This is a genomic window from Pseudovibrio sp. Ad37, assembly GCF_001623075.1.
Lineage (GTDB): Bacteria > Pseudomonadota > Alphaproteobacteria > Rhizobiales > Stappiaceae > Pseudovibrio.
The window spans coordinates 1-177,784 of the sequence record NZ_LMCF01000079.1 but is presented as its reverse complement, the minus strand read 5'-3'; the positions used below and the strand labels follow the sequence as shown (position 1 = coordinate 177,784).

Here is a 177,784-nt window from a genome sequence, read left to right as displayed (position 1 = left end):
GAGCGCTCGGCACAAAGCCAGCAGACGAACCTGCTAGATGAGAGCTGTTCGCCTGCTGGATTTGTGCCAACCAAGGTGGGTCAATTTTAAATGATGATGCCGGATCAATTTTGAACGCTCATTGACAGTTCTCGATAATAATAGAACCAATTGGAGCCTCGAATGTCTGACGATCAACTAACACCCCAACAACTTGAGTGGGTGAAATCAGTTTATAGAACACTCGGCTGGACCTTTAAGGAACAGCATGAGGCTGAGCGTGAGACAGCCGCTGCAATCAAAGAAAAAGAAGAGAAAGAGATTGCACAGGCAACAGCTAAGACAAAAGCTGAAGACGACAAGAAAGTCGGAGCGGCTGTTACGGAAGCAACTGCTGAGCGCATAAAAGCAGAGAGTGATGAAAAACTCAAAGATGTCACCGCGCAACTCTCTGAGTTGAAAGCCGACGTCAAAGATCATTTTGTTCATGAGAATGAAGACACCGATTCAGATGCTCTGGCAGCGCTTGCAAGCCAGAGTAAGCAGCTTCTGGAACGTCTCAATTCTATTTATGGGCATAAGAAAGATTTTGAGAATTATCCAAGCGAAGCAATTGCTTTTGACAAAAGCTATGAAAACGCGAAAGCGCTCATTCAAACCGCTGCTTTGGAGATTAAAACCAAAGACACTGACGGTGCGCATAACAGCCTTCTGGAAGCAGAATCCACCATTGATGACATGCAAACGCTTTGGCAAGGCGTTGTCGCTGCGGCCAAGAGCAAACCTGTAGAACTTCCTGTTCCGGCAGAGTTGAAGCCATATGTCATGGAAGTTGGTCAGGGTATCAAATCAATGACAGGCATTGGTTTCTCCGGACCTGCAACACGCCTTGGGAAGACACTGAAGGATGTCAGAGCAGCAAAGTTGCCTAAAGATGATCCAGCTTGGGAAATTCTGCTTTATGATAATGAAATGGCCATGGCTGCGGTTGGAGAGTTTGGTCAGCTCAAGACCCACATTCAAAAGCTAGCTACAAGTTTGCGCAACTCCGGTGTTGCGGACGCTGCTGGCGACATTGAAACCACACTTGATAATTACATGTCGGACGCCTCCAGAACGGTCCCGACCATTCGCAGTTTGCTTAGTTCACTCAAAGCCTCAGCAGCACACAAGAACAGCATGAGAAAAAAAGCGCGGTGGGATGCGGCGCAGCTTGGTGAGCGTACAGAGCGCTTCCGCGATGATTTGAAGAAACTAGTCCTTTACGACAAGCAGGGAAATCTGGTCACCAAACCCGATGAACGTCGTGCGATCAAACGCGCAGGTGATGTCCCAGGCTTAAATCAGGACGTGATGATCCAAATTCCACGTCGCCCCAAAGATGCGAAGGAAATTCCGCGCAAAACCATCGACAGTCTTCTTCAAACCTTTGACTTTCTAGATGAGTTGAAAGCATCCGGTGTGACGGGTGTGGAAGATATTGCTGTTGAGGAGTTCCTGAAAGCTGAAGCAATCCTTTCCGGTATTCAGAAGGATCCCGGTGCCTATAAAAAGCTGACTAAAAACCTTGATAAGCTACGCGAGAAAATCGACAAGATCTCGAAAGGCAAGGAAGGTGCTTATTACATCGAAGAACGGTTGCGCCTCACGGATGACATCGATGAACTGGAAGAAGAAGCCCTCTCCATGAACATCGAAAAAGCGCTGGCTTCATGCACTGAAATGGAGGCCAAGCAATTACACCCACTCGAAGAAGGTGTTCGTAAGGCCGTCAAAAACCGAGAGTTGTTCGACACCAAAGTTAAGATCATCGAGAACCAGTTTACAGAGATCCCAAAACTACTTGCACAAATGGGGAAAGCAGATCCCAGCCTTGCCAAGATGGTTGGCTCTCTATTCGCGCCAGATGAGATCAAACAATATCATGGTGATCTGGATGTCTTTTTCGATCAAGCGAAAGACCTTGCCTACAACGCAACCACAAACGACGAACTGGCCCATTCACTTGATCTGGCGAACCGCCTGATCTTTCGCGTCGACCGTTTTGTCCACGAACTGGAAGGCCAGTTGAGCCATCTTCACAAGCTTGCTGAGATGGAGAAGAGAGGCGAGAAAATCACAGATGCAGATCGCTTCAGTAAGGCAGAGCTGAAGTACTTCAAAAAACTGGAAGTCGATTACAAGAAGGGTGTTGCCCGACAGAAAGATCAGAAGGAAGCTAAGAACGCCTTCCTCACCAAATCCGGCCCGCTTAAGGATGAGCTGGATATGATGACGTCAAAAGATATCTCCATCAAGCGTATTCTTGCTTACTACAAGGGTGTTGATCGCGTTGACCCCAGCAAGTTTGATACATCTCGTTTGAAAGAACTTCGCATGGAAATCGCGGAGCTGGAAGATCAGTCCGACGCTTCTCATACGCACAAAGAAAACCTTGCTAAACTGAAAGAGCTGGAAGGAGCTCTGGATGCAATGCGTGGTGAAATTACGGGCTTCAGAGAGGACATTGCGAGAGACATCTCGACATTTTCTGATAAATGCATCGCACGCCTGATCAAAGCCAAGCAGTATATCGACAGCTCTTTTGTCAATGCTGTGAAAGACAAGCAGGATGCCGGTGAAGAAGCGGTGGATGTCGCTGCTTTGCGAAAGTTCTCATCGTGCATTTCTCAACCGTTGGCCCTTGCAGAGTTGCCAAAGCAAGTTGCGGCTATTGCTGACAAATCAAAAGACCTGAAGGAGCGCAAGAAAGCCCGCGAAAATGCCCTAAGGCAAGTGCGGCCACTGATTGCGCAACTGGACAACAGTCAGGCTATTCAGCTCTATATGCGACACCCCTTCAGCGATCTGCCGAATGATCTGAACATACTGCGTCCTGAGCTGATTCAGCTGGAAGTGAAGCTGCTCTCTCTTGGTGGCTAAGATAAAACAAGAAGGATCGAAAACGATCCCACACTGGAGTTTGTCATGACGTTAACTCCGTCTCAAATTGACTGGCTCTCACAGGCCCAAGGCGGCGTGGAGAACTTCGAATCTGATAGTGAAAACGAAGAGAAGAAATCTGCAGAACTGACCAATATTTTAGCTAAATTGGATGCAGATAAGTCGGTTATTCACCAAGCTCAGGATTTTCAAATTGAGCTCGCCCGAAGTCCAAATGTTTTTAAGCGCAAGCTGCAAAAAAGCAAAATGGACTTTATGACCGGTGATATGAAAACCGAGGTAGATTCCTATGCGGACGTGACTTCTGAAACGCCTCTCATTCAATCTGAAAATGTTGATGCGCTCAATGCTGCTTTCGGCAAAATCCTAGAGCGGCAGGCCGAGATGATTGCGGCGAAGAAGAAGGATGGGAAGACACGGCTTTTCAGTGATGCAGATATCACACGAGAACTTTGGACACCTCTGGTTCGCGAAGGGATCATTCCCTCCAACATTGTGCCGGATAAATACAGTCAATTTGTGCAGATGTTCCAGGGTGCCTCTGAGATCTATGAGGGGAAGCTGGAGCAACATAGTGAAACAGCTTCAAAGTATGAGAACACGCTTGAAGCCATTGGGTTTGCGCGTGATGTCGTCTCACTGGCCGGAAGTCTTGGTAGTAGCGCGCTGACCATTGCCAACTTTGAAGACCAATCTCGCTCACTGGCAGAAAAACGCGAAATTGCAGCCAAACGTCAGGTTCTGAAAGGGAAGCAGGATCAGATTGCCGGAGACCTTCGGACTGAGTTCAAAATGGGTGCAAACACTTCGGATGCAGAGATGCTGGAAGAGGCTGCCCGACGTGGCGAATATAGTTGCGAGATCAAAAGCTACCAGAATGTAGAAGCAGCCCAATCACAGCTCGTTGAGCAGCTAATGGGGCAAAACAAGCTTTTCGAAGAGGAAAAAGCTTTACTGACGATGTCCACATCGTTGCTGGATGGCGGTCTAGCCATGGCAGAAAAAGGTATCCAGTTTTCGGAGAGACAAAAGAACGCAAGAAACACACTCGCCTTTGCCCAAGACGCTGCTGATATCGTTGCAGGCCAACTTAAGCTTGCATTGGAAGCAACAGGCAAAACCTACGAGCAAGAAGAGCACCAAACCACCGACCAGATAGAATTTGAAGGCGCTGCAGATAAGGATACGCTCCAGAATATTTCTTATGCTGCAGGCGCTGTGAGTGTCGCTATTGAAGCCAACCAAGTTGCGCGGAAGATTGCCTTAGCAACGCAAGCAAAAACGAACAAAGAGCGAGAGAATGCGGTTTTGCAAATTGCCGGCTCTATCGCCGACTCCCTTGCTGAGGCTTTTTTTGCAGCAGGTGACGTTCAAGGCCATATCGATACGGGTAAACAAGATTCTGCACTGACTCTTAAGGATGAAAGCAAAGCATATGCCTACGGTGATCCTGGGCCTGGTCCTGGTCCTGGTCCTGGTCCTGGTCCTGGTCCTGGAAATGAGAATGACCAGACCGAACTGATTGGTGTTTCAATCAAGGCTTTTTTTGTCTTAGGTGTCAACACCGGCACTGCTGTTAAAGCGCTCAAAGATAAGGATTACAAAGCCTTTTCTGAATCCCTTGTTCTAGGTTTAATGCAGCTAGCTTCTTCTGCTACCACAGGCCCCCTCGCCGCAATGGCCAAGCCTGATCTTCCTCTCAACACTGATGAGGGAAAAGAAGAACTTAGTGAGCTCTCAGCCCGTGAACTTATGGATCGCAAGCTGGAACGATCTGGTTGTACGTTTAAACGAACGGAGCGCGAGGCGTTTCTTGATGGTTTTCATGATCCACAATACTTGCACAAAATCACGAATAATATGCGTGAAATGCAGGATGCCTTCCGTGAGGCAAATGACAAGAAGAAGATGGATGCTGAAACGGTAAAGCGAACGAATGCTGCCATTCAGAAGATGGAAGCGAAGAAATCCTGGGACGCGCTTGCCGACTTTAAGAAGAAGCAATCCAACAAGAAAGAACGCGAAGAGTTTATGGAAAAGCTCGAAGCGGATGTGGAAGCAGAAACAAAAGCGCTGAAAAACCTGATCGAGGAGGCTTCCCCTCCTCCTGATCCTGAAGACACGAAGGCTCTTCAGAAATCAATGGAAGCGGTCGAAAGGCTGATTGCTGACATCAAAGCCTCTGAAATGAAGTACAAGCTGATTGAAAAGATTGCCAAGGGTGGTGTTCAGGTTCTGGTGCGTGTTGTTCCGGCAACGGGCATGGTTGAGGCTTGCAGAAAACTTGCCTTTGACGCAGTTGCTCTTGGTAAGAAAGCCGCTGAAGTTGAAAAGTGGCGCAGAAACGTGAAAATGGCTCAAACCGCCAATTCGCCCTATTACCACGCTTGTAAGGAGCGCCATACACAGGCAGCGGTTCAAGTCAGTCAGAAGACAATCAATACCTTCCTGTCTATCATTGGCGTGGCTACAGAGGCCACGCGCCTGGCAGATTCAACGCAAGCCTCTACGGGACTTTCTCTTGCAAAGAACATGGGGCAGGCGCTCTCTGATTTTGGCTATAAAACTTACGGACGCGCTAAGGTCGTTTTTGGATGGCGGAAATATCTTGATGCCCGCAAAAATCCAGAGAACCGCAAGAAGGCCCGCGAGGCAATTGCTTGGAACTCGACACTTGCCAAGTGTGTGCTTGCCTACGGCATTGTTGAAGAACGAGATCCTATCGCACAGCAAGTTGGCCGCAACTGCGGTTTGACACCCGAAGTCCTGGTGTCAAACAGTGATGTTTGTGCTGCGGTGGTGCGATATTTTGAGACGCTTTACAGTGAAGATCCCGTCGTCTTGCGGCGTGTTCCGAAGGTTGCAAACTGGCACCCTGGAACACCGGATCTGACGCTCAAGAGTTGGTTCAGCTTTAAACGTGCAGCGACCAAGAAAGCCTATCCTTTGATGGCTAAGGAAAGCTGTAAGACGCCAGCTATCGAGCAAGCTTTGAAGGCACTGCACACCTTGTGTGGTGGAGACCCGTTCAACTACCCCTCTGTACGGGATGACATGATTTCCGAAGATAACTGGCAAGAAAAAATCCTGACCTACGCTCAGGATGTTCAAAAGCATCTTGAGACTCTTGAACTGGAGTTCAAGGGATATCGCCCTGTCACTGCTGAACCAAAAGACAAGAAGACACAGGCTTGGACGGGTGGCCGATTACATACCGAAATGATGGAAGTCGCGGATTCTTTGCGAGCACAAGCAACGTTGATCCTCCACGATGCCAGAGCAGATGTGAAGACTTATAGTTCTTAACCCGTTCTCCTGAACACGTTGGAGTTTGTCATGCCCCTTACCGGAAAACAGCTCGATTGGCTCAAAACAGCGCAACAAGGCGCCGGCAATTTTGAACAAAATGCCGAACGTGTTGCAGCCAAAGCTGGACGATTGACCGACATTATGGCCAAGCTGGATGGAGACAAAGAAACCATTCGCGAGGCACAGAACTTTGAAGTAACGCTGGCGCGGAATGAAAAATGGTTCAAGCTCCCCGGCTCTGGCACAAAGATGCCCTGGATGACCGGGGACATGCAGACCGAGATAGACACGCGTGCTGACATTCGCGCTGATAGCGGGGCTATCAATGCTGAGACCTTGAAGAAGCTCAATGCTTCCTTTGAACGTATTTTGGCACGACAAGCCGAGATGATTGCGGCCAAAGATAAAGATGGCAACGAGATGTTTTCTGAAGAGGACATCACACGTGAACTCTGGACTCCGCTGGTTCGTGAAGGGATCATTCCATCAAATCTGGTCCCTTCCCGTTACAGCCAGTTTGAGAAGATGTTCCAGGGCGGTGCAAAAATCTATGAGCAAAAGCTTGATGAACATAGCGAAACCGCTTCCAAACACGAAAACACGTTAGAAGCCATTGGTTTTGCGCGTGATGTCGTGACGCTTGCCTCATCTATCGGATCCAATGCAATCACTCTGGCCAATCTGAATACAGTTGCGGGTGATGCGCCTGACAAAGACCAGATTTCTGCCAAACAGGATGTCCTGAACAACCAGAAAGGCCAGGTAACAGGCGATTTGCGCAAGTCTCTTGGCATGGATGCGAATGCAAGCTCAGAGGATGTCATCAAAGCAGCAAAAGATGCCGGGAAGTATGGAGATCAGCTTCAGAAGGTAACCAATATTGATTCAGCTTTGAACTCGCTGGGAGAAAATCTCTCAAAGGACGCCAATTGGGTGGCTGAACAGCGTGCGTTGTTTACGGCAACCACTACATTGCTCGACACCGGTCTTGCAGCTGCGGAAAAAGGTATTGTCTTTTCTGAGCAGAAAGGCAAAACAGCCGCAGATAAGCTGAGCTTTGCGAACGAAGCTGGCGAGATGATTGGTGAAGAGATCAAAAAGGTTCTCTCTGCTGGCGCTGCTTTTGACAAATCCGCGTCTGACCGCAAAGGCGAGGATGACCACGGCAATATCTTTGAAGGTGTTTCTGGCCTGATTGATGTTGCTATGGCTGGTGGACGCGTTTCAGAGAAAATTTTGCAGGCTACACAAGCTCCTGACAAAGACGCCAAGCAAGAAGCGGTGATGTCCATCATCGGGACTCTTGCAGATTCCCTCTCCACGGCAATTTCGTCAGGTTCGCAGTTGAGCGGTACGGAATCCACCACTCCCGAGATTGTTGGTGAAGCGCTTAAAGCTGCAATGATTGCAACGACTGATGCCGGTACAGCGACAAAAGCGTTGATTGATGGCGACTATCAAGCCTTTGCAGAAGCCCTCACAGGAGGCCTGGCAAACCTCGCCAGTGCTACTGGTTCTGATGCCATTGGTGATGCCATCACGGGCAAGATTCAGCCAGATCAAGGTGAGTTGACTGAAGAAGGCGAAGCTGAGACTGAAGGTCTGACGCCGCAGCAAATTCTTGAGAAAAAACTGAAGCTTGCGGGTCCAAGTGCGGGTGTCCAGAGCGTTGAGAAGAGTATGGAGCTTCTTTCTGACGAAGACATCATGGCAAATGTCAACGCTTTGCTGACCGGTGGTCTCGATAAGTTCAAGAAGCCAGGCCGCGATGAAAAAGACGCTGAGATCGTCAAGAAGAATACAGCAGCTGCGCTGAAAAAGATCGAAGAAGAAAAAACAGGTAATGCGCTTGCAAGTCTGAAGGAAAAGCTTGCTGATCCGAAAGAGCGCAAAGCTTACATGGACGAAATCGAGAAGCGCGCAGATGAGGAGCACAAGGCTCTGCAAGATCTTATTGCAGAAGCTTCCTCACCTGATGACCCGAATGATGAAAAGGCCGTCGAGAAATCTTTGAAGGCCATTGACACTCTGCTTGCTGATATCAAAGCTTCTCAAATGAAGATCAAGATGATCGAGACCATTGCAAGTGGTGGTGTGAAGGCTGTCACAACGATCTTCCCAGCAACAGGCCTTGCAGAAGCGATCAGAAAATTGACCATGGATGCAATCGCATTGGCGAAGAAATCTGCTGAGGTCGAGAAATGGCGCAAGAACGTCAACATGGCTGAAGCAAGTAACTCTGTCTATTACCATGCCATCAAAGAGCGACATACACAGGCCGCTATTCAGGTGAGCCAGAAGACGCTAAACACCTTCTTCTCCGTTGTTGGTGTTGCCGCTGAAATTGCGCGCTTGGCTGATGCAACACAGGCTTCTGCCGGCATCTCAGCAGGTATGAACATGGGCCGTGCGCTATCTGATTTCGGTTATAAAACCTATGGCCGTGCGAAGATTATTTATGGCTGGAAGAAGTATCAGGAAGCACGGATGGATCCTGCAAACCGTAAAGCGGCACGTGCTGCGATCGCAGGCAATTCCACACTTGCTAAGTGTGTGCTTGCCTACGGGATTGTGGAGGGAAAAGACCCCATTGCCCGCCAGGTTGGCCGGAACAGTGGTTTGACGCCGGAGGTGCTGGTTTCCAGCACAGATGTATGTTCTGCAGTTGTGCGGTACTTTGAGACGCTTTACAGCGATGATCCTGTTGTGCTGCGCCGAGTGCCAAAGGTGGAAAACTGGCATCCTTGTACGCCTGATCTGACCCTGAAGTCCTGGTTCTTGTTCAAGAAGGCAGCTACCACGCGAGCCTATCCACGAATGGCCAGAGACAGTTGTCTGACACCAAACATTGATCGTTCCATCAAGGAGCTGCATAACCTTTGTAGTGGCGACCCATTCAAGTACCCAGAAGTGCGGGATGAGCAACTGAGCAAACCGGATGGTATGAAAGCGGTGTTTGATTATGCCACACAGGTTGATACAGAGCTGGATAACCTGAAGAAGGCTTTGGATGCCTACTCTCCGGTGACAGACAAGCCGGAAAACCCCAAGATCGAGAAGTGGTCTGCAGGGCAACGTCATTCAGAGATGGAAGCCGTTGTTGATGCGATGTCATCGCAAATTGAGCTCGTACACCGTGAAATCACGGCAGATCTGAAGCTCTATAAGACCTGATCCACCCCGTAACTTAAACAGCAAAGAACCGGCCTGAACTTTCAGGCCGGTTCTTTTTTTGCAGTGTTGTAAGCGGCTATCAGAAACGTTTCAGAAACCGCATCAGGACTGGCCAGTGATCGCTGGCGCCCTGATTATTGTCGGGATTAAAGCGCTTTGGGCGTACTCGATTTCTTGCATCCTGTGCGTACTGGCTCGGGTGCGTGACAACTGTGTGGAAGCTGCCCAGATCAGCAAACCATGTGCTGTTACTGTCCTGATCCGGACGCAATGCACCGGAAACGAGGATCATATCCAGGAAGGACCAGCTCTGATCCTTATAGTAAAATGCGCTGCCCGGGGCTGCACAGCCGACAATCTCAGGCGGATAACTCCAGTTCCCTTCTCTCGCCAGGGCCTGAAACTCACCATTTTGAATGTCTGTGCAATTGAAATTGAAGTCGCCAGCAGCAACCACATTTGCGTCATCAGGAAGCTTTGCACGCTCCTTGTTCAGCACTTCCATCGCATCTTTCCGGCATTGATAGGCCGAATGAACACCGAAGACATGCATTGTTTCGCCGTCTGGCATCTCAAACTGAGCTTTCACAATATCCCGCGTTGGCTGGCAATCGTGGGGATTGTCGCCATCTTCGCCAAACACTTTAATTGTCTCTGGCTCTCCCTTAAGCGGCAAACGCGAGATGATGCCAACATCGATACCGCGATTGTGCTCATTGTTGGAGGTGTCCAGCTGAATGACTGAGGTGTAGTCCAGACCGGCCAGTGCTTTGTTGACCAGATCATCAAGCACCTTTTTGTTTTCTGTTTCAGGTAAAACCAGAATGTCCGGCGTTTCCGGGAAGGAACGAATGACAGCACCCAGTGTCATCAATTTTTGCTTGTAGCTTTCCTCGCCCCAGTTCAGCTCAATGCATTGTTTGTAATAGTGGGAACCTTTATCATTATAGCTCTCACAAGCGTCTTCATGATCCTTACCACGGGCTTCTTTTGCTTCTTTGGAAAGGTAGGTGTCATCTCGTGGATTGTTCTCATCATCAATGGTGTCGAAGAGATTTTGCACGTTGTAACTGACGATCGTGACAGGCTTGTCTTGAGCGAGGGCTGTCGGCATGGCCAATCCGATGATCGTTGCACCCAGTAGCAAGGATTTCATGGGTTTCTCCCTTTTTTCTTTTGGGAGTACCAAACATGGGTTAGTGGCCCGTTCCGAGTGTTCTTGCAGTTTTAAGTGTTTCCGCAAAATGGCTGAGCAAAACAAAAAAAGCTGACCCAAAGGCCAGCTTTCCTATCTTAAACACATTGGTTGCTGCTTACTCTGCTGCGACCGGCACCACTTTAAGCGCAAGACCACCCTGTGAGGTTTCTCTGTATTTTGCCAGCATATCCTTGCCGGTTTCGTACATGGTCGCGATGACTTTATCGAGAGAAACACATGGATCTGAGTTTCGGCGCATAGCCATACGTGTTGCGTTGATCGCTTTGACAGAAGCTATTGCGTTGCGCTCGATGCAAGGCACCTGAACCTGTCCGAGAACAGGGTCACATGTGAGACCCAGATTGTGCTCCATACCGATTTCAGCTGCAATGCAGACCTGAGCCGGGCTCGCACCTAACAGCTCTGCAAGGCCTGCTGCTGCCATGGAGCACGCCACTCCAACTTCACCCTGACAGCCAACTTCTGCACCAGAGATGGATGCATTGGTCTTATACAACGCTCCAATGGCGCCTGAGGCGAGGAAGAACTTTGTGTAGTGCTCAGGCTCAAGACGTTCGATAAACTTGTCATAGTACGCGAGAACCGCAGGAATGATGCCTGCAGCACCGTTGGTTGGTGCTGTTACAACGCGACCACCTGCTGCATTTTCCTCTGATATGGCCAGCGCGAACATGTTGACCCAATCAACCGTTGCCATCGGGTCGTTGCTGCTGCGCTCTGTCGCCGTCAGCTGACGGCGTAGTGCTGCTGCACGGCGTGGGACTTTGAGCGGGCCTGCCAGCAGACCTTCCGTGTTGCTGCCACGCTCTATGCCATCGCGCATCACATTCCAGACACGACCAAAGCTCTCACGCAGTTCTGTTTCACTGCGGAATGCTTTTTCGTTTTCCAGAACAAGCGCGGAAATGCTCATACCGTTTTGGCGGCAATGCTCCAGCAATTCTGAAGCGTATTTGTATGGATAAGGCACTGAAACTTCGTTTTCTGAAGCCTTACCGAAATTCTCTTCATCCACGATGAAACCACCGCCGATGGAATAGTAGGTTTTGGAGAAGATCTTTTCTCCACCTGCGAAGGCATGGATGGACATGCCGTTTTCATGCAACTCAAGTGCTGGACGATTGAATGTGATTGCATCACTCGGGAAGTCAACCACGTGGCAATGCATGCCAACCGGGAGGCGACCAGTTTGTTCTACGCGCTGAATGAACTCTGGAATACTGTCAATATCAACGGTTTCCGGAGAGTTGCCACCAAGCCCCATAATAATTGCTGTGTCTGTGTGGTGGCCTTTGCCTGTCAGCGACAGAGAGCCGTATATGTCAACTGCAATACGCGTCACATCACGCAGTTTATCCTGAGCACGCAGGCTATCAATGAACTGCTTTGCCGCTTTCATAGGCCCGACTGTATGGGAGCTGGATGGACCTACACCGATTTTGAAGATGTCAAAAACGCTGAACATAACGTGAACCTCAGTGGGAGAGAAAAACCGGTGTCCGAAGACACCGGTTCATTTTTGTTAGTTGGCCTTCTTAGAAGAGGCCTTTTACGATCGCAGAGATTGCGACAATGCCCATGATGGTGATGAAGATGTTGGACAGCGCACCGTCGTACTTCTTCATGCTTGGGACTTTTTTGATTGCGTACATTGGCATCAGGAACAGGATTGCTGCGATGAACGGAGCACCCAGGCCTTCAATCATGCCAAGAACGGATGGGTTGATGATTGCAACACCCCAGACGGAGAAGAAGAAGAATGCAACGAGCAGTGTGTTGAATTTCTTTTCACCCAGGCCTTCGACAGCTTTTGGAGCAGCTTTCTTAGCAATGCCTGCAAGACCTTCTTTTGCGCCAAGGTAGTGACCAAAGAAGGAAGAGAAGATTGCAAGGAACGCAACCAATGGACCCATGAAGGAGATCAGTGGGCTGTCAAACACGTTTGCAAGGTAAGACAGGACTGGCAGGTTCTGCTGTTTTGCTTCCATCAGCTGTTCAGGTGTCAGTGCGAGAACGCAGCTGAATACGAAGAACATAACGAAACCGAGGAGCATCACAGATGCGCGCTTCAGGATGATGTCGGACTTTGCAACTGCGTTATCGCCATGTGCTTCGCGCTGAGCCAGAGCCATGGAGGAGACGGCTGGGCTGTGGTTGAAGGAGAAGATAAGCATTGGAATGGTGAGGTACACCACTGTCAGCAAAGTGCCAGTTTCTGGGATCATATCAAAGCTCATGGCTTCAAAAGACCAGGATGGGATCAGGTATACAGACATACCGAACAGGATGATCACCAGTGGGTACACCAGAAGCTCAGTTGCGACGAGCATCAGGCGGCGACCAAGGATCATTACACCCATCATCATTGCAACGAGAATACCAGAGAGGAGCCAGCGTGGAACTGCAGGCATTGCCAACTGGTTGACGATGAAGCTATCGATGGTGTTGGTAATCGCGTTACCGTAGATCAACACGATTGGGTAAATCGCGAAGAAATAGAAGAAGGTAATCAGCAAGCCTGCTGCTTTACCAAAGTGTTCTTCAACCACGTCGGTGATGTCTGCGTCTTTGTTCTTGGAGGAAAGAACAAAGCGAGCCAGTGCGCGGTGAGAGAAGTAGGTCATTGGACCTACGAGAGCTGCGATCAGGATCAGTGGCCAGAAGCCTTCAAGACCTGCACGGATTGGAAGAAACAGAACACCGGCACCGACGGCGGTACCGAACATGGACAAAGACCAGGTAAGATCTTCTTTTGTATATTTAACCGTTTCTTTCGGGGCGACTTCGACTTCGGTCGCATTGATGCTTGACATTTCTTTTATTTCCCCATGTGCCACTCATGTGCCCTAGGAGAATTTCCCAATCTCTCTAGGACGGGGACCTGATATACTTATGTTAAAATTTTAAGACCATACGTTTTAATACACATCCTGCGCGCCATAATAACGCAGCGATACTGAATACGACTTCAGTTTAATAGCGCGAGACCCCAGTGCGCGTGCAACAATCTGCCGCGGCGCTGTAAATAATTATATTAAATAGGATTTTTCACTGAATTCCTATTAATCAGCTTCGGCTCTTCGTCAGACCTGCAGTTCACGCAATATACGCGCATTCTAATATATGCAGTCAACACACTGTTTCCCAAGCGTATATCACTGACCTAGAGGTACTTTGGCGTCATTTGAGTAATTCGCATAAGTAAAATTGCATTCAGGTGTATGCCTGAATCCAATGCGTTCACCCGTCCTCAAATGATGACAATATGCCCCTTGCACGCGCATTTTGTGCGCCTGGAAAAACACCGTATTTTCGCTAAGGCACACAAATGCATACATTAATTATAATCGGAGGAAAAATTTCAAATGCGACATTCTTTCCCCCTGTTTTCAATCAGAGGGTTTGAATTGTCTTCAATGCACCTTCCAAGGCTTCGCCTTTTTCATCCAAAAGCGCGGCTTCTCTGAGACGCCTGAGCCAATCTGCGGCGTCTTTTCTGTCTTTCAGGAGTGTGAGAGAGGAAAGAACCCGGTCAAATTTGGAGTGCCCGCGTTTATGTGTGTCCGAATATCCTTTGATGAGCCGGCGACAAGTGAGGATCTCAACAGCAAGATCATAGTCCGAATGCACGGTCTTTATCGCAAGATCCCGCCAGTTTTGGAGATGTTCTGTCTCAATTTCATGGCGCAGAAAACTGCGACGCCAGGGTTTCAGGCTGCTGATGAGCCAGAGGCTGAGGAAGCCTCGAACGGAGTGCGTTCTTATGCGTCGCCCTTTGTTCACCCTTCTATCCAGCCAGTTGAACACTTTAGGACGGGCTTCGACCCATTTACCAAGCTGAACTGGCAGAGTTCCGCAGATTTCTTCCATACGTGGGTGGAGATATTCGGTCAGTTCCAGCTGATTTTCTGCGCCTAACCCGATTTCCCTTTCAACGCGTTGCAAGCGTGTTTTTTGCGTTTTTATGTCGGCAACACGGATCGTGTCGTCATAACACATAGCATTTGCGATATACTTGGCCGCAACTCTGGTGAATTCCCAGTTGCCATTTTCGGTATCACTTGCGAGTACAATCTCGAGGTGATTGAGATACTCCTCACCGTATTCCAGATCCTGAAACTCAACGGTCTTGCGCAGCCCTGCCAGCGCCATCTCGTGAACCTGTTTTGGAAGCGCTTCAATACGGGATAAAAGCAGTTGCCAGGCTGCGCGTTTCTTCTCAGGCCCGCGGACTGTGAGTGCCTTCTCAGACTTGGGTTGTTCTGGTCGTCTGGTACCAGCGCTTCCAGCAGCAGCTGATGACTGGGCGTGCTCGAAGCTCGCATTGAAAGAGGCCAGACTTGCTTTGACGCCTTTGCCGCCCTTGCGGATGGTGTCTTCATAGGTGCTTTTGAGAAATGGCAATGCGCCGGAACCGGCAAGTGCGCCGAACAGGCTGGAGGAGATGACGCTGCCATTGTCTGCGGCGACCTCTTCCATATTGAAGGCAACCAGTTTTTGGGAGGCATTTCCGAGACGAGAGAGGACGACATCACTGTCCTGCTCCCCTTTGCCCGGCACGATCTTTTCCGAGACCGCCAAAATGCGGTGAGATGAGGCGATCAGCGTTGTCTTATCAGCTGTCACGAAACCACGGATAACGGCGCGGCCTGCTTCCATGAGTTCGGCGCAAATGACGATGTCGACATCGCCTTGCGCTGGGCTGAGAGAGAAGACAGGGGCTTTGCCAGTATCAGGTGCCATTTCGACGTAATAGATTGTTGCGCCCGTGCGCTGGGCGACACCTGCGACAGAGGTGGACTGGGCTTTATAGCCGTTGGCTTCAGCTAAGTTGACGATCCAGTCTGTGAGGACACCGCCGCCCTGCCCGCCAACGGCGAAAATGGCAATTTTCGTGATGGTGCGGGTTTCATCCTCGCCTGATCCCAAAGCCTGCCATTGAGTGTCGATATCCATACTTATGCCTCCTCAATGATCAGAGATCGGCGCTCTCGCCAGTTTTGCAGCGTGGAAATGATGCGACCGCGTATCTTACTGAAGAAGCGTTCGGTTTTGCTTGGGTTGTGAATGGTGTCAGCCTGATAGAAGGATGGGCAGAGGATGGCGGCGTCTGCAACCTCCCCGCAATTGCCGCAGCCCACGCAGTTCTGGTCGATATGCGCGACGGGATCATCGCGCAGCGGGTCATCCAGATCCTTGACTGTCAGCGACGGGCAGCCGGATAAGCGCATACAGGCGTGGTCCCCTGTACAGACATCTTCATCAACACCAAAGCGGGTTTTGACGACGCGCTTTTGCTCTTTCACGGCCTGATTGATGATCGGCTTTTCGCGGCGCTGTTTGTTGAGCATGCATTCTGAAGACGCGATGATGACTTTTGGTCCTTTGACATCAGTGGTCAGCGCTTCCTTCAGGATTGATTGCATCTGGGTGACGTCATAGGTGCGGTCAAGCTGACGGACCCATTTGACGCCAACGCCTTTCACCGCTTCGGTGATCGGGTGTTTGGTGGACTTGCTTTTGTTGTTTGCCCTTGAGGACAGGATGTCCTGCCCGCCTGTGGCCGCTGAATAGTAATTGTCGACAATGACGATCACGCCGTCATTTTGATTGAAGACCGCGTTGCCGATAGAGGTGGTCAGGCCGTTGTGCCAGAAGCCGCCATCTCCCATAAATGAGATGGACCTTCGATCTGTTTCCGTTGTGTTGAATGCAGAAGCCGAGGCCGGGCCTAATCCATACCCCATGGTGGTGGAGCCAATGCCAAAGGGTGGCATGATGGAGAACAGGTGGCAGCCGATATCTGAAGCTATGTGATGCGGGCCAAGTTCATCTTCCACCAGTTTGGTGGCAGCGAAAATTGGGCGTTCCGGACACCCCACGCAGAACCCGGGCGGGCGCATGGGAACGACCTCTTGCAGCTCTTTGATGTCTGGCAGGGCTCCAGGTGTGTTTGGTGCGCGCCCTTTGCCGGGCAACGCATCGCAATGGGTTACAAGGAAGGTCTGGATGCTGTCCAGCATCACCTGTCCAGTATATTCACCAGCTTCCGGGAATGGTCCTTTCCCTTCCAGTTTGGTGCTGAGGCCTTCCTTTTGCAGCATGGAACCAACGGCTTGCTCCAGATAATCAGGATAGCCCTCTTCCACCACCAGCACGGCCTCTTTGGTGCGGCAGAACTCGGTGATTTCAGATGGAACAAGCGGATAGGTTACATTCATGACGTAAAGCGGGATTTGCGTTTCGCCGTTGATGTCGGCAAGGCCCAAGCGCTGCAGTGCGCGGATGACGCCGTTATACATACCGCCTTGCAGGATAATCCCGACATTGCGACCCTGAGGGCCGAACAGCTCGTTCAGTTTATGCGTTTGAATATAATCCAGCGCGGCAGGCAAGCGCGTTGTCACCTTCTCCTGCTCATGGAGGAAGGAGGCTGGTGGCAAGACAATGCGGTTCAGGTCACGCCTGGGGTTCTCCAGAGCATCAGCCACGCTCATGGATGGGCGCTGGTTGTCTTTGGTGGTGAACTCACCATGGACATGACAGCTGCGGATGCGCACTTGAAGCATAACCGGTGTGTTTGAGGCTTCTGACAGTTCAAAACCATCACCAACAGCTTTGACGATGGATGGCAGATTGGGACGCGGATCGAGCAGCCAGATCTGGCTTTTCATTGCAAAGGCGTGGCTGCGCTCCTGCATGATGGAAGAGCCTTCGCCGTAGTCTTCTCCGACAATCACAAGGGAACCACCGGTGACACCACCGGACGACAGGTTTGCCAATGCGTCAGAGGCAACATTGGTGCCGACTGTTGACTTGAAGGTGACTGCGCCGCGAATGGGATAGTGAACGGATGCGGCCAGCATGGCGGCGGCGGCAGCCTCGCTGGCGCTGGCTTCAAAATGCACGCCCAACTCACCAAGAATATCCTGCGCATCAGCCAGAACATCCATGAGGTGACTGATTGGCGAGCCCTGATAGCCGCCAACATAGCCAACACCATTTTCCAGCAGTGCTTTGGTGATGGCCAGAATGCCTTCACCGCGGAACACTTCGCCCTCACCTGCGCGAAGTTTTTCGACCTCTTTGACAAAAGATCTTTCTGCCATACTCTCTCCCCAGAAAGCATGACAGATCCAGTTGGTGCGAGCTCAATGAAGAGAAACGCGCCCTAGAAGTCGTGCTTTCGTATGTTTGCCAGCACCTTGCGCAGTGTCACCAAAAAGGCGTCATGCTCGGCTTGCGAGACGCCAGTGAACATTGTGCTGTATTCGTCGCGCATATGCGGCCACATTTCAGCAAAGGCAGACCGTCCAGCCTCTGTCAGAAAAATATGGCGCACGCGGTTGTCCTGCTCGCTCGCTTTACGGTGGATCAGGCCTTCCTTTTCCATCGCATCCAGCGTGCGGCTCAAAGTCGATTGCTCGATCACCGAATAAACCGAGAGTTCATTGATCATCAGCCCGTCCACGACTGACAACACAGCAAGTGCTCTCATTTTGGCGACCGACAACCCTGATCTGCTCAGTTTTTCGCGCAGACTCTCGTTGTATCTGCCCATGATCCGGTTCATCAGATAGGGCGCAAAATGGCCCAGCCCGACCTCTCCCAGAGTTCTCGGCGTGGATACCGGTTTTGAGTGTTGTCCGTCCTGTTCAGTTTCGGGAGCTTGATCACCGAGAATCTCGTTCATGTGGTGCACTCTTTCTTTTTTGAACAAGCCCCACCTCTCTCGTAGAGCTTGAAATGATTATATGCATTTACATATTTATATCAACTGCAATCCTGTAGATTATAGCGTAAATATGTGATCATTCATTGTTTTCGAGAGTCTCGATCATGTGAGAGAGAAAACCTTTCACCTGCGTGATATCATTCATGCCAAGCTGACGGATCAACCGCTCTTCATGAGCACTGGCCTGCGTGACGAGTTGACCGGCGAGTTCTCTGCCCTTCTCGCTTAAAAAGATGCGGACACGGCGGCGGTCTGCTTCATCAGAGCGGCGTGTCACCAGCCCTCTTTCTGTCATCTGATCGATGGTTTTGGTGAGGTGAGATTGCTCCATCAAAGCGAAGCGGGCCAACTGAGTGACCATCTGGCCGTCATTGTCTCTGAGGCACGCCAGTACGCGCCATTCCGGGACGCGTACGCCTGCGCCCCGGATTTCTTCGTGAAACTGCCCGCTTGCCAGATGGCTTGCCGATGCCAGCAGATACAAAAGGTACCCGTCTACAAAGCCGGATTCCTTTTCATGCGTGTCGATTTCATTCAGGTCTGCGTCCACCGGCCAGCCTCTTCTTTTGTTTTTGCCGCGCTACATTGAGTACGGAATGATAAGTGCGAGTCCCGGAACTGCAATTAGCAGGATCAAGCGCACAACATCCATAGCAACAAATGGAACTACACCGACAAATATCTTTTCGACCGGCACCTCAGGCGCAACTGAGCGCATAACAAACACGTTCATGCCGATTGGAGGCGTGATGAAGCTCATTTCTGTGACGATAATGACGAAGATGCCGAACCAGATCGGGTCAAACCCAAGCCCTGTGACGATTGGAAAGAGAATCGGCACTGTGAGCGTGACCATGGACAGGCTTTCCAGCAGGCACCCCAGCACCAGATAGATCAGCACGATCATGGTGATGATGGCATAAGGCCCGACGCCAAGGGCATTTACCCATGTGCGCAGGTCCGTCGTCAGACCGGAAATGTTCACATAGTTCAGGAAATAGAGAGCCCCGAACAGAATGAAGAACATCACAGCTGTGGTTTTGGCTGTCTCGAATAAGGTGTTGAGCGTCTCCCGATATGTCAGTTTGCCCCGCATTGCGGTCAGAACCAGCGCTCCGCCTGCTCCGATGCCAGCGGCTTCCGTGGCCGTGAAGACGCCGAGATAGATGCCTCCCAGCACGCAGACGAACAAAAGCAATGCCCATGACACACCGCGCAGAGCGATGATCCGCTCTATCAGTGGCAGTTTGCTCTGAACTTCCAGCTCTTCCTTAAACATGAAGAGCGACAAGCGCACGGCGAGCATGTAGCCGATGACACCGACAAGGCCCGGCAGGATGCCAGCCAGGAACAGTGCGCCGATGTTTTGCTGTGTGAGAATGCCGTAGATGACAAGAATGACGGAGGGCGGGATCAGAATACCCAGCGTTCCACCTGCTGCGATGGAAGATGTTGCCAAGCGGTCCGAATACCCAAACCGGCGCATGGCTGGCAGAGAGACGCGTGCCATGGTTGCGGTGGTCGCCAGAGATGATCCGCAAACCGAGGAAAAGCCGCCACAAGCAACGATGGTTGCCATGGCCAGACCGCCCTTACGGTGTCTCAACCAGGCGTTTGCCGCCGTATACATGTCACTGGCAATGCCAGACTGGACGATGAGATTTCCCATGAGCAGGAACAGGGGCACCACAGACAAGGTGTAGCTTCGACCGCTGTCAAAATAGACCTGCCCGACAAGGTGAAAAGCAGGAGGCAATCCAATGATGGACGCAACTCCAAAAAAACCAACGGCAGCCATTGCAAAAGCAATCGGCACGCCTACAAAAATCAATGCCATCAGGATGGCAAGACCCAGATACCATTCCATCAGGAACCGCCCCCAACACCTCTAGGAATTCTCAAAACGGCAAGCACGAATGTGATGAATGCGCAAAACGCACAAATGACACCGGCTGCTTTTGCAAATGGAGCAAGAGGGATGCGTAAATACACCGTAACTTCCTGATAACTCGCAAGCTGCGTTCCGTGTTGCCAGAGCTCCCAAGCCACAACGGACAGGACCACAGCTACAAACATGCGCGAAAAGAACATTTGCAGGGCGGCAACTCCGCCTTTGAACTTGGAGGTGAACAGGTCTACCGTGATGTGCCCGTCATCCAGACACACCGCTGGAAGGCCTGTAAAGATCACCGCCATGAGCAGCAGTTCTGTATATTCCGGCGCTCCGGGCAATGGGCTTGCAAACAGGTAACGGCCAATCACATCAATGACCGTTACTGCGACCAGCGCCAGAAGCAGTATTCCGCAGAGCACAGAGGCGCCCGAACGAAGCTTTCGTCGGGCGCGCGCTGCTAGATCAACCAGATTCCCACTCATTTTTCAGAGGCAACCGCTGCAACTTCTTTTTGGAGCATGTCCATGGCAACTTCAAAGTCGATGCCTTTTTCGCCGTAGGATTTGGCAACACCGTCAAACATTGGACGGGTGGCTTCTTCCAGTTGAGCACGCTCTTCTGCGGTGGCATCGTGAATGGTCACTTTGCCTTCCATCTGCTCCAGACCCCATGCATCCGCAGCATTCCATGCAGCGCCCGCAAGACGGGAGAAGGCTTCACCAGAGATGGCCTCAATGGCTTTCTGATCCGCTTCTGACAAGCTGGAGAACTTGGCGTTGTTGGCGATGAAGAAGAAGGAGACGTTGTAAAGTCCGCCTTCTACGCGCAAGCCGTTGCTAAGCAGGCCATCCAGCTTGAAGAACGGGATGGATTCAGTCGGGAACACGATGCCATCTGCAATGCCGCCGGACAGGATCTCATAGGACTGCGGTGCTGGCGCCTGAATGGCCACCATGTCCATAGCCTGAACCAGCTGGTTGGTGATGCTGCCAGCGACGCGGATCTTTGCGCCTTTCAGCTCGCTCAGAGGTGAGACGGCACGGTCGGTTGTGTAAAGCAGGCCGGGACCATGGGTGAAGACGCCCAGAACCTTTGAGCCGCGGTGCTCGTTGGCTTTTGCCAGCGTGCTTTCATAGAGACGCCAGTAGGCAACGGACAAGCTGGTGGCGTCCGTTGCAAGGAATGGCAGTTCTGCAATCTGTGTGAGTTTAAAGCGGCCCGGTGTGTAACCGTGCACGCCGTATGTGAGATCAGCGATGCCGTTTGCGGCGAGGTCAAAGTGGGCTGGTGGCGGGCCGAGCGGTGCGTCGAGGATTTGCACAGAGACGCGTCCCTCTGTGACTTCCTTCACTTTGGCCGCCCAAGGCACCATCATGCCTTTTACGATCGGGTGTGCCGGTGGTAGCCAGCTGGACATGCGCAATACGGTTTCCTGCGCCATGGCAGATGCGCTGACAGAGAGCGCGGTAATAGTTGCAGCTGCAAATATCTTGAGTTTCTTATTCATGTTCTCCCTCCCCAGAGAATACAGGATGAATAAGAAAAATGTGCACACATACCGTGGGTTAATCAAGCACAAATATGAAATGGAAACTATTTCCAGTTCATGCATTGACATTGTTTTATATGATATCGCATATTATATTTCTCATTTATGCGAGAGGAGACTCTCCTTGTTTTGGCTCTGAGGGAGGACGCCAAAAAGCATGAAAACACTTATTATTGAGGGGGTTCGGACGGCCGCCCCAAAAATCAAACAGTTTGTTCTCAAAGCCGAAGATAATGCGCAGCTTCCGCAATTTGAAGCTGGTGCACATATCGCAGCTCAACTTAAGGATGGTTCTTCTCGTCAATATTCTCTGATCGATTTTGGTGAAAACTTACCCTACGAGAATCAACGATACATGCTCGGTATACTTTTGGAGCAAGACGGAAGTGGCGGTTCGGCTTACATGCATTCTTTGCAGGTGGGTGACACTGTTCAGGTTGACGTGCCAAAGAACGATTTTCCGCTGATTGCAGACGACAGACCGGTTGTTCTGGTTGCAGGCGGCATTGGTGTGACGCCGATCATCAGCATGGCTGCTGCGTTGAAGCGCGCAGGCAAAGCCTATGCCCTGCACTACTCTGGCCGCACGCTGGAGGGGATGGCATTCAAGGATGAGCTTGCAGACCTCTGCGGTGATGCATTGAACATCCATAGTGATGACAATCCTGAGTGCTGTCTGGATCTTGGCGCTCTCATTCCTACGCTCGATACTCGCAGCCATATCTATGTATGTGGTCCGAAGGGAATGATTGAGGCCGTGCGCGAGACGGCGCTGACTGCTGGCTTTGGTAAGGAGCAAATCCACTTTGAACTGTTTGCTAGCGCTGCTTCTTCAGGCGATGATGACAGTGACGGGTTTGAGGTAGAGGTTAAATCCTCTGGCGAGGTGTTTTGGGTGCCGCAGGATAAATCCATCGTGGATGTGCTGGAAGACGGCGGCGTAGACCTTGTTTACGATTGCCAGCGCGGGGACTGCGGGATTTGTCAGGTGGATGTGCTTGAGGGTGAACCAGACCACCGGGATGTGGTGCTGAGTGATGATGAGAAAGCGGCTGGTGACGTGATGCATATTTGCGTGTCGCGCGCCAAGTCCAAACGACTGGTGCTGGATTTGTAAAAGATAATTTCGCGTATTTTCCGGAGGGACGCATTTTAGCTCCGGTCAGTATGCGCTCTAAGCTTTTTGGGAGGGGAGCTTATGACCATGAAATACAAAGATAACCCGCAGGCGGTGGCCGACCTTGTGCGCCCCGCTGAGGTTCATCGTGATCTGTATATCGACGATGAAGTGTTTGCCTTAGAAATGAAGCATCTGTTTGCCTCCACATGGGTTTATGTGGGGCATGAAAGTCAGGTGCCCAATGCTGGCGATTATTTCGCGACCGATGTTGCTGCTCAGCCTATTTTGCTGGCACGGCATACGGATGGCGAGGTGTATGTGCTGCACAATCGCTGCCCGCATAAAGGCACCAAGATCGTCATTGACCGTACAGGTAACACGGGCAAGTTTTTCCGCTGTCCTTACCATGCGTGGTCGTTCCGCACCAATGGCAAGCTGCTCGCGATTCCGCTGAAGAAGGGGTACAAAGACACCGGTTTTGAGCAGAGCGAGGCTGGGCAAAGCGGTCTGCCGCCTGTGGGTGCGGTGAAGAACTATCGCGGCTTTATCTTTGTGCGCATGAACCAAGAGGGCATCAGCTTTGAGGAGTTCTTCGGCGGCTCCCTCTCCTCTCTCGACAATATGGTGGACCGCTCTCCGGTTGGTAAGCTAGAGGTGGCTGGCCCGCCGCTGCGCTACATGCACAATTGTAACTGGAAGATGCTGGTTGATAACCAGACGGACACCTGTCACCCGATGGTTGCTCATGAAAGTTCCGCTGGCACCGCGGTTGAGATCTGGGAGAGCATAGAAAAGGACGAGAACACCAAAACGCCTATGGCGATGGAGGTGATTGCGCCATTCATGTCACCCTATGAGTTCTTTGAGGATATGGGCATTCGCACGTGGCCGAATGGTCATGGTCATACAGGTGTGCATCATTCCATTCACTCGGATTACTCTGCTATTCCCGGTTATCTGGAGATGATGGTGGAGGCCTATGGCGAAGAACGTGCCAAGGCTATTTTGGGTGAAAACCGGCATAACACGGTCTATTTTCCGAACATCATGATCAAAGGCCCTATCCAGCAGTTGCGTGTGTTCATTCCATTGGCCGCCAATAAGACACTGGTTGAAAGCTATATCTTCCGCCTTGTTGATGCACCGGACATGCTGCTTGAGCGCACGGCCATGTACAACCGCCTGATCAACGCACCAACCTCCATTGTTGGGCACGATGATCTGGAGATGTATGAGCGTGCGCAGGAAGGCCTGCATTCTCAGGAACTTGAGTGGGTGAATGTGCAGCGTCTTTATGATGCTGACGAAAACCTGGATGAAGAAGCCGTTGAGAACGGGACAACGGAACGCCAGATGCGCAATCAGTTCCATGCCTGGAAGAAGTTTGTTGTTGCAAGCATGGAGGCCGAAGCTCGTGACCTTACCGACGCGTGATGACCTGATCGACTTTGTCTACCATGAAGCCCGGGTGATTGATGAAGGCCGTTTTGATGAGTGGCTGGAGCTTTGGGGCTCTGACAGCTACTACTGGATGCCGCTGGATTATCAGCAGGACAACCCGAAAAACATGACCTCGCTTATGTATGAGGATGCATTTTTGCGGAAGCTTCGTGTTGAGCGCCTCAATGGCCTGCGCACCTTTTCGCAAAAACCCAAGAGCCGCTGCTCTCATGTTTTGAACCGCCCAAGCATCGAGGCTTTTGATCCGAAGGCGGGCCAGTTTATCACCCGCACTGCTGTTCATTATGTGGAGACGCGGCTCGATGACCAGTTCTTGCTGACGGCTACGGTTCATCATCATTTTGAGATGGCCGAGGATGAGCTGAAAATTAAGCTGAAGCGGGTTGATCTGCTCAACTGTGATGCTGCCTTTGGCAACATCCAGCTGTTCATTTGAGAAAACAGGTTGTTTGAATGATTGAGCATAAATCTGTTTTCGATGCATTTTGCGCCACTGCTGAAAAGTGGCCAGATCGTCCGTTTGTGAATGCGTTGCCTGAGACTGCCGAGCTTTTCAGCATTGAGGCTGGAGAGACCTTCTACGCAGAAGCATTGGTTCAGGCGCAGGGTGCGGTGGCGCGCTATCGGCAAGCTGGCCTTCAAGCTGGAGACCGTGTTCTGGTTCTGCTTGAAAATCGTCCCGCCTTCTTTCTGCACTGGTTGTCCCTGAATGCGCTTGGTGTGGTGATTGTTCCGATCAATCCTGACCTGCAAAGCTCTGAGCTTGAATACATCGGCAGACATGCAGAGCCTGTTCTAGCGGTCTCAACACGTGAGCGCAAAGCAGATATGGAACAGGCAGCGCGTGACAGCGGGCAAGGCTTTGCCTGTGCCACACTGGATGATGCCCTGCCCGTTGTGCGCACGCCTTCAGATGAGATCTATTCGCCTGCGCAAGAAGACCCTGCGGCGATGCTCTACACCTCTGGCACCACCGGGAGCCCGAAAGGCTGTGTGCTGGCTAACCGCTACTTTCTGGAAGCGGGGCGTTGGTACGCCAATGCAGGCGGCACGTGTGCGCTGAATGAGGATGGCGAGCGGATGATTACTCCCCTGCCCATCTTCCATATGAATGCGATGGCATATTCTGCCATGGCGATGATTGCTGTTGGCGGGTGCCTGACAGTTCTGGACCGGTTCCACCCGCGTTCCTGGTGGCAGAATGTGCGGGATAGTGGCGCGACTTGCCTACATTATCTGGGCGTTATGCCATCGATCCTGATGAGCCTACCAGAAGTGCCGGAAGACAAAGCCCATTCTGTTCGCTTTGGTTTTGGGGCGGGCATTGATTCCAAGCTGCATGTTCCGTTTGAGGAGCGCTTTGGAATTCCTCTGGTGGAAGCGTGGGCCATGACGGAAACCGGTGCAGGATCTGTGATTGCGGCCAATCAGGAGCCTCGTAAGCGCGGCATGAACTGCCTTGGTAAGCCCGGACCTGAGATGGATGCGTGCATCATGGGTGATGACGGTGTGCCTGTTACAGGAACCGACCCCGGTGAGTTGCTGGTGCGGCGCAAGGGCGATGATCCGCATGTCGGGTTCTTCTCCCATTACTTCAAGGACGAAGCAGCGACCAATGAGGCATGGAAAGCCAACTGGTTTCATACGGGCGATATTGCTCGGCGGGATGAGGATGGTGACTTCTTCTTCGTGGACCGCAAGAAGAACGTGATCCGGCGCAGCGGCGAGAACATTGCCGCGGTGGATGTGGAATCCGTTTTGATGCAACATCCGGACATTGAGGCGGTTGCTGTTTGTCCAGTGCCAGATGCCATTCGCGGGGATGAGGTGTTTGCCTCTATCGTCTGGCGCCGCGAACAAACGAAGGACGCCGCAGAAGCGATTGTGCGCTGGGGACTGGAGCGCATGGCTTATTACAAGGTGCCCGGCTACATCGCGTTTTGCAGCTCGCTAAAACTGACCGGCACGCAGAAGATCCAGCGGGCAGCCCAAAAGCAGATGGCACTTGAACTGCTTGAAACATCAGAGGCGTTCGACACCATCCATTTGAAGCGGAGGCAGCTGGTTTCATGATCAAGCCACGCAAACGCATGAGGTATGACGGGGTTGTTGTGGCAGCCCCTGCCAGCACACCCTATGAGCGTTACTCTACCGAGACTGCGCATTGGTGGATTGCCAAGGCGCTGCGGCAATCGATCAAATCTGCCGGTCTTGCACCGCGCGATATTGACGGGTTTTCTGTCGCCAGTTTCTCGCTGTTTCCTGATACGGCTGTTGGCCTGACTCAGCATCTGGGATTGGTTCCGCGTTGGCTGGATCATATTCCGCAGGGCGGCGCCAGTGGCCCAAGCGCGCTACGCCGGGCTGCGCGGGCGGTGCAATGCGGGGATGCCTCTGTGGTGGCTTGCGTTGCGGGGGATACCAACCACGTGGACAGTTTCCGGCGTATGCTCTCCAGCTTTTCACGGTTTGCGCAGGATGCCTCTTACCCTTATGGCGCTGGCGGGCCGAATGCCTGTTTTGCGCTGCTGACTGACTACTACATGCGTGAGTTTGGCGTGGGCCGCGAAGATTTTGGCCGGATCTGCGTTTCTCAGCGGGACAATGCGTTGCGTAATGAGAATGCGGTGATGAAGAAGCCACTGACCATGGAGGCTTATCTGGCAGGGCGTGAGATCAGTGATCCGATTACCCTGTTTGACTGCGTGATGCCTGTTGCTGGTGCTGAAGCTTTTTTGGTGATGCGCGAAGAAGATGCGGTCGCCTCTGGGATTCCGCATGCGCATATCAGCGCGACCATTGAGCGGCACAATGCTTTTGCAGAAGACCCAATCCAGATGCGTGGTGGCTGGGAGATGGATATTGATGAGCTTTACGGCATGGCAGGCCATGGGCCAGGCAGCGTGGATCTGCTTCAGACCTATGATGATTATCCAGTCATCGTGATGATGCAGCTGGAAGATCTGGGTTTTTGCGCGAAAGGTGAAGCGGCTCGGTTTATTGCGGACAAAGACCTGACCGTTTCCGGTGACTTTCCGCACAACACCTCCGGCGGGCAACTGTCTGCTGGTCAGGCTGGGGCTGCTGGTGGGTTTATTGGACTTGTTGAGGCCATCCGGCAGGTGACGGGCACGGCTGGGGCAACGCAGGTGGCGGATGCCAAGCGGGCTTTGGTTTCCGGCTTTGGGGTGATCAACTACGACCGCGGCGTGTGCACCAGTGCGGCGATTTTGGAAGGGGTGAGCTGATGGTGACACCGCTTCAAAAACCACCCAAAAAGAACCCGCAGGTGCGCACTCGTGTGCCCACATTGCCTTCTCATTATCGTAGCCGTTCTGCCCTGTTCATGGCCGCAACTGCCGCTGAGGGGCGGTTTATGCTGCAGGTCTGTGCAGAGCCGGATTGTGGGTTTGTTCAATACCCTGCGCGGGATGCTTGCAGTTCCTGTCTGTCTGATCGGCTCGTTTGGCAGGATGTGTCGTCGCGCGGAAAGCTGATTGCAACGTCTACTGTGCGTACGAGCACCAACACTTATTTCCGTGAGCGTACACCGTGGCGGCTTGGGACGGTGCATCTGGAGATTGGCCCCTCCGTTATGTGTCACCTTCACAGTGAGGTGGCGGTGGGGGATGAGGTGCAGTTGATTAATCGGCTCGATAAATCCGGGCAAAGTGTTTTGCTTGCCTTGCCCCTGGAGAAAGCCCCGTTGCAGGAGGATGATATGCAGCTTCGCGAGCTTACGTGCGATCCGAAGTTTCGGCGCATTCTGATTACGGATGCCCGCAATCCGAATGCCTATGCGCTGGCAAAGAACCTGCTGGAGGCTGGAGTTTCTGCGGTGTTTGTTGGAGAGGCTGAGAGCTGGCGACCTTACCCTGATCGCGCCAAACTTGAGTCTCTTCAAGGTGTTGAACTGGTTTCTTTAGATGTGACTGACACTTCCTCTGTTCAGGAGCTTGCAGGCGAGTTTGGTGGCAAGGTCGATATCCTGATCAACAACGCCCGCTTTGTGCGCCCCGGTGGCATTCAGGGCCGCGGTGATGTTAGCTTTGCTATGGATGAGATGCAGGTCAACTATTTTGGCATGATGCGGCTTGCACAGGCCTTTGCCCCAGCCATGGCGGGTCGCAGTGCGGATGGGGTGAACAGTGCTGTGGCGTGGGTGAATGTGCTCTCCGTCTATTCGTTGGTCAGCAACCCCGGCTTTGGCAGTTTCTCAGCCTCAAATGCAGCAGCGCATTCGCTCTCACAGTGTTTGCGGGCGGAAATGGTATCCTCTGGTGTGCGGGTTGTTAATGTTTATTGCGGGCCGACCGAGGATGAATGGCATCAACCGCTGCCTCCTCCCAAGGTGCCAGCTTCGACGCTGGCAAGGGAGCTGGTGAAGGCGCTGCAAGCGGGACTGGAGGATGTGTATGTGGGCGACATTGCCAAGGACATCCGGCGCAAGTTCATGGAGAGCCCGAAGGTGCTTGAAAAAGAAATGACAAGCCTGGAGGCGCTGTAACCATGGAAGCCTTGAAAGAGAAATTGGTGAACCCGGTTGAGCTGCTGAGCTCTGCTTTGCTTTCCGGTGATGTGGAAGTGGTGGACCTGACGCATACGCTCGACCCAGACTTTCCGGTGATCGTGCTGCCACCCGAGTTTGGGCAGTGCGCGCGCTTTCGCATGGAAGAGATCTCCGCCTATGACCATCGCGGTCCGGCGTGGAAGTGGAACACCTTCACTTGCTCTGAGCACACAGGTACACATTTTGATGCGCCGATCCATTGGATTTCCGGACGGGATCTGCCCAATAACACGGTGGACTCCATTCCCCCTGAGCACTTTGTTGGCTCGGTTGTGGTGATCGATTGCTCTGAAGGGTCTGCGCAGGATGATGATTTTGAGCTGTCGCCGGAGATTATTGTAGCTTGGGAAGCCGAACACGGGCGCATTCCGGCGGAAAGTTGGGTGTTTATGCGCACGGACTGGAGTAAGCGCCGTGGGGCCGCTTATCTGAATATGCGCGATGACGGGCCGCATTCTCCGGGGCCAACGCCAGAGGCGATCCGGTTTCTGATTGAGGAACGCAGTATTCGCGGGTTTGGCACAGAGACTGTGGGGACGGATGCGGGTCAAGGCGCGCATTATACGCCGCCCTATCCGGCGCATTTTTATCTGCACGGGGCTGGCAAGTATGGCTTGCAGTGTATGTGCAATCTGGATCAGTTGCCTGCCACAGGTGCTATGATCTTATGTGCGCCGTTGAAGATCAAAAATGGAACAGGTAGCCCTTTGCGCGTTCTGGCGCTGGTGCCGAAGGGAGGTCGTTGATGTCTGGTAAATTCACAGCGGTCATTACAGGCGGCAACAAGGGCATTGGGGCTGCGCTTGCCAAGGAAATGCTAGAGGCTGGTTACACGGTCATTTGCCTTTCTCGCCGGGAACCGGAGTTCACTCATCCCAAACTGCATTTCCATCAGGCGGACTTGCTGGATCAGGCGCAAGTGAGCGCTGCTGCTGAGGCGATTGCAGCTGAGCATGAGGTGACGCATCTCATTCACAATGCGGGGCTTATCTTCCCCAATTTGATTGAGGATGCCGAGGCTGACGATATTGCCGGACTTGCCCAGCTTCATCTGGGATCAGCGCTGACGCTGCTCAAAGCCTTCTTGCCGAGCATGAAGGCGAAGCAGTTCGGACGGGTGTTGTTTAACGGCTCCCGTGCTGCATTGGGAGCGAAGACACGGACGGCCTACAGTGCATCTAAGGCTGGAATGATCGGGATGGCGCGGACGTGGGCGCTGGAGTTGGCGCAGCATCAGATTACGGTGAATGTGGTGGCGCCTGGCCCGGTGAAGACAGATAATTTCTGGGGCATCATTCCCAAGGGCAGTGAGCAAGAGCAGAAACTGGCAGATGGCATTCCTGTTGGGCGCATTGGCACGGTAGAAGACATCACCAATGCCTTCCTTTTCTTTGCGGACCCGAAGTCCAGCTTCATCACCGGACAAACGCTGTTTGTCTGTGGTGGGATGAGTGTGGGAACTGCTCTGCTGTAATTGCGTGCAGTTAAAGTTCTGAATCAGATTCAGGTCATGACTGCAGGTGATTGATGCCGCTGAGTCAGTGTTCTTCTGCGGACATTTTTCGACGCCACCCAAGCAAGTGGGCGCCTGCTCCATCACTGCTGAGTTTGTCTTCTGGGTTCAACAGGTGGCAGTCTGTCAGGGAGAGGCAACCGCAGCCGATGCATTCGTTAAGGCCCGCTCTCAGGTCCTGAAGCTCTGCAATGCGGTTGTCCAGATCCCGTTGCCACCACGTGGAGAGTTTGGCCCAATCTGCTGCCGAGATCTTCTTCTCGTTGGGCAGTTGATCCATGGCTGTCTTGATTTCTTTCAGAGACACGCCCAGCTTTTGCGCGGCCTTGATTAGGGCAATTTTCCGCAGGACGGCGGCGGAGTATCTTCTGTGGTTTGCATTGTTGCGCCAGGAGCTGATGAGCCCCTTTTCTTCATAGAAGTGAACGGCAGAGACCGCGATGCCACTGCGCTCTGCGACCTGCCCGACGGTTAGTCCTTGCAAGGAGACCATTGCCATTCCTTTATTTTTCGCCTTAACCTCAACATTACTTGAGGAATTAGAAGAGATCATGGCAGTAATCAAGACCCAATAAGGAATGGTAGATGAACAAGATTTACGCGGACCTGTGGCAAGTCCCGATGGAAAAGCGGTTTGGAACACTGCTCTCGCATGCATATTTTCTGAAAACACCAGATCGAAACATCCTTATCTCAGCCTTTGAGAATTTGGATGAGGCGGCGCAGTTGCGCGAGTTAGGTGGGGTCAATGAGCATTACCTCACGCACAATCACGAGATCAGTGAGGGTTTAAGCGAGCTGAAGTTCGTTCTTGGTGCAACGCTGATCGGACATGAAAACATTCAAAAGTTCTTTAGTGGTGATGTCCAGCCAGACATGCTTTTAAAGGGTTCAGGGCCATTTGTGGGCTCTGACGGATTTCAGGCAATTTACACTCCGGGGCATACGGACAACAACCTGTGCTTCTTTTACCCCTCACCCACTGGCAAGAATTATCTGTTTACCGGTGACACGATCTATCTGGACAATGGTCGTTTCAAAACACTGATCATGTCCAGTGATGGCGGCAACAAGCAAGAGCTCGTCACTTCACTGCGCAACCTGCGGGACCTGCCGGTGGATGTGATCTTTTGCAGTGTCGCCATGGGGAACTATGAGATTGTTGAGGTCACCCAGCCTGAATGGCACGCTCTGATGGATGAGAAGATTGCAGAGCTGGAACGCTGATGCAAAAAAGCCGGAGTGTTTCCACCCCGGCTTTGGACTCGTGTTTTCCTGAGATTTATGCAATGCGCATTTCTGAGAAAGGATCAAATGGGATGGCTTTATCCATATTGATCGCGAATGGCACGTCCTGCCCGGCAACGACCAGAGCATCCGCACGCATGCGCGCGTTACAGTCTTTGCCGCCGAGAGATGACATCACGTAGGTATCAGAACCAGCTGGCTCCGTTACGATGACGCGGTTTGTAATCTGTTCGATGTGGTTTGCCTTGCGATCAGCTCCTTCAGGGTCGGTGATCGCTTCCGGACGGATGCCCAGCACGATTTCCTTCTGATCAAAGCCTTTCAGAGCTTCGGTCGGATTGGAGAACTTGAGGTTCACCTGATCACTGAGGCCCGTTGGAAGCTGTGCGAAGATGCCATCTCCATTGGCAACAACCTTGGCTGGAACAAGGTTCATGCTTGGAGAGCCCATGAAGCTGGCGACAAACAGGTTTGCCGGATTGTCATAGATCTCTTTTGGCGTACCCAGCTGCTGCACGTACCCACCGTTCATGACAGCAATACGCGTGGAAAGCGTCATTGCCTCAATCTGGTCGTGGGTCACATAAACGATGGTCGTTCCAAGCTTCTGGTGCAGCTTCTTAATCTCTGTGCGCATATCAACGCGCAGTTTCGCATCAAGGTTGGAGAGCGGCTCATCGAACAGGAACACGTCCGGATCACGCACAAGCGCCCGGCCCATGGCCACACGCTGACGCTGACCGCCGGAAAGCTGGCCCGGCTTGCGGTCCAGCAGCGGTTTGATCTGCAGCATCTCGGCAACGTCGCTCATTGCCTTTTCACGCTCAGGCTTAGCAACGCCATGCATTTCCAGACCAAACGTAATGTTCTGACCGACCGTCATGTTCGGGTACAGAGCATAGGACTGGAACACCATTGCGATGTTGCGCTTGGACGGGTGAACCCCGTTCATGGTCTGCCCTTTGATGGCGATGGTGCCGGAGGTGATATCCTCCAGACCAGCAATCATGTTGAGCAGAGTGGATTTTCCGCAACCAGACGGCCCGACGAGCACGAGAAATTCCCCTTCCTGCACGTCGATATCGATGTTGTGAAGCACCTTGGTTGAGCCGTAAGACTTGGTCGCATTGTTGATTTTCAGAAAGCTCATAGGTCTTATCCCTTCACCGATCCGGCCATCAGGCCTCTTACGAAGTAGCGGCCAGCCACGATGTACACGAGCAGTGTCGGTAATGCGGCGAGGATCGCTCCGGCAAAATGAACGTTATATTCTTTGACGCCCGTTGAAGAACTGACGAGGTTGTTCAGCGCAACCGTCATTGGCTGGCTATCCAGATCAGCAAACGAGGCACCAAACAGGAAGTCGTTCCAGATGTTGGTGAACTGCCAGATGACAGAGACAACAATGATTGGACCGGAACTTGGCAACATGATGCGCCAGAAGATGCGGAAGAACCCTGCCCCATCAATCTGAGCTGCGCGGATCAACTCTGTCGGGAACACTTGATAGTAGTTCCTGAAATACAGAGTGGTGAAGCCGAGGCCGTAAACCACATGTACGAGCACCAGACCCGGCGTTGACCCTGCGATACCGAGGAAGCCAAGCACACGTGCCATAGGGATCAAAACGATCTGGAATGGAATGAAGCAGGCAAACAGCATCAGACCAAACAGGATGGTATCACCTTTAAAGCGCCATTTGGTCAGCACGTAACCATTCAAAGCACCCAGAACGGTTGAGATCGTGACTGCCGGGAACACCATTTTGAGGGAGTTCCAGAAGTACGGTTTCAGACCTGTTGGTTCGACGCCAATCTGTGCGCTGTTCCAGGCTTTAAACCAAGGTTCCAGGGTGAAGACCTGAGGCAGTGACATCATGTTTCCGCCAGTGATCTCTGAAAGAGGCTTAACGGAGTTGAGTACCATAATGCCAAACGGCAGCAGGTAGAATGTCGCGAACAGGATCAGCATCAGGTAAATGAATGCTCGGGTGATGCGCCCTGTGCTTATGGCATTATCTGTCGAGGCTACGGACATTATTTTTTCTCCCGCAGTTCGGCATAAAGGTAAGGCACCATAATCGCAGCGATGGTCATGAGCATGATAACAGCGGAGCTGGCGCCAATGCCCATCTGGTTGCGGGTAAAGGTGTAGGAATACATGAAGGTCGCTGGTACTTCGGTCGCTCTGCCCGGTCCACCGCCCGTCAATGCCACGACAAGATCGTAGGACTTAATGGCAAGGTGAGACAGGATCACGAAAGCTGACAGGAAGGCTGGACGCAGTTGCGGGATAATGATCCGGCGATACATGTTCCAGTTGGATGCCCCGTCAATTTGTGCGGCCTTCAGGATTTCGTTGTCGATGCCACGCAATCCGGCCAGGAACATGGCCATAACGAAGCCACTTGTTTGCCAGACAGCTGCAATCACAACCGTGTAGATGGCGAAGTTACGGTCCTTGATCCAGTTAAACTCGAAGCTCTCCCAGCCCCACAAGTGCATTGTGTGCTCTAGGCCAATGCCCGGATCGAGAAACCACTTCCATGCTGTTCCCGTTACGATGAAGCTGAGTGCCATCGGATACAGGAAGATTGGACGCAAGAAGCCTTCTCCGCGGATCTTCTGGTCCAGAAAAATCGCAAGGCCCAAGCCGATGGCTGTACAGATTGCGATATACAAACCTGCAAAAATGCCAAGGTTTTTGATGGCAATGGACCAATGCCGTAGCCGGAACAGCTTTTCATAATTCTCCAGTCCGACCCAGTCATAGACTGGCAGAATACGGCTTCCTGTGAAGGAAAGGTATACGGAGAAAATGATAAATCCATAGACAAAGACCAAGATCAAAGCCAACGAGGGTGATAACACCAGTTTGGGAATGAGATTTTGGAGTCTTGTCCGCAGGTCCGGTTTTACTGCCGTTGGCGTCGCATAGTCAGCGGCCATGGCAACGGATGAGTTGGTCTGATCGACCATGATCCCTGCCCCCAGATTCTATGTTGTTTTGGGAAAAATGGGGCCAACACTTCGTCGGCCCCACTTAAAATTACTTAGCGATGGAGACAGCGTCTACCAGCTCATCAACAGCGGTAGCGGAATCGAACTCACCGTTAAAGTGTGCTGTTACAACGTCATAAATGGCGTTTTTAACAGATGCTGGTGCAGAGTGACCGTGTGCCATGGAACCGTAAAGGTTGCCGCTTGCAGCAGCTGCAGCCAGATCTTTCATGCCCTGTTTTGCACATGCATCAAACGCTTCGTCGGAAACGTCTGTGCGTGCAGGAACGGAACCCTTCACCACGTTGAATGCAGACTGGAAGGCAGGAGACAGGATTGCGCTTGCAAGAGCTGCCTGCTCTTTAGACACTTCACCGCCCTGATCGAACATAGCGAACTGGTCAGCGTTGAAGGTTACCTTGTCCTGAGTGCCAGGGAAACGGAAGCAGAGGAAGTCTTCGCCTGGCTTTTTGCCAGCACCGAGGAACTCACCTTTTGCCCAGTCACCCATCATCTGGAAGCCAGCTTCACCGTTGATGACCATTGCAGTTGCAAGGTTCCAGTCACGACCAGAGAAGTTGTCGTCTACGTTTGCACGCAGAACGGACATGCGATCAAACGCTTCCTTCATGGTGTCAGAACCAAGAGCAGCTTCGTCCAGATCAATGAAGGCAGCTTTGTAGAAGTCTGCGCCACCAGTGGCCATGACGATTGCATCAAACAGAGTTGCATCCTGCCAAGCCTGACCTCCGTGTGCGAGCGGCGTTACACCTGCTGCTTTCAGCTTCTCAAGCGCTGCTGTGAACTCTTCCCAAGTGGTTGGAGTTGCAATGCCGTTTGCGTCCAGAACTGCTTTGTTTGCCCATACCCAGTTGGTTGAGTGTACGTTTACCGGCGCAGCAATCCACTTGCCATCGTACTTTGCAAAGCGCTGAAGTGCTGCAGGTACAACTTCGTCCCAGCCTTCTTTCGCTGCAACAGCGTTAAGGTCTGCCAGAGCGCCTTCTTTTGCCCAGTCCTGAATGTCGAACCCAAGCATCTGAACGGCGGTTGGTGCGTTACCAGCGGTTACGCGTGCACGCAAAACAGTCATTGCGCTTTCGCCGCCGCCACCAGCTACCGGCATATCTGCCCAGCCAATGCCCTGAGTTTCCAGATCCTGCTTCAGAACGTTAAGTGCAGCTGCCTCGCCACCTGCTGTCCACCAATGCAGGACTTCCACGTCTGCTGCCAAAGATGGAGCAGCTGTTGCTGCCAACAGAGCCAGAGCCGATGTGGTTTTTACTAGTAGTTTGTGCATGTGTTGCCTCCCGATCACAACTTAAAATTTCTACACAAAAATACGACTAACATAGTACTTATAACGTTACAAATATCGGATCTGTCAATGCAAAAAGTGAACCCATTGACTTGAATGATCTTTTTTGTATCAAATGATACTCACCTATTTTGTTGTATCGTTATAACGAAGATCTAACTGATTTACGGGAGGTAACTGGCTTCACATGTCGACACAAAAACCGCCAAATTCCTCCACTCATACCACCTCGAAACCTACGCAGAAGACAATTGCGGAGATCACCGGCCTTGCGGTGACAACTGTCTCGCGGGCACTTCAGGGTGATGAAAAGATTGCACAGGCAACCCGGCTGCGCGTAAGTAAAGTTGCTGAAGAAATTGGCTATGTTCCGGACCGCGCGGCGCAAAGATTACGCACCGGAAAGACTAAAGTAATCTCACTGATTCTTGACCCCCATAACGAGATTCTGGGGTTTGGGAACTCGCTGATCACAGGTGTGGCTCATGCATTGGCTGGTACGGACTACCATCTTAATGTGACACCGCAGTTCCTTGGCGGTGATCCGATTGAGCCTGTTGAATACATTGTGCGCAACAAGCTGGCTGACGGAATCATCTTTTCGCGGACGCGACCTTTTGATGAGCGGGTGCGTTTTTTGAGGGAGCGCAGCTTTCCGTTCACCACACATGGGCGCACTGAATTCGGCTATCAACACTCATATGTGGATTATGACAACGAGAAGTTCGCTTACGAATCTGTCTTGCGGTTGATGCAAAAAGGGCGGCGCAGGATTTGCGTTATTCTACCGCCCAACCATTTTACGTTCCATCAGCATCTGAATTACGGGTATATGCGGGCTATTCGGCAAGAAGGTTTGCAGCGCTACATTCCTGAGGGCATCAACCTTGATTCAGATATGCCTGAGATTTTTGAATGGGCACAGACGATTGCCGGGACAAGCGATGCACCGGATGGATTTATCTGCCCCGGTGAGACCTCTTTCCTCGCGATTGCGAACGGGTACCGGCAGGCAGGCAAAGAGCGTGGGCGGGATTTTGATGCGGTTGTGAAATCAAGCTCACAAACGCTGCATCAAATTGATTCACAGATCGACAATATCAGCGAAGATATTCGGCAGGCCGGAGCTTTGCTGGGAGCAAATCTGCTGAAGACGATGTTGCACCCGGACGGCCCGTTTGAGCAGACCATCCAGGATCCGGACATCACATTCCCAGCTCTCAAATCCTATCAGGACTGAGTTCTCAGGACGCGACTTTCGGTGCTTCCTCTTCGATCCAGAGGTCATCGCCTTCCGGATAGGTAAAACCTGTTTCTGAGGCCAGTTGCTTCAGGAAGCCTATCATGTAGTCGGTGCGTTCGAGCGCGACTTCACGGCCTTCCTTGGTTTGCATGGTTTTGTGCAGTTTAAGCAGTTTTAGGGCGAAATGATCGACTCCGAATGTCTTGTCGTCGAGGTCGCGGTCGCTGGCGAACAGGTCGCCACCATGGAACAGATTGGAGTTCATGGTTTTGGCGATATAGAAAGTGCGGGCAATGCCGATTGCGCCGAGGGATTCCAGACGATCTGCGTCCTGCAGGATCTTGGCCTCAATCGTTTGCGGCTCGATTTCAGCTGAAAAGCTATGCGCTTCAATGGCGTGCTTGATCTTCTCGATTTTTGCTGCAGAAACACCCAGCACAATCAGAATCGGTTCAGCGGCATCAGCTGACAGCTTGGAAGCCTTTGCACGGTCCGGTGAGTTCTTTGGAACATTGACCAGATCATGCAAGTAGGCAGCTGCGATCAGCACCTCCTCATCGCCCTCACCGCGACGCTGAGCGATGTCCAGCGCGGCCAGTTTTACGCGGCGCGCATGGTAGAGGTCGTGGCTGGCATCGTCACTCTGATCATGCGCTTTCAGCGCTGCTTCCAAATTCTTTTCAAACTCAATCATCGGAACTCACAGTTATCAAATGAGCGCGAAACCTACGTCAGGTCAGTGTGCATTTCGAGGCAAAACTGATCTGAACCCCCGATAAAATTCCGCGGGCTCAGGCTGAGGTTAACGATCGCCGCTTACATGATGCAACCAAGTATCACGACAACACTTCTTTATCATGCTAGCGGTCTTTGGCGTTTGCAGCGTAGTTCATGACATTGAAGATGTAATTCTGCTCGATTGTGCCATCAAACAAGTGCGCCCAAGGACCTCTTGCATAAACCGCAACATCTTCTCCTGAATGGGTTTCTGAGGGAGTTGGAAGCAAGGATTGCTGTTTGAAATCTGGGTCTGTTGCTTCTTCCTGTGACAACACTGAACGGGTGCCGAACCAGTTGTTTTCTTCTGTCAGGATTGAGCCGGGACCATTGAGATAGCTGGCGACGGAGTATGGTTTTCCATCTAGCATCAGGTGCATTTCATTGGTGTGTTTGACACCGTTGTTGTCGATGCCCATGCACAGCCCGTTGATCGGCGTACCGCGTCCGCAATAGCCGTTGAAGGACAAAGTATGGGCATGATCTGCTGTGACGATAATCAGGGTGTCCTGATCGCTTGTCATCTCTTTGGCCACGGCGACAGCTTCCGCAAACGCAACACCGTCAGTTAGGGCGCGATAGAGGTTTCCGGCGTGATTGGCATGATCGACTCGACCGCCTTCAACCGTGAGATAATAGCCGTTTTCATTGTCTTGAAGTGCTTCAATGGTCCATTTCACCATATCAGCCAAGGAGGGTTGGTCTTTTCTATCATACTCATACTGCATATGACCCGCTGCAAAAACGCCAAGAACAAGTTTGTCAGCAGAGGGGTCAAGGTTATTGAAGGAGGCCTCATTCCAAGCGTAAGACACGCCAAGCGCCTTGGCTTCTTCGATCAGGTTGCGCCCATCTTTGCGATTGCCAGTGGTGCCCTCGATGGTTTTTCTGCTTTCAGGCAGCATATGACGTTGCCCGCCTCCATAGGCGACATCAATAGTGCCATTCTTGATCTGCTCAATCAGCTGTGCAGCAATATCTGGCACATCACATCCCTCAGGTAGATCGGAGTCGTCTTCGAACCTGCGATTGGCGACGTGAGCATAGGCTGAGGCTGGTGTTGCATCCATGAGACTGGCCGTTGAGATGATGCCGACCGCCTTGCCTTCTGCGGCCATCACTTCTGCAATGCTCGCGATACTAGCGCTTTCAACGGCTGAGCAGTCGCCAACATTCAGTGTTTCATCCACCCCGAGGACACCAGCTTTGGTCTTCACGCCTGAATGGAATGCTGTTCCGGTTCCTGCTGAGTCTGGTGTTTGCGCATTTACATTGTAGGTTTTGACCAAGGCGCTGTGAGGAAATGTTTCTTGTGGCAACACATTTTCTTCACCCAGCAATCCGTTCTGCTGGCCTTGGAATATCCGCGTTGCATAGTTTGTCGAAATTCCGTTGCCATCCGCGATCATCAAAATGATGTTTTTGGCCGGTTTGGTGATCGGCTGCAGAGCAAGTTTGCTCTCAATCTCCGCCTCTGCAGCCTCAAACCATCTGTTGTTTTTTTGAGGGAAATCAGTCTCTGCCGAAGCATAGGATGCGGAACAGGCCAGCAGGAGCGCAACAAGTGGCGTTTTCATTTCAAATCCTCAAAAGGTGATGTTTCGGGCGCAGTGTGTACTTTACAATTCTTAGGGTTCGATATGCTGAACAGGAAGAATTCGAGTTATTTTTCCTCTTGATTGCAATGGCCCAAGCTTCCGCTGCGACAATCCGGCGCAATACGTATCTTTATGTAGATCAACAGAGTTGTCTGCTTCACACTTGGCCTTTCTGGCTTGAAGACCAAGAGGGGCACGCATTGGGTAAGGTTGACGATATGTTGGAAGAGGCATGCGCTGTGCAGCAACTTCCGGAACATCCACTACGCCAAGCCATTCTTGCTGAAGTTCATGCGCGTCCCTTCGTCCCCATGCACGGTGAATGGCAAATTCTGCAATACGCCTTCATGGTCGACCAAGATAAGAAGCAAGCAGAACAGCAAGCTCTGCTTAGGTTTACATCAGAGGAAATAAACTCGGCTTCAAGGGCCTCAGAGCACTATCTCCATCAGACTTTCGAAGATTATTCTTTACGTTGGGAGCAACACAGCGAGTTTTCTACCTATGCCGTGGAACAGCCTCTGGCCTCAAGCTTTCGCGCACAAGATCTAACTCTCTTTGCCAAGGGCCTGCTTGATCCTCCTGGGGAGTTGATTGCAGCTGTTCAGCTAACGATAAAAGTCACAGCTCAGCCGGAGACTGGCGATCTGTCTGAAAAGTTTGACCTTGCGAGCTTGAGTGTTTCCCAAATCATTGAAGGACGCGCGACGTTGGTCACCGACTTCAAAGCCGGTGATGATGGCATTGTTTCATTTCTTCTGCTCGATCATGGGCTGTCTCCTCTGGAACTGGGAGCGACCGTGCGACGTGTTCTGGAGCTTGAGACTTACAGAACTCTTTCGTTATTGGGGCTTTATGAAGCACGGAAGCAGCAAACCGTTGTAAGCCGCATTGAACAGGAACTCATGGGCATTACCGCTCAACTGCGCAATTCAGGAGACGCAGCAGCGCATTCTTTATCGCACAATGAGGAACTGCTGGCAGACCTTTCTTCTCTCGCGGCTGATTTGGAAGCTTCTGCGATGGAAAGTCTTTTCCGGTTTGGAGCGACATGGGCCTATTCCGATATTGTCAGGCGACGCCTGGATACTCTTGGGGAGAGTAAGGTCTCTGGTTACGATATGATCGGACGTTTCCTCAACCGGCGGCTCGCCCCCGCCATGCAGACATGCCGTGCTATTGAAGAGAGCGGCAGGCCAATCTTTCGCGAAAGCTGACACGGGCTGTTGGACTTTTGCGCGCCCGGGTTGATGTGGAGCTTGAACGGCAGAATCGGGACTTGCTGAAGTCCATGGATCAGCGTGCGAAGTTTCAACTTCGACTGCAACAGACGGTGGAAAGGCTTTCGATTGCAGCGATCTCTTACTACGTCATCAGCCTGATCGGTTACACTTTGAAAGGCGCGAAGGCCATTGGCTCCCCACTTGATCCGGCTTTTGGTATGGCCGCGTCTGTTCCGCTGGTGGTTGGTGTGCTCTGGTACGCCCTGAGAAGGCTGAAAGCAACACATTAAAGCATGATGGCGACGGCTATCGCCGCCATCTTGAACACTTACAAATAAGCAGCAGAGACCAGACGCTGTGTGTATTCGGTCTGAGGTCGATGAAGAACATCCAGCGTATTGCCAGCTTCGACAACGTTTCCGTGCTGCATCACCATAACGTTGTGGCAGAGTGTTTTCACCACCTTCAGATCATGGCTGATGAAGAGATAGCTCAGCTTCAGCTTCTCTCGCAGGTCTTTCAGCAACTCGATAATCTGCGCCTGAATGGACTGGAGTGGTCGGAGAAAAATGGAGAGCCTTCTGATACGATAAATTCAGGAGGACTTCATGGGTCGAAAACATTACACGGAAGATTTTAAGCGGGAAACAGTGCGACTGGTAAAAGTGAGTGATCGGCCCATTCCTGAAATAGCGGCAGGTCGGGGTGTGGGACAAGCTACCTTGAACCGCTAAATCAAGGAGTTTCGGGATCAGGATTTACTGGCAGGGCCGCATGAGGATGCTGGTAAAGAATTAGCCCGTTTACGAAAAGAAAACGAGCTATTACGGCAAGAGAGCGATTTAATAAATTGAATCCGGATCAGAAAACAGTCCGGTGAACTGTTTTCCCGGCGAAACGCGGCAGCGTTCTTCGCCAAGCAAACAAGTCGATGAGATATCAGTTTATCGATGCACAGAATGCCTCTTATTCAACTGCCAGCCTCTGCGCCTTTATGAGTGTCAGTTGCAGCGGATTTTATGCCTGGAGAAAGTGGCCTGCTAGCGCCAGACAACGTGAGGACATGGTGCTCCTTGCTCACATCAAGGATAAGTTTGAAGCCTCAAACCGAGCTTATGGCTCACGGCGCATTGCAGCTGATCTTAGAGTTGACGGCCTGAGTGTAGGCAGACATCGCGTGGTTCGCCTACAGCGCATCTCCGAAAACCGGTTTCCACTTTCATTAGGCCAGTCCGATCCCCTCAGACATAGCTTTGGTTGACATAACCAGCGGCTCTGCTGGCAGTCGCTCGCCAACAGGTGGTAACTTGCCTGCTTTGACCAGTTTACTCAGGAACGGGGCTTCGCTATAGCCCTCCAGTTTCTGATAGGTCCACAAATCACTGCGAGACAGCAAATCATATTCCAATGTGGACATGGACTGCTCAACCGGCATTTTGTCGGCCAGTGCTGAACTTGTCGCGATTGCGCAGGCACTTACGCCTGCTGCTAAGCAAAGTTTAGACACAAGGTTTGTTGAAGACATCAATTCCTCCCCCATTTCATTACTCCCAACACCATCATGGCCACCCGCGCTGTCTCTTTTCCTCCGGCTTTCTATTCATAAATTCCGATTTTCTTCGTAGATGCTTTTAAACTGCGTATTTCTCTATACTATACACATGGGAGAATATTGAGAGCCGAACTCTCGTATTAATATCGATTCATTCGGCTTTTCAAATATTGACGCAAGAGGAGGATGTGTAATTGAGTATTAGTGATGATTTATATCGCCAATATCTGGATCAGAGTGTCATACCCTCGACAGATAAGTTCCTGATTATGCGCCATAAGCCTCACGTATTCTCCAAAAGGCCTTATCATCACCATGCCTCTATTGAAGTGAACTTCCTGATCAACTGTGAAATGGACTATTCCTTCTCAGGAAGTCATGTGACTGCTCACCCCGGTTACATGATTTGCTTCTGGGGCGCTGCACCGCACGGCGTTGTAGGGGTGCGCGGGGATGGCGATATGGTCAATCTCTACATCTCCTTTGCACAAATATTGCAATGGGGTTTGCCCACACGCATCACTGATGCACTCATTTCAGGAGATGTGATTTGCAACAAGGCGCCCTGCCCGATTGATGCTGTGCGCTTTGGCCATTGGGCAAGTGAGTTCAAACGAGATGACATCAACTGGCGCAAACTGGTGCTGAGTGAGATTTCATCCCGCTTCACGCGTTTGGGATTGGATGGCTGGAACACGCTACATCATGACTACCGTCAGTCCAGTACTGTGGTTGGTCGCGGAAAATCCATGTTGCATGTGGAAGAGATGTTGCGGTTCATTTCTGAGAACCACACCTCGGACATTTCCGTCACTGATGTTGCTGAATGTGTTGGCTTATCGCCAAGCCACGCGATGACTTTGTTCAAGCGTATTGTGGGTCTGCCGATCAAGGAGCATTTGACGCGTGTCCGGCTTTCTCATGCACGCATGTTGCTTGCTGAATCTGAGATGAAGATCTTGTCTATCGCAATGGATGCCGGGTTCCGGTCGCTTTCCAGCTTTTATGAGGCGTTTCAGAACCACTTCAGCACCTCTCCTGCAGCGTTTCGCAAGCAGGCCCGCAACATCGGCAAGATATAGCGGGCAGCTGCCTACTCGCTATTTTAGCTTTAGCCTGTTACGACTACGCCGCCATCAATAACGAGCGCCTGACTTGTCATCATACGGCTGGCTTTGGATGCCAAAAACAATGTTGCATCAATGATATCGTCTGGATCCAGATGTTCTTTCAGGCACTGGCGCCCTAAGTGAGCCTTCAGGTCTTCCGGTGTTGCCCAGAGGTCTTTCTGGCGCAGAGTGAGGACCCAACCCGGCATCAGGGCGTTGACGCGAATGTTGTCTGGTCCCAGCTCACGTGCCAGTGCTCTGGTTAAGCCAGTGATGGCTGCTTTGGACGTTTCATAGGCCGGATAGCCTGCATTGCCCATCATGTAGGAAATGGAGGAGAAGTTGATGATCGATCCTCCGCCAGCTGCTTTCATGCCTGCTGCGGCGGCCTGCGCGGTGAAGAAATGCGGGCGCAAGTTAACCTGCATGGACGCATCCCATTGATCTACCGTGAACTCCTCAAGGGTGTGACGGGTATCATTGGCTGCGTTGTTTACCAGAACTGTGACAGGTCCGTGCGCCTTTTCAGCTTGTTTGACTGCGCCTTGCAAAGCTTCAACATCGGTGACATCACATTTGATGAACAGAGGTGCTACACCGTGCTTTTCCTTCATCTGCTGAGCAAATTCCGAAGCATCAGAGCGCTGCACAAAAGCGACTTTGGCACCTTGCTGCATAAAGCCATCAGTGAGACTTGCGCCGATCCCTGCCCCGCCGCCAGTGATGAACACACTTGCGTCTTTCAAATCGTGAAAGGTGACGTTCCCAGACATTTATTCCCCCAAGGAGTGCTTAGCACCCATATTTGATATATCAGAACATACATAAGCGGCAGCCTCGTTTCAGGCAACTGCTTATGTCATCGCATTTTTCTAATTGGCAGCGCTCTTGTTACGCAGTTTCAAGCACTTGCTTCTGCGTCCAGGCTGGCAACCAGTCTTTATGCGCTTCCAAAAGCTCATCCACCATGGCCCAGATTTGCTCCAGATCCAGCTCTGCTGCAGTGTGAGGATCAAGCATTGCAGCGTGGTAGATATGCTCACGGTTTTCGGTCATAAGCGCTTCAACAGTAAGCTCCTGAGGACCAATATTTGTGCGCATAAGTGCCGCCAATTGCGCTGGCAGTTTACCGATGTGCGTTGGTTGGATGCCGTTGCGATCAACAAGACAAGGCACTTCAACTGCACAATCACTTGGCAGTGAGGTGATGTAGCCTTTGTTTTGAACGTTGCCATAAATAACAGCAGGCTCACCTGTCCAGACAGAGTTCATGATGGTGGACGCATATTCCTGACTGCGCTCTACTTCGATGCTCTCTGCATTTTTGTAGTCTTCGACTTGAGACTTCCAGCGTTCAATCTGCTCTACGCAGCGCACTGGATACTCATCAAGCGGAATGGAGAACTTTTCCAACAAGTCCGGGCGATCACGTTTGATAAACCACGGAACATACTCAGCAAAATGCTCTGAACTCTCAGTTACAAAATGGCCGAGACGGGTCAACATCTCGTAGCGCACGACGTTTTGACAGCGAGGGTTCCATGTGGACGGCTTTGGATAGCGGCCTTCGCGGTAGCCTTCTATCAGTCTTGGATAGAGATCTTCGAATGTACCGTCTTCCTTGACCTCTTCCAGGTACTGGTAGAATGCCATGTGATTGATGCCTGCACATTTAAAGCGAATATTTGCAGGATCGATATCAAGGTCGTGAGCGAGCTCTTTGACAGTGCCCTGAACAGAATGGCAGAGGCCTACCTGTTTGATTTGTGGATACTTTTGAGCAATGGCCCAGGTGTTGATCGCCATTGGGTTCACGTACTGAAGCATGACCGCATCCGGGCATACTTTAAGTATATCTTCGCAAATGCTCCAGAGGTGTGGAACGGTGCGCAGACCGCGCATGATGCCGCCGATACCGAGAGTGTCGGCGATGGTCTGGCGGAGGCCGTATTTCTTCGGAATTTCGAAGTCGGTGACGGTGCAAGGCTCAAAGCCGCCGATCTGGAATGCGACAACTACAAAGTCAGTGGAATCAAGCGCTTCCATCTGATTGGTGTGCGTTGAAACTGTTGCGCTCACTCCCAGCGTCGAAATCAGTTTACGCGCCACAATCTCAGATTCACCAAGGCGTTCTTCGTTGATATCCATCAGAGCGACATGGGCGCCAGAGAGCGCTGGACGTTGCAGAATATCGCCGATGATGTTCTTCATGAACGTGGTGGAACCGGCGCCAATGAAGGTGATTTTGGGGTTTCGGGCCATGCTTTTCTCCCATTTTCTGAAGAGCTCGCCAGCGCTTCAGATTGCATAGTTCTTGAGGGGATAACCGGAAAGCCTTGAGACGGGCGTCTCTGAGCTATCCTTTGATGAAAAACTATGGATCAGCGCCTCATTTTTCTTCCCGTTTTCTATTCTAAATTTCCGGAAACCACGGCAATTCAGGCTCTGATTTGCATTATTGGCCTCCAGATCACAGGCAATGACTACATCATAGCGCTTGGTGCTGGAGCGAGTTGGGAAGAGATAAATCCGTTGTCCTCCAGTACTTTAGCTTCTCTGAAGAGGTGCTCTTCGCCATAACGCGGGCCGATGAGCTGGATGCCAACAGGAATACCGTCGTGGGTATCATGAATGGGAATGCTCATAGCCGGGAGGTCAAGAAAGTTTATAGCACCGAGGTAGGTGTTTGTTTTTGCTATCGCTTTAAGGCTCTCGACCGATTTGATATCTGCGCCTGCCGCGAATGCGTTTTTTGTGCAAACTGGTGAAAGGATTACGGGATATTTGCGTTGAAATTGGTCAATCAGGCGATGATAGTGCGATCTGGAAGCCAAAGCCTGCGCGTAGCCATGGTAATCCATCGGCGGTACCAACTGCGTGTAGTACTCAAAAGTAGTCTGCAGTTGCTCAGATCCAAAACGCTCGATTACGCTCTCCTTCTGGAGTGCGACTTCGGTGATGAGAAGAGATGTGTAGCGTGTATAGACTTCTTCGATAAAATCGATGCTGGTGTTCTCCACCTTGTATCCCTGCTGCGCCAGCACCTCGCCTGCTTGCTTCAGAGCTTCATTGATTTTTGGATCGGCGTCTGGTGGAGTGATGAGCGCGACGCTGTTTGGGAAGATCTTGTCCTCATCCATGTCCGGCAGTGACCATGTATCCAGATCGGAATAGCCCTTCATTACATCATAAGCGAGTTTGAGGTCGTTAACGGAGCGTGCGAGTAGTCCTTGTGCCGAGGAGAGTTGGATGGTGATTGGGCGTTCTGCAACTGCGGTCGCATTGTAAAACGGTATGCGCCCGTGTGATGGACGCAATCCCAGCACGCCGCAGCAGAAGGCTGGCAATCTGATTGAGCCACTGAGATCTGAGCCATGGGCGATGTATCCGACACCAACTGCCAGTGAGCTGCCTGCTCCGCCGCTTGAGCCGCCCGGTGTGCGGGATACGTTCCATGGGTTGAGGGTCTGGCCGAACAAGATGTTATCCGTATGAAAGCGCCATGACATTTCTGGCGTGTTTGTGCGCCCAATTGGGATTGCCCCTGCCTGTTTCAACCTCTGAATAAGGGGAGCATCCTGCTTAGCAATCAGGCCAGCAAATGCCTTCACGCCGTTGTTTGTGGAGGCGCCAGCCTGATCGATGTTTTCTTTGATGGTGACGGGTACGCCGTGGAGCGGGCCTAACGGATCGCCGCGCTGCACCATCTGATCTGCCTGCTCCGCTGCCTGACGGGCCTGATCATCAAAGCGAGTGGTGATGGCATTCAGATGTGCGGTTTCATCAATGCGTGCCAGATGCTGTTCAATCACCTCACTGCATGTAATCTGCCTGTCGCGGATTGCTTGAGAAACTTCGACTGCCGTCATTTTGAATATATCTTCAATCATTTACGGGTTCCTCAGCTTACAAAAAAGAGTGAGAGATCAGGCAGAAAGGTGACGAGCAGCAGCACACAGAGCATAATCAGGACAAATGGAATGACTGACCTTGTGACAGTCCAAAAGCTTTCCTTGAAAGCCTGAGAGGCAACCACAAGATTGATGCCCACAGGTGGTGTCAGCAGGCCAATCTCCAGATTGATGATCATGATCACACCGAGGTGCACTGGATTGATGCCGTAGATTGTTGCCACTGGGAGCAAAATGGGCGCCATGATCAAAAGAGCCGAGATGATTTCCATGAAGAAGCCAACCATCAACAATAATATGTTGAGGCCAATCAGGAACATCCATTTTTCTTCCACGTGGGAGGATAACCATTCAGCCAGCTGGCTTGGCACCTGTTCTGTGGTCAGCACCATGTTCAAGGTCGCGGCGATCGCAAGAATTGGGAGCAAGCCGCCAAGCATCTGGGTTGTGTGAATGACAACCTCCCAGAGCTGGGTCAGAGTGAGCTCTTTATAAATGAATAGCTCGACAACAAGCGCATACGCCAAGGCGATGGCCGCGCTCTCCGTTGCGGTGAAGTACCCGGAATAGATACCACCAAGCAGAATGACCGGCATGAGCAAGGACCAGATGCCATTGGCGATTGCGCCGCCAACGGCGCTGACGTCAAAACCTGTGCGCGGCATCGTTTTATTGGCCCATGCAGAATAGATCGCCAAAGCGATGGTCAGAAAAAGACCCGGAATGACGCCTGCCAGAAACATATCGGTGATAGAGGTTTCGGTGACCAGACCGTAGATGATCATCGGAATGCTGGGCGGGATGACGACACCGAGCGTCCCCGCACTCGATAACGCTCCCAGAGAATAACTGGTAGAATATCCCTGCTCTCGCAGTGCCGGGTACAGCACAGATCCGACCGTGAGCAGCGTAACCATGGAGGAGCCCGAGATTGCAGCAAAGAAGGCGCAGGAGAGGATTGTTGCTACGCCGAGACCACCTGACAAAGACCCGGTCAATGCTTTGAGGACAGCAACGAGACGCTCAGCAATCGCACCGCGGCTCATGATGGAGCCACACAGCAAAAAAACGGGAATGGACAGGAGTGCTTCGCGATCCAGCGCAGCCCAGAAATCCTCAGCCATGAATATCAGCTCGCCATCGCTATAAAGCAACTGGACTGCCCCACCGAACACCATCAGGATCACGATGAGGTTCTGCCGCAAGATCAGCATCACCAAAACGGCGAGTGTGAGAAGGAGCGCATAGGTCATTCCGCGTCTGCCTCCTCTGGCCTCAACGAGGGCAACAGCATGAAGCCGAAATATCTGAGGGCGTTGGAGCAGAAGGCGTAGGGCATGATGGTCTGGAACCACCAGAGCGGCCAATCCACCACTGGCACGAGGAATCCGATCTCGTAGGACGAGCGTACCAACTCAAACGAAACATAGCCCGCGAGCAGGAAAAGTGCACCGCTCAGGCCATCCCCCAGTCGCTGCAGAAGGTTTTTCCAGACCTCTGGCAACAAATGATCTGTGACCTTGGGGCGGATGTGGGTGCCGGATGATGTTGCAAGGCCAAGGCCGAGCATGCCAGCAAAAATGGTGGAAAACAGAGCAATTTTGCTGCTGTGCATCAAGGAGAGATCGAAAAACTCTCGTGCAACGACATCTGCCAACATGGCCAACACCACGATGATGTAGGCCAGAGCAGCAAATGTCGCTTCAAATCGGTACAGCAGCTGGAAAAATCGCTTCATGCAAATTGAAAAGAGCCCTAAAAATGCAGTAAGCTCTTCCTTTCACGTGTCATGGAATCAAAGCATACAGGCTTTCTTTGCCTCTAGAATCTTAGGCCAGACTTCTTGCGCCTGCCCCCCGATTGAGCTCACCAACTGCTCACGCAATGGCAGGACAGCTGTTTTCCATTCTTCGCGTTGCTCCGCTGAAAGCTTATGGACGTGCCCGCCCTTTTCCTGAAAGCCGGCAAGCATGTCTTTAGCCATGGAGCGCACTTCATCTCGTAGGCCCTGGACAGGCACCAGAGCATTGGTGATGCTGTCCTGTTCGTTTTTACTCAGCTTCTTCCATGTGCGCATGCTCATGACCAATGCTCCAGACTGGTGAAGATGTGCGGAGAGCGTGAGGTGCGGTGCGAGTTTGCCCATGCCCATGGCCACATAGGTCATGGCTGGTAGTGTTCCGCCCTCAACCATTCCGGTTTGCAGCGCTGACGGTGTTTCAGCAAGGGGCAGAACAACTCCGTTTGCGCCCATGCCCTGCCAGAAGTTGACTGAGTATTTTGCAGGTGCTGCGCGCACTTTCACGCCCTTCACATCGCCTGGCGCAAGAAATGGCTTTTTGCCGAAGGTATGGATCCAGCCCAGCTCGTTCCATTGCAGGAACTTGAAGCCCTTTTTCTCAAAAAGAGGTTCAAAAACAGGCGTGAGATGTTTGTCCATTGCGCAATCAATTTGCGCGTAACTGTCCCATAGAAAAGGCACTCCCATCAGTGCCATTTCCGGCACGACAGTGGAGAACGCAGTCATGGAACTGCCAAGAATATCAATGCGACCACGGATGGTTTTTTGTACCATCACCGGTTCTGTCCCGAGTTGGCCTGCATGAAATAATTTCGCGCTTATTGCTCCATTGGAATTGACAGAAATCTTATGCGCAATGGCTTCTACATGGTTTACCCATGGGGTACCCAAAGGCGCACTGGTTGCAAGTTTCAGCTCTTTGGCAGCCTGTGCAACACTCATAGATAATGTGAAAGATAGTGCTGCCCCCAGTAATAATTCGCGTAATTCCATAGCCCCCCCAATATGTTCCCAAATCACACATGCATTCTGCTATTATCAGTGGCCCCAAGCCAAGAGATGTTATAGTTTGGCAACACAATTATCATTATCAAAAACAGAACTTATCGTCTAGTTTGAGTGTAAAATGAAATCTTATAAGCCAAAACAAAAACGAGGCTATGAGGCGGAGCAGAATTTCCTGCAAGCTGCAAAAACGATTTTTGCCAAAGAGGGTGTGGCGCGGGCGCGGGTTTCAGACATAGTTCAACTTGCGGGTTCGTCTACGGGTAATTTCTACTTTCGCTTCAAGAACAAGGAAATGTTGTTCGAGCGCCTTTTTGAGATTTACGAGGAGCATGCTCAACGCCTTATTCAGGATCTGCAGGATCCCCTCGGCTCGCTTGAGAGCACCATCTATTTTGTGACAGCTCTGAACCACAAGCTGTTGCAGGAGAATGTTGGCCTGTATCGCGCCGCTCATGAGATCTCAGCGAAGGAGCCTGAGACCTGGAAGCGCTTCCAGCAGCTAACTGTTATGACAGCAGAGCGTATTTTTGAACTCAGCACCCCTTATAAGGACCAGATTCCGTTTGAGGACTGGGAGATGCAGGTGCGTCAGACAGTTCAGCTGATTACCGGGTTCACTGCCAATCAAGCCATTCGCAATGCCGGCCCTGCCCGTTTTGGGTCACAGGCGATGGTTGATATGCTTTTCATGGCAGCTATGGGCTCACTTGGCCTTGCTCCCCCTAAGGATTTTGAAGAGGAAAAGGGAAAAATCCATAAGATATTGAATGATGAACGATATTCCTAAAGCGTAAGCTGAAAGAATAATCTAATATACGCGTATAAGTTTTAATTTTGGGAGGAATTATGACTGATACACTTAGTGCTCCAGCGTGGACACCTACTGTATTTACCAAGCCAATTGACGTGAACGGTTACAGGTCTGTGATCGAGATCTTTGAAGAGGCCAATGGCCGATTTGCAGACAATGTCGCCTTCACCAATTTTGGCCAGTCACTTACATTTAAAGACGTTGATGAGAAATCTCGCGCAGTTGCTGCCTATTTGCAGAATGAGCTGGGCCTGACGAAAGGCGACCGAGTCGCCATTATGCTGCCAAATATTCTGGCGTTTCCGGTTATCATGTTCGGCATATTGCGCGCCGGACTGGTTCAAGTGAATGTCAATCCTCTGTACACTCCGCGTGAGCTGAAGCATCAGCTGAATGATGCAGACACCGAAACAATCTTCGTTTTCTCAGGCTCCAGCCCCACCTTGGCAGAGGTGGTTGCTGATACGCCGGTGAAAAACGTAGTGATTGCTAATGTGGGCGATGCATCTGGCGTCGACATGCCCTCACCGCCTGCTCACAAGATGTTTGCAGACCGCCTGACTGTCTCAGATGTTCTTGAAAAAGGTGAGCAGCTGGACTTTACACCGCCGCAGATTAATCCAAGTGATCTGATTTACCTGCAATATACGGGCGGCACCACAGGTCTTTCCAAAGGCGCTGCGCTGAGCCATGGCAATCTGGTGGCCAATATTGCACAGTTTGATGCGGCAACAGACGGGTTTATGCGTGCTGGGCAGGAGATCGTCATAACGGCTTTGCCGCTCTATCACATCTTTGCGTTGATGGTGAACTGCGTGTCGTTTTACTGGCTGGGCTCCAGAAACGTGCTGATCACGAATCCACGCGATATGCCGGGGTTTGTGGAAGAGCTGAAGAAGTGGAAATTCAGCGTGATTACCGGGGTCAACACGCTGTTTAACGGCCTGCTGCATACACCGGGTTTTGATGGACTGGACTTCAGCAACTACAAATTTGCCATGGGTGGCGGCTCAGCTATTCAGCGTGCGATTTCGGATAAGTGGAAACAGGTGACCGGTCACCACATTATTGAAGGATATGGCCTGAGTGAGACCTCGCCGATCCTTTCGGTGAATCCGTTTGACAGCACCGAGTTTACCGAGACAGTTGGCCAGTCCATGCCAAAGACAGAGATCAAGCTGCTGGATGCGGAGGACAATGAAGTTCCGCTTGGCCAGCCGGGTGAGCTTTGTGCACGCGGACCGCAAATCATGCAAGGCTATTGGCGCAAGCCGGAGGCAACGACCGCGGTGATGACGCCGGACGGGTTCTTCCGTACCGGTGATATTGCGATCATGGACAAGCGCAACAACTTCAAGATTGTCGACCGCAAGAAAGACATGGTGCTTGTGTCTGGCTTCAACGTATACCCCGCAGAGGTTGAGGCTGTGATAGCTGAGATCAAGGGTGTGGTTGAAGTGGCTGTTGCAGGTACATCTGACGAGCGAACTGGCGAGGCGGTGAAAGCGTTTGTTGTGCGCAACAACGAGGACGTTACGCCAGAAGCCGTGCAGGATTACTGCCACAACGCGATAGCGGCTTATAAGGTGCCGAAATACGTGGAGTTTTTGGAAGAGCTTCCAAAATCGACCGTGGGCAAGATCTTGCGCCGGGAATTGCGAGAGAAATAAGTTTTTCACCAGAAGACATAAAAAGAGCCGCAGTTTGATCGCTGCGGCTTTTTTCGTTTCATCCGATGCAGATGCGCGTTAGGCGCCTTCCACGATGATGATGTTGGCAATGCCAGCGTTTTCGCGGTGTTTCTTGGCAGCCTGATACTCTTCGCTGTTGTAGCACGCCATCGCAGTTTCCATGTCGGCAAACTCGATCACCACGTTGCGGGGATGGTTTGTGCCTTCCAGATCCTCAAACTTGCCACCGCGGGCCAGAACGTTGGCACTGTACTTTTTGAAGGCGGCAGAAGCTCCGTCTGCGTAGAGCTTGTAGGGCTCAGGATCTGTGACTGTGACGTGAGCGACCCAATAGGCTTTTGGCATTTTCTCTTCCTTTGAAACAGGAAGAAGCGGCGCATGCTACGCCGCCCCTTCTTCTCGTTATTTAGTGTGTGTCTGCCTGTTACTTGTTCAGGATTTTCGCCAGAATAAGGTAGGCGATACCTGCCACGAACAGACCAACGAACCATGCATAGGTGTAGATGGTTGCGAACAGGGGTGAGGCTGGACCGGAAAGGCCTACGCCTGCCAGGAAGCCTGGAAGGTTTGGCAGGATACCGATAATCAGCGCGAGCACGCCCGCCCAGTTCCAGCCGTTTGAGCCGGAATAGATGCCGTTGTGCTTGAACAGATCTTCCACATTGAGCTTGGTTTTGCGCAGCAGGTAGTAGTCTGCCAGCATAATTCCCGCAATCGGCCCCAGCAGCGCTGAGTATGCAATCAACCAACCGATGATGTGGTTCACGAGGATCCATGGGAACATCACAAGGCCAATAGCCGCTGTGATGTAACCGCCGGTGCGCAGGTTGATGGATTTCGGTGCCAGGTTGGAGAACCCGTGCGCCGGAGCCACAACGTTTGCCGCCAGGTTGGTGGTGAGCGTTGCAACGATGAGTGCGAACAGAGCGATGATAATGCTCATGCCGCCCATTTTCTCAGCCAATACAATTGGATCCCAGATTGGTTCGCCGAAGATCACCACAGTTGCGGAGGTCACCGCAGAGGCGATGAACGCAAACAGCGCCATTGGGATTGGAAGGCCAACAGCCTGCCCCATGAACTGGTCTTTCTGACTCTTTGCATAGCGCGTAAAGTCCGGAATGTTCAGTGCAAGGGTTGCCCAGAAGCCGACCATACCTGTGAGGCTTGGCCAGAAGACGGACCAGAACTGGCCTTCTTTAGGCTGACCTTCAGCAAACTGGCTTGGAGTGGAAAGCATTGCGCCGAACCCACCTGCATTGACATAAGCCCATGCCAGCAGTGCCAGACCCATTGCAAGCAGGAATGGCGCTGCATAAGTTTCCAGCCAACGGATGGATTCTGTACCGTTTTTGATGAAGTACAGGTGCAGTGCCCAAAACGCCATGAAGCAGGCAAACTGGCCTGCATTGATGCCCAGAATTGGGAGCGGGTCACCTGCCAGTGCTCCACTCATGAGCGTGTTCAGGATCACGTAGATCGCAGAACCGCCAACCCATGTCTGAATACCGAACCAGCCACAAGCCACGATACCACGGGCGACTGCTGGAAATTTGGCACCAGCTGGACCAAAGGACGAGCGCAGCAGCACCGGGAATGGAATACCATACTTGGTGCCTGCATGGCCGATCAGGACCATTGGAATGAGAACGATTGCGTTGGCGAGCAGGATCGTCATGACCGCCTGATCCCAGCTCATTCCTGCGCCAATCAGATAGGACGCGAGCAGATAAGTTGGGATACAGACCACCATCCCGACCCAGAGCGCGGAGATGGAAACCCAGTTCCATGTACGAGCTACAGCAGCGGTTGGCAGCTGATCTTCGTTGTAAAGATCACCGTCGATTCCGACTAGTTCCTGATGGATAATACCAAACTCGTCCGGGACGACATTCCCGGTTGAGCCTAGAGTTGAGTCCGACATCGAGTAATTCCCCTCAGATTAAAGGCAGCAGATCCCCTCTATAAAAACTACTGCGTTTAATGACCAGCCCGCGTACCCCACGCGGACCTGATGGCATATCGCAATGCTTTTTAGCTCTGCGACATGCTCTAAATTGTTGTTTTCAGGCGCCTCTTGTTCCGAAAGCCAGTGTCCTCTTTTCGGAGATGCACCTTTTGCTCTGTGTGCAGACTTATACGCCTGCTGGCATCAATTCTGGCCGGCGCTCAACTTTGCGAGGCGCTGTGATTTCCTTCCACTTGGACAGAGCGGCGCCGACCGGAGCATTTGGCTCGCGACCAACGAATTCACCGTGACCTGGTTCGGTTTTAACCGTACTTTCCTCAATCGCGACTTTGCCACGGGTGAGTGTGAAGCGTGGCAGACCGACCACTTCCCTGCCTTCAAACACGTTGTATTCGACGCAGGACTGCTGATTTGCAGCAGTGATTGTTTTTGAGCGGTTAGGATCCCAGACAACAATGTCGGCATCCGCTCCTTCAAGAATTGCACCTTTTTTAGGATACATATTCAGGATCTTGGCGATATTGGTGGAAGTGACAGCTACGAACTCGTTCATGGTCAGGCGGCCTGTGCGCACACCGGTTGACCAGAGCATTGGCATGCGGTCTTCCAAACCGCCTGTACCGTTCGGGATCTTGGTAAAGTCGCCAACACCAAAGCGTTTCTGCTCCAATGTAAAGGCGCAGTGGTCAGTTGCGACCACCTGCAATGAGCCGGACTGCAAGCCTGCCCAAAGGCTATCCTGATGCTGTTTGTTGCGGAACGGAGGCGACATGACGCGCTGTGCGGCGTGGTCCCAATTCGGGTTGGCATACTCGCTGTCATCCAGTGTCAGGTGCTGGATGAGCGGTTCCCCATACACACGCATGCCTTTTTGACGGGCGCGGCGGATGGCTTCATGGGCCTGCTCACAGCTTGTGTGCACGATGTAGAGCGGTACACAAGCCATATCCGCGATCATGATTGCACGGTTGGCTGCCTCACCTTCCACTTCCGGCGGGCGAGAATAAGAATGCGCTTCCGGACCGTTGTTGCCTTCTGCCAGCAGTTTTTGCTGCATGGTGGCGACTACATCACCGTTCTCGGCATGGACGAGCGGCATTGCACCAAGCGCGGCACAACGTTGGAAAGATGCGAACATTTCGTCATCATCCACCATCAACGCACCTTTATAGGCCATGAAATGTTTGAAGGTGTTGATGCCGCGATCAACTACCTCCTGCATTTCGTTAAAGACCTGCTCGCCCCACCACGTGACAGCCATGTGGTAGGAGTAATCCGAGCATGCTGCGCCGGACTTCTGCTGCCAGATGGCAAGCGCTTCCATCATGGACTGGCCGGGAGATGGCAGACAAAAGTCCACCACCATGGTTGTGCCGCCAGCAAGGCCTGCCCTTGTGCCAATCTCGAAGTTGTCTGCAGAATGCGTTCCCATGAACGGCATTTCCAGATGCACGTGCGGGTCAATCCCGCCCGGCATGACATAACAGCCGGTGGCATCCAGCGTTTCATCACCGGAGAGGTTCTTACCTATTTCGATGATCTTGCCACCGTCAACCAGCACATCAGACTTGTAGGTTCTATCGGCAGTTACAATCGTGCCGCCTTTGATAACTTTAGACATATTGCAGTCCTCAACTCTTTCAAATCTTTGGGTTATTCGGCTGGCTCGGTGGTATCTTGCTCAATTTCCGCGTACTCAAGCACTGCATGGAACAGCACGTCAGCACCTGCAGTTGCCCACTCTCTTGAAATCTCTTCGTCTTCGTTGTGGCTCAAACCATCCACGCATGGGCACATGATCATGGCTGTTGGCGCTACACGGTTTATCCAGCAAGCATCGTGGCCTGCGCCGGAAATGATGTTGCGGTGAGAATAGCTCAGGCGCTCTGCTGCATTGCGCACGGCAGAGACGCAGCCTTCATCGAAGGTGACCGGATCAAAGTGACCGACGGCTTCGATCTCGATGCCCAGACCAAGTTCTTCTGCGATTTTCGGTGCTTCAGCTTCCAGTTTGGCTTTCATGCCATCCAGAACGTCCTGATGCGGGGAGCGGAAATCAATGGTGAAGACGGTTTTACCCGGAATCACATTGCGGCTGTTTGGATAGACGTCGCAATGTCCAATGGCGCCAACGGCTTCTGGCTGGTTCTCCATGGCAATCTGGTGCACCAACTCTGTGATGCGCGCCATGCCAAGACCTGCATTTTTGCGCATTGGCATTGGGGTTGAACCGGTGTGGCTGTCTTTTCCTGTGAGGGTGACCTGCAGCCACCAGAGCCCCTGACCGTGGGTGACAACACCGATGTCTTTTTCCTCGATTTCGAGGATTGGTCCCTGCTCAATGTGGAGTTCAAACATGGCATGGAGTTTGCGCGCGCCGACTGGCTCCTCGCCCACATAGCCGATGCGCTTCAGCTCATCGCCAAACTTTTTGCCTTCTGCATCTTCGCGATCATAGGCCCAGTCCTGCGTGTGCATACCAGCAAACACACCAGAGGCCAGCATAGCCGGTGCGAAACGGGTGCCCTCTTCGTTGGTCCAGTTGACCACCTCAATTGGGTGTTTGGTTTTTATGCCACGCTCACGAATGGAGCGGATCACTTCCAGACCTGCAAGTACACCAAGCACACCATCATACTTGCCACCAGTTGGCTGCGTATCCAAATGAGAGCCGATCATGATCGGATCAAGGCTCGGATCTTCCCCTTCCAGCCGGGCAAACATATTGCCCATGGTATCGATGTGCATTGACATGCCTTCAGCCTCACACCAGATGGTGAAAAGCTTGCGGCCCTCGGCATCTTCGTCTGTGAGCGTCTGCCTGTTGTTGCCGCCACGAACACCGGGTCCGATTTGGGCCATATCCATAAGGCTACGCCACAGTCTGTCACCATTAATACGATGATTTGAGCCAAGTTTACTCATAAGTCTCTCCGATAACGCTTTTACAACGTCGTTTTATTCAACTCACCCGCGCTTTATTCTTTGTAATCACAACGGGCTCGCCATAGTTATCTGGTCTCCCGAAGGAGTATAAAACTGATAAAACCGATGAGGACTTTCGCAGGATTCGAGCTGTATCTCTTTTTTTGACAGGACGGACGGATTGCAACCGCACATAAACAAGCTGCAGGCAAAATATGTCAAAAATTCAATCTACTAGATTTCCCGCAGGGTTATTTTTCCCATTTGGAACAGAGTAGGTATCGTATGCAGAGGTGGCCCCCTCATACAATAGCTTAGTTCAGCTTAAATCTTGGATATTCCCCTCCCAAAACTTTGGGTAAATTGGACCAAACAGTCAATTATCTGTCAACCCACCTTCAAAATTTGTTTCAGGCTCCTGATACTAGTAAGAAATATCTCTAACATTACAAGGGGTAAGCCGATAAATTAGCCGACCTCTCTCTCAGCATACCGCTATCTCACACAAGAAAGCTCCACAACTTAGTTTATTTTTCGCACCTAATTATAAAAGTGTAACAAATAGAACAGACAAAGCCTCAGCGGATAAATATGCGAGTAAAGTTCACTATCTATTCTGCCAAGATAAGCTTTAACAAGAAAAAACTAACTTAGAGACCTCTAATGCTGCACTGCAAACTTACCCAAAAAGCTCTGCATCACTCCAAGTTTATATTTTGGAGGACAGGTTATATTTGCATTGCAAAACAGATATTCTGCCTTAGAGATAATTCTTGCTTGACTAACTGGTAGTTGCCGATATTTTTTGACCGAGAGGTAAAAAATTATGTTGACTGCTGACCAAGCGCGATACCTGGGGGAAGTGCAAGGCTCAGATCTTCGGGATCTGATGCAACAGGCTGCTACAGTAAAGCTTCAGTATTGGGGCAACACTGTCACCTACTCCCGTAAAGTTTTTGCACCACTGACAAACATGTGCAGGGATACATGTACGTATTGCACATTTGTCAAACACCCCAGCTCGCCCGAAGCCAACATCATGACACCGGAGCAAGTGATGCGTACGGCGCGTCAGGGTGAAGAGACCGGATGTAAGGAACTGCTGTTCAGTCTGGGTGAGAAGCCCGAACTGCGCTACGAGCAGGCGAAAGCGGCTCTGGCAACGCTTGGCTACAGTTCCATGATAAGCTATCTGGCGGATGCCTGTGAGATGGTGCTGGGGGAAACAACTCTCCTGCCCCACGTGAATGCGGGTACGCTGAGCGATGAAGAGATTGATCAGCTTCGCCCCTTTGCCGCCTCTATGGGCATGATGCTGGAGACAACCAGTCGTCGATTGATGAAAGAAGGCCAACCGCATTACGGCTGTCCGGATAAGGCTCCTGTCCAGCGCCTGCGGACTTTGGAACGTGCTGGACAAAAGAAGATCCCGTTTACCACCGGACTGCTGATCGGCATTGGCGAGACGTGGGAAGAGCGCATTGAAGCACTCGAGGCTATCAATGAAAGCCATGCTCGGCACGGCCATATCCAGGAAGTGATTATCCAGAATTTCCAGCGCAAGCCAGGGATCGGAATGGAAAACCATCCGGAACCTTCGCTGGATGACATGCTGCGCACGCTGGCCGTGGCCCGGTTGATCCTTTCACCAAAAATCAGTCTTCAGGCACCGCCAAATCTGAGTGAGCGACATATGGAATACCTGAGTGCGGGTATCAACGACTGGGGCGGCATTTCGCCGGTTACCATTGATTTCATCAACCCACAGCACCGCTGGCCAGTGATTGATGAGCTTGCACAATCTACTCAGCTGGCAGGGCAGAAGCTGGAAGAGCGCCTGACCGTTTATCCGAGTTATCTGCGCGATAAAACCGAGTTTGTTGACCCTGCTGTGCTTTCAAAATCACAAGGGCTTTGGGAACAGATGGGTTCCTCTGCCTCGCTTCAGTCAGGAGGCACCCTATGACCCTTCACAATTTCCCGCAGCGCGCCGGTGATACGCCAGAGTTTCGCAGTGTTAGCGCTCCCGTTCGTGATATTTTGAGCAAGGCGCTGGCTGGTAATGAGGTTTCTCAAGCTGAAGGCGAATGCCTGTTCCGTGCCTCAGCAGAAGAATTTCCAGCTATTGCCTATGTGGCGGATACGCTTCGTCAGCGGTGCAATGGTGATCGGGTGGGCTTTGTAGTTAACCGGAACATCAACTTCACCAATGTCTGCTACATGGGCTGCAAGTTTTGTGGATTTGCCAAGCGAACCGAAGACCCTGGCGCCGAATGGCTGGTGCCTGAGCAAGTTGTGGCACGGGCGCAGGAAGCTTGGGACCGCGGAGCGACTGAGGTCTGCATTCAGGGTGGACTACACCCGAAAATGGAAGGCACTTATTATCGTGAGCTCGTGCTGGCAATCAAAAAAGCGCTGCCGGACATGCACATCCATGCGTTTTCGCCGTTTGAGGTTTGGTATGGTGCGGCCAAGACCAAGCAGTCTTACACGGACTTTCTTCAGGACCTGAAGGATTGCGGGCTGGGTTCCCTGCCCGGTACAGCGGCGGAAATTCTGGACACAGATATTCGCCAGCAGCTGACCCGTAACAAATTGAGCACCGAGAAGTGGGTGGAGATCATCAAAGCGGCCCACGAGGTTGGAATTTCGACCACCGCAACGATTATGTACGGCCATATTGATGGACCGGAGCATTGGGCGGCTCACATCGCCTTGCTGCGCGATATTCAAAAGGAAACCGGAGGCTTCACCGAACTGGTGCCCCTGAGCTTCGTTCACTCCGAGAGCCCACTTTATACGGCGGATCCGAAAAACGTGCGCCCTGGTCCGACTGATTTGGAAGTACGCAAGATGCATGCAGTTTCGCGGATTATGCTGCATGGCTGGATCGACAACATTCAGGTTTCCTGGACTAAGCTTGGTGCTGAGTTTGCCTCTGATCTTTTACAATGCGGCGTGAATGATCTGGGCGGCACTTTGATGAATGAGAGCATCTCCCGCTCTGCTGGGGCGGCTCATGGGCAGGAAATCACAGCCTATGAGATGTGCCAAGTCATTCAGGAAGCAGGCAGAGAGCCTGTTCAGCGCAACACCATTTATGGCGTGATCAATGATTTTGCCGATGGATTGCCAGAACAACAGGCGCCATTGGTTGCCCGCGCACATTCCGGGCTGCTGAACTTCCTGACTGAGGCTGATGGTGCGCCTGTACAAGCGGCTGGAGGTGCTGGATGAGCTCAAACACGCCTATCAAAGTCACTTTGATTGCCGGAGGGGTTGGCGGCGCCAAAATGGCGGAAGGCCTGTATCATCTGGAGAACGTAGAGCTTTCCATCATCGGCAACATTGCAGATGACGAAGCTTTCCACGGCCTTTGGATTTCGCCGGACATTGATACCCTCACCTACACGCTTGCCGATGTGATTGATCGCCAACAAGGTTGGGGTGTGGCGGATGAAGGCCACCGCGCGTTAGACACGCTCTCTAAACTGGGTGACGATACATGGATGTCACTTGGAGACCGTGATTTTGGTCTACACATCTACCGCACACACCGACGCCGTCAGGGAGATCGCCCAACGCATATTGCACGTGATATCGCCAAGAGCTTTGGCCTTGAGTGCGAGATAATTTTGCCAACGGACGATACGGTTCAAACGCGTGTGAGAACGGAGGCAGGTTGGCTGAGCTTTCAGGAATACTTCGTCAAAGAGCGCTGTGCGCCTGAGGTTCGGGAGCTGCATTACGATCATATCGAGGACGCACATGCCACTGAGGAAGCCTTGAGCGCACTTGCTGAGGCAGACTTGATTGTGGTTGCACCAAGCAACCCCCTCGTGAGCATTCTGCCAATCCTGAAAATTTCCGGTATTCTGGAAGCGGTGAAGGCCTCCAAGGCTCCAAAGGTTGGAGTTTCGCCGATCATCAATGGCGGTGTCGTGAAAGGCCCTGCGGACCGGATGCTGGCTTCTCTTGGCTATGAAGCATCAGCCTTTGGCGTGGCGCAGATTTATGCGGATTTTCTGGATTGCTTTGTGATTGACCACGCAGATGAGCAGCATGTGACTGCCATCAATGACCTTGGTCTGCGCACCTTCACGGACACGATCCTTATGAAGACCCGCGATGACAAAGTACGTCTGGCAGCGGCGTTACTCGCAGTTTCTGGTGTTGGGAGTGAAAAAGCTTCCGAGGCCCAGGAGCTGAGTGCATGACGGAAACCACTTTCAAAACGCTTATTGTTGTTCCGGTAAAAGATTTTGCGAGAGCCAAGTCGCGTCTTGGGCCGGATCTTGATGCCAGAGAACGGGCCACCGTGGCCGCAAACTTATTTGCGCAGACCGTTGCCTTCCTGCAGGACGCCCAGGCACGCAGCAGCACGCCCTTTGAGATTGCAGTGGTCACAAGTTCAGCGGATATCGCAAAAGCCGTGACTGATCATCGCCTTCACTTGATCTTAGAGGGACAGGAAGATGGACTGAACTGTGCACTGACCACTGCTGCTCTTTGGGCAAAAGCGCATGATTACGAGACACTATGCGTTTTACCTGCCGATATCGCAGCTCCTGACTTTGGTGAGTTTGAGCGGCTTCTGGGACTTGTTGGTTCGCCGAATTCACTGGTTTTGTGCCCGGCACATGACTACGGCACCAATGTGCTGATTGTAACGCCGCCGGATGCCATTTCGTTCACCTATGGCAGTTCATCCTTTCTGAAGCATCAGGCCCAAGCGGCAGAGCGTGGTTTGAACTGCGTGATCGTTCCGTCCTCCTCCTTTTCCAGAGATATCGACTATATGGAAGATTTGAGCGCACATCAGCCCCGGCTCCGTGCAAAACGTTCCGATCGGAGAGCTGTTTGATGCATACACTTTCCCTACATGCGATACCGAACATTCCAGAGATCAATCCCGGCGATGATCTCGCTGCTATTTTGGGCGATGCCATTGAGGCAGCTGGGCTTTCTTTGCAAGACGGAGACGTCCTGACATCTGCGCATAAGATCTTCTCCAAGGCGGAAGGCCGCATTGTGAGCCTGTCAGATGTCACGCCTTCTGAAGACGCGCAGACCTATGCGGAGGAGCTGAACAAAGACCCACGCAAGGTTGAGATTATCCTGCAGGAAAGCACTCGGGTGGTTCGCCATTTTAAGCGTCCGACGCAAAATGAAGGGACGATGATCTGTGAGCACCGTTTGGGCTTCATTTCCGCCAATGCGGCCGTCGATGAATCCAACAGCGGCACAGATGAAACGCTCATTTTGCTGCCTGAAGACCCGGATGCCAGCGCTACCCGCATGCAGGCGGCGCTTTCCAAACGCTTTAACGTCGAGATCGGCTTCGCCATTACGGACACTTTTGGACGGCCCTGGCGACTTGGCCAAGTGAACGTGGCTGTGGGCCTTGCCGGTGTTCCGGCAACAATCAAAGAACAAGGCAACTCGGATGCACATGGGCGTTTGCTCAGTGTGACTGAACCAGCCTTTGCAGATGAGTTGGCCGCGGCTTCCGGTCTGGTGATCAGCAAAGCAGGACAGACGCCTGTTGTGCTGTTTCGCGGACTGAACTGGACGCTGGAGGCGAGCTCGGCACAGGATTTAATAAGATCTAAGAAGGAGGACATGTTCCGATGACATTAGCAATTATCGGAGGAACCGGGCCACAGGGTCAGGGGCTTGCACTCAGGTTTGCACGTGCGGGCGGTCCCGTTGCGCTTGGCTCTCGTGATGCAGTTCGCGGCAAGGAAATTGCCGAGGAGTTGATGAGCAAGCTCCCAGAAGGTTCTGCGCAGATCAACGGTATGGGTAACGAGGATGCGGTGGCAGCGGCTGGCGAGTGCGTTATGCTTGCTGTGCCTTATGCAGCGCACGACGCAACGTTAAACGCCCTGAAACCGCACCTTGCTGGTAAAATCCTGATCGACATTGTTGTTCCGCTTGCCCCAGGTGACCCGAAGACCGTCGAAATGCCGCCAGAAGGCTCTGCTACTGAGGCTGCACAAGCATTGCTTGGGCCAGACATTCCTGTTGTGGGCGCATTGCACAATGTTTCGGCCACGACTTTGAACAATCTGGATTGGCCGATCAACTGCGACATCCTCGTGTGCGGTGACAGCCTTGCTGCCCGCAAGGTGGTGATGGAGCTGGTCAACAAGCTCGATGTGAAAACCTACAATAGCGGCAATGCAAAAGCAGCACGCTGTATTGAGGCGATTACCCCGATCCTCATTCGTCAGAACATTTCAAAAGCTGTGCCGTTTACACATGCGGGAATCCGCATCTGGGCACCGGATCACTAAGACTTTTTCGGGCGTATCCTTCTTCGAAAACCAACTGCCGTTTTTCGAGGGTACGTTTTGAACAACACCTTACTATTTGTGAAGGAGACACACATGGACTTTGGTATTTGCTTTAAAGGGTTTGTAGAACCAGAGCGCGCGAAGGCACTGGTTCGTCAGGCTGAAAATGCTGGTTTCAAGTATTGCTGGTTCTACGACAGTCACATTTTGTGGCGTGAGAGCTTCGTGGCTATGGCAATGTGCATGGAACACACCAAAAACATGCGTTTTGGACCATGCGTGACCAACCCAAACACCCGTGACTGGTCTCATGCAGCCAGCTTGTTTGGTTCGCTTGCCAAACAGTCCGGTGGTCGTTTTGATATTGGTCTGGGCCGCGGCGACAGTGCTGTGCGCGTGATGGGCAAAAAACCTGCTCCGCTGAAGCGTCTGGAAGAATTCACTCACACTGTTAAAGCTCTGATCCGTGGTGAAGAAGCGCAGTACGGTGAATGCCCTGAGCCAGTGAAGTTCCCATGGGCGGATGGTTATGAGCTCCCTGTCTGGGTTGCGGCTTATGGGCCAAAAGCGTTGAGCTCTGCTGGCCGCGTAGGCGATGGCCTTATTCTTCAGATTGCGGAGCCTGGCATTTGTAAATGGCTTGGCGATCAGGCAGTTGCAGCTGGTGAAGAAGCTGGCCGTGACATGAGCAACTTCGGCATTATGGCAGCTGCTCCTGCTCATACAGGCACACTGGAAGAAGGCATTGAAAAGACCAAATGGTTCCCTGCTATGGTTGGCAACCATGTGGCAGATATCGTTGAGAAGTATGGATCAAACACCGATCAGGTACCTGCATCTCTGACTTCTTACATCGAGAATCGTCGTGGTTATGACTATTCCAAGCACGGTCAGAGCGACAATCCGTTCCTCGACTTCATTACCGATGATATCGTTGAAAGCTTTGCAGTTCTCGGCCCACCTGAAAACCACATTGAAAAGCTGAACAAGCTGAAAGATGCAGGCATCACTCAGTTCAACATCTATCTGGACAGTGGTGACGAAGAGAAGATCATCGCAGATTACGGCGAAAAGATCATTCCGGCATTTAACGCGGACAACGCAAAAACACCGGAAGCTGTCAGCTAAGCAAACACGGGCCGGGTTCCATATGATCCCGGCCTTTTCTCTTATTAGAGCATGCTGTGTTCATGTGCATTCACGCATCAAGCTCTAACTCTTTATTATTACGCGTATTCTTATCCGAAAGCCGGAACCACTTTTCAGGGATACGTTTTATTGCAGAAAAACAACAATTATTGGGTGAGCTGCCTCATCACGACTTTTCTACTAGTGTTTAGCTTGATATGAGCACTATGTTTTCGTAGGTGCTAACCTACTCATATACCGAGCGGGTATTTTTAGGTTCGGTGCTTAAGCAATTTGGAAAAGAGTATGGCTAAGGCTTCTGAAGCAAAAGGCAAAACACGAATTCAGATGGAAAAGACTGAGAAAATCCTCGCAGCTGCGCTGGATGTGTTCTCAACCTATGGATTTCGTGGATCTACGATCGATCAGGTCGCTCAGCAAGCTGGCTTGTCCAAACCAAACCTCTTTTATTATTACGATAGCAAAGATGCCATTCATGCAGAGCTGATTGAACGGTTGCTGTACATCTGGCTTGACCCGCTGCATCAGCTCAATCCTGAAGGTGAACCCATTGAAGAGATTTGCGCGTATGTACGCCGCAAACTGGAGATGGCACGGGACTACCCACGGGAAAGCCGCTTGTTTGCCAATGAGATCTTACAGGGTGCTCCGCGCATCAAGTCTCTGATTGCCGGCCCCTTGAAGTCATTGGTGGATGAGAAGACCGTCGTCGTTCAAGGCTGGATGAATGAGGGCAAGATCGCCGAGACAGATCCGTACCACCTGCTGTTTTCAATCTGGTCCACGACCCAGCATTACGCTGACTTTGACAGTCAGGTGGAGACGTTGCTTCCGGCAGATAAGTCCAAGGACCGTTTCAAAGAAGCTGCGGCTTATCTTGATCGCATGTTCCGCAAGAGCCTTGCACCCGAATAATCAAGCGCCTTCTTAAATACGTGTTGTAGGGGTGATCACAGGCCCTTGCTCTGTTTGCAGAATATGGGCTTTGACGCGGTAGACATCCTGCACGCGCTCTTCGGTCAGCACCTCTTCCGGGGTACCATACGCGACCAGTTTGCCTTCTTTTAACATCGCGATCCGCGTGCACAGGCGGGCAGCGTATGTCCAGTCATGCAGGCTGACAAGCATTGATGTGCCTTGTTGTTGTAGCTTCTGAAAGATTTCCTGAAGCTCCAACTGATGTTCCGGATCAAGTCCTGCCGTTGGTTCATCTGCAATAATCAGCGGTGTTTTTTGCATCAAGGCTCTTCCGAGCAGTGCGCGTGCTTTTTCACCGCCAGACACCTGCAGGATAGAGGCTTTTCTGATCGCCTCCAGCCCCAAGCTCGCAATCGTATCTTCCAGTTCTGCCTTGTGTTTAGGCATACGTACGGAGCCACCGATTGCCTCACAGCCCAGTGCCAAAATGCGTTCTACAGACAAATCCCAAGCTACATCACGCTCCTGCGCCATGTAAGCAACATACTTGGAGAGTTGCTTGGCAGAGATGCTTTTGAGTGGCTGGTTGTCGTAGCTGATGTTTCCATGAGACGGGATTAATCCGACCATGGCTTTCATCAGTGTGGATTTGCCTGAGCCGTTGGGGCCGATCAAGCCAACGATCTCGCCTTCACCAATCTCCAGATTTATTGAGGACAGGATGTTCTTGGGGCCGTAGTTTACGGAAAGGTCTTTGAGTTGAAGTAGCATCAGATCAAAGCCCTGCGTTGTTTGATGATCAGCCAAAGAAAGAACGGCGCGCCGACAATCGCCGTTAGCACTCCGAGCTTGAGGTTCGATTGTGGGCCAAACAGCTTCACAGTGATATCAGCAAGCGTAAGCAAGCAAGCCCCAGCAATGGCACTTGGTAGCAAAAGACGCTGAGGTTCTCCGCCTACCATTTTGCGCAGCAGATGAGGCACGATGAGGCCGATGAACCCAATTGTGCCCGTCACGGCTGTCACTGCACCCACACTGGCTGCAGTTCCCGCAATGGCGCAAAATCGCAAACGTGGCAGTGATACGCCCATGGTATGAGCGGTTTCCTCACCCAAAGACAATGCATTGAGGCCTCTGCCCGTGATGAGCAGAAGGCTCCAACCGATGAGAATGAACGGTGCAATGATGTACAAATGTTGCATGGACCTGTCGTTCAGCGAGCCGAGCATCCAAAAGACGATCTCCATGGCTGCGAACGGGTTTGGAGACAGATTGAGCGCCAATGAGGTGAGTGCGGTCGCGATGCTTGAGATCGCTACGCCAGCAAGGATCAGTGTCAATGTCTGGCCTCTGCCACCTGCCAGCATGGGCAACAAAACTGCTGCAATCGCTGCGCCGAACAGCGCAAACGCTGGCAGCGCGAAAGGCATGGTGATTGTCAGCCCGGTGTAAATTGCGATGACTGCACCCAGACTTGCGGAGGAGCTGACGCCGATCAGGCCGGGCTCTGCCAAGGGATTGCGCAGGAGGCCCTGCAATACCGCACCGGATAGGCCAAGCGTTGCACCCGTGATTAAGCCCAGCAGGGCGCGTGGGACGCGGATCTCCCAGAAGACGATGGAAACTGGCGTTTTTTCTGCAGCAAATGCTGCTTTAATCAGCTGCATGAATGTCAAATCAGCAGCGCCGATCATAAGCGAGGTTACAAACAAGGCAGCGGCGATCAGGCATAGTGCCATAATCAACGGAGCATCCGGATGCTTTGTCATTCGGCTTGCGCTCCTAATTTGGTGGCTTGGTTGGCCAGTTTACCAATAGCTTGCGTCACAAACGGCAGACCACAAATGGTGTATTTGTCTTCAACCATGACGCGGCCACTGTTGCCGAGTGTTCGCTTCAATGCCGGGTGAGCGAGGAGTTCAAAAGCCAGTGCTGGTTTATCTGAGAACTGAGTGCCCTCAACAAGCAACTGTGGGTCTTCGAGGATCAGCAGCTCCAGAGGCAGTTTACTTGTGCCCTTCAAGCCCAGATTATTGGCAATATTCTGCAGGCCTGCCGTTGTGATCAACTCATTGACGAGGCTACCATCTCCCGCCGTGTACCCATTGGCGTAGTAGACCCCTGCCCGTGCCTGTTCATCTGGCTGGGCATCGATTAACTGTTGGATTTCAGAGGTGAACTGCTGTGCAAGCGCTTCTGCTTGTTGTTCACGTCCCAATACCTTACCGAGACGTCGCAGCTCTTTGGCGATGTCGGAGATGGTCCGAACGGGTGGCACCTGGACCACCGTTATCCCAAGACCACGCAGCATCTGGACTGTGGTTTGATTTGTGTATGTCCCTGCGATCACCAGATCCGGGTTCATCAGATAGATTTCTTCTGCGCCACCAAAGTTGACCGGATAGGCCTTTGCCTCTTCGCTCATGACGGAGAGCGTTGAGTCAGACGCTAATCTGGAGACTGATACCAGTTGCTCTTTGTTTGCGAGCAGCATAGAGAACTGATCGGTGCACAGGTTCATGGAGACAACTCGCCTAGGTGCCTCAGCCTCATTCTGGTCAGCGCATGCAACAGCAGGACTGATCACCAGACCCACCAGAAACGCCATTTGCATGATCTTTTTGATCTTATTTCGCATTTCGACCTTTTGAGAGGCGTACATAAAGTGGAAGGCAACCCGAGTAGAGCTTTCCCCCTGCAAGATGCCGCTCAGCATTCACCGAGCGGCATACTTAATCAGAAACTGGCAGTAAGACCAGCGTAAACGGAAAGACCTGGTGTCTGATAGTCTTTGATCCGCTCATAATCCTGATCCAACAGGTTTTCACCACGGACGTGGAACGTTAAATTCTCGGTGTACTGGTAGGCAGCCTTGGCATTGACCAGAACGAAATCGTCGAGCTTAATTGGCTCTTTGCTGTCGTTCAAATCTTTGAGACCATAAACATAATTAGCGTTTACACTGAGTGCGAGAGGCTCCCATGGTTTGTAAGTAAAACCAAGGTTTACGTCGTGCAGAGGTACACGGCGTAAACGTTTTTTGTCCGGCCCTACCGCCCAAGTGTATGTGTAAGCACCATTAAAGCTTAGATTATCCAGCGCAGCCCAGTTTGCAGAAAGTTCTACACCTTGGCTGCGTGACAGACCGTCGATTTGCTCATACTTGTAAGTCACAGGATCATTAATGATCAAATCCTCTGTGAGGATATGGAAGTAACTAGCAGATAGTCTGAGTTTGTCATTAAACAGGTTTTGATCCACTCCGATGTCATAACTCACACTGGTTTCTGGCTCAAAATTAGGATTGCCGGAAAAACTATCATAGAGTTCGTAGGATGAAGGAGCACGGAAGCCGTTTCCAAGACTGGAACGGAGTCGAGTACCGTCAAGAACCTGATAAGAAATCGTTCCTCGCCCGGTCAGGTAGTACCCATAGGCGTTGTGATGATCCAATCTGATAGCACCACTAACATTCAGTGGATCCGTTGGATTCCATTGGGCTTGTAGAAAGCCACCAATGACTTCGATGTCCTTGGTCTGACCTTTCACCTTTTCGCGGCTCCAATCTCCTCCAAAGTTGAGTCGGAAACTGTCGCTAACATCAAGATCATTCAACAGCTCGAACTTAACGCGGTTACCTTTTGCCGTATAGCCGCTGCTATATTCTCTTGTAAGATCAGAGAACTGGATAGACGCGTCAGTCGTCATACGTTCATCAAGCCAGATGTAATTCGCGCCAATTTTTCCAAAGTATTGCTCGGCTTTAACCTTGTTGTTTGCAGCTGGTGAGGTGCTCCCATCATACTCGGTTGTGCCGTGCAGGCCACGCGCAGCAAAATAGAGGTTTAGCTCTTCGGTAACATCAACAGAGCCTTTTGCAGAAAATGTCTTATTCTCATATCCATCTTCATCTGATGGGCGGCCCTTGGGGGAAACAGCACTAAATCCGTCAGTATGGAAACGCTGCGTATTAACAGCGATATCTGCCCGATCAGAGGCAGCTTTCAACCCATAAGAAGCGTTTACGGTGCCGTAGCTACCGCCTTCAATTGTTGCAGTATGGTTTACGGTACCAGCTTCAGCACGTTTCGTGATGATGTTAATTACACCAGCAACGGCTTGCCCCCCGTAGAGCGCGCTTTGAGATCCTTTGAGGATTTCAATACGCTCCACATCATTGAGCAACATATGCTCCAAACGTGCTTCAACCTGTGGCGAGCTGGGATCGGAAATATCAATTCCATCTACCAGAACTTTGGTGTAATAATTGCTCATTCCGCGCATACGCAGCGAGCTTTGCTTACCCGCCCCACCATTTTGCGAAAATGAAATTCCCGGGAGTTTTGTCAGGTATTCGGAGACAAACGTAGCGCCGTCGTTCTTTAGGTCTTCTTCGGTCACGACATGTGTTGTGGAGCCGACTTTGCCGGCTTCGGTTTCCGTTCTGTTGGCGATGACGATGATGTCATCGAGCTCTGTCTCGTTTGCGGATGAGATAAGAGTTGAGCTGAAGAGTGCTGAAAGGGCTACGCCGGACTTGAGGGTAGCTGCGATCCAAGATGTGTTACGCACGAGTTTGGTCCATCATTCACAGCATCCATGTTGGATGCCATGCTGTTGATTGCATTGTGCGCCTTTGAAGAAACTTGGTTCTAACCCGTTGAAATAAAGTCAGATTCATCACCACTCAGACGCACTGTGAATGTCACCTGAACGGAATACCGCCCCTTAGCACGCCCCGTACCGTGGGTGAGTGACTGCATCTGGCAGGTCTCCTGGCTTGCGCGTCCTTATTATTACTCCGCCTTCCCAACATCGCTTTAAACAGCTGCATCAGTGGCATGTGTGAGCAACAACTCTACGCTTACAGTTGCGGGGGCAGCCACGGCTTTTCCAAATGGACCGTGTTCCCTTTTCATTTTCATCTGATCGACAAAAATACCAAATGCCCGGCTATTGATCAGATTTCAGGGGCTTCCGTCAACTGGCTGAGCGAGGAACTTGATAAAATTCGACCAATTGCCAGCTAAACTCACAGAATTTGCTGGAGAGAGCACATCACCATATCTTGCGGTGCGACCACTTAAGGCCGCACCTGCTAGGGATGCTTAGGCCGCATCGCTGCCTTCTCGTTTGTTTAGCTCATGAAAATCAAAGCACAGCCGAGAATGACGAGGAGTGCGCCGATCCATGCTCCAATGGCAGGGAACTCTTTGGTTTGCCACCATAGAACAGGTAGCATCATGGCTGGTGTGGTTGCTGACAAGGTAGAAACAATGCCAACTTCGCCACCGCTGAGTGCATAGAGGATCAACGTCATGCCGATACCCATGCCGAGCATACCGGACAAAGAGGCCAGCGCTACAATCTCTTTGTTGATTGGGTTCGCTAGCCTAAACGGACGGCCTGGTAGGTAAAACAACACCAGCAACCCAAATGCCGCAATGGTGCAGCGCATAAGAGAAATCGCAACTGGATCTGCTCCACTTTCCATAACAGGGCGAATGATGATCGAGCCGACCGACTGGGAAAGCGCTGCCAAGGTGCCGAAGAGGACACCGATGGCGACAGGCCCTCTAATCACCTCCCATTTATGAAGTTGGTCTTTGCGCTTCCCAAACGCAATGGCGAGAATAACGCCGACCAGAACAAACGAGATACCGACAAGCGCCTGAAATGAAAGTTCTTCTGACAGAAACAGCCAACCTAGAAGCGCTGACATAGGCGCATTCATGGAAAACAGGATGGCTGTGCGACGTGGTCCCATACGGTTGAGCGTAAGGAACAGCAGTGTATCCCCCATGAATATGCCGACAAAGCCAGAAAGAAAGATGAGAGAAGCGTGGCTTGAGTCAACCGTACTCCAAGTACCTGTCGCAAAGACATAGATACCCAAAAACACCACAACAAACCACATGCGCACGCAGTTGAAGCCAATGGCTCCAAGATGAGCAGCAGGTTTTGCAGAAATGAGACCACCGATAGCCCAGGTGGCAGCGGCACCGAGCGCGGCAACTTCAAATAAAAACATGGGGTGACCTAACCGACGAATCTACGGCATTGGCGTAGATTGTGTACAAAACCCAACCAGCTCTAATGCTCTTGGATTTGCCGCGCAAGCTCAGTCTGGTGATATTTAGAACAGACCAACAGCTATTCAGGCAATAATATTTCTCATCTCAGCAAAAACACACATGAGCGCCGTTAACTAAGTTAGTTTCAAGTGCCCTACCTCAATCTTGAACTTTGCAGGTGCATTCGGTAGAGATTCTACGTAGAGATTACATTGCTGTTCCTGCCTGATTTGCGTTTTTGACGCTCTCTCCGGCTCATTTGATTACACGTTCTAATCTGGAGATTTTCCATGAAAGATATTGAAATTGCCCGCGCAGCAGACATGAAACCCATTGCGCGCATCGCTCAAAATCTGAAGATCCCGGAGGACGCTCTTGAACCTTATGGCCGATTTAAAGCCAAGGTTAATCTGGATGAGATGCCTGAGCTGAGCAGTAATCCATATGGCAAACTCATACTTGTGACAGCTGTCTCCCCAACCCCAGCGGGAGAAGGTAAGACCACAACAACTGTGGGCCTTGGTGATGCGCTCAATCGCATCGGGCTGAAAACAACCATCTGCTTGCGTGAACCCTCGTTAGGCCCGTGTTTTGGCATGAAGGGTGGAGCAGCAGGTGGCGGTTACGCGCAGGTGGTGCCCATGGAGGATATCAATCTCCATTTCACAGGTGATCTACATGCAATCACTACCGCACATAACTTGCTGTCTGCTATGATTGATAACCACATTTATTGGGGCAATGCGGAGAGTATTGATCAACGCCGCGTTGTCTGGCGCCGGGTTGTTGACATCAATGACCGTTCACTGCGCTCCGTTACCACTGGTCTTGGCGGCGTAAGCAATGGGTTCCCGAGTGAATCTGGCTTTGACATTACCGTGGCTTCTGAAGTGATGGCCGTGCTTTGCCTTGCTGAAAATCTACAGGACCTTCAGGATCGTTTGGGCCGCCTGTTGATTGGGTATCGCAAAGATAAGACACCGGTTTATTGCCGGGATCTGAAAGCCGATGGCGCTATGACTGCGCTGCTTAAAGACGCCTTCCGACCTAATCTGGTTCAGACACTTGAGAACAACCCTGCCTTTATCCATGGCGGTCCGTTTGCCAATATCGCTCATGGCTGTAACTCAGTGATTGCGACAAAGACCGCGCTGCGTCTTTCTGATTATGTGGTGACGGAAGCTGGTTTTGGTGCGGACCTTGGCGCTGAAAAGTTCTTCAACATCAAATGCCGTCAAGCTGGTTTGACACCAAATGCCGTTGTTGTTGTGGCAACGGTTCGCGCACTCAAGATGCATGGCGGTGTTGCCAAGAATGATCTGACAGTAGAGAACATCCCCGCCCTTGAAAAAGGCATGAGCAATTTGGAACGACACGTCAAAAACTGTAAGCGCTATGGCGTTCCTGTGATTGTGGCGATCAACCGGTACGGCCCTGATACAGATCAGGAAATTGACGTGATCCTGTCACGGATGGAGAAGCTTGGCGTAAAGGCCGTGCCCTGCACACATTGGGCCAATGGCTCAGCAGGCACTGAAGAGCTGGCGACTTCTGTCTCCGAAATTCTCCAGACGACACAGTCAGACTTCAAACATCTTTATGAAGATGATCTGGCCCTTTGGAAGAAAATTCGCAGGATTTGTAAAAAAGTCTACGGCGCCTCCAAAGTCACCTGCGAGCCGGCTGTCAAAGATCAACTCAAATCCTATGAGGAACAGGGGTACGGTCATCTCTCGGTTTGCATGGCCAAGACGCCTTATTCCTTCTCGACCGATCCGGCTTTGCTTGGGGCACCATCTGACTACAGCATCCATGTGCGTGCGGTTCGACTTTCCGCAGGGGCTGGATTTATTGTGGCGCTGACTGGCGATATTATGGTGATGCCGGGCTTGCCGCGCCATCCCGCAGCAGAGACTATTGGGCTTGATGAAAACAGCCAGATTGAAGGCTTGTTCTAATCTACATCAGACCGGTGTGGGCCGCGGCGAAAGCGGTCCAGATACACTGTTGACTGCAAGTCATCACGATCATAATCCCGGTAATGCCCGAACTTGAAGTATTGGGTTTTACCGGCAAACTCGTCGTTACCAATGTAGCCAGTAACGCGTGCGATAAACCTGTTGTTGGCCCAAATCTCGATGATCCCCTGCCCGACACGGCTTCCTTTGACACGGTAGCGCATATCCACCCATCCGGTTGTTGGATCCGGCAGTACCGGATCATCTGAGAGTTCAATCTGAATACCCGGATAATCTGAGTAGGTTTGCGGATCCGCCAGAAATGGGAACTTGGAGGTGTCCTGCGTTTCAATCGCTTTTTTCAGCTCAGGAATTGAAAGGCCACTGCCAAGAAACTCATCTGAGGTGCGGCTGGCATCATTTCTGTTGCGAAAGCCTTGCCGATCCAAACTCAGCATTTGTTGAAGCTCTCGCGAGAACCCCTTGAAGTCCTGCTGATAGCTGCCTTCTGCCTGCACAACCAGTTTGCGAATGTCATTGTGCTGGACGGTGATGTGAAAGACGCCGTTGTCAAATCGTTGCGCCAGAAATGGGCTACCGCCAGAATCTTCTTTCCATTGACCAATGACCCAGCGGGTCGATCCAGCAGGCCAGACGGTTCCAGCAATTTTAAAGCTGAATGAGTACCAAACTTCATCGCCAAAATTACATCGCGTTTGGCGTGCCTCCCAAAGTTCATTTTTCAGGTTGCCTTCTGAATCCAGCTCATCATCGCCGAACACAGTGATTGCCAGCGCATGCCCACCATCACGCACCACATCGCTTTCAATCTGGAAATTTTCTGGCCTGTTCATGCGGTGAATATCCCAGTTGCTTGCACTTGGGTATTCATCAAAGTCATCAATAATGACGGCACACTTTGACTGACGCATTTCATCAATGTGAACACCTCCGTCTTGTTGAGGCGTCACGATGATATCAGTTTTGTCAGAAGTTTCGTTTTTTGGAGTAAGGTCGTCGGCAACTGAGAGCTGAGGGCTAACCAACAGGCATAGACCCGCAAGCACAGGGATGAGCAGACCGTATCTTCTGAAAGTGTCGCTTAGATCTGAATCCGGCATCTTTTCTCCCAAAGGCACGGTGCTGGATTGATTGCAGATCAGACTAATCTAGAGAAGAATTATTGCTGCGCTCACAAAAGGCTTTCGGGATTTTTCAGAGGATTTGACGAAAAGCTTCAGGAAACAGGCCAGTAGATGATGTCTTCAGCCTCTTCCAAGGTCATATCAATGATCTTTTGAGCGAGCGAAAAGGGGAAGCCTGCGCGGATCAAACTGCCAAGCTCTTTATCCCGCCGCTCTTCTTTAGGCTTTGTCCGCCACGGCCCAAAGCGCCTTCGTTTGGCATAGGCAATCGCTGCGCGCTGGTCGTCATGGTTTTCATCGTCAAAAGCTGTCTGAATATCGTCTCCAGACACACCTTTGGCATTCAGCTCCAGCTTTATTCGGGAGCTTGATTTGCCTTTGAGTGTCGCCGATCTGATTTTGCTTTGTGCAAACTGAAGGTCATCGACAAATTTGTGATCACGGCAAAACGTGACCACAGGTTCAATCAACTCATAGAACTCATGGGGGTCTTCATCCGCTTCTCTGGCACGTTTGTCTATTTTGCGCTTGAGAACACGTCGCAGACTGTCTTCCGACGTATTGTATCTGTTTAGATAATGCAGCGCTGCCCGGCGCAGATATTCAGATGAAACTTTCTTGCCCACGTGACCTCATCTCCAATGCAATAGAGATGAGCTATCACATATTGCGCGGTGGTTTAGCCCACGAACGCACGTTCAACAACAAAATCACCTGGATGGTTGTTGGCACCCTCGCTGAAACCACGTTGTTCCAACAATGTCTTGGTATCTGCAATCATGTGCATGGAACCGCAGATCATGGCCCGGTCTTCTGCGACGTCTAAGACTGGAACAGACAGGTCGTTAAAGAGCTTGCCGCTTTCAATCAGATGAGTGATGCGCCCTTCCCGCTTGAAGCGTTCGCGGGTGACGGAGTTGTAAAGATGTAACTTGCCAGCTGCAACTTCGCCAATCAGCGGATCATTGCTGATATCGGCCACCAGCTCTTCTCCGTAGCGAAGCTCAGAGATTTCGCGTGTGGTGTGAGTCAGGATCACCTCATCAAATTTCTCATAGGTCTCAGGATCGCGGATCAGGCTGGCAAATGGAGCAATGCCGGTTCCAGATGAGAACATATAAAGACGTTTTGCCGGAGACAGAGCGTCAAGCACAAGTGTTCCGGTGGACTTCTTCTTCAGAAGGATGTGGTCGCCCTCCTTGATCTTCTGCAGGTGCTGGGTCAATGGGCCGTCCGGAACCTTGATGGAGAAGAACTCCAGTTCTTCATCCCAGGACGGACTGGCAATGGAATAGGCTCGGAGAAGCGGCTTTCCGTCGATCATCAAACCGATCATGACGAATTCACCAGAGCGGAATCTGAAGCTTGAAGGACGCGTGATTTTGAACCGGAAAAGGCGGTCCGTGAAATGGGTCACTTCCGTTACTGTTTCTACAAAGACATTTGCAGGAACTGCACTCTCCAATTCCGCACCCTTTATGATCTGGTTCATCGTTCGCCTTGCTCCGATTAATGAGGTTGGCAAAGGCTAACCCAAGCTGAAGGCTGTGCTGAGGCACATGCAGCTAATAAACCGCGTGCGAGTGAATATTTCTTTTCTAGTTGCTTCTTTCCGTAGAATACTGTCTTTCGCCTCCCTTTCCTGAGCTTTTGGGAGATAGCCAAGGCTGCTAGAAAGTGCGGTGAAGCAGTCTTTCAAACATGCACTACATATAATTATGGAATATATTAATATTATTCAACATACTACCATAAGTTATGCGCATAACGGCATGATTTATACCCGTCAGTGGGCATTGATCTGAGCCGTGTTGAAATAGAGTTAAGTTGGGTTAGTCGACGTCGTTTTGAGCAACAATCTGATCCAGTGCTTCATCAGAAGCTTGCTTCTTTTCTTCAAGCACCTTCACCGGATTGCGTCTATCTGTGAAGATGTCCTCCGCAAATTCAAGGTATTTGCGGGCTGGCAATGGTTTGGAGAAGATGTAGCCCTGTGCAGAAGACACCCCGAGTTCGCGCAGAAGTACAATTTGTTCATACTTCTCAACGCCCTCTGCGATGATGCCCATGTTCATGGTATCTGCGAGTTCGGCTATGGCATCGACAAGACGGAAGGCATTCTCTTCGCTACCTAATGGGTCGATGAACATCTTATCGATCTTGACGATGTCCATGCCCAGCTTTTGCAAGTAAGCCAGACCGCCATGACCTGTTCCCACATCATCAAGCGCGACACGAATGCCATGGGCCTGCAGCTCTGCGATGATCTTTCTCGCCAGATCAATGTCTTCGAGAGGCTGACGCTCTGTCACTTCCATAACAACCTGATTGAGCGCAATTGGAGAGTCTTCGTAGATGTCCAATAAATCATCTACGATAGACCGATCATTAAAATGGCCTGCGAAGAGGTTGACCGAGAGCTTCAGTTCCGGGTGCTGAGAGTATAACTCTCCCAGATCATCAATGGACTGGCGCATGATGCTGCGGGTCATCTCGAAGATATGGCCCGAGGTTTCTGCATAGGTCATGAACTGACCCGGAGAGACTATTTTACCGTTGGTAAGTTGCCATCTCATCAGCATCTCACAGCCCTGTAGCTCACCAGTTACGATGTCTACGACAGGCTGATAGTACGGTATGAATTCGTTGTTACGGATGGAGGCAACAAAGTCGTCTTCTGCATCTTTTTCAGGCTTCCAGGAAAGCCAGACGCCCAAGGCAATCAGGAAAATAGCAATGCCTGAACAGGCGATCACAGCCACGATCTTGAGTTCGCCTACCAGACTCATGACCGCATTACGATCGCTTCGGATCCGCACATTAATCGGGTAGATCGTTGATGCTGCAAACTCTTCAATGAAGTTGCTGCCCATGATGACAGGAAGGTTGCTGTTGTTTGCCGGATTGACCCAAACATGATCACGCCCTAACCGGACTTCGATCTCAGAAGCATGGCGCAGATAATCTGGCCCCGGTTCAATCGCGAGTACGGTTGGAGAAATATTAGCAACCAGACGCCAGCCATTTCTAAGTTTCCAGGAGACCAACGCTGTGCGTATACCCTGATACTCCATCCAGGACATACCAATTCCAACGCGCGGGGCATCTGGCTTGACTGCCGGCAGAATACTGTTGCCGCGGCGAACTTGAGCCGGCACATAACACATGGGGACACCGCGGTGATCCACGATCCCTATTGCGTTAATAATGACGTTTTCTGAGAGGGTCTTTTCAAACTCACCCTGATTTTGGCGTGTACAGGAGATCAGACCTTTCACCTGCATCTGGCGCAGTATTTCAACGGCACCGGAAATCGCGGCCTCGCTTCTTGAGATGTAACGATCTGCGATCGCGTTCATTTCGTTTCGCGCCTGGTGCATCGCGAAGTTCTCAAGGATCATATTGCCAATGAGCAATGGCAAGAGCGCCAATCCCAAAGCAACCAAAATTGCGCGGACAAATACGAAATAATGGCGAGACACAACCACGACCTTAAAAATGCAAAATACGGCTACCTATTTCTATGATTAAGGCTTACTTAAAACTGTAAAAATCATCCAAACACCCTAAACGATCCCCAGATGCTTTCCAAAATGGTTGTGAAATGCAGGGTTCCACTATGTTTTCTCTTAGAGTGGTTTGACTTTTTGCAGTGATATACACGCGCCCCTAACTCTCAATATGCCAGCTTAGCACCCAAATGCCTCTTAGCGGTCAATCTGGAGCCGAGCTATGCGCAGTTCTGAGTTACGTCGCCATCGTGCCTTCCTGGTATTCTTCTTTGCCCTCCTCTTCAGCAGCTGCTTTGCTCTTACAGCATCAGCACAGATCAATACTGATAATGCTGTCGCAAAAGCCTTTCTTCAGAACCTTCAGGACCGCGGGTTGACCTTGACGCATGTAGGACCGGTTACTGTCGACAATGACGTGCTTTCTATTGGCGGTATTGAAGGTTATCCGAAGGTAGATCAGACAAAGCGTTTCAAGATTGGTGATCTGGCACTGGCTCAGGCATCCGTGGAAAGTGATGGGCGCATCTTTGTCGGGGCATTTGCAGCTTCGAAGTTCGAGGTTGACGAACCAGACTTCAACTTCACGGCAGACAAGATCGCGATTACGGATCTTTATCTTCCCAATGCCAATGATCTAAGCAATCCAGCATCAAACCTCCCCATGTCACTCTATTCCACTGCAGAGATTATGGGACTGTTGTTTCAGGATCGTTCAACGGGCCAATCTATGCCTATTGAGCGGGTCAGTATCGACTTTGACGTCAACAATGGCGGCTTCCCTATCATTGCCAGTGTTCAGGTTGCTCATATCGTTTTGAGCCGATCCATGTTTGCACCACCACAACAGCAAATGCTTGATGAGTTGGGCCTGACTCAAGTGGATGCAGATATCGACTTTGAAGGTGAGTGGAATGGCGACACGGGCGAAGTCAATATTCCGAGTGCAGCTGTTGTGCTGAAAGATCTTTTCTCTGTACAGGTCTCCCTGAAACTGGAAGGCCTTACAGATACAGTTGTTGAGCAGATCACCGAGCTTGCCACTAAGGATAACGTCATTGCCCTGGATTTATTACAGAGCGCAGCCATCTCCAGTTTCAATCTCTCACTCGTCGATGAAGGTAGTCTGGATGACATGCTTGAACGTCAAGCTCACCGACACGGACAATCACGCTCTGCCTATACACAGCAATTGACGGAAAAAGCAGAAAAGCAGTTTGCGAAAATTCCTGATCGCGCAAAGCAGCTGGAGTTTACGGAAGCGATTTATAGTTTCTTGCAAAATCCGCAGAGTATCACGCTGAGTGCTACCCCTAAGGCACCGATAAGCGTAACACAAATTCTTGGGGTATCTGCGATTTCCCCCGCTTCCATCATTTCTTTGCTTGGCATCGCCCTTCAAGCAAATGTAAACTAGCACGGAACCCTCCTACTAGCCATAAAAGGTTTATTTAATGCCTTTCCAAAATTTCAAACGGCAGGGATTTTTTGCTGTTTCAATCACTGTATTAGGTTTATCCGCCCAGCCTGCTCTTTCCAGTCCTGCATCAGACCTCATTGATAAGTACAATGACTGGTTCCTTGCAAATGGCGCAGAAACTGCAACATATGCGAAGGCGATAGAAGTCGGATCAAAGACCGAAATTCTTGATCATAAAATCGAAGGAATGTTCACTCTTTCCCTCGATGAAGACAAGCCTAACCTTGGCGTCTACTACATCATCAAGACGCCAAAGGCGATTTATGATGGCTCTTCACGTGACGGTGACACCTTCAGCTTCCAAAACGTAACCACCGATGAGATGCAGCTTGAGCTCGGCTTTTTTGAGAAAGCAGAGAATTTCAAAAATGTTGCAGAGGCTCAAGCCTCCAACGATGTCATCAAAGTTATTGCTGACGCCAAAGATTATGTCATTTCCGGTTATTCTTTGAACTGGGCTGACCTGCCTGTTCTGTCAGATGGTGTTACCGCAGAAGAGTTTCAGCAGCTGCTCGTCGCCGCAACCAGTGTTTCTTATGACCGCAGCAGCTTTGCTGAAGTTGTCGCTGATATGGCAATGGCGGATGCACTTACAGGGACATACACCATTAAGAACGGCGTTTACTCCGGCGCGGAAAATGGTGTTGTGGCTTTGGCCTCAATTGAGGAAATTGAATATAAAACAACAACTTCAATGACGACAGGTGGCCGAGAGGTCTCAACGGTTTCTGAAACGGTATACAACGACTTTTCAGTCAAAGATCAAGACGTACGCCCGCTTCTGGCGCTTCTTGGTGCGGCCAAGGCACCTTCTGATAGGCTGCTTAGCGAGTACCGGGTTGGAAGCTTCTCAAGTACAATAAAAACTGAAGGTGCCAGCGCCTCTGAACCATTCGGTTTTCTAGAAGTGAGTGCTGGTGAATCTACCACCAAAGATGTGCGCATGTCAGGTGGTGATGCTGCCAAGCTTTGGGCTGCGTTTGAGAGCCTCAAAGACAAGCCAGAGGAAGAAGAGGCTGTTGATCAGATTTTCGGCGTGCTTGATGCGCTCGGCTCATACTACGTCGCATATTCAGACGTAAACGACATGGTCATCAAAGCGTGGGATCCAATCCGCGCACGTATGAAAGACAGCGAAGCACCAAGTTTTGAAGCAACACTGAAGCATTTCTCAACCACAGACTTTACAACCAACAGTCTTGGTCAGATGAAATTTGAAGGCCTGCACGGTGCAGTCGAAGGTGACGATGCAGTGTTTGACTTGGACAGCTTTGAACTAGCTGATCTTGCATGGCCTAGCCTGCGTACCATGGTTGAGAGCACTCTTGCGGCAGAAGCTGATCCTGCTGCTGCGATGAAGGCCATTCCAACTATCGGACGCATTTCTCTTGCTGGCCTGAACATGCAGGCAAAAGATCTGCCAACACCAGTCTCCCTTGGTGAGCTTACTATTGAGATGGGTAATCACATCGGGCCTATCCCGACAAGCCTGTCTGAAGTCATTGGTGGTCTGAGCTTTGATGCTGCACTCCTTCAAGAGCCGATGGTTCTGGGTGTGCTTGATCGTCTTGGCATTGAGCGTGTTAACCTCACACAGGACTTCAAGATTGCGTGGGATGAGAACACTCAGGATCTGTCTCTGGAAAAATTCGAGTTTGAGCTTGAAAACGGCATAAAACTTCGTGCTGACATTCAGCTTGGCGGAATTCCACGCTCTCTCTTTGAGAACCCACAGGAGGCAGAAGCTGTTGTGGCTCTGGCGACCTTCAAAGGTGCACAGATCGAAGTGATGGATTCTCCGCTTATCAGTGAGCTTCTTGCAACTCAGGCAGAGCAAGCAGGTCTTCCTGCTGAATTGCTGGCTTCAATGATGATTGATGGCACGCTCCAGCAGGCTGGACCTCTGGCTGAAACCGAATTTGCTCTGGAACTGGCAAAAGCAGCTAAGAGCTTTGCTGCCAAGCCAACCAACATCCGCGTGACACTTGCTCCGCAGACAGCAGTTCCAATCATGCAGCTTGGAGGGATTGCGGCTCTTGCACCTCAACAGCTCCCTGAGATGCTGGGCGCAACTGTGAGCTACACCGAGTAAGCTCAAACAGGATGAAATAAAAAAGGCCGCTGTGATAGGTGATATCACAGCGGCCTTTTTTGTAATCTGGAAGGGCCCTTCTAAAAGCTCGATGACGCTTCTAGTCGACCTTATCAGGCATCCGGAGACGCTTTTTGAGTTACTTGATTGCTGTTGGTGAACTGGAGTTCACACAGGTGTCTGTAATAACCATCCATCTCATACAACTGATCGTGCGTGCCGCTCTCTAAGAGTTTGCCATGCGACAACACATGGATCGTATCCGCATCACGAACGGTTGAAAGGCGGTGCGCAATCACGAGTGTGGTACGCCCCTTCATCAGCCGAGCAAGCGCGGTTTGTACTTTGTTTTCGGACTCAGCATCCAAAGCAGACGTCGCTTCATCCAGCAATAGAATGGGTGCGTCAGAAAGCATTGCCCGTGCGATCGCCAAGCGCTGACGCTGGCCGCCGGAAAGGCGTGTACCACCCTCGCCTGCATTGCTTTCGTAACCCTTTTCCATCTTCTCGATGAACTCGTGGGCATTTGCATTCTTTGCAGCCTCAATCACTTCCTCATCCGTGGCGCCAGGACGGCCGATAAGGATGTTCTCTCTGATCGTACGATCAAATAGGAACGTATCCTGTGTCACGATTGCGATATTGCTGCGCAGACTTTCCATGTTGAAGTCACGAATGTCTTGATCATCGATCAGAATTCCGCCCTCATCAATTTCATAGAAACGCTCAATCAATGAGAAGACTGTTGATTTACCCGCTCCAGATGCACCAACAAGGGCAGTCACTTCACCTGAGTTTGCGACCATACTCAGGCCATTCAGAGCTTTCGTCTCACCATAATCGAACTCGACTTGTTTGAACTCGATCCGTCCTTTGGTGACCTTCATGTCAGGCTTGTCTAAGGTTCTCTGATTTTCTTCTGGCATATCCAGAAGCTCGTACATCAGGCGCACACCAACAAGCTTTGTATTCAGATTAACCTGAAAGCGAGCGAGGCGTTTAATTGGCTCATATGCAAGCAAAAGTGCTGTGATGAAGGCAAAGAATGCTCCCGGATCCTGATCCAAGGCAATTACACTATAACCGCCGTAGAGGATAATAATCCCAATCGCGATACCGCCCAGAGTTTCCATCAATGGTGATGTTCTGGCAGTCAGCTTCGCAATCTTGTTGGACTGCTGTTCAACACTGGAGACCGCACTGTCCATCGCCGAATGCATGTTTGCTTCGTAGTTGAAGGACTTCACGACGCGAATGCCCAGAGCCATTTCCTTTACCAGAGAAAGGATGATTGTCTGAGAAACAAACTGGCTCTTTGCAATCTTCTTCACACGGCGAACGAGCTTAGAGACAGCATAGACGGCTGGCGGCATAATGCCCAATGAAATGAGCGAGAGCAGTGGGTTCTGCCAGACCATGACAGTGACCAGACCGATCACAGACATGACATCCCGTCCAGCGGACAGGATAATTAGGTCCATAACGCCTCTGGCAGCGCTTGTGTTGTGGCCAAATCGTGTGGCCAGATCACCAAATGTCGTGTGGTCGAAATATCTGACGCCCAATCGGGTCACTTTTTCAAACATGTTACGCTGGAGCTTGGCGACAATCGAGTTACCGATCCTGCTCAGCACAACAGTCTGACCATAGGTCGCTATACCTTTGGTCAGAAAGATGGTCATCACCGCGCCGGAGATGATGTAGACCATGGTGATGTCACGGTCGATAAAGACCTGATTGATTACGTTTTTCATGATGGCTGCACTGCCAGCGCCGGCACCGGCAGCTACAATCATGAAGCCAAACGCAATCATGTATTGGAACTTGTATTGCCCGAAATTTTCTCGGAGAAGGCGGCGAATAAGGCTGGGAGCGCCCTCTTCATCCGCAAACAGCTTTTTGCTTATGGCGTCGAACACCTAAAACCCTCAGCTTTTCCAGCGAAATTAAGTATGACGACTTAATTTGCTACCGGTAGAAGATGAAAAGGCGACCGTAGATCTACGACCGCCCTTCCATGAGATTTATAACATTATGACGTGAACCGCCATACCTGCTTTTCTGCCAGCGGCTCTTATGCTTCTGGCAAGTTCAGGCGGATATGAAGATCGCGCAGCTGTGCCGGGAACACATCGCCCGGAGCGCCCATCATCAAATCTTGTGCCTGCTGGTTCATTGGGAACAAGGTAACCTCACGCAGGTTCTTTGCACCAACGAGCAGCATAACGATACGATCAACGCCAGCAGCCATGCCGCCGTGTGGAGGCGCGCCGTACTGGAATGCGCGGAACATGCCACCGAATTTTTCTTCGAGCAGGCTTTCATCGTAACCAGCGATTTCGAAGGCTTTTTTCATGACTTCGACCTGGTGGTTACGGATCGCGCCTGAGCCGATTTCATAACCGTTACAGACAACGTCGTACTGGTAGGCGTTCAGTTCAAGAGGCTCAACATTGTTGAGGCCGTCCATTCCACCTTCTGGCATGGAGAATGGGTTGTGGCAGAAGTCAACTTTCTTGTTTTCTTCGTCCCATTCGTACATTGGGAAGTCAACAATCCAACACAGTGCGAACTGGTCTTCATCAATCAGGTTCAGCTCTTCAGCAGCGCGAGTACGCGCTTTGCCAGCGAAGTCTGCGAACTTTTTAGGATCGCCAGCCGCAAAGAACACCGCATCGCCTTCATCCAGACCAAGCTGGGTGCGGACTGCTTCAGTGCGCTCTGTACCGATGTTTTTCGCAATTGGGCCAGCACCGGCGATTGCGTCTTCTTCTTTACGGAAGAAGATATAACCAAGGCCTGGTTGGCCTTCGCTCTGTGCCCATGAGTTCATGCGATCACAGAATGCGCGGGAACCGCCCTTTGGAGCTGGGATTGCCCAGACCTGAACCTTTGGATCGCTCTCGATCATACGTGCAAACACTTTAAAGCCGGAGCCTGCGAAGTGTTCAGTCACGTCCTGCATTTCGATCGGGTTACGCAGATCCGGCTTATCGGAGCCGTATTTGCGGATCGCTTCTGCGTAAGGAATGCGTGGGAATTCTTTGGTAACTGGCTTACCTTCAGAGAATTCATCAAACACACCACGGATAACTGGTTCCATGGTGGTCAGCACGTCTTCCTGAGTGACAAAGCTCATTTCCACGTCGAGCTGGTAGAACTCGCCTGGCAGACGGTCAGCGCGTGGATCTTCATCACGGAAGCAAGGTGCGATCTGGAAGTATTTATCAAAGCCAGACATCATAAGCAGCTGTTTGAACTGCTGAGGAGCCTGTGGCAACGCGTAAAACTTACCAGGGTGAATACGAGAAGGCACCAAGAAATCGCGTGCGCCTTCAGGAGAAGAAGCCGTCAGAATTGGTGTCTGGAATTCGTTAAACTCAGCATCATTCATGCGGCGACGCATGGAGTTGATGATCTTAGTCCGTGTCATCAGGTTTGCGTGCAGAGTGTCGCGACGCAGGTCGAGGAAACGGTACTTCAGACGAATATCTTCTGGGTATTCCAACTCACCGAATACTGGCAGTGGCAGCTCTTGAGAGTCGCCCAAAACTTCCATATCACGAATGAAAATTTCGATCTCGCCGGTGCCAAGGCCCTTGTTGACGGTATCGTCAGAGCGCTTCTTAATGTCACCATCGATGCGGATGCACCATTCGGAACGTACGGTTTCAGCCAGTTTAAATGCTGGGGAGTCCGGATCAACAACACACTGCGTAAGGCCGTAATGGTCACGCAAGTCGATGAACAGCAGGCCGCCGTGATCGCGTACACGGTGCACCCAGCCAGAAAGGCGAGTGGTTTCACCTACATTATTCGCCCGCAGCTCTCCGCAGGTATGGCTTCGATAACGATGCATAGCGTCCTCAGTGGTAATCTAGTGAATCATAAAATTCAGAAACTGGTTGACCTCATCAAAAGGTCATCCGGCTGGAAAAGACATGTCAGCATCCTAAAGTCAAGTAAGTCTGTAACTTTGGCGCTGTTTCTTGCGGACATTTCCCGAGTTTCCTCTACCTACGTGGTTTTCGCGAGGCTCTGGCTGCGACCCTTTGGTTCATAGAGAGCAAAAATCGACATTTACAACCACTTGATGTGAAAACGAGAAACTTAGATAGGGACAAGCCCGCTCGCTTACGCTATAGACTTTGACACCATGAAGATGATCACAACTACAGAAGAGCTTGCGCAAGCGTGTGCCAAGCTTGCTAATTCAGATTTCGTAACAGTTGATACCGAGTTTTTGCGGGAAACGACCTTCTGGCCAAAACTCTGCGTCATTCAGATTGCCAATCCAGATAATGCTGTGTTGGTTGATGCTCTGGCTGAAGATCTGGATCTTGAACCTTTTTTTGCATTGATGCGCAATACGGACATCGTGAAGGTGTTCCATGCTGCTCGGCAAGATATTGAAATAATCTACCATCTGGGTGGCTTTGTGCCTTCACCTCTCTTCGATAGTCAGGTTGCAGCCATGGTTTGTGGCTTTGGGGATTCAGTTTCCTACGACCAGCTGGTTTCGAAAGTGACGGGTGAGCGGATCGACAAATCATCCCGGTTTACAGATTGGTCCCGGCGTCCATTGACGAACAAACAGCTTGCTTATGCACTGGCTGATGTGACCCACTTGCGCGACGTCTACCAGTTCCTGAAAGAGCAACTGGAACAGAAGGGCCGCAACCACTGGGTTGAAGATGAGATGGCAACGCTGTCTTCCATTGATACCTATCGCAGTGATCCTGCAAAGGCCTGGCAGCGCATGAAGTTGCGCGTCCGCAAACCACGCGATCTGGCTGTTTTAAAGGAACTGGCCTTCTGGCGCGAACAGGAAGCGCAAAAGCGTGACATTCCTCGTAGCCGCGTTATCAAAGATGATGCGATTTTTGAGGTTGCAACGCAGAAGCCTCAGACATCTGAAGCTTTGGGGCACTTGCGCACAATCCCACGTGGTTTTGAGCGCTCCAGACATGCTGAGGACATTCTCAACGCGGTAAAACGCGCTATGGAGATTTCTGAGGACGATCTGCCAGAAGTTCCAAAAGGACGGCCTTCTCCGGACGGAGCGTCTGCAGCTGTCGATTTGCTGAAGGTGCTTTTGAAGATGAAGAGCGAAAGCTTTGGTGTGGCACCGAAAGTTATCGCGACGGTCGATGATCTGGACAAGATTGCATCAAGTGGAGATGCGCAGGTTCAGGCTCTTTCCGGCTGGCGCCGAGAGCTTTTTGGTGAAGATGCGCTGCGCTTGAAAAAAGGCGAAATCGGCCTTGCTTTTAATGGCCGTCAGGTCGTCATTTGCGAACAAGGTGAACCGGTTGAGCGTGTTGAAAACAGCTCTCGCCGTCGTGGTGGCAACAAGAACAACAAGCCAAAGTCTGATTAAGATTTTGAATCCACTACTCATCATAACTTACTGATAAATAAGAAAAGCCCCGGCAAAACTTGTCGGGGCTTTCTTGTATCTGTCTCAGATTTATTAAAGCACTCTGACTTCGGCTTCCAGATCCATAACGCGCCCTAGTTGGTTCAAGCGCTTTGTCAAACGATCCCCTTGCATGTCCGCAAGTTCTGCCGGGAGAGCCAGTACGAGTTTGTCGTTCACCAGCGACAGCTTGCTCTTGAGCAACACGCCATTCATGGAAGCGCTGATCAATGCCGCAACACGCAACGTTGCGCCAAGCATACGTGCCAGCTTCATGAGACGTGGATTACTCAGGCTACGAATGGCCGGCGAAAGCGCATCATCCATCAGGCCTTCGTAGCGATAGAACACTGTCAGTGCCAGATATGCCCTACCCGCATGATCAATGCCTACAAACCCGCCATTAGAAATAATGTTCAGTGATTGTTGACCACGGTAGTCCGGATGCGCACGCCAGCCGATATCCGTTAGCTGACAGGCCGCAATGCGCAGGCGGCGTTCGCCTTCGCTTTCGTCCACACCAGCCACACGCATGGCCTGCTCGCTCCACTCAACCACTTCGGCTGAATATGAGGGATCACGGGCACGCAGCACACCCAACTCGTGGGCTGCTGTGAGCAAAGGGTCTTGCTTTTTGCCGTCTTCATCAAGCTGATCATACAAGTACCCTTCCCGCACGCCGAGTGCAGAAAAGACGACCTGATCTGCCTGACAATGCAACAAGGTCTGCCGCATCACCGTTGCACCGTATGGCAACAATCCACGACGCGCTTTTGAGATCACCTGAATGCTTGGCTCGTTGTTTAGGTCATCCCGCATGAGCTGCTCGCAGAAATCAATCATGACTTCAGCAGGCACTGTGTAATCATGCATCACGTGCAGCGGATAGCCTTGTTGATACAGATGCAAACGGCCAAGTGAACGCCACGTTCCGCCAATCGCATAAAAATTGCGGTCTTTTGCCTTGCCCAGCCAGTCTGCTTTTTCCAGCTCTTCACGGGCGATCTCATTGGCCAGTGCCAGATCTTTTTCTGAGGATTCCTGCAGCCGAATGCCGCCAAGCGGAAATGTGCGTCCGTCACCGATGCCGTGAGCACTGATGTCGACCAGCTCTAATGATCCGCCGCCCAAATCTCCAACAAGGCCATCTGCTCGCCAGAAACCGGAGAAAACCCCCATTGCTGAGTAGAATGCCTCATCACGGCCAGACAGGATCTGAACGTTGGCCCGGCAGATGTTTTCTACTTTTGCAATGAACTCGGCGCCGTTTTCAGCTTCGCGAGCTGCTGCTGTTGCCAGAATGTGCAGTTTGATGACACCCACATGATCGCAAACACGGCGAAACCGCACCAGTGCACGCAGTGCAGTGGCGACATTTTCTTCGCCCAGACGACCTGTTGCGCCTACGCCGCGCCCCAGTCCTGCCAGGATTTTTTCATTGAACAACGCTGTCGGGTTACGCGCCAGTCTTTCATAAATTACAAGACGGACAGAGTTGGAACCAATATCAATGATCGCTATTGGTCCCGGGTCTGTAAATCGTCCTCGAGGCTCATCACTCGTCGAGATATCTGTCACTATTTGGCCGTTCTACAAAAAGTTTCGGGCTATCGCCCTGTAGCGAGCTACCACGACCAGACAGAGATGGGTTCGTCATAAAGAACTTGTGTGCGTTGAACGGATCTTCGTCTGGTTCTGCAACAATGCGCTCATGACTACCGTCTGGAAGCAGACGCCAGCTTTGTTGATTATCTTCTAGATTTGCAACCATGATCTGATCAAGAATCTGCTTGTGTACTGTTGGCGTTTTAACAGGAACAAGGGTCTCGACCCGACGATCCAGATTGCGCGGCATCATATCCGCAGATGAGATATAGACATGGGCTTCATCAGAGGGCAACCCGTGACCATTGCCAAAGCAGAAGATACGACTGTGCTCAAGAAATCTTCCCACAATTGATTTCGCGCGGATGTTGTCAGAGAGCCCCGGCACGCCGGCACGCAAGCAGCAAATACCGCGCACGACCAGATCAATTTGTACCCCTGCCTGACTGGCACGGTACAATGCATCAATGACACCTGGATCTACCAGAGAGTTCATCTTCATCCAGATCTGACCCGGACGACCTGCCTTGGTGTGGGCAATCTCTTCTTCTGTGTGCTGAATGATGCGCTTGCGCAGGCTCATTGGAGAAACGGCCAGCCGCTCCAGTTCGCCCGGTTCTGCGTAACCTGTGATGTAATTGAACACCTTAGCAGCATCGCGTGCCATTACTGGCTCTGCGGTAAAGTAGGACAGATCGGTATAGATGCGTGCTGTGATTGGGTGGTAGTTGCCAGTGCCGAAGTGGCAGTAAGTTTTCAAACCACCCTGTTCGCGGCGGACAACCATGGAGACTTTCGCATGAGTTTTCAGCTCAAGGAAGCCGAAGACGACCTGTACTCCAGCGCGTTCCAGATCTCGCGCCCAACGGATGTTGGCTTCTTCGTCAAAACGAGCTTTGAGTTCGACAAGTGCGGTGACGGATTTGCCAGCTTCTGCAGCTTCAGCAAGGGCTTTGACGATCGGGGAGTTGTTGGATGTGCGGTACAGCGTTTGTTTGATTGCGACGACATCCGGGTCCTGAGCGGCTTGGCGGAGGAACTGAACGACAACGTCGAAGCTCTCGTAGGGATGGTGGATGAGGATGTCTTTTTGTTGGATAGCTGCAAAACAATCCCCGCCGTGTTCGCGGATGCGTTCCGGATAGCGCGGGGTGTATGGCGGGAACTTGAGATCGTCGCGTTTGACGTTCACAGCCTGAGACAGGTCATTCAGCGCCAAAAGGCCGTTGGCAAGGAAGGTTTCCTCTTTGGTGACTTCAAGCTCATTTGCAACGAAGGCACGCAGACTTTCTGGTGTGCTTTCGTCAATTTCCATGCGGATCACAGACCCGCGACGGCGGCGTTTCAGGGCGGTTTCAAAAACGCGCACCAGATCTTCCGCTTCTTCCTCTATTTCCAAATCGGAGTCGCGCAATACGCGGAACGCGCCTTTGCCGCAAACTTCATATCCCGGGAAGAGATTGCCGATGAACAACGAGATGATCGTCTCAATCGGAATGAAACGAGTTGCTTTTGGCCCGGCATCACGCGGTGTTGGCAGAACAACAAAGCGGCCAATCTGGCTTGGCATACGCAGCAGCGCAGTCATACCTGCGCCTCCATCCACCGGACGCAGATCCAGGATCAGCGAAAAGCCCAGATTTGGGATGAACGGGAAAGGATGAGCTGGATCAATAGCCAACGGGGTCAGAACCGGGAAAATATGCTGAAGGAAGTAGTCTTCCAGCCAATCCGTTTCAGACTGGCTCATGTTCTGCGCTTCAACGATGAAGATACCTTCATCAGCCAGCTCAGAGCGCAGTTGGCGGAAGCGGGCTTGCTGCTCACTTTGAAGCTTACTTACCTCAACAGAGATTTGCTCCAGCTGTTCCGTCGAGGTCAGACCATCATCGGAAATTGTGGTCACATCCGCTCGCTGCTGACCGCGCAGGCCAGCAACACGCACCATGAAGAACTCATCAAGGTTGTTGGCAGAGATGGACAGGAACCGAAGCCGCTCCAAAAGCGGATGGCTCGGGTTCATGGATTCTTCCAGAACACGGCGGTTGAACTGCAACCACGAGAGTTCACGGTTTACAAAACGCTCCGGTTTTTGCATCAGAGCCAGCCCTGCACTCACCTCAAAATCTGCGGTGTCAGTGGTCTCGTCTTCCAAAGCGTTCATTTCCGTAAACTCATTCATTCCATGTACCTCCGCAGCCCGTGGACCGGGTCGCCTGTATGGGCGCACCTCGCCCTTAAATTATCTGGCGATTGCGCTGGCCGTTGTATGATTCTGGTCATTTAGACCATACATTTTTGACGGGAAAATAAAGCTTAGAGCATGTTGCAGTGCAGCAGCAAGCACTAAGCAATATTTACAAGCGTATCTGGAGCCGAAAACCGGCAACTGCTTTTCGGAGATACGCCTTTTCTAGTGGCATATCTTGAGCCGAAAACCGACAACCACTTTTCGGAGATACGCCTTGGTGCCTACTCGCCCATGCTCTCCAGTATTTTGGAGGCCATGACGCGGGAGATCTTTCGGCCCTTCGCCAATGCGTGTCTGTCCAGCATGTCTACAACGTTGCGTGCTGCATCCAGTGACCGTTCAATTCTTATCACGAGGTAATCTATCACACTGGAGTCAACAGTTACCTGACGATCTGAAAAATGTTTGGTCATGACCATTGCGAGCAGCATGTCGTCCGGCTCTTCCACCTGCACCGGGGTTGCCGCCCGAAAACGGGACGCCAGATCCTTGGTTTTAAGGTCAAACGTGTTTGGCCACTCACGGGTGGTCATCAACATGTTGCCACCGGTCAGGCGTACTGCGTTGAACAGATGGAACAAAGATGCTTCATCAAAACCTGCATGCAGGTCTTCCACCGCGACTGGCCCGGCTTCTGCCAATGCCGTCAGGTCGAGAAATTCCAGTTCATCTCCGCCCACGATCTGAGCTCCGCTGAGCTCCTGCCATGCGTTGACCAGATGTGTTTTACCCGATCCGATCGGCCCTTGCAGGGTCACGATCGGAGATGGCCACTCCGGCCAATTGGTAATCAGATTGAATGCAGCCTGATTTGACGTTGAAACCAGATAATCATCAACCCCCAAAGCCTCCTCATGGGGCAAGACCAAAGGCAATTGTTGTGGCCCTGTCGATCCTGTCATTCCAGTCCTTCCGTCTTATTGGTATTTTTGTAGTGACCTGCATATAGCGAACTAGCAAGATATTGCCTGAGAGCAAATCTTGCTAGTACCCCAACCACTGCTGCAGCTGGAATTGCTATCAACATCCCCACAAATCCCATTAAAGAACCAAAAGCGAACAGTGCAAACATGAGCCAGACAGGGTGAAGACCGACACTTCCACCTAAAAGTTTGGGCTGAAGGACGTTTCCCTCCAGGAACTGACCAACAACAAACACGCCCAGCACCGCTCCGATCATGAAATAATCAGGCCAGAACTGGACCAAAGCAACACCAATTGACAGACCGAAGCCGACAATCGCGCCGACATAAGGAATGAAGCTGATCAAGCCCGCCGTAAGGCCGATCAACAGGCCAAATTTCAGGCCAACAAGTAACAGAGCGACAGCGTAGAAGGTGCCCAGTATCAGGCACATCATCACCTGCCCGCGAACAAACCCGGCGACAACTGAATCCATATCGCTTGCCAGTGCGCGGATGGTTTGCTGGTAGTCTCGTGGCAGCCAGCTGTCGATGCGTTCGATCATGTTGTCCCAGTCGAGCAAGAGATAGAACGCGACAACTGGTGTTACCACAGCAAGACCGATGATAGAAATAAGTGCTTGCCCGCCGCTCCAGATGGAAGACAGCAGTCCGCCAACGAAGTTTGCGGCCTGTCCGACGAAGGCACCCCAATCGATTTTGTTGGTTTGGCCTGACAGGTTTGCAAGTCTGTCCATTTGTGGCCCAAGACTTTCGCGCAGCAAATTTTCAAGATTTCCGGCCAGTTCAGGCAGGTACTCCAGAAATGCGACCAGCTGTTTGCCGAGAATTGGCAGGAGGATCAGCAGCGCTGCGGTGAAAACAATCAGGAATATCAGGAGGATCGTAACAGTTGCCCAGATGCGCCCGAACCCGTGGGTTTCCAGATAATCCGCAATTGGATCGAGAAGATAGGCCAAGGCCATACCAGCGACAAACGGTAGAAGGATGCTTTGAAACACCGACAAGAACAGGATGAAGGCTGTAAAAGCCAGCAACCAGAAGAATAACCGTTTGTTTGTACTCATAAACTATCTCCAGGTGGAGGCATGGAGCCCATCAGCTTGCCTGTTATGCGGCAGCGCGGTCACTCACAGAGGCATCTTTAAAATTTAAGATGGTTGTAGTTTCCATAGGTTGATTACGTCAAGTCGCAGCATCAGGTTTGCCAGAGTAGCTACTCCACCTTTTCGCCCGCTTAATTTCGGAGTATCTTTGAGAGGAGTGAAAAAGTTTCTCCTGAATGAAGAGTTTTTCAAAGCTCCATTAATTCGCAAAAGCTTAGCTGGTTCTGCACAGATCTGCGTTTTTCTGAGATACCAGCGTGGTTTCCTTCCCCTTTCGGCCTTGCAATTCCCTACAGTTTTGTTTTTATGCCGCCAAATTACATAGGCGGTCATGCCGCTATACTCTTGATGATGCGGAGCAGTATCCATGAGCCAGGACCAGAACGGTAATAACGGCCTTACCTATTCACAAGCGGGGGTCGATATCGACGCCGGGAACGCACTGGTCAAACGGATCAGCCCACTGGTTAAAGCAACGCGTCGCCCGGGTGCTGACAGTGACATTGGCGGCTTTGGCGGTCTTTTTGATTTGAAAGGCGCTGGATTTAAAGACCCTGTTCTTGTGGCAGCCAATGATGGCGTGGGCACCAAGCTTAAGATTGCCATCGACACCAACGTGCATAGCGGTGTGGGGATTGATCTGGTTGCCATGTGTGTGAACGATCTTGTGGTGCAAGGCGCTGAGCCACTGTTCTTCCTTGATTATTTTGCCACTGGCGCGCTGGACGTGGATATGGCGACCGATGTTGTGGCGGGGATTGCAGAGGGCTGTAAAATCTCCGGCGCTGCGCTGATCGGCGGTGAAACAGCTGAAATGCCGGGCATGTATGCGGCTGGTGATTATGATCTGGCTGGATTTTCCGTTGGCGCGGCTGAACGCGGAACACTGCTGCCGTCCAAAGATATTGGCGAAGGCGACGTTTTGCTTGGTCTGGCTTCCTCCGGTGTGCATTCCAACGGCTTCTCTCTGGTTCGCAAGATCGTTGAGGTTTCCGGTCTGACATGGGCTGACAAAGCTCCGTTTGATGCAGACAAAACGCTTGGCGAAGCGCTGATGGAACCGACCCGCATTTATGTGAAGCCGTTGCTGGCCGCGATCAAAGAAACCAATGGCATCAAAGCCTTGGCTCACATCACTGGTGGTGGCCTTCCTGAGAACCTGCCGCGTGTTCTGCCTGACGGGCTTGCTGCACGGATCGATCTTTCTGCTATTTCCTCCCCTGCTGTGTTTGGCTGGCTCTCAAAAGCTGGCGGCATTGAACAGTTTGAAATGCTGCGCACCTTCAACTGTGGTGTTGGCATGGTGGTCGCGGTTGCGGCAGACAAAGCGGATGCTGTTCGCGACGTGCTTGAGCGTGAAGGCGAAACTGTTGTGACGCTTGGCAAACTGGAAGCTGCTCAGGATGGAGCTGAGCAGGTTGTGTTTGATGGCTCACTGGGTTTTGCCAAATGAGCACGCAGCCTAAGAAACGCGTTGGTGTTTTGATTTCAGGGCGTGGCTCCAATATGCTGTCTCTTATTGAGGCAGCAAAAGCCCCTGATTATCCAGCGGAAATCGTTGTGGTTGGGTCTAATCGGCCAGACGCAAAAGGGTTGGAACGTGCCTCTGACGAAGGCTTTGCGACCTTTGCGCTGGACCACAAGCTTTATGGCAAGGACCGCGAAGCTTTTGAGCGTGACCTGCATGCCAAGCTGTTAGAGAACAATGTTGAACTTCTTGTTCTGGCTGGCTTTTTACGTTTGCTGACGCCGTGGTTTGTGAGCCAGTGGCAAGGCCGGATGATCAACATCCACCCTGCTCTGCTGCCGAGCTTCCCAGGTCTGCATACTCATGAGCGGGCGTTGAAGGAAGGCGTTCGCATTCATGGGGCGACTGTGCATTTTGTAACAGCGGAAATGGATGTGGGTCCGATCATCGCGCAGGGAGCTGTCCCCGTTCTGGACGGGGATAACCCGGATGATCTGGCAGCGCGTGTGCTGGCTGTTGAGCATGAGATCTATCCCAAGGCATTGGAGGCTGTGGCCAGTGGCAGAGCTTCCGTTGATGGCTTCCGCGTGAAGATTGAAGGTGCCAAGCAGGACGATAAAAGCCTTATTTGTTAATGAGATAAGGTTCTCTTAAAGAGACACAAAAAAGGCCGTAGGCGCTCCCGCCTCCGGCCTTTTTTTTGCTTACGTTGCTATGTGCGTTCGTTTGCGCGATTTGCGTTTTTTCTGCGTTGAAAGCGGAGTTAGTCCTACGTTACCGCCTGTGAGACTTGTCAGATCCGAAGTTCACCCTCTTGCAAAACCAAATCTTCGAGTTTTACCATTTGAGGCTGGCTCTTTGCGCTGCGCTCCGTCTGAACATCAGATTGCTCGATACCATCTTCATCAGGTCCTGTTTGCAAATCAGCATAGGTGACTGTTGGCCCCACTGGTGGTGGTACCTGCTGAGGCTCGTTAGTGACTGATACGTTGAACTGAGCAAAATATGTTTCGAAGGTTTTGAACTCTCCTGATGTCTGCAGTTGAGCCATATAGCCGTCGATGTAGGCTTCTTTGCCCTCCATGAAATCATTTAGCTCGTCCAGGGTTTGGAAGTTGGTTCCCAAATTACCATTTGAAATCTCCAGAGTGCGGCGTGCGGAGTAGCTCTGCGTTTGCTCACCCAGATTTCGTGCTTCTACATTCTGGAAGACCGTCCCAGTGTTCACCTGCGCGTATGTTGGTTCAACAGTCGCCTCCGGCTTGAGATGATCGTATGGGTTTTGTGGCCGCGGAGTATCGTAATGATGCGGGTGTGGACGCGGGGTATCGTATAAGGGTTGTGGTGGCTGGCGTGGAATGTCGTAAAGAGGCGGTTGCTGCACACGGGGAGCGTCGCTCACAGAGTTCGGAATAGGCGCATTCTCTTTTTGCACTCCAGAGCCCGAGAGCTCAGCGTTTCTGATACTGCTTGCATAACCCAATATTCGGCTCTGGGCGCCGGCAACCGCGACATCCAAAGCTTTCAAGCTGCGGATATCAACTTTGGTGGCATCAGCCAGTGTGCGATGAGAGCCGTCGTGCTCGTTAAACTCAGTGCTATCAAAAACGCTCGATTGAATTGCGGCCATCATGGCTTTCAAATCGACGACACGCTCGGTTCCGGGTGAAGCGTGCTTTATTGTGTCTGCAATCGTCTGCTCTGCGAGTTCCAGAAAGGGAGCCCAGTTGTTTTTCGCTTGTTCTGGAGCACTTTGGGTTCGTCCCAGGAGGTTCCCGATGTTTTTTGTCGCGTCGGAGAGAGATTGCTTCACATTGGCAAGGCGGCCATGCGACAACGCACTTGCTGCAGATTTAAGATTATCTCCCAAACCGCGTTTGTGCTGCGGCGTGTCAACCACAACAGAGTAAATCCGTTCCCCTGTCTGCGGGTTGCCTTGTTTACTGCCAATAGAAACGATCAAGTCGTCAGTATTTAGATTTAACGAGGTTGCATGCTCGACACGAGCCTGATTTACCAGATTTTCAACAGCACCGTGAAAATTACTAGAGTTACCAATAGTTAATCCGCTCATTGCACACCCTTTATTATTATGAATTTGACGCAGAGTTATCAAATTCAGTCAGAACTCGCTAAGTGGAACTACTTTACGATTCCTGTCGGAGTTAAGAGTGTCGCTTAGTACTTTGAGGGCTCTTTTTCGTTCACATATGCGTTCAATTTTTGTGAACTGAGGAAAATCATCACTTTTGTCGTCCATGCCTATTGAAAGAGCGGTATCGTCCCCTTCAATAGGCCAAGGATATCTGCCTTACGCTTTGCGCACCGCGATGTGGATGTCGTGGAAGGCAGCGCCGCCGAACGGTGCTGTCTGATCGGCGCTGGTGAGGGTGTTGATGCCGTTTCCACCTTCGTGCGCTGCGTTGGGCCAGATGCCTTCTGCGATGAGTGTGCCCTTTTGAGGACGATCGCCCACGGAAGCGTGCAGGATGACTTCGCCGCGGCGATTGGAGAGGATGATCTTGTCGCCCTCCTCCACGCCCAGCGCGGCTGCATCGTCGGTGTGCAGCATGGCTGTTGGACGGCCTTCCTTCTTCACGGTGCTTGGTGTCTCATTGAACGTAGAGTTCAGGAACGAGCGTGAGGGAGATGTGGCGAGGCGGAATGGATAGTCCTTGGTCGGCATCTCATTGATGTCCCAATGATCCGGCAAGACTGGCATTTGCTGCCATGGGCCCATTGGGCCGTTGTTTGGTGCAGGCACCTTCGCCCAGTCCGGCTTGAAGCGGAACTTGCCGTCTTCATAGCCAAAACCGTTTATGTAGTGGGCTTCGGCAAAGTCCGGCTGACAATCGAGCCAGCGGTTTTCTTCCAGCTCATTCAGACCACCGGGATACTTGGAGTTCTTGAGCATCCAGTCGATGTGCTCGCGGGAGGTCATCTTGTGAGCATCGTGGTCTTCACCGCCAAGGCGCTCAATGAGTTCGTTCAGCACATAAAGGTTTGGTTTGGCTTCGCCTGGGGCATCAACAAGTTTCGGACCGAACAACAGGTTCTGGTGTCCGCCGCCTTTGTAGATGTCGTCATGTTCCAGAAACTGGGTTGCTGGCAGGACGATATCGGCCATGAGCGCGGTTTCGGTCATGAACTGCTCGTGGACCACGGTGAACAGGTCTTCGCGGGCAAAGCCTTCTTTTACGAGAGTCTGCTCAGGAGCAACAGACACCGGATTGGTGTTTTGGATCAACATGGCGGTGACTGGTGGGCCGTCCATGAGCGCTTCGCTGTCGCCAGTAAGCACGCGGCCTACCTGAGACATGTCGAGTTTGCGGATGGAGCTGTCGTGGAGCGAGTGGGCTTCGACCATGGCCATGTTAAGGCCGTAGATGGCACCGTTGTTATGAAACGCGCCGCCGCCCTCATATTGGTAATGACCGCCAACTACCGCGATGCAGCTGGCAGCGTGCATGGAGACCACGCCGTTGCGCTGGCGGGTAAAGCCGTAACCAAGACGGAAATAGGTTTTCCTTGTTTCGCCAACCAGCTTTGCGAGTTCTTCGATTTGCTCAACGGAAAGACCTGTGATCTCGCTGGCCCATTGTGGGCTGCGGGTCTTCAGGTGTTCTTCCAGTTCCTGAGGCGCGTCGGCGTATTTTTCCATGTAGGCGCGGTCGGCATAGCCATCACGGAACAGGACGTGCATGACAGCACACGCGAGCGCGGCATCGGAGCCCGGCTTCAGGACAAGACCGATGTCTGCCTGTTTCATGGTCTCGGTCTTATAGACGTCGATGACAACGATCTTGGCTTTACGGGTCTTGCGAGCTTTAATGGCGTGGGTCATGACGTTGACCTGTGTCGCCACCGGGTTTGTTCCCCAGATCACCACAGCATCGGCAAGTGCCATTTCGCGCGGGTCCGGCCCAGCGAGCTTGCCGGTGCCTGCGATATATCCTGTCCACGCCATGTTGGTGCAGAAGGTCTGGTACATGCCGGAGTAGCTTTTGGCATTGCGCAGGCGGTTGATGCTGTCGCGCTGAACAAGACCCATGGTGCCGGCAAAGAAGTAAGGCCAGACGGTTTGCGGGCCGTGTTTCTTCTCAGCCTCCAAGAATTTCTCAGAGACTTCTTGTAGTGCCTCTTCCCAGCTGATCTCTTCGAACTGACCGGAGCCTTTGGGGCCTGTGCGGCGCAAAGGCTTGGTCAGGCGGTCCGGGTGATGGAGGCGCTCGGAATAGCGGGCGACTTTGGCGCAGATGACGCCAGCGGTGTAATCGTTGTCACGCGCACCATGAATACGGCCTACACGCCCATCTGCATGTACTTCGACCTCGATTGCACAGGTGGATGGGCAATCGTGAGGACATGCGGAGGCAAACCTTTGTGGTTTTTCGGGCTTAGACATGCGTGGCGTACTCAATAAAACTGGTGTTCTAGACTTGTTCTCGTTGCACAGACAGATCGCGGGTAACACTCAAATTGTCAAGAAAGCGCAGGCAAAAAATTCTTGAATTGACGATTTCTTGAGGTCCTGCGCGGTCTTTGCGGTGTTCCTGTGCTTCCTAATGCTTGCAAGAGGTGCCTGTTCTGGTCTTTCATAGGGAATGGTTTGAAGCTTGAGGCAGTCCATGTTGCAGGATATCGACGTAATTGCGTGGGATTTTGACGGAGTTCTCAATCGTAACATTATCAATGACCGCTTTATCTGGGTGCAGCAGTTTGAAGAGGATCTTGGCATCTCATGGCACACCTTTGCTCAGGAGATGTTTACGGATGACTTTAAAGAGGTTCTGGTTGGGCATGAAGATCTCAGAAGCCTTCTCTCCCGATGGGCGGATAAGACGGGCTATCCCGGCGACCTTGATCATTTCCTGCTGTACTGGTTTAAAAAGGACGCCCACCCAGACTTTGACCTGCTGGCCTTAATGCGCAAGCTTACCAAGACCCATGTCCGGCAAGTGATCGCGACCAACAACGGGGCGCGGCGCACGCGCTATATCGAAGAGCAGATGGGCTACAAGGATCGTGTGGAAACGGTGTCTGCCTCCGGGCGTATGGGTGTGGTCAAGCCCAGCGCCGAGTTTTTCATGCATGTTACCAAGGCCCTTAAGGTTCCCGCCAACCGAATGCTTTTGATTGATGACCGGGAAGAGAACATTATGTCCGCGTTAGACATGGGGTGGCGGGCGCTGCATTTTACTCCCAACACCCGCGAGCAGATCATCAAGGTGCTGGGGTCGTTTTAAGGCTTACTGGCAGGTCTCTTACTTCTTAACCGCTTCCCATGCCATCTTCACCAGAAAGGCTCTGTCTTTATCCGAGACAACCCGCTCTGTGCTTAAGAGCGTATAGGCTGGACCTACGATGAGCGCGGACGCAACAGACCACGGAATGGGTTTCACAGCTCCCAGCACTTGCCAGGTGGCATAGAGCGCCTCCCCCTGCAAATGAACGTTCTCCATCTGTTGTTTGATGGTTTCGAACTCATCTTCCGTCTGGGCTTTGACCTTCAGCTCCTCAAAGAGGCGAAACAGGTCAGGATTGGCACTGCCCCACCGCAGCAAGCCATTGACGGAGGCTTTGATGGTGTCTTCAGCGCTTGCGGTTTGAGGCGTGTTGCGTGTCTCTCTGGTCCAACCGGCGACGGCCTGATCCCATAGCGCGACGGCAATATCCGGCTTTCCCTTGAAGAAGTGATAGATGCTACCGGTCGTCGCTCCGCTTTTATTGCGGATTTGCGCAATCGAGGTGCTTGTGTAGCCTTGCGCCAGGAACAACTCCAGCGCCGCATCCAGTATGGATTGATATCTGTTGTTTTCATTGGCCACTAGAACACCATTCCAACCCTAACCAGAGTATCGCTCTATCCCAAGTTAGAACGCCATTCTAATATATGAGCGCAGTGTCGGGTCTGCAATGAAGAACCATGCCAATGCAAAGAGACCTTTAAAAGCAATGGAAGGATTTGAACCTGATGCGTCGTGATTTTGTGTCTTCAGTTCTTACATGTCTTCATCTGAAAAACAGTCATCGTTCTTCTTAGGAACGCCTCAGAAGTTGATGCCTTTTTTCAGGTGATTGGCGAGCACTTCCAGGCTCAGGTTTGCCATGCTGTATAGATCTTCATGGGACATGCCATGCTGTACCATGATGGAGAGGCCTTCAAACACCGTTGTATAGAATTTGGCCAGTGATGTGGCTTCGTCATCGGTTTGAAGCTCGCCTTTGCACTGGGTGAATTTGTAGATGAAGTGCTCCATGCCCTCGAGCTTCATCTTGCGCAGCTCCTCCGACAATTCCGGGTCCAGCTCTGCGATGTCCATGAGGGTATGGAACCGCATGGCCGTGCCAGCATCATATTGCTCTCGGGAGAGTTCAATAAACTCGTAAAGGACGGCTTCAACTGCCGGATACAGCTCTGAGTGGAGCGCGAGAACGGACCGGAGCTGGCGATAGAATTTGGAGAAGTACCAGCGTAAGGCCGCTGCACAAAACTGCTCCTTGGTGGCAAAATGCTTCTCGATAAAGTTCCTTGATGTGCCACTTGCAACAGCAAGGTCTTCTAATGTGGAATGCTGGAACCCTTGCAGCATAAAAACCTTCACGCAGGAATCTAAGGCGGTTTCGAGTTCAGGTGACAATTCACCATCGCGTATGGGATCTAATGAGGACATGGCGCCAGTATACGTTTTGGGTGGGGGGCAGCAATCTCGTTCTCCCGCTATGGGAAATGAGTACAGAAGAGGTCTCTCCCGTCTTGGTGGATTTCGTTCATCTTCTGTAAAGAGCTAAGGCAATGGGCAGTGAGAAGGCAGTGGCACTCACTTTGATTTCTTCTTGGAGCCCTTCTTTTTCTTGGCCTGGCCGGTCTTCATATGCAATTCTAAAACGCCGAGGCTCGCAACCGCAACCTTGTACATCAGATCACACGGGGTTCCGTATTTGATCAGCTCATAAAGACCTTCAATCACTGTCAGGAAGTAGTGTGCCAACACCTCGATGTCGGCGTCGTCCTTGAGCTCCAGCTTGCACTGCTTGAACTTGTCGAGAACCTGATGTTCCCAATCATCCTGCAGTTCCTCGAAGGAGTTTTTGACGAACTCATCAACGTTGGAAATGTCAATGAACGTGCGGACAAACAGGCCTTTATTGGCATGGACCTGATCGCAGCTGATTTCGATGAAGGCAAACAGCACCGCTTCCATGGCCGAGTAAATGTCCTGGTGCATGGCCATTTCTGCGCGCATGTGGCGGCTGTACTTGATGTAGTACCAGCGCATAGCTGCAGCTGCGAGTTCCTGCTTGGACGTGAAGTGTTCCTTCACGCAGTCTCCCGAGCATCCAGCTGCTTCACCGATATCATCCAGAGTGCAGGTTTCGTAGCCCTTAAGGAGAAAGACTTTGACGCACTGGTCGAAGAGCCTTTCCGCTTCAGGAGATACGTTTCCGCCTTCTATCTTATCGCACGGTCTCATGGTCGCGAGTATATGGTGTCGGAGGGTCTCCTCAACGCTGTTTTGGTCACATGGGAAACAACATTCCAAAGACATAGGGCTTACTGCGCCTATAACTTTCACCATCTGTAAAGGATTAGAAACGATCGCGATTGGGTTATCTTTTGAAGTGCCCTGAGACGCCTCAAAATTCATTATGCTCACCCTATGTTCCAAGCCTCATATCGACAGAGAACATAAAGATAACCTTTTAATTGATGCGGTAGGAATCCAGGACTTTCATGCTCATATCAACCACGCGATAGAGCTGTTCTTTTTTGGCGCCATCCTTACATTGACTGGCCAGTCCCTGCAGGGTTGCTGCATAAAAGCGGGCGAGCGTTTCGATATCAGTACCGGTCTTGAGGCTTTCTTTGCAATCAGTAAGCTTGCGCGTGATCGCAACCACCATGGTGTTGCGCAGATCAGTAATCTCTCTGGTCAGAATGCTATCCTGAGTGGAGATCTCCAGTAAGCCAGATGACAGAAGGCATCCGTCTGACTCTGTTTTATCGCAGAGCACATCGATACATTCGTAAAGGGCGACACGAATGGCATCACAGCAGTTGGAATGCATGGCAAAACCAGAAAGCAGCCTGCGGCCATAGTTTTGCAGGTACCACCTTGTGGCTGCTGCATAGAGTTCTTCCTTATTGGAAAATGCCCCTTCTACGAACTCATGAGGAACACCCATAGCGTCCACGACATCATCTAGGGAAGTGGCATCATAGCCGCGCTTCCAAAACATTTTGACCGAGGCTTCCAACATGGCCTCTATGTCCGGAGATATTGTTTCCACGTGCATTTCATCCTTTATAGGCATAAGTACATATTACGCGGCCATGGATAAAGAACAACTGATTATTAATGCTAGGAAAATTACGATTAAGGCCTGATAGACAAGATCCGGACAAATTGAGTATTTCGCCTTTTCGCAGCCCTGTTTAGCGCCGGTTTTGAGCGTTTATTTCACAAAAAAAGCGGACTGACACTGAGGGTCACCAGTCCGCCTTTAGTGGTCTTTTTGCTCACACGACTTAATGTATGACAGGCTGGTTCTCCAATCTTTCAAGGCTGGCATCAGCGAGATTATATAGGTTGGTGCGATCTACCCCATCACAGGCCTGCTTGATGAGAATAACCATGACTTCGGTATAGAATTCCGCAAGCTCATTGGGTCTAAAACCCGAGGCGAAGCGCTGTTTGCAGTTCTCCAGTTTTTGATAGATGCGTCCGTGGACCTGTTCTTTGAGGTGTGCCATTTCTTTGGCGATGACGCCGCCGGTATCAGAAATCTCCATAAGCTCAACCGAGAGCAAACTGCCATGAGGGCAGTCATCCTCGCAAAACAGTTCAATGCATTCGTAGAGGGCAATGCGGATGGCTTCGACTGGGTTGGAATGCATAGCGAAACCGGAGAGGATCTGGTGCTCGTATCTGGTCAAGTACCATTTGACCACATTGGAGAACAGATTAGCGGTGTCATGAAAGGTTTGGGATAAACGCTCGGTTGGGACGCCCGTCGCTGTACTGATTTGCTCAAGCGATGTTGCTTCCACCCCAAAATTTGAGAATTCGTGGATGGAGGCTGCAAAAGTTTTTGTCAAACTGATCGGTGTCGGCTGGTTCGTTTTAACGGTCTCGATTTGCATCGAAAATCTCCCGTATCTCTATTGAGCGAGCCTTCAATCTTAAGCTCTTTTACGTATGCAACAACTTACCCTCACGCGAACGGAACTCATCCTTAACAAAGAGGATCGGTTTGTCTCAGCTTTAGTGAAAAATGATGTAACCATCTGTGGCCATGTAAGAATATTAGGCTGAATTTTACGGAACTCTCATTCTGCGAAGGCTGCATGACCTTGCGTCTGCTGTCATCTATTGTGGCGAGACTTTGATATTTTGTCGTGTTGGTTAACGCAGCTTGTTACAAAAGCAATCAGGGCGATTACGTGACCAGATTAAAGCGGTGCGCTACGATGGGCCATTATTCCCTGCCCTTATCTCTCAACACAAAAAGCCTTCTAAAAAAATACAACTCAAGGGCGACAAAAGTTGACAGGCACCCTCACCTAAAAAAGAGCCTGACAGATGTTCATTTCTGTCAGGCTCTTCGGTCGGACTGTGCTGGACGTACTCATTTGCGGTAGACTTCCAGTAGCTCCAAGCTCAAATCTGCCACGCGGTAGAGCTCATCACTTGGGATGCCATCTGCTGCCTGACTGGCGAGACCTCTGAGCGTTGTGATGTAGAAGCGCGCCAGTACGGGAATGTCTGCTGTGTCCTTCAAGTGGGTCTTGTTGCTGTTCAGCTTCATCAAGATGGTGGCGTAGACCTTGCGGCGCAAAGACAGCAACTCCGAGATCAGGATCCGGTCACTTTGTTGACGGCAGCCAGAGCGTAGGACAACAGCTTGGCGTGCTCACACTGCTTGTTGCAGAACAGTCCGATGCATTCATAGAGCGCACCGCGCAGGGCTTCCGTGGGATTGGAGTGAAGCGCAAACTCTGACAGGAGCTGTCTTCCATACTGATCCAGGTACCACATCACTGCAGTGCGATAGAGATGTTCTTTACTCTCAAAGTTCTCATTGAGGAAATGATAGGAAACACCTGACTGGCGGCACACATCATCAATGGATGTGCGATGCACACCGAGGCGCCAGAATACTTTGAGGGATGCTTTGAGTGCTTCCTGCATTGACTGTGGGAACGTCTCGGTGAAGTTAATGGTATCACTATCCATCGTCAGCCTCCCTTGGTGTTGGGCAATCCATACCAAAAGCATAGGTGACAGGAGGCTTGGAACAACAAACTCAAGAGTGCATGGGAAATATCCTTAACAGTATCATTCACGATACTCTGATATATTATGTAAATGACATTCTTTAGTTTTCGTAATATTGCAAAATAAAAAGGCGTGATTGCGTAATTTTATTAACAAATTACGCCTAATAACGCAATTTTGCGCCATTTCCTTTATCAGAAACGACGAGATGCCTGCAGTACGCTCAAACTGTGTTCTGCGATTTTATGCAGTTCTGTCGGGCAGTTAACGTCTCTTGCCTGAACAGCCATGCCTTGAATTGTGGCGCCAAAGAAGCTGGCAAGGGCCGGAAGGTCAGTTCCTTCGACAAACTGGGTTTCACAGGCTTTAAACTTATCTGCGATGATCTTGATGGTTTGCTGGCGTAAATCAGCCAATTTACGTGCCAATGCGCCTTGAGCATTAGAGCTTTCGACCAATCCGGTGGCGATCATACAACCAGAAGGATGGTCTCCACCGACGAAAACCTCCACACATTCATAAAGAACGGTCCGGATTGCTTCATAAACACAGGAATGCAGAGCAAGGCCAGACAGCATTTGCCGGCCATAGCTTGCCGAATACCTGTCGATTGCAGCCAAGTACAGTTCCTCCTTGGAGGAAAATGCTGCATACAGACTTGGTGGTGCAATACCCATGGCAGTGACTAGCTCATTTATCGAAGTCGCTTCATAGCCCTGTTGCCAGAACAGGACACTTGCGATCTCCAGTATTTTATCTTTATCCAACCGACGGGGTCGACCGCGGGGGGCTTTTTCCATTTCCATAGTGGTCACTATATATATTGATTTAAATTTTAATCAATCATAGTTTTACCAAGGGTATTCCTTGGGTTTCTGGCATTATATCACCTCCTTCACCCACACATTACTGATGCATATCAAAATGTTATGCAAAAACCCGTAGCCAATTTCTCAGTGCTTTAGCGCCTTTCACTCCGGCTAAGGTATAATGACAGATTGTCGCAGCCCCTTGCGATCTGCCTGCATGTTCCCCAACAACACTGGGAACGTTAAGCCCAGCGAGATAGCTTCCAACTCCTGCTATGAGGCCGGATAATCTCCTGCTTACCCCACAAAAAAGAGCGGCACTCAGGCCGCTCTCTTAGTGATGCTTTGCTTTGTGGTGGCGGTTACGCCTTTACGGCAGCAGACAAGCCCAGCAGGCTTTTGGAGTCCAGTACGTTGTCCAGGTTTGCCTGAACTTTGAACATTCCGCCTTCGCCAACTTTATAGCCAGCGACCCCGGTACATGCTTTTTGTACCGTCTTACCGCCCATCACTTCGGAGGACAGGCTCATCAGAGCATTTTGCGCTTCTGTGCGCTGGCCATAGATCTGCGGCACAAGAGACTTCTCATTTTCTGCACGACCTGCATTCAGGCTTTCTACTTCCATGAGGCGTGCTTTGACCGCTGCATCCAGATAACCTGTACGATCCTTGCCGGACATGCAGTTGATCGCAGGGACAGCTCCGGTTTCATTCGCAATCAGGTTGACCAGAACGGCAACACCATAGGCATTGCCTGCGGAACGGCGCTGCTTGCCATCATTGACCGCCTCATGCAGCTGGGTACTGTAACTCTCAAGACGGGCAACTTTACCTGGATCGTTGGCCTCTACAGCATCGGTTTTGGCTTGCTCCACCATTTCGTCCAGTTGACCGATCAATGGCTCATTGTGGTTATCAGCCCATTTCCAGCCGGTAAGACGATCCCCCAAATGTTTGCCGATGGACCCAGAGAACAATCCCAGTTTCGCAAAACCGTTGACCCCCATGCTGAATGGCAGCACTTCGACCTTTACATTGACTTCCGTCACGCCCTCACCAGGCAAGTCAACCTTAATGGTCTGCTCGCCCTGTGCGCGGCCCCATGCTTCTTGCTGGCCAGTCTCATAGGTTTTTGCTTTGGCCGCAGCGGTCAACAGAGAGGTTGAGACGATTTTCAGCGGGAATGGTTCTCCCGGGTGTTCAGTACGCCATTTGACGATCTCAGAGGTCTTCGTGGACGCCGCTGCTGTCACCACTTCTCGGGTTCTGTTGTCCGCTCCAGTTTTGGCCAAGTCAGCATCATGCTTAACGCCAAATGGGAAATTCACTCCGTGACGGACGGCAGCATAAGACGTGGTCTCGCCTTTCAGCTCACTGACCCAGAGGTTGACGGCGTGATCTGTTTCAGAGGTCGCGGTGGAGCTGATGCCATTTACATTACTGGTCTGATACCCATCCTTCAACGCATTCAGCTTTGCTGCAGGTGTGGTGGTGGCTATGAAGCTGCTGTTTGCCACGCTGTCTATATCTGCAGCGCCCAGCTCTACCTGGGTTTCATGATTGAGTGTGACGGTCTCTGTCGTGATCTGCCAGTTGGCCTCAGTCTTGTTCAGGCTCTGAGTTATGTGAGCGGACATGTGCTTCTGGATATCGCTTTTCAGCGCTTTGACCTCACTCTTGGAGAGCGTCGTCCCTTCGGTAGAAGCAGCCAGCTTATAAGCTGAGATGACTTCCTTCTGGATATCCTTGTTCAAGGCCTTGGATGCTTTCGAAATCCCTTTGATATCATCGGGTTGTTCTGCAATCTTTGCATCCAACCGATTGAACGCCGCCTTGATGCCCACTTCTGCTTTGATCTCGAAGACATCACTGTTTCCGCGAACCCCAGCACTCAGCAATTCTGCAACAGCATACTTTGCGGCTGGTCTTACATGGGTTTCGGCCCGTTCCTTGATGTTTTCAACGGATGTAGCAAGGCTCTTGTTGTTTTCGGTAAACTGAGCTGTTTTTGCGTTCACCAACTGCTTGGTAGCACCCGTTGCAGCCGGAGCGGTTTCCGCTTGGGATGCACGAGAACTGCCCGTGAAGAACGCCTTGATCCGGGTGAGGACGCTCTCGGTCTCTCTGCCCTCTGCCGGGGTGTTTACACGTGCTGCCAAGCTGTGGTGGGGAGCGCCTGAGAGTTTTTCTCTGACATATGCAACAATTTTATACAGGCCACCATCATGGCTCCGCACTTCAGTCGATTTTACGGCTGTGTTTTCAGCAGCATTGGTATTTGCCTGATTTACAGATGTAGTTTCAATAGGTTGGACAGTTGTCGATGCCGCGACCGTCGAGATTCCCATGCCTAGTTCCCTTAGTTTTGTCTTTTAGCGGCGCGTTGAGCGCGTTCTTGAGACAAAGCATATGGAAAGCTGAGGGGCGTGATGTGCCCTTTGGCACGCCTATGGGTTGATTGTCTCTGTTAGACAGAGTTCAAATCAAACATCCCGTTTAAAGGAGCACCCGTGTCGAACTTTCAAACAGCCGCTAATGAATTCCTGGAAAGCATTGATTTAAGCCCGATGCTGGAGGATGACCTCGACGGCGAACTCGTGCTTGAAATTAATCAGAATTTTTCTCTGGTATTCGGCTTTGATCAGACTACCGAAACGTGCGTGCTCCGCATTCTCTTCAATGACTTGCCAACTGATACACGCGTTCTCACAGAACTGCTGCAAAACAGCAATACGTTGGATGTGGCGGGTTATAATCTGACCTTTGGCCTTGAGGTTGCCCATTCCTCAGCCTATGGCGAAATCCGCATTCCAGACAGCGACTTTGACGTGACGCATCTGCGGCAGGTTTTCCCGGTCTTCCTTCAGGTTTCTGAGTGGTACGCAGAAGTTAAAGTCGGTGCGGCCCCTGAATTGTCGAGCCAGAACCACCCGCAAATGTGGATGTAACTCCTGAGACTGGCCTCGTGCCTTTGAGACAGAGATAGCGCAAAAACAAAGCCAGCTCCGCACAAACGGAACTGGCTTTGTTAAACTCACTCGGTTTGCTGCGATCAGCGCATGGCTTCTACAGCTGCCTTTGCGCAGGTTGCATCATTTTCCATGGAGCTGCCTGCAACGCCGATTGCACCCACCAGAGCGCTTTCACCTACGATGATCGGCAGACCGCCGGCAATGCCTAAAATGCCCGGGAACTGTTTGAAGACCGGTGCCTTCTCCAGAACCTCGTTCACCTGCTCTGTTGGCATGCCCCAGGACAAAGATGTGTTTGCCTTGAGCGTTGCGCCTTTGTAGCTGGCAGGCAGAGCCTCATCCATGCGTGCAGACGCCACAACATCCTCTCCCCGATCCAGAATAACGATGGACATGTTCCAACCGTTATCCTTCGCCAGAGCCACACAGACGCTTACGCCTTTGCCTGCTGCATCAAGGCTCAAATAAGGACGAGTATGGTCCTGAGCGGTTGCCGCGCTTGCCGCCAGTGCCATAGATGCCCCTAAGAGAAGCGATTTTGCATTTATATTCATGAATTTATCTCGCGTTCCTTTTCCCCACGTGCGCGCGGACTCAATTTTAAAATTGTGTCCGAAGCAAGGGTGCCCAGCGCAAATCTGAGTTTATCCAGTAACTTTTATGAATTACCTGCCGATATGATGGAATTTTTGACAAGAAAAGACCCGCCTGACGCAATCAAGCATCAAGCGGGCTTTTTTTTTCAGCAGACAGCTGAAATCACTGAGCTAAATTAGCCTACGACTTCGGTGCCGGAGAACCAGTAAGCGATTTCTTCAGCAGCTGTTTCAGGAGCGTCAGAACCGTGTACGGAGTTTTCGCCGATGGACAGAGCGAATTCCTTACGGATGGTGCCTTCAGCAGCATCTGCAGGGTTGGTAGCGCCCATGACTTCACGGTTTTTCGCGATTGCGTTTTCGCCTTCCAGAACCTGAACGATGGTTGGAGCGGAAGACATGAATTCTGTCAGTTCACCAAAGAAAGGACGCTCTTTGTGTACTGCATAGAAACCTTCAGCTTCACGCAGGGACATCCAAACGCGCTTGGATGCAACAACGCTAAGGCCAGCTTCTTCGAGCTTAGCGGTGATAGCACCGGTCAGGTTGCGTTTGGTTGCGTCCGGCTTGATCATGGAAAACGTGCGTTCAATCGCCATCGTTATTACCTGCAGTTTGTCACGAGCTTCCGAAGGGCAGCTCTCATTAAAAATCTTTTTCCTGCAGCGCCTTAACAAAGCGCCACAAAGGTTCGCGCGAGATATACTTAAACTCTCCCTTAAAAAGCAAGAGGGTATATCCGTATTCCCACGTTGTCCTGCGTGAAAACTGCAGAAAACAGGCGATTATGACTCATTGATGACGGTTGCAATGCTGTTATCAGCCCTGCTCCGTGGCACCCCTCCCGCCTCTTCCGTATGGACCCCTTTGATTTTAAGGGGAGGTTTTCCCAAGGAGGCAATGACGCGAATGCAGGCTTTTGGCGAAAAGGGTTGAGGTTCCAACAGGTTCTGGCGCTGCATGGACAACTACGTCTTTCGGGTTGCGACTACACGTCTCCCCCTACGGCTGGTTTTGTTTGAGATGGGTCAATTTATAGAGGTTCAAAGGCGTGCATTGTTCTTGCAACAGACATAGCAAGAGGACACCCCTATGAAAGCAGCATTTGTAATGTATGCCTCCTATAACAAGTGGGCTAACGATCTATTGCTTCAGGAATGCGACCAGATCACTGCGGAAGAGTATCACCGTGATCTTGGCGTTTATTTCAATTCCATTCATGGCACCATGGATCACCAGTATGTGGCAGATAAGATCTGGCTCTATCGCTTTACTGGCCAAGGCGACCCGATTGACAGCCTTGACGAACAGTTGACCGGCGACCTTGCAACCTTGCAGGAAAAGCGCCGTCTGCTGGACGTTCGTATCTGCTCGGTGATTGATCAGATGCAGGAGAAAGACTTCCTGCGCACCATGATCTATCGCACTGTGCGCAAGCCACTGGTGATGCAGCAGCCCCTTGGCGCTGCGCTGTTCCACTTCTTCAACCATCAGACCCACCACCGCGGACAGGTGCATGCCATGCTGACCCAGCTGGGCCGGACACCTGCGGCGCTGGACATGATCTACTTCCAGCGTGAGACCGGGCAATGGATGGCAAAAGAAGAGGACATGATTACCGCCTGACGAAAGGCAACTGATTTCGCCCGATTATCGGGCGTGTGCTCTTGTTTCTCCCTGAAGAGGTCAATTATGATCTGGTATTGATCATGATCTTTTCAGGGATGCATTTATGGAGCGTGTTACAAAGCCCGGCAAACAGTCCGCTCAGGCGCCCTTGCCTGATGACGTTGCGGCGGTGTTTGCCGCTTACCCTGAGGACAAACGCGTCCGCCTGCTGGACCTGCGCTCGCTTATCCTGGACTGCGCCCAGCGCTTATATGGCCCCTCCTCTTTGACAGAGACGCTGAAGTGGGGTGAACCTTCCTATCGCCCTTTGCCAAAGCATGGCGGCACCACGGTGCGCCTTCACTGGAAACCAAAGTTCGGCGATCAGCTCGGCCTGTTCGTGCACTGCCAAACCACCCTCATTGCTGACATGCGCGCCCTTTATGGCGATGTGCTGAATTTTGAAGGCAACCGCTGCCTCTGGGTGCCTGTAAGTGGCACTTACCCACGTGATCCCGTCGAGCACTTTGTGGCGGAGGCGTTCAGGTATGGGAAGAGGTAGGAGTTACTCACTCCGGACCTAAAAGAAAACACTTCTTTCATTGATTGAAGTAAAGAAAATACATTAAATTGGAAGGCATGAATCTGATTTAATTCAAATGGGTTAGGTATATTGAAGATCAATTTTTCAGCTTTTGACTGGTGGCAAATTTTTTTGCTGTTTTTTTTCGCGGTATTTGCGCTCATCTTCATTACGTTTTCGGCTTACGGAGCTCTGTCGGTATTCGGAGTGCTAAGAGGTGCTGATGTAGTCATTTCTTTGACTAATAACTTTTGGATAGGTTCATTTGGCATTTTAGCAACGCTTATCGTTGCAGTAATCACTGCGTTTTCTGTGTCAGCAATAAAACAACAAACTGCTAAAGCCCAAGAGCAAGCCGAGTACGAACGTCACAGACGAGCGGAAATGTATCGTGCTCGCCTGCCTTTTGATCTAGTCAACATTGGCAAGTTTATTGATCTTCTCGCATATAACTATAACAAACTATTCATCGAAATAAAACGCAGAGAAGAAACAAGTGAACCTGATATTTCAATCGAAGAAACAAATGATCTTGGCTTTAAAAATGTTAAAGATCCACATTTTTATCTGGATACACTTTGCGGTTATTTGGAGTATGGTGATGAGCACATTGCAAATGCTATCATCTCTATAATGCATGGCTTGCAAGAAGCACATTCCAGCGCGTCCTTTAATGAAAAGCACGACTTGGTATTCTGTGCGAATAGCTATCGAGACGAGTTGATCGTATTAGCCAAACTCAAATCTAAGATTTTGGGTCTTCTCCGGCAAATGAGACAAAGAGACACGGAAGAAAGACCAGATATTTTTCAACTGTCCTTCGAGCGAACCGTTCGTTCATGGGAATTCAATGCAATCGTAAGTCCCGAGCAAGTTCAATACTGTTTAGATAATCATCAAAAAATTGCGTGTAATCAGTAGTAGCCCACATTCTTAAGCCACACCATCATCAGAAAAACATTAGAATCGGATTGCTTGCCCCTTGCACAACAAGAGGTTTGCGGGCAAACAGCGTGGCATGCTTCAGGTTTCTAATCTTACATATCGCATTGCCGGGCGTCTTTTGATCGACAATGCCTCCGTTACTATTCCAAGTGGTGCGAAAACCGGTCTTGTCGGGCGCAACGGCGTTGGCAAGTCTACGCTGTTCAAACTGCTGTGCGGTGAGCTGTCCGTTGAGAGCGGCAGTGTGCACATGCCGCAAAAGGCGCGCGTGGGTCAGGTGGCTCAGGAAGCGCCGGGCACGCAGGAAACGCTTTTGGAAGTGGTTCTGGCGGCTGATACGGAACGCACCGCTCTTTTGGCTGAGGCCGAAACAGCTGAAGATGCGCACCGTATTGCTGAGATCCATACGCGACTTGTCGATATTGAGAGCCACAGCGCTGAAGCGCGGGCCTCTGCGATCCTGAGCGGACTGGGCTTTTCTTACGACGAGCAGCAGCAGCCGTGTGCCAACTTCTCCGGTGGTTGGCGTATGCGTGTTGCGCTTGCGGCCCTGTTGTTTTCCAAGCCAGACCTGATGCTGCTTGACGAGCCGACCAACTACCTCGACCTTGAAGGTACGATGTGGCTGGAGAACTTCATTGCGCGTTATCCGTATCAGGTTGTTCTGATCAGCCATGATCGCGACCTTTTGAACAATGCGGTCGACAGCATCGTGCATATGGATGGTGGTAAGCTCACCTTCTATCGCGGTGGTTATGACAGTTTTGACCGTCAGCGCCGTGAAACCATTTTGCTGCAGAAGAAGGCGGCTGATAAGCAGGAAAAGGCACGCAAGCACATTCAAAGCTTCGTTGACCGTTTCCGCGCGAAGGCTACCAAAGCGAAACAGGCGCAGTCTCGTATCAAGATGCTTGAGAAGATGCAGCCGATTTCTGTGTTGGATGAAGGATCAGGACTGGAGCTGCATATTCCGCAGCCTGAGGCCAAGCTTTCTCCGCCGATCATCAAGCTGGAACAGGCTTCCGTTGGCTATGATGACACGGTGATCCTGAAGAACCTGACGCTGAACATTGACCATGATGACCGCATTGCTCTTTTGGGAGCCAATGGTAACGGTAAATCGACCTTCGCCAAGCTGATTGCCGGGCGCCTTGGGTTGATGTCTGGTGATATGACTAAGGCCACCAAGCTGAGCACTGCGTTTTTTGCGCAGCATCAGCTGGATGACCTGATGCCCGAAAGCAACCCGATTGAGCATGTGCGTCCGCTGATGCCGGGCGCGTTGGAATCCAAAATCCGCGCGCGTGTGGACCGGTTTGGTTTGCCGACAGACCGGATGCTGACCCCTGCCAAGGATCTTTCCGGTGGTGAGAAAGCCCGGTTGCTGCTGGGCCTTGCCACGTTCTACGGACCGAACCTTGTTATCCTCGATGAGCCGACCAACCACCTTGATATCGACAGCCGCGAAGCCCTTGTGCACGCGATCAACGATTATGACGGTGCGGTCATTCTCATCAGCCATGACAGGCATCTGGTAGAGGCCTGTGCAGACCGGCTGTGGCTGGTTGCCGATGGCGGAGTGAGAAACTTTGACGGCGACATGTCGGAGTACCGCAAGCTGATCTTAAAGGGCGACAGTGGTTCCAAGTCCAAGGTGGTGGCTGATGAAGACAGCGAGAAAGCCAATGCACAGGCGCGCCGGAAGGAAGCTGCTGAGCGCCGTGCCAAAACCGCACCGCTGAAGAAGAACATTGAAGCTGCGGAAAAAGAGATCTCCAAATACCAGAAGTACATCAAAAAGCTTGATGCCCTGCTGGCTGATCCTCGCATCTACACCGAGGCACCGGACAAGGCAAAACAACACGCCATCCGCCGTGCTGCCTATGTGAAGGTGCTGGAAGAGACCGAAGAGAACTGGCTGAAGATGTCCGCTGAGCTGGAAGAGCTGACAGGCGGCTAGGCTTATCGCTTTAGAGAGATTGTTATGAACCCGGGACTGGAAGCAGTGCCGGGTTTTTTATTGCTACGTGCAGAGCGCCTTATGCATCCCTGTCAGACATACCTATGTCATTAGCTCCCCCCAACGGGAAGGACCGGCGTAGCCCAAATTTCATGGCAAAGGCCAGAATCAAAGCAGTAAAGGCTAACATGAGTGTTGCGAAGAGAGCGTCATTTGGCTGGTTGGTGCAGACACTTCCCTTGCAATGCATTGCGACCAGAGATGGCTCGCGCCTGTCGCCCTGCAACTTAAGCAGTTTTAAATATGTGCGCTCGCTGAAGATATGACTTTTGTCGCGCTCGTTCATCACCACGATCGCTTTGCCCGCAACCTCGAGACTGAGCTTTGCAAATTCAACAGTGCGCTCTTGAGCATCTTGTTTGTAGGAACTTGAATATCTGAGCACAGGCCACCAGGCCTGCATAGGGACGAAAGTGTGCAAGAGAATTGGCAAACACACCAACAGCCCGAGCTTCACCAGCGGCTGCTTCATTAAACCTCCTCAAAACAAATAAAGTAATTAAAACAATAATTTAATTGAAATATCTAATACACAGATTCACCGGCTTCACAAACTGATTCAAGTGAACAGTTCACGTCATGTTATGCCTCAGAAACCAGTTTTGACAGGGCTTTCATTCGGTCATTCTTAGAACCTGTCAGCTCCACAATTTCGGGCAGGACGTCCAACACTCCGAGCGTGTCATCGCGGAGGATCTGCTTCAGACGGGTGTCGATTTGCTTCCGGAGTTTGAGGTATTCGATGGTGGTGGTGGTGATCTCATGTTAAAAAATTAGGTCACATCAGACAGGCGAAAAAACCAAGTTCACCGGTTTAACCGGAATACTATTGCTATATTAGCTCCTGGTGGTGAACTGGAAATCGTTTTAATTGTGTGCCTTTACCAGCTTGATCGTTAGAACTCTGTCACTAAGCAATGCTTTTGCACCAAGCGGTGTCAAGCCGATGCTGTTACACATCTGTGCCAATCATTTCACAGATAAGTATCCAGCCTTTTTGAATAGCTTAGAAACCGCCTCGTCGAATTAGCTTTGGTTTCATTGCCACCTACAACGTCCGTAGATGCAATCCAGAGAGGCTCGCAGGCATTATATACTCTCAAGAATGATCATCTTCGTAGACTTGTTTATAGATTTTGTCGCCCGCTAAAATCTAAAGTATGAAAATGAGAGAGTTCATTAGCTGTAGTTAGTTGACGGTTATTGTTCGCATCTTTGACATGATCGTTATTACTCAGAACTACAAGCGCTTGTACGATCTCAAGTTAATTTACCAAGTAAAAACAGAAATTCAATTCTCAAATCTCCTCCCTCCTCACTGACAGTTCTCTACTTATAGAAAGTCGCTTCCTGGCTAAATACCTTTAACTGCATCTCAACTATGCAACCGCGGTAGTTTCTGTATTTCAAGAAAAACACTCTCTTTAAAGCCCTGCAATATTTGACGGATCAGCTTGACAGGGCGGTCACAGGCTTATAGTTGAATGTATGACTCATATTTAATACGCACCTCCTGATTGTATTGAGAATAGTGGTCTCCATTGTTTAAACCTTCGATAACTATGCCTGCCATTGCGGCGAGTACATTCCATCAAGCGTGTCTGGTGGTCATGGTGCCGTTACTGCAAGATGTCTTTGACCTGACACTCAGTATGATTGGGGTTGTTGTAGGAACAGGTTTGATGACAACCGCAATCAGTTTGCCTGCTTGGGGACGAATAGAAGCATATATCGGAGCTCTCGGTGCCTTGAAGATCATACTGAGTTTCGCGGTCTTAAGCGTGTCTGCAATTGCGGTCAGCTTTATGCTAGTCAGCTATGCTATAATCTCACCTCTTCTCGGATTAACTGTCCTCATTACGGCACGAATTGCTTATAGCATTTCAGTTCCAGCTCTCCTTCCGCTTACTCAAGCGATACTCGCAAGAAATTCGCAAAATTCTTCCAAGCTTCTAGCTCCGATAGGTCGTTTGAGTTCTATGACAGGTCTTGGACGACTTGCGGGAAATGCAGCTGTAGCTCCGCTCTTGCTTTTTGGAGGAGCCCTTCCACTTATTGCTCCAATTCCAGTCTATGCGGCTTGCTTATTTTTCGCATTTAAGCAGTCATCACCGGCATCCATAAAATGCAAAAAAAGCACCGAGCAAAAAGACCAGATCACACTTCCCAAAACTGCACTCTTGATTGGATTTTCTCTACAATTGTGCCTTGGTGCTACATATGTGCTGCTGGGCCCGCTCATAAAAGATAGCATGCAGCTGGACTCAACTGAGGCGACCACTTTTGCAAGTTATTGTCTTACCGCTGCTGTTCTAAGCGGATTGGTTGCTCAATTGGGGCTCTTACCAATCTTTCGCAAACATACAAGCATTGTGCAAATCACCAGCGCAATTAGCTTTACGGCAGGCCTCAGTCTGCTTTGCATAGCCCATACGCTGCCTTTTATCGCGATGAGTGCAGCTATCATTGGCGCCTCAGCAGCGCTGCTCTCGGCGACTAATTCAGTATATTTGCTGAAACAATTGCCAGCTTCACTCAAAGCAAAAGGTTCGACCACTCTTTCCTGTTCTCAGTTTGCTGGATTAGCCACAGGCTCCCTTCTTGGAGGCTTTGGTGGAGAGGCGAGTCTGACCTTAACTTTTTCATTTGCCACCTTAATCGCACTTGTTTTTTGCGTAGGTGGCTCCGGGTTCGTGATCAGCCACAAGCCAGTTGCGCGACCTTTGCGTCCCTCTGATATTTAACAGAACACAAAGGAGCCTTGAGATGTCCCAGATCGTCAAGATGCCGAAGAATACGCAATCAGTTTATGACCTGATCGGACTAGGCATAGGGCCGTTCAATTTGAGCGTTGCTGCACTGGCACAGAGCTCATCACGCATTCGCGCTGCATTTTTTGACAGCAAGTCAGAATTCAGCTGGCATCAGGGATTGATGTTTTCGCGATCTGTTTTGCAAACGTCGTTCTTGAAAGACCTTGTCACAGCAGTACAACCGACCAGTGCATACTCGTTTATGGCATTTCTGGTTGAGAAGAAGAGGTTCTATGACTTTTTAGCTGGCCGTTTCACCGGAGTAACCCGTGTGGAGTTTAATGAATATTTTGCATGGGCTGCTGGCAAGATGAACCATCTTCATTGGAACCACACTGCCCAGGAAGTCTCGGTAAAAGACAACCGTCTATCTGTGGCGTTTGAAGACGGACGAGTTTAGCACACTCCCAATCTTGTTATCGGCACAGGCATGAAGCCTTTTATACCGCAGTGGGCGACCCCTTACTTAGGTGAAAATTGTTTCCACGCAAGTAGTTACCTCAACAAAGCACGGCAGATAAAAAACAACCGTATTGCAGTCATTGGCGGAGGACAAACCGGTGCCAAAATTGTTCTGGACCTTTTAACAAGCAAACAAGCAGCTCCATTGGAGGTCCAGTGGATCAGCAATTTACCCCGGTTCTCCCCCCTAGAAGAAGGTGGGTTTGTTGATCAGGTTTTCACACCTGCTTATGTTCAGAGCTACCAGACTCTTCCCAAGCAAAGCCAGCAACAAGAAGTGGTAAACCAGAAGCTCGCAAGTGATGGCCTAACCCCAAGCACAGTCGACGAGCTGTACGCAGAAATCTATCGTCGTAAGCATCTTTGCGCGGATCCCTGTACCATCACCTTACTGCCGGGACGGGACGTAAAAGCTATGGAACAGCAGGGAACCGGCTATCGGTTGACCTCAAGCTCTACGATCAGCGGTCAGACGGAAACGCAGCAAGCGGATCTGGTCATACTAGCGACAGGGGCAAGGCCAGCGCTTCCGGAGTTTATGACGCCGCTCTTACCGCGCCTTTCGTTAGATGAAAATGGCCTGCCGGAATTGGATGCGTCCTACCGCCTGCAATGGGATGGACCAAGAAACCTTCAGATTTTTGGGTTAAATCTCGGCCTTTCCTCTCACGGCATTGTGGATCCGCAAATGAGCCTCATGACGTGGAGGAGTGCGACCATATTAAATGCTGTTGTCGGAGAGCCTCTCTTCGATCTGGAAGAAGACAGTGAATTAATCGATTGGCCAAGTGTGCCACGAGCGGAAATCTTAAATCAGGTCATACCAGCCTGAACCGCTGATTAAATCATTAATTGCTCTATTCTTCAGGTTCGCCATGAACAAAACCTTAGTTTACACTCAGGCAAACAATCGTCCTTTGTCTGCGCCTCCGACACCTTTACAAAGGGCTGAGCATGCCACTGCAAGTGCGTTCTTAAATTCGCTCTTGCGCGAATGGTCAGGCTGGTCATTTCTATCACATGAGCAAAAAGAGCTTTTATGTTTTGGTGAGGACACAGTTTGTCTTCCTCTGCAAAACAATGATCGCTTGTTGCTGCAAGTCCCTCACCATACAGCCGCTCGATATGAAATACAGCTGCCTTTTTACCTCTGGAACAGCGAAGGGCATTGCAAGCCTGTCAGCCTCATGAGTACGCTGACTACACTTATTACAGATAGTACAATCAGCGGTGAGCACAGCGAAAAACAGTTTACGCTTTTATCGAGGGTGTTAGATAGCCATCAGGCTCAGATGCGAGCTTATGAGCTGGACGCTAACAATACTTCTCATCCTGCAGAGAACTGGAGGTTTCAGGAAGCTGAGCAGGCGCTTATTTCCGGCCACCCGACCCATCCAAACCCGCGTAGCAGAGACGAGCTGACCAAAGACGATGCCTTGTTGTTATCGCCTGAATTAAAGGGGCAATTTCCTTTATTCTGGGTTTTGGCAGATCGTTCGATCCTAGTTTCAGGTTCTGGTGTGCAAAGAACTGCTTTTGACATGTGCTTGGAGCTTGCCAAGAGCGATAAAACTTTGCCGGAAACACTGCGGACTAAAGTTGACAAGGGTTACGTGCCCATTGCCTGGCACCCATGGCAGGCAGAACGTTTATTGGCTCGTCCTGAAGTTATCCGATGGATACAAGAGGGGTTTCTTAAACCTTATGGGTCAGTTGGCAAGCCTTTTGCGGCAACCGCATCAATGCGCGGAGTACACGCCTTTGAAGCGCCATACATGCTTAAGTTTTCACTTTCCATGCGGCTGACAAATTCAAAAAGAGTACTGGCTCGCAAGGAAGTTGAACGCGGTGTGCAGATGGCAGAACTGCTCTCAGGTGCCTTGGGGGACAAGCTGGCAAATGATTTCCCAAATCTGACCATCCTTACTGAGCCCGGATATGTTGCTCTTCAAGATGAAGACGGCTGCGCACTGGAGGATAGTTTTGTAGTCTTGCGGGACAATCCGTTCCATGAACCGACACAAACCGGCCCCGCCATGCTCGCCAGTTTATGTGAACCCCAACTTGGTGCTCCATCCCCACTTGGTGACTTAATTTATAGGCAGGCGGCACAAAAAGGGCTCTTCCCTCAGGGATTGGCAGAACGCTGGCTGGATGCATTCATGCAAGTGGCTATCCTGCCTCTGCTTGATATTCGCGCCAGACATGGTCTGCTGTTCGGCTCTCATCAGCAAAATATGATGATTGCACTGAAAGATGGCATGCCCGCTCATCTTTATGTCAGGGATTGTCAGGGGACAGGTCACTTAACGACCCATCATGATGTCCTATCTGCATACGTACCTGACATTGGCAAAAATGCCGAAAATGTGGTCCCCCCGGAAATTGGTGATGAGCTTCTTTGCTATTACGTGATTGTCAATAACCTACTCCATACCGTGAGCACTCTGGTGATTGATGGCTTGATGGACGAGGCGCGCGCCTATGACACGCTCCGCAGAAGATTTAAAGCTACAGCTCAAAGTACGACCGGCGATCCAGCCTTTTATGACTATCTGCTGACCTCTCCAACATTGGTCAGTAAGGGTAACTATCGCACTAGCCTTAGCAACGTAAACGAAGCATCAGGCGACGGAGCTGGCCAGCTCGCAACATTCTTCAAAATAGCCAACCCATTTAGTAACAAGAGAAATAACGATGACATTGCATAGGATGCCTATTGGCTCATCACTTTCGATTGCCCATGAAACGCATGATGGCTCCTCTGATTGCAGATTTGCTCGCGTTGTTACATCCGGAGATTGGAGTAATGGACAGCTAACCGTGTTGCGAGACACCAAAGCTTTTGCTTGTGCTCATCTGGAGAATGCGACAGAGGCAAACCTTAGTTTTTCATTCTATTTGGAAGGTTCTGAAGAAGAAAAACTTGAGGCAGTATTGCTGAGTCTGGAGGCATGCTTTTCGGCGCATCCAGAGATAGAAACTTTGAAAGTCAGCCTTCCTGCAGATACTATTGATCCGCGAGACCTGCCATTTCTTGCGGTAGCAAATGGGCAGTATCAAGTGTATCGCTCCGGCTTCTATCAAAACCCACAGCTCTGGCTCCTTCACAGATCCACAGGTCGTCTTCGCACCGGTTTGGTCGAAGGGCCAGATGGTCGGGATCATCCATTAAGACCACCACATCCAACCGGGCTGTGCTACGAGCGTTATGACCCCGTTGCTGACGTTGTCGTATCGTTTCGTGCCGTTGACATCGACCGTGATCTGGACAGGTTTCATCGCTGGATGAACGATGGCCGTGTCGCATATTTCTGGGAGCTGGCAAAATCTAAAGATGAGCTGAAGGCATACCTGGAAACATTCCAGGCCAAACCCCACACCTATCCACTAATTGGTTGTTTTAATGGTGAGGAAGCAGGCTACTTCGAAACTTACTGGGTGCGAGAGGACCGTCTTGGCCCTTATTACGCCTCGCAAAGTTACGACAGAGGCTGGCATGGCCTGATTGGCGAACGCAGGCACCTAGGCAAAGTGAAAACCGGCGCTTGGTTGCGCGGGCTGACACACTATCTTTTCTTGGACAGCCCGTTGACTGATAACATAATGGGTGAGCCTCGGGTGGATAACGCCAAACTGCTCTCCTACGCAGATTCTCTTGCCTATGAAAAACTCACGGAATTCGATTTCCCGCATAAACGCTCGGCACTCATGTGCTGTCGGCGGGAGCGTTTTTTTGAGGAGGTTCGTTTATGATCCTCGACAAACAGCATTGCAGCACAATGGTGACGGACACTACGACACCCTCGCCCTTGTGGCCAAAAGCCTGCCAGACAGCGCTCGCAAAGTTGCTTAGTGAACTAACTTATGAAGAAGTTTTAGACCCCACTTGTATTGGCGGCGAAACTTTTGAGCTACGCCTTGCCTCAGGTGTGCTCTACACGTTTCAGGCGCAAACCATGATCTGGGGGAATCTCTGGATGGATGCAGGCAGTATCACCCGGGCTCCCGCATTGGCACTGCCATTGTCTCCTCTTCAATTCTCAGTGGATGCACAGGCCGAACTTGGAATGAGACCGGAAACACTGGCCACCTTTCTGCGTGAAATGTCCAACACTCTGCGTCAGGATTTATTTCTGACGCAATCCTGCGAAGGTTATGATGCTGAAGCGCTCCTCCAGATGCAACCATATGAGTTACACGCGCTGCTGGAAGGCCACCCAAAAGCCGTAGCGAATAAAGGGCGCCTTGGCTGGGGAGCAGAGGATGTCGCCCGCTTTGCGCCGGAGAGCCAACAACCGATCGAGTTATTATGGCTTGCTGCTCGCCGTGAGCATTGCGAGATCAGTGATAGCGATATCCATACAGAAAAAAGCTTTCTAAAAGACGCCTTAGGCGCAACTGAAATGACGCATCTAATGGACACTCTGAAAAACAAAGGAGGTACCTTAGAAAGCTACTGTCTCGTTCCTGTACACCCCTGGCAATGGGATCACGTGCTCCAACAAACGTACATCAATGATCTACAAACAGCAGATCTGATCATGCTCGGTAGTTTTGGCGGACGTTATGTCTCTGGCCCATCTTTGCGGACACTCACCAGTCTGGGTCGTCCTGAAAGCCCGGATGTAAAGGTTGCTCTGACGATCCTGAACACTTCCGCTTGGCGAGGAATTCCTGGAAAATACATCGCTCATGGATCTGACTTGTCTGAGTGGTTAGATGGCATCGTTCAAGCAGATGATCACTTGAAGAATAAGGTTAGCATTCTAAAAGAACTGCGCGGTGTATGGTATCGCCATCCGTTTTACCAGCAGCTTCGCGATATTCCCTATCAGCATAATGAAACTCTGGGTGTAATCTGGCGGGAACCTGCAGACTACAAAGTGGGACCAAATCGCAGAGCTTATCTTTACGCTGCCTTGTTGCACAAAGATGGTTCAGGCGTTCCCCTGGCTGCTCATCTCGCGCAAAATGCAGATCTTGATTTAACGGATTGGCTGCAAAAGTTGTTTGAAGTTACCGTTGTGCCACTTTATCACATGCTCTGCGTATATGGGCTTGGTTTTATTGCTCACGGACAGAATATAACAGTTGTCCTAGAAGACAACGTACCTGTCGGTATGGCAATCAAGGATTTGCAAGGAGATGTCGATCTCGTAAATGAGATTTACCCTGAACAGTGCGATCTAACTGACGAACTGCGCGCATTACTACCAGCAAAGCCGCCAGCTTACATTGTACATGATATTCAGACTGCTCATTTCGTCACGGTGCTTAGATTTCTTTCATCTTCGCTGGCACAAGCTCGGCAGATGACAGAGACATGTTTCTACCAAATTCTTGCAGATACGCTGAAGAGCTATATTGCCGCTAACCCGGAATATAGTGCACGCTTTAAGACATTTGAGCTGTTTGCGCCGACCATTCCCAGAGTGTGTATCAACAAAGTACGCTTTGAGATTGGATATGGTGACAGCGCTGAACGTCCGTTGCCTGCGCTTGGTATGGATTTGAGAAATTCCCTACTCTGCTAAGAAGAAAAGGCAGCTCTGCGATCTGATAGAGCTGCCTCTCTGCCTAATCTCTGACAATGAAAAAATCTGCTAGAACCCAACAAGATAACTGTTGTGGTGAGTTGATCTTTGCTGATCATAACAACCTGTTCTCACCGCCTGAACACCGTTCTTCTCAGCAATCAAACATTAGCAAACTCGATCAGAGGAGAGCTGCAATCAACGAAATTGTCGTCTCGCAGAAAACATCTCTCACAAATCAGGCTTGCGTAGTCATCACTTGCTCTTCCAAAACAGCACGAAGTTGTTGTGTTGCCTCCCACATATCTGCGTGTGAATGATAGAGTGGTGACAGGCCAAATCTCACTGCATTCGGGGAACGGAAAGAAGAGGTTATGTTTTTCTTCTTAAGCGCTTCAACGATTTTGCTCCCATCTCCCGGAATGCAAACGCATACATGTCCGCCGCGTTCATCATAATTCTCTGGGGACGCAAGTTCGACACCAAGATCACCGCATTGTTCTTTGATAAGCGTAACAAACGTTTCGCTTAGAGAGCGATGCTTGGCCCACACCTGATGTGGGTCCACCGAATTCCAGATCTCTGCTGCACACCAAAAAATCTCATTTGCAATCACCTGCGGAGATCCGGTCATGTGGCGCAGAACACCTTCAGCTGGTTCAAACTGCTCAGAAAATGAAAATATACTTGCATGACCAATCCAACCAGAGATCTCCGGCCAAATCTTATTCTGATGCTTTTTGTTGATGTATAACCATGCAGGACCACCAGGACCGCCACACAAATACTTATACCCACATCCAACCGCGAAATCTGTTTGTGTACCCTCAACATCCAGCGGAATAGCACCCGCAGAATGAGAAAGATCCCAAAGTGTTAATGCACCCACAGAACGGGCTTTGGCGTTGATTTGCTCTATATTGAAACGGCGACCAGAGCGGTAATCCACTTGAGACAGATAAACGACCGCAACATCCTCAGTGATGGCTTTCAGAATGTCTTCTTCAGGATTGGCATAGACGACTTTCAGCTGGTCACTGTGTGCGTTTTCAAGGCCTTGCGCTACGTGAAGATTGGTAGGGAATGTGGTCTTCTCGCTCAAAATCACTTGGCGATCCGGATTAAGCTTCAGCGCATCCGTCAGCAACTTGAACAGGTTTAGCGTGGTATTGTCATAGGCAAGCGTATCTTCTGGGGCAGCACCAATTAAACGGCTTATCGCAGCACCAATTTGCATAGGCCGGGCCATCCAGTTGGCCGCTGCCCAACTTGCACTGCGTTCATCAGCCCATTCACTTTGAAACACCTGCGCAAGGTGCGCCGGAACTGACTTTGGCATAGATCCAAGAGAGTTCGCGTCTAAATGTATGACGCCAGGCCGTTCTTCAAACAAATCCTTACAGTGTTTAAGCGGATCATTATCGTCAAGCGCTATAATATCTTGATAATTCACTGAATTTCCAATCTTCACAATAGGATGTATGGAGGCAGCGAAGCCGTTTAAGAGGTAACGTCGTGAAGCTTGGTCTCAAAGCCTCCCGGCAACGAGACTTCCAAAATCTCGAGATCATCAGAACCATTCAGCAGAGATGTTTTCATCGTTGGCGGTATGACAAACGCATCTCCAGCTTTCAATTGATGGGCTTTGCCCTCTTCATTGACCAGCGTAACGCTGCCTTCCATGACAAAGGAGAACAAGATATCCGAGGTGTGGCTGGTAACAGCCCCAGTTGGCCCCGTCGTTGCACGGGCAACTTGCACATTGGCAACCTGTTTTGTTGCTAAGCCGATGCCTGTATCTCTGCATTCAAAGCCATCAAGGCGATGGGGCTCCCATATGGCGCTATCTAATTGATGATGAACAAATTTTTGCCCCTGAAACTCACGCTCTGGATTGACGGTTCCATTCGGTAAGTCCATCTCGTGATCAATGCTGGTGATATGTTCTGCCGGAACGCCAATTTCAATTACTTCGAGCTCACCAGAAGACTCCAGTACGCGATGCCGGATCTCTGGAGGTTGGATAACACAGTCGCCAGCTTTGAGGATAAATGGCTCACCTTGATCTTCATAAACAAGCCGGACCCAGCCGCGATAGCAAAATATCAATTGAAACCCAACGGTGTGATAATGCACCATATCCGGAACAGGACCTGCATCTGGAATGCGGATGTGAGAGGCAATAATAATGCCACCCAGACGATCCGGGATCAGATCACGATACTGCATACCAGCGCGACCAATCACCCAAGGATCATTGTCAATCATATGCCTGACTATGAAAGAGTGTTGAGTTTTGGGCATTTCCAGTGGTGGTGAGGCGTCAACTATCTCAATCTTAGTGCCATTTGGCGCGATTAGTTCGGTTTGCCCTTCAGCAAAATCAGCAGGCTCTTTGCACAATAAACGCAGTGTTCCTGGTTGTTCTGATGCACCTTTTTCCAGGCGTACCCGAAGACCGTGACCGGACATCACCGCAATAGCAGGATTATCAGCTGGGAAAATCATATCCAGCTTCATACCGAGGATCTTGCTGAAAAACGGCAAGTCCTCCTTTAGATCGTTGGTTGGCAACCGTATTTCAGCAGATGCAATATGATCTGCCTTGGTTTCTAATTGTGCCACTTGACGTCCCTCCCAGAATTTCAAATGTGATAAATAAAATTGAACGCGTGGTGCTTATTCACCCTCACTTTTGAGGTGTGTGGCATCAATCGTCGCGATTACCAAAATACGCGCCGGAGTATCGCCTGCACAAACGTAAGCATGCTTCATTGAGCTATCGAAATAGATGGAGTCTTCAGCCTCCAGGAGCAGAGGGCCATAGTGTTCTGAATGCAAATGCAAGTTTCCCTCCAGCACAATCAAAAACTCTTCACCCGGATGAGCATGTAATCCGCCAACCTCTTCCAGAGTTCGCCCTGCTACAATATCAATGGCTGGGTTCATCATTTTGTTGGTGATGTCGTTACTCAACACCTGCGCACTATAGCGTTCTGTCTCCAGAAAAACGCCCTGCCCTTTGCGCGTGATACTGCGAATACCACTGCGAGCCGGACTTGCCGGGTTTTCAAAAAATGCAGACATATCTACATTGAGAGCTTGCGACAAAACATAAAGATTAGCAGCACTCATCAGCGTTTGATCATTCTCCACTCGGGACAATGTCGCCTCTGAAATCCCAGTCTGTATTGAGAGCTCACTGAGTGATAACTGCAATGCTTTGCGGAAGGTTTTCACACGCTCGCCAATGTGCAGTTTCTCTTGCCTCTTTGCGTTCGTAGGCTTCCGAGAGATCGCTGCCGTATTACTTGTTTCACGTCGCAAAATAGATAACGCCTCGCTCATTTTGATTACTTGTTTGTTCGTGCATATAAGTGTTGTGCCACACAATAGAATGACTAATTTCATTAGTGCAAGAGAATTTCATAATTGAAATATGAAATAGTATTTGGCTCAGAGGTCAGAACAAGTGAGTGACTTCTGATGATATTTCCCTACCATCAAAACAGGAAAACAGCTGTCTGTGAGGACACTTGCACTTCTGGAGAGGTGATTGACAGCATCTTGCGCATATGCAAGTGTTTTTACGTATTACGCCGTTTGTAGCAGTAAGAATCTCCGATATTGGAGGAGATAGCTGAAATCAATGAGGCCAAAGCCTTCCGACGGTGCAATGCAATGGGAGGGATTTATGAATAAGACTCTTTTGATGCTGACGACAGCAGCATGCATAACATTTGCAGGTTTGGCTGGGGCCGAAGATATTAAAGTTGGGGCATTGATGGGCGTGACGGGGCCTCTTGCCAACTTTATTCCACCAATCCTCAACGGGGCAAAACTGGCAGAGGCGGACGTGAACAAAGGCGGCGGTTTGTTGGATGGGCAAACCATGAAGCTTGTTGTTGCGGACAGTCAAGCATCTGCACAGCCATCGGTTGATGCTGCAGGTAAACTGGTAAACATTGAGAACGTTGTTGCGATCATGGGGGCACTGTCTTCTGGCGCCACCATCGCTGCGGCAAATGCGGTTGCTATTCCAAACGGCGTGCTTCAGGTTTCTCCAACAGCGACAGCACCAAGCATGACCAATTTGGAAGACAACGACTATGTCTACCGCATTGTTCCAAGCGACAACTATCAAGGTAAAGTGCTGGCGCGTGCAGTTCTGGAAGAAGGCTTTAAAAAGGTTGCAATTACATATGTTAACAATGACTACGGCGTCGGCATAGGTAACACTTTTAAGGTTGAATACGAGAAGTTGGGAGGGGTAGTCACCAAATTCTCCAAGCATGAAGACAAGAAAAACTCATACCGTGGTGAGTTGGCGACCTTGGCATCCAGCAGTGCTGATGCACTTGTCGTCATTGCTTATGCAGCTGGCAGTGGCGCGAAGATCGTCAAGCAATCATTGGAAAATGGCTTCTTCGAGAAGTTCATTGGTACAGACGGTCTACGGGATGACATCTTAATTCAGCAAATTGGTGCAGAAGCTCTTGCCAGTTCCTTCTTTACCTCACCAAGTTCCCCGAGCTCAAATGCAGCTACAGAAGCGTTCCATGCTCGGTTTGACGAGACATTTGGCGGCGGATCTGACAAGCCATTTGTTGATCAGGCCTATGACGCTACCATGTTGATTGCGTTGGCAATTCAACAAGCAGGTTCAACCGATCGCGCCGCCGTAAAAAATGCACTTCGTTCGGTTGCCAATGCACCAGGTGAGATTGTTGGTCCGGGTGAATGGGCGAAAGCCCGTGAATTGATCTCTGCGGGCAAAGACATCAATTACGAGGGCGTTTCTGGGGCCCACGAGTTTGATGAGAATGGAGATGTAGCGGGTTATATCGGCAAGTATATCGTCGAAGGCGACAGCTACAAGCAAACCAAAATCTTCAATTAGTTCAGACCTCTACCACAAGAGGTTGAATTTCACCGAGTAATGACCGGGCTCTTCTAGGCCTGGTCATGTTGGACCGAGTCATGATGGTGCAGTCAATGAGATTTTGGGAATACAAATGATCCAGCTTGAGAATGTATCAAAACGATTTGGTGGATTAACTGCCGTTCACAACTGCTCATTTTCAATTCCGACGGGCCAAATTACGGGAGTCATCGGGCCGAATGGCGCGGGTAAGACTACTGTTTTCAATATGATAGCTGGCCTACTTCAGCCAAGCAGCGGCCAAATTTTTCTTGATGGAGAAGACATTACTTCCTTGCCAGCACACAAACGTCAGAGCAAAGGGCTTTATCGGACTTTCCAACTAGCACACGAATTCTCACGTATGACTGTGGTTGAGAACCTGATGGTCGCAGCGGATAGCTCCATCGGAGAGAATGTGTTCAATGCAATTTTCCGCCCCTCCATCTTTCAAAAGCAAGAGCATGCGGCATACGATAAAGCTATGGAAACACTGCGCTTTCTGGAGATTGAGAAACTGCAAGATGAACTAGCAGGAAACCTTTCTGGTGGACAAAAGAAGCTGCTCGAACTTGGCAGAACCTTGATGCAGACACCAAAAGTCATCTTGCTGGATGAAATCGGCGCAGGCGTAAACCGCAGCCTACTTAGTAAGATCGCTGTGAAGATCCAACAGCTGAATGACGATTTCGGCTACACCTTCTGCCTGATTGAACATGATCTGGATTACGTCTCGCGGCTTTGCGACGAGGTTGTCGTACTGGCACAGGCCACTGTTTTAACAACAGGAACCATCGAGAAAATTAAGCGTGATGAGCGCGTGGTAGAGGCCTACTTCGGTGGCGGCAAATATGAGGGTGCCCATGCCTGATCCGATTTTGAGCATCCAGAATCTAACTGCAGGCTATGGTGCAACGCCTATAATTCATTGCGTTGATTTGTGCGTTCATTTGAAAGGAATAGTGGTAATTGTGGGACCAAATGGGGCTGGCAAGTCCACTTTGTTAAAATCAGTCTTCGCACTCAATAAGTATTTTTCTGGCTCCGTAGAGTTCATGGGGCAATCGATTGTTGGCGTTAAAACTGCGGACCTCGTTCCCATGGGCATTTCTGCCGTTCCGCAAACCAGCAATGTATTTGCAAACTTGACAGTGCGTGAAAACTTGCAGGTGGGAACGTATGCAGCACCACCGAAAAATCCAGCTGCGACATTGGATATGATCCTCACACTGTTTCCAGACCTTCGAGAAAAACTGAACCAGCCAGCGGGGCAGCTCTCTGGTGGCCAACGACAAATGGTTGCCATCGGAAGAGCGATGATGAGCGATCCAAAGCTGTTGCTGTTGGATGAACCGACAGCTGGGTTGTCGCCTGCTTATCTGGAACGGATCTTTGATCTGATCCAGCAAATTCGCGAAGCCGGCATCTCTGTGTTGCTGGTTGAGCAAAACGCAAAACAAGCCCTGCGCATCGCTGATATGGGATATGTGCTGGTGAACGGCAAGAACGGATATACGGATACGGGCAAAAACCTTCTGGCCAATGATGAGGTGCGGCATGCATTTCTCGGCGGGGGGCTGCCAGCATGATTGATTTCATCAACTATTACCTCATACCGGGCATAACTCTTGGCAGCATTTATGCATTAGGCGCTGTCGGGATTTCGATGATTTTTGGCATTCTGCGCTTTGCACACTTTGCTCATGGCGACTTGATGACAACTGGCGCTTACATCGCACTAACTGCTGTTTGGACACTTGGTGTTCCAGCACTTGCCGCTATTCCGATTGCCGTTGTCGGGACGGCTCTGGTGGCAGTGCTTTTGGATAAGGCCTTCTATAAACCACTGAGAGATCTACCGAGCATCTACACTGTCATCGCATCCTTTGGGGTTGCTCTTATTTTACGTTCAGCCATCCAGTTATTGTGGGGCACGGACTCTCAAGTCTATGTGGTCGGCTTTCAAAAACCGCTGGTCTTTTTTGATAGTTTCCGCATCGCTCTCCGCCATATGCAAATCATCGCGTTTACAGTCGTTATTGCCATCACGCTGCATTTCTTCCTCTCGTATTCTAAAACGGGAAAGTCCATGCGAGCGGTTGCAGATGACCCAGAACTGGCAAGGATTGCCGGACTGGATACGGAAAAAATCATTCGATGGACTTGGCTAATTGGAGGTGGCCTTGCTGCCATTGGTGGTGTGTTTGTGGGGTTGGATACGGACATCCATACAAATCTGGGTTGGAACTTACTGTTACCTATGTTTGCAGCAGCTTTGTTGGGCGGAATTGGCCGCCCCTTAGGAGCTATGCTGGGAGGCTTGATAATCGGCGTTGCAGAAGAAATTTGTACGTTTCCAATCATGGAAATAGAGATCATCTCGCCCAGTTATAAGAGCGCAATTGCCTTTATCATCATGTTGGCGCTGTTGTTGTTCCGTCCGCAAGGCCTACTAAAAGGAAGGGTACTTTGATGGAACTCACAGGGTTGTTCTTCTATTTCGTTTCCTTCCTCACCATGGCTGGCATTTATGCTGTAATTTGCCTGGCGCTTAACATCCAATGGGGGTTTGGCGGCCTGTTTAATGCCGGGATTGCTGGCTTTTACGCTATCGGCGCATACTCAGCGGCTATTATCACTTCCACGGCAGCGTCAAACAATGTTGGGGGATTACAGCAGCCCATTTTTGTAGGCATGGCCGTTGCAGCTGTCATTGCAGGTCTTGTCGGCTGGGGCATTGCACGGCTTTGCGTTTCTCTCAAAAGCGATTACCTCGCCATGGCAACAATTGGAATTGCAGAGATCATCCGACTTGTCATCGTAAATGAGGAGTGGTTGACCAACGGGAGTTTGGGAGTTTCCAACATCCCGCGTCCCTTTGAAGGGGTGTTCAAAGGGCAAACAGCCGAAATCGTCTTTGTTCTTTTCGTTTGGATAATTGTATTGCTGACTTATTTCATTTCTCAGCGCCTCCACAAAAGTCCGTGGGGCCGGGTTTTGCGAGCAATCCGCGATAATGAAGATGCAGCAGAATCCATCGGCAAGGACACTCACTCTTTCCGCACGCAAACGTTTGTAATCGGGGCAATCTTTATGGCGTTGGCAGGAGCGCTGAGTGCGCACTACTTCAAATATTTCAGCCCCGACGCAACTGAGCCAATTCTGATAACATTTCTTGCTTGGGTGATGTTGATTGCCGGAGGAAGTGGAAACAACAAAGGGGCCATTGCAGGGGCACTGGTCGTTTGGGCGATCTGGTCAATGACAGAGATCCTAACAGGCTTCCTCCCCTCTGAGTGGGCAACCCGATCCTCCTACATGCGCATGCTGCTTATTGGCCTATTCCTGCAGTTCGTTCTGCAACGATATCGCTCCGGCTTGCTACCAGAAAGAGCGCCAAAACTGGACAAGTTGAGACGCTCTTAGCTTGCTGGAGGTCGAAATTCTTAGAAAACGTGGTATCAACGCGACAGTCAATCACCAGCAGCATCCAATGCTGGTGATCAACGGCAGCACTTCAGGAAAATGTTGACTTAACAGCCAAAAGCCAGAGAGCAAATTCCACATCATAGTTAAACTGTCCGCAATCAAATGAAGTTTGACAAGATTGGCATTCAAATAACAGGGTGTTCGACGTTTATTCATTTGCCTGTGTTATCGAATCTAACTATCTTGTTAGAAATAGGTCTCAGCCCACATCACCTTTTCAAGGCTCTCGTGATAGCGATGATTGTTATTGTAGTCGACCAAGAGACCAATCTATCCACTAGGACATAAGCCGCCAGATACTCGAATCTGGCAAACACATTTATTCAGAAAAGCTGTCTGTTCTTTCTTTGAAGGAAGGACAGGCCCTGCTTAAGCTTGTTGAGCAAAAAGGACTTCGTATTGGCTCCGCACCAGATACATTCCTTGGCGGATCCCATCAGCGATGTCGCAGCCTGTTCGATAGTGGCGCGATTGGTAATGTTGGGGGTGGGACGTGTCACACCATGAGCCGTGGCATGGAGCACTGGCATCCAAATCCCGCATTTTTCTTTAAGGATGGTGGTGGATCAATTCTTGATCTGGGTCCGTACTACCTCACGAACCTCATTCAGTTGCTTGGGCCTGTAAAAGCCGTTTCTGCTTTGACATCCATTCCATCCCCAAAGCGAACCATCACGTCTGCATAACGTTACGGAGAGACAATATCCGTTGAAACTGAGACCACTGTTCATGCCCTGCTCAAGTTCTATAGCGATGCTGTAATTACATTTGGTTCGAGCTGGGATGTGAAAGATCATAGCTATAACCACATGGAGCTATATGGCGAAACTGGCACGCTGTATGGACCTGATCCAAACTTCTTTGGTGGTGAGGTAAGCGTTACAGATGAAAGTGGTACATCGGTAGAGCTTCCAGCCAGGCAACATCCATTTGGAGAGCCCAATCAGCAAAACGATAGCATGGGCGCTATGGCAAATTACCGAGCTGCAGGCCTCTCCGATATGGCGATGGGAATTCTTGAAGACCGCCCACATCGCTGCAATCAGGCGCTGGCACTCCATGTCGCAGACATCATGTTCTCAATTCTAGCCTCTGGCCGCGAACGACGGTTTGTAGAATTGGCAACAACCTGCAACCGTCCCTATGCGTTTTTGAAAGAAGATGCGGAGCAGATGTTGCTGAGCTCATAAAAAGATTTGGTTACTGAGTAATTTCAGAAAGTTAACTCCACCGAAACACTTATTCCCGGCGTGTATCAACGGCATCATCTGAGGTAGGGGAATAAATTATTTCTATCCCCTTTCGCGGTTTGAAAGCTGAACTGGATGTTTGCCCGAGTTATCCAACAGAAAACGGTCTATCGTTGACGTGTTACCAGAGTTACTTTCGCAAGCTGTATAGATTTAGAAGCGCAGTCTCAACGCTAATAACGCAAACCAACACACATAGCAGCACAACGTTGTTCCGGCTACGCATAAGGCCAATCGAGCTAAGCAATACCCCTGAACCACTTTTATTTTCCGCCTGCAGGCGAGCTGAATTAGTCATGTAATGCCTCTACTAAGTAAGATCGTAGCCGCCTTTACTTGTGATAAACTAAGATATGAAGCCTCTTTCATTGACTTCACTTAACTTGAATGCAGTTGTTTCAATTCGCTTACCTAAGTAGTCCTGAGCGGATGATACACCCGAGAGTGCAACGCCGTACTCTGCCAGTTCCCAATAAGGTTCTTGAGTGGCTTCATAGTTCAGGTGTTGATCGACAAAGTCCTCTATGAGTGTTGTTTTGCCGCTGCCGTGGGTTCCGGTGATTGCTATCCTCATGCTGTCCCCTGAAGATATAACGCCTCTCTCCGCGCTCAGAGTGAGGCGTTTGATTGTCTGATTGTTCTCTACTGGTGCTCGGCTCTAAGCGTTGCGTTTCAGCTCCAGCCAGATGTGGGGGATGTTGCGGCCATCGTCTTTGTGCTGGACGAAGGTTGTTCTTGAAGCCTCTTCGAAGCCGTCACCGTAATACTCTGCGATCTCTTCATCCGTCAGTGGCCATGGCGGGCCTGAGCGGTCGCCGGTGCCATCATAGTCCCGCCCGAGGATAATCAGCGTGCCGCCGGGTGCAACGAGGCTTTTGAGTGGCTTCACCACGTTACCGCGCATTTCAATACCGATGGCCTGCAGGGTAAAGCATTCGTAGACTAGATCGAACTTGCCAACCCAATCTGCTGGCGGGTTGAACAGGTCTGCACAACGGAACTCGATTTCACCGGATGGGAAGCGCTTGTGCGCCCACTCGATTGCTGTGGACGCCACGTCGAAGGCGGAGGTTTTCCAACCAGCCTCATGCAAAGCATTGGCGTTATCGCCCAGCCCGCAGCCCACATCCAGCGCGGTGCGCCCCTCACCCTTGTTGTGTTCCAGCCATTCCACCAATGGCGCTTTTGGCTTCAGCTCGGCCCACGGGATCTCGTTGGTGTCGCCATCGGCAGTGGTGTAGACCTGCTCAAACCAGCTTTTGCGGTTTTCCCAGCCACCACCATTTGCACCTTCCAACGTATCCAAACGCGCGCGTAGTTGTTTGCGATGGTCTATGTCGTCAGTGGTCATGCTTTCCGGTCCCATCCGCCATTGTCGGTCTGCGCCCAGTATGTGAGTTCGTGGTCACCGTTTTTGACCTCGAGCCAGCGCTGCCGGGCTTCTTGCAAGGCATCCTGATCGTTGCCGTCGAACATATAAACGACGCGCTTGTACTGCGCCGGATCTGGCAGCGGCGCGCGGTCCACCAGAAAGCGGACGATCGCCTCATTGGGATTGTCGTTTTCCGTTGTCAGGTAGATGGGTTGAAATTCCGGATGGCCTTCCTTTTTGGTGCCATGAGGCAGGAAACCATCGTCAGAATAGGTCCAGAGGTAAGAATCAATGGCATCGCACCGTGCTTCCGTTCCAAACTGGATGGTCACAACCCATTCTCTCTCCAAGCATTTTTCAAGGAGAGTGGGCAAGGCCCGTTCCAGCGGAAATTTAGAGAGCTGGTAGAACAGCACTTCACTCATATTCTGGTTTCCCGTTTATCCGGCAGGCTTTTTGCGTCCTGCAGCCCGATACGCCGTGTGTCGCATGCTCCATCAGGCTGCGCATGGAATATGTAAAGCCCAAATCACTGTGTTTCTCAATTGACCACATTTTATCCTAAAAATTGTCGTGAATGATCCCAATTACATCGGGATACTCATAGGAATCGTTGATAAACCCAACCCAGACGCTTTAAAGGGCTGGACTTGACCGCATTCCTGAGGAATTTCAGTGTGGCGTTAAGCTTAGCGAAACCGACACAGAATTATTGAGGGTGAAATGCTCTCATCTCTGTGGTGTTGTAGGTCCGCAGGTATTGTAGATTTAGGAAACGACCAAATGGCAGCCCGTATCGTATTGTTCTTTGCCCTAGTATCCGGTCTTGTTGGCGTAACTGCTGCAGTGGGTGCAATGCTTCCAGAAGCCTCCAGCTCCTGTACTCATTATCAGACCTGCTGATTGACTGGAAAGCTAACTTACTCTTTCAAATAGAACATTTTCTTTGCAAAATAGCGCTTAGCGCGTTTACATCTTTTAAAAGTATGAATGCCCCTCTTCTGTTTGAAGTGGGGCTCTTTTTTTTGGCAGCGATCAGGATCGATGATCCCGCTATTGAGATAAACAGCAAAAAGGCCAGTCACAGAAATTGTAACTGGCCTTTTTTCGTTTAATTCAGCGCAGGCATTTTGTTGCCCGATGCAAGGCTTAGCCTTCGTAATGATCTTTGATCATGCGGTTTAGTGCGCGAACGCCGAAACCGGATGCCCAGCCCTGAGAAATTGCGTTTTTCTTGGAGCCCATTGCAGTGCCGGCCACGTCGATGTGTGCCCACTTAGCCTCATTGGTGTGACGCTGCAGATAAACAGCTGCAGTGCTTGCACCACCCCAACGGCTGCCGCCGGTGTTACGCATATCTGCATTTGGAGTGTCGACCATCTTGTCGTACTCATCACCCAGAGGCAGACGCCACATTTTTTCTGCAGTGGTTTCACCAGCTTCGCAGATCTGCGCTGCCAGCTCATCATCAGCAGAGAAGACACCTGCGCGATGGCCGCCCAGAGCAACCAGACAAGCGCCTGTCAGGGTTGCAAGGTCTACCATGAACTTCGGCTCAAAACGGCTTTGTGTGTACCAAAGCGCATCACCCAGCACCAAGCGGCCTTCCGCATCGGTGTTGAGGATCTCAACGGTCTGACCAGACATGGTTTTGACGATATCGCCCGGACGGATCGCGTTGCCATCCGGCATGTTTTCCACCAGACCCAGCACGCAGATTGCATTGACTGCAGCTTTACGGCCAGCAAGAGCTTTCATGAGACCGATGACAGCTGCTGCGCCGCCCATGTCGCCCTTCATGTCTTCCATGCCAGCGCCCGGTTTCAGGGAAATGCCACCTGTATCAAACACAACGCCTTTACCGACGAATGCGATTGGTGTTTCGCCTTCCTTGCCGCCATTCCATTTCATGACAGCCAAACGAGAAGGACGAACTGACCCCTGACCAACGGCCAGTAGTGCATTCATGCCCAGTTCCTGCATCTCTGCTTCGTCGAGGATTTCAACTTCGACGCCGAATTCAGAGAGCTGCTGTGCTTTCGCAACGAACTCAACCGGGCCAAGCGTATTGGCAGGCTCATCAACAAGAGTACGTGCGAGAAGTGTGCCTTCTGCCACAGCCTCAGCTTCTGCCCAAAGTGGCTCAACTGCTGCTGCATCCTGCACCTTTAGCGTGATTTCGCAGGCTTTGTCGCCGTCTGCTTCTTTCTTAACAGTGCGGTAGGTGTCGAACTTGTAGCCACGCAGCAAAGCGCCCTGCGCAAAATCTGCTGCCTGCTGAGCTGTTGCTGCTGCTGGGAAGGTCACTTCTGCATCTTCTGCTTTGAGCGCTAGCAATTTGCCCGCAACTTCACCGCCCAGATTAACCCAGTCCTGCTCTTTCAGATCGTCAACTTTGCCAAGGCCTGCAACGATCAAACGGTCTGCATCCATACCTTCTGGAGCGAGCAAGTGCATGATGCCGGACTTCTTACCTGTGAAATCAGCAGTTTTTGCAGCGCGCTCAACAGTTTTTCCAGCAGAGCCCATCACACCCTCAGCTTCTGCTGCAAAGCTGAGTTCTTCACCTGCAAAGACGACCTGAACGGGTGCTGTTGCATCAGAATACTGCGCGATCTTAATGGATGTGAATTGCGTCATTATGTCGTTTCTTTCCTCGGGATGACCTGCGATAGGCAATTTCTAGCAGAATATGCTAGCGACCACAGGCGGACGCGTGGTCCAGCTACTCTTAAAATTCATGGCAGAACATGGCGCGATAATGGTCCCGTTTCAAGGCTATGTGAAGAAACTTGCGAGTTTATTCATTAAAAGATCCGGTGATCCGGCTTTCTGCCGTATTCCGTGTTATTGAGTGGGCTTGAATCATTTTGCGGCTTGGCCTCTCCCATAACAAACAAGAAAAGGTTCTGTTGCACGGCACAATGAAAACTATTGAACGCTACATCGTCAAACGCAGCTTTACCGCCTTTATTGTGACACTGGCCGCCATGACTGGCGTCGTCTGGTCCACCCAAGCGCTGCGCCAACTGGATCTGGTTACTTCAAAAGGCCAGACCCTTCTGCAGTTTGGTTACATTACAGCACTGGCTTTGCCTTTCCTCATCCTGATCGTTGCTCCCTTCGCAATGATGCTGGCGTTTATAATCGTGCTTAACAGCATGTCCCGCGACAGTGAGCTTATCGTCATCAACGCTTCGGGCGCTTCCAAGTCGCTTGTTCTTCAGCCGATCATGGTATTTTCGCTTACGATCACGGCCCTGATGTACTTCCTGTCCATGTATCTGTCCCCGACAGGCTTGGCGGAACTGCGTAGTGAGCTGACACGTGTGCGTGTTGATCTGGTCGCCAACATCATCAAGCCCGGGCGTTTCATTCCGATTGAAGAGAATCTAACCTTCCATATCCGTAACAGAAGCGGCGATGGGGTCCTTGAAGGCCTTTTGCTGGATGATGCCCGCGATCCGGAGACCTCATTTACCTACACGGCTGAAACTGGGCGAATTATCGAGGCTGCGGACAAAACTCTGCTTGTCATGATTGATGGGACGATCCAACGCCGCCCGAAAGGTGGGCAGGATATGTCCATCGTCAGCTTTGAGAGTTATGGCTTCGATTTGTCTTCGATGATTCCCGAAGCTCGGGAGCCAACATTCAAGGCAAGTGAGCGCCCGACCTTCGAATTGCTGAGTGCAAGCCCTGATGATTCTTACGCTGCAAAGCATTGGGACAAGCTAGTTGTGGAATTCCACGACCGTTTAAGTGTCCCGCTTTACCCCATTGCCTTTGGCCTGATCATCTATGCTTTCCTGGGTTCACCCAAGACCACTCGTCAGGACCAAGGCCTTGCAATAACAACAACAATTGCAGTTGCGACCCTGCTCAGAACAGCAGGTTTTGGCGCAACGCTCATCGTGAGTTCAGCTCCAGATATGTTCCCATTGCTCTACGCAATCCCAATAATCGCAATTGCGCTTGCTGCGTGGTCCATTAGCCTGAACAGAAGACCTTGGTTTGTTCAGCGTCTGGTCGATGGAACACAAAGCCTCTTTAATGGCATTGGTCGTGTGTTCTCCAAATTGGTAGGCCGCAAGAACCAAGGGACAGCAGGACTGTAATGACCGGAAGAACGCTTAGTCTTTACATATCCAAACGGTTTTTGAAGTCGATTCTGGCCCTCTTTCTATTTGCCGCCGTTTTGATCTTGCTGTTTGACGTGCTTGAGCTTGTTCGCCGTGGCGGCGATCGTGAAGGTTTCTCCCTTCTGCGCATTGCTGCAATCTCTGCCTTGCGTGTCCCACTTCTGCTTGAACAGGTTATTCCGTTTGCCGTCCTTTTTGGCTCCATCTGGGCGTTTGTCACGCTCTCCAGAAGCCTTGAACTCGTAGTTGCACGAGCAGCTGGTATTTCGGTCTGGCAGTTTACTGCCCCTGCTCTTCTGACTGGCCTGTTCATCGGTATTGCTGCTGTGATTGGCTATAATCCTGGCGCGGTTTATCTGCAGCAGAAGTCCGATGAAGTGGCCGAAGGCTTGTTCAGTGTGGAGCAAACCTATTTGCTGGAAGGATCTGGAGAGGTTTGGCTCCGGCAGAACGGCACCGATGGTGAATCAGTTCTTCACGCACGCCATACCAGCGGGCAAGGCGCGACACTCAATGGCGTCACGATCTTCTCTTTTGATCGCCAAGGCCAGTTTTCAGAGAGAATCGAAGCACGGCGAGCCATCCTAGCTGAGGGCATGTGGCGCCTCACTGATGCAGTTGTCTATGCTGTCGACACTGATCCACAGCATTATGGGAACTACTCTGTCAGCACTTTTTTGACCCCAACGGAGGTCAAGGAGAGCATAGGGTCGCCGGAATCTATTAGTTTTTGGAGTCTTCCACGCTTTATTGAGTTATCCCAAAGGGCTGGACTACCCGCGTATAGGTATTCTTTACAATATCAGACTCTTCTAGCCAAACCCCTGTTACTTGTGGCAATGATTGTCATTGCTGCTGCTGTTTCGCTACGTGTATCGCGTTTTGGGGGGATTGGCCGCTTGATCGTTTGGGGCATTGTTGCTGGTTTCGTGCTTTATGCCGTTTCCGAAATCTCGAAGGATCTGGGCGGTGCTGGAATCGTTCCCACAACGGTTGCAGCATGGGCACCTGGCGTATTTGGGGTTCTTATGGGTTTTACTATTCTGTTGAATCAGGAGGATGGTTGATGGGTTCGGCCTTGATCCTGAAACAGAAAATCAAGCGAGTTGGTGCTGGCTGCGTATCGCCAGAATACCTTCGCACTGTCTCTGCAGTCGCTCTGCTGTGCGGCGCTGGCCTTGCTGTCCTCAGCGCGCCTGCAGTTGCGCAGATCGACCTTTCACAGTCTGCCCAGCAGGCTGTTGACACATCTCAGCCAATGTTGCTTGAAGCGAAAGAGCTTCGCTATGATTTTGACAATGACGTCATTATCGCGACGGGTAGTGTTGAGATCTACTTTGACAACTACACATTGCTCGCAGATCGTGTGACTTACAATCGTAAGGACGGCAAATTTTCTGCGCACGGCAATGTGGAAATGACAGAGCCTGATGGCAATCTCATTCTTGCAGACAATCTGACTTTGAGTGATGATTTCTCGGAGGGCTTCGTCAATGCTTTGCAAATTGACACTCCTCAGTTTACGCATTTCGTTGCCGAGAGCGCTGAGCGCTCTAATGACAACGTCACCACACTGAGGAATGGCACTTACTCTGTCTATAAGAAGGCTCCCAAGCCTCCGTTATGGCGGATCAAGTCAACAACAATCATTCACAATCAGCAAAAGCAGCGCATCTATTTTGAGGGTGCTTCTATTGAGCTGTTCGGGAACACGATTGCCAAAATCCCTTACTTCTCAATCGCAGATCCATCAGTCGGCCGTAAATCTGGCTTCCTACTTCCGCGCTTTGTTACCAAGAATCGCCTCGGTTTTGGTGCCGCGATTCCATATTATTGGTCCCTTTCGCCAACATACGATCTAACCGTGACACTCACGCCGCTCACGCAGCAGGGTGTATTGGGCCAGCTGGATTGGCGGCAACAGTTTGATACTGGTTCCTACAATGTTTCACTTGGCGGGATCTCTCAGGCAGACCCAAGTGCCTTTAATGGCTCCAGCGGCGATGTACGTGGTCGCTTTATTGTCAACACAGACGGAAGCTTTGATCTGAGTCAACGCTGGGAAGCCGGTTGGGACATTACTTATGCAACAGACCGGGCATTCCGCGAGGACTATGGGTTTGCACGATTTGGTAGCGCTCAGGAAGTTTCCAAGCTTTTCTTGAATGGTCAAACAAAGCGGAATCTCTTTGACGCAAATGCATATGCCTTCCAGATTTCGCAGGAAGACAACCCAAGCCCAACGCAGCCGATGAATCCGATTGGGCCATTCTCTCAGGTCAATGCAGACCTTCAAGAGAAGCAGCCTTTTGTTCATCCTGTCATAGACAATGCCATTTATTTTGAGAAGTCTGTCGTTGGTGGACAACTAAACTACGATGGCAACCTCACAAGTCTGACGCGCCAGACAACTGACGCCTTCTCTGTGAATGGCCAGAACCGCTTCCGTGGTGTTGAAGGTACGTTTAGTCGTCTAAGCGCAAATCTGACTTGGCAGCGCACACTTATCGATCCGATTGGTCAGGTGTTCACACCGTTTGCCTATGCAAAGACCAACCTGTATTTCCTCGCGAACGCAGATGATAATGTGACAGCTCTTTCAGATGAGTCCATTGTCTTCCGCGGAATGCCTGCGATTGGTTTGGAATACCGTTATCCGTTCCTTGCAACATTTAACGGTGGCAATCAGGTTATCGAACCGATCGCACAGATCATTGTTCGTCCAAACGAGGCGGAGATTGGGGAACTGCCAAACGAAGATGCGCAGTCCATCGTGTTTGATGCTTCCACGCTGTTTGAGTGGGATAAGTTCTCAGGCTTCGATCGTAACGAGGGTGGTACTCGTGCAAACTTAGGTTTGCAGTACAAGCTGCAGTTTGACAAAGGCTCGTTTATCAGCGGTTTGTTTGGTCGCTCCTTCCAACTTGCCGGCCAGAACTCCTATTCAGTTCCAGGCATTCTCGATTCAACAGGCGACTCCGGCTTGCAGACTGCAGGGTCTGATTATGTGACGAGCCTTTATTTCGATGCCAATACTGGCTTTCGTGTGGGTGGTAACGCACGCTTTAGCGAACATGACTTTGGTGTAGAACGTGCGGAAGTCAGCGCAAGTGGTCGTTATGGTCCAGCTTCGACAGTTCTGTCCTATGCCTATTTGGCGGAGCGTCCAGACGCTGGGATTGATGAACAGCGCTCTGAGCTTGTTGGTGCCTTGAATCTGAACTTGCAGGAAAACTGGCGTGTCTTCGGTTCACTGCGTTATGACATGATCAACGAAAACATTGTTCAGGACACTGTTGGTCTTGGTTATGACGACGAAGGCTTCTCCGCTTCACTCTCCTATGGTGAAGACAGAAGCCGGAACAATGGTGAGCCCGTAGAACGGATCTTCTTCTTCCGATTCGGCCTCAGAACTATTGGTGATACCAGCCTTTCGACCTCAACTTCTGACTCATCCCCAAATGATTGAGTAAGTAGATAAGCTTAAACCTCTGGCTGTGCACAGGAAATAGCCAGAGGCATGACAGAATGTCGCCTACATTTGTTATTATTAGTTTGAATAAATTTTTCCGGGCTGCACCCTTCTAATTTGAGTCAAGCTGTGCCAAATATGCACCAGTGCTATCTAGGGAGCGTCCATTGAGGGCAATCGCCTTTGGGACGGAGAGCTTAACAAAATGAAACTTACTCGCTTCTGTGCTTCGCTTGTTGTTGCTGCCAGCATGCTGGCGCCACTTGGTCCGATGCTTACTTCTGCCGAAGCCGCAAGTAAAATCGTTGCTGTCGTCAATGGCCGTCCGATTACCAGTTATGAACTGCAACAGCGGTCTAAGCTTATCACGCTCACCACACGGGCACCGTCCAGTGTTGCCAAAAGAAAAGCTAAGGATGAGCTGATTGATGAAGCGCTGAAGCTTGAAGAAGCAAAGCGGGTCGGAGTTTCAATCGCTGACAAGAAAGTCGATGATGCTTTTGCAACAATCGCGCAGCGCGTTAAACTCTCGCCTTCTCAATTCAAGCAAGCGCTTTCTCAAAGCGGCGTGAATCCGCGCACATTAAAAAATCGCCTACGCGCTGAAATTTCCTGGTCTGAAGTCGTCATGCAGCGATTTCGCGCGACCGTTCGGATTAATGAATCAGACGTGATTGCTGCTCTTCAGGGCAAAGAAAACAAAGATGACAATGGCGCAACCAGCGTTGAATACGATCTGCAACGCATCATTTTTGTCGTCCCGAAGAAGTCCAGCAAGTCCTTCAAAAACAAGCGCGTCACTGAAATGAAGAAGCTTCGAGCCCGCTTCACTTCGTGTGAAGAAGGAACGCGTATTGCATCAGGTTTGAATGAAGTCATCGTGCGTCCAATCGGCAAACGCCTTGAAACTGATCTGCCAGCAGCCTTCGTGCAAAAGCTGAATAAAATCTCTATTGGCCGTGTCACAGCGCCTACCCCTGTAGACTCCGGATTTGAGATGATTGCTCTTTGTGGTAAAGAGACAATCAACAGTGATGCGACTGCGCGAAGCACTATCGAGGGCGAGTTGCGGAATAAAAAAGGGCAACAGCTTTCTCGCCGTTACCTTCGTGACCTGCGCTCCAATGCTGTAATCGAGCAGCGCTGATCGCCTGATCAGCAGCGGGAGATGTTTTTTTATTATGCGCAGAGTGAAATTGGCGCTCGCCCTGACAATGGGCGAGCCTGCAGGTATTGGACCTGATATTACGCTTAAAACGTGGAAAGTTCGCTTTGAACAAGCTGTTCAGCCGTTCTACGTCCTATGTGATCCAGAGCTCCTCAAAGCTCGCGCAAAGCATCTCGGATTGAAAATTCCAATTAAAGTGGTGGAACCAGAAGCAGCCTGTGACTGCTTTGATGAAGCACTCCCTGTGGTTCCGCTTTCTGGTCCGGTGCAGGTTAGTCCTGGGGCCCCGTCTGGAACGAATGCTGCCCTTGTCATTGAATCCATCGAGACTGCGGTGCGGCATGTCAAGGATGACAGAGCTTCTGCCATCGTTACCAATCCAATCTCCAAGAAGATCCTTTATGATTCGGGTTTCCATCATCCTGGTCATACTGAGTTTCTTGGCGATTTGGCAAAGACCTACTGGGATAAAGAGGTAGACCCCATTATGTTGCTGGCAGGCCCAGAACTGATGGCCGTTCCGCTTACTGTCCACGTTCCATTTGTTGATGTGCCAAAGCTGGTGACAAAAGATCTCATCATTACCCGCTGCCGAGCGATCAACAAAGACATGATTGAGCGGTTTGGCATCTCCTCGCCGCGTATTGCTATTGCAGGTCTCAATCCTCATGCAGGTGAAGGTGGCTCTATGGGGACGGAAGAGATCGAAACGATTTCTCCAGCTATTGCCCAACTGCGCAGTGAGGGCATAGATGCACGCGGTCCATTGCCCGCCGACACCATGTTCCATAGTGAAGCTCTGGATACCTATGATGTAGCCGTGGCCATGTATCATGACCAAGCGCTTATACCAGTCAAAACTCTGGCCTTTGATGAAGCTGTGAATGTGACACTCGGCCTCCCCTATGTGCGCACATCACCTGATCACGGAACCGCATTTTCCATTGCGGGAACGAATAAGGCCTCTCCAAACAGCTTGATGGCTTCCCTGCGCCTTGCAGCAGCCCTCGCACAACCTGAGCTCGTTTAATGGCACAAATTGATGATCTGCCACCTCTGCGTGAGGTGATTGCAGAGCATGGGCTCGATGCCCGCAAATCCCTTGGTCAGAATTTTCTTCTGGACCTCAACCTTACCTCGCGCATTGCCCGCAGTGCTGGGGATCTGAGCAACTGCACCGTTGTTGAAGTTGGTCCAGGCCCCGGTGGTTTGACACGCGCCTTGCTTGCAGCTGGTGCCAATAAGGTAGTTGCGATTGAGAAAGACACGCGATGCCTGCCTGTTCTTTCGCAGATTTCAGAGCATTACAATGGCAAGCTGGAAGTGATTGAGGGTGATGCCCTCAAGTACAATCCTGCTGACCTTGCTGACGGCCCGATCAAGATTATCGCTAACCTGCCTTACAATGTGGGTACTCAACTGCTGCTTGGGTGGTTGACAACTGATGAGTGGCCTCCGTTTTGGGACTCTCTGACATTGATGTTCCAGAAAGAAGTCGGGCAGCGAATTGTTGCTGAAACAGGCAATAAAGCCTATGGGCGCCTTGGTGTTTTAGCAAACTGGCGGTGTCATACGGACATACTGTTTGACCTAAATCCAAAGGCCTTCACCCCGCCACCAAAGGTGACATCCGCTGTCGTGCAACTGCATCCACGCGAGAAGCCTCTTGAATGCCCACTGAAGGCACTGGAGCGCGTGACGGCTCATGCCTTTGGTCAACGTCGCAAGATGCTCAGAGCCAGCTTAAAAGGCCTTAAGCCTGACGCAGAATCTCGCATCGAAGCCGCAGGCCTGAAACCCACCGCGCGTGCAGAAGAAATTGATGTCACTGGCTTCATTGCCCTGGCACATGCTTTTGACAAGGACTAGAGCCAACGTGCTTAATTTCTAACATGACAAAGCCCTGAGACCTTGTCTGGTTTCAGGGCTTTTTTGTTAGGCCTGCAGCGATGGTTTATTCCACGCGCATGAAGGCGGTCATGCCGCTTTCCTGGTGTTCTATGATGTGGCAGTGCATGAGCCAGTCACCTTCGTAGTCCGGGCGCACGGCGACTTGTACGCGTTCGTCTGGCAGCACGAGCGCCGTGTCGGTCCACCATGGGGCGAGCTTGCGTTTGTTGCTCTTGAGGAGCTGGAAGGTCATGCCGTGGATATGGATCGGGTGCGTGTGCGGGGTTCGGTTGATGAACTCGAACACATAAGACTTGTCGCGCTTTAGAACTTGCACCGGATCTAATGGGCCTCGCTCTGCGCCTTGCCATGCCTCTTTATTGACGGCCCAGAATGAAAACCCCAGACTTCCGCAGATTGGATTGGCTGGTCGTTTTTCTGCTGTGGCTGAGAACTCCAGCGGGATGTACTCCGCATTTTTCAGATCAGGCTGCGGGATCGGATTGGCTGGCAACGGTTTGATCTCACGCAAGTCGCGATTCAAGGATTGCCCGATCGCTCTCAGTGACAGCACCGGCCATGGAGAGGACGAGGAGAAGTTGGTCAGCTCAATTTGCTCCCCTTCTCCATCTGGAATACGCATTGCGATGTCCGCACGCTGCCCTGGCCCCAATGCCAGCTTGTTGACTGCAAATGGTTCAACCGGATTGCCATCTATGGCGATGACCTTTGCATCCGTACCTTGCGGGAAGAATAGTTTGTAAATGCGAGTTACATCAGTAACGCACAGGCGCAGTCGGACAAGTGAGCCTGCTTTTACATCCATAACCGGCGCAGATTGCCAGTTGGACGTGCGGAGTGTGCCAAACGTCCCGGCCCGCGCGGATTTGCGTGGTTGGAACAATTTGACGAACTGACCATCACTGCCAAGGCGGAAGTCGCGCAGGTTCACCGGGATGTCATGATCGAACCCCGGATCTTCATCCTCTTCCACGATCATCAAACCAGTCATGCCATAAGACAACTGTTCCAGAGAGTTGCAGTGCGGGTGATACCAGAATGTACCTGCATCGTGTGGTGTGAAGCGATAATCGAATTGATCGTCGGTGTACACGTAGTGCTGGGTCAGGAATGCTACGCCGTCCATATCATTGGGCAGGCGCATGCCGTGCCAGTGGATGGTTGTCGGCTCTTCCAGCTTGTTAATGAGACGGCCATGGAACGGTTGCCCCTGCTTCACGCGCAGGGTTGGTGGCATTGCATCCCCAAAGGTGAACATGCGCTTTGTGGCAGGCGCATCCTTCATCAACTTGTAGTCAATGTTGCGGGCAATCATATCGTGGCGTTTTGGTACGGCCCAAAGGCTGGACGCACCAGCCAAACCACCGGCAACGGCAGCACCGCCAAACAAGGCGCCTTTCAGCGCCTGACGTCGTGTGATCATCGCTCTTTGTCCTCAAGTTCAGCCCGTCTCTGTACTTGGCTGGTCAATGGCTATTCACTCACGACGGCTGCTGTTTTGCAGGGCACCTGCTCTTGCAAATAACGCCCTGCTTGTATCTGGCTCATAATTTGATTCAAGTAGCTAATAGTTTGAATCACAAAACCACGTCAACATTCTGAATTTACAAGATTTTACATTGTTCTTGTCTGATTATTCAGCAATGGTGGACTTCAGGTCGGCAATCATACCTTCCATCTTCCCGGAGAGTTTTGGCAGGCGAACCCGTTTCAGACGTTCACTTGCGATGATTGACTGCACTGTTGCAACGGCTTTATCCAGATCATCATTTACAATGATATAGTCAAACTCCTGCCAACCGGAGACCTCGTCAATCGCGGTCTTCATGCGGCGTTTGATGGCTGCGTCATCGTCATCTCCACGGCCCGTCAGGCGGGCGTGCATTTCTGCGATTGATGGTGGCAAAACGAAGATGGCAACAACGTCTTCTCCGGCTTGTTCCTGCAGCTGGCGCACGCCTGCGATATCAATATCAAACAGGATGTCCTTACCTGCGTTCAGGCTGGCATCAACCGGCTCACGCGGGGTGCCGTAATAGTTGTCGTGGACTTTGGCCCATTCCAGCAGTTCGTTGGCTTTGATCTTGCGCTCGAACTCGTCAGTTTCCAGAAAGTAGTAATGAACGCCATGCTCTTCGGCTGCGCGACGTTGACGGGTCGTTGCTGACACAGAAAGTGCCAGTTTGTCGTCATCAGCCAGCAGTTTGTTTGCGATCGTTCCCTTCCCAGCTCCGGAGGGCGCAGCTAACACCAGCATGAAGCCGCGGCGCGCCTCTTCGATATCCTGAGCTGATACGGTTGTCCCATCTGATTTTTTAGAGGTCATATTGGTTCTGTCTTCTTTTGCTTATCTGCACTTCAAACTCTTGTCTTCATGTTCTGCTGCGAAAACCGATCCCTGACTTTCGCAGCACCGCTTCACTCGATGTTTTGAGTTTGTTCGCGAAGCTGGTCGATCACTGTTTTCAGTTCAAGCCCGATTGCTGTCAGCTCTACGCTGTTGGACTTAGAACAAAGTGTGTTTGCTTCGCGGTTAAATTCCTGTGCCAGGAAGTCGAGGCGACGTCCGATGGCCCCACCTTTGATAAGCAAGTCACCGACAGCTTCCACGTGCGCATAAAGGCGGTCCAGCTCTTCACGGATGTCTGCTTTGGTGGCAAGAACAGCTGCCTCCTGATGCAAGCGCTGAGGATCAAGCTGGCTGCTCGCCTGAAGCAGCTCGTTGACCTGAGCTTCAAGGCGGGCGCGAATGGCCTCTGGGCTGCGGGAGGGCAGTTCTTCAGCTTGCCGGGCCAAAGCCTCAATGGTGTCGACCTGGCCCTTCAGCAGAGTGGCAATGGCGTTGCCTTCACTTCTGCGCATTTCGACAAGTTCGTTTAGTGCTTCATCAAAGGATGACAGAAGAGCCGCAATCTGAGCGTTCTTTTCATCTTCGCTCTCTTCAGCCTCTTCAAACTCCAAAACGCCCTTATAGCCCAGAATACCGTCGAGTGTTGGCTCTGGTGCATCAGGAAGGCGGTCCCGCAGAATGGAGATGGCTTTGAGTACTTGCTCAAGAGCTTCTTCATTTACAACCAGCGCCGTGTCGGACTGTGAACGTTGCATCTGCAGGCCCACTGAGACATTGCCGCGTTTGAGTTTCGCAGCGAGGCGCTTACGCACTTCTGCTTCAACTCCGTCCAGTCCCTGAGGCAGTCGCAAGCGTGGATCCATGCCTTTGCCATTTACGGAACGGAGTTCCCATACCCAGCGCGTCTCTTCATAGCTGCTTTCCACGCGTGCAAAGCCGGTCATGCTAGCCAGTGCCATCCCTTGAAACTCCTCATCTGAACACCGTTTATTCGTTGGCGTTCTCATTCAATATTTGCTGGCCCTGAGCTTACCCGTGAAGTTGGTCCATGCCCATGAGGTATGTCGTTGCCCCGGCCATTGCGCCTAACCTAATCTGATAACCAGTATGCATCTTTCAGGCATGATACTTGCTTTCAGCAAAAAACCTGCCCGGTGTTTCAACTGGGCAGGCTTTCTCATTTTATCCTGCAAGGTTTGCAGATCAGTTCTTTTTCTTTTCCGCAGCTTGTTTGGTACGGATCTCTTTTTCAACCTTACGCCAGTTGGTTACATTGCGTTGATGCTGCTTATAGCTTTCAGCGAAAGCATGGCCGCCAGTTCCGTCAGCTACAAAGTAGAGATCCTTTGTGCGAGCAGGGTTTGCGACCGCTTCCAGAGCTGCAGCACTCGGGTTGCCGATTGGTCCCGGAGGCAGTGCTTTGATCTGGTATGTGTTGTAAGGGTTCTTTTCCTTGAGCATTGAGCGCGTGATCGCAGAGCGATCTTTTGTCCAGGCATCTCCACCGAACAAACCGTAAAGGATTGTTGGATCAGACTGCAACGGCATGCCCTTGCGCAGGCGATTGACGAAGACAGAGGCAACGCGCGGATGCTCATCCACCTTGGACGTTTCCTTCTCCACGATAGAGGCAAGGATCACAAGTTGTTCTGGCGTATCAATCGGCAAGCCCTGAGAGCGCTTTTCCCAGATGCGGGCGATGTGATCATTCATCGCCTTTTCCATCTGCTCGATAATGCGCGCCTTCGTGGTTCCACGGGTGAATGTATAGGTTTCTGGCAGCAGCGAGCCTTCTGCAGGGATTGCAGAGATTTCACCGGTCAGGATCTTGTTTGCATTCAGGCGGTTGATGATCTGAGCGCTGCTCCAGCCTTCCGGGAAGGTTACGGAGTGGTACACAGCACGGCCAACGACAAGATCTTCCATGACGGTCTTCATGGAGATGCCTAGTGGGAACTCGTACTCACCTGCTTTGATCTTGTTCTCATTTTTGAACAGGCGGGTGCCAGCTTCAAATACGAGTGAATTGGTAATGACGCCTTCGTCTTCCAGCTTCGCAGCAATCTGCGGCAGGCTCATGCCACTCGCGACAATGAAGATTTTCTCTTCTGTCAGCGGACCGGTGGCGTCAAACTCGCCCTTCCCCCAATAAAGCGCAGCGCCGGCAACGATAATGCCGAGTACAGCCATGGAAAGCAGAAAGTTGATGGTTATAACGACTGGATTGCGTGCATGGCGGGAACGCGGCGGAGGTGGTGGTGCAGCTTCTGGCTGAATAGCGCGGCTGGGACTCCGCGGTGCAGATTGCCCACCCGGCTGAATATGAAGATCGGACTGATCTTGAGGCCCATTTGAGTTGTCTTCAGGCGATTGAGCCATTGTAACCCTCTATACGGGAGCACTTACAGCACTCCATTACTAGCGTATCCTTAGCGAAAACCGATGCCCACTTTTCGCAGATACGCTTTAAATACTCATTACAGAGCCTAACCCATTCGGGAGCCGCAATATAAAAGGCCAGATTCCGCCATGCGGAGTCTGGCCCTTTTATTTCTTGATCAAGAAAGCGAGTTATGACTCGACTTTTTTGAGAACCAGAGACGCGTTTGTGCCGCCAAAGCCAAATGAGTTAGACAGAGCATAATTAATCTCCATCTTCTTGGCTTTATTAGGGACCAAGTCAATCTCAGTTTCAACTGATGGATTTTCAAGGTTGATCGTTGGTGGAGCAATCTGATCACGGATCGCCAAAGCGGTGAAGATTGCCTCTACTGCACCAGCAGCACCCAACAGGTGGCCGGTTGCAGATTTGGTGGATGACATGGTCAAAGACCCGGCATCATCACCAGCCAAACGCTCAACTGCACCCAGCTCAATCTCGTCACCCAGAGGTGTTGAGGTGCCGTGTGCGTTGACGTAATCAACATCACCGAGAGAAATGCCAGCGCGTTTCAGCGCAGCTTTCATACAACGGTACCCACCGTCGCCATCGGATGCCGGTGCCGTGATGTGGTATGCATCACCGGACAGACCGTAACCAACAACTTCAGCGTAGATTTTCGCACCGCGCGCAACAGCGTGCTCGTATTCTTCGAGAACAACAACGCCAGAACCGTCGCCCATGACAAAGCCATCGCGGTCTTTATCGTAGGGACGAGAACCTTTTTCAGGCTCATCGTTGTAGCCAGTAGACAGTGCTTTACAGGCGTTGAACCCGGCAATGCCCAAACGGCAGATTGTGCTCTCGGTGCCGCCAGCAACCATCACGTCTGCATCATCCAATGCGATCAGACGGGCAGCATCGCCAATAGCGTGCGCACCAGTGGAACAAGCTGTAACCACTGAGTGGTTCGGGCCTTTGAGTTTGTGCTTGATGGACACATAACCGCTTGCAAGGTTGATCAAGCGGCCAGGAATAAAGAACGGGCTAACACGACGCGGGCCCTTCTCTTCCATCATAATAGCTGTTTCAGCGATACCCTGAAGACCGCCAATTCCAGACCCAATCAGGGTACCGGAACGGTTCTGCTCTTCTTCGGTTTCTGGATTCCATCCCGAATCTGCAATTGCCTGGTCGGCAGCTGCGACAGCATAAATGATGAAGTCATCTACTTTACGCTGTTCTTTTGGGAGCATGAAATCGTCTGGATTGAAGGTTCCATCGGTTCCATCGCCAAGTGGTACCTGACAGGCGATTTTGGTTTGAAGGTCTTCAATTTCGAAGCCCTCGATGCGCCGTGCACCGCTCTTACCTTCAAGAATTCGCTGCCAAGAGATTTCTGCACTGCTGCCCAGTGGGCTAACCATGCCAATGCCTGTGATAACGACTCGACGCATATTTCCTGCACTTTAATTAGATTGGCGCTGCCAGCCCTTTTTGTCGTACCGGAAGACATAAGTGTCATTCTCTGCGACAGGCATGCAGCTGAAAAGGAAACAGGCGCGGCGAGCGCAAATGACCCACCGCGTGCCTAGCTTTTTGAAACAGGATTAGCCCTGTTTGGATTCGATGAACTTTACAGCATCGCCAACGGACTGAATGGTTTCAGCAGCATCGTCCGGGATTTCAACGCCAAATGCTTCTTCGAAAGCCATAACCAGTTCAACGGTGTCCAGGCTGTCTGCACCAAGATCGTCGATGAAGCTTGCAGATTCAACGACCTTGTCAGCCTCTACGCCGAGGTGTTCGACAACGATCTTCTTTACCTGCTCTGCAACATTGCTCATTTTAAGTCCTCAATTGGTTTTCAAGGTAGTGTTTCGGTCCGCTTCGCGGGGCCTTGTTTCACTCGGCTCCCGTGTTGCATACTCTGGTTCTTTTGAAAAGACGCAACGGCCCATATGTTAAGCCGCTTCCAAAGAAAACCGCAGCTTTTCCGTTCCTCTTTCCAAGAGGTCACTTCTAATCGGCGGGTTCCTAGCACAATTAGCACTGGTTTACCAGCCGCCAGTAGTGATTGCCCCATTTGTAAGAGGATCGGACCGGCTGCGTATTTCTTCGTTAAATCATCGCCATACCGCCATTCACGTGCAGTGTCTGACCGGTAACGTACGCTGCTTCATCACTTGCGAGATAAACAGCTGCACCTGCGATTTCTTCAGCAGTGCCCAAACGACCAGCTGGAACGTTGCCCAGGATCGATTCGCGCTGCTTTTCGTTCAGCTCGTCGGTCATCGCGGTTGAGATGAAACCTGGAGCAATTGTGTTTACGGTGATCTTGCGAGACGCCACTTCCTGCGCCAAAGACTTGGACATGCCGATCATGCCAGCTTTTGCAGCAGAGTAGTTCACCTGACCTGCGTTGCCGGTAACACCAACAACAGAGGTAATTCCAATAATGCGGCCCTGACGGCGCTTCATCATGCCTTTGATTGCAGCACGACAGATGCGGAATGTTGCGGACAGGTTCACTTCAAGAACCTGATCCCATTCTTCGTCCTTCATGCGCATGAAGATGTTGTCACGGGTGATACCAGCGTTGTTCACGAGGATATCGAGAGTGCCCATCATTTCTTCAGCAGCTGGTACAAGCGCATCAACACTGTCACGATCAGACAGGTTTGCTGCTTTAATGTGAACGCGGTCACCCAGATCAGATGCCAGCGCTTCCAGCTTCGCTTCGCGGGTGCCGGACAGAGTTACAGTTGCGCCTTGCGCATGAAGAGCGCGTGCAATCGCTTCACCGATACCACCGGTCGCGCCGGTTACGAGTGCGCTTTTACCTTCTAAATTGAACATGCCGTTGGTCTCCTCGGCTTAAAATCCGTTTGAAGAAAGCTCATAGGGAGGAACCATAGGTTCCGTCTATACGCAGTGCAAAATGCGGTGCCTATAAGCCTTCAAAATCTGTGTATTAGCTTTCGACGCCTTCAAGGCGTGCAACAAGTGCATCAATATCTTCTGCTGTGTTGATCGCAACACCTTCCAGAGACTTGACGATACGGCGCACCATGCCACTGAGAACCTTGCCGGTGCCGATCTCAACGAGCGTGGTCACTCCGTTGTCAGCCATCCAGGTTACAGATTCGCGCCAGCGTACAGTTCCAGTCACCTGCTCTACGAGACGGGTGCGGATTTCTTCCGGATCAGTGATTGGTGCAGCAAGAACGTTTGCAACAAGTGGAACAACTGGTGCTTTAATCTCAACTTCAGCCAGTGCCTTTGCCATTGCGTCTGCAGCAGGCTGCATCAAAGAGCAATGGAACGGTGCGGATACCGGAAGCAGAACAGCACGGCGAGCACCTTTGCCTTTTGCGATTTCACAGGCGCGCTCAACAGCTGCTTTATGACCAGACACAACAACCTGCCCGGTTGCGTTGTCATTGGCTGCCTGACAAACTTCACCCTGAGCGGCTTCCTGTGCAACTTCCATCGCCTGATCGAAGTCCAGCCCCAGGAGAGCAGCCATTGCGCCCTCACCCACTGGCACTGCTTTTTGCATTGCGTCACCGCGAATGCGCAGCAGACGTGCTGCATCGGCAATGCTCAAAGAGCCTGCTGCAGCCAGTGCAGAGTATTCACCAAGAGAATGGCCAGCTACAAAACTTGCCGCTTTGGACAGGTCAACGCCTTTTGCCTCAAGCACACGCATGGTGGCGAGACTTACAGCCATCAGAGCTGGCTGAGTGTTTGCAGTGAGGGTCAGCTCGTCTGCCGGACCGTCCCACATGATCTTGGTCAGAGACTGACCGAGAGCTGCATCAACTTCCTCAAATACAGCGCGCGCTTCCGGGAACGTGTCGGCAAGTTCTTTACCCATTCCAACCGTCTGGCTGCCCTGTCCGGGAAATGTAAATGCAATAGTCATTTATAAATAGCTCCGTCGCACTCTATATTGCGTCAATGTGGGCCAATTGCCTCAAATGTGGGTGGTCCACTTTGTATTCCAAGATGGGGCGGCTATAAATTCACCAAATACGTGCAAATTATGACCGCCGCCAAAACTAGTAGCACTGCAGATGCCCTATTGGTCAGCTGCTTGCACCTTCAAGAAACCTAAGGAAAACCTTGGTTGCCTGCGTATTCATCGGGGCGACATGAGCCGCCTCGCAAGCGCAATGTCAAGACTGCATCTGGAAAAAAGGTCTTTTTCCCCGATAGTACTTGTCTTTTGTAGGGGATTGGCTATAAAGCGCATCTCGTTTCCGGTATTAGGCCGGAGGCTTAAAGGAAGGCAGCCCTTTGGGGTTGTAGGAGTTGAAAGATATCCGTCTTCCCGTGTCTCCGCTCTTGTGTAAACATCTTCTGGGCCTTTTTCTGAGGGCCGTTCGAAGGGGCTTTGCGCCAATACCGGAATTGTTTAACTCAGAAAGGCAATCCACATGGCGCTCTATGAGCACGTGTTCCTGGCTCGTCAGGACATTTCTACTCAGCAGGTTGAAGCCCTCGTTGAACAGTTCAAAACTGTTCTCGAAGAAAACGGCGGCAAAGTCGGCAAAATCGAAACTTGGGGTCTGCGTACCCTGACTTACCGTATCAACAAGAACCGTAAGGCTCACTACACTCTAATGAATGTAGATGCTCCACACTCGGCTGTTGCTGAAATGGAACGTCAGATGGGCCTGAGCGAAGACATCCTTCGTTTCATGACCATCCGTGTAGAAGAGCTGGACGAAGAACAGTCCGCTATGATGCAGAAGCGTGATCGCGACGACCGTCGTCGTGGTGACCGTAACGATCGTGGTCCACGTCCGGACCGTGGCGATCGCGGTGATCGTGGCCCACGCCCTGATCGTCGTCCTGAAGCACCTGCAGCGGAGTAATTGAAAATGGCTGAATCTTCTTCCGCAGGACGTCGTCCTTTCTTCCGTCGTCGTAAGACCTGCCCATTCTCTGGCGCAAACGCTCCAAAGATTGACTACAAGGACATCCGTCTTCTGCAGCGCTACATCTCTGAGCGCGGCAAGATCGTTCCTTCCCGTATTACCGCAGTATCTGCGAAGAAACAGCGTGAGCTGGCTCGTGCCATCAAGCGCGCTCGTTTCCTCGGCCTGCTGCCTTTCGTAATCAAGTAAGTCTTGATTATTGGGTCAGGGTGTTTTGCACCCTGGCCTTTTTCATGATCCTGACATGTCGGGATCACGGTTGAGAGATTGATCGCGTCAGCGAGAAACTCTCTCTAACTGCGGATCACACTTTCCGCAGGACAGCAAAGGAGATATTCCATGAAAGTTATCCTTCTTGAGCGTGTGGCTAAACTTGGCCAGATGGGCGAAACCGTAGCTGTTAAAGACGGTTACGCACGTAACTTCCTGCTGCCTCAGGGCAAAGCACTTCGTGCAAACAAAGCTAACCTTGAGCGCTTTGAAGGCGAGCGTGTGCAGCTTGAAGCTCGTAACCTTGAGCGTAAGACTGAAGCTGAAGCAGTTGGCACAAAGCTGGCTGGCGCAAGCATCGTTGTTATCCGCGCAGCTGGCGAAACTGGTCAGCTCTACGGTTCTGTTGCTACCCGCGATATCGCCGGTGAACTGGCCGAAGCAGGCTTCAGCGTTGTTCGCTCCCAGGTTTCCCTGCGCGCGCCAATCAAGACCATCGGTCTGCACGACGTATCCATCGTTCTTCACCCTGAAGTTGAAGTTGAAATCTCTGTTAACGTTGCTCGTTCTGAAGACGAAGCTAACCGTCAGGCAGCAGGCGAAGACCTCACAGGCCGTGAAGAAGACAGCTTTGAATTCGACGAAGATCTCGACGAAGACGAAGAGCTGGAAGACGGCGAAGAGCTGGAAGACGGCGAAGAAGCTTCTGACGAAGACGAAGCTGAAGGCGAAGAAAAAGAAACCGAAGAATAATTTTTCTTCACTTTTCGATGGAAAAGGCAGGGTCTACGACTCTGCCTTTTTTTATGCACTGATCTTGGCAGAATCGGCAAAGCCCCCGCTGATTCTATTCCTCAAAAAAGAGTTTGCTAATAATTGTAGTTAGGGCAAAAAACCCTGAATACGGCTGATTTTAAACAATTATTCTAAGCTTTTCTCGCGTCTAGAGAGTAGCGACTGTCAATTGGCAACCTGCAATTTTCCCCGCTGATTTAATTTTGTTAAAGAACTGGGCTTAAGGTGCGAAGCCCCCCTTTTCCTGCCCGCCTTAAAGCTGTAACCAAGTTGCCAAGCGGCACGAGGGGCGGAATGAAGGGCACAGTCCAAAAATTAGAGAAGGCTAGTGAGACCATGCGAGTGGTCCCGCATAATGCCGAGGCAGAGCGCCAGCTTCTTGGTGCCATTATGGTAAACAACGAGACCTATTATCGTGTCTCGGAGTTTTTAGAAGCGCGCCATTTTTTCTTAGCTCCCCACAAGGATATCTATGACAAATGCGGAGCGTTGATTAAGGCAGGCAAGATTGCCTCGCCCATTACGCTCAAAACGTTTTTTCCGGCAGATGAGAAGATTGCAGACTTGTCTGCAACTCAGTATCTGCTGCGTCTTGCAGGTGATGCAACTTCTGTGATCAACGCAGAAGATTACGGCAAGACCATTTACGATCTGGCGACTCGCCGTAACCTGATCACCATTGGCGAAGACATGGTGAACATTGCTTATGACGCGCCCATCGATATGCCACCGTCCTCTCAGATTGACGATGCTGAGCGTCGTTTGTTTGAACTGGCGGAGACTGGCCGGTCTGATGGTGGTTTTCAGGACTTTGGCAGTGCACTAACTGAAACCATTGAGATGGCTGCAGCAGCCTTTCAGCGTGAAGGCGCCCTTTCCGGTGTTTCAACAGGTTTGCGTGACCTGGACAAACTCATGGGTGGTTTGCAGTCTTCGGATTTGGTCGTTCTGGCTGGTCGTCCTGCGATGGGTAAAACCTCGCTGGTTACAAACATCGCTTATAACATTGCTGAAAATTATCAGACTGAAGAGATGCCGGATGGCACTGTTCGGACTGTAAATGGCGGCGTTGTTGGCTTCTTCTCTTTGGAAATGAGTGCCGAACAGCTGGCTACTCGTATTATTTCCGAACAGACAGAGATTTCTTCCTCCAAGATTCGCCGCGGCGACATCAACGAGATTGAATTTGAGAAGCTGGTTGCGGCAACACAGCATATGCAACACGTTCCACTTCATGTGGACCAAACAGGTGGTATTTCCATCGCGTCCCTCGTTTCCAAAGCCCGGCGGCTGAAGAGACAAAAGGGGCTGGATATGATCGTGGTCGACTATATTCAGCTGCTATCTGGTTCTTCCAAGAATCAGGGCAACCGTGTTCAGGAAATTACTGAGATCACCACCAACCTTAAAGCTCTGGCGAAGGAACTTAATGTTCCGATCATCGCGCTGTCCCAGCTCTCTCGTCAGGTTGAAAACCGTGACGACAAACGTCCACAAATGTCTGACCTTCGTGAATCTGGCTCGATCGAGCAGGATGCGGATGTGATCATGTTTGTGTATCGTGAAGAGTACTACATGGGCAAAAAAGAACCGCCTGAAGGCACTCCAGAATATGAAGAATGGAGTGGCAAGATGGAGCAGTTGCGCGGCAAGGCGGAAGTCATTATCGCCAAGCAGCGTCACGGTCCAACTGGCATTGTTGATCTGCAGTTCCAGGGCGAGTTCACTCGCTTCTCCGATCTGGCAGACGACGCCCATATTCCTGACAGAATTATGGAGTAGGGTTGGTTCATCTTACTGAATTAGCGATTGGCCTGGGGTAACGCACATCAGTTGTGCAATGCTCCGGGTCTTTCTTTTTAAATTCAGATATTTTTTGTAGGCTATTGCGCATTCAAAGAATCTGAGGGCAATCGCGTGACACATTCTGCCGCTCCTACATCTTCCCGCGCAGCTCATTCTGCTGGCGGTGCAGCAAAGCTAACCATCGACCTTACCGCTTTACGCTCGAACTGGTGTTATTTGAATGGCAAGGTGGGGGATAGCTGTACCTGCGCTGTGGTGCTTAAAGCCAATGGTTATGGGACTGGTGCTACAGAAGTTGGCAAAACACTTTATCACACCGGAGCCCGTGTCTTTTTTGTTGCGCTTCCTGAAGAAGGAATCGACCTGCGCAAAGAGCTGCCGCACGCAGAAATCTATGTGCTGAATGGCCTCTTCCGTGGCCGTGAGAAGTTCTATTACGATTTCAATCTCAAACCGGTCTTAAACAGTCTTGAGGAAGCGGCTGAATGGTCTGCTTTTGCGCAAGGTCTGGATGAAGAGCTGCCTGCGGCTTTGCATTTTGATACAGGCATGCATCGTTTGGGCATGTCCATTGGAGATGCGTTGAAAACTGGTGAGTCGCCTCATTTCCTTAAAGGAATCAAGATCGATCTGATCATGAGCCATCTTGCTTGCGCTGATACGCCTGACCACGAGCTCAATACGAAACAACTGGATCGTTTCCAGAGGGTTTGTGAATTGTTTCCGGGAGCCCGCAAATCCTTGAGCAACTCTGCCGGTATTTTCCTGGGAGCTGATTACCACTTCGACATGGTTCGCCCAGGCATTGCGCTTTATGGAGGAAACCCAGTTCCTGATGATAGCAATCCGATGCTTCCGGTTGCGCATGTTCTGGCAGAAATCATAAGTTTGCGTGAGGTTCCGCACGGCGATCCTGTGGGTTACGGGGCTTCCCGTGTAACACCGCGAAAAAGCCGGATTGCAACCATAAATGCAGGCTATGCGGATGGTCTACACCGACTGGTTGGCAGCTCCGACGACCAGCCTAATGGCGCAAGGGTTTATATCGGCGGGCACTTTGCGCCCATCTTTGGCCGTGTCTCCATGGATATGATTGCAGTCGATGTGACGGATATTCCCGAGGAACATCTGTCACGTGGTGCACCGGTTGAGATTATGGGCGCACATGTAAACGTGGATGAATTGGCAAACTTTGCTCAAACCATCCCATATGAATTGCTGTGTAGCCTTGGAGCACGCTATACACGCCACTATAAACGCTAGCGAGCTAAACACTGGCAGGAACCTGAATTCGATATGGCGAAACGCTCCCTTTCATTTGTCTGCCAGTCTTGTGGGGCAACCACACTCAAATGGGCAGGCCGCTGCGAGTCTTGCGGTGAATGGAACACAATTCAGGAAGAGCAAGAGGCCAGCGGCATCGGAGCCGGGCCCAAGACCGCTTCACGTTCCAAGGGACGTGTTGTTCCGCTGGTTGGACTTTCGGGAGAAACCAAAGACGCTCCAAGAATTATCACAGGTGTGGCCGAGCTGGACCGTGTGACTGGTGGCGGTTTTGTGAAAGGGTCTGCTCTTCTTGTAGGTGGCGATCCCGGCATCGGCAAGTCCACCCTGCTGACGCAAGCCAGCGCACATCTTGCCTATCAAGGACACAACATCGTTTATATCTCTGGCGAGGAAGCGGTGGATCAGGTGCGTTTGCGTGCAGAGCGTCTTGGTTTGCGCGATGCTCCGGTTCAATTGGCTGCCGAGACAAGCGTTGAAGACATTCTTGCAACTCTGGAAGCCAAGAAGGGCGATGAACGCGCTCATCTTGTGATCCTGGACAGTATCCAGACGCTGTGGACCGAGATGGCCGATTCCCCTCCAGGAACGGTGACCCAGGTCCGCGCCTCTGCGCAGGCTCTGGTCCGCTTTGCCAAGAAAACCGGAACAACGGTTGTTCTTGTTGGTCATGTGACGAAAGACGGCCAGATCGCTGGTCCACGCGTTGTAGAGCACATGGTTGACGCAGTGCTTTATTTTGAAGGTGACAACGCACATCAGTATCGCATTTTGCGTGCAGTAAAGAACCGCTTTGGCCCAACGGATGAAATTGGCGTCTTCGAGATGTCAGATATGGGGTTACGTGAAGTAAAGAATCCCAGTGCTATGTTCCTCAGTGAACGAAGCGCAACTGCTCCAGGTTCAGCCGTGTTTGCCGGGATAGAAGGTACACGACCTTTGCTGGTCGAAATGCAAGCACTTGTTGCACCCTCCCCCCTTGGCACACCACGCCGGGCGGTGATCGGGTGGGACAGCGCGCGCCTTTCTATGATTTTGGCCGTGCTTGAAGCACGCTGCGGTGTTAAGTTTGCGCAACATGACGTTTATCTGAATGTCGCTGGTGGACTGAGAATTAATGAGCCAGGAGCTGACCTCGCCGTTGCGGCAGCTTTAATCTCATCGCTTAGTGGGGTTGCTCTTCCCCTCGAATGCGTCTATTTCGGCGAAATCAGTCTGTCTGGTGCAGTTCGACCAGTTGCTCAGGCAGCTTCCCGATTAAAGGAAGCTCAGAAGCTTGGATTCGGTCAGGCGGTTATCGCCGACGGGAATATGAAAGAAGGCTCCAATGCTCTCGGTCATGTTAAAGGACTTGAGGAGCTGGGAGATCTGGTAGCAAATATTGTTGCCAGTGCACAGAAAATGGAAAACGCTTAAGGGTTTAACCTAGGCTGGTTTTAACCGGCAGGCATTTTTGTTGGTTTGCCTGCCAGTCAAACAAGGGACTTGTGTCGACAGATGCCGATCACACTCTTAGACGGAATTCTACTGGTTATCATGCTGATCTCTGGCGTTCTTGCTATGATTCGCGGGTTCGTGCGTGAGGTGCTTTCTATTGCATCATGGGTCGCAGCAGCAGTCGCCGCCTATCTTTTTTATGGCAGCCTGAAACCATTTGTGTTGCAGCACGTAACCAATGACACACTGGCAACTGCCATTGCTGCAGGTGCTGTCTTCCTCGTGACATTAATCGTGGTGAGCTACATCACCATGCGCATTTCTGACTTCGTGCTGGACAGCCGAATTGGCGCACTCGACAGAACCCTTGGTTTTGTCTTTGGCGCAGCCCGCGGCTTCCTGCTTGTTGTCGTTGCATTGCTGTTCTTTAACTGGTTTGTACCAGAGCCACGCCAACCAAACTGGATTATGGATGCCAAATCCAGACACCTGTTGGTGACCAGTGGTCAAAGTTTGGTTGCAGCACTGCCGGAAGATCCTGAACGCGCAATTATGGACCAGATTCGTAAGCAGGGCGGCACGACCGGCTCTGCAACAGGCGCATCCAGTGATGAAGAAGCCCGTTACTCCCCAAGTGAGCGGCGCGGACTGGACCAGCTGACGGCCTCCGGCGAAGGCCGGAACTAAGCTTAATTTTGATATTTGGCCCAAGTAAGAACCAAGGAGTGATGCCATGAGCAGTGGCGTATCAAACAATTCTGCCGCTTTGAAAGAGCTACAGGCAGATTTTGACGGCGATACCCTGCACGAGGAATGCGGTGTTTTTGGCATTCTTGGACATGATGATGCAGCAGCACTGACGGCTCTGGGGCTTCATGCGCTTCAGCATCGCGGACAGGAAGCTGCAGGCATTGTGACATTTGATGGCGATCAGTTCCGTTCAGAACGTCATATGGGTCTTGTGGGTGATCATTTCACTCAACAGGAAACCATCGACAACCTGAAGGGTCCGTACGCAATCGGCCATGTGCGCTACTCCACCACTGGTGAAGCTGCACTGCGCAATGTGCAGCCGCTGTTTGCTGAGCTTGATGGTGGCGGGATTGCAATTTGTCACAATGGTAATTTCACCAATGCGATGACCGTACGCCGTCAGTTGATCAAGGACGGCGCGATTTGCCAGTCTACATCTGACAGTGAAGTGGTTCTGCAGCTGGTTGCACGTTCCCGCGAGAAAAAGATCGTAGATCGTTTCATCGAGGCTATCAGCCAGATGGAAGGTGCTTACTCTCTTGTCGCGCTGACTCGCAAAAAACTGATTGGTGCGCGTGACCCTTATGGAATTCGCCCATTGGTTCTTGGCGATCTGAATGGTGCTCCGATTTTTGCGAGTGAAACTTGTGCACTGGACATCATCGGCGCGAAGTTCATTCGTGAAGTTGAGAACGGTGAAGTTGTTGTTTGCACACCAGGTGGTATCGAAAGCTACTTCCCATTCGGCAAGCGCCCTTCCCGTCCAGACATCTTTGAGTACATCTACTTCTCCCGCCCGGACAGTGTTTTGAACGGTCATTCCGTTTATGACGTTCGCAAGCGTTTTGGGCGTGTGCTGGCACAGGAGAGCGCGGTTGAAGCAGATGTAATTGTTCCGGTACCAGATTCTGGTGTTCCTGCGGCTCTTGGCTTTGCAGCCGAAAGCGGTGTGCCGTTTGAGCTTGGCATTATCCGTAACCACTATGTTGGCCGTACCTTTATTGAGCCAACACAGCAGATCCGTACGCTTGGTGTTAAGCTCAAACACTCTGCCAACAGAGCGCAGATTGAAGGCAAGCGTGTGGTGCTGGTGGATGACAGCCTTGTACGCGGCACCACCAGTGTGAAAATCGTTCAGATGATCAGAGATGCTGGCGCGAAAGAAGTTCACTTCCGTCTGGCTTCTCCGCCAATCAAGTTCTCCGATTACTATGGCATCGATACGCCGGTTCGCGAAAAGCTGCTGGCTGCCAAGTATGACCTTGAAGGCATGCGCAAATACATTGGCGCAGATACCCTTGCCTTCCTGAGCATTGACGGCGTCTACCGTGCTATGGGCCATGAAAATGGCCGTAACAACGAGAACCCGCAGTTCACTGATCACTGCTTTACCGGGGACTATCCGACCCCGCTTACAGATCTGTCTGACGATGTAGACACACGTCAGGCTCCCCGCCTTGTAGAAACTGGTTAAGTTCAATGAGTTCGAAAAGACTTGAAGGTCGTGTTGCTGTTGTCACGGGAGCCTCCCGTGGCATTGGTTATTTTGCTGCAAAAAAGCTTGCTGAAGAAGGTGCGCATATTGTTGCGATCGCACGGACTGTTGGCGGACTGGAAGAACTGGATGACGAGATCCAGAAGGCCGGTAGCTCAGCTACGCTTGTGCCAGTTGACCTGACTGATTTCGACGCGATTGACCGTTTGGGCGCTGCTATCTTTGAACGCTGGAAAAAGCTCGACATTCTTGTCGGTAACGCCGGTATTCTCGGCCCGACTTCTCCATTGGGTCATGTGGACCCGAAGAAGTTCGATGACGTGATGAAAATCAACGTGACTGCGAACTGGCGTCTTATTCGTTCGCTTGATCCACTGCTACGTCAGTCCGATGCGGGCCGTACGGTCTTCCTGACCTCAGGAGCGCCACATAAGTGCCGCGCCTATTGGGGACCATACTCCATGTCAAAAGCGGCTCTGGAGGCGCTTGTACGCACGTATGTGAACGAAACGCAGAAGACCAGCGTTCAATCCATGCTCATCAATCCAGGCCCGATGCGGACTGGCATGCGTGCAAAAGCAATGCCGGGCGAAGACCCAAAGACCCTGCCGCATCCTTCTGAGATCTCTGAGGACATCGTGCGCTTCTGTCTTCCAGAAAGCCAGGAGAATGGTCGCCTCTATGATTTCCCTAGCAAAGAACTACGGGACTTCGTGCAGCTGACCAGCTAAACGGCATAAGCCTACAAATACGAAAAAGCCCCGGTGATGAGCCGGGGCTTTTTTGTTGTGCAATCTGAGGTGCTTTAGATGAAGCACTTATCAGTTAGCGCTTTGGTTTGATCAAATACACCCGGGCAAGCAGCAACAACTTTACAGCCATTCATGACTGCGTTGGCGACGTCAATTTCCTGACACTTCCCGCCAGCTTCTTCCAAAAGGAGCAAACCTGCCATGCAGTCCCAGGAGTTCATGTGCTCTTCGATATAACCGATGAGACGGCCAGAAGCAGCATATGCCAGCATAAGACCACCGGACGCGTTGCGGAAAAAGATCCCGCCTTCATCCAGCAGCGCATCAACTGCGCTTTTGACAGCCTGATTGCGCCCACGCGCACTGAAGCCCAGACCGATTGACCCATTGGACAAGGAATCGCTCGTGGACACTTTCATTGGCGTACCGTTGAGTGTTGCCCCTTTGCCTTTTTCAGCTGCAAACAATTCGTCTGCACATGGATCATAAATGACGCCAATATATTTTTCACCATTTTTGACACAGGCAATGATCACGCACCACTGTGGAATGCCAGAGACGAAGTTCGCCGTACCGTCTATCGGGTCGATGATCCAGGTATACTCAGAAGTACCCTGTTTGGGATCATCCTCTTCTCCCACGATGCTGTCATCTGGAAATGCTTCGGCAATAGCTTTGCGAACAAGAATTTCAGTATCGCGATCGGCCTCGGAGACCATGTCCTGATGACCTTTACTCTCAATATTGAGGGTTTCCAAACGCGTAAAATATTCGTGCGCATAGGCACCAGCGCGCTTAACCAGAGCGTTGGCGAACGTAAAACGGTCTTGTGACATGATAATCCTATTAAATGTAGGGAATGCGGAAAGAGAGCGCGATTAAAAGCAGATTCAGGAAGAATTGCAACTTATTAGCGGCACAGACTGATACTTCTAGAGAAAAATTCAAGTACGCGACAGTGGTCAGAACCCTGACAGTTCCCGGTTCTCCGGGATTTAGCAAAATAAAAGGGCTGCTGACTGCTGCCCTTTTATAAAATTAAGTGAAAGCGAAATCACCTTCTCTTCTTGTGGTATGGATTGTCGCCCTTTCTATAGGACAGACGAATGGGCGTTCCTTTGATGTCAAAACGCTCGCGAATACCATTCACAAGATATCGGGTGTAGCTCTCTGGCAGATTGTCTGGCTTGGAGCAGAACACCACGAAATGCGGTGGGCGTGTCTTTGGCTGTGTCATGAAACGCAAGCGTACACGACGTCCAGACACTGCTGGCGGCGGATGGTGGATCAGAACACCTTCCAGCCAGCGGTTGAGGCCAGATGTACCAACGCGCTTGTTCCACATCTCGTAAGACCGGAAAACAGCCTGCATGAGCTTATCAAGGCCCTGCCCGTTGATGCCGGACATGGTGACAATCTCAACACCACGTAGCTGATTCAGATAGCGTGCTTGTGAATCCTTGATATGACCCCAAGCATCCTCACGATCCTCAATCAAGTCCCACTTATTGAGTGCAATAACGATTGCGCGGCCTTCACGGGCACACAGATCGATGATCTGCAAATCCTGCTTTTCGAAGGAAATGGTGGCATCGAGCGTTACAACAACAACTTCAGCAAACTTGATTGCGCGAAGGGCGTCCGCAACGGAGAGCTTTTCCAGCTTTTCCTGCACGCGTGCCTTTTTGCGGATACCTGCAGTATCGAACACCTTCACATGGTGATCCTGCCATTCCCACTCAACAGAGATACTGTCGCGTGTGATGCCAGCTTCAGGTCCGGTCAGAAGACGCTCTTCACCCAACATCTGGTTGATGAGAGTAGACTTGCCTGCGTTTGGACGGCCAACAATTGCCATGCGCAAAGGACGTTCGAGCGTGCCAACCGGCTCGTCGATCTCTTCGTCTTCTACATCAACATCTGTACGTGCTTCAGTAAATTCGGAAGAACCTCCCATCTCGTCTGCAGCATCTACAATCGGGCGCAGAAAATCATAAAGCTCGGACAGGCCTTCTCCGTGTTCCGCAGAAAGAGGAACAGGATCACCCAAACCAAGCGTGAACGCATCATAGAGACCGCCATCGCCTGCTTTGCCTTCCGCCTTGTTGGCGCAAAGAATTACAGGGGTGTCGGCTCGGCGAAGAAGGTTCGCAAAGTGCTCATCAAGCGGCATCAAGCCAGCGCGTGCATCAATAAGGAATAAGCATGCATCCGCATCCCGGATTGCTTCTTCTGTTTGAGCGCGCATACGCCCTTCGAGGCTTGCTGCCTCTGCTTCTTCCAGGCCGGCAGTATCAACGATCTTGAATCGCAGATCGCCCAAGCGTGCATCACCGGACCGACGGTCACGGGTCACACCTGGGGTATCATCAACAAGCGCTAAGCGCTTGCCTACAAGGCGATTGAAGAGCGTCGACTTGCCAACATTAGGTCTGCCAATAATGGCGACTGTCGCAGTCACGCGAATACTCCTCGTCTGGTATGCAGCATTTAGAGTAGTTCGCCTTATGCGCCCTACTCTAAGCTTTTATTTTTTAACGTATCCCAATTTCGAAAACCGGTATCCACTTTCCGTAGGACACGTTTAGTTCAGCGCTGCAACCGCTCCGTCACTGGTAAGGACGACCATGCGTCCACCAGCAACAATTGGTGATACAAATACGCCACTGGTCACTTTCCGCGATGCGGATGCCTGACCGGTTTTTGCATTCACAGATGCAAGATAACCGTTGCTGGACATGGCGATCAGCTGGCCGTTGGCCAGAATTGGACCTGCCCAGTTGACATTCTTGGCGTCACTTTCGCCAGTTGGCAACTTGGCACTCCAGATAAGGTTGCCGGTCTTACTTGAGATTGCATGCAATTTGTCATCCAAGCCGATCAAGAATACCGTACCGCCGGAAACAACCGGAGTATGTACGGCACCAAAATCAGCCTCCCACAAACGCTCGCCATCTTTCAGAGCAATGCCCAGTGTGCGTCCAGCAACGGAGGTTGCAATAACCTTGTTGCCTTCAATGACCGGGCTTGCAGAAACATCTGTCAGGCCAGAGAGCGCGCGTGTACGGAAGGACCGTGCAACGGTATCGATCCATTTAGGCTCACCGCTGTTAATGTCAAGTGCCATAACCTCGCCTGAGGAAAACGGCACAACAACAGTGTTGCCTGAAATTGCCGGATTTGCAGAGGAAAGCAGGCCTGCTTGCTCTGCGATGCCAGCGAATGACCATGCCTGTTCCCCATCTGACTGGTTGAGGCCGATCACTTCATTGTCTTGTGTTACAACGACAACTTTACCATTGGCCGCTGCTGGCGCACCGCGAACCGGTGTTTCCAGTTGCTTGGTCCAAAGGACGTTGCCACCTTTATCAAGTGCATAAACATTGCGGTATGCGGTTGCGACAAAGATCTTGCCGCCGTCAAGCACGACACCACCACCTGCGGCAACTTCATTCTCACCTTCCAGACCCAGGTTCTTTGTGAAGACCTTGGCGCCACCAGTTGTCAGAGCAACGAGGTTGCCATCCGACTTATAGACGTAGATGCGCTGGCCATCAGAAACCGGACGCGCAGCGGTGCGCGGGTTGCTGGAGCCGATACCAAAGAAGCCGGGAGAACGGACCTGACCGATGCTCGACGACCATGCAACACCACCGCTCACATTGATTGCGATGTTGCCCGGATCATTGCTCTTAGGACCAGCAGCTGTTGGCCAGGTTGACCCACCTGTCGCCGCACCGATCTTGGCATCTCCACCTGTTGCAGATGGCTTTAATGCGCCTTGATACAGTGGCTGACGGTCTCCTTCAAGAAACTCATCATCGCCGCCGAATGGATTTAGACTGGAAAGAGAAGAACAACCAGCCAGCGTCAGCGCAAGCGCGCCGGTTCCAATCAAAGCCTTCCAAGACTTTCTTTTGGTCTCGCTCACTTATTCAGTCCCCTTTTCGTCTTTGCCCAATGCAGAGGTAATTAGTTCAAGATAAATTTGTGCGCGTCCGGAAACATCTGACGGAGCGGCTGCATCATTCACAATTTCGCTGAAGCGCGTGCGAGCCGCATCCAGATTACCAGCCTTGTACTCAGCTACACCCAGAATTTCCAAAGCAGAAAAACGCCATGTGTTACCAGCAACCGCCAGCACTTCTGTGTGTTTTTTCACCGCGGCAAGGTCGCCGTTATCCAGCAGCAGATAAGCAGCGCGGATATTGGCGAGGCCCTTGTAAATGATTGGTGTCGCACTATCAGCCGCGACCGCTTCAAAAGCCTTGATGGCTTCGTCAGGTTTACCTTCCAGTGCCAATTCGGTTCCAATGCGCATCTTGGCCATCATAGGATAACCACCAATGCTGCCTTCCATGGAAACGAAAGCTGCCTGCGCTTCGGTGTAGTTGCCTGCGTCTGAAAGCTTGATAGCCTCCAGAAATTCAGTGCCTGCTGCCTGAGACTGTTTGTTCTGCCAGTACTCATAGCCGCGAAAACCTGCGGTGCCTACAACGATAAGACCTGCTGTCAGGTATACAACCGGAGCAAAGCGCTTCCAAAGCTTTGAAAACTGGTCGCTTCTTACTTCTTCATCGACTTCGCGAAAAATGTCGGACATAATTTCAAATGTTCCTGCAGCAACGATTCTTAGGTTCGTGGTATCCCAATGGGCGGCGTCACATTAAAACTAAGAGAGCCGCAGGCAAACCTCTTTCTCTACCTCTTTCAACCGATTAGTGGCTTTATTAGGGCAATGAAAGAGTTTTCCCTGCCAACATTTACAAGTGTAATTGCCGAGAGAGACCACTTTGATGTCTGTCTTGAAACCTTACCTCATGCAAAAGGTCAAGTTATGATCGGCACCCCAATCAAAATTGCATGTAATTTCCACACGAACAGGCCGTAGAAAATCAAACCAAGACCCACGGAAATCACATCGTTTCGCGTTGCGTTTGGATAGTCTCGGCTTGGCGGGTTGATACGCTCGCGGCGAGCAATCGTAATTCTTACAAGAATTGCCCAGATTAAAAACGAGCCGAACAGTATCACGGAGTAAGGCTCTCCGTTCGCAAACAGGTGAGCAACCGCCCAAAGCTTGGTTGCATTGATCAACGGGTGTTTGGTGACGCGTGTAATATTGCCTTTCAATTGAGAGGCAAAGAAGAGTGGGAAAACAGGCAGCATCAACAGCATGGTGACGTGGCGGCCCCAGCTTGGTGCGACATACCAAGGCGCATAATCACCATTCCAAGCGGCACCGAAGCCGTAGACGATTGCAACCAATCCACCCAATGAGATGAGTGTGTACAGCCCGCGATAGCCGTTAAACGAAAGACGTTGAACCAAACTCTCTCGAAGCCCTGAAAACGAAGGGATCAAATGCACCGCAAAAAATGCGGTGAGACCTGAAATCAATAATGTCATGAATTGCTCTCCCCCAAGATCAATTGAGGGCAAAGGTATTTCACAGAGTTCTTAATTGCAAAACAATCTTTGGGTCACGCAAAATACTCAGCTTAAAGCAAAACCGCGTGCGTGACTGATCAGTCACGCACGCGGTTTTGCTGAAATCTCCCGATTTGAGAGCTTGCCTAGGTCAGGATCGGCATACCGATCAGCAGTTCGTGTAGTTTCCAGACAAACAATCCGTAGAGGAGCATGCCCAACACAACGCTGATGATGTCATTGCGCAGAGCGTGTGGGAATTCTTCGACTGCAGTGTTTTTGCGATCAAACTTCTTCAGAGAGATCCGCGCCCAGATCGCCCAGACAAGAAAGCCACCGAACAAAGCAACAGAATATGGCTCACCATTGACCAGTAAATGGGAGATTGCCCAGATCTTTACCGCCAGAATAACGGGGTCTTTGGTCCACTTGGCGATATTACCGCGAATAAATTTCGCAAAAACCAGAATGAAGACTGGTAAGAGCAATGTCATAGCCAGATGACGTAGCCAGAATGGCGTTACGTACAGCGGAAACAGATCTTCCTCACGCGCCAGAACGAAGCCGTAGATCATGGAAAAAAGGCCTGTCAGCACGATCAGTGAGTAGATCGCCCGGTATGGATTCAGTCCAATGCGCTGAACGACTGTGTCACGAAACCCAGGAAAAGATGGGACGAAGTGAATTCCCAGAAAGATGAATAGCCCAACTAATAACAGCGTCATCGAGTGACCCTTTAGATTTGTATTTTACGTTAAAGCCCTTAGATAGGCTTGTGCACTGTGACCATACGCGGTGAAATATCAATAAGCCTGACCGTCGCTGCGTAAGGTGTTTTATACATTTACCCAATTCTTTTTCGCAGAACCCTTGAGATCATGCTGCTTTTCTCGCTAAATCAGGGTGAGTTGTTTATCTGCATATATCATAACTTGACTGTTTGACTCCTATATTTGCGCAAGATCTAAGGTTTCACAAACAGAAACAGTGCCTGGAAAGTTCTATGTCCGAAAGTGACAGTGCAACAGAAACTAGTGAACGTCGCCGCGTTCGCCGTCGGCGTACGCTTAAGGAAGGGCGCATTGTTTTCGCGAGCCAGTCGATGGTTTTCGACTGTGTTATTCGTGATTTGTCCGATTTCGGTGCCCGCTTGAAGATGGAAACAACGATCGATATTCCCGATGAGTTTACACTCTATCTGGTTCATCTGCGCCAGCGCGTGCAAACCGAAGTCCGCTGGAGGACAGCGGATACACTGGGTGTAGAGTTTGTGGGCGAAAAAGAAACCGTTTCCAGCCTGATGAAAATCTAGTCCACTCCCTTAAACGTCCACTATGTTGGGCGTTTTGTTTTGCTTGCACAGTTTCTCAATTCGCGCTCATACTAACTACCTGACGGTTTGGGCGGGAGATGATCTGATGACACTGGCTCTCAATGATGCAGAGACGTTACTTCTTGCACGAAAGGCGGAACTGACAGAGCTCACTGCTATCTCTGAGGGAGACCGTGCAACGGTTACGCTTGACCAACAGTCCGTTGGCCGCCTCTCCCGCATGGACGCTATGCAACGGCAAGCGATGGCTCAAGCCAACGACCGCCAACGCGCCAGAGAACTTCAGCGGATCGATAGCGCCCTGCAGCGGATCAAAGAGGAGGAGTACGGCTTCTGCCTTGAATGCGGAGACGACATTCCCGAAGCCCGACTGCGCGTAGACCCAGCCGCTCTTTATTGCATCAGCTGCGCGAAGTTGTTTGGGTAGCCTTGACGCTCAGACTACCTCTAACGCGCTCGCCAAATTGTACTGACACCCTTCTTATTTTCTCTTGCCCAGACAAGATCAAACTCTGAAGCCATCATTGAGAGGCCGTCTATCTTACGGCGTAGGTCGAGGTAGATGATGCTCTGTTTTCTGGTAACTTGCTTCAATGTTTCAAAATACGTTGAAATTGGAAAATGCCAACCATAAGCGAGAAAAGACACAACGACATCAAAAGTACCATCAGGAAACGCGTTATGATCCAAATTGATAAGACTGACGTTTTCAGGTGCAATCCCATTAAGCTGCAAATTCTCGGCTGTGCGCGTCAGGTCGTTGTATATTTCTGCATGAAGCTTAAAACCATATTTGATTTCTGTGTCTTTGCCATCTTTGTCTAAGCCGACGAAACAATGATCCGCCCCATAAAGCTCCTTTAAAACGAGCAGGCCAAATCCGAGGCCGCAGCCGATATCCAGGAATCGCCCTTTCGCAGCAAGATCCGGGACGTGATCCTTCAACATTCGAACAGCTTTGGCGATGTGTTTTCGGTATAGACGAAGGACTGCGTCTTCATCCTTGCCAATCAAATCGGTTCGCTGGCAAAGCAAGAGTTCTCTATGCTGTTCAGTTAGATATAACTCCGCATCAGGTAGATCCATTGACGACTGCCCCCAAATTCCAAAACATCAAACAGTATGAACGAACTTATAAAATTAGAAATCCATGCAAAATTAGAAGCCGCATTGGTCTCTTGACAAGAAAAAACCGGGAAAGTTGCCCTCCCCGGTTTCTGATGAGTTTATTCCCACTCAATGGTTCCCGGAGGCTTTGAGGTCACATCATAGACGACGCGGTTGATACCGCGGACTTCGTTGATGATGCGGGTTGCAGCCCGCCCAAGGAATTCCATGTCATAGTGATAGAAATCTGCTGTCATGCCATCAACCGAGGTCACTGCACGCAAGGCACAGACGAACTCGTAGGTGCGACCATCGCCCATAACGCCAACGGTTTGAACTGGCAGCAGAACAGCGAATGCCTGCCAGATGGCGTCGTAGAGACCAGCTTTGCGGATTTCATCCAGATAGATGGCATCTGCCTGACGCAGGATATCCAGTTTCTCACGGGTGATACCACCCGGACAGCGGATCGCAAGACCCGGACCAGGGAATGGATGGCGTCCAATGAAGCTGTCTGGCAAACCCAATTCGCGACCGAGATCACGAACTTCGTCTTTGAACAGTTCACGAAGTGGCTCAACCAGCTGCATGTTCATACGCTCTGGCAAGCCGCCCACGTTGTGGTGTGACTTGATGGTCACGGATGGACCGCCCGTGAAGGAAACACTCTCAATCACATCAGGATACAACGTGCCCTGTGCGAGGAAGTCCGCGCCGCCAAGCTTTTTCGCTTCTTCTTCGAACACTTCAATGAAGAGCCTGCCGATGGTTTTGCGTTTGACTTCCGGATCGCTCTCGCCTTCCAGCTGACCAATGAACAGATCAGCAGCATCCACGTGTACCAACGGGATGTTGTAATGATCACGGAACATGGACAGGACCTGCTCCGTTTCACCCATGCGCATCAAACCGTGATCAACATAGATACAAGTGAGCTGGTCGCCGATTGCTTCATGGATCAGCACTGCAGCAACAGAACTGTCAACACCACCGGACAGGCCGCAGATGACTTTTTTGTCGCCAACTTGCTGACGAATACTCTCTACCGCCTGCTGGCGGTATTCAGCCATTGTCCAGTCGCCTGAACAACCTGCAATCTTATGCGTAAAGTTCTCGATGAGCTTTGCACCATCGGGAGTGTGAACCACTTCTGGGTGGAACATAACACCATATTGCTTTTTGGCTTCATTTGCATAAGCTGCAAATGGTGCACCTTCAGAGGTTGCAATTGCCTCAAAACCCTCGGGCAGCTCGACAACACGGTCACCATGGCTCATCCAAACCTGATGTTTGGAGCCAATTTCGTCCCAAACCCCATCAAATAGTGGGCTTTTCCCTTTAATTTCAAGGAAGGCGCGGCCAAACTCGCGATGATCAGAGCCTTCCGCTTTGCCGCCATTCTGGACACAAAGGGTCATCTGACCATAACAGATTCCGAGAACAGGAATGCCTGCCTCGAATACGATCTGGGGTGCTCGTGGGCTCCCCATTTCAGTCGTGGATGCCGGACCACCTGACAGGATCACCGCCTTTGGATTCATCTCCTTAAAAGCAGCTTCTGCAGACTGGAACGGAACGATCTCGGAGTACACACCAGACTCGCGCACACGGCGCGCGATCAGCTGAGTGACCTGAGAACCAAAATCAATAATGAGGATGCGGTCTGTCATGCGCAGCTTCTACTCTGTGCGCATTGATTTGGAAAGGTCTTTTACGCGGAAAAATCGTGGTTCCGTTAAGGGCAGATGATGTTTTTCTGTGTGCTTTGTCCGAAGGTCCAGTCAGCTACAATATCGACTGCTCGTGTTCTTCGATACGGCTCATCATTTGCCCCAATCTGATGCGCTCCTGCACGTCTAACTGCGGCAGCAGATTCTTCTCCAGCTGTTCGAGTTGGGCCTCTAGAGCTCGCAAAACAACGCGTCCATCTTCTGCCAGGTTCAAACGGACAAGGCGACGGTCTCGAGGGTGCTCATGTTTTTTGATAAGATTTGCTTCTGACAGGCGCTTTACAGCACGCGATACAGCCACCGTATCCAATCCAATAACTGGCCCCAACTCCCGTACAGACACAGCACCCATCCGCTCCAGCGCACTCAGCACGAGCCACGAGGGAAGCGATAAACCATATTGCTTCTGTAAATGCTCGGAAAGCCGGCGCTCAATAAAGCGGCCAGTCGCGATGATGCGCAGAGGCAAATAGTTCAACAACTCGACGTTATGTTCGTCTTCAAACAAACTTGCCTGTGTCGTTATTTTCGCACGGTATTTCTCCGCCATAACCCTTTGCCCTGCGTCGGATGCTTTGCTTCATTCCATTGACCGATAAGAAAACGGAAAATGGTTAAGCTGTCTTGAATATTGGTGATTTTTCCCAGGCACTAGCCCCTGAATGTGGTTTTGATGCGTTCAATATCATCTATCCACGCCTTCCTTCAGGATCAACCCGTTCCACCTTTGACGCTGATTTGCCAACCGCTTAGGCTTCATCGTGCATAGATACGAATTTGATTCGCAGAATTGCCTGTCAGCAGATCCATCCGAATGGATCTACGGGCGGCACTGCCCAACGAGGGGGTCCGTAAAAGATGACAGAGACACTGCGCGGTACACCGGACACTAACGCCCGGCAAGAAAAAATCAATGCTGCACTTGATGCTATTGCCTACTTGGAACAGGACGAGCGCTTTGATGAAGTGATCCCAGTCTATCAGGATCTTGTTGGACGCTACCCTGATGACGTCGAGCTTCTTTTCAAGATGGCAACGATTATGTTGCGCAATGGAGATTTGAGGGAATCCGTCGCCCATTTGCGTAAAGTATTGTTCATGAAACCAGAACACTTGGCTGCACGCTCCAACATGGGTAATGCGCTGCTTTTGCTGGGATATCTGGAACAAGCTAAAGAAGCCTTTGATGCGGTGGTGGAAGCTGAGCCGGAGAACCGGAATGCGCTTTATGGGCTCGCAACCATTTTGATCAAGATGCATGGGCATGCAGAAGCTGAGCCTTATGCTCGACGCCTTGTGCAACTGATCCCGAACAGCGCACCTGCTCTTTCACTTCTTGGCGATGCTTTGAGTGCGGAAACTAAAGCAGAATCAGCGACCCTGAACTATCGGGCAGCACTCAGAGTTGACTCGCAATATGTTCCTGCTCTGGTTGGTCTCGCAAAGCTACTCATCATTCGCAAAAAGAGTGAGGAAGCACTGGCGCATTTGGACAAGGCCCATGATCTGCAGCCCCGCAATGTCGAAGTGCTTGTCGCAATGGGCCACGCTTACTTGCTGGAAGATAACACCTCCAGTGCTGTTGAGAGCTTTGAGTTGGCTCATGCGTGTGAGCCTGAGAACGCGGCTGCGCTCGTTCATCTGAGTATTGGCAAGCGCAAACTTGGTCTTGTTTATGCCGGTGTTTATCACGCAGCTGCCGCATGGCGGCTTGCACCAGGCAATAAGCAAGTCAGCAATGCACTTGGCGCAGCTCTTGCCGCAGCTGGTGCTACTGATGCCGCTCGCGATGTCTTGACCTCGTCATCCAGAAACAGTCAGTTTTTGGATGCGACTGAAGCTGCGATCAAAGAGGTCGAATATCTTGCTGAGCAAGGTTATGAGCGGCCCGTGCGCGAGGAGAAAGTTGCACCTGAGCCTTCGGAGCAAAACAAAAGCATAGAAGCCAGGGCTTTGGAAGAGGCTGGTGAAAGCGTATTTGAAGCACAAAGTGAAGAGGCCGCTTCTGAAGAGCTGGCGGAAGAAGTCATCGAGGGTAAATCTGAGACACCTGACGAGCTTGAAGAGAAAGCCTCCAGCTAATCACGTCGTTAATTTGCTGTTTCGAAGCATGTCGCATTTAATATGCGGCATGCTTTTTTATTATGCCAATTTGATGATATCAGATACGTTCCATCATCGCGATGAAGAAGCCATCAGTACCGGTATGATAAGGCGTCAGAGTGATCATACCGCCATCCTTAAACAGCGGACGACGGGATGCTACTGCACCGAAATGCTCTTCCCAAACCGGCGCCAGATCAACAAGCTTGAAGTCAGCATGTTTTTCTAGAAAAGCTTTGACTTGCAGCTGATTTTCCGCTGGCACCAAAGAGCAAGTTGCATAAATCAGCTTGCCACCTGAACGCACAAAGCGTGTCGCAGTTTCCAGAACCAGAGCTTGATCTTCAACACGTCCATTCAGAGCGTTTTCTGTTACACGCCACTTGGTATCTGGACGACGACGCCATACACCAGTGCCTGAACAAGGCGCATCCACGAACACGCGGTCCATCTTGCCTTCGCAGATATCAAGAGAACCAGTTTGTGGGTCAATCGTTTGGATATTTCGAACCCCTGCGCGGGCCATACGGTCATAAAGTGGCGCTAGACGCGTCTTGTGAGCATCGTAAGCGTAGATCTGTCCTTTGTTCTGCATCTGCGCAGCTAGAGCGAGGCTTTTACCGCCCCCGCCTGCACATAGATCCAGAACCTGCTCTCCCGGTTGAGCGCCTGACAGGATAGACGCGATCTGAGAGGCCTCATCCTGCAATTCAAACCAGCCTTTGCGAAAGCTTTCTTCAGCCTGAACGTGAGGTGATTTGCGTGGCCCAATTACAGGTTCAAGACGAACGCCGACGGGAGACAATCCACTTACTTCTGGATGAAGGTGAGACAAACGCTTGAGGACTTTTTCCTGCGAGCTTTTGACAGTGTTCACGCGCATATCAATCGGCGCACGTTCAGAAAGAGAACGCCCAACGGCCAGCGTCTCATCACCAAAGTTATCCTGAAAGTGCGGCCAGAGCCATTCTGGAACATTTGCTGAGATCTGGTCGTCATCGCCGACTTGCTTGTTTTCAATCAATGCGTCACGTTCAGCGTCGGAAAGCGGTTCTGGTGCGTGACGGTCTTCTTCCATCACCTGCTCCAGCTTTTCCACCTGATTGCCCCAGCCCCAGATGTAGGTTGCCAAAACAAGCGCGCGCGCACTGTCAGATCCCATCGCCTGAGCATGGGAGAGTTTGTGGCGCAGCGCATCAAAAACCAGATTGCCGATAGCAACCCGATCACCGGATCCTGCAAACCTATGCTTGTTGCCCCAGTCCTTCAGGGCTTCCTGCACAGGACGGCGGCGCTCATTAATCTCTGTCAGCACTTCAATTGCAGCCGCAATTCGTCCACCGTCGCGCATGAATGATCCTTAATTCCGTGAATTCTATTTTACGATTTATTTGTTTGGCTTTGCAGCGTGTATGCCAATACTCAAGGCTTTTCAATAGTGCATAGCATGTGTGAGGCAAACCTCACATCAACTCATTCAACAATTTCTTGGTTGTTGCATAACTCATATATGTTGAATTTAGCAGATAACAGTAAAAATACAGATATTTACGGCCTGCTTCCGCTACCTCATGACACATAGCGTATTTTAATAAAAACGTAGATCCTGCCTCGCAACTCATCAGATCACTGTAAACAATGCGTGTTGCGTTTCATGTTTTATCAGGTCTCTATCTTTCTGCTTGGCAATGCAATATGAAGTTGGGCAGATTTGGCTTTTGAATAACGAAGTGTTTGGGCCGTTTACGTGTTGATGTTAAGCGGCCTGTGCGTGGTAGCACAAGCGACGATTTTGAAGCGTTTGTCGTTTAATCAGGTGCCTTTTCTTCAAAATCTGCTTGGCACGACCAAAGTAAGCATCTGCCGGTTTGACGTTGCCGCGGCTTTCGTGGTAGCGTTGATTGTTATAGTAATAGACGAACAGACTGATCTGTAGTTCTAAATCCTCATACATGTAGTAGTTCTCCAGCAGAATGCGGTTCTTCATAGTCTGATGCCAACGCTCGATTTTGCCTTGCGTTTGCGGATGATAGGGAGCGCCTCTGACATGCTCCATGTCCTTTTCCTCCAGCCATTGTGCCAGATCCGATGAGACGTATGAGCTGCCGTTGTCAGACAGTAGGCGCGGACGATGCAGCACCTTTGGCTGCTCGCATCCGGAGGCATCCAGCGCCAGTTGGAGCGTATCAGTGACATCCTTTGCTTTCATGTTGGTACACAGCTTCCAGGCGATGATGTAGCGGGAATAGTCGTCCAGTACAGTCGATAGATAATACCAGCCCCAACCGATAATCCTGAAGTATGTGAAATCAGTCTGCCACTACTGGTTCGGCTTTGTTGTCTTATCCTTGAACTCGTCTGCGGCCTTGATGACGACATAAGCGGGACTGGTAATCAGGTCCTGCGCTTTCAGTAGCCGGTAGACAGAAGCCTCAGATACAAAATAGCCTTTTGTATCTGTAAAGCGTACCGCCAATT

150 protein-coding genes, 3 pseudogenes and 1 riboswitch are annotated in these 177,784 nt (G+C 51.0%); of the genes and pseudogenes, 69 read left to right on the top strand and 84 right to left on the bottom strand.

Translation table 11 applies throughout. The annotated features are described in order from the left end of the window. The first annotated feature begins 162 nt into the window (after positions 1-162). From PsAD37_RS13705 to PsAD37_RS13695, 3 genes are read left to right on the top strand one after another with little or no spacing between them, the layout of a single operon-like run. The gene (locus tag PsAD37_RS13705) at positions 163-2,901 is read left to right on the top strand and encodes a hypothetical protein (protein ID WP_063296615.1); all 2,739 of its coding nucleotides are present in this window, start codon (positions 163-165) and stop codon (positions 2,899-2,901) included. Positions 2,902-2,946: 45 nt separating this feature from the next. Next, positions 2,947-6,228 (top strand): hypothetical protein, encoded by a 3,282-nt coding sequence (locus PsAD37_RS13700; protein ID WP_063296614.1) that lies wholly within the window; start codon positions 2,947-2,949, stop codon positions 6,226-6,228. A gap of 30 nt (positions 6,229-6,258) precedes the next feature. Beyond that, positions 6,259-9,405, top strand: a complete 3,147-nt coding sequence (locus PsAD37_RS13695) for a hypothetical protein (protein ID WP_063296621.1) — start codon at positions 6,259-6,261, stop codon at positions 9,403-9,405. Positions 9,406-9,484: 79 nt separating this feature from the next. Here PsAD37_RS13695 and PsAD37_RS13690 read toward each other — a convergent pair whose 3' ends face one another. From PsAD37_RS13690 to PsAD37_RS13645, 10 genes are all read right to left on the bottom strand, one after another. Continuing rightward, a complete protein-coding gene (locus PsAD37_RS13690) occupies positions 9,485-10,561 on the bottom strand; it encodes an endonuclease/exonuclease/phosphatase family protein (protein ID WP_063296613.1) in 1,077 nt (358 codons plus the stop codon). 157 nt (positions 10,562-10,718) lie between these two features. Then, positions 10,719-12,089, bottom strand: coding sequence for an L-serine ammonia-lyase (locus tag PsAD37_RS13685; RefSeq protein ID WP_057465272.1), 1,371 nt, complete (start codon positions 12,087-12,089; stop codon positions 10,719-10,721). Between the two features lie 70 nt (positions 12,090-12,159). Continuing rightward, a complete protein-coding gene (locus PsAD37_RS13680; RefSeq protein WP_057465273.1) occupies positions 12,160-13,437 on the bottom strand; it encodes an aromatic amino acid transport family protein in 1,278 nt (425 codons plus the stop codon). 580 nt (positions 13,438-14,017) lie between these two features. Continuing rightward, on the bottom strand, positions 14,018-15,580 hold the full coding sequence (locus PsAD37_RS13675; RefSeq protein WP_063296612.1) for an indolepyruvate oxidoreductase subunit beta family protein: 1,563 nt from the start codon (positions 15,578-15,580) through the stop codon (positions 14,018-14,020). Between the two features lie 2 nt (positions 15,581-15,582). Continuing rightward, positions 15,583-17,733, bottom strand: a complete 2,151-nt coding sequence (locus PsAD37_RS13670) for an indolepyruvate ferredoxin oxidoreductase subunit alpha (protein ID WP_063296611.1) — start codon at positions 17,731-17,733, stop codon at positions 15,583-15,585. A gap of 62 nt (positions 17,734-17,795) precedes the next feature. Then, positions 17,796-18,317, bottom strand: coding sequence for a MarR family winged helix-turn-helix transcriptional regulator (locus PsAD37_RS13665; RefSeq protein ID WP_082597107.1), 522 nt, complete (start codon positions 18,315-18,317; stop codon positions 17,796-17,798). Between the two features lie 118 nt (positions 18,318-18,435). Beyond that, positions 18,436-18,909: a MarR family winged helix-turn-helix transcriptional regulator gene (locus PsAD37_RS13660; RefSeq protein WP_063296610.1), complete on the bottom strand. Its 474-nt coding sequence runs from the start codon at positions 18,907-18,909 to the stop codon at positions 18,436-18,438. Between the two features lie 30 nt (positions 18,910-18,939). Then, positions 18,940-20,226 (bottom strand): TRAP transporter large permease, encoded by a 1,287-nt coding sequence (locus PsAD37_RS13655; RefSeq protein ID WP_063288524.1) that lies wholly within the window; start codon positions 20,224-20,226, stop codon positions 18,940-18,942. After that, positions 20,226-20,735: a TRAP transporter small permease gene (locus PsAD37_RS13650; RefSeq protein WP_063296609.1), complete on the bottom strand. Its 510-nt coding sequence runs from the start codon at positions 20,733-20,735 to the stop codon at positions 20,226-20,228. The genes PsAD37_RS13655 and PsAD37_RS13650 overlap by 1 nt, the downstream gene beginning before the upstream one ends. After that, the gene (locus PsAD37_RS13645) at positions 20,732-21,760 is read right to left on the bottom strand and encodes a TRAP transporter substrate-binding protein (protein WP_057465278.1); all 1,029 of its coding nucleotides are present in this window, start codon (positions 21,758-21,760) and stop codon (positions 20,732-20,734) included. The genes PsAD37_RS13650 and PsAD37_RS13645 overlap by 4 nt, the downstream gene beginning before the upstream one ends. A gap of 199 nt (positions 21,761-21,959) precedes the next feature. Between PsAD37_RS13645 and PsAD37_RS13640 the strand changes: the two genes are divergently transcribed. The 8 genes from PsAD37_RS13640 to PsAD37_RS13605 all read left to right on the top strand — a co-directional run bounded on the left by PsAD37_RS13640 (position 21,960) and on the right by PsAD37_RS13605 (position 30,427). Next, a complete protein-coding gene (locus PsAD37_RS13640; RefSeq protein WP_063296608.1) occupies positions 21,960-22,919 on the top strand; it encodes a PDR/VanB family oxidoreductase in 960 nt (319 codons plus the stop codon). A gap of 81 nt (positions 22,920-23,000) precedes the next feature. Continuing rightward, positions 23,001-24,356: an aromatic ring-hydroxylating dioxygenase subunit alpha gene (locus tag PsAD37_RS13635; protein WP_063296607.1), complete on the top strand. Its 1,356-nt coding sequence runs from the start codon at positions 23,001-23,003 to the stop codon at positions 24,354-24,356. After that, on the top strand, positions 24,337-24,819 hold the full coding sequence (locus PsAD37_RS13630) for an aromatic-ring-hydroxylating dioxygenase subunit beta (RefSeq protein WP_063296606.1): 483 nt from the start codon (positions 24,337-24,339) through the stop codon (positions 24,817-24,819). Before PsAD37_RS13635 ends, PsAD37_RS13630 begins: the two co-directional genes overlap by 20 nt. Before the next feature lie 17 nt (positions 24,820-24,836). Then, a complete protein-coding gene (locus PsAD37_RS13625; protein ID WP_063296605.1) occupies positions 24,837-26,456 on the top strand; it encodes an AMP-binding protein in 1,620 nt (539 codons plus the stop codon). Continuing rightward, entirely contained in the window at positions 26,453-27,631 is a 1,179-nt protein-coding gene (locus tag PsAD37_RS13620) for a thiolase family protein (protein ID WP_063296604.1), read from the top strand. Before PsAD37_RS13625 ends, PsAD37_RS13620 begins: the two co-directional genes overlap by 4 nt. Further along, entirely contained in the window at positions 27,631-28,890 is a 1,260-nt protein-coding gene (locus tag PsAD37_RS13615) for an SDR family NAD(P)-dependent oxidoreductase (RefSeq protein WP_063296603.1), read from the top strand. Before PsAD37_RS13620 ends, PsAD37_RS13615 begins: the two co-directional genes overlap by 1 nt. Before the next feature lie 2 nt (positions 28,891-28,892). Beyond that, complete coding sequence (locus PsAD37_RS13610; RefSeq protein ID WP_063296602.1) at positions 28,893-29,699, top strand: cyclase family protein; 807 nt, start codon at positions 28,893-28,895, stop codon at positions 29,697-29,699. Then, a complete protein-coding gene (locus PsAD37_RS13605) occupies positions 29,699-30,427 on the top strand; it encodes an SDR family NAD(P)-dependent oxidoreductase (RefSeq protein ID WP_063296601.1) in 729 nt (242 codons plus the stop codon). The genes PsAD37_RS13610 and PsAD37_RS13605 overlap by 1 nt, the downstream gene beginning before the upstream one ends. A 64-nt stretch (positions 30,428-30,491) precedes the next feature. On the opposite strand, the gene soxR is transcribed toward PsAD37_RS13605, so the two are convergent. Continuing rightward, on the bottom strand, positions 30,492-30,959 hold the full coding sequence (gene soxR / locus PsAD37_RS13600) for a redox-sensitive transcriptional activator SoxR (RefSeq protein WP_084407786.1): 468 nt from the start codon (positions 30,957-30,959) through the stop codon (positions 30,492-30,494). A 92-nt stretch (positions 30,960-31,051) separates the two neighbouring features. On the opposite strand from soxR, the gene PsAD37_RS13595 reads away from it, so the two are divergent. Then, on the top strand, positions 31,052-31,693 hold the full coding sequence (locus tag PsAD37_RS13595) for an MBL fold metallo-hydrolase (RefSeq protein WP_063296599.1): 642 nt from the start codon (positions 31,052-31,054) through the stop codon (positions 31,691-31,693). A gap of 55 nt (positions 31,694-31,748) precedes the next feature. Here the strand turns inward: PsAD37_RS13595 and PsAD37_RS13590 are convergent, their stop codons facing one another. From PsAD37_RS13590 to PsAD37_RS13575, 4 genes are all read right to left on the bottom strand, one after another. Next, positions 31,749-32,864: an ABC transporter ATP-binding protein gene (locus PsAD37_RS13590; RefSeq protein ID WP_063296598.1), complete on the bottom strand. Its 1,116-nt coding sequence runs from the start codon at positions 32,862-32,864 to the stop codon at positions 31,749-31,751. 5 nt (positions 32,865-32,869) lie between these two features. Further along, positions 32,870-33,751 carry a carbohydrate ABC transporter permease gene (locus PsAD37_RS13585; RefSeq protein WP_057465290.1) on the bottom strand — a complete coding sequence of 294 codons (882 nt, stop codon included), beginning with the start codon at positions 33,749-33,751 and terminating at the stop codon, positions 32,870-32,872. Beyond that, the gene (locus PsAD37_RS13580) at positions 33,751-34,662 is read right to left on the bottom strand and encodes a carbohydrate ABC transporter permease (protein ID WP_063296620.1); all 912 of its coding nucleotides are present in this window, start codon (positions 34,660-34,662) and stop codon (positions 33,751-33,753) included. Before PsAD37_RS13580 ends, PsAD37_RS13585 begins: the two co-directional genes overlap by 1 nt. A 100-nt stretch (positions 34,663-34,762) precedes the next feature. Beyond that, the gene (locus PsAD37_RS13575; RefSeq protein ID WP_057465291.1) at positions 34,763-36,013 is read right to left on the bottom strand and encodes an ABC transporter substrate-binding protein; all 1,251 of its coding nucleotides are present in this window, start codon (positions 36,011-36,013) and stop codon (positions 34,763-34,765) included. Between the two features lie 205 nt (positions 36,014-36,218). Between PsAD37_RS13575 and PsAD37_RS13570 the strand changes: the two genes are divergently transcribed. After that, complete coding sequence (locus tag PsAD37_RS13570) at positions 36,219-37,271, top strand: LacI family transcriptional regulator (protein WP_063296597.1); 1,053 nt, start codon at positions 36,219-36,221, stop codon at positions 37,269-37,271. A gap of 4 nt (positions 37,272-37,275) precedes the next feature. On the opposite strand, the gene PsAD37_RS13565 is transcribed toward PsAD37_RS13570, so the two are convergent. Then, a complete protein-coding gene (locus PsAD37_RS13565) occupies positions 37,276-37,968 on the bottom strand; it encodes an HD domain-containing protein (RefSeq protein ID WP_063296596.1) in 693 nt (230 codons plus the stop codon). 166 nt (positions 37,969-38,134) lie between these two features. Beyond that, on the bottom strand, positions 38,135-39,628 hold the full coding sequence (locus PsAD37_RS13560) for an alkaline phosphatase (protein WP_063296595.1): 1,494 nt from the start codon (positions 39,626-39,628) through the stop codon (positions 38,135-38,137). A gap of 221 nt (positions 39,629-39,849) precedes the next feature. Here PsAD37_RS13560 and PsAD37_RS13555 point away from each other — a divergent pair, with 221 nt between their 5' ends. After that, positions 39,850-40,866: a DUF3422 domain-containing protein gene (locus PsAD37_RS13555; RefSeq protein ID WP_208991867.1), complete on the top strand. Its 1,017-nt coding sequence runs from the start codon at positions 39,850-39,852 to the stop codon at positions 40,864-40,866. 17 nt (positions 40,867-40,883) lie between these two features. Continuing rightward, a complete protein-coding gene (locus PsAD37_RS28755) occupies positions 40,884-41,162 on the top strand; it encodes a DUF3422 family protein (RefSeq protein WP_244272525.1) in 279 nt (92 codons plus the stop codon). Positions 41,163-41,200: 38 nt separating this feature from the next. Here the strand turns inward: PsAD37_RS28755 and PsAD37_RS13550 are convergent. Beyond that, positions 41,201-41,422 (bottom strand): annotated as a pseudogene (locus tag PsAD37_RS13550) (microcin ABC transporter ATP-binding protein); the annotation flags it as partial. 381 nt (positions 41,423-41,803) lie between these two features. Here PsAD37_RS13550 and PsAD37_RS29575 point away from each other — a divergent pair. Beyond that, entirely contained in the window at positions 41,804-42,133 is a 330-nt protein-coding gene (locus PsAD37_RS29575) for an IS3 family transposase (protein WP_084407778.1), read from the top strand. On the opposite strand, the gene PsAD37_RS13545 is transcribed toward PsAD37_RS29575, so the two are convergent. Next, on the bottom strand, positions 42,095-42,397 hold the full coding sequence (locus PsAD37_RS13545) for a hypothetical protein (protein WP_208991866.1): 303 nt from the start codon (positions 42,395-42,397) through the stop codon (positions 42,095-42,097). The genes PsAD37_RS29575 and PsAD37_RS13545 overlap by 39 nt on opposite strands. Before the next feature lie 221 nt (positions 42,398-42,618). On the opposite strand from PsAD37_RS13545, the gene PsAD37_RS13540 reads away from it, so the two are divergent. Beyond that, positions 42,619-43,506 carry a helix-turn-helix domain-containing protein gene (locus PsAD37_RS13540; RefSeq protein ID WP_208991865.1) on the top strand — a complete coding sequence of 296 codons (888 nt, stop codon included), beginning with the start codon at positions 42,619-42,621 and terminating at the stop codon, positions 43,504-43,506. A gap of 29 nt (positions 43,507-43,535) precedes the next feature. Here the strand turns inward: PsAD37_RS13540 and PsAD37_RS13535 are convergent, their stop codons facing one another. The 6 genes from PsAD37_RS13535 to dctP all read right to left on the bottom strand — a co-directional run bounded on the left by PsAD37_RS13535 (position 43,536) and on the right by dctP (position 50,238). After that, positions 43,536-44,306, bottom strand: coding sequence for an SDR family NAD(P)-dependent oxidoreductase (locus PsAD37_RS13535; protein ID WP_063296591.1), 771 nt, complete (start codon positions 44,304-44,306; stop codon positions 43,536-43,538). Positions 44,307-44,424: 118 nt separating this feature from the next. Next, positions 44,425-45,795 (bottom strand): alpha-glucosidase/alpha-galactosidase, encoded by a 1,371-nt coding sequence (locus tag PsAD37_RS13530; RefSeq protein WP_063296590.1) that lies wholly within the window; start codon positions 45,793-45,795, stop codon positions 44,425-44,427. 221 nt (positions 45,796-46,016) lie between these two features. After that, positions 46,017-47,423 carry an amidase gene (locus tag PsAD37_RS13525; protein WP_063296589.1) on the bottom strand — a complete coding sequence of 469 codons (1,407 nt, stop codon included), beginning with the start codon at positions 47,421-47,423 and terminating at the stop codon, positions 46,017-46,019. Positions 47,424-47,434: 11 nt separating this feature from the next. Further along, positions 47,435-48,697, bottom strand: a complete 1,263-nt coding sequence (locus PsAD37_RS13520) for a TRAP transporter large permease (protein ID WP_063296588.1) — start codon at positions 48,695-48,697, stop codon at positions 47,435-47,437. Continuing rightward, positions 48,694-49,182 (bottom strand): TRAP transporter small permease, encoded by a 489-nt coding sequence (locus tag PsAD37_RS13515; RefSeq protein WP_063296587.1) that lies wholly within the window; start codon positions 49,180-49,182, stop codon positions 48,694-48,696. The genes PsAD37_RS13520 and PsAD37_RS13515 overlap by 4 nt, the downstream gene beginning before the upstream one ends. A 57-nt stretch (positions 49,183-49,239) precedes the next feature. Continuing rightward, the gene (gene dctP / locus PsAD37_RS13510; protein WP_063296586.1) at positions 49,240-50,238 is read right to left on the bottom strand and encodes a TRAP transporter substrate-binding protein DctP; all 999 of its coding nucleotides are present in this window, start codon (positions 50,236-50,238) and stop codon (positions 49,240-49,242) included. 133 nt (positions 50,239-50,371) lie between these two features. Between dctP and PsAD37_RS13505 the strand changes: the two genes are divergently transcribed. Both PsAD37_RS13505 and PsAD37_RS13500 read left to right on the top strand, forming a co-directional pair. Next, positions 50,372-51,040, top strand: coding sequence for a TetR/AcrR family transcriptional regulator (locus PsAD37_RS13505; RefSeq protein WP_063296585.1), 669 nt, complete (start codon positions 50,372-50,374; stop codon positions 51,038-51,040). Between the two features lie 59 nt (positions 51,041-51,099). Further along, positions 51,100-52,734 carry an AMP-binding protein gene (locus PsAD37_RS13500; RefSeq protein ID WP_063296584.1) on the top strand — a complete coding sequence of 545 codons (1,635 nt, stop codon included), beginning with the start codon at positions 51,100-51,102 and terminating at the stop codon, positions 52,732-52,734. A gap of 78 nt (positions 52,735-52,812) precedes the next feature. On the opposite strand, the gene PsAD37_RS13495 is transcribed toward PsAD37_RS13500, so the two are convergent. The 4 genes from PsAD37_RS13495 to PsAD37_RS13480 all read right to left on the bottom strand — a co-directional run bounded on the left by PsAD37_RS13495 (position 52,813) and on the right by PsAD37_RS13480 (position 57,649). Then, on the bottom strand, positions 52,813-53,100 hold the full coding sequence (locus tag PsAD37_RS13495; RefSeq protein WP_057465313.1) for a DUF1330 domain-containing protein: 288 nt from the start codon (positions 53,098-53,100) through the stop codon (positions 52,813-52,815). 79 nt (positions 53,101-53,179) lie between these two features. Next, the gene (locus PsAD37_RS13490) at positions 53,180-54,679 is read right to left on the bottom strand and encodes an NCS1 family nucleobase:cation symporter-1 (RefSeq protein WP_063288494.1); all 1,500 of its coding nucleotides are present in this window, start codon (positions 54,677-54,679) and stop codon (positions 53,180-53,182) included. 211 nt (positions 54,680-54,890) lie between these two features. Further along, positions 54,891-56,345, bottom strand: a complete 1,455-nt coding sequence (gene hydA / locus PsAD37_RS13485) for a dihydropyrimidinase (protein ID WP_063296583.1) — start codon at positions 56,343-56,345, stop codon at positions 54,891-54,893. Positions 56,346-56,377: 32 nt separating this feature from the next. Continuing rightward, positions 56,378-57,649, bottom strand: a complete 1,272-nt coding sequence (locus PsAD37_RS13480; RefSeq protein ID WP_063296582.1) for a Zn-dependent hydrolase — start codon at positions 57,647-57,649, stop codon at positions 56,378-56,380. Positions 57,650-58,475: 826 nt separating this feature from the next. On the opposite strand from PsAD37_RS13480, the gene cofG reads away from it, so the two are divergent. From cofG to PsAD37_RS13440, 8 genes are all read left to right on the top strand, one after another. Beyond that, complete coding sequence (gene cofG / locus PsAD37_RS13475; protein WP_193778265.1) at positions 58,476-59,615, top strand: 7,8-didemethyl-8-hydroxy-5-deazariboflavin synthase CofG; 1,140 nt, start codon at positions 58,476-58,478, stop codon at positions 59,613-59,615. After that, the gene (cofH, locus tag PsAD37_RS13470; RefSeq protein WP_063296581.1) at positions 59,612-60,886 is read left to right on the top strand and encodes a 5-amino-6-(D-ribitylamino)uracil--L-tyrosine 4-hydroxyphenyl transferase CofH; all 1,275 of its coding nucleotides are present in this window, start codon (positions 59,612-59,614) and stop codon (positions 60,884-60,886) included. Before cofG ends, cofH begins: the two co-directional genes overlap by 4 nt. After that, positions 60,883-61,866 (top strand): 2-phospho-L-lactate transferase, encoded by a 984-nt coding sequence (cofD, locus tag PsAD37_RS13465; protein WP_063296580.1) that lies wholly within the window; start codon positions 60,883-60,885, stop codon positions 61,864-61,866. Before cofH ends, cofD begins: the two co-directional genes overlap by 4 nt. Continuing rightward, positions 61,863-62,513 carry a 2-phospho-L-lactate guanylyltransferase gene (cofC, locus tag PsAD37_RS13460; RefSeq protein ID WP_063296579.1) on the top strand — a complete coding sequence of 217 codons (651 nt, stop codon included), beginning with the start codon at positions 61,863-61,865 and terminating at the stop codon, positions 62,511-62,513. Before cofD ends, cofC begins: the two co-directional genes overlap by 4 nt. Then, complete coding sequence (gene cofE, locus PsAD37_RS13455) at positions 62,513-63,283, top strand: coenzyme F420-0:L-glutamate ligase (RefSeq protein ID WP_063296578.1); 771 nt, start codon at positions 62,513-62,515, stop codon at positions 63,281-63,283. The genes cofC and cofE overlap by 1 nt, the downstream gene beginning before the upstream one ends. Then, positions 63,280-63,948: an NADPH-dependent F420 reductase gene (npdG, locus tag PsAD37_RS13450; RefSeq protein ID WP_063296577.1), complete on the top strand. Its 669-nt coding sequence runs from the start codon at positions 63,280-63,282 to the stop codon at positions 63,946-63,948. The genes cofE and npdG overlap by 4 nt, the downstream gene beginning before the upstream one ends. 93 nt (positions 63,949-64,041) lie before the next feature. Beyond that, positions 64,042-65,076 (top strand): TIGR03842 family LLM class F420-dependent oxidoreductase, encoded by a 1,035-nt coding sequence (locus PsAD37_RS13445; protein ID WP_063296576.1) that lies wholly within the window; start codon positions 64,042-64,044, stop codon positions 65,074-65,076. Between the two features lie 306 nt (positions 65,077-65,382). After that, positions 65,383-66,012 carry a TetR family transcriptional regulator C-terminal domain-containing protein gene (locus tag PsAD37_RS13440; RefSeq protein WP_063296575.1) on the top strand — a complete coding sequence of 210 codons (630 nt, stop codon included), beginning with the start codon at positions 65,383-65,385 and terminating at the stop codon, positions 66,010-66,012. A 12-nt stretch (positions 66,013-66,024) separates the two neighbouring features. On the opposite strand, the gene PsAD37_RS13435 is transcribed toward PsAD37_RS13440, so the two are convergent. The 5 genes from PsAD37_RS13435 to PsAD37_RS13415 form a co-directional block, all read right to left on the bottom strand. Further along, the gene (locus PsAD37_RS13435) at positions 66,025-66,786 is read right to left on the bottom strand and encodes an ABC transporter ATP-binding protein (protein WP_063296574.1); all 762 of its coding nucleotides are present in this window, start codon (positions 66,784-66,786) and stop codon (positions 66,025-66,027) included. Then, entirely contained in the window at positions 66,786-67,784 is a 999-nt protein-coding gene (locus PsAD37_RS13430) for an iron ABC transporter permease (protein WP_063296573.1), read from the bottom strand. The genes PsAD37_RS13435 and PsAD37_RS13430 overlap by 1 nt, the downstream gene beginning before the upstream one ends. Beyond that, complete coding sequence (locus PsAD37_RS13425) at positions 67,781-68,653, bottom strand: ABC transporter substrate-binding protein (RefSeq protein WP_063296572.1); 873 nt, start codon at positions 68,651-68,653, stop codon at positions 67,781-67,783. The genes PsAD37_RS13430 and PsAD37_RS13425 overlap by 4 nt, the downstream gene beginning before the upstream one ends. Before the next feature lie 98 nt (positions 68,654-68,751). Next, the gene (locus PsAD37_RS13420; protein ID WP_063296571.1) at positions 68,752-70,587 is read right to left on the bottom strand and encodes a TonB-dependent siderophore receptor; all 1,836 of its coding nucleotides are present in this window, start codon (positions 70,585-70,587) and stop codon (positions 68,752-68,754) included. Positions 70,588-70,762: 175 nt separating this feature from the next. Next, positions 70,763-70,976: riboswitch (cobalamin riboswitch) on the bottom strand. 176 nt (positions 70,977-71,152) lie between these two features. Beyond that, on the bottom strand, positions 71,153-72,046 hold the full coding sequence (locus PsAD37_RS13415) for a DMT family transporter (RefSeq protein WP_063296570.1): 894 nt from the start codon (positions 72,044-72,046) through the stop codon (positions 71,153-71,155). Between the two features lie 333 nt (positions 72,047-72,379). Between PsAD37_RS13415 and PsAD37_RS13410 the strand changes: the two genes are divergently transcribed. Continuing rightward, complete coding sequence (locus PsAD37_RS13410; RefSeq protein ID WP_063296569.1) at positions 72,380-74,047, top strand: formate--tetrahydrofolate ligase; 1,668 nt, start codon at positions 72,380-72,382, stop codon at positions 74,045-74,047. On the opposite strand, the gene PsAD37_RS13405 is transcribed toward PsAD37_RS13410, so the two are convergent. The 4 genes from PsAD37_RS13405 to PsAD37_RS13390 all read right to left on the bottom strand — a co-directional run bounded on the left by PsAD37_RS13405 (position 74,044) and on the right by PsAD37_RS13390 (position 78,674). Then, positions 74,044-75,168: a heparin lyase I family protein gene (locus PsAD37_RS13405; RefSeq protein ID WP_063296568.1), complete on the bottom strand. Its 1,125-nt coding sequence runs from the start codon at positions 75,166-75,168 to the stop codon at positions 74,044-74,046. The genes PsAD37_RS13410 and PsAD37_RS13405 overlap by 4 nt on opposite strands. Positions 75,169-75,284: 116 nt before the next feature. Next, on the bottom strand, positions 75,285-75,818 hold the full coding sequence (locus PsAD37_RS13400) for a regulatory protein RecX (protein ID WP_063296567.1): 534 nt from the start codon (positions 75,816-75,818) through the stop codon (positions 75,285-75,287). 53 nt (positions 75,819-75,871) lie between these two features. Continuing rightward, entirely contained in the window at positions 75,872-76,684 is an 813-nt protein-coding gene (locus PsAD37_RS13395) for a ferredoxin--NADP reductase (RefSeq protein WP_063296566.1), read from the bottom strand. 340 nt (positions 76,685-77,024) lie between these two features. Then, positions 77,025-78,674, bottom strand: a complete 1,650-nt coding sequence (locus PsAD37_RS13390) for an EAL domain-containing protein (protein WP_063296565.1) — start codon at positions 78,672-78,674, stop codon at positions 77,025-77,027. Positions 78,675-78,924: 250 nt separating this feature from the next. On the opposite strand from PsAD37_RS13390, the gene PsAD37_RS13385 reads away from it, so the two are divergent. Further along, positions 78,925-80,118, top strand: a complete 1,194-nt coding sequence (locus PsAD37_RS13385) for a hypothetical protein (RefSeq protein ID WP_063296564.1) — start codon at positions 78,925-78,927, stop codon at positions 80,116-80,118. 37 nt (positions 80,119-80,155) lie between these two features. After that, positions 80,156-82,273, top strand: coding sequence for a hypothetical protein (locus PsAD37_RS13380; RefSeq protein ID WP_063296563.1), 2,118 nt, complete (start codon positions 80,156-80,158; stop codon positions 82,271-82,273). Positions 82,274-82,386: 113 nt separating this feature from the next. Here PsAD37_RS13380 and PsAD37_RS13375 read toward each other — a convergent pair whose 3' ends face one another. Together PsAD37_RS13375 and aspS are read right to left on the bottom strand one after the other, a co-directional pair. Continuing rightward, a complete protein-coding gene (locus tag PsAD37_RS13375; RefSeq protein WP_063296562.1) occupies positions 82,387-84,192 on the bottom strand; it encodes an ABC transporter ATP-binding protein in 1,806 nt (601 codons plus the stop codon). 155 nt (positions 84,193-84,347) lie between these two features. Next, on the bottom strand, positions 84,348-86,132 hold the full coding sequence (gene aspS, locus PsAD37_RS13370) for an aspartate--tRNA ligase (RefSeq protein WP_063291880.1): 1,785 nt from the start codon (positions 86,130-86,132) through the stop codon (positions 84,348-84,350). A gap of 297 nt (positions 86,133-86,429) precedes the next feature. Here aspS and rnd point away from each other — a divergent pair, with 297 nt between their 5' ends. Further along, positions 86,430-87,653 carry a ribonuclease D gene (gene rnd, locus PsAD37_RS13365; protein ID WP_063288472.1) on the top strand — a complete coding sequence of 408 codons (1,224 nt, stop codon included), beginning with the start codon at positions 86,430-86,432 and terminating at the stop codon, positions 87,651-87,653. 93 nt (positions 87,654-87,746) lie between these two features. Here the strand turns inward: rnd and PsAD37_RS13360 are convergent, their stop codons facing one another. The 4 genes from PsAD37_RS13360 to PsAD37_RS13345 form a co-directional block, all read right to left on the bottom strand. Beyond that, entirely contained in the window at positions 87,747-89,270 is a 1,524-nt protein-coding gene (locus PsAD37_RS13360; RefSeq protein WP_084407776.1) for a Ppx/GppA phosphatase family protein, read from the bottom strand. Continuing rightward, the gene (locus PsAD37_RS13355) at positions 89,248-91,461 is read right to left on the bottom strand and encodes an RNA degradosome polyphosphate kinase (RefSeq protein WP_208991869.1); all 2,214 of its coding nucleotides are present in this window, start codon (positions 91,459-91,461) and stop codon (positions 89,248-89,250) included. The genes PsAD37_RS13360 and PsAD37_RS13355 overlap by 23 nt, the downstream gene beginning before the upstream one ends. Positions 91,462-91,769: 308 nt before the next feature. Further along, complete coding sequence (locus PsAD37_RS13350) at positions 91,770-92,450, bottom strand: DnaA ATPase domain-containing protein (protein WP_063296560.1); 681 nt, start codon at positions 92,448-92,450, stop codon at positions 91,770-91,772. Continuing rightward, complete coding sequence (locus PsAD37_RS13345; protein ID WP_063296559.1) at positions 92,447-93,538, bottom strand: AI-2E family transporter; 1,092 nt, start codon at positions 93,536-93,538, stop codon at positions 92,447-92,449. Before PsAD37_RS13345 ends, PsAD37_RS13350 begins: the two co-directional genes overlap by 4 nt. A 406-nt stretch (positions 93,539-93,944) precedes the next feature. On the opposite strand from PsAD37_RS13345, the gene purM reads away from it, so the two are divergent. Together purM and purN are read left to right on the top strand one after the other, a co-directional pair. Continuing rightward, the gene (gene purM, locus PsAD37_RS13340; protein WP_063291875.1) at positions 93,945-95,030 is read left to right on the top strand and encodes a phosphoribosylformylglycinamidine cyclo-ligase; all 1,086 of its coding nucleotides are present in this window, start codon (positions 93,945-93,947) and stop codon (positions 95,028-95,030) included. Beyond that, positions 95,027-95,680: a phosphoribosylglycinamide formyltransferase gene (purN, locus tag PsAD37_RS13335; RefSeq protein ID WP_063296558.1), complete on the top strand. Its 654-nt coding sequence runs from the start codon at positions 95,027-95,029 to the stop codon at positions 95,678-95,680. Before purM ends, purN begins: the two co-directional genes overlap by 4 nt. 158 nt (positions 95,681-95,838) lie before the next feature. Here the strand turns inward: purN and PsAD37_RS13330 are convergent, their stop codons facing one another. Further along, positions 95,839-97,119 carry a hypothetical protein gene (locus tag PsAD37_RS13330; protein WP_063296557.1) on the bottom strand — a complete coding sequence of 427 codons (1,281 nt, stop codon included), beginning with the start codon at positions 97,117-97,119 and terminating at the stop codon, positions 95,839-95,841. A gap of 237 nt (positions 97,120-97,356) precedes the next feature. Beyond that, positions 97,357-99,450, bottom strand: coding sequence for a molybdopterin-dependent oxidoreductase (locus PsAD37_RS13325; protein ID WP_063296556.1), 2,094 nt, complete (start codon positions 99,448-99,450; stop codon positions 97,357-97,359). A 223-nt stretch (positions 99,451-99,673) separates the two neighbouring features. On the opposite strand from PsAD37_RS13325, the gene PsAD37_RS13320 reads away from it, so the two are divergent. Beyond that, a complete protein-coding gene (locus PsAD37_RS13320) occupies positions 99,674-100,291 on the top strand; it encodes an HAD family hydrolase (protein WP_063296555.1) in 618 nt (205 codons plus the stop codon). Between the two features lie 18 nt (positions 100,292-100,309). Here the strand turns inward: PsAD37_RS13320 and PsAD37_RS13315 are convergent, their stop codons facing one another. The 9 genes from PsAD37_RS13315 to PsAD37_RS13280 form a co-directional block, all read right to left on the bottom strand. After that, entirely contained in the window at positions 100,310-100,873 is a 564-nt protein-coding gene (locus tag PsAD37_RS13315; RefSeq protein WP_063296554.1) for a TetR/AcrR family transcriptional regulator, read from the bottom strand. Positions 100,874-101,095: 222 nt separating this feature from the next. Further along, entirely contained in the window at positions 101,096-101,719 is a 624-nt protein-coding gene (locus tag PsAD37_RS13310; RefSeq protein ID WP_275078324.1) for a TetR/AcrR family transcriptional regulator, read from the bottom strand. Between the two features lie 147 nt (positions 101,720-101,866). Continuing rightward, on the bottom strand, positions 101,867-102,694 hold the full coding sequence (locus PsAD37_RS13305; RefSeq protein WP_208991864.1) for a TetR/AcrR family transcriptional regulator: 828 nt from the start codon (positions 102,692-102,694) through the stop codon (positions 101,867-101,869). Between the two features lie 55 nt (positions 102,695-102,749). Next, the gene (locus PsAD37_RS13300) at positions 102,750-103,343 is read right to left on the bottom strand and encodes a TetR/AcrR family transcriptional regulator (RefSeq protein ID WP_244271753.1); all 594 of its coding nucleotides are present in this window, start codon (positions 103,341-103,343) and stop codon (positions 102,750-102,752) included. Between the two features lie 232 nt (positions 103,344-103,575). Continuing rightward, positions 103,576-104,190 carry a TetR/AcrR family transcriptional regulator gene (locus tag PsAD37_RS13295; protein WP_063296551.1) on the bottom strand — a complete coding sequence of 205 codons (615 nt, stop codon included), beginning with the start codon at positions 104,188-104,190 and terminating at the stop codon, positions 103,576-103,578. A gap of 485 nt (positions 104,191-104,675) precedes the next feature. Further along, on the bottom strand, positions 104,676-104,885 hold the full coding sequence (locus tag PsAD37_RS28750; protein WP_208991863.1) for a hypothetical protein: 210 nt from the start codon (positions 104,883-104,885) through the stop codon (positions 104,676-104,678). A 17-nt stretch (positions 104,886-104,902) separates the two neighbouring features. Continuing rightward, entirely contained in the window at positions 104,903-105,283 is a 381-nt protein-coding gene (locus tag PsAD37_RS28745) for a TetR/AcrR family transcriptional regulator (RefSeq protein ID WP_208991862.1), read from the bottom strand. A gap of 236 nt (positions 105,284-105,519) precedes the next feature. Beyond that, a complete protein-coding gene (locus PsAD37_RS13285) occupies positions 105,520-106,131 on the bottom strand; it encodes a TetR/AcrR family transcriptional regulator (protein WP_063296550.1) in 612 nt (203 codons plus the stop codon). 365 nt (positions 106,132-106,496) lie between these two features. Next, positions 106,497-108,482 (bottom strand): inositol phosphate phosphatase SopB, encoded by a 1,986-nt coding sequence (locus PsAD37_RS13280; protein WP_063296549.1) that lies wholly within the window; start codon positions 108,480-108,482, stop codon positions 106,497-106,499. 162 nt (positions 108,483-108,644) lie between these two features. Between PsAD37_RS13280 and PsAD37_RS13275 the strand changes: the two genes are divergently transcribed. After that, the gene (locus tag PsAD37_RS13275; RefSeq protein ID WP_063296548.1) at positions 108,645-109,082 is read left to right on the top strand and encodes a hypothetical protein; all 438 of its coding nucleotides are present in this window, start codon (positions 108,645-108,647) and stop codon (positions 109,080-109,082) included. 104 nt (positions 109,083-109,186) lie between these two features. Here the strand turns inward: PsAD37_RS13275 and PsAD37_RS13270 are convergent, their stop codons facing one another. Then, positions 109,187-109,621, bottom strand: coding sequence for a heme-binding protein (locus PsAD37_RS13270; protein ID WP_208991861.1), 435 nt, complete (start codon positions 109,619-109,621; stop codon positions 109,187-109,189). A 257-nt stretch (positions 109,622-109,878) separates the two neighbouring features. Then, entirely contained in the window at positions 109,879-110,301 is a 423-nt protein-coding gene (gene ndk, locus PsAD37_RS13265; RefSeq protein ID WP_063296546.1) for a nucleoside-diphosphate kinase, read from the bottom strand. A gap of 493 nt (positions 110,302-110,794) precedes the next feature. Here ndk and PsAD37_RS13260 point away from each other — a divergent pair, with 493 nt between their 5' ends. The 4 genes from PsAD37_RS13260 to PsAD37_RS13245 all read left to right on the top strand — a co-directional run bounded on the left by PsAD37_RS13260 (position 110,795) and on the right by PsAD37_RS13245 (position 114,798). After that, the gene (locus PsAD37_RS13260) at positions 110,795-111,328 is read left to right on the top strand and encodes a DinB family protein (protein WP_063296545.1); all 534 of its coding nucleotides are present in this window, start codon (positions 110,795-110,797) and stop codon (positions 111,326-111,328) included. A gap of 106 nt (positions 111,329-111,434) precedes the next feature. Then, a complete protein-coding gene (locus tag PsAD37_RS13255; RefSeq protein WP_063296544.1) occupies positions 111,435-111,872 on the top strand; it encodes a DUF1801 domain-containing protein in 438 nt (145 codons plus the stop codon). A 111-nt stretch (positions 111,873-111,983) separates the two neighbouring features. After that, positions 111,984-112,814 carry a hypothetical protein gene (locus PsAD37_RS13250; protein WP_063296543.1) on the top strand — a complete coding sequence of 277 codons (831 nt, stop codon included), beginning with the start codon at positions 111,984-111,986 and terminating at the stop codon, positions 112,812-112,814. Between the two features lie 97 nt (positions 112,815-112,911). Beyond that, a complete protein-coding gene (locus PsAD37_RS13245) occupies positions 112,912-114,798 on the top strand; it encodes an ABC-F family ATP-binding cassette domain-containing protein (protein WP_063296617.1) in 1,887 nt (628 codons plus the stop codon). A 79-nt stretch (positions 114,799-114,877) separates the two neighbouring features. Here PsAD37_RS13245 and PsAD37_RS13240 read toward each other — a convergent pair whose 3' ends face one another. Next, complete coding sequence (locus tag PsAD37_RS13240) at positions 114,878-115,330, bottom strand: hypothetical protein (protein WP_063296542.1); 453 nt, start codon at positions 115,328-115,330, stop codon at positions 114,878-114,880. Positions 115,331-116,399: 1,069 nt separating this feature from the next. Between PsAD37_RS13240 and PsAD37_RS13235 the strand changes: the two genes are divergently transcribed. The 5 genes and pseudogenes from PsAD37_RS13235 (at position 116,400) to PsAD37_RS13215 (ending at position 123,670) form a co-directional block, all read left to right on the top strand. Beyond that, the gene (locus PsAD37_RS13235; protein ID WP_153039742.1) at positions 116,400-117,602 is read left to right on the top strand and encodes an MFS transporter; all 1,203 of its coding nucleotides are present in this window, start codon (positions 116,400-116,402) and stop codon (positions 117,600-117,602) included. 22 nt (positions 117,603-117,624) lie between these two features. Then, positions 117,625-118,965: pseudogene (locus PsAD37_RS27545) on the top strand (lysine N(6)-hydroxylase/L-ornithine N(5)-oxygenase family protein). Between the two features lie 43 nt (positions 118,966-119,008). Then, positions 119,009-120,844 carry an IucA/IucC family siderophore biosynthesis protein gene (locus PsAD37_RS13225; protein ID WP_084407770.1) on the top strand — a complete coding sequence of 612 codons (1,836 nt, stop codon included), beginning with the start codon at positions 119,009-119,011 and terminating at the stop codon, positions 120,842-120,844. Further along, positions 120,831-121,889 carry a GNAT family N-acetyltransferase gene (locus tag PsAD37_RS13220; protein WP_084407768.1) on the top strand — a complete coding sequence of 353 codons (1,059 nt, stop codon included), beginning with the start codon at positions 120,831-120,833 and terminating at the stop codon, positions 121,887-121,889. The genes PsAD37_RS13225 and PsAD37_RS13220 overlap by 14 nt, the downstream gene beginning before the upstream one ends. Next, positions 121,886-123,670, top strand: a complete 1,785-nt coding sequence (locus PsAD37_RS13215) for an IucA/IucC family siderophore biosynthesis protein (RefSeq protein ID WP_063296538.1) — start codon at positions 121,886-121,888, stop codon at positions 123,668-123,670. The genes PsAD37_RS13220 and PsAD37_RS13215 overlap by 4 nt, the downstream gene beginning before the upstream one ends. Positions 123,671-123,908: 238 nt before the next feature. Here PsAD37_RS13215 and PsAD37_RS13210 read toward each other — a convergent pair whose 3' ends face one another. Genes PsAD37_RS13210 through PsAD37_RS13200 form a run of 3 tightly spaced genes read right to left on the bottom strand, consistent with a single transcriptional unit; the run spans position 123,909 to position 127,018 of the window. Then, on the bottom strand, positions 123,909-125,123 hold the full coding sequence (locus PsAD37_RS13210) for an aminotransferase class V-fold PLP-dependent enzyme (RefSeq protein ID WP_063296537.1): 1,215 nt from the start codon (positions 125,121-125,123) through the stop codon (positions 123,909-123,911). A gap of 47 nt (positions 125,124-125,170) precedes the next feature. Further along, entirely contained in the window at positions 125,171-126,295 is a 1,125-nt protein-coding gene (locus PsAD37_RS13205) for a cupin domain-containing protein (protein ID WP_063296536.1), read from the bottom strand. A 54-nt stretch (positions 126,296-126,349) separates the two neighbouring features. Next, positions 126,350-127,018 (bottom strand): helix-turn-helix domain-containing protein, encoded by a 669-nt coding sequence (locus PsAD37_RS13200; RefSeq protein WP_063296535.1) that lies wholly within the window; start codon positions 127,016-127,018, stop codon positions 126,350-126,352. A 346-nt stretch (positions 127,019-127,364) separates the two neighbouring features. Here PsAD37_RS13200 and PsAD37_RS13195 point away from each other — a divergent pair, with 346 nt between their 5' ends. From PsAD37_RS13195 to PsAD37_RS13165, 7 genes are all read left to right on the top strand, one after another. Beyond that, complete coding sequence (locus tag PsAD37_RS13195) at positions 127,365-128,570, top strand: ABC transporter substrate-binding protein (RefSeq protein WP_063296534.1); 1,206 nt, start codon at positions 127,365-127,367, stop codon at positions 128,568-128,570. Between the two features lie 115 nt (positions 128,571-128,685). Further along, positions 128,686-129,462 carry an ABC transporter ATP-binding protein gene (locus PsAD37_RS13190; RefSeq protein WP_063296533.1) on the top strand — a complete coding sequence of 259 codons (777 nt, stop codon included), beginning with the start codon at positions 128,686-128,688 and terminating at the stop codon, positions 129,460-129,462. Beyond that, complete coding sequence (locus tag PsAD37_RS13185) at positions 129,443-130,180, top strand: ABC transporter ATP-binding protein (protein WP_342633581.1); 738 nt, start codon at positions 129,443-129,445, stop codon at positions 130,178-130,180. The genes PsAD37_RS13190 and PsAD37_RS13185 overlap by 20 nt, the downstream gene beginning before the upstream one ends. Beyond that, entirely contained in the window at positions 130,177-131,064 is an 888-nt protein-coding gene (locus PsAD37_RS13180) for a branched-chain amino acid ABC transporter permease (protein ID WP_063296531.1), read from the top strand. Before PsAD37_RS13185 ends, PsAD37_RS13180 begins: the two co-directional genes overlap by 4 nt. Then, positions 131,064-132,017 (top strand): branched-chain amino acid ABC transporter permease, encoded by a 954-nt coding sequence (locus PsAD37_RS13175; protein WP_063296530.1) that lies wholly within the window; start codon positions 131,064-131,066, stop codon positions 132,015-132,017. The genes PsAD37_RS13180 and PsAD37_RS13175 overlap by 1 nt, the downstream gene beginning before the upstream one ends. A 410-nt stretch (positions 132,018-132,427) precedes the next feature. Beyond that, positions 132,428-132,766: a hypothetical protein gene (locus tag PsAD37_RS13170; RefSeq protein ID WP_063296529.1), complete on the top strand. Its 339-nt coding sequence runs from the start codon at positions 132,428-132,430 to the stop codon at positions 132,764-132,766. A gap of 99 nt (positions 132,767-132,865) precedes the next feature. Beyond that, on the top strand, positions 132,866-133,270 hold the full coding sequence (locus PsAD37_RS13165; RefSeq protein WP_153039741.1) for a hypothetical protein: 405 nt from the start codon (positions 132,866-132,868) through the stop codon (positions 133,268-133,270). Positions 133,271-133,676: 406 nt separating this feature from the next. Here PsAD37_RS13165 and PsAD37_RS13160 read toward each other — a convergent pair whose 3' ends face one another. The 4 genes from PsAD37_RS13160 to PsAD37_RS13145 form a co-directional block, all read right to left on the bottom strand. Then, complete coding sequence (locus tag PsAD37_RS13160) at positions 133,677-133,904, bottom strand: EutP/PduV family microcompartment system protein (protein ID WP_063296527.1); 228 nt, start codon at positions 133,902-133,904, stop codon at positions 133,677-133,679. An 84-nt stretch (positions 133,905-133,988) separates the two neighbouring features. After that, positions 133,989-134,681: a bifunctional 2-polyprenyl-6-hydroxyphenol methylase/3-demethylubiquinol 3-O-methyltransferase UbiG gene (locus PsAD37_RS13155; protein WP_063296526.1), complete on the bottom strand. Its 693-nt coding sequence runs from the start codon at positions 134,679-134,681 to the stop codon at positions 133,989-133,991. After that, a complete protein-coding gene (locus PsAD37_RS13150) occupies positions 134,678-135,127 on the bottom strand; it encodes a DNA polymerase III subunit chi (RefSeq protein WP_063288455.1) in 450 nt (149 codons plus the stop codon). Before PsAD37_RS13150 ends, PsAD37_RS13155 begins: the two co-directional genes overlap by 4 nt. Before the next feature lie 724 nt (positions 135,128-135,851). Then, positions 135,852-137,342: a leucyl aminopeptidase gene (locus tag PsAD37_RS13145; protein ID WP_063296525.1), complete on the bottom strand. Its 1,491-nt coding sequence runs from the start codon at positions 137,340-137,342 to the stop codon at positions 135,852-135,854. Between the two features lie 284 nt (positions 137,343-137,626). On the opposite strand from PsAD37_RS13145, the gene lptF reads away from it, so the two are divergent. The 6 genes from lptF (at position 137,627) to rsmA (ending at position 145,353) form a co-directional block, all read left to right on the top strand. Continuing rightward, a complete protein-coding gene (gene lptF / locus PsAD37_RS13140) occupies positions 137,627-138,820 on the top strand; it encodes an LPS export ABC transporter permease LptF (protein ID WP_208991860.1) in 1,194 nt (397 codons plus the stop codon). Next, the gene (gene lptG, locus PsAD37_RS13135) at positions 138,820-139,911 is read left to right on the top strand and encodes an LPS export ABC transporter permease LptG (protein ID WP_063296523.1); all 1,092 of its coding nucleotides are present in this window, start codon (positions 138,820-138,822) and stop codon (positions 139,909-139,911) included. The genes lptF and lptG overlap by 1 nt, the downstream gene beginning before the upstream one ends. Then, positions 139,911-142,313, top strand: a complete 2,403-nt coding sequence (locus tag PsAD37_RS13130; RefSeq protein ID WP_063296522.1) for an LPS-assembly protein LptD — start codon at positions 139,911-139,913, stop codon at positions 142,311-142,313. Before lptG ends, PsAD37_RS13130 begins: the two co-directional genes overlap by 1 nt. Positions 142,314-142,521: 208 nt before the next feature. Then, on the top strand, positions 142,522-143,463 hold the full coding sequence (locus tag PsAD37_RS13125; RefSeq protein WP_063291857.1) for a SurA N-terminal domain-containing protein: 942 nt from the start codon (positions 142,522-142,524) through the stop codon (positions 143,461-143,463). A gap of 34 nt (positions 143,464-143,497) precedes the next feature. Next, a complete protein-coding gene (gene pdxA, locus PsAD37_RS13120) occupies positions 143,498-144,514 on the top strand; it encodes a 4-hydroxythreonine-4-phosphate dehydrogenase PdxA (RefSeq protein ID WP_063296521.1) in 1,017 nt (338 codons plus the stop codon). Continuing rightward, a complete protein-coding gene (gene rsmA, locus PsAD37_RS13115; RefSeq protein ID WP_063296520.1) occupies positions 144,514-145,353 on the top strand; it encodes a 16S rRNA (adenine(1518)-N(6)/adenine(1519)-N(6))-dimethyltransferase RsmA in 840 nt (279 codons plus the stop codon). Before pdxA ends, rsmA begins: the two co-directional genes overlap by 1 nt. 85 nt (positions 145,354-145,438) lie before the next feature. On the opposite strand, the gene PsAD37_RS13110 is transcribed toward rsmA, so the two are convergent. The 8 genes from PsAD37_RS13110 to fabD form a co-directional block, all read right to left on the bottom strand. Next, positions 145,439-146,818: a multicopper oxidase family protein gene (locus tag PsAD37_RS13110; protein ID WP_063296519.1), complete on the bottom strand. Its 1,380-nt coding sequence runs from the start codon at positions 146,816-146,818 to the stop codon at positions 145,439-145,441. A 210-nt stretch (positions 146,819-147,028) separates the two neighbouring features. Next, positions 147,029-147,721 (bottom strand): guanylate kinase, encoded by a 693-nt coding sequence (gene gmk, locus PsAD37_RS13105; protein WP_063296518.1) that lies wholly within the window; start codon positions 147,719-147,721, stop codon positions 147,029-147,031. Between the two features lie 92 nt (positions 147,722-147,813). Then, positions 147,814-148,704: a YicC/YloC family endoribonuclease gene (locus tag PsAD37_RS13100; RefSeq protein ID WP_063296517.1), complete on the bottom strand. Its 891-nt coding sequence runs from the start codon at positions 148,702-148,704 to the stop codon at positions 147,814-147,816. A 244-nt stretch (positions 148,705-148,948) separates the two neighbouring features. After that, entirely contained in the window at positions 148,949-150,124 is a 1,176-nt protein-coding gene (gene mltG / locus PsAD37_RS13095; RefSeq protein ID WP_063296516.1) for an endolytic transglycosylase MltG, read from the bottom strand. A gap of 192 nt (positions 150,125-150,316) precedes the next feature. Beyond that, entirely contained in the window at positions 150,317-151,582 is a 1,266-nt protein-coding gene (fabF, locus tag PsAD37_RS13090) for a beta-ketoacyl-ACP synthase II (protein ID WP_057460955.1), read from the bottom strand. A 153-nt stretch (positions 151,583-151,735) separates the two neighbouring features. Next, on the bottom strand, positions 151,736-151,972 hold the full coding sequence (locus PsAD37_RS13085) for an acyl carrier protein (protein ID WP_008551920.1): 237 nt from the start codon (positions 151,970-151,972) through the stop codon (positions 151,736-151,738). 274 nt (positions 151,973-152,246) lie between these two features. Further along, on the bottom strand, positions 152,247-152,984 hold the full coding sequence (fabG, locus tag PsAD37_RS13080) for a 3-oxoacyl-[acyl-carrier-protein] reductase (RefSeq protein WP_063291851.1): 738 nt from the start codon (positions 152,982-152,984) through the stop codon (positions 152,247-152,249). A gap of 115 nt (positions 152,985-153,099) precedes the next feature. After that, on the bottom strand, positions 153,100-154,053 hold the full coding sequence (gene fabD / locus PsAD37_RS13075) for an ACP S-malonyltransferase (RefSeq protein WP_063288443.1): 954 nt from the start codon (positions 154,051-154,053) through the stop codon (positions 153,100-153,102). A 514-nt stretch (positions 154,054-154,567) separates the two neighbouring features. On the opposite strand from fabD, the gene rpsF reads away from it, so the two are divergent. From rpsF to PsAD37_RS13030, 9 genes are all read left to right on the top strand, one after another. Further along, the gene (gene rpsF, locus PsAD37_RS13070; RefSeq protein WP_063296515.1) at positions 154,568-155,008 is read left to right on the top strand and encodes a 30S ribosomal protein S6; all 441 of its coding nucleotides are present in this window, start codon (positions 154,568-154,570) and stop codon (positions 155,006-155,008) included. A gap of 6 nt (positions 155,009-155,014) precedes the next feature. After that, on the top strand, positions 155,015-155,260 hold the full coding sequence (rpsR, locus tag PsAD37_RS13065; protein ID WP_008552033.1) for a 30S ribosomal protein S18: 246 nt from the start codon (positions 155,015-155,017) through the stop codon (positions 155,258-155,260). A 150-nt stretch (positions 155,261-155,410) separates the two neighbouring features. Further along, on the top strand, positions 155,411-156,034 hold the full coding sequence (gene rplI / locus PsAD37_RS13060) for a 50S ribosomal protein L9 (protein WP_063296514.1): 624 nt from the start codon (positions 155,411-155,413) through the stop codon (positions 156,032-156,034). 336 nt (positions 156,035-156,370) lie between these two features. Further along, on the top strand, positions 156,371-157,858 hold the full coding sequence (locus PsAD37_RS13055; RefSeq protein WP_063296513.1) for a replicative DNA helicase: 1,488 nt from the start codon (positions 156,371-156,373) through the stop codon (positions 157,856-157,858). Between the two features lie 135 nt (positions 157,859-157,993). After that, entirely contained in the window at positions 157,994-159,145 is a 1,152-nt protein-coding gene (gene alr / locus PsAD37_RS13050; RefSeq protein ID WP_063296512.1) for an alanine racemase, read from the top strand. A gap of 33 nt (positions 159,146-159,178) precedes the next feature. Then, entirely contained in the window at positions 159,179-160,582 is a 1,404-nt protein-coding gene (gene radA / locus PsAD37_RS13045) for a DNA repair protein RadA (protein WP_057460949.1), read from the top strand. Between the two features lie 81 nt (positions 160,583-160,663). Next, positions 160,664-161,290 carry a CvpA family protein gene (locus PsAD37_RS13040; protein WP_057460948.1) on the top strand — a complete coding sequence of 209 codons (627 nt, stop codon included), beginning with the start codon at positions 160,664-160,666 and terminating at the stop codon, positions 161,288-161,290. Positions 161,291-161,336: 46 nt separating this feature from the next. Beyond that, entirely contained in the window at positions 161,337-162,830 is a 1,494-nt protein-coding gene (gene purF, locus PsAD37_RS13035) for an amidophosphoribosyltransferase (protein ID WP_063296511.1), read from the top strand. 5 nt (positions 162,831-162,835) lie between these two features. Then, entirely contained in the window at positions 162,836-163,582 is a 747-nt protein-coding gene (locus PsAD37_RS13030) for an SDR family NAD(P)-dependent oxidoreductase (protein ID WP_063296510.1), read from the top strand. 74 nt (positions 163,583-163,656) lie between these two features. On the opposite strand, the gene PsAD37_RS13025 is transcribed toward PsAD37_RS13030, so the two are convergent. The 6 genes from PsAD37_RS13025 to PsAD37_RS13000 all read right to left on the bottom strand — a co-directional run bounded on the left by PsAD37_RS13025 (position 163,657) and on the right by PsAD37_RS13000 (position 169,758). Then, entirely contained in the window at positions 163,657-164,439 is a 783-nt protein-coding gene (locus tag PsAD37_RS13025; RefSeq protein WP_063296509.1) for an inositol monophosphatase family protein, read from the bottom strand. A gap of 218 nt (positions 164,440-164,657) precedes the next feature. Beyond that, positions 164,658-166,064 carry a ribosome biogenesis GTPase Der gene (gene der, locus PsAD37_RS13020; protein ID WP_063296508.1) on the bottom strand — a complete coding sequence of 469 codons (1,407 nt, stop codon included), beginning with the start codon at positions 166,062-166,064 and terminating at the stop codon, positions 164,658-164,660. A 123-nt stretch (positions 166,065-166,187) separates the two neighbouring features. Beyond that, positions 166,188-167,534 carry a PQQ-binding-like beta-propeller repeat protein gene (locus tag PsAD37_RS13015; RefSeq protein WP_057460944.1) on the bottom strand — a complete coding sequence of 449 codons (1,347 nt, stop codon included), beginning with the start codon at positions 167,532-167,534 and terminating at the stop codon, positions 166,188-166,190. Further along, positions 167,535-168,206, bottom strand: a complete 672-nt coding sequence (locus PsAD37_RS13010) for a tetratricopeptide repeat protein (protein ID WP_063296507.1) — start codon at positions 168,204-168,206, stop codon at positions 167,535-167,537. A 227-nt stretch (positions 168,207-168,433) separates the two neighbouring features. Next, positions 168,434-169,012, bottom strand: a complete 579-nt coding sequence (locus tag PsAD37_RS13005) for an NnrU family protein (protein WP_063296506.1) — start codon at positions 169,010-169,012, stop codon at positions 168,434-168,436. A 167-nt stretch (positions 169,013-169,179) separates the two neighbouring features. Next, positions 169,180-169,758 carry an NnrU family protein gene (locus PsAD37_RS13000; RefSeq protein ID WP_063296505.1) on the bottom strand — a complete coding sequence of 193 codons (579 nt, stop codon included), beginning with the start codon at positions 169,756-169,758 and terminating at the stop codon, positions 169,180-169,182. Positions 169,759-170,036: 278 nt separating this feature from the next. On the opposite strand from PsAD37_RS13000, the gene PsAD37_RS12995 reads away from it, so the two are divergent. Then, complete coding sequence (locus PsAD37_RS12995) at positions 170,037-170,345, top strand: PilZ domain-containing protein (protein ID WP_057460940.1); 309 nt, start codon at positions 170,037-170,039, stop codon at positions 170,343-170,345. Positions 170,346-170,451: 106 nt separating this feature from the next. Next, on the top strand, positions 170,452-170,793 hold the full coding sequence (locus PsAD37_RS12990) for a TraR/DksA family transcriptional regulator (RefSeq protein ID WP_063296616.1): 342 nt from the start codon (positions 170,452-170,454) through the stop codon (positions 170,791-170,793). A 20-nt stretch (positions 170,794-170,813) separates the two neighbouring features. On the opposite strand, the gene PsAD37_RS12985 is transcribed toward PsAD37_RS12990, so the two are convergent. From PsAD37_RS12985 to PsAD37_RS12975, 3 genes are all read right to left on the bottom strand, one after another. Further along, positions 170,814-171,452 carry a class I SAM-dependent methyltransferase gene (locus PsAD37_RS12985; RefSeq protein WP_063296504.1) on the bottom strand — a complete coding sequence of 213 codons (639 nt, stop codon included), beginning with the start codon at positions 171,450-171,452 and terminating at the stop codon, positions 170,814-170,816. Between the two features lie 140 nt (positions 171,453-171,592). Further along, positions 171,593-173,143, bottom strand: coding sequence for a glutamine-hydrolyzing GMP synthase (gene guaA, locus PsAD37_RS12980; RefSeq protein ID WP_057460937.1), 1,551 nt, complete (start codon positions 173,141-173,143; stop codon positions 171,593-171,595). Between the two features lie 115 nt (positions 173,144-173,258). Continuing rightward, positions 173,259-173,753 (bottom strand): MarR family winged helix-turn-helix transcriptional regulator, encoded by a 495-nt coding sequence (locus PsAD37_RS12975; RefSeq protein WP_057460936.1) that lies wholly within the window; start codon positions 173,751-173,753, stop codon positions 173,259-173,261. Positions 173,754-174,061: 308 nt separating this feature from the next. On the opposite strand from PsAD37_RS12975, the gene PsAD37_RS12970 reads away from it, so the two are divergent. Continuing rightward, positions 174,062-175,285: a lipopolysaccharide assembly protein LapB gene (locus PsAD37_RS12970; RefSeq protein WP_063296503.1), complete on the top strand. Its 1,224-nt coding sequence runs from the start codon at positions 174,062-174,064 to the stop codon at positions 175,283-175,285. 79 nt (positions 175,286-175,364) lie between these two features. Here the strand turns inward: PsAD37_RS12970 and PsAD37_RS12965 are convergent, their stop codons facing one another. After that, entirely contained in the window at positions 175,365-176,657 is a 1,293-nt protein-coding gene (locus PsAD37_RS12965; protein WP_063296502.1) for an RsmB/NOP family class I SAM-dependent RNA methyltransferase, read from the bottom strand. Positions 176,658-177,062: 405 nt separating this feature from the next. After that, positions 177,063-177,784, bottom strand: a pseudogene (locus PsAD37_RS12960) (transposase); the annotation flags it as partial.

Coding starts and splice junctions, on each gene's coding strand:
- PsAD37_RS13640 (WP_063296608.1), top strand. CDS start 21,960: ATGAAAACACTTATTATTGAGGGGGTTCGGACGGCCGCCCCAAAAATC.
- PsAD37_RS13280 (WP_063296549.1), bottom strand. CDS start 108,482: ATGGGAATCTCGACGGTCGCGGCATCGACAACTGTCCAACCTATTGAA.
- PsAD37_RS13690 (WP_063296613.1), bottom strand. CDS start 10,561: ATGAAATCCTTGCTACTGGGTGCAACGATCATCGGATTGGCCATGCCG.
- gmk (WP_063296518.1), bottom strand. CDS start 147,721: ATGACCTCTAAAAAATCAGATGGGACAACCGTATCAGCTCAGGATATC.
- PsAD37_RS13305 (WP_208991864.1), bottom strand. CDS start 102,694: ATGAATTTTGAGGCGTCTCAGGGCACTTCAAAAGATAACCCAATCGCG.
- PsAD37_RS13350 (WP_063296560.1), bottom strand. CDS start 92,450: ATGACAGGATCGACAGGGCCACAACAATTGCCTTTGGTCTTGCCCCAT.
- PsAD37_RS13665 (WP_082597107.1), bottom strand. CDS start 18,317: ATGAACGAGATTCTCGGTGATCAAGCTCCCGAAACTGAACAGGACGGA.
- PsAD37_RS13130 (WP_063296522.1), top strand. CDS start 139,911: ATGGGTTCGGCCTTGATCCTGAAACAGAAAATCAAGCGAGTTGGTGCT.
- PsAD37_RS13685 (WP_057465272.1), bottom strand. CDS start 12,089: ATGTTCAGCGTTTTTGACATCTTCAAAATCGGTGTAGGTCCATCCAGC.
- lptG (WP_063296523.1), top strand. CDS start 138,820: ATGACCGGAAGAACGCTTAGTCTTTACATATCCAAACGGTTTTTGAAG.
- cofG (WP_193778265.1), top strand. CDS start 58,476: ATGTTGACTGCTGACCAAGCGCGATACCTGGGGGAAGTGCAAGGCTCA.
- PsAD37_RS13005 (WP_063296506.1), bottom strand. CDS start 169,012: ATGACATTATTGATTTCAGGTCTCACCGCATTTTTTGCGGTGCATTTG.
- PsAD37_RS13490 (WP_063288494.1), bottom strand. CDS start 54,679: ATGTCGGACTCAACTCTAGGCTCAACCGGGAATGTCGTCCCGGACGAG.
- PsAD37_RS28745 (WP_208991862.1), bottom strand. CDS start 105,283: ATGGATAGTGATACCATTAACTTCACCGAGACGTTCCCACAGTCAATG.
- PsAD37_RS13110 (WP_063296519.1), bottom strand. CDS start 146,818: ATGATCACACGACGTCAGGCGCTGAAAGGCGCCTTGTTTGGCGGTGCT.
- PsAD37_RS13410 (WP_063296569.1), top strand. CDS start 72,380: ATGAAAGATATTGAAATTGCCCGCGCAGCAGACATGAAACCCATTGCG.
- PsAD37_RS13215 (WP_063296538.1), top strand. CDS start 121,886: ATGATCCTCGACAAACAGCATTGCAGCACAATGGTGACGGACACTACG.
- PsAD37_RS13185 (WP_342633581.1), top strand. CDS start 129,443: ATGAGGGTGCCCATGCCTGATCCGATTTTGAGCATCCAGAATCTAACT.
- PsAD37_RS13705 (WP_063296615.1), top strand. CDS start 163: ATGTCTGACGATCAACTAACACCCCAACAACTTGAGTGGGTGAAATCA.
- PsAD37_RS13670 (WP_063296611.1), bottom strand. CDS start 17,733: ATGGCAGAAAGATCTTTTGTCAAAGAGGTCGAAAAACTTCGCGCAGGT.
- PsAD37_RS13330 (WP_063296557.1), bottom strand. CDS start 97,119: ATGAGCGGATTAACTATTGGTAACTCTAGTAATTTTCACGGTGCTGTT.
- PsAD37_RS12975 (WP_057460936.1), bottom strand. CDS start 173,753: ATGGCGGAGAAATACCGTGCGAAAATAACGACACAGGCAAGTTTGTTT.
- rsmA (WP_063296520.1), top strand. CDS start 144,514: ATGGCACAAATTGATGATCTGCCACCTCTGCGTGAGGTGATTGCAGAG.
- soxR (WP_084407786.1), bottom strand. CDS start 30,959: ATGGTCTCCTTGCAAGGACTAACCGTCGGGCAGGTCGCAGAGCGCAGT.
- PsAD37_RS13000 (WP_063296505.1), bottom strand. CDS start 169,758: ATGACGCTGTTATTAGTTGGGCTATTCATCTTTCTGGGAATTCACTTC.
- PsAD37_RS13385 (WP_063296564.1), top strand. CDS start 78,925: ATGCGCAGTTCTGAGTTACGTCGCCATCGTGCCTTCCTGGTATTCTTC.
- dctP (WP_063296586.1), bottom strand. CDS start 50,238: ATGGAATTACGCGAATTATTACTGGGGGCAGCACTATCTTTCACATTA.
- PsAD37_RS13695 (WP_063296621.1), top strand. CDS start 6,259: ATGCCCCTTACCGGAAAACAGCTCGATTGGCTCAAAACAGCGCAACAA.
- PsAD37_RS13575 (WP_057465291.1), bottom strand. CDS start 36,013: ATGCACAAACTACTAGTAAAAACCACATCGGCTCTGGCTCTGTTGGCA.
- PsAD37_RS13605 (WP_063296601.1), top strand. CDS start 29,699: ATGTCTGGTAAATTCACAGCGGTCATTACAGGCGGCAACAAGGGCATT.
- PsAD37_RS13585 (WP_057465290.1), bottom strand. CDS start 33,751: ATGTCCGTAGCCTCGACAGATAATGCCATAAGCACAGGGCGCATCACC.
- PsAD37_RS12990 (WP_063296616.1), top strand. CDS start 170,452: ATGACACTGGCTCTCAATGATGCAGAGACGTTACTTCTTGCACGAAAG.
- aspS (WP_063291880.1), bottom strand. CDS start 86,132: ATGCATCGTTATCGAAGCCATACCTGCGGAGAGCTGCGGGCGAATAAT.
- PsAD37_RS13180 (WP_063296531.1), top strand. CDS start 130,177: ATGATTGATTTCATCAACTATTACCTCATACCGGGCATAACTCTTGGC.
- PsAD37_RS13525 (WP_063296589.1), bottom strand. CDS start 47,423: ATGATTGAAGATATATTCAAAATGACGGCAGTCGAAGTTTCTCAAGCA.
- PsAD37_RS13245 (WP_063296617.1), top strand. CDS start 112,912: ATGCTTCAGGTTTCTAATCTTACATATCGCATTGCCGGGCGTCTTTTG.
- hydA (WP_063296583.1), bottom strand. CDS start 56,345: ATGTCTAAAGTTATCAAAGGCGGCACGATTGTAACTGCCGATAGAACC.
- PsAD37_RS13150 (WP_063288455.1), bottom strand. CDS start 135,127: ATGAGTGAAGTGCTGTTCTACCAGCTCTCTAAATTTCCGCTGGAACGG.
- PsAD37_RS13535 (WP_063296591.1), bottom strand. CDS start 44,306: ATGTCTGGGAACGTCACCTTTCACGATTTGAAAGACGCAAGTGTGTTC.
- PsAD37_RS13190 (WP_063296533.1), top strand. CDS start 128,686: ATGATCCAGCTTGAGAATGTATCAAAACGATTTGGTGGATTAACTGCC.
- PsAD37_RS13560 (WP_063296595.1), bottom strand. CDS start 39,628: ATGAAAACGCCACTTGTTGCGCTCCTGCTGGCCTGTTCCGCATCCTAT.
- fabD (WP_063288443.1), bottom strand. CDS start 154,053: ATGACTATTGCATTTACATTTCCCGGACAGGGCAGCCAGACGGTTGGA.
- mltG (WP_063296516.1), bottom strand. CDS start 150,124: ATGGCTCAATCGCCTGAAGACAACTCAAATGGGCCTCAAGATCAGTCC.
- PsAD37_RS13655 (WP_063288524.1), bottom strand. CDS start 20,226: ATGGAATGGTATCTGGGTCTTGCCATCCTGATGGCATTGATTTTTGTA.
- PsAD37_RS13125 (WP_063291857.1), top strand. CDS start 142,522: ATGAAACTTACTCGCTTCTGTGCTTCGCTTGTTGTTGCTGCCAGCATG.
- PsAD37_RS13395 (WP_063296566.1), bottom strand. CDS start 76,684: ATGAACCAGATCATAAAGGGTGCGGAATTGGAGAGTGCAGTTCCTGCA.
- PsAD37_RS13255 (WP_063296544.1), top strand. CDS start 111,435: ATGGAGCGTGTTACAAAGCCCGGCAAACAGTCCGCTCAGGCGCCCTTG.
- PsAD37_RS13025 (WP_063296509.1), bottom strand. CDS start 164,439: ATGTCACAAGACCGTTTTACGTTCGCCAACGCTCTGGTTAAGCGCGCT.
- PsAD37_RS13225 (WP_084407770.1), top strand. CDS start 119,009: ATGAACAAAACCTTAGTTTACACTCAGGCAAACAATCGTCCTTTGTCT.
- PsAD37_RS13270 (WP_208991861.1), bottom strand. CDS start 109,621: ATGGCACTGGCGGCAAGCGCGGCAACCGCTCAGGACCATACTCGTCCT.
- PsAD37_RS12995 (WP_057460940.1), top strand. CDS start 170,037: ATGTCCGAAAGTGACAGTGCAACAGAAACTAGTGAACGTCGCCGCGTT.
- PsAD37_RS13580 (WP_063296620.1), bottom strand. CDS start 34,662: ATGGCCGCTGACTATGCGACGCCAACGGCAGTAAAACCGGACCTGCGG.
- PsAD37_RS13595 (WP_063296599.1), top strand. CDS start 31,052: ATGAACAAGATTTACGCGGACCTGTGGCAAGTCCCGATGGAAAAGCGG.
- guaA (WP_057460937.1), bottom strand. CDS start 173,143: ATGACAGACCGCATCCTCATTATTGATTTTGGTTCTCAGGTCACTCAG.
- PsAD37_RS13320 (WP_063296555.1), top strand. CDS start 99,674: ATGTTGCAGGATATCGACGTAATTGCGTGGGATTTTGACGGAGTTCTC.
- PsAD37_RS13285 (WP_063296550.1), bottom strand. CDS start 106,131: ATGGAAATGGAAAAAGCCCCCCGCGGTCGACCCCGTCGGTTGGATAAA.
- cofH (WP_063296581.1), top strand. CDS start 59,612: ATGACCCTTCACAATTTCCCGCAGCGCGCCGGTGATACGCCAGAGTTT.
- PsAD37_RS13425 (WP_063296572.1), bottom strand. CDS start 68,653: ATGCGAAATAAGATCAAAAAGATCATGCAAATGGCGTTTCTGGTGGGT.
- PsAD37_RS13260 (WP_063296545.1), top strand. CDS start 110,795: ATGAAAGCAGCATTTGTAATGTATGCCTCCTATAACAAGTGGGCTAAC.
- PsAD37_RS13635 (WP_063296607.1), top strand. CDS start 23,001: ATGACCATGAAATACAAAGATAACCCGCAGGCGGTGGCCGACCTTGTG.
- PsAD37_RS13355 (WP_208991869.1), bottom strand. CDS start 91,461: ATGAACGCTTTGGAAGACGAGACCACTGACACCGCAGATTTTGAGGTG.
- PsAD37_RS13220 (WP_084407768.1), top strand. CDS start 120,831: ATGACATTGCATAGGATGCCTATTGGCTCATCACTTTCGATTGCCCAT.
- cofE (WP_063296578.1), top strand. CDS start 62,513: ATGCATACACTTTCCCTACATGCGATACCGAACATTCCAGAGATCAAT.
- PsAD37_RS13610 (WP_063296602.1), top strand. CDS start 28,893: ATGGAAGCCTTGAAAGAGAAATTGGTGAACCCGGTTGAGCTGCTGAGC.
- cofC (WP_063296579.1), top strand. CDS start 61,863: ATGACGGAAACCACTTTCAAAACGCTTATTGTTGTTCCGGTAAAAGAT.
- PsAD37_RS13405 (WP_063296568.1), bottom strand. CDS start 75,168: ATGCCGGATTCAGATCTAAGCGACACTTTCAGAAGATACGGTCTGCTC.
- purF (WP_063296511.1), top strand. CDS start 161,337: ATGAGCAGTGGCGTATCAAACAATTCTGCCGCTTTGAAAGAGCTACAG.
- PsAD37_RS13650 (WP_063296609.1), bottom strand. CDS start 20,735: ATGAGTGGGAATCTGGTTGATCTAGCAGCGCGCGCCCGACGAAAGCTT.
- PsAD37_RS13100 (WP_063296517.1), bottom strand. CDS start 148,704: ATGGCACTGGCTAGCATGACCGGCTTTGCACGCGTGGAAAGCAGCTAT.
- PsAD37_RS13495 (WP_057465313.1), bottom strand. CDS start 53,100: ATGCCAAAAGCCTATTGGGTCGCTCACGTCACAGTCACAGATCCTGAG.
- lptF (WP_208991860.1), top strand. CDS start 137,627: ATGAAAACTATTGAACGCTACATCGTCAAACGCAGCTTTACCGCCTTT.
- rplI (WP_063296514.1), top strand. CDS start 155,411: ATGAAAGTTATCCTTCTTGAGCGTGTGGCTAAACTTGGCCAGATGGGC.
- PsAD37_RS13675 (WP_063296612.1), bottom strand. CDS start 15,580: ATGGATATCGACACTCAATGGCAGGCTTTGGGATCAGGCGAGGATGAA.
- PsAD37_RS13160 (WP_063296527.1), bottom strand. CDS start 133,904: ATGAGGATAGCAATCACCGGAACCCACGGCAGCGGCAAAACAACACTC.
- PsAD37_RS13040 (WP_057460948.1), top strand. CDS start 160,664: ATGCCGATCACACTCTTAGACGGAATTCTACTGGTTATCATGCTGATC.
- PsAD37_RS13570 (WP_063296597.1), top strand. CDS start 36,219: ATGTCGACACAAAAACCGCCAAATTCCTCCACTCATACCACCTCGAAA.
- PsAD37_RS13430 (WP_063296573.1), bottom strand. CDS start 67,784: ATGACAAAGCATCCGGATGCTCCGTTGATTATGGCACTATGCCTGATC.
- PsAD37_RS13145 (WP_063296525.1), bottom strand. CDS start 137,342: ATGACGCAATTCACATCCATTAAGATCGCGCAGTATTCTGATGCAACA.
- npdG (WP_063296577.1), top strand. CDS start 63,280: ATGACATTAGCAATTATCGGAGGAACCGGGCCACAGGGTCAGGGGCTT.
- rnd (WP_063288472.1), top strand. CDS start 86,430: ATGAAGATGATCACAACTACAGAAGAGCTTGCGCAAGCGTGTGCCAAG.
- PsAD37_RS13620 (WP_063296604.1), top strand. CDS start 26,453: ATGATCAAGCCACGCAAACGCATGAGGTATGACGGGGTTGTTGTGGCA.
- PsAD37_RS13295 (WP_063296551.1), bottom strand. CDS start 104,190: ATGCAAATCGAGACCGTTAAAACGAACCAGCCGACACCGATCAGTTTG.
- PsAD37_RS13545 (WP_208991866.1), bottom strand. CDS start 42,397: ATGTCTTCAACAAACCTTGTGTCTAAACTTTGCTTAGCAGCAGGCGTA.
- PsAD37_RS13380 (WP_063296563.1), top strand. CDS start 80,156: ATGCCTTTCCAAAATTTCAAACGGCAGGGATTTTTTGCTGTTTCAATC.
- PsAD37_RS13030 (WP_063296510.1), top strand. CDS start 162,836: ATGAGTTCGAAAAGACTTGAAGGTCGTGTTGCTGTTGTCACGGGAGCC.
- PsAD37_RS12970 (WP_063296503.1), top strand. CDS start 174,062: ATGACAGAGACACTGCGCGGTACACCGGACACTAACGCCCGGCAAGAA.
- PsAD37_RS13010 (WP_063296507.1), bottom strand. CDS start 168,206: ATGTCCGACATTTTTCGCGAAGTCGATGAAGAAGTAAGAAGCGACCAG.
- PsAD37_RS13700 (WP_063296614.1), top strand. CDS start 2,947: ATGACGTTAACTCCGTCTCAAATTGACTGGCTCTCACAGGCCCAAGGC.
- PsAD37_RS13175 (WP_063296530.1), top strand. CDS start 131,064: ATGGAACTCACAGGGTTGTTCTTCTATTTCGTTTCCTTCCTCACCATG.
- PsAD37_RS13310 (WP_275078324.1), bottom strand. CDS start 101,719: ATGTCCTCATTAGATCCCATACGCGATGGTGAATTGTCACCTGAACTC.
- PsAD37_RS13200 (WP_063296535.1), bottom strand. CDS start 127,018: ATGAGCGAGGCGTTATCTATTTTGCGACGTGAAACAAGTAATACGGCA.
- PsAD37_RS13615 (WP_063296603.1), top strand. CDS start 27,631: ATGGTGACACCGCTTCAAAAACCACCCAAAAAGAACCCGCAGGTGCGC.
- PsAD37_RS13530 (WP_063296590.1), bottom strand. CDS start 45,795: ATGGCCCGAAACCCCAAAATCACCTTCATTGGCGCCGGTTCCACCACG.
- PsAD37_RS13055 (WP_063296513.1), top strand. CDS start 156,371: ATGAAGGGCACAGTCCAAAAATTAGAGAAGGCTAGTGAGACCATGCGA.
- PsAD37_RS12985 (WP_063296504.1), bottom strand. CDS start 171,452: ATGGATCTACCTGATGCGGAGTTATATCTAACTGAACAGCATAGAGAA.
- cofD (WP_063296580.1), top strand. CDS start 60,883: ATGAGCTCAAACACGCCTATCAAAGTCACTTTGATTGCCGGAGGGGTT.
- PsAD37_RS13345 (WP_063296559.1), bottom strand. CDS start 93,538: ATGAGTACAAACAAACGGTTATTCTTCTGGTTGCTGGCTTTTACAGCC.
- PsAD37_RS12965 (WP_063296502.1), bottom strand. CDS start 176,657: ATGCGCGACGGTGGACGAATTGCGGCTGCAATTGAAGTGCTGACAGAG.
- purM (WP_063291875.1), top strand. CDS start 93,945: ATGAGCCAGGACCAGAACGGTAATAACGGCCTTACCTATTCACAAGCG.
- PsAD37_RS13155 (WP_063296526.1), bottom strand. CDS start 134,681: ATGACCACTGACGACATAGACCATCGCAAACAACTACGCGCGCGTTTG.
- purN (WP_063296558.1), top strand. CDS start 95,027: ATGAGCACGCAGCCTAAGAAACGCGTTGGTGTTTTGATTTCAGGGCGT.
- fabG (WP_063291851.1), bottom strand. CDS start 152,984: ATGTTCAATTTAGAAGGTAAAAGCGCACTCGTAACCGGCGCGACCGGT.
- PsAD37_RS13325 (WP_063296556.1), bottom strand. CDS start 99,450: ATGTCTAAGCCCGAAAAACCACAAAGGTTTGCCTCCGCATGTCCTCAC.
- PsAD37_RS13240 (WP_063296542.1), bottom strand. CDS start 115,330: ATGAAGCAGCCGCTGGTGAAGCTCGGGCTGTTGGTGTGTTTGCCAATT.
- PsAD37_RS13300 (WP_244271753.1), bottom strand. CDS start 103,343: ATGCACGTGGAAACAATATCTCCGGACATAGAGGCCATGTTGGAAGCC.
- PsAD37_RS13565 (WP_063296596.1), bottom strand. CDS start 37,968: ATGATTGAGTTTGAAAAGAATTTGGAAGCAGCGCTGAAAGCGCATGAT.
- radA (WP_057460949.1), top strand. CDS start 159,179: ATGGCGAAACGCTCCCTTTCATTTGTCTGCCAGTCTTGTGGGGCAACC.
- rpsF (WP_063296515.1), top strand. CDS start 154,568: ATGGCGCTCTATGAGCACGTGTTCCTGGCTCGTCAGGACATTTCTACT.
- PsAD37_RS13445 (WP_063296576.1), top strand. CDS start 64,042: ATGGACTTTGGTATTTGCTTTAAAGGGTTTGTAGAACCAGAGCGCGCG.
- PsAD37_RS13415 (WP_063296570.1), bottom strand. CDS start 72,046: ATGTTTTTATTTGAAGTTGCCGCGCTCGGTGCCGCTGCCACCTGGGCT.
- PsAD37_RS13435 (WP_063296574.1), bottom strand. CDS start 66,786: ATGCTACTTCAACTCAAAGACCTTTCCGTAAACTACGGCCCCAAGAAC.
- rpsR (WP_008552033.1), top strand. CDS start 155,015: ATGGCTGAATCTTCTTCCGCAGGACGTCGTCCTTTCTTCCGTCGTCGT.
- PsAD37_RS13440 (WP_063296575.1), top strand. CDS start 65,383: ATGGCTAAGGCTTCTGAAGCAAAAGGCAAAACACGAATTCAGATGGAA.
- PsAD37_RS13515 (WP_063296587.1), bottom strand. CDS start 49,182: ATGAAGCGATTTTTCCAGCTGCTGTACCGATTTGAAGCGACATTTGCT.
- PsAD37_RS29575 (WP_084407778.1), top strand. CDS start 41,804: ATGAGATATCAGTTTATCGATGCACAGAATGCCTCTTATTCAACTGCC.
- PsAD37_RS13195 (WP_063296534.1), top strand. CDS start 127,365: ATGAATAAGACTCTTTTGATGCTGACGACAGCAGCATGCATAACATTT.
- PsAD37_RS13680 (WP_057465273.1), bottom strand. CDS start 13,437: ATGTCAAGCATCAATGCGACCGAAGTCGAAGTCGCCCCGAAAGAAACG.
- ndk (WP_063296546.1), bottom strand. CDS start 110,301: ATGGCGATTGAACGCACGTTTTCCATGATCAAGCCGGACGCAACCAAA.
- PsAD37_RS13625 (WP_063296605.1), top strand. CDS start 24,837: ATGATTGAGCATAAATCTGTTTTCGATGCATTTTGCGCCACTGCTGAA.
- PsAD37_RS13480 (WP_063296582.1), bottom strand. CDS start 57,649: ATGAGTAAACTTGGCTCAAATCATCGTATTAATGGTGACAGACTGTGG.
- PsAD37_RS13505 (WP_063296585.1), top strand. CDS start 50,372: ATGAAATCTTATAAGCCAAAACAAAAACGAGGCTATGAGGCGGAGCAG.
- PsAD37_RS13500 (WP_063296584.1), top strand. CDS start 51,100: ATGACTGATACACTTAGTGCTCCAGCGTGGACACCTACTGTATTTACC.
- PsAD37_RS13520 (WP_063296588.1), bottom strand. CDS start 48,697: ATGACCTATGCGCTCCTTCTCACACTCGCCGTTTTGGTGATGCTGATC.
- PsAD37_RS13590 (WP_063296598.1), bottom strand. CDS start 32,864: ATGAGCTTTCTGAAAATCAACAATGCGACCAAGTCTTACGGCTCAACC.
- fabF (WP_057460955.1), bottom strand. CDS start 151,582: ATGCGTCGAGTCGTTATCACAGGCATTGGCATGGTTAGCCCACTGGGC.
- PsAD37_RS13085 (WP_008551920.1), bottom strand. CDS start 151,972: ATGAGCAATGTTGCAGAGCAGGTAAAGAAGATCGTTGTCGAACACCTC.
- pdxA (WP_063296521.1), top strand. CDS start 143,498: ATGCGCAGAGTGAAATTGGCGCTCGCCCTGACAATGGGCGAGCCTGCA.
- PsAD37_RS13645 (WP_057465278.1), bottom strand. CDS start 21,760: ATGAATAAGAAACTCAAGATATTTGCAGCTGCAACTATTACCGCGCTC.